This window comes from Bacillus sp. RIT 809 (genome assembly GCF_016892495.1).
GTDB classification, from domain to species: Bacteria; Bacillota; Bacilli; order Bacillales; family Bacillaceae_G; genus Bacillus_A; species Bacillus_A cereus_U.
This window is the reverse complement of the sequence record NZ_JAFEMR010000005.1, coordinates 57672-237720: the sequence shown is the minus strand read 5'-3', so window position 1 is coordinate 237720 and position 180049 is coordinate 57672. Positions and strand designations below refer to the sequence as shown.

The following is a 180049-nucleotide window of genomic DNA, read 5'->3' as shown; positions in this document are numbered from 1 at the left end:
GGGGTAAACTCGTAAGAGATACTAAGTGGTGGGTAGTTCACTGGTACACTAGAGATACATTAAAACTAAGTAAATTGACTTTTGAAAGTGGGTTTTAAGCAATGAAGAAAATGGCGTTATGCATCGCAAGCTTAAGTTTATTACTGGGGGCTTGCAGCAATAATACTATTGAGAAGAAAGATGAAGTTGTACAGAAAGATACGAAAGAAAAAAGTATGATTCCAAGAACTGCTGTTTCTAAGGATTACTATAGAACTGTTATTCCTTTAAAAGAACAAAAGGTAATTAATACAGTTAATGTTAAGACTAATTCTAAACTAGATTTAGCAGAATATGAAAATGGTTTAATGGATATTGCTTCAAAACAATTCGATACAGAAAATTACGTATTACAATTAAATCAATATATTCCAGAGAAAACAATTGATGAATTAGTTACGAAACAAGCAGTACCAGTTTTGACTAATATTATAGAACAGGACTACTTCGGCAAACAGAATTCAAATGAATTAAGCTTATCTGGTGTTGTTATTGGTTTATCTATGTCTTCAAGTGTATCTAATGAGGAAGCTATTTCTAAAGGTACTGAAGTTGCTAAGGGGCTTGTAGAAGCTATTAATAAAAATGATAAATATAACAAATCACCAATTACGTTTGCTATATTCAAGCAAGAAAGTACAAGTTCTTTAAAGAATGGTACTTATATTGCCAGCGCTACTGTTCAAAAGAACGAGACTAACCTTGGAAATTGGAATACTATTGATGAAAAATCGTATTCGTATCCTTCTCAAGAATTTGAGGGAGCACACGGAGAAGATAAGAAAAAGTTAGATGATTTTTCGGAAGCAATAAAGAAATTCTCTCCAGGAGATTATATCCCTGTTAATGCTAAGATTTCTTATAAGCAAAATAAGATGGATAAATTAAAGATGGATCTTGTCGTTAAATATAATGGTAAGTCAGAATTAATGGCACTCTCTCAAATTGCTGCTCAAAGTATGTTAGAACAATTTCCTAAAGATGCTAAAGTTCAATTACAGATAAAGTCCGAGAATAAAATCGAGGCTGTTATTATAAAAGAGAAGAACAGCGATAAACCGTTTGTTTCTTTCCTATAAAATAAAAAAGACAGTTTTTAAGCTGTCTTTTTTATTTTATAAATTTTCCGCAGTTCAATGAGTTTATGAAAGAATTAAAAGTATTCGGAAGTAAATTATAAAAAGATTTCTTAGTCTATGTAGCCCTTGTCACATAGTTTTTTACAAAAATTGACCTTTTTTGCATAAAAAATACGAAAATACGAGAAAAGAAGCGAATTTTTTCGAAACTTTTGCGGGAAAATATTGTATGACCCTGCGTTTTTATCGTATCATTAGTAAAAGGAAGAACTCGGGACGATTGTTGGCATCTGCAAATAGAGTTGATGTCTTTTTTTCATTCAAGTGAACCGATACATAAAAATAGATAACATAAATAGAAGGAGTGTGCGAAGAGATGAACATAACAATCTATGATGTAGCGCGTGAAGCAAACGTTTCAATGGCTACCGTATCACGTGTTGTGAACGGTAACCCAAATGTAAAGCCTACAACAAGAAAGAAAGTATTAGAAGCAATTGATCTTTTAGGATACCGCCCAAATGCGGTAGCACGTGGACTAGCAAGTAAGAAGACAACTACAGTGGGTGTTATTATTCCTGATATCTCAAATACGTTTTATGCAGAACTTGCTCGTGGAATTGAAGATATCGCAACAATGTACAAATATAACATCATTTTAAGTAACTCTGACCAAAACAAAGAGAAAGAGTTCCACTTATTAAATACGATGCTTGGGAAACAAGTGGACGGGATTGTTTTCATGGGTGAAGATATTACAGATATTCACGTTGAAGAGTTCAAAAAATCTCCAGTACCAATCGTATTAGCAGCGTCATTTGATGAGCAAAATGAAACGTCATCAGTAAATATTGATTATACACAAGCCGCTTACGATGCAATGAAGCATTTTATTGAGCAAGGACATAAACGTATCGGTTTCGTCTCTGGTCCTTTCATTGATAAAGCAGGAAGCGCGAAGAAGTTACAAGGTTATAAAAAAGCTTTAGAAGAAGCAGGTATTTCATATGATGAAAATCTTATAATTGATGGAGATTACACATATGATTCAGGTATAGAAGCGTTTGAAAGACTTTGGAGCATGGATGAAAAGCCAACAGCAATCTTCGTATCTTCTGATGAAATGGCACTAGGTGTAATCCACGCAGCACAAGACGCGGGATTAAACGTACCAACTGATATCGAAGTGCTTGGTTTTGACAACACACGTCTTGCATTAATGGTTCGTCCGCAACTTTCAACAGTTGTACAACCAATGTATGATATCGGTGCAGTAGCAATGCGTCTACTAACGAAATACATGAACAAAGAAAAAGTAGAAGATCACTCAGTTATCTTACCTCACCGTATCCAATTTAGAGATTCAACGAAGTAAGAATAAGGGAGCTCACAGCGATAGCTGTGAGCTCTTATTAGTATTCAGGATAGTATTGTTTAACTACTGTATCGACAGTTTCATTTTTCTTAACATGTAAAAATCTTGCGTACAATTCTGTTCCTGTCTCAAATGACGTATCATTTAATTCAAATACATGTAACACTTTTCGAAACTGCCATGTTACTTGCACATCGTACATATTATCGTACGTATCTTCAGACTGTAGAGCTATCTTTTCACCTAGCTCGTGAGCTTCCTCTAAAGTGTTCGCCTTAACGAGAATGATACTTTCTTCAAAAAGTGTATCGTGATTCTCTTCATAATGTTCATCAATTTTACTAGGATTAGGTTCACCTGAATGAACAGATTCAAATAATAATTTTACAGCGTACATATGAGATCAATCTCCTTATGCTGAATGTTTTACTTTATAAACAATACTCGCGATAAGTGAAGCCGGTATTGTAAATACGTTGCTTTGATAATGGTAATGTATTTGGGATTCTGCATAAGATATTCGCTACAGTTGGGGTTATTCCTTGTTATATGTCACACAAGTGCAAATTTAACTATTATAGGGCAATGTCATGTATAATAGAAAGAAAAGGCTTGTGAGGGGGGAGAAGAGATGATCGTTCTTTGGATAATTACGCTTTGCATGACTGCTATTTTTGCATATATGACGTTAAAACAAAATGGCTTAAAGCGATTTGTTCCAGGAAGTATTCTTGCAGGAATCGCCCTTATCACGTATGTAGTTTCAATTTTTACTGAAAGTATTTCGATAGATTTAAGTACGAGTTTAATGTTTATCGGTATTACACTATTTGCAGGTAGCATTATGGTACTTATGGTTGCAGGTATTATTGCATTTATTCATATGAATTCGGAAACGTTATAGCATATAAAAAAGGCATGTCCCGAGAGGGGCATGCCTTTTGTCCGTTCAATTATGCTCTATCTTTAGAAGAGTTTTGTTGTTTTAGTAAGTCGCGAATTTCGCCAAGAAGAACTTCTTCTTTTGTTGCTTTTTCTTCTTTCTTTTCTTCTTCTCTTTTTAAAGTCATTTTGTTAAAGACTTTAACGAAAATGAAGATTGCAAATGCAACAATTAGGAAGTCAAATATCGTTTGGATAAAGTTACCATATTTAACAGAGGCCTCGCCTACTGTAAATTTTAATCCTGTGAAGTTAATTCCTCCCATTAATAAACCGATTAATGGTGTAATGATATCTTTTACTAAAGAACTAACGATTTTACCGAATGCAGCACCGATTACAACCCCGACAGCTAGATCAATGACGTTTCCCTTTAAAGCGAACTTTTTAAACTCGTTCCACATGTGTCAATCCCATCCTTTCCACGATTCAATATGAAATTTATAATTCCTATCAACATATTCTATAGAAATTTGTGAGAGAAATAAAGAGGAAATGGGAATGAAAGTAAATTCTGAAAAATGTATCCGTTTTAATTTTTGCTTACATCTTCAAGTAGAGATTGCAGCATTTGCTGCGTTTTTAATCCTTCTAATCCATCTACTAGCGGCCTTGTATCTCCGTGTAAACATTCGATAAAATGATGAACAGCATCTTCAAAACCGCGCTGTTTTAACGTCGTATCCCATGATGGTGAACCAATCTGTGAAACTGAATTTTCCTGCTCAACTTCAAATGTGTTCATATTTTTTACGCGAATGATTTTCCCTGTTGTTACAAGTTCAATTTGTTCTAAATTTGTACCAGCATGGCGATGCATCGCCGTAGAAAGTAATAGTCCATTTGAAGTTGTATATGTATGATGTCCGTAAAGAAGTTCGTTCTTGTCATTGATTTGTATCATATTATGAACGACGTTAAGGTCATCGTTAGCTAACCAGCGAGCAGTATCTACAATATGTAAGTAATCATCTAACATAGTAAAGTCATACGTATATGGCCCCACTTTATTTGTACGGTGCTTTTCAATTCGAATCCATGAAATATCATTAGCTTGCTCTTTGGCAGTAACGTACATAGGAACGAAACGGCGATTAAATCCTACCATTAACTTTCGATTATACTTTTCACTCATTTCAACTAGTTTTTCTGCTTGCTCAGTAGTAGCAGCTAGCGGCTTATCAACATAAACATCGATCCCTTTTTTCAAAAGTTCAGAAACGATTTCATAATGTGTAGCAGTTGAACTATGAACGAAGATTGCATCACATTCAGAAGCTAGTGTGTCCATAGAATGAAAGTCTTGAATGCGATATTGCTGGCAAATTTGTTTTCTTTTCTCTGCGTTAGGTGTAAACGCCCCAACAAAGTTCCAATCTGTTTCTTTTGTAAGTGTTGGAAGATAGGCTTTTTGTGCAATACTTCCAAGACCAATCATTCCAATTCGAGGTTTGTTCATTTTTATTCCCACCCTATCAATATTGATGTAACGGGTTAAATGTAGCATAGGGCGGGAGAGGAAGGCAAAAATTAGCTTTTTACTTACGTCCTTTTAGCAAAATTTTCTCTATCTCTTCAAAGTTATGAGCACGGGCATGTTGCAATGGGGTAACACCATCGTTGTCGGGAATGTTTACATCAGCACCATGTTCAATAAGAAGGCGAATGACTTGTTGCTGTGCTTCATCTCCATTACTTAGTACGATGGCTTCCATTAAAGCTGTCCATCCGAGGTTATTTATATGGTTTACATCGATATTTGTTCGAGTAAGGAGTTCTTTTATAACATCAATATAGCCATGTTCTGACGCGGGAATAAGAGCTGTTCCGCCGTAACGATTCGTAAGTGCTGGATCCGCACCAGCATCAATCGTTAGTTTTAAAATGTCCAAGTAACCTTCTGCACCGGCGTATAGAAATGGATTGTTTTTCATATCATCTTGGATATTTACGTCAGCACCAGCGTCGATAAGAGCTTTGGCGGTTTTTATATCATTTTTGTATGTAGCAATCATAAGAGAAGTACGTCCTTTATTGTCCGTTATATTTATGTCAGCCCCTTTTTTGAGTAATGATATAACAGTATTCGTTTCTTGTTTCTCAGTAGCTGTTAGTAGTGCTGTCTCCATGTTTGTCATCTCCTTTTTAACTTCTTGTGCTTGTGAGCATCCTTGTAAAAAAATTACGCAACATATCATGCTTAATGTTTTTTTGAACATGGAATTTCAACCTCCTTTTGTAAGCAATTCGGTATCCTAATTTAAACTGTAAAATAGGAACATTAAATTTTTATAAACTGGTGCTAAAATTACTATAAAATCGCTTGAGTATTTGAACATATATTTTTATGCTTATGAGTAATAAGGATAGATAAAGTGAAACTTTAATCAATGGGGGGGCATCCCCCACTGATTATTAGCCTTCACCAATCGGGCGTTTACGGGCAGCCCGACTCCCACCTAACTTCTTTGCTTCAGGCGAATTTTGAGGTGGGAGTCTTACTGCCCAAAAATAGCGGGGGAAAGTGAGGATTTTAATTATGTCTATTAAAACAAGATTTTTATTTTCTTATATCGCTGTTATTCTCGTTTCCATTACGCTTATATTAGTTACGGGATTTTTAATTGTTTTTTCGATAACTGGTGATTTAGAATCAGTGAAAAATTTCTACAAAAGTTCTTATATTCAAAAGCCACTGACGGCAGAAGAAGAAAATATTTTTCTTGAATTGAAATCGGAGGCTAAACAGAATCAATCGCAATTGTTAGATGAATCGTTCATGTCATCGATCGAAGAGGAGGATGTGAAAATAGTTGTAAGGAAAGGAGAAGCAATTTCATATGCTTCAAAAGTATTTGAAAGCGTAGCTTTAAAAGAAGCTCTTCCAAAGTTTGAAAAGACAAATATCAATAGTCGTGGCACAACGGAACTAAATGGTACATTTTATCGATATGTAAAATTTGATTTTTATTTTCCAGAGAATGAAGAAGGGAGTATATTTGTACTAAAAAAGCAAAGTTCGTTCGTAGATCTTACACAAAAATTATTTCCAATTTTGTTCGTATCGCTCTTACTTTTAGCCATTTTACTTATTGGACTATTAAGTTACTTCGTTTCAAGAAGTGTGATAAAACCAATTTTTGTATTGAAAGATGCGACTGAGAGAATTAAAGAAGGAAATTTAGATTTTCAAATTCCAGCTACATCGCATGATGAAATAGGACAGTTAAACCAAGGATTTGAGGAAATGAGGAAGAAGTTAAAAGGGTCGATTGAGATGCAAACGCAATATGAAGAAAATCGAAAAGAACTTATTTCAAACATCTCTCACGATTTAAAAACACCAATTACATCTATTATAGGCTATGTGGAAGGAATAAAAGATGGGATAGCAAATACGCCGGAAAAAATGGATAAATATTTAACAACCATTCATACGAAAGCAAAACATATGGACACACTCATTGATGAACTCTTTTTGTTTTCGAAGCTCGATTTGAACCGAGTTCCATTTCAGTTTGAAACGATAGAGTTAAATATGTTTATGCAAGATTTAATAGAAGAGATGCAGATGGATTTAAGTGAAGAAGGTATATCTGTATACTTACAATTACAGCATGTATCACCGCTATATGTAATAGCGGATCGTGAAAAAATAAAGAGAGTTATATCGAATTTAATTCATAATAGTGTGAAGTACATGGATAAAGGTGAGAAAAAAATTACCGTTACAGCATCAAGTAATGAAAACAAAGTTATCGTGAAGGTAAAGGATAATGGATCAGGAATAGAATCTGATACACTTCCATATATTTTTGAGCGTTTTTATCGTGCAGAGCAATCACGAAATTCTAGCACAGGTGGAAGTGGACTTGGTTTAGCGATAGCGAAGCAAATTGTTGAAGAACATGGTGGGGAAATTTGGGCAGAAAGTAAGCTTGGAGAAAGCACAAGTATTTTCTTCTCGCTGCAAAAAGTACAGGAATGTGGTGAATGAATTGAAGAGAGTTTTACTAATTGAAGATGAAGTAAGTATTGCAGAATTACAGCGAGATTATTTAGAAATTAATGATTTTCAAGTTGATGTAGAGCATTCTGGAGAAACAGGCTTACAAAGGGCTTTACAGGAAGATTATGACTTAATTATTTTAGATATTATGCTTCCGAAGATGAACGGATTTGAAATTTGTAAACAAATACGCGCTATAAAAGACATTCCTATTTTACTTGTTTCAGCAAAGAAGGAAGATATAGATAAAATTCGCGGACTCGGATTAGGTGCGGATGATTATATAACGAAACCATTTAGTCCAAGTGAGTTAGTCGCGAGAGTAAAAGCACATATTTCTCGTTATGAAAGATTATCAGGAAATATGGTTAAGAAGCGTGATACATTATACATTCACGGGATTTCTATCGATCAGCGAGCGAGGAAAGTTTTTATAAATAATAAAGAAGTTGCGTTTACAACGAAGGAATTTGATTTATTAACATTTTTTGTAATGCATCCAAACCAAGTGTTAAATAAAGAACAGTTATTTGAACGTATTTGGGGATTAGACTCAGCTGGTGATTTAGCGACGGTTGTTGTTCATATTAGAAAGTTACGTGAAAAAATTGAAAGAGATCCTGCTCATCCGCAATATATTGAAACAGTGTGGGGAGCTGGTTATCGCTTTAATGTGTAGTGAACCTGTTAAATTGTTGATAGGTTTTTTTATTGAAAAAAATGAGATTAAAAATATATTATCTTTATTTTATCTTTTTTTAATAATTTATTTATAGGCAATTTATACCCGCTATTTATTATAAATATCATAGGAAACAATGAAGATATTAATCATAAATTTGGAGGGTATAAAGATGAAAAAAATGAAATTTTTAGTACCAGCAGTAATTGGATTTACAGTACTTGTAACAGGGTGCGCGCAAGGTGAAACGAAGGCGGAATCAAAACAAGAAACGAAGCAAGAGGCGAAAAAAGAGAAGAAAAAACAACAAGCACAAATTACGAAATTAGAGCCATTAAATGCGATGACATTGCAACTAACGTTTGCTAAACCGTTATCAGAAGAAGAAGTGAAATTAGAAAACTTAGATGCTATTAAGAAAAACTTCGTGTTTAGTAATGGCCTGGAAATTGTGAATGTACCGAGACTAAAAACAGGGGCAACGAGTACATATATCGTACCTGTAAAGGTGCAAAAACCAGGTGAAAAATATACGTTAAGTTATAAGGGTGGTAAAAAAGAAAAGTTTGAAGGAAGTTCGGAAAAGATTAATGTTCGCCAAGCGAAGCAAGTGACAAATGATACGTTTGAAATTGAATCATTTTTAGAAGATGGTGTGGTAGATTATGCAAATATTATTGAAGCGTATAAAGCAGGAAGAGGTAATCAAGCATTCCAATTAGATGAAGAAAATAAAGATAAAGATGGTAAACAATATCAAATCATTTCTTCACTTCGTGATAGAAAACTAACGATTACAGCAAGTTCAGGTGAGAAAATTGAAGTTGGATATGTTCCGTTTACACAAGCAGCAGATGGTAGACAAGCGCCTAAATTCCGCTTACCTGCAGGGCAAACGTTGAAACCAGGAACAGAGTACACAATTACGTCTGACTGGGTAACCGTTAAAAATCCGAAATTTACTGCTTCAGCTATTGCGCCATTAGTCATTCAAAGTGCAGAAGCAATAGACAATAAATCTATTCAAGTTACATTAGATAAAGATCCGAGCATGGAACTCTTTGCTGGTAGAAAAGTAGAGTTGCAAAGTGAAGATGGAAAGAAAGTAGAAGCACAATATCGCTTCAGCTCTCGAAAAGGTACAGTAGGAATCTTCGACTTACAAAATGGTGCAACTCTGCAGCAAGGAATGAAGTATATAGTTGTGCCGATGGGAGGTTGGGCGACTGGGGAACAAGTTACATTTGTAGGGAAGTAAAATATGAAAAAAGTAGCAGGTTTAGTGCATGCTACTTTTTTTGTGTAACGATTTATAAAATTTTTGAGTAGTAGAAGTAAATAAGGCGACTTCTTCTAAAAAAGAATAATGGTTACTGTCCTCAAATGGCACAAAAATAGAATTGCGTATCCCCTCATGCATTTCAATAGAATATTGAATCGGGCACTGCACATCATGTCTTCCGCAAATAATAAGCGTCTTTGTATGGATAGAAGGTAAGTACTTTCTTAAATCAAATAACGGATATTCATAAGAGAAAGCGTTCATCCGGCTAGCGGACATTGTTTTTTGGATTGGTTTACAAAAATAAGAGTTGTAGTTTTCAGGTTTATACAATGATAATTTAGTTCTCTTAGTAGATAATTCTTTTCGTTCTGCATTTGTAAGATGAGGGCTTTTCAAGTTTTCGATGAGTTCTTGCATATAATGAAACTGTGGATGTTCTGGATGATAAATACAAAATGGTGTTTCGGTATAGTTGCTTGCTGCGGCTCCGGCCATGACTAATGATTGCAAGGAAGTTGGATATGTAATGGCATATAAAAGTCCAAGCATACCGCCTGTTGAATGACCAGCCAAATGCCATGTGGGAAATTGTAAAGATTCTCGTATCGCTTCTAAGTCGTGAATCGTTTCGATCATACGTAATTCATTTTCTGACCGGGCTTTTACAGAGTTACCAGCGTCTCGTAAATTAATAAGGAATACACGATGTGTGGAAGTGTAAACATCCGCAAAATAATCACCTGTATTATTAAACTGTGAATAATGATGTGTAATGCAAAGTGGTTCGCCATTGCCTTTTGTAAAGAGTTCAAATGTGCCACGTTTCGTGTTAATTATTTGTTGTTTCCACATAATATCACTCCCTTGTCTTATAAAAGTTGGACCAGTCCATTAGTAACTGAAAATATATCAGCGATTTTTCGATTATATCGACCGCAACTCGAAATATATCAGCGATTATCAAAATATATCGACCGCAACTCAAAATATATCAGCGATTATTAAAATATATCGACTTACCGACAGAAACCGACAATAAATAAAAGGAGGCTGTTCAAAAAGCGAGCCTCCTTTCTGCTTAGTACAAAGATTTTGTCATATTATTCCGAATAATTTCGAGAGATTTCGCTACAGTTAATGTGTTTTTTTCTTCGATTTCTGGTTTTCTAGGGATAGGTTGATACATGTTGTCTGGATCTTCCCATGTGAGGGGAAGTTCTGTTTCTGCTTGTCCTTTCCAAGCGTCAATCCATTCTGGAGGGAGATAACCTGAGATGTTTTGGATGTTGTTCATTTCGAGCCAAATGAGTGCCCAGGCTCTTGGGACGACGCGCCAGTGGTCGTAGCCACCGCCGCCGACGGCAATCCAGCGACCATTGCAATATTCATTAGCGATTTCACGAGCGAGTTTCGGTATTTCACGATAAATGTTCATCGTTGCGCAAAGGTGTGTGAGTGGATCGTAATAATGAGCGTCAGCACCATTTTGCGTTAAAATAATATCCGGTTTAAAGTACTCTGCAACTTCTTTTACAACAGTTCGATATGAATCTAAAAATGATTCGTCTTCTGTAAAAGCATCGAGTGGAACGTTAAAAGAATAACTATATCCATTTCCTTGTCCACGTTCATTTACTGCGCCAGTTCCAGGGAATAAATAACGCCCAGTTTCATGTAATGAAATGGTGCACACGTTAGGATCGTCATAAAAAGACCATTGTACCCCGTCACCGTGATGAGCATCCGTATCAATATATAAAACGCGTAAACCGTATTTCTTCTGAATGTATTTCATTGCGATAGAGCTATCATTATAAATGCAAAAGCCAGATGCTTTACCACGAAAGCCATGATGTAAGCCGCCGCCTAAATTGAGGGCGTGCTTTACTTTCCCGGAAAGAACAGCATCGACAGCTGTTAACGTACCGCCAACGAGTAATGCACTTGCTTCATGCATATTTGGAAACATCGGTGTATCTTCTGTTCCGAGCCCATATGTCATCGCAATTGATTTTTCTAACTTTCCTTCTCCAGCAAGTTTTACCGCATTTATGTACTCCTCTGTATGAATGAATGCAATTTCCTCATCCGTAGCCATTCTTGGCGAGATGACTTGAGAAGGGGAGATAAAACCACTCTTTTGTAATAAATCATACGTAAGTGTGACGCGTAGTTGGTTAAAAGGATGATCAGGGCTAAAAGAATAGCCCCGAAAATCATCCGAATAAATGAAGGCGCTGCTCATGCTTGCATCCCCATTATGTTTGGCCATAATACGCGGTAGCCCTCTGCTTCAAGTGCATCAATCACTTTTAGAGGATTCATCGTTTGAATGCGGAAAACAAGTACTTTATCATTCTCGTCTTTTGCTGGATAGACGAGAACGCTCACAATATTAATTTGTAAATTGCTAAAAATAGCAACTACTTTTCCGAGAATACCAGGTTCATTCTTCACTTGAATTTCAATTTGTGAACTAGGCTGATGTGCTCCTGTTAATTTCACTAATGTGTGCAGTACTGTAGATTCGGAAATAATGCCTACTAGCTTTCCGGCCTTTGTAACAGGGAGACAGCCAATTTTATTTTCAAAAAATAAAGTAGCAATTTCCTCAACGAAATCAAGAGGATGGCAAGTCATGACAGGGTGTTTCATAATAAGTTCGAGCGGTTGCTGTAGCATATCGAGTGAAACTTGTTCATCAAGAATTGATGGACTTGCATCTCTTACATCCCGGTCAGAAATAATGCCTACTACGTGATTATTTTGATCGACAATTGGAATGTGCCGAATACCTTTCGTACGTATTGTTCGGATTGCTGTTTCGATTGTGTCATCTGGTTGCAATGTTACTACATTTTGATTCATAATTTCTTCTACAATCATTCCAGTTGCCCCCTTTATTAATACATAAAACGATTGTGAAAACGTAGACGATCGAATGCTTGAATGGAATCCGTATCGACGCGCTTACCGATGCGAACCATTAAACAGTTAGCGGGGTGTGAACAAATTTCAGGATCGTCTGTAGCCATCCATTGTAAACCACCGGCATTCATCATTTTTTCCATTACTTTTCGGTATTCCCAAACATTTAAGCCTGTTTGTTTTAAATCCCAGTGCCAATAATATTCAGTCGTTAATATAATGTAATCTTCCATATGATCGTCCATCATTGAAACTTCTAATAAGTTTTTTCCGACAGAGCAACCGCGAAAGGCTGGGACAACTTCAATCGCCCCCAGTTCAATTAAGTTTTCAATCTTTCCTTCTGACCATCGCTCGAGCGGATCAGGATATAAGTATGTAACATATCCAACGATCGTTTGGTCATGTCTAGCAATAATGAGACGAGCTTCTGGCAATTTAGAAATTTCGACAATTGCTTTATATTGCTGCTCGGCAGGACGAAACGCAATTAAGTCTGGATGAAATTCATACATTTCAAGATTATGTGTAGAGACAGGACCTTCAATAATTAAAGTACCTTTCGCTGTTTTTAAGTTTCTGGCATTATATATTTTTTTATGAATCAATTTATTGCTCACCACCTTGAGGGTTTGTGAATCTATTAATATCGTACTTTATAATATATGCGATGTGAATCGAATTTTGTCATTAAAAATTTGTCTAAAAATCAACAAAAATACTGAAAATTTTAAATAATGTCATTATAATAGATAATAGAATACATAGGAGGGGGATGTAAAGTATGAAAGTGGAAACGCTTCCTGTCATTAAAGGAGAAAATAATTTGCCGAATTATGAAGAGGCATACGCGAATTTTAACTGGGAAGAGGTTAATAAAAATTTTACTTGGAATGAAACAGGACGAGTAAATATGGCGTATGAGGCAATTGATAAGCATGCGAAATCAGATCGAAAGAATAAAGTAGCACTTTATTATCAAGATGGATCGCGAAAAGAGAAATATACGTTTAAGGAAATGAAGGATTTTTCTAATAAAGCAGGAAATGTCCTGAAAAACTATGGCGATGTTGAGAAAGGCGATCGCGTTTTTATTTTTATGCCGCGTTCCCCAGAATTATATTTCGCGCTTCTTGGTGCAGTGAAATTAGGGGCAATTGTTGGACCATTATTTGAAGCATTTATGGAAGGCGCAGTTCGCGATCGTTTAGAAGATAGCGAAGCGAAGGTGTTAATTACAACTCCTGAATTGTTAGAGCGCATACCATTAAATGATTTACCTGCTTTAAAAACAGTCTTCCTTGTTGGAGACAATGCAGAAGAAGGCGGTAAAACTGTAGCGTTCAATCCTTTATTTGAACAAGCTTCAAAAGAATTACATATCGAATGGTTAGGCCGTGAAGACGGTTTAATTCTACATTACACATCTGGTTCTACTGGTAAGCCAAAAGGCGTCCTCCATGCGCAAAACGCAATGGTTCAGCACTATCAAACAGCGAAATGGGTATTAGATTTAAAAGAAGATGATGTATATTGGTGTACAGCTGACCCAGGCTGGGTAACTGGAACAGCTTACGGTATTTTTGCACCGTGGTTAGTGGGAGCATCAAATGTTATTTTAGGCGGGAGATTTAGTCCAGAGGCATGGTATGAAGCATTGCAAGATTACGGTGTAACAGTTTGGTATAGTGCACCGACAGCGTTCCGTATGTTAATGGGAGCTGGACAAGACGCAATTAAAAAATATGATTTATCACAAGTGCGTCACGTATTAAGTGTTGGTGAGCCATTAAATCCAGAAGTAATTCGCTGGGGTATGAGCGCATTTGGACTTCGTATTCATGATACGTGGTGGATGACAGAAACAGGCGGACAAGTTATTTGTAACTATCCTTGTATGGAAATCCGTCCAGGTTCAATGGGGAAACCAATTCCGGGTGTGAAAGCAGCGATTGTTGATAATGAAGGAAATGAAGTGCCTCCATATACAATGGGGAACTTAGCGATTGGTAAAGGTTGGCCAGCTATGATGCGTGGAATCTGGAATAACCCACAAAAATATGATTCTTACTTCATGCCGGGAGATTGGTACGTATCAGGTGACTCAGCTTATATGGACGAAGATGGATACTTCTGGTTCCAAGGACGTATTGACGATGTAATTATGACGTCAGGTGAGCGTGTTGGTCCGTTTGAAGTAGAAAGTAAATTAATCGAGCATGCTGCTGTAGCAGAAGCTGGTGTAATTGGTATTCCTGATCCAGTACGCGGGGAAATCATTAAAGCATTTATCGCGCTTCGCGTGGGATACGAACCATCTGATGAATTAAAAGAAGAGATTCGTCAATTTGTGAAAAAAGGCCTAGCAGCTCATGCGGCGCCAAGACAAATTGAATTTAGAGATAAATTACCGAAAACGAGAAGTGGTAAAATTATGCGCCGCGTATTAAAAGCGTGGGAATTAAACTTACCAACAGGCGATTTATCGACGATGGAAGATTAAGAGAGAAAGGTCTGAACGAAATGACGTTCAGACCTTTCTTTTTTTATGGTATCATAAACTTATGTATATAAGTTAAAGGGGATAGTATGATGAAAACAGAAAAAGAAAAGATGATACAAGGAGAAATGTACATACCAGCTGATCCGGTTTTAGTACAAGAGAGGGAGCAAGCTCGTATATTAACAAGAAAGTTAAATGAAACATCAGAAGTAAAATTAGAAGAACGTAGTGCAATCGTAAAAGAATTATTCGGAACGACTGGAGATAACATTCATATTGAATCTTCTTTTAGATGCGATTATGGCTATAACATTCATGTCGGTGAAAATTTTTATGCGAACTTTGACTGCACCATTTTAGACGTATGCCCAGTTACAATCGGAGTAAACTGTATGTTAGCTCCAGGAGTTCACATTTATACAGCAACGCACCCACTTGATCCGGTGGAGCGCATAAGCGGATCAGAGTACGGAAAACCAGTAACAATTGGCGATAACGTATGGATTGGCGGAAGAGCGATTATTAATCCGGGCGTAACAATTGGACATAATGCAGTCATTGCATCTGGAGCTGTTGTAACGAAAGATGTACCGGATAATGTAGTAGTGGGCGGGAATCCTGCAAAAATTATTAAAAAAATAAAATAATATTTGAACGTAGTGCCTTCCTCGTCTGTATACATTTATGAAAGAATAGATGAGGGAGGCTTTTATATGTCTAATAAGTTACTTCTTACTTTTGCTTTAATTGGAATTATAGTCGTATTTTCTTGTGGTCTGTTATTACCGATGCCGATTGGATTTAAAGTTTCAATGATTACAGCTGGAGTTATGATGATTGTTATGTTTTCAATCCTTATTCCGTTTGATAAGAAGTATATTGTACGAAAAAATGGAAATAAAATTGATTTTACAAAAACAAAAGTGTATTTTCGCTGGAATGTATTTGATACTATCTCGGCCAGTCTTGCAGTGTATGCATGCATATGTGTGCAAGCATTAAACATTTTAGTTTCAACCGGCCATACAATTCAAAACCCATATGTTCAATTTTTTACGAATCAATCACAAGTGTGGATTATTGTCGCAAGTGTATATTTAATTTCCCGAATTTCATTAACGTTAAAAGGAATAAAGGAGATCAAAAATCATGGCGCAGATTGGGATTGAGGAGGAGCTCATGCTTGCGTATCAAAATGGAGATAAGCAAGCGGGAGAAAAACTATATGTTTTAATCAAGCCAGCGCTATATACATTTTTGTATCGATTTAATCGTGATGAACAATTAAGTATCGACCTTGTGCAAGATACATTTTTGACGTTAGAACGAAAGAAACATATGTATGAAATCGAAAAGGGAAAAATAAAAACGTATTTATTTCAAATCGGTTATCGTCTTATGATTAATAAATTAAATAGAAGAAAAAAGTGGCGTTCGCTCTTACCGTTTTTAGTACCGATTCAAGAAAAGGAATTTTCCCACGAAGATCGGCTCACGGTAAGAGAAGCAATTTTGAAAGTTCCTGAAGAGCAAAGAGCGGTCCTGATTCTTTCTTATTATCATGATATGCAGCAAAAAGAGATTGCAGATGTATTAAATATTCCTATTGGAACAGTGAAGTCGAGACTCCATAATGGGATAAAGAAATTGAAACAATTGCTGGAGGTGGATGAAATTGAGCGAAAATCCCTTTAAGAATGAATATAAATTAAAGCAGCATTTAGATAGTGACCACGTAGAAATACCGGATTTTCCGAAAACGGTAAGTCGCTTCGATCGATTACTTGGATTTCTTGCTTCTCCAGCGAAAGATCCTGTGGAGGCGACGATTGGGAATGATTTATCGGTTGTGTTTCATGTATCGTTATTAGTTGGTGTGCCAGTTCTTTCTCTTATTACGATACTCCTTGCGACGTTGTAAAGGATTGGGAAGGAGAGAAACCCTACCTCTATTTGACACGCCTATATAAATGATGGTATAAAGAAAAGTATATGAATAATTGAGCGTGGAAAGGGAGAAGTAGTGATCATTTCCCTGTTTTAGAGAGCTGATGGTCGGTGAAAATCAGCACATAGATGATCGCGAATTACGCCCCTAGAGCATCTTTTTTCGATTGAGTTATATTCAAAAGGGAAAAGACGGTGCTAAGCCGTTATGTAAATAAGGTGGTAGGCTTTTTTGTCTGCAACTAGGGTGGTAACGCGATGATCAAAATCGTCCCTTATTTGAAGGGGCGATTTTTTTATGTTTTCAACCTTCACGCCAGTAATGAACTTAAAGGAGAGTATGTAGGATATGGGTATTTTACAAGATCTTGAATTTCGCGGGCTAATTAATCAGCAAACAGATGCTGAGGGATTAGAGCAATTATTAGAAAAAGAAAGCGTTAAATTATACTGTGGTTTCGACCCGACAGCGGATAGCTTACATATTGGTCATATGTTACCAGTATTAATGTTACGTCGTTTCCAATTAGCTGGTCACCAACCAATCGCACTTGTTGGTGGTGGTACTGGTATGATCGGTGACCCAAGTGGTAAAAAAGCAGAGCGTACATTAAATACGAAAGATACAGTTGCTTACTACACGGAAAGCATTAAAAACCAACTTTCAAACTTCTTAGAGTTTGAAAATGTGGACAACCCAGCAACGATGGCTAACAACTATGACTGGCTTGGTAACTTAGATGTAATTACATTCTTACGCGATATCGGTAAAAACTTCGGTTTAAACTATATGTTAGCAAAAGATACAGTAGCATCTCGTTTAGAAACTGGTATTTCATTTACTGAGTTTAGTTACATGATTTTACAATCATACGACTTCTTAAACTTATACCAACAACACAATTGCCGTCTTCAAATCGGTGGTAGTGATCAATGGGGTAACATTACAGCTGGTCTTGAATTAATCCGTAAATCAGAAGAAGATGCGAAAGCATTCGGTTTAACAATTCCACTAGTTACAAAATCTGACGGTACGAAGTTTGGTAAAACAGAGGGCGGCGCAATTTGGTTAGACCCAGAGAAAACAACTCCTTACGAGTTCTACCAATTCTGGATCAATACAGATGACCGCGATGTAGTTAAATACTTAAAATACTTCACATTCTTATCTCATGAAGAAATTCTTGAGCTTGAGAAGCAAGTAACTGAAGCACCAGAAAAACGTGCAGCACAAAAATCATTAGGATCTGAAATGACAAAACTTGTTCACGGCGAAGAAGCGTTAGAGCAAGCAATTAAAATTTCAGCTGCATTATTCAGTGGCTCAGTAGCAGAACTTACTGCAAGCGAAATCGAACAAGGATTCAAAGACGTACCATCTGTAGAACGTACTGCAGAAGATACAGTATTAATCGACTTACTTGTAGAAAGCAAAATCTCTCCATCTAAACGTCAAGCACGTGAAGATGTAACGAACGGTGCAATCTACGTAAACGGTGAGCGTACACAAGCATTAGACTATGTTGTAACAGAAAACGACCGCATCGAAGGTAAATTCACAATCATTCGCCGCGGTAAGAAGAAATATTTCTTAATTCGTTACTAATCAGAAACGAATGTAAAACAAATAGTACCCCGAATGGAAGGCTGAAAAGTTTATCGTTCGGGGTTTTTATGTATGCATTTAAATTGCCTCATGATTTCTTTTAAATAGAATATGAAGAATTAATATGAGCATATAAAGTAAGCTAATTAGCATAACAACAAATGCTGCGGGATAAAATTTTGCCGCATATATAAAGAAATCGATTTGATAAATATCTTCATAATTTGAAACGGTGCCTTTAAAGTAATTCGTAAACTTAGCACTATACTTCCATTCATCAGGATAATCTATCAAATTACTCCCCTGATACCAACTCATAAGTGCGGAAGTAATAAACAGCATACATGCACTACCCAATTGAACCATTTGGTTTATTGTCAAAACGAATCGACCTCCTATTTTATGGTTATTATAGCGTGCATTCGTATTCCTGTAACCTTTTTGTTGTAATCTCCTTTTCGAGTTCATACGGAAATCACATGTAAGCGGTATGATAAACGTATAACAAATAGAAAGGAGTGGTAAAACAAAATGTCACTAGAAGCGTTGATTATTTTTTCTTTGCTAAATGCGGGTCAGCTTGCAGAGAACACGAAGGTTGATATACATAAAGAGCAGAAAGATGCTTATGTATATGTTCAAAAAGAGGAAAATAAATAACTTTATTTTATATATAAAAATGAAGGCTGTTTGAAGTAACTGTTTAGTTGCTTTAAACAGTCTTTTTTAGCTAGAAAGAATAAATCTGTCTAAGGACGTCGTCGATAAATCAAAGAGAAAATGTCGTTATTATATGCGTAGTTTTAACTGTAATTATTAGATGTAAATTAAAAAAGTCTTTTTTAAAAAATAAAGGGGGTGTGAAATGTCTACGAAAATCTATAAATTATTACATAATAAAAGCCACAACTCATATGAGTGTGACTTAAATGTTTTTATTCAGCTTCAGCCTCGAAGCGTAAAGTGATTAAAACTCAAATGAAACCATAAGATATCTAGCAGGATTTATTTTCCTAGATTTGAAATTGTTATATCAATTTTGTTTCTTTTTGCAGTGTTTAAAGCGTTGCTTAGTAAATCTAAAAAAATTGTACCTGTTGGAGTAGCATGATAATTGGCTAAACTAGTTATTTTATTAGGGATTTTATTTCCCCAAGGTGGCTGTTTTTCCATGTGCTCAATATCCCAAATGACTTCTGCAGGAGGTAATTCACTTAAAATTTTTCTTATCTCTTCTACATTTTGAAGTGCTTCTTCTGTGTCCTCCCAACGTAACTTGTCGAAATATAAATTCTTCATTAATAGTGGGTACTTAGTGCCCCAACCTTCAGACTCTGTATGATATGACATGGTTGAAAAAAAGCTATGTAAAAAATCAGGGTGTCCTGTTTCATAGAAAAATATATCTACTTTAAATCCTACTGCCATTAATATCAATCCTCTCGTTTAAATATTACCTCGGGTGTTTCTTTAGACTTTTCTCTTATTTTTCTTACGATATCAAATAAAGCCTCTTCAGGAACAGTTTGTCCTCGTATATCAATGATGACAGTTTGCTTTGTACCTATAGGTAAATTATCAACCCTATCATTAACTTGTTTAACAATAACTCTAACTAGGTTACTTCTTTTTGATGAAGTAGACAAGTCATAATTTTTCACTTCCAAGCTGTGATCCTTTGTGTAAAAATCAGGTCTTGTACTACCTTTTGTAACTTTTGAAACTTCTTCTCTATCTTTAAAAGCAACTTGGTCGTCATAATTAGGATACTCCTTACCTACGTCAAGTTCTGATTGTCTCCAAGATGGTCTAGCAAACATAAGATAACCGCTTAAATAATTACCCCAATTTCCTGATGGTGGAAGTGTGCTTACTATTGCTTCACCAGTGAGACCAACACCTGCAAAAGCAGGTTGTAAACGTGGTGGAAAAGCTTCAGTTACTTTGTACAAGTTTGCTCCTCTAGCAAGTTTAGAAGCCTTATCAAGACCTTTCCCACCAAGTAACCCTAGACCGACTGATGTTACTAAATAAGAACCCCATCGGAATCCACTTTCGACATCACCATGCCAAACGTCATTCATAAAAGAATCTGAGAAAGCGTTCCACATAGCAGGAAGAGTCTCATCATAATTGACAACAGCATCCCACATGTCTGACCATGTTTCACCGTCACCTAACGCTTTAAATCCTTCCCAAGCATCTCCAACACCTTTTCCTGCACCATCATAAAGACCATCCCAAGCTTTCTCTAAATCAGATTTTGGTTTGCCACACATTGCACCTTCTTCAATTGAATTATCAGCCTGACGATTCCTATCTTCTGCAATCGCTTGAATTGAAGTCGCCCACTCCATATTTAATCCTTGTGTACTAAATGTACCACTTGCTGGACTAAAACCTTTCCCACTTTGGACTTCAGCAAGACCCGTCGCAATGCTAGCGGCTAATTGAATTGCTGTACTATAGTTATTGCTAGATGTTTGGTTGAACTGATACAAATGATCTAACTTTTCTTGAAGTTTGCGCCTCATGGCAATAAAAAGATTTACCATAGCATCCATACCTGGGATTGGCATAGCTTGACTGATAGCTTCCATACTTGCCTTCATTCGGTCAATTTCTCGAATTTGTTCTAATATTTCTTGTTCGATTACATCTGTCGAAGCGACCTGTGATTGAAATTGATTTGGAAAGGCATCATTCTGACGAATTAGTTCTTCACACAAATAAATGATTCCTTGTGCTAAAGGACGAAAAGTTTCTGCAAAGAATGCCTTTGCACTGTCATATGTTTGCCCTTGTAGAACAGTATCACTGGTGAAAGCATCAATCGACTGAATAGCTTGTTCCATACCTTGAATAGTAGCGGTACAGAAAGCATTCATACTTTGTGTTTGAGCCCGTACTTCTCCCAGATACATATTTAAAGACATGAACTTTCCCTCCCCTTTACAAGGAAATAATACCAATTTAAGGGAAGGGTTGTAAATGGAATATTCTCATAAATTCATGATCAAAGAGGTACTTGTTCATTAAGTTCTTTAAGCTCATTCGGATGCTCGGGTGATGCAGGGGTTTTTAAGGTTGAATGTAAATAGAAAAGGGGAAGGTATAGTTTATGTACAAAAGAATACGTTGTAAAAATAATATTAACAAAAGGAGAGTATAGGAAAGAAAAATGAGTTATGGGATAGAGCGTAGTATGTTTCCGGTGTTAGAAGAAGAGGGGAATTTTTATTAATGTGAATAAAAAATTGATGAAATTCTAGAGAGAGGGTTAATTTTTATTAACTATAGACTTGCAGTTCTTTTTTATTTTGTTACATTGTTCCGTTTCTATACATATACCGGCTATATTCAATAAAAAAAGCCCAGGCCCCTTGATAAACAAGGTTCCTAAGGCTTTTAATAATACTCTTTGCAGAGTACCGAGATTAACGAGAGTAGAACTCGATAGTCTAAAAAAGCCTTATTATATCAGTGTTTAAAGTAGGTTTATTATTAACTAGCCCCCAAATTAGCCCCACTTTCTGCTAAGCTTTGACTAAATAACTCTACTGACATAGATTCCATTTCCTTTAATACATGGCCATAAATTTCATAAATCATTTGTGGAGTATTCCCTAAACGTTCGGCAATTACTTTCACATTTAAACCTTGATTTAATAATATGGTGCAATGTGTATGACGTAAGCTATGTATTGTTATCGATTGAGAATTTACTAAGAAAAATACCAAATCAAGATGTACTTGCATCTTAATAATAAAAAAGCTTACTAAATTATATAATCAGTAAGCTTTTTTATTTAGTATATGTTTATTTATTACATAAAGGTGTAAAAGAAGGTACACTGGATAAATTTAGAAATGATAACTCTAATGTTGTATTAGCATTGAAAAGAAATACTAACATTCGAACAAATAGGACAATATAAAATGAATTAGATAATGAAGAAAGCCGCTCGTTTTTCCGGGGCGGCTTATGCTTTACATATTTTATTTTTCTTCTTCTTTGTAATTCAATGCAATCTCTACTATTTCTTCTGGTGTTAAATCCCTAAAATCCCAAAAGATTATATCACTTGGAGCGGGATGAGGCACACCGCTATTATTAAATTGGTTTACGTATTCATTAAGTTCTTCTTCAGGTAATTTAGGGTTACAAATCTTTGTTACAAGTTCAATAAGTTCTTCTTTTGCCATTTTGAGTGCCATACTAACCATCCTTTCATAATCATTAACCTTTTTTACCGAAATGATATGAACGATCTAAAACATTTTGATGCATTTTAGGAGAAACAATTATTAAGTTATCGAGATTGTATACATCTCCACCCTGGTGAATTGGTTGTTTATGGTGCAAAATATATTGATTGTGCTGACCATACTTCTCAGATAATGGAGCGAATGGAGCTTTACCCTCTTTCATAAGGTTTATATTTCTTTGGTTAAACTCTTCCGCATAGTTTGAATCAGCAACTGTTTTCCAAAACTCTTTTCTAAAATCATCAAAAGAGTTAAAATTTTTTCCAATCAAACTATCTCGAATTTCTTGTGGAATAACACCAATTGAACCTTTATTATACATTAATTTCTTTTGAGTCCCTAAACTTCGTTCAAGATTAAAACTTGAAGTTACTGTTCCTGGAGAATTTCTTTTTTGTGCACTTGAAATCGTAGTCTTTGCAAAATTATAATAGGCTTGATTCAATTCATTTTGAGGTATCTTGGTTATGATAGCTCCACCAGAGAAAGCATAAGAAACATCTTTCTTAAAAGATTGTAAAATCTCAGATGCTTGCTTCATTTCTTTTATTAGCGTTACTCCTTTTGTTAATGTACTTGCTCCACTTGATGCTTTTACTCCTTTTATGACAAGTCCTGCTTTACCTAGTCCCTTGTCGGCGATTAGACCGACACCTATTTGGGTTAATGCATAAGTAATCCATTGTGTACGGCTCACTGCATCTCCATTTATCATATCTCGTTTCACGGTACTTGAAAATGCATGCCACGTATTTTTCGCCGTTTCATCCAAATGTAAAATCGCATATGTAACATTAATAAAAGTTCCTATATCCATATTCCTTATATTCATATTACTTAAAGTTTCCATAGACTTGATTTCATCTTCAACAGCTTTCCCTGTTCCGATTACAGTACCATTCCACATCTTTTTTACTGTTTCGAACATTTTAACTACATCATCTACCTTAGCGTCCCAAGCCTTTTTGATCGGAGATTTCTCTTCTATCCTACCGCACATTTCTTCAGCAGTAATTAAATGATTAGCTTTTCGGAATTTCTCTTCTGCAATCGCTTGAATTGAAGTCGCCCATTCCATATTCAATCCTTGTGTACTAAATGTACCACTTGCAGGACTAAAACCTTTCCCACTTTGGACTTCAGCAAGACCCGTCGCAATGCTAGCGGCTAATTGAATTGCTGTATTATAGTTATCGCTAGATGCTTGATTAAATTCATATAGATGCTCTAGCTTTTCTTGCAGTTTACGCCTCATGACAGCAAAAAGATTTACCATAGCATCCATACCTGGCATTGGCATAGCCTGAATGATTGCTTCCGTACTTGCTATCATTCGGTCAATTTCTCGAATTTGTTCTAATATTTCTTGTTCGATTACATCTGTCGAAGCGACCTGTGATTGAAATTGACTTGGGAAGGCATCATTTTGATGGATTAGTTCTTCACATAAGTAAATGATTCCTTGTGCTAAAGGACGAAAAGTTTGTACAAAAAATGATTTTGCACTGCTATATGTTTGTCCTTGTAAAACAGTATCGATTGCAAAAGCGTCAATCGACTGAATGGCTTGTTCCATACCTTGAATGGTAGCGGTACATACTGCGTTCATACTTTGAGTTTGGTTTTGTACTTCTCCCAAATACATATTTAAACTCATGAATTCCCCTCCTTAACAGGCAAATCATACCAATTCAAAGGGGGAACTGTAAATATTCCATTGTAATGAACTTATTAGAGGTATCAGCGTATCTCAAAGAGAACTTATCCATATTCCAAATGAAAGGGTGATTCGATGATTATCAGAGAAGGTATTGAAGTCACTAAAATAACTTTAGATGGTTATGAATTACCGATTCCAGAAGGGTATTCTGAGTTCTTACTTCGAGCTGGATATTGGAGGTGTGGTGAAGGAGAAGAAGAATCGTCAAATGATGTTGAAATCCTAGCGAATTATGATAAAAAAGCTGTTTTGAAAGATGGTCAATTACGGACTATATTCACTTACAAAGGAAATAAAAAGAAAAGGGGTAAAAAATCATGAATGAAAGAGTGAGTTGCTCTTATGAAAAGAAAAGAATGAACTGTGTTGGATAATTCATCAAGTAAAAAAGCGAACGTATAAGGAAAATATTCGTTCACTTTTTTACTATTTATAAATGTAATTCATAATTTCCGTCAGTACTATCAGGTTTTCTAAATATTTCCTCGAATGGACCAACTTTTTTGGAAAAGCCATTTTTTAATGCAAAGTGGTAACCTTCTTCAGTCATAACTTCTTGTAATACTAATCGTTCGAATCCTTTTTCTTTAGCGAATGTTTTAAACCATTCAAGAACAATACTTCCTTTACCTTGATTACTTGGGGTAATGTTTATAGCGGTAATCGCTAAGTATGGATTGGAGGAAAACTCGCTTCTAAGGTTAATGGTGACTTTAGATTTTTTAGAAGAAATATCTAAAGAATACTTAGAAAGACCTTCTATGAACATTATTTCATCTTGTACTAATTTGTTTAATAACATCTTTAATTCTTGAAAGTCTTGTACATGAAGAGGGATCTTGTTGAATTTTTCTTTCAAAACAATTAACTCCTTTTATCATCTGTTTTTTGCACTTATCCATTTCTATACACACGCCAGCCATTATATTTTTTTGTCCCAAACTAGCCCCAAGTACATACTTTTTAATGCTTTATTTTGCATTATTAGTGAAAAATAAAAAAAGCCCAGGCCCCTTGATAAACAAGGTTCCTAAGGCTTTTAATAATACTCTTTGCAGAGTACCGAGATTAACGAGAGTAGTACTCTACGATTAATGCTTCGTTGATTTCAGCTGCTAACTCAGAACGCTCAGCGTGACGAGTGTAAGTAGCTTCTAACTTATCAGCATCGAAAGTTAAGTATTCTGGTACGAAGTTGTTAACTTCGATCGCTTCTTTAACAACAACAAGGCTGTTAGATTTTTCGCGAACGCCGATAGTTTGACCAGGTTTAACGCGGAAAGATGGGATATCTACGCGAGCTCCATCAACCGTGATGTGACGGTGGTTTACTAATTGGCGAGCTGCACGACGAGTGCGAGCTAAGCCCATGCGGTAAACTAGGTTGTCAAGACGAGCTTCAAGAAGGATCATGAAGTTTTCGCCGTGCTTACCAGGCATTTTACCTGCTTGGTCAAATGTGCGACGGAATTGACGCTCAGTCATGCCGTACATGTGACGAAGTTTTTGTTTCTCTTGTAATTGTAAACCGTATTCTGAAAGTTTCTTACGTTGGTTAGGACCGTGAGGACCTGGTGCGTAAGGGCGTTTTTCTAATTCTTTTCCTGTGCCGCTTAGAGAGATTCCAAGACGACGAGACAGTTTCCATGCTGGACCTGTATAACGAGCCATAGTTGACTCCTCCTTCAAAAATGTTTTTATTTTCGTAAAATAAAAACAGACGTAATCGATATTTACGGGTATTTTGTTTTCATGTACCTTCGCTCCAGCAGCAGGGAGTTACGAGATACACCTCCGCAGAGGAACAAAATACAAACGATAAACTCATATTACAAGGCTGCCTTTTTATTTTACACAAACGCTATTATATCTTTTACCTACAGTTTCGTCAAGCGACTCCCTTTTTGTTTTATGCAGATAAATTTTGGAAATTAACAAGAAGGAATTTAAAACAATATGAAAGAAGAGATAGAAACAGAAGTAAAACGCTTACATAAAATGTAGTAAAAACGTTCATCAGATTTTTCTTGGTGGATATGTGGCAATAAAGACATAAGGGGGATGTTTTTATGAAAAAGAAACATATGGAGACAGCATTAATTCATCACGGATATGAATCAAATGAAAATAAAGGGAGTTTAACGCCACCTTTATTTCAAACTTCTACATTTACGTTTGAGACAGCACAGCAAGGAGAAGCGAGTTTTGCGGGAGAAGATCCATCTTATATTTATTCAAGGCTTGGGAATCCAACTGTGAAATTATTTGAAGAACGTATGGCTGTTTTAGAAGGCGGAGAGGAAGCGCTGGCGTTCGGTTCAGGTATGGCAGCCATTTCAGCAACGTTAATCGGTTTTCTAAAGGCTGGAGATCATATTATTTGTTCAAATGGATTATATGGATGTACGTACGGTTTTTTAGAAGTATTAGAAGAAAAATTTATGATTACTCATTCGTTTTGTGATATGGAGACAGAGACGGATATTGAAAATAAAATTCGTCCAAATACAAAGCTCATTTTCGTTGAAACACCGATTAATCCAACGATGAAATTAATTGATTTAGAAAAGGTGATCGGGGTAGCGAAGCGTAATGACTTGCTTGTTATTGTCGATAATACGTTTTGTTCACCTTATTTACAAAGACCTCTTGAGCTCGGTTGTGACGCCGTCGTTCACAGTGCGACAAAATATATTGGTGGTCACGGGGATGTTGTAGCGGGTGTAACAATTTGTAGAACGAAAGCGTTAGCTGACAAAATCCGTCCGATGCGAAAAGATATCGGCGGTATTATGGCGCCGTTTGACGCGTGGTTATTGTTACGCGGATTAAAAACATTAGCAGTAAGAATGGATCGTCATTGTGATAATGCGGAAAAAATTGTATCGTTTTTGAAAAATCATGAAGCGGTAGAAGGTGTTTGGTATCCGGAAGGGGAATTAGCATCTCGGCAAATGAAACGAGGCGGGGGCGTTATTTCTTTTTCAATTAAAGGCGGGAAAGAGGAAACACAGTCGTTTATCAATGACCTCCATTTTATTACAATTGCTGTAAGTTTAGGTGATACAGAAACATTAATTCAGCATCCAGCGACGATGACGCATGCAGCTATTCCGGCTGAGCTAAGAAAAGAAATGGGTATTTTCGATAATTTAATACGCCTATCTGTCGGTTTAGAATCATGGGAAGATATCGTTTCTGATTTAGAACAGGCACTAAAGAAAATATCTACGGTTAGTAATCAATAAAAAAGAGTGAGCTATCGGTTTCGTACGTTACGTACTTAATCGATAACTCGCTCTTTTCTTTTTTTAAATATGTTTTAGGAGTGTTTCCACAAACTTTTCTAAATAATGCTGATCTACTTCATCGAAACGATTTTTTTCAGGACTATCAATATCAAGTACACCAATGATATTTCCTTCTTTCATAATCGGTACAACGATTTCAGAATTAGAGGCACTATCGCAAGCGATATGTCCTGGAAATTGGTGAACATCTGCTACAAGCTGCGTTGTTTTTGTTTCAGCTGCAACGCCGCAAACACCGCGTCCGAACGGAATACGCACGCAAGCTGGCATTCCTTGGAATGGTCCAAGAACAAGCTGATTTCCTTCTGTTACATAAAAGCCAACCCAATTAACGCGATCTAAAAATTGATTTAATAGTGCCGACGCATTTGATAAGTTTGCGACTACGTTCGATTCGCCAGTTAATAATGCATCCAGTTGTTTAATTACTGTCTCATATTGCTTTTCACGAGATCCTGCATAACTTTCTTTTGTAAACATGGAAACAACTCCCTTTTTATCGAGATATGTAAAATGGTAGCAAAATACGATGTATTTCACATGACTTTGTCGATAGAAAATTAAAGGAATTTGTCTTAAAAGTCAAGAAATTTAAACTATAGCTGTTCATTGAGAGGAAGTGAGCGCATGAAGCAGACGAAACAAAAGGTAATTGATGCGGCAATATCGTTGTTTAATACGAAAGGGTATGACGGGACATCGGTGCGGGACATTGCAAAGCGAGCGGATGTGAATGTAGCGAATATTTCATATTATTTTGCTGGAAAGCAAGGGTTATTAGAACAGCTTATTACTGATTTTTTAGAAGGATATATTCATGTAATTGAAACGTCATTTGAACAGAGGGAATATTTATCGGCTAAAGATGTGATGGTGCAAATGGTGCGCGGGATTTTACGATATCAATTTGATAATAGAGAACTGACACGTTTTTTTTATAGAGAGCTTTCGCTTGATACGACATTAATTCGTGAAGTGATGACCGTTTATTTTTCTAGAGAAAGATATTATATAGAGCAAATCATTAAACAAGGACAAATGAAGCAAGAATTTAAAAAGGTATCCTTTACAATGTTTATGACGCAATTAAAAGGCATGATGAATATGCCGTTTTTATATCCACAATATATATCAGAGGTGCTACACTCATTTCCATCCGAGACGTTTTTCTTAGAAATGTATACGAAGGAAATTGAGCAATGGATGGAACGAACATTATATAAAGCGAGTATGTATTATGAACTGCCAAGAGCTGTTCATATGTGAAAAACCCCCACCTAACGAATTGAGGTGGGGATTTTTATATGTTGTTTTCTTTGCTATAAATTGTTGCATACTAGCGCAATAATTGTGAATGAGGCGCCGGCAATTTCTATGTTATCGACAGTATAACCTTGAAACATAAAACCGATAAGTGCAAGTACAGGAACTAAATTCATAAATAATATGCCGTTATATAGTTGAAACATCTTATGCAGAACCGATGCTTGCAATGGTAAAAGCTGGCCTTGGTATTACTTTAATTCCGGAAATGGTGGTAGAGCAAGCGGTAAGGCAAGGAAATGTCACTTGTGCGCAAAATTTATTTCGCATCTCATATGAAAGAGTGCCTGTTATTACAATCATTTGAGGATAGGTAGTTAAGTAAGCGGAATATTAAGAAAGATTACATTTACATTTAAAGAAACATGAAATTTTAAAAAAAACTAGGTCAAAAACACGTCATTACATGGTATGATTAGAACATTGTTAGTTGTTAAATATAGGGGAATTCCCTTTTTATACATAATGCCTTCCATTTCATAAACGGAACGGACAAAAAAAGAGATATAACTTAGGAGGCTTTTTTGCATGGATTCTATCCTGACGATCGTTATCATTGTAGTAAGCTCTATTCTAGTGCTGCTCATGATAGAGCTTGTGATAAGAAATCGTTCATATAAAGATATTGAAGCACTGGAGCAGTGGAAACAAGAGATAAAAGATAAACCTGTGGCAGATGAACTAAAGCGGGTAAAAGATTTAAATATGACAGGTCAAACAGAAGAGCTGTTTGGTAAATGGCGTGAAGAGTGGGATGAAATTGTATCAACAACTCTTCCGAAAGCTGAAAAAGATTTAGGGCAAGCGCGAAAATTCGCCTCGCAATTCTCCTTCCGCAAAGCAAAGCATGCGATGAAAGAATCCATAAGTGGTTTAGATGACGCTGATAATCGTATTACAGACATTTTAAATGAATTACAGCAACTGTTAGAAAGCCATGAGAAAAACAGCTCGGAAATTGAAGGGTTACGTGATACATATCGTAGTATGAAAAAGAGCGTTCTTGCTCATCGACACATGTATGGAGCAGCTGAGCAAAAAATTGAAGAGATGTTAGATGTTGAATCCGAGAAGTTCAAAACTTTTGAAGAGGCAACTGATAATGGTGATTATTTAAAAGCGAGAGAAATTGTTATTAGTTTAGAAGAAGGTTTAGCAAGTTTAGAAATCGTTATTCATCAAATTCCAGATTTATTGGTAGAGTGTCAAGCGACATTACCAGTTCAGCTGGAAGATTTATTACAAGGCCATGATGATATGATAAGACAAGGCTATGTATTAGAGTATTTGGAAATTCCTAAAGAAGTCCGCGATATGACGACACAACTACAAACATGTTTAATGGATATACAGGAGCTTTATATAACGGAAGCAGCAGAAAAAGTAGAGGACTTAAAAACTCGTTTAGACAGTTTTTATGATCAACTTGAACAAGAAGTGCATGCGAAACACTATGTGGAGCAAAAAACACTGTCTGTTTATGAAGATTTAGAAGAAATTCGTACAGAAACAATTGAAACGAAAATAGAAACACAACTTGTGAAACAAAGTTATCAATTACAAGACAAAGACATTGAGTCACAAAAAGTAATTGAAAAGCAAATGCATATTTTAATGAAACGTTTTGAAGTGTTGCAAATCCGTGTTGCTGAACAAGATATTGCATTCTCTATTATTCGTGAGGAACTAGAAGAGGTTTATGAGCAATGTGAAACTTTAAAAGTACTTCATGCAGAATATAAAGAAATGCTGCAAACGATGCGCAAAGAGGAATTTGAAGCACGTGAGAAGTTACAAGAAATGCGAAATACAATTTTTGAGACGAAACGTTTTATGCAAAAGTCGAATTTACCAGGTCTTCCAGAGAGTATTATGGAAGATTTACAAAAAGGGCAAATGGCGATGCAAGCTGTGTATGAGCAATTAGAAGTAAAGCCGTTAAATATGAATACTGTAAATAGCAGTTTAGAAGAAGCATACACAGTTGTGAATGGTGTATCTGAAATGACGGAAGAATTAATTGGACAAGCGTATTTAGTTGAAAAACTAATTCAATACGGTAACCGGTACCGCAGTCATGATGAGAATCTTGCAGAAAGCTTAAATTATGCGGAGAAATTATTCCGTGAATATCAATACGATGCAGCTTTAGAACAAGCGGCTTCTATATTAGAGCAACTTGAACCTGGCGTTGTTCAAAAAATAGCTGAATATGTAGACAATGAGCAAACCCTTTAATAAAGGGTTTGTTTTTTTGTGTAATTTTGAAGTCGATGTTGCTATAATGAATAGCGGAATACAGTAAGGTCGTTCGTTTCAAAATAAAGTGAAACCGTAAGTGATGGGGTTTCATCCACCACTAATTATTAATCTTCACCACTCAGTATGCCTGCAAATGGCGGGGGGAAATGTACACTTTTATATAAAAACGGAACCTTTGAGTAGTCTTAGCGTAATTACACGTATTTGTGATATGATTATATGATGTGATAGCGTTGAAAGGGGAAGAACGATGATCTATTTTGATAATAGTGCGACGACGAAGCCATATCCAGAAGCTCTTCAATCGTACGTAACGGTTGCAGGGAAATATTTTGGTAATCCTTCTTCTATTCACTCGCTTGGAGGAGAGGCAGAGCGTCTATTAACACAATCGAGAACGATTGCGGCACAGCTCCTTCACGTTAAACCTTCTGAAATTATTTTCACATCAGGTGGAACGGAAGGGAATAACCTTGCGATTAAAGGGATAGCGATGAGGAATCGTTCGCGCGGTAAACATATCATTACAACAAATATTGAACACGCGTCTGTGTTTGAGGCATATAAACAATTAGAAGATCTCGGTTTTGATGTAACATATTTACCGGTTAACGAGCACGGTGTTGTATCGGTAGAAGATGTAAAACGAGCGCTTCGTGAAGATACGATTCTTGTGTCAATTATTCACGTGAACAACGAGACTGGAGCGATTCAGCCCGTTGCTGAAATTGGAACATTATTAGCGAACCATCCGAAAATAAGATTCCACGTGGACCATGTACAAGGGATAGGAAAAGTACCACTTGATTTATACGCTTCTCATATTGACCTTTGTTCAATATCTGGACATAAATTTCATAGCGTAAAGGGGACAGGTCTTCTTTACATACGTGATGGTGTAAGATTAGATCCAATCTTATCAGGTGGTCAACAAGAGCTCAAGTATCGTTCAGGTACAGAAAATTTACCTGGGATTGTAGCGATGGTGAAAGCACTTCGTATGACGATGGAACAAGTGAAAGAAAAGGTAGTTCATTTGCAAAATTTACAAACAGAGCTGGTCCGTTTCTTTAACGAGATGGAAACTGTAACGATTAATACATCACTTGAATATGCGGCACCGCACATTTTAAATGTATCATTTGTCGGTTTAAAACCAGAAGTAGTCGTTCATGCTTTAGAAGAACATGGTGTATATGTATCGACGAAGTCTGCTTGTTCTTCAAAAGCAAATGAAGTGAGCCGAGTACTAGTGTCAATGGGAGTACCGCACGCCGCAGCTACAAGTGCGATTCGCATTAGTCTAGCACCGGACAACACGATGGAAGAAGTAAAACAATTTGAAGGTATTGTTAAAGAGACAATGCCAAAATTATATGAAGTGATGAGGTAAAGAAATATGATGACATATGAATATATTTTAGTTCGTTATGGAGAAATGACGACAAAAGGAAAGAATCGTTCTAAGTTTGTAAGTACGTTAAGAGATAATGTGAAATTCAAATTAAAAAAATTCCCAAACATTAAAATTGATGCAACACATGATCGTATGTACATTCAGTTAAATGGCGAAGACCATGAAGAAATTTCTGAGAGATTGAAAGATGTATTTGGTATTCATAAGTTTAACTTAGCGATGAAAGTACCATCAGAATTAGAAGATATTAAAAAAGGTGCATTAGCAGCTTTCTTACAAGTAAAAGGTGATGTGAAAACATTTAAAATTACAGTGCACCGTTCTGATAAGCGATTCCCAATGAAGACGATGGAGTTACTTCCAGAAATCGGTGGGCACATTTTAGAAAATACAGAGGATATCACAGTAGATGTTCATAATCCAGATGTGAATGTACGTATAGAAATTCGCAGTGGTTACAGCTATATTATGTGTGGTGAGCACATGGGAGCTGGCGGTTTACCAGTTGGCGTTGGCGGAAAAGTAATGGTACTTCTTTCTGGTGGTATCGATAGCCCGGTAGCAACTTACTTAACGATGAAACGCGGCGTATCTGTGGAAGCAGTTCATTTCCATAGTCCACCTTTCACAAGCGAGCGCGCGAAACAAAAAGTAATCGATTTAGCACAAGAGTTAACGAAATACTGTAAACGTGTAACACTTCACCTTGTTCCATTTACTGAAGTGCAAAAAACGATTAATAAAGAAATTCCATCTAGCTATTCTATGACAGTTATGCGTCGTATGATGATGCGTATTACAGAGCGTATTGCAGAGGAGCGTAATGCACTTGCAATTACGACTGGTGAAAGTCTAGGACAAGTAGCAAGCCAAACGTTAGATAGTATGCATACGATTAACGAAGTAACAAACTATCCAGTTATTCGTCCGCTTATTACGATGGATAAATTAGAAATTATTAAAATTGCAAAAGAAATTGGAACGTATGATATTTCAATTCGTCCATATGAAGACTGCTGTACAGTATTTACACCAGCAAGTCCATCGACGAAACCGAAGCGTGAGAAAGCAAATCGTTTTGAAGCGAAGTACGATTTCGCGCCGTTAATTGAAGAGGCTGTAGCGAACAAAGAAACAATGGTATTACAAACAGTAGAAGTAGTGGCTGAAGAAGAAAAATTCGAAGAACTTTTCTAAACCCATAAATTACCACATTCAAATGTGCATGAAGTCATGTTGTTTATCACACTCTATACTCACAAGGAGGTGATACAACATGGCAAGCACAAATAAATTAGCAGTATCTGGTGCTCAAGCAGCATTAGATCAAATGAAATACGAAATCGCTCAAGAGTTTGGTGTTCAACTTGGAGCTGATGCAACATCTCGCGCTAACGGATCTGTTGGTGGCGAAATTACTAAACGTCTAGTTTCACTAGCTGAGCAACAATTAGGCGGTTACCAAAAATAATCCCATATACGATGGCTTAGAAAGAGCGGGTTCTCCCGCTCTTTCTTTTTTTGTCATTATTTATCGATAAATCGATATAAATTTATTCAACGGTTCGACATAAATATAAAAAATTTGTCAAAAGAAGAGGGTTCAAAATTCACAGAAAATTCTTTATTATATAAGAGAGGCATAGAAATAAAGGAGGATGTTTATGAAGAGAGAGGAATTGTTGGCGCCGCCATCTTATAACTTAGTTTCGGAAATAGAGAAATATACGAGTGATAAAGAGAAGCTTGCTTTAATTTGGCAAGATGATAAAGGGAATAGACGAGAGATTACATATTTTGAATTAATGCAAGGTGCGAATAGAATTGGAAACGCTTTTATAAAAAGTGGCTTACAAAAAGGGGACAAGCTCCTTATTATGATGCCGCGCTTAATTGAAGCTTACATGACGTATATTGCTGCGATTAAAGCAGGATTTGTCGTTATTCCAAGCTCAGAAATGTTGCGTAAAAAAGATATTGAGTATCGTATTGGGCACGGAGAAGTAAAGGCTATCGTAAGTTACGAACCGTATATTGGACAATTTGACGGCGTAGAAGCGGTGGAATCTCTTCAAAAATTCGTCTTGAGCGAGCGTTCAGTAGATGGTTGGACGAATTTAAAAACAGCATTAGAAACAGAAAGTGACATGTTAGAAATGGCGAAGACAGATAAAGAAGATATGGTCTTTTTATCTTATACGTCAGGGACGACAGGAAATCCAAAAGGAGTTGTTCATACGCATGCCTGGGCATACGCTCATTTACGTACAAGCGCTCCGAACTGGCTCGGAATCGAAGAAGATGATGTTGTATGGGCAACGGCTAGTCCAGGTTGGCAAAAGTGGATTTGGAGCCCGTTTGTAGCGACTCTCGGTTCAGGTGCAACAGGATTTGTATATCATGGTAAATTTGAACCGAAAACATATTTAAATTTATTAGGCGATAATAAGGTGAATGTGCTTTGTTGTACACCGACTGAGTATAGATTAATGGCAAAGGTAGAAAACTTAAATGAGTACAATTTAGAAGCGTTACATAGCGCTGTATCAGCTGGTGAGCCGTTAAACAGAGAAGTGATTGAAACGTTCCAAAGGCATTTCGATATTACGGTAAGAGACGGTTATGGGCAAACGGAAAATACATTACTTGTTGGGATAATGAAAGGGATGGATATTAGACCAGGATCAATGGGAAAACCAACGCCAGGAAACCATGTTGATATCGTAAATGAAGAAGGTATTCCGGTACAGGTAGGAGAAGTTGGTGATATTGCAGTTCACATTGAAACACCAGCACTCTTTAAACAATATTATAAAGACGATGAGCGTACAGCGATGCAATTCCGCGGTGATTATTATATTACCGGTGATAAAGCGAAAAAAGATGAAGACGGCTATTTTTGGTTTGAAGGACGCGGAGATGATATCATTATTAGCTCTGGCTATACAATCGGGCCGTTTGAAGTAGAAGATGCACTTGTAAAACACCCATACGTAAGAGAATGTGCGGTTGTCGCAAGTCCAGATGAAATTCGCGGAAGTGTCGTGAAGGCATTTATCGTATTAAGAGAGAATATAGAAAAGAACGAAGAAACATTAATTCCAGTGCTCCAACAACACGTCAAAGAACTGACTGCACCATATAAATACCCTCGTAAAATTGAATTTGTAGATGAACTACCAAAAACGATTTCCGGAAAAATTCGCCGTATTGAACTTAGAAAACAAGAGATGGAGCTTCCTTCAAAATAATTTTGAAAATGAAGAAGTAAATAGTTGAATGAAATGTAAAACGTATGATATTATAAAAGCGAACATAAGTTCGATTTTATAAATTTGAAAAAGAGGTGTCCGTATGATTTTAGGTATTAATCCTTACTTAGTTTTAGATGGTAGTGGGCAAGAAGCTGTACAATTTTATAAAGAGGCGTTAGACGCAAAAGTAGAAGTGATGCAAACTTTTGGTGACATGCCTGAAAATCCAGAATACCCGATTCCAGCTGAAGCAAAAGAGCGCGTTTTACATGCTCATTTAAAAGTTGGTAATACGGAACTTATGATTTCTGATACATTCCCAGGTCAAGGGCATGCGATCGGATCTCAAGTAACAATCGCAATTCGAATTAATAACGCAGAAAAAGCGAAAGAAGTATTTGATAAGTTACAAGAAGGTGGAGAAGTTATCATGCCACTTCAAGAAACTTTTTGGAGCCCAGCATACGGACAATTGAAAGATAAATTTAATATTGAATGGCAAGTTACAACGAACCCTACTGAACAAAAATAATTTTTAGAAAAGCACCATTTTTAATCGAAATGGTGCTTTTTTTATACACTTTAATCTCGTAGACTAAAGTAAAAAGGGGATGAGTATATGGGAGAAATTTGGCATGGCGGAAGCATTTATACGATGCGAGAAGAGAATGAAAAAGTGGACGCCGTTTACGTTGAAAATGGCATCATTGTTGATGTGGGGAATAAAGATGAATTAGAAAATCGATATTCGGAAGTGAAGTCGTGTGACTTACAAGGGAAAACGATGATTCCAGGGCTTGTTGATAGCCATATGCACCTTATTGGGCATGGGGAGAGGTTACTTCGTCTAGATCTATCAAATTGCAAATCTTATAGCGAAGTGCTTACCCTTGTTCAGAATCGAGTAGAAGAAGCACCAAAAGGCTCTTGGATTATCGGAGAAGGATGGAATGAAAATAATTTTACAGATACAAAACATGTTCATATACGTGATTTAGATGAGATTTCTAAAGAACATCCGATTTTATTAAAGCGCGTTTGTCGTCACGTGACATGGGTGAATTCATACATATTGCAAGAAGCGAACATAACAGAAGCGACGCAAGATCCAAAGGGCGGAAAAATTGGTCGTGACTCATCAAATAAATTAACAGGACTTTTATATGAGCAAGGACAAGAGTTAATTAAACATGTTCAGCCTGAAATAGATGGAGTGTATTTGCAAAGTGCTCTGCAAACAGCGATTTCAGACTGCTGGCAATACGGATTAGTTGGCGGGCACACGGAAGACTTAAATTATTATGGCGGCTTTGAAAAAACGTACAATGCGTTTTCACACGTTATAAAAGAAATGCCATTTAAAGCACATTTGCTCGTTCATCATGAAGTAGCGAATGAGCGAAAAGAATATGAAAATGAGCACTATATTGAATTTGGGGCGATGAAGATTTTTTCTGACGGTTCTTTTGGCGGAAGAACAGCTTTATTAAGTGAGCCGTATGAAGATGCGCAGGAAACGAATGGAGTTGCGATTTTCTCACGTGAAGAGCTTGCAGGGTTAGTGAAGAAAGCACGTGATTTACATATGCCAGTTGCGATTCATACAATCGGTGATTTATCACTAGAATATGTCATTGATGCGCTTGAATTATATCCACCAGCAGAAGGATTACGTGACCGCATTATTCATTGCCAGCTTGCCCGTGAAGAATTAATTGAAAGAATGAAGAGTTTGCAAGCAATTATTGATATTCAGCCCGTCTTTGTTTCATCGGATTTTCCGTCAGTGATTGAAAAACTAGGAAAGCATCGTCTTCGTTACGCGTACGCTTGGAAGACATTACTTGGCGCAGGGTTGCACTGCAACGGTGGATCTGATGCTCCAATTGAACAAGTGAATCCGTTTTTAGGTATATATAGTGCTGTTACACGTAGAAGTTTTATTGACGGCGTATGCTATATGCCAGAAGAAAGATTAACGGTATATGAGGCTGTTTCTTTATTTACAACAGGAAGTGCGTATGCAATTGGAAAAGAAGCAAATCGAGGGCAAATTACAAAAGGATACGAAGCAGACTTTACGATATTAGACCGTAATGTTTTTGAAATTGAGGCGGAAGAAATAAAAGAAGTACAGGCAGAAATGACCGTCATTGATGGGGAGATTGTTTATAGAAAAGACGTGTGAAAATATATCAGCGATTTTTAAAATATATCGATTTACCGACAAAAGCTGACAATAATGGCGACTGCATAGTAAGAGATGGCTGCCCACACCAATCGGGGGAAATAAATAACCGTCGAATTATGGAAATCCCATAATTCGACGGTTATTTTATTACTATAAAAACGTTCTCTGTACTTTTTCCCAGAAGGAATTGTTTTTTAATTTAACAGTTTTAATTTGTTTATCGCTTAAACGAACAACGGCTTTCTCCACTTGTTTAATGCTAAGTGCTTCGTTATCCATTCCGATAACAGGGTAATCATTGCCATCTGGTCTAAGTGTTAAAGTTAACGTACGCTCGTGATTTAAAAGAAACGGTGATCCGAGTGTACGGTATGTGTTGTTATTTAAAGATGCTAGTTCGCTTACTTGGAAACATGGGATAAGTGGATCGACAACGGCACCATGTAATGATTTATTGTAAGCGGTACTTCCTGTTGGTGTGGAGATAACTAATCCATCACCTCTAAATGTTTCAAAATGTAAATTGTCGACGTGTACATCTACGACAAATGTTTTAATGATGCTAGAGCGTAATGAAAATTCATTTAAACAATGGAAAGATGTACCATGATCTACATCTACTTTAATTGTTGGATATTTTCGCACTTCAATTTCGTTTTTTGTAATTTCTTGAAGGGCTGTATCAATGTGATCGATGTGGAAATCGCAGTAGAAAGAAATTTCATCTTTCGTAGAAATACCTGCGTATAAGCAATCTTCTCTAAAGCCAGTTTTACGAACGGCTTGTAAGAAAGTTCCATCATCTCCAACGCTGACGATAGCGTTTGCATTTTTTGGATGATCTAATATGGTAAATCCATTCTCCTCTAAAATACGATATACTGGTTTCATTTTTTCAACGAGTGTTACTTTGTCATCACCATAAAAGAAAAATAAATTGCGACGATTTGCCATTATGTATCCCTCCACTGCAGTTAAATTTTCTAGTTTTAGTGCTGCATATCATCAGATTTCATTCTGAATAATATGCTCAAATAGTATATTTCGATATGAAATGTCAAAATCCCTTTTTATTTTTAGAAAAATTTTTATATTCAATTTTATCAAAGGTTGTTTAATGATGAATAAACTTGTCGATAATGGGTATGGAGTGAAAGGATGGTACGAATGAAATGGCTCGTAATTGGAATGATAATTCTTCTACTTTTTATTTTGCTAATACTATTATCGAAAATATCGCTTAAGGTGACGTTTTTATATTCAGAAATGGAAAAACAGTGTTTATTTCAAGTGAAAATATGGATGATTCGATATACGTTTGATGTATTGGAAAGAATTGAAAAACAGCAGAAAAAGACGGGGCAGAAAATCGAAAAAGCTGAGAAAGATGGCGGAATAGATAATAAAATTATGGCACAACTTGATAGCATTGGAGAACTGATAAAAAAGCTTCAAGAAGTTCATACTATTATTAAAGATTTTCTCAAACGAGTGAAAATCAATAGTTGGAAATGGCATTCACAAATTGGAGCAGGTGATGCGGCTAGTACTGGAATTGTCACTGGATATGCATGGGGGACAAAAGGAATGGCTGCTGGAGTTGTAGGACAATATATGCATATTGTCGACGTACCAGAATTTGAAATTACACCTGTTTTTCAAGGAAAGGGATTTGCATCAAGATGTGAATTAACAGCTTCCTTTCATATATTTCGTACTTTGAAAACAGCGGTAAAACTACTCATGTTTATGAGAAAACAAAAGTCTGGTATGACAGATAAATCTGTTCAAGCATAGGGGGGATATAGAATGGACCATCCAATTCAAGGTTTAATGACAACCGCAATGCAGCATTTAAAACAAATGACTGATGTAAATACAATTGTTGGTGATCCAATTAAAGCGGCAGATGGAAGTGTAATTCTTACCGTTTCGAAAGTAAGTTTTGGCTTTGCTGCTGGTGGAAGTGAATTTGGCAAAGTAGAGCATTCAGGCCGTCATCCATTTGGAGGAGGTAGCGGTGGTGGGGTTTCCATTAATCCTGTTGCCTTTCTCGTTATAAATGGAGATGGTGTGAAAGTTTTACATTTAGATAAACAAACACATGTCATTGACAAAATAATTGAATTAGCGCCACAAGCTGTTGATAAAGTGAAAGAAATGATGGATAAACGAAAAGAAGATGATCCGGAATTTCAAATTTAACGAGTAAAGAAGCTAATCAATGGATTAGCTTCTTTATTTTTTTGTAAATAAAGCGATTTTATTTGCATTATCGATAGGGACAAACTATCATTTACATTGTACATATTTTGTTTAAATAAGGGAGGATTTTCAAGTGGCAAATGTAACTTTTAAAGGTAACCCAATGACTTTAGTTGGAACAGAAGTTAAAGTTGGCGATCAAGCGCCTAACTTCCAAGTATTAGCAAATGACTTATCTCCAGTAAGTTTAGAAACATACAAAGGTGAAGTGAAATTAATTAGTGTTGTACCTTCAATCGACACAGGTGTATGTGATGCACAAACTCGTCGTTTTAACGAAGATGCAGCAGGTATTGAAAATACGAAAGTATTAACAATTAGCGCTGATTTACCATTCGCTCAAAAACGCTGGTGTGCAGCTAACGGTTTAGAAAACGTTGCGACACTTTCTGATCACCGTGACCTTTCATTCGGCGAAGCTTATGGCTTAGTAATGAAAGAACTTCGTTTACTTGCTCGTGCAGTATTCGTAGTAGATAGCAATGACAAAGTAGTTTACGTAGAATACGTAAGCGAAGGTACAAGCCATCCAAACTATGAAGCAGCATTAGAAGCAGCTAAATCTGCAAAGTAATAATGTGAAGGAAATGACCTCTTATAAAGAGGTCGTTTTTTCTCATATATTGCTGCTCAATGGTACCAATATATGAGAAAAAACGTTATATCATATATAACTTAAAAGGGAGCTCTTTACAGGAGGTCGCTTTTTCTTTTTGGAAAAAATCACTTTGTGGTATGATATAAGTTATGTGTAAATGAGAGAAGGAGGAATGTACGTGAGTCAGGCAGTAGAAACATTATTTTCTATTTTTGATTCTTCTACGGTAGTTTTACGTAAAGAATTAGATGTAACATATTTAGAGGCGCTTGTAGAAACAGGTGATAACTTGTTTGAGGGAGCGATTTTACAAGAGGAATTATCCGAATCAACAACTGAAAGGTTGAATCGTGAATATAGTACGTTTAATGAAGAAACATATAAAGGGGAAGAAATTCGTAAAGCATTTCAGCTAGCCATTTTAAAAGGAATGAAAGAAGGCGTACAAGCGAATCACGAAATGACGCCAGATGCAGTTGGAATGTTCATGAGCTACTTATTCCATAAATTTATGCAAGGGCAAAAAGAAATTACAGTTTTAGACCCTGCAATTGGAACGGGTAACTTAATGACTACCGTGTTTAATAGCGCCAAAGAAGAACTAGCAATGAGTGGATTTGGTGTAGAAGTGGATGAAGTGCTAATTAAACTTGCTTTAGTAAATGCGAATTTACAAAAGCATGCAATCGAATTCTTCCATCAAGATGGACTAGCGCCACTTTATATTGATCCAGTTGATGCAGTTGTTTCAGATTTGCCAATTGGTTACTATCCAAATGAAATCGGTGCAAGTGAATATACATTAAAAGCAGATGAAGGAATGTCATATGCGCATCACTTATTTATTGAACAAAGTGTGAAACATACGAAAGAAGGCGGGTATTTATTCTTCTTAGTACCAAACTTCATTTTTGAAAGTGATCAAGCGCCAAAGCTACATGCATTCATTAAAGAAACATGCTTTATTCAAGGATTGTTACAGCTACCTGTTTCCATGTTTAAAAACGAGAAAAATGCAAAAAGTATATTTGTTCTCCAAAAGAAAGGTCAGGATGTAATAATGCCGAAACAGGCACTATTAGTGGAATTACCTAAATTCTCCAACATGAAGGCTATGGAGAACATGATGGATCAACTAAATACGTGGTTTGCAACACAAAAGTAATGCCAGATATATGTAACAGGGTTAGTGATTAATGTAGTACAGTTGTATATAATATGGAATATTTTTTAATATATACAAGATTTAACTGAATTTTTTTGAAATCTGTAATATATTTTTTTTCTTGGTGTTACAATTTTTTCACTTGAAATATATGTCGGACGATGTTTAAATTAAAATCGTGAGTATAAAATTTACTAATGATGAAACGTTTTCATAATGAGTGAATTTAATTAGATAAAATCGAGCGGTTTGTGGAATGATCCACACAACTACCAAGAGAAAAAGGGGCGAAAGACTAGATGTCAAAAATCATCGCGATTAACGCAGGAAGCTCTTCCTTAAAGTTCCAATTATTTGAAATGCCAAGTGAAACAGTATTAACAAAAGGTTTAGTAGAACGTATCGGTTTAGAAGATAGTGTCTTCACAATTACTGTAAATGGCGAAAAACAAAAAGAAATTACAAACATCCCAGATCATGCAGTAGCAGTTAACATGCTTCTTAAGAAATTAACTGAAAACGGAATCGTAAAATCTCTTGATGAGATTGGCGGTATCGGTCACCGTGTTGTACACGGCGGCGAAAAATTTGCTGATTCTGTTTTAATTGATGATGAAGTATTAGCTGATATCGAAGAATTAAGCGATTTAGCACCACTTCACAACCCAGCAAACCTTGTTGGTATTAAAGCGTTCCAAGAAGTACTACCAAATGTACCAGCAGTAGCAGTATTCGATACAGCATTCCACCAAACAATGCCGGAATCTGCATTCCTATACAGCTTACCATATGAGTACTATGAGAAATTTGGCATCCGTAAATACGGTTTCCACGGAACTTCTCATAAATACGTAACTGAGCGTGCGGCTGAATTATTAGGTCGTCCAATTGAAGGCTTAAGCCTACTTTCTTGTCACTTAGGTAACGGTGCAAGTATCGCAGCAGTAGAAGGCGGTAAGTCTATCGATACTTCTATGGGCTTCACTCCACTTGCTGGTGTAACAATGGGTACACGTTCTGGTAACATTGACCCTGCGTTAATTCCATACATCATGGAAAAAACAGGCCAAACTGTAGAAGAAGTAGTTAGCGTATTAAACAAGAAGAGTGGTATGTTAGGTCTTACTGGTTACTCTAGTGACCTACGTGACATCATTGCGAAAGAAGAAGAAGGCGACCACCGTGCGAAAGTAGCACTTGACGTGTTCGTAAGCCGTATCCATAAATACATCGGTTCTTACACAGCTCGTATGAAAGGCGTTGACGCTATCATCTTTACAGCTGGTGTAGGTGAAAACAGTGCAGTTATTCGTGAGCGCGTATTAGAAGGCCTTGAGTACATGGGTGTATACTTCGACGTAAAACGCAATAACGTATTCGGTGAAGAAGCATTCATCAGCTTCCCGCACTCTCCAGTAAAAATTATCGTAATTCCAACTGACGAAGAAGTTATGATTGCTCGTGACGTATTACGTCTTGGAGATATTGGTTAATATACTATATGAAAAAAAAGACGAGATCCTATAGGATCTCGTCTTTTTTCTTTTGGATATATTTCAAAATTCCATCCGGATATAGTAATTTTTCTTTTTGAATGAATGCAGTGAGGGAAATCCATTTTGCATATGACAGTGTTTGTTCATCTGGTATATTCAGTATTTCCATTTCATATAGTGGCATGTCTAATAAGCGTAAAGAATATAGCTGAATGATTTCATGACCAATTTCTCCATCTAGATGAAAGATGTTTTCTAAGCAGCCTAAATAATTGGTGATTTCCACTTCTGTGTGAAGCTCTTCTTGAAATTCGCGAATAACAGTATGTGCTGATTTTTCACCAAGTTCAATTGATCCGCCAAGAGATCGGTAATATGTTTCATCGCCTGTATGATATTCTTGTACGAGAAGGCGACCGTGATGTATAGCAATGCCAAAAGCTTTTGCACGTGGGTACATATGTATAATCGCTCCTTATTTGTTTTGTATAGGGACGATTATAATCTAGCTGAATAGAAACTGGTACCATTTATTCGGATAGATTGTTGCGACTTCTTAGGCTGTAAATAAAGAACATGCGATGTACAAGCATATTTGCAAATATGATACAATAGAAAAAAATCGAACGAGGTGGTTGTTGTGATGCGATCGAAGCGAGAACAAGCCATTTTAGAAAATATAAAAGAGTGGGAAGGGCAATTAGTAGAGCAAGAAGCGACCGATTTTCAAAAGATGTTTGATAAGTGGTTGCATACTACAGTTGCAAAACTACCTGAGAAAAAACGAAAAGACTTTTTTACGAAAGCAGATGGATGGCTCTTTCATTTGCATGCACTTATTCAAAGTTCACAATCACAGTTAGATGCACGTAATCGTATTTTAGGAACATCGAGATTATTTGATGAATCAATTGAGCAACTTGAAGATTTGAAGGCGTTATCTATTGATCAATTAACATACATAGCAGAGCAGCAAACAGCACGTCATCGTCTATATTCATTCGTACAAGGCGGAGCAACAGGTGCTGGCGGTCTATTATTATTAACGGCTGATTTTCCGGTTATGATTGCGTTAAATGTGAAGGCTGTACAACTTATTGCGACATCATTTGGGCATGATGTGAACAAGCCGTATGAAATGATGCTTGCGTTAAAGGTATTCCATGCAGCATTATTGCCGGCGAGACTTCAGCAATACGCATGGTACAATTTACTGAGAGAACTTGAGCAAGAAGATTCATTCTTTTATGAAGGAGACGAAGAGGTGTTAAAGCCAGCTTCTACTGAGGTTGTGTTAAAACAAATTTTGAAGACATTTTCGATTTATGCTCTCCGTCGTAAATTATTCCAAGGCATTCCTGTACTTGGAATGGCAATTGGCTCTACAGTGAACTATCGCTTAACGAGGAATGTTACTGAATTTGCAAATAAGTTTTATCAAGTACGCTACATATTAGAAAAAGAAAAGAGAGCATGAAAAAAAAGCGAGAGGCCGAAGCCTTTCGCTTTTTAGTTTGTCGCATGTTTTTTGGATATTGGAATAGAAACGGGTTGCTTTGCTGCTTTCTTTTCTGTTTTTGGATAGTAAATTAAATCCAATGTTTTTGCCTGTACGGCAATCGAAAGAATAGTAAAAGCAATTTCTGTCCAATTTAAATAATATAATGAAAGCGCAAGAACAATCGCGTCAAAGACGAAGAAAATTTGCCCAATTGTAAACCGAGTTCGTTTACTTAATATAATTGTTAAAATATCGTCTCCACCGGTTGCACCGCCAAATCGCAATATAAAACCGAGTCCAATACCAGCTAACGCACCGCCAACTACTGCAGCTATAAATAAATTATTTGATAAATCTACCGTAAAAGGAGAATAATTTTCCATAAGGGAATAAAATACTCCGAATGAAAGTGAACCTAAGAATGAATAGCCAACCATTTTTCTACCTAAAAATGAAGCACATAGTAAAATAATAGGGATATCCATTACTACAGTTGAAATAGATGGTGAAATATCATAAAAATTTTGGATAAATAGTGCAATACCTACAAAGCCACCTTCTGTTAAGTGGTTTTGGAAGTGAATGTGATATAGCGCTGCTGCTAATATAAATGAACCGATTAAAACCATAAAAACTTCTTTAATAATTTGTCGACTTTGGATGTTCCTCATCGTTATTCCTTCTTTCCGTAGTTAGTAGTCCTTTTGGTGTTGTAAACTAACTACGAGCTCACATGTAGCTTTCAGTTAGTTTACGTAAAACTAACTACGCTATATGTCGCTGAAGAAATAACGAATAATCCTCTCGTCCATCAATTCTCCCTACCTTCGTTTTAGTTTAAGTCTTAAAGCGACTAAACAAAACGTGGAGTAGAATTCTTCATTTAGCAATCCTGCTCTTCTTTGTTTTGTTTAGTTAGTAACAATTAAGTCCTAAACAAAACGCTATGTGTAAGAAGAGTCTTTTTTTTGCCAAATTATCCTTCGGGCAATCATAATTTCCCCACTCTCGTATTTTTTTCGCTAGACTAAAGTATCTGAGCTGAAAAATACGCTACGTGTATGATTCGTCAATACGATGCCACATGCTCCTTCGAGCGATCATGATATCAAAATCCCTTCCTTCAAGATTTATATTATTATATCATACTTTCAAAAAATGTATGCGGATGGAAACCGACAATAACCGGAGGGAATCTACAAAAATTGTTATCTTTAAATATTTTTGTAGAAAAGCCTAAGTTATTTTGCAGGACTGGACAGTTTTTAGAAGTTTGTCCAATAAGTAAGAAAAGATAGCTGTTTATTCAGTTGTATTTTTTTCGTCACTTTTATCTTTAAAAAATGCATCCCAACTAATAACACTTAAAAAAGTTAAAGCGATAATAATGAAAGCTCGCATACATTAAAGGCCTCCTTTCATTCATAAATACGTTTCATTAGTATATGAACGAGATGATTTGTGATGTGTCATTTTTTACAAGGATTACTTGTTGTGAGATTATATTAATATAAATAGATAAAAGGGGATGATGAATCATGTTCAAAGATATGTTCAAGAGAAAGGAATTAGTATGTGCAATTTGCGAGAAAAAGATTCAATATGAAGAAGAACTTGTTGCTTTTGTGAAGTTGCCGAAAGAAAGAAGTATATTAGTAGGCCCGTTTGATGTATGTTTAGCAAAAACGGCGCAAGAAATATATTGCAAAGCTTGTTACGATAAAAAAGCATGACCCAAAGTAAATGAGGGGCATGCTTTTTTCATTGGTGTGCTTTTCCCTCAGATACGTTTTGCGTTAGACGATACCAAAGCCAAAGATCGTTAATAATTGAAGCGAGATCGGCAATTTCTGAATTAAGCCTACAGGAAATTTCGAAATTATCTTCGTTATTTAAACAATGTTGTTTTTGATTAATATGATGCTCAAGCTCTTGTATACGATCAGGTATTTTTCCGCGAACCTGCTCCCATTTTAATAAAATAGAATGCTGCGCTTGTTCAGAGATGTCTTCCCATTTTTCTTGTATGTTCGGCACTTCAATTCCTAGATGCTCATTGTATATAAAATACTTTTTCATAGACACCCCTCCAGTTTCCTGCCTCTATTTTACATAAAAAAAGAAAGAAGTTCGACGGAATTGTTTGAAAAAAATTATAAATTCCCCTTGATTCATTTTATGAAAGGTGATAAAGTTTGGATTATTATAAGAAAAGATGAATATTTATTCTTTAGGGGGATGCAAAATGGAGAAGAAAAAAGTTGTATTAGCATATTCCGGAGGTCTTGATACTTCCGTTGCAATTAAATGGTTACAAGAGAAGAATTATGATATTATCGCGCTTTGCTTAGATCTAGGGGAAGGTAAAGACTTAGCGTTTGTAAAAGAAAAAGCACTTTCAGTAGGAGCAATTAAATCATATATGATTGATGTTCAAGAAGAATATGCGAATGAATATGCATTGATAGCGATGCAAGCTCACACGTTATACGAAGGGAAATATCCTCTTGTCTCTGCATTATCTCGTCCGCTTATTGCGAAAAAATTAGTAGAAATTGCAGAACAAGAAGGCGCAACGGCAGTTGCACATGGATGTACAGGGAAAGGGAATGACCAAGTTCGTTTTGAAGTTTCTATTCAAGCGTTGAATCCATATTTAGAAGTTATTGCGCCTGTACGTGAATGGAAATGGTCACGTGAAGAAGAAATTGCATATGCAAAAGAAAATGATATACCGATTCCAATTAATTTAGATAGCCCGTTTTCAATCGATCAAAACTTATGGGGACGCAGCAACGAATGTGGAATTTTAGAAGATCCATGGGCAGCACCGCCAGAAGAAGCATACGAGATGACATTAGCATTAGAAGATACACCGAATAAACCAGAGTTTGTAGAAATCGGATTTGAAACAGGGGTACCGACGACTTTAAACGGCACTGCATATTCACTTTCAGAACTAATTAAAACGTTAAATGCACTTGCTGGAAAACACGGCGTTGGACGTATCGATCATGTAGAAAATCGCCTTGTCGGTATTAAATCTCGTGAAGTGTATGAATGCCCAGCGGCAATGACATTAATAACAGCGCATAAAGAACTTGAAGATTTAACACTTGTGAAAGAGGTCGCTCATTTCAAACCGATGATTGAGCAAAAACTAACAGAATTAATTTATAACGGTTTATGGTTCTCACCTTTAAAACAAGCACTCAATGCTTTCTTACAAGAAACGCAAAAAAATGTAACAGGTACAGTACGTGTGAAATTATTTAAAGGTCATGCGATTGTAGAAGGACGTAAATCTGAGTACTCTTTATATGATGAAAAACTTGCAACGTATACTGCCCAGGATGAATTTAATCATGATGCAGCAGTTGGTTTCATTTCATTATTCGGTTTACCTACAAAAGTATACAGCCAAGTGAATCAAAAGAAGGTGGAAGCGTGAGTAAACTTTGGGGCGGACGTTTTACAGAAGAAGCTGAAGCATGGGTAGAAGAATTCGGAGCTTCTATTTCCTTTGATAAGCAATTGGTTAGCCAAGATATAAAAGGGAGTATTGCACACGTTACGATGTTAGCAAAGCAAGGCATCGTTACGAAAGAGGAAGCAGAGAAAATCAAGATAGGGCTTCAATATTTATTAGAAGAAGCGAAAAAGAATAAACTTCATTTCTCGGTAGAAGCTGAGGATATTCACTTAAACATTGAAAAAATGTTAATTGAAAGAATCGGTGAAGTAGGAGGGAAACTTCATACAGGCCGAAGCCGTAACGATCAAGTAGCGACAGATATGCATTTGTATTTAAAAGAAAAAGTAGAAGATATTATAAAAGCTACAAAACAATTGCAAACTGTTCTTGTTCATCAAGCTGAAAATAACATTGAAACCATTATGCCTGGTTATACGCATTTGCAGCGCGCACAGCCTATATCGTTTGCTCATCATATTCTTGCTTACTTTTGGATGTTAGAGCGCGATGTGAATCGTTATGAAGATTCGTTAAAGCGTATTAACATTTCACCATTAGGAGCAGGAGCACTAGCTGGTACAACATTCCCGATTGACCGAGAATATAGTGCGGAACTTCTTGGATTTAATGGAATCTATGAAAATAGTTTAGATGCGGTAAGCGATCGTGATTTCATACTGGAGTTTTTAAGTAACTCATCTATGCTTATGATGCACTTATCACGCTTTTGCGAAGAACTTATTTTATGGAGTAGTCAAGAATTTCAATTTATTGAAATGAGCGATCAATACGCAACTGGAAGCAGTATTATGCCGCAAAAGAAAAATCCGGATATGGCGGAACTTATTCGTGGTAAAACGGGCAGAGTATACGGTAATTTATTCAGTTTACTTACAGTAATGAAAGGATTACCACTCGCTTACAATAAGGACTTACAAGAAGATAAAGAAGGAATGTTTGATACAGTAAAAACAGTAGAAGGGTGCCTTCATATTATGGCAGGCATGCTAGAAACGATGACTGTAAACAAAGAAAAAATGGGGCAAGCTGTGACGCAAGATTTTTCTAACGCAACAGAAATTGCTGATTACTTAGCAAATAAAGGACTACCATTCCGTCAAGCTCATGAAATTGTTGGGAAGTTAGTTCTACATTGCACACAAAAAGGAATTTATTTATTAGATGTGCCACTTGAAACATATAAAGAGATGAGTTCGTTATTTGAAGAAGATTTGTATGAGGTTCTGTCACCTTATGCTGCTGTAAAGCGCCGTAATAGTGCTGGCGGAACAGGGTTTGAACAAATCAAAAACGCTTTGGAGAAGGCGAAGGGGTTAGCCATAGAGTTTGTTGGAAGTTAAATGATGTATGATATAGAAGGTAAGGTGCTTTTTAAAAAGTACCTTACCTTTTTGTATTTAGACTTTTAGGTATGTATCTATCATTTCATAATTGTTTTTCATAATCATAAAATGATGCTTCTCGTGAATCGCTAAAAGCTCGATAGATTGAATAAGGTTAGGGTAGTGAGCAATGGGATCTAAAAATACGATATGTCCTGCAATATTTTCTTCTATATTTTGAACTAGTTTTTTTATTTCATCCGTTTCACGTGAAAGTAATTCTTCTAATTCTATTGCACTCATAGAATAATAGATTTTTTTTGAAGGGATTAAAATCCAAGGGGCTTTCATGCCTCTGCCGTGTTTTTCTTTATATTCGGCATAAATGTCATGTATGTCAGTTGCAAATGGGGCGTTTTTTCTTAGCTTGGCATAAGGGATAAGAGTGAAAGAGAATTTAATCGCTACTTTTAGCATCCTTGCAATTAAATATAAATGATAAAAGTGTTCACCAATAGACCATTTTCCATCCTCTTTCCTGTACCATAGTTGTTCGTGTGAAAGTGAATGAAGCTTAGGAAGGAACTGGTTTCTTTGCACATGTAATGTGTGAAAATGTTTTGAGATATTTTCGGATTTCATATTTTGGTATCCTCCATCCTTTTTCCTAATTATAACATTTTTCGCATGAATTTAATTAAGCCTAGAACAATATGTTCTAGGCTTAAAGTTTCATCGATTAATCATACTTATGTCGACCTTCCGTAATTCGAATATACTCAATATCCATCAAATCTCTAAGTAATGCACCATTACTTACTTCCACACCATGTTTCTCTTTAAAATGTGTGCGGATCGTATCTAACATTTCGATTTCTTTCCCATTCACATCTAAAATAATACGTTCATAATCATCCATGTAGCACCCTCCTTTTCTAAACACATATATTTTGTCCGTCTATTACTAAAAAATGTATGTTAGTGTAATGTTAGAAAATAAGAAAGGAATGGAAAATGAGACGTATTTATTTTGTAGGGTTAATTTTGTATACGCTAATTGTATTACACGTTGCATTCCCAAAAATATTTACATTTGAGAATGTAAAAACAATACATATAGCAATATCTATCTTTACTTTATTTGTAGTAGATTGCTGTATTTCTGTATGGCTTTCTAGAAAAAAGAAAGTACAAGAAGTAAAAGGTAAAAAAGAAATAGAACGGAAAAAGAGAAAACGTTCATTTTGGATGACAACGTATTGTTTTTCTTTAGTGATTGCTGCTGCATTTTTTAGTGAGCATATTCCACTAGAAAGATTGGATATTGAATTTTGGGCAATTGTATTTGCATGTTATTTTTTCATGCACTTTCTTCCTTATATGAAAGAAAAGCGAGGAGAAGAGGAAGATCCTATTGAAGAAGAAGCGAGAGAACAAGAGAGTAAGAGAATAGAAGAAGACATAAAGAAACTTGGAGAACAAAAGTGGTATTTAAAATCAAAAATTATATATGTTCTTTGCTTCATTACGCCGCCAATCGGTTATGTGTATGTTTTCTTACTTCGTAAAAAAATGACAGAAGATGCAAAGCAAACGTACTTAACGGTTGCGACGATAATGATGGCGCTATGGTCTTTGAAGTTCCTTCCGCCTTATGTGTTTGCAGTTGTCATTGTTGTTGTAGCTTGTTTCGTATTTGTAGTGAAATATGTGAAATGAAAAACACCAAGCCCATGTGGACTTGGTGTTTTATTTATAAATTAAAGCTCACCTTGCTCCTCATCACCACGGACAACAAGGACATCGCATTTCGCATAGCGAATAATATGTTCAGAGACGCTACCAATTAGGAAACGCTCAACAGCATTTAAACCAGTTGCACCACACATAATTAAGTCTACTTTATTGTTTGGAGCAATTTCTTTTGAAATTTTAGATTTAGGATTACCGAATTCTAATACAGTTTCAATGTTTTCAAGGCCAGCTTCAAGCGCAGTTTTTTTGTAGTCTTCTAATAAGTCTTCTGCAAATAGATTTGCACGTTCAGCAATTGCTCGGCTATACGCCTCTACTGCTGAGTATGCTTTTACATCAACGATATGAGCAATTGTTAATGTTGCATTGTTTCGTTTTGCGACTTGAATTGCCTTTTTAAAGGCTTTTTCTGCTTCTTTAGAACCGTCCACCGCGATTAAAATATTTGTATATGTATTATTCATAGTAAATTCCTCCCAATCATTTTTATAACTGTTTACAACTTAATTATAAAACAAATTATGGTAATGTGCCTGTTAAAACGTTACAGAATTTTGAAAACTTTGTTTCAATTCATTTTAGTTGTAATTGGAGCGAGAACTTGTTACATATGAAGTATGGCAATTTAAAAGGAGGCAGTTTTGTGAGACATGCGCTCATTACAGCCGGTACGAAAGGTTTAGGAAAGAAAGTAACAGAAAAGTTATTGGCTAAAGGGTATTCAGTAACAGTAACGTATCATAGCGATGTAACTGCTATGGAAACGATGAAAGAAACATATAAAAATATGGAAGAACGTCTACAGTTCGTGCAAGCTGATGTCACGAAAAAGGAAGATTTACATAAAATAGTAGAAGAAGCGATGAGCCGTTTTGGCAAAATTGACTTTTTAATTAATAATGCTGGTCCTTACGTATTTGAAAGGAAAAAATTAGTTGATTACGAAGAAGACGAATGGAATGAAATGATCCAGGGTAATTTAACAGCGGTGTTTCATTTATTAAAACTTGTCGTACCGATTATGAGAAACCAGCAATTTGGCCGTATTATTAACTATGGATTTCAAGGGGCAGATAGCGCACCTGGATGGATTTATCGTTCAGCCTTTGCGGCTGCGAAAGTAGGACTTGTTTCATTAACGAAAACAGTAGCTTACGAAGAGGCGGAATATGGTATTACTGCGAATATGGTTTGCCCTGGTGATATAATTGGTGAAATGAAAGAAGCAACGATTGAAGAAGCGCGAAATCTGAAAGGTAGTAACACACCAATTGGTAGATCTGGAACAGGCGAAGATATTGCAAGAACCATTTCGTTTTTATGTGAAGAAGATTCCGATATGATTACTGGTACGATTATTGAAGTAACCGGCGCTGTTGATGTTATTCATAGACATCGATAGAATTAAATAAAGTGAAGTTTCGAATAATTGGACAGTTTATCCTTTATACTGAGAGGTACGGATAATACTGTCCTTTAATGCAAGATTAAATCTATCGGAAAACTTGTATTATTTTTTGTCAAATATTGAGATATTATGTTAGAATATAAGAGCGTAGAAAGCGCTTTAAAAAATGATTCAGGGGTCATTTCATAACTCAAGGGGGAACTAATAATGCGTATCGGTATTCCAACAGAAATTAAAAACAATGAAAACCGCGTGGCAATGACGCCAGCGGGAGCTGTACATTTAGTACAAAATGGTCATGAAGTTTTTGTTCAAAAAGGATCAGGTGTAGGATCAGGCTTTACAGATGAAGAATACGTACAAGCTGGTGCGAAACTTGTTGAAACTGCTGAAGAAGCATGGAATCAAGATATGGTTATGAAGGTAAAAGAGCCAGTTGCAAGTGAATACGGTTATTTCCGTGAAGGTTTAATTTTATTCACATATTTACACTTAGCTCCAGAGCCAGAATTAACAAAAGCATTAATTGATAACAAAGTGGTATCAATTGCATACGAAACAGTACAGTTAGACAATCGTTCTTTACCATTACTTGCACCAATGAGTGAAGTTGCAGGTCGTATGTCTGCGCAAATCGGTGCACAGTTCCTTGAGAAAAACAAAGGCGGAAAAGGTATTTTACTTGCAGGTGTTCCAGGGGTTAAACGCGGTAAAGTAACAATTATCGGCGGTGGTCAAGCTGGTACAAACGCAGCGAAAATTGCAGTAGGTTTAGGTGCAGATGTAACAATCATCGACTTAAGTGCAGAACGTCTTCGTCAATTAGATGATATTTTTGGAAACCAAGTAAAAACGTTAATGTCTAACCCGTACAACATTGCAGAAGCTGTAAGAGAATCTGATCTTGTAATCGGTGCAGTATTAATCCCAGGTGCAAAAGCGCCAAAACTTGTAACAGAAGAAATGATTCAATCAATGGAACCAGGTTCTGTCGTTGTAGATATTGCGATTGACCAAGGTGGTATTTTCGAAACAACTGACCGTATTACAACTCATGACAACCCAACTTATGAGAAATATGGTGTTGTTCACTATGCAGTTGCAAATATGCCAGGTGCGGTTCCACGTACATCAACTCTTGCATTAACAAACGTAACAGTACCATATGCAGTACAAATTGCTAACAAAGGCTACAAAGAAGCTTGCCTAGGCAACGCTGCATTATTAAAAGGTATTAACACATTAGATGGCTATGTAACATTCGAAGCGGTTGCAGAAGCGCACGGCTTACAATATGCTGATGCGAAAGAGCTTCTTGAAAAAGCTCCTGCTTTATCATAATAGAAATAACAAAAAGACCTTTCCTTTGTAGGAAGGGTCTTTTTGTTTAAACTAATTATCTAATTTCTTCACAATTTTCAAGCCGAACATCATTGTGAAGAAAAGAATTCCAAACAAGTAATACAGGGCATACTCTACTCGTATCGTCGAATTTTCGTTAGTGATATATAAAACAAATAGTATCGCAGAGCCAATTAAATGAGAAAGACCGAAAATTTGCGCCATAAATTTTAAGCCCATTTTTTCAATTCTTTCATCTGTCTCAGGTAATGGGTATTTCTCGGACTCTTTCTTTTTTTTCTTAAAGAATATTCGTTTCACTACAAATAGTACCAAGGCTAAGAGTATGTATACGCCAGCGAATAGAAGGACAGAACGAATCTTTTCTTCATCACTACTATTGAAATAAAGGAAAATCGATCCTAACACTAAAATGGTAAGATCTGAAATGAATTCTTGATTAAAAGTATTTTTCATTCTTTTTCCTCCCCAGTTTTATCTAATTGAAATAAATCTTCTACTTTACAGTTGAAAAACTCACATAATTTCAATGCTAATTCTAAACTTGGGTTGTATTTACTCTTCTCGATAGCGATGAGGGATTGTCTAGTGATTTGAACAGAGGAGGCTAATTGCTCTTGGGTGATGTCTCTAACGACGCGGAATTGTTTTACTTTATTTTTAATCAAATATACAAAGTCTCCTTTTTGTAAATTTGTTACATTTATCATATCCATTTTTAGGTAATAAGTAAATGAAACTTTACAAAAAGTAAACAAAACTTTACGAGAAAATTCGCTTGTTACAATGTATATTTTTGTGATAATTTGGAATTAAACGGAAAAGGGAAGTCGAAAGAGGGGATTGGATGGGGAGAAAAAGTAGAAAGAGAAAGCAAGTTAGAAAACAAAAATATATAAAGAAAAAACAGGAACAGGATATACCACTCTCAAAGAAAATAGCAATTATTATAGGTAGAACATTTAGGTATATCAGTATGGCTATTTATGTGATTTTGTGTGCTTATTCATTTGAAGTATTCTATAGTTTTGGAATAACACCCAATATTATTGAAAGTATTTTAGACGTTATCATTTTCACAATAGAATTAGTCCTATTTTTCATATTGTTTTATAAAGTGTGGCCTAGTCATGAGAGTAACAAAGATAAGAAAAGAAACAAGAGAAAAAAATCTTCACAAGCCTCAAGCTCATCAAGTGGACTTGGTGACTATAGTAGCAGCGATTGTAGCAGTTCAAGTGATGGTGGAGGAGATTGCGGAGGCGGTGGAGACTAGAAGCTAGCTATTAAATTAAGTTTTCATAATCCAATAGAATATAGTTTGTTTGTACGTAAGAGAACGGGGGAATAAAAATGAATGTGGAGTTAACGAGATTTAAAGTGAAACAAGGTAAAAGTCATCGTGTAGATGAATGGATGCAGCTTCTTAATGACAATATGAAAGAAGTGCTTTTGACATTAAACGACGAAAAGATGTATGTAGAGACAATTTTCCGGGAAATAAGAGATGGAGAAGAGTACTTATATTGGTATTCTGTGCAAGGAGAAGGTGGGGCTCATGTCGAAAATTCTCATCATGAAATTGATAAAAAGCATTTGGAGTTTTGGTATGAATGTATTGATGAGGATGCTCCGGCTGTCGATATGAAAACGGAAGTCGTTATGATTCAAAATGTTGTGAAAGAAGCGGTGAAATAATAGAATAGTATTTTTGAGAGAAGCACATTGGCGAAGATGTGCTTTTTATTATGAGTTTTTTTAGAAAAGTTGTATACATTTTACACTCTCAAACGTTGAGTATATAGAAAGGAGAGCAGAATGAGCCATGATACGTTTGAATCATTATTAATAGAGAAATCAAAAGCTGTGTTTGGATTTCAGGGGAGTTATGCTGATAGAAAGAAAGATGAGTACGAGGATATTAAAAGAAACTCTATAGGATTTATTGGTTCTATGAAATCTTTAAGTGAAAATAAAGGGGGATTTCAAGACCATTTTAGGACAAACTATAAGGAAGTAAAAAACACCAACCTGAAAGACTTACCAATATACGGTGTAGTCGTAACCGGAAAAACAGAGGATTTACAAAGTTTACAAGGAGCACCTTATATTAAGGCGGCTGTTAGAGGTGTAACAGTGGAGAAATATTAATTACAGTTAATTAATGTGAATAATCAGAAAATTTATGTTATAATATGGGAAAAGGAGGCTAATATGAAGCAAATACATGGAGCAATTTATATTTACATAACAATATTTCTCGTGGTAATATCCTATGGTTTAGGGCACGTGTATTCGCATCCTATATTAACTTTTTTAAGTGGAGCATGTATGGTGTTTGCGTTTCTTGTCCACCTTTTCTCAGTTTGGATCGTGAAATTTCAATTAAATATTAGTGAAATAGAAGAAGGCACTTTTTGAGTGGCCTTCTTTTTTAGTAATAATATTTATGAAGTTCTTGTAGTAATTTTTCAATTTCACATTCAGTTTTTTTACATATAGACATTGCACGTAATTTGAAAAATAAGCTGCGCAAGAAAGATTTTATATTTCCGTATAGAAATTCATACGAGTCAATATGTAGTGTCGGTTTTTGAACTTGTAATTGAGCTACTAGATCACGAAGGGCTAATATGAGTATTTCTTCCTCTAAGCCATTTTGTAGCATTGCGACAATCGGATAAACGATACGCTCATCTTCTTCATATTTGTAATAAATGGAATGGACACAAACTTTGTTTAATAAAGTTTGTAGTATTTCTTCGTAATGTGAAGTTTCCAGTTTAGGATTATTAACAAGCGCTTCAAATGTATCGGAAGCATGAGCGATACTATGTGCCCAGCCGTGGTCTTGCACATACCCACGGAAATCCTGTTCTTTGTTCATATATAGAATTAATTTATCCTTCACATTTAAAATATCAGTCTGTGATAGGAAATTATGATTTGTATCAGCATCAATAATGAGGGCGATTAATAATGTTGTAAATGCACGGGTAAATACAGCATCGTCGTCACCTGAATGAATTTTATAAAATAAATAATTGTCACTGATGCTTTCTGATAATAGTTTCTGTAAGTGTGTGTGTGAAATATAGTCTTTCTTAATTAGATGATAAAAAGTAGAGTAAATGAGTTTGTCCCTTAAATAGCTATCAGTAACACCAATATGTTGAAGCATACTGGAACTTAAAGAATCAATATTAAGTGCACCATTGATTACATAATTATTATTACGAATTTCTTCTAACTGTTGTTGTAACATATAAACCTCCTTATTTTAGAAAATTCTGCATGTTAATAGTATAATGCGTGGAAGGAATAGAAAAGAAATAATTTCTTTTGAATGACTCGATATGGGAGGAATCGTTATGAGGAAAGCCATGTTCTTCTTCATTAATATTTTATTTTTAGGTGTGTTTCTAATAATATTATCAGCGTGTACTACGAAAACAGTAGAGCAAGTAGGAGTAAAAGAAGAACTTAAAGAAGGGTATGTAATATTGAGAGGTGGCACAATATTTTTTGACAGTGATAAAACTTTTAAAACAAAAGTAGAGTTGCAAAATTATATGGAACAACAAATGAATAAAGAGCATCCATCAGATACAGTCTTGAGCTTTAAGGATAAAAATGCATATGATCAATTAAAAACAGGGGATAAAATAAATGTATGGTCTTCTCAAATACTTGAAAGCTACCCAGCAAAAATGATTGTAGAGAAATTTGAAATAGTAGAGAAGATAGAAAAAAGGTAGCGATCACGCTACCTTTTTTATTATTTCACAAATTGTAATTCTTTCGGGAACTTCGTTAAGATTTCTGATCCGTCTTTTGTGATGTAAATATCATCTTCAATACGAACGCCGCCTACGTTTGGTACGTAAATACCTGGCTCGATTGTGAAGACCATGCCTTCTCTTAATAGAGACTCATTGCCTTCTTTTACATCTGGATATTCGTGTACGCTAATTCCAAGTCCGTGACCAAGGCGGTGTGGGAAGAAGTCTCCGTAACCTGCATCTGCGATAACAGAGCGAGCAGCGTTGTCAATTGCACCAAATGTAACGCCTGGTTTACATGCTTCAACTGCTTGTAGTTGTCCAGCAAGTACAGTGTTGTAAATGCGAGTTTGTTCTTCAGAAATATCACCAAATGCTACTGTACGTGTAATGTCAGAGCAATAACCTTCAATGATTACACCTAAATCAAATAGTACGAAATCGCCGCGTTTCATTTTGTTTGCACCTGGAATACCGTGTGGAAGAGCAGAGTTTGCACCTGCTAATACCATCGTATCGAATGACATTTTATGGATGCCTTTTGTTTTTAATTCATGCTCAATAATTGCTAATACTTCTAGCTCACTACGATTTTCTTTAATTGCATTTATACCAACTTCAACAGCATAGTCTGCCATTTTAGCTGCTTCACGTAAAATAGAAAGTTCTTTTTCATCTTTGATTAAGCGAAGCTCGCGAACTTTCTCTTCAGCTGATTTGAAAGCTGCATTTGGGAATAATTTTGTTAATTCTTCGTAACGTTCTACGTTTAAATGTTCTTTTTCAATTGCAACTGCATTTGCATCAATACCACGATCTTTAATTGCTTTTGCAATCATATCCCATGGTCTGTCAGTATCAGTAAATCCGATAATTTCATGTGCCCAGCCAGCGTTACGCGCTTGACCTTCTTCCATTTTAGGACAAATTAAAATAGGTTCTTTTTCTTGGAATACAAACATACCAAGTAGTCTTTCATGCGGTTCACAGTGGAAGTTTGTCATGTAGAAAACGTTCGGTGTAGAAGTTAAGAACGCAGCTTCTACGTTTTTTTCTTTTAGCCATTGCATTAAATTTTCTAATCTAGCATTCATCGATTGGCACCCCCGAGATATTTAATTACAAATATAACTTTACATCGGATGAAAGCGTTATGACAAGTAAATAGATGTTAGAAAAGACAGGTAATTGAGAAATCATGTAGAATAAAAAGTGAGAATGTGAATAGGGGAGGAATGTAAGGATGAAAGTATCTTATCACGGGCATTCAGTTGTAAAGATTGAAACGAATGGAAAAGTTATTTTAATTGATCCGTTTTTAACAGGAAATCCGAAAACAGATTTAAAGGCTGAAGATGTAAAAGTTGATGCGATTATTTTATCGCACGGACACGGTGATCATGTTGGGGATACAGTAGCGTTAGCAAAGAAAAATAATGCGGTCGTTGTGGCACCATTTGAATTAGCGACATTTTTAGGCTGGCAAGGTGTAAATACACATCCAATGCATATTGGAGGTTCACATGAATTTGACTTTGGTAAAGTGAAATTCACACAAGCGTTCCACGGATCTAGTTATATTGATGAAGAAAATAAGACGATTACATATACAGGTATGCCAGCTGGTATTTTGTTTACGGCAGAGGAGAAAACGGTATATCATGCAGGAGATACTGCGTTATTCTCTGATATGAAGTTAATTGGAGAACTTAATAATATTGATGTAGCATTTTTACCAATTGGCGATAATTTCACAATGGGGCCAGAAGATGCTGTTTTAGCTGCAAAATGGACTGGTGCGAAAACAGTTGTACCGATGCATTATAATACGTTCCCGGTTATTGAACAAGATCCATATCGATTTGTAGAAAAGCTACAAAATTGTACAGGGAAAGTATTAGAAGCTGGGGAAAGTATTACACTATAAAAAAGAAACCCTTCATTTGAAACGACAAGTGAAGGGTTTTTTATGTGTGTAGTACAGTTTTTAAAGTTTGTATTTGTTTAGGTGATTCTTTTCTTTTTGTACGTGGCTGTTCGGGTGTTTCATTCAACTCCATTGCAACTTTTTTCCCGTCTACGAAAGCTAAAAATACAGCACCTACAACCTCTAAAAATTTTTTCATAATGTATCCGCTCCTTTGTTTCATTTCTTGTCTTAATTGTATATGGAAGCGTCTGGACAAACTATCGAACGAGATGACAATACCATTACATTGTTGTAATAGAATGACCGGTGTAATGTAAGGCACATTTTGTTATAAAAAAAATAGTACAGACATACAAAGAGAGAGTGTAACAGTTTTGAAAATATAGTATACTGAAAATACAACACATGAAGAATTTAGGGAAAAGAAAGTATGGTGAAACCATTTGGCTACCAAACATAATCAAATTTTAGAACATATTAATAGCCTGCCAGTAGGGCATAAAATTTCTGTGAGGCAAATTGCGAAAGATTTGAGTGTAAGTGAAGGGACAGCTTACCGTGCAATTAAAGACGCAGAAAATAAAGGGTATGTTAGTACAATTGAACGTGTCGGAACAATTCGAATTGAACAAAAAAAGAAAGAAAATATCGAAAAACTGACATATGCAGAAGTCATTAACATTGTCGATGGTCAAGTACTTGGAGGCAGAGAAGGACTACATAAAACATTAAATAAATTCGTAATCGGGGCTATGAAATTAGAAGCGATGATGCGCTATACAGAAGCAGGGAACTTACTTATCATCGGTAACCGTACGAACGCACATCAATTAGCATTAGAAGCTGGGGCAGCAGTGTTAATTACGGGCGGATTTGATACGGAAGATCATGTGAAGAAATTAGCAGACGAATTAAAGCTTCCAATTATTTCGAGTAGTTATGATACATTTACGGTCGCGACTTTAATTAACCGTGCAATTTATGATCAACTTATCAAGAAAGAAATTGTACTCGTTGAAGATATTTTAACGCCAATTGAAGAAACGTTATATTTAAAGCCAAATGATACAGTACAGCAATGGCATGCGTATAATGAAGAAACGATGCATGGACGTTATCCAATTGTTGATGAAAATAAAAAGGTATTAGGTATCGTAACTTCAAAAGATATGATTGGTGTCGTGAAAGAAACACCAATTGATAAAGTGATGACAAAGCATCCGATTACGGTAAATGGAAAAATGTCTGTTGCAGCTGCGGCACGTATGATGGTGTGGGAAGGTATTGAATTACTTCCTGTTGTTGACGAAGGAAATAAATTGCAAGGAATTATTAGCCGTCAAGATGTACTTCAGGCGCTGCAAATGATTCAACGTCAACCGCAAGTTGGGGAAACGATTGATGACATTGTAACGAATCAATTTATGACGCCGAAAGAAGCGAAAAATGAGCATTTATATCAATTTTCAGTGACGCCACAAATGACGAATTCAATTGGGACGTTATCTTACGGTGTATTCACAACAATTGTGACAGAAGCAACAAACCGCGTCATTCGTGCGCAGAAGAAGAGCGATTTAATTGTTGAAAACTTAACCATTTATTTCGTAAAGCCAGTTCAAATTGATAATGTTGTATCAGTGCATCCGAAAGTATTAGAAATTGGGCGTAAATTTGGTAAGGTTGATGTAGAAGTGCATCATGAAGGTAATGTTGTCGGGAAAGCGTTACTTATGGTGCAATTGATCGATAAATAAAAAGATGGAACAAATCGCTTTGGTTTGTTCCATCTTTTTTGTTTTATTAGGCTTTGAAGCTGTTGCTAAAGATGTGGAAGAGTTTTAGCAGGATATATATGCGGAGACGTAATTATATGGTTAAAAAACAGAATGTTAATTTAATTTCAATTTATACTATGTTATAACTGTATTATAAGATAATAGATGTCGGAAGGCGGTATACCATATGTCATCAGAAGTACTCTTTTTTGGTGGTATCGCACTCTTTTACTTTCTTGTGATGATACCAATTCAATATTTATATTTACAAGGATTGCATGAAAAAAAGAAAAGAACAGGATTATCTCAGCAAGAATTATACAAACAGATGTCTTTTGAAGAAGAACAATTACATTTTCACGTGCAAGGTAATCTCTTTAATATACCATCTGCGTTTGTTGCATATACGATTTTGAAAGTGAAGGGACGTAAAAAAGCATCACAATATTGATGCTTTTTTTACGTTGTTTTATAAGATTCGGCTTCTTTGACTGCTAATGGTAAAAAATGTTTATATTGGCGGAATCCATTAAATGTACTCGCGCTGCCAAGTAAAATAAACAAAACACCAACAATAATGCGTGCAGTTGAAAGTTCTAAAAAGAATTGGTTTATCCCAAAGAATAGGACGAATAAGCCGAGTGCCATTGCGGATTTTCCTGAGAGCCAACCTTTCTCCATTGGACGGTTTGTACGAAAGAATTTTGTTTTGTAGAAGAGGTACAACACAAATGAGATGATAATACAAAAGACGAATACTGGCATAATACACGCTCCCATCGATTGGTATAAAAATAACAATTTAGAAAAAAGAAAAATCTAAACTTTCTAATTTTTATTATAAAGCAATTGTTCGCATGTATGAAATGTTTTCCGTTATAATGGGGGATAAAGTGAAACTTTAATTAGTGTGGGGAGATCCCACGTACTAATTATTAGCCCTCACCAATCGGGCTTTTATGTGCATCCGGGCTCCAAATTAATTTTGCCCCATTGTTTTTAATACTTTTGAGGTGGGAGTCTTACTACACGTTAATGCGGGATAAAATGAAGAAGTTGAATAAAAAGGAGATTATACATATGCATGAGCAAATTTTAGGAGCAATTAAAGAGTTTGATACAATTATTATTCATCGTCATGTACGTCCGGATCCAGATGCGTTAGGTTCTCAGTGCGGACTTGGTACAATTCTGCAAGAATCGTTTCCAGAGAAAAATATTTATATGGTTGGGTACAACGAGCCTTCTTTAGCGTTTTTACGAGTAATGGATGATATTGAAGATAGTGTATATGAAGATGCACTTGTTATCGTTTGTGATACAGCAAATCAAGAGCGTGTTTGTGATCAACGTTATGCAAAAGGAAAGATGGTAATTAAAATTGATCATCATCCGAATGAAGACCCGTACGGAGATATTACGTGGGTGGATACGACAGCTAGTTCTACAAGTGAAATGATTTATGAGTTTTACAGTTATGGAAAAGATAAAGGATTAACGATATCAAAGGAAGCAGCTCGCCTTATTTTAGCGGGTATTGTCGGTGATACAGGTCGTTTCTTATTCCCAAATACAACAGCGAAAACACTTCGTTACGTAAGTGAGCTTGTTGATATGGACGTGAAATTCACAGATTTATACAATGAAATGTATAAGACAAAAGAAAAGATTGCTCGTTTAAACGGTTATATTTTACAAAATTTCACGATGGTAGAAGAAGGCGCAGCATACATTAAATTAACGAAAGAGGTACTAGAAGAGTTTGATGTACTTTCTACTGAAGCATCTGGTGTTGTCGGGGCGCTTGGTAATATTGATGGATTAAAGGCATGGGTTCTATTTTTAGAGGAAGATGATGTTATTCGTGTTCGTCTTCGCTCAAAAGGACCAGTTATTAATAAATTAGCAATGCAATATAATGGCGGAGGACATCCGATGGCTTCTGGTGCAAAAGCATCTTCTTGGGAAGAAGCGGATCGCCTTTTTGCTGATTTACGTGAGCTATGTAAATAAGAAGTTGTATGTTGAACGAAAGAGAAGGAGAGGCGCTGAGGCCCTCCTTTTTTTATTTTTCTTTCTCTATATCAATACTAATTTCAAGTACGGTATCAAAAGAGACTGTGTCTACTTTAAAGCGGTATATACGATCGTAATGTTTGTACGTTTTATTTTCAATGACTTTTTTGAGTAGGTCTTTATTTTTTGCGATGCTTTGAATGTTTTTCGTTAAAAGATGCTGGAGATCATTATGGATAGAGGTGGTCATATTTTCAAGTGTAAGATTGTCTAAATCATATTTTTTTCGATTTATAATTTTTATTTTGATTTCTTGAATTGTTAAGAGTCGTTTATTTTCTGTGTTCAATTTCTCTTGGTCTTCGAGAAGGACGTGGAGTTTTGCTTCTTGTTTTTCGATGATTTCTTTTTGTTCTGCTATTTTACTAGCTTGTTCCTGCTGAAAAACACCGTATATGTACAAAAAAATAAACCAGCTCAAAATCCCTCCAACAGCAGCACCAGCTAAAACTAAATACCACCTTTTGGCTGTATTGGCACTCGGTACTCTCATACATGTTCCTGTGTAAGCCATTTAATAATAATAAGACCAGTTTGCATACCACCAGTTGCGAAAAAAATAAGGAGAATTTGTTTTACGATATCTTTCATATCTCCGCCAAAGAAGCTTCTTTCAAAGCTATAGAAGGTATCGAACGTTCCGCCAATTGCTGCAACGAGTGCCCAAATTCTTAAGTTTTGAGCAAATTGACTAATATAAGTTAGAGCTGGTTTTCCGATGAGAAATGCACCAAATCCGCCAATTAATGAACCACCAAGTATAACTCCAAAGGCAATAAAGTAACTAATAATAAGCAGAGAGAAAAAAGTATGTTCTCTTACATCCATCGTCATTCCCCTTTCTTCTTCATATATATGGACAAAGTATGAGAAGTATGTTTTGATTTCCGCTTTCCTCATCACCTATAATAAAAGTAGTCAAATAGGTAAAGAGAGGGTACAACAGTGAAGTTTGTGCATTTACAATGTCAAACCGTTTTTAGTTTATTAAAAAGTGCTTGCAAAATTGATGAGCTTGTCATTCGGGCGAAAGAGCTTGGATTTTCATCGCTGGCCATTACAGATGAAAATGTTATGTATGGAGTTATTCCGTTTTATAAAGCATGCAAGAAAAATGGTATACAGCCTATTATCGGCTTAACAGCTTCTATTTTTAGTGAAGAAGAAGAAAGGTCTTATCCACTCGTCTTACTTGCTGAGAATGAAATAGGCTATCAAAATTTATTAAAGATTTCTAGCAGCATTATGACGAAGTCAAAAGAAGGTATTCCGAAGAAGTGGCTTGCTCATTATGCGAAAGGATTAATTGCAATTTCACCAGGGAAAGACGGAGAAATTGAACAGTTATTATTAGAAGACAAAGAGAGTCAGGCTGAAGAAGTAGCTCATACGTATCAAAATATGTTCAGCAATTTTTATATAAGTTTGCAGCATCATGCGATTCAAGATGAACTGCTTTTACAAGAAAAACTGCCTGAATTTATTAATAAGGTAAACGTTCCAGTCGTTGCAACAAATGATGTTCGCTATATTAATCAAAGTGACGCACTTGTTCATGAATGTTTATTATCTGTTGAAGGCGGAACGAAAATGACTGATCCAGATAGGCCGAGAATGAAAACGGATCAGTATTATTTAAAGTCATCGGATGAAATGGAAGCACTCTTTTCTCATGCTGAGGAAGCGATTCAAAATACAATAACAATCGCGGAACGTTGCCAAGTAGAAATTCCTTTCCATGTAAATCAACTACCGAAGTTTCCTGTTCCATCTAACGAGACGAATGATACGTATTTGCGCCGTGTTTGTGAAGAAGGCTTAAGTAAACGATATGGTACGCCGAAAGAAGTGCATATACAGCGTTTGAATCATGAATTACATGTGATTTCTCGTATGGGATTTAGTGATTATTTCCTCATCGTATGGGACTTTATGAAATATGCACATGAAAATCAGATTTTAACTGGGCCAGGCCGTGGATCGGCAGCGGGTTCACTCGTTTCTTACGTATTGGAAATTACAGATATTGATCCAATTGAATATGACTTATTATTTGAAAGGTTTTTAAACCCTGAACGTGTGACACTTCCAGATATTGATATTGATTTTCCAGATATAAGACGTGATGAGATGATTCGATATGTGAAAGATAAATATGGTCAGCTTCGTGTTGCTCAAATTGTAACGTTCGGAACTCTTGCAGCGAAAGCCGCAATTAGAGACATTGCTCGTGTAATGGGGCTCCCGCCAAGAGATATCGACATATTCTCAAAACTTATCCCATCAAAGCTTGGTATAACGTTAAAAGATGCATATGAGGAATCGCAATCGCTCCGTGAGTTTATACAAGGGAATCTTTTGCATGAGCGTGTGTTTGAAATTGCAAAACGTGTAGAGGGATTACCGCGTCATACGTCTATTCATGCAGCTGGCGTTATAATGAGCCAAGAACCGTTAACGGGAAGTATAGCGATTCAAGAAGGGCATAACGATGTTTATGTTACGCAATATCCAGCTGATGCACTAGAAGAACTTGGATTGCTCAAGATGGATTTTTTAGGCTTACGTAATTTAACGTTACTTGAAAATATTATAAAGTTTATTGTTAAAAAAACTGGGAAACAAATTGATATAAGAAATTTACCTCTTCAAGATGAAAAGACGTTTCAATTGTTAGGAAGAGGGGATACAACAGGGGTATTCCAGCTTGAATCAGGTGGTATGCGAAATGTACTTCGCGGGTTAAAACCGAATGAATTTGAAGACATAGTTGCTGTTAACTCTTTATACAGACCAGGACCGATGGAACAAATTCCAACCTTTATTGAATCGAAGCATGGGGAAAGACGAATTGAATATTTACATCAGGATTTAAAGCCCATTTTAGAACGAACATACGGCGTAATCGTATACCAAGAACAAATAATGCAAATCGCATCGAAGTTAGCTGGATTTTCGCTTGGAGAAGCGGATTTACTGCGCCGTGCTGTGAGTAAAAAGAATCGTGATATTTTAGATCAAGAGCGCAAGCACTTTGTTCAAGGGTGTTTGGAAAACGGATACAACGAGACATCTTCAGAACAAATTTACGATTTAATTGTAAGATTTGCGAATTACGGTTTTAACCGAAGTCACGCTGTAGCTTACAGTATGATTGGGTACCAGCTTGCATATTTAAAAGCGAATTATACGCTGGAATTTATGACTGCGTTATTATCAAGCGCAATTGGAAATGAAGATAAGATTGTGCAGTATGTACGAGAAACGAAGCGGAAAGGTTTTCACGTTTTACCGCCGTCTCTTCAGAGAAGTGGTTACAACTTCCAAATAGAAGGGAATGCGATTCGATATAGTTTACTTTCGATTCGGAATATCGGAATGGCTACCGTGACTGCGCTACTCGAAGAACGAGAGAAAAAAATGTTCGAAGATTTATTTGAGTTTTGTCTTCGTATGCCATCAAAATTTGTAACAGAGCGAAATTTAGAAGCGTTTGTCTGGTCTGGATGTTTTGACGATTTTGGTGTTTCGAGGACGACGTTATGGAAAAGTCTTAAAGGAGCGTTAGAGTATGCAAATCTTGCACGTGACTTTGATTTAGGGGATGCTGTTCCGAAATCAAAATATGTACAAGGAGAAGAGCTATCCTTTATTGAACAGTTAAATAAGGAGAAGGAAGCACTCGGTTTTTATTTATCTAGCTATCCGACAGCGCAGTATGCGGAGTTAGGAAAAGAATTAGAAATCCCATCTCTTGCTCAGGCGATGCGACATAAGAAAAAAGTACAAAGAGCAATCGTATATATAACAAGTGTGAAAGTTATTCGTACGAAAAAGTTGCAAAAGATGGCGTTTATTACATTCTGTGATCAAAATGATGAAATGGAAGCCGTCATTTTTCCAGAAACGTATATACATTTTTCACACAGGTTACAAGAAGGGGAAATTGTTTTAGTTGATGGTACGATTGAGCAAAGAAATCATAAGTTGCAATGGATCGTGAATGGACTATATCCGCTAGAAGAAATGGATGTTTATGAAGGAATGAAAGAAGCATCTGTTTACGTGAAATTGCCGTCTCAATATGAAAAAAAGCTTGTAAATCAAGTTACGAAAATATTGTTTGACTATTCAGGTTTTACGAAAGTACTAATTTATTATGAAAAGGAACATAAAATGGTACAATTATCTCGAAGTTTATCGATTCATCCAAGTGAAGAATGCTTAGGAGCACTTCGTGAAATTGTCGGGGACGAAAATGTCGTTGTGAAAATATAATGGACAATTTCCCTACACTTCGATTATTATAGTAGTAGTGTTCGTGGTCAGACCACTTGGAGAAGTTGATATCAGCCAGAATAATTTGAGGAGAGTGGATAGTTTGTCAACACTTCGTGAAGAAGCACTTCATATGCATAAAGTGCATCAAGGAAAATTAGAAACTGTATCAAAAGTAAAAGTAGAAAATGCAAAAGATTTAAGTCTTGCATATTCTCCAGGGGTTGCAGAGCCTTGTAAAGAAATTTATGACGATAAAAGTAAGGTATATGAATATACAATGAAGGGAAATATGGTAGCAGTTGTGACAGATGGAACGGCTGTACTTGGTCTTGGTAACATTGGACCTGAAGCATCTCTTCCAGTAATGGAAGGTAAAGCTGTATTATTCAAGAGCTTTGCTGGCGTAGATGCATTCCCGATTGCCTTAAATACAAACGATGTAGATAAAATTGTTGAAACTGTAAAATTAATGGAGCCAACTTTTGGCGGTGTAAACTTAGAAGATATCGCAGCACCAAACTGCTTCGTTATTGAAGAACGTTTGAAAAAAGAGACAAACATTCCGATATTCCATGATGATCAACACGGAACAGCTATCGTAACAGTAGCAGGTCTTGTGAACGCGCTGAAGTTAGTTGGAAAGAAAATGTCCGACATTAAAGTTGTCGCAAATGGTGCAGGTGCAGCAGGTATTGCAATCATTAAACTTTTATATCGCTATGGTGTACGTGACGTTATTATGTGTGACCGTAAAGGTGCAATCTATGAAGGTCGTCCTGTCGGTATGAATCCGGTGAAGGATGAAGTTGCAAAATATACAAATAAGAATCGTATCGAAGGTTCTTTAGCTGACGTTTTACAAGGTGCGGACGTATTCATTGGTGTATCTGCAGCGGGTGCATTAAATGAAGAGATGGTTCGTACAATGAATGACGATGCAATTATTTTTGCAATGGCGAATCCGGTTCCAGAAATTATGCCAGAATTGGCAAAAGCAGCGGGCGCAGCTGTTGTTGGAACAGGTCGTTCTGACTTCCCGAACCAAGTAAATAATGTACTAGCGTTCCCAGGTATTTTCCGCGGCGCACTTGATGTACATGCGACACAAATTAATGAAGAAATGAAGATGGCAGCTGTACAAGCCATTGCAGAGCTTGTATCAGAGGATGAGTTGAATGCAGACCATATCATTCCAGCGCCATTTGACGCGCGTGTAGCGCCTCAAGTAGCGGCTTACGTTGCGAAAGCAGCAATGGAGACAGGAGTAGCTCGCCGTCAAGTAGATCCAAATGAAGTCGCTGAGAAAACAAAACAATTAGCGCTGATTGGTAAAGAATAAGCGAGGAATTTCCATTGACATCATCAAATACAAAAGTATATCTCGAAATTGTAAAAAAAATCCGATCCATTATGGAAGAGGATTGTTTAGTAGCAGGGGATCGTTTGCCATCTGAGCGTGAGTTAAGTTCACGCTTAAATGTTGGACGTTCCTCTGTAAGAGAAGCATTACGTGCTTTAGAACTGGTAGGATTAATTGAAACGAGACGTGGTGAGGGGACGTTTATTCGGAACTTTTACGATAACGGTCTTGTACAATTAATTGCTCCGTTTCTACTGCAAGATGAGAAAACAATTCGTGATTTATTACAAACAAAACGATTGCTTGAGAAAGATATGATTCGACTTGTATGTAATTTACCGAAAGAAACGTTTTCTGGAGTACTAAGTAAATTACACCAAGTGCTTGAAGAAAATGAAAGCTCAATTCCGGTGCTTCATCAAACGTTCTTTAAAACACTTATTGAACAATTCGATAATTATTTACTCTATCGCATTTGGATGATCGTAAATGATTACGTTGCAACTCTTTCTTGTGAAGTTTCAGGAGATTCTATCGAAATCTATAGAAAGCTTTATGCTACTTTGGAAGTGAAACAAGAAAATGATGCGTTAAAAATTTACGATGAATTAGTAGAGAATATACAGTTTCACTCGTAATGTATAAAATTTGTCGAAATGACCATGACACGTTATGACAAACATTCTACCGCATAGCGGTTAAAGTTAAACGTAAAGAGAGAGGTTATTAGACAGATTGAGAAGATAAGGCTAACATCAAACATTGGTGTTAGCCCCATTTTCTTCTTACGCTAACCTTAGCTCTCAACGAAGGGGGTCAAATTGTGCTAAGAGATTTATTCGTGAAAAAGAAAAAGTACGCTGCAATACCTTCAGAACAAATACGAAAAGATGTACCAGATGGCGTTATGACAAAATGTCCGAAATGTAAAAAAATCATGTATACGAAAGAGCTTCTTAAAAATTTAAAAGTATGCGTGAATTGTGGATATCATCATCCGATGAATGCATGGGAACGCCTTGATAGTATATTGGACGAAGGTTCATTTCGTGAGTATGACAAAGAGATGGTTTCACTAAATCCACTTGAGTTTCCGGGATATGAAGAGAAACTAGAAAACGATCGTAAGAAGACTGAATTGTATGAAGCGGTTGTAACTGGTGAAGGAACAATTGATGACATGCTTGTTGTTGTTGCAGTAATGGATTCTCGTTTTCGAATGGGCAGCATGGGCTCTGTTGTAGGAGAAAAAATTGCTCGTGCGGTTGAAAAGGCATACGACTTACAAGTTCCATTTATTATCTTTACTGCGTCGGGTGGTGCCCGTATGCAAGAAGGGATATTAAGTTTAATGCAAATGGCGAAAACAAGCGTAGCTTTGAAAAAGCATAGTAATGCAGGAGGGTTATTTATTTCTGTTATGACTCACCCGACGACGGGCGGGGTTTCAGCGAGTTTCGCTTCACTTGGTGATTACAATCTTGCAGAGCCAGGTGCACTTATCGGATTTGCTGGTAGACGCGTAATTGAACAAACAGTGCGTGAGAAACTGCCAGAAGATTTCCAAACGGCAGAATTTTTACTAGAGCACGGTCAATTAGATGCGGTGGTGCATCGTGATGATATGAGAGAAACACTCCGTAAGATTTTAGAAGTTCATCAAGGAGGGGAAATGGCTGTATGGCAGAGCTAGAATTTGAGAAACCAGTTGTTGAGCTAAGAAATAAGATTCGTGAACTGAAAGACTATACGAAAAACAGCCAGATGGACTTCAGTGAGGAGATTCGTATTTTGGAAGACAAGCTAGAAAAACTAGAGGAAGATATATACGGCAATATGAAAGTATGGGACCGTGTTCAAATTGCTCGTCATGCAGAACGACCGACAACGCTCGATTATATTGAGCACTTATTTACTAATTTTTTTGAATGTCATGGAGATCGCCTATTTGGCGACGATGCAGCGATTGTCGGCGGCATTGCGAAATATAAGGGGATGCCTGTAACTGTAATTGGGCACCAACGCGGAAAAGATACGAAAGAAAATATTCGTCGTAATTTTGGGATGCCTCATCCAGAAGGATATCGAAAAGCACTGCGTCTAATGAAACAAGCGGAAAAGTTTAATCGTCCCATTATTTGTTTCATCGATACGAAGGGAGCTTATCCTGGTAAAGCAGCTGAAGAACGTGGACAAAGTGAGGCAATTGCCCGTAATTTATTTGAAATGGCGGGTTTAACTGTACCTGTTATTTGCATTGTTATCGGTGAAGGTGGTAGCGGTGGTGCGTTAGGTCTTGGAGTAGGAGATTACATTCATATGCTAGAAAATTCCACTTATTCTGTTATTACACCAGAGGGTGCGGCGGCGATTCTTTGGAAAGATGCTGGTAAAGCAAAAGAAGCTGCAGAAGCGATGAAAATTACAGCATTAGATTTGAAAGAATTAGGTGTAATTGACGAAATTATTCCAGAGGCAAAAGGCGGAGCGCATCGTAATATTTTGAAACAATCAGAAAATATAGATTTAATGCTTAAGAAAACTTTTGAACAATTAAGCGGAATTTCGAAAGATGAATTAATCGAAAAACGTTATGAAAAATATATGAAAATTGGGCAAGTTTCGTTTTCAAACGCTTCCATTGGGATAAAATAAGAAAAGCGTGCGTTCCTCTTCGCGAATGCACGTTTTTATTATGAAAAGACACATCTTCTCCATTGTGTTTTTGTATTTTTTCGTGTTATTTTATTATAAGGCAAATAATCTTTATGAGGTGAGTACAAATGAAACGTATTGGTGTATTAACGAGTGGTGGAGATTCACCTGGTATGAATGCTGCCATTCGTGCAGTTGTTCGTAAAGCGATTTTCCATGATATTGAAGTATATGGTATTTACCATGGATACGCTGGTTTAATTTCTGGTCATATTGAAAAATTAGAACTTGGTTCTGTTGGCGATATTATCCACCGCGGTGGTACAAAATTATATACAGCAAGATGTCCTGAGTTTAAAGACCCAGAAGTACGACTAAAAGGAATCGAGCAATTAAAGAAACATGGTATTGAAGGACTTGTTGTTATTGGTGGAGATGGTTCTTACCAAGGCGCAAAAAAATTAACTGAGCAAGGATTCCCATGTGTAGGTGTACCAGGTACAATCGACAATGATATCCCTGGAACAGACTTCACAATTGGTTTCGATACAGCTTTAAATACTGTTATTGATGCAATTGATAAAATCCGTGATACAGCTACATCTCATGAACGTACATATGTTATCGAAGTAATGGGACGTCACGCTGGAGATATCGCATTATGGGCTGGTTTAGCTGATGGTGCAGAAACTATCTTAATTCCAGAAGAAAAGTATGACATGGAAGATGTTATCGCTCGTCTGAAACGAGGTAGTGAACGTGGCAAAAAGCACAGTATTATCGTTGTAGCTGAAGGTGTTGGAAGTGCAATTGACATCGGTAAGCACATTGAAGAAGCAACAAGCTTTGATACTCGTGTAACTGTATTAGGTCACGTGCAACGTGGTGGATCACCAAGTGCACAAGACCGTGTATTAGCTAGTCGTCTTGGCGCAAGAGCAGTTGAATTATTAATTGCTGGTAATGGCGGACGTTGTGTTGGTATTCAAAATAATAAACTTGTTGATCATGACATTATCGAAGCGTTAGCTCAAAAGCATACAATCGATAAAGATATGTATCAATTATCTAAAGAATTATCTATCTAATTGGCTTAATGCCTTGTATTTGGGAACGGTTTCATAATTTTCGGAGGTGCAATATGCGTAAAACTAAAATTGTATGTACTATAGGTCCTGCTAGTGAAAGTATTGAGAAATTAGAGCAATTAATGGAAGCGGGTATGAACGTTGCTCGTTTAAACTTCTCTCATGGTAGCCATGAAGAGCATGGAGCTCGTATTAAAAATATTCGTGAAGCTTCAAAGAAAACTGGTAAAACAGTTGGTATCTTACTTGATACAAAAGGTCCAGAAATCCGTACACATGACTTCGTAGACGGACAAGCTGAGCTTGTAACAGGTGCAGAAGTAATTCTTTCTACTGAACAAGTATTAGGAACTGCAGAGAAGTTCTCTGTATCTTATGCTGGTCTTTATGATGATGTTGATCCAGGTTCTCGTATTCTAATCGATGACGGTCTTATCGAACTAGAAGTAATCGAGAAAGCTGACGGAGACATCCGTACAAAAGTATTAAACAGCGGAACTGTAAAAAATAAAAAAGGTGTTAACGTACCAAACGTAAGCATTAAGCTTCCTGGTATCACTGAAAAAGACGTACAAGATATCGTTTTCGGTATCGAGCAAAAAGTTGATTTCATCGCAGCATCTTTCGTACGTAAAGCATCTGACGTATTAGAAATTCGTGAATTATTAGAAGGGCATAACGCTCAATACATCCAAATCGTACCAAAAATCGAAAACCAAGAAGGTATCGACAACATCGATTCAATCTTAGAAGTTTCTGACGGTTTAATGGTTGCTCGTGGTGATATGGGTGTAGAAATTCCACCAGAAGAAGTACCATTAGTACAAAAACGTCTAATCAAAAAATGTAACGTATTAGGCAAACCAGTTATTACTGCAACACAAATGTTAGATTCTATGCAACGTAACCCACGTCCAACTCGTGCGGAAGCAAGTGACGTAGCAAACGCAATCTTCGATGGAACAGATGCAATCATGCTTTCAGGTGAAACTGCTGCGGGTCAATACCCTGTAGAAGCTGTAACAATGATGGCTAACATTGCGGTACGTGTTGAAAAATCATTACAATATGAAGATATGTTCAAAAAACGTATTAAAGAGTTCACTCCAACAATTACAGATGCAATTAGCCAATCTGTTGCGCACACAGCACTTGCTCTTGATGTAGCTGCAATTGTAGCTCCAACAGAAAGTGGACATACTGCGAAAATGATCTCTAAATACCGTCCGAAATCTCCAATCGTAGCTGTAACATCTGACGAGCAAGTAGGACGTCGTCTTGCACTTGTTTGGGGTGTTCAAGCATTTATGGCTGGAAAACGTGCAGCTTCTACTGACGAAATGTTAGATACAGCAATTCAAACAGGTATGGATGCGGGTCTAATCGGACTTGGAGATACTGTAGTAATCACTGCTGGTGTACCAGTTGCTGAAACTGGTACAACAAACTTAATGAAAATCCACGTTGTTGGTGAAGAAGTTGCTAAAGGGCAAGGAATCGGTCGTAAAGCTGCAAAAGGTAAAGTAGTTGTAGCGAAAACAGCTGCTGAAGCTGTAGCGAACGTAAACAAAGGTGATATCCTTGTTACAACAAGCACTGATAAAGATATGATTCCTGCAATTGAAAAAGCTGCAGCTCTAGTTGTAGAAGAAGGCGGTCTAACAAGCCATGCAGCTGTTGTAGGTGTATCAATCGGTATTCCTGTTATCGTTGGTGTAAACGGCGTAACAACAACTTTAAAAAGTGGCCAAGAAGTAACAGTTGATGCAGCGCGCGGAATTGTTTATAATGGACATGCGGAAGTGCTATAAGAAGTAATACGGAGAGAAGGATCGGAGTCCTTCTCTTTTTTTTACACAAAAAAGTATAGAGCTAGCTTTAAATGCCTGAAATCGCTTTGAAAAACGTTTATTATAATGTTTAGTGGAAGAGGGTTATTCGTCCTTTGTAAAGCTTGTATGAGCGTTTTAAGAGGCTCATAAGGGGTTTTGTAAGGTGGATGGTGGAAAGTGATGCTTTCACCTTTTGAATGAAATATGAAGGAGTGTGGAGCTGTGAAGTGGTTACTATTCTTACTTATTGTAATACCGGCGATCGAGATTGCGGTATTGATAGGATCGAGTCATGTAATAGGTTTATGGTCTACGTTCGCTATGATTGTATTTACGGGTATTGTTGGTGTATATTTGGCGAAACGACAAGGGTTTAAAGTGCTTAGAGAGATTCAATTTAGGTTAAATAGAGGAGAAATGCCTGGTGATACGGTTCTAGATGGTATTTTTATATTCGTAGGAGGTATTCTTTTAGTACTGCCTGGATATGTGACGGATATAATAGGTTTTATCTTTGTTGTTCCTGTAACGAGGGCTTTATTGAAGCCGGTTGTTATGAAGTGGATTGATTGGAAATTTAGAAAGAGAACTACTATTATTGTTCAGAAATAACGCGTAGATTATAGCGATCTACGCGTTATTTTTTTGTTTGCTATTTATAGTCAATTGTTAGCTTCTTGTTGGGGTGGATTATTGTTAGTTATTAAACGATAGGATACAGAGGGTTCTTGTGAATGAAAAGTGTTACATTAGGGTGATGTTCTTGCATGTAGTAAGATTCGACTAGTGAGCAGAAGTTTAGATAGGAGAAGAAAAATTACTGATTAAAGGGTTCACCTGCCTTGTTTTGTATATTTATTCATTTACATAAAAAGTAATAAATGTAAGTAATAATTATAGAATAAATAGAATAAAAATGTATTTCCGGCCTGAAATATGCGTTTTTATGCAAAAAAATAAGAGAATTATCCTTTTTTAGGAAATCCCCTTTTAAATGTAGTAGTGCAAAAAGTACAGTGAATAATCAGTGGGAAATTCCCACTGATTACAGTTGATTTTTTGTTGTGTATGAGTTAGAAAACATTATTTTGATGGTGAGCCTTTAATGAATTTCCATAAATCGTGGAATACATGAGCTTTGTGTAATGTATTAAGTAGTACTAATATGACTGGACCGATGATTAATCCTAAAAAACCAAAGAGCTTAAAGCCGACAAATAGAGCGATGAGTGTCGCTAATGGATCGAGTCCAATATTAGATGAAAGTACTTTTGGCTCCATGATTTGTCTTTGGACAATCACGACGATGTATAGGATGAGAAGACCGATGGCGAATGCAGTATCACCTGTGAAAAATACGTATATAACCCAAGGAACGAAGACGGCTCCAGTTCCTAAATACGGGAGTAAATCTACAACCCCTGTAATAATCGCGATAGTAATTGCGTATGGCACGCGTAATATTAAAAGGCCGATTAGTACAATGATAGTTGTCATAGATACGAGTGTAAGTTGCGCTTTAACAAAACCAAACAAAGCTTTTCTTAAATCGACAAAAATAGTTTTTCCGTATCCGTGTACACGATTAGGTAGAAGTTTTCTTACTTTATGAGCAAGACGGTGCCAATCGTAACTAATGAAGAAGGTGGCTAATAAGACGAATACAAGGACAGTTAAAGTTGTTGGTAATGCACTAATGAAATTTGTTAATCCGCTTATAATGGCGGTTAAAAGTTCTTTCATTTGTGTCGTTGCTCCGGTGCCTAAGTTTTGAATGTTTTGTGTAATAGTGTATCGCTGTGGTTCTCCAAGATGATTAAATTTAGAAATTAAATCATCATAGAGAGGCATAATATGATTAAGTGCAAATTCTTGGGCGAATGCAACGATATCTGGAAACTTCACTGTGACAATTTGTAGTAAGTATGTTGTGGCAGACATTGCTTCAGTTACAAGGTATGTAACGAGTCCGACGATAGCTCCGAATACGAGAATTAAGCTAACGAGTACCGCTAATGCGCGAGGGAATTGTAGTTTTTGATTAAGGAAATTGACGACAGGATTAATCAAATAAGCGAATGCAAAAGCGATAATAAAAGGGTAGATCAGGCCTGACATGTGCAGCAATGCATAGAACCCAACTACCGTTGCTACAATGACAAATATGAGTCGTAATATCATATATAGTAAGTTTCGGTTCAAAGATGTATACCTCCCATTCCAATTTGGATTATCCTAATTCGTTCAACTTATAACTAGTGAGATTCACTGATCAAAGTTGCACTTTATGTTATAGTGGAATGATGGATTTAGCCTGCTTTTGCAGCGGATTAATGACTACAGAAGCTTGTTGGTGACGCTTCTACTATATGGTAAAAACTTCATTTTCTCTCTTTTTTATTTTACCTGTTTCTTATTATAAAAGAAAGGAGAGACATCCGCTTTTAAATGTATATGCATGCTTTATTTTTTTCTGGTTAAAGTCTTGTTTGTAATTTTGGAATGTATATGAAAATCAATTTTTTTCTTTATTATAATTGTCAAATATACATCGGTATAGCATGTATAACGATAGGTTTAAGGGTATTTTTGTTTGGAAACAAGTTCATTATTTTCAGAAAGGAAGTGCAATCATGATTAGTCAGTCAACGTTATTTTTATTCATACTACTTATTATAGGACTTATTGCTAAAAACCAATCGCTTACTGTAGCTGTTGGAGTGTTATTTTTATTTAAGTTTACGTTTTTAGGCGATAAAGTCTTTCCTTATTTACAAACGAAAGGAATTAACCTCGGTGTGACGGTTATTACAATTGCGGTGCTTGTCCCAATTGCGACGGGGGAAATAGGGTTTAAACAGCTTGGAGAAGCGGCGAAATCATACTATGCATGGATTGCTTTAGCTTCAGGAGTAGCGGTTGCTTTATTGGCGAAAGGTGGGGTGCAATTATTAACGACTGATCCTCATATTACAACCGCACTTGTTTTTGGGACAATTATAGCTGTAGCTTTATTTAATGGAGTTGCTGTAGGTCCATTAATTGGGGCTGGAATTGCCTATGCAGTTATGAGTATTATACAGATGTTTAAATAAGGAATTTTATAGTAATATAAAAATTTTGAATTCTTCCTGTTCACAAAAGTCAGATAATTGTTTATAATAGAATTAGAAACTTTGAAAAGTTACATAACAGCAGAGACTTTACACCAGATAAAATAAAAACAACATAAAACAATTTTATAATGATATTGTTTTATGTTGTTTTTATCATAAAACTCTTCGGAATTTATTTTCCTCACTAACTTGTTGTTCTGAGCGTGAGGATTCGGGGAGACATTCACGCTCATGCTTTCCATGTAGGCAATGGATAATAAGAGGGGAACATCGCAACAAATTTGCATGATCGTGCATTTTGCTTGCCTAAAGAGTGAACGGGCGTTCATAATTTATAAGGGGAGCAAATAGATATAAGGAGCAAGGTTGGGAGAATTTTCAGGAAAAGGAGAGAATGTCATGACTGTTATTCGAGGTTTAGAAGGGGTAGTAGCAACAACATCATCTGTGAGCTCTATTATTGATGATACATTAACTTATGTTGGGTATAATATTGATGATTTAGCTGAGAATGCTACGTTTGAAGAAGTAGTGTACTTATTATGGCACCGCAAGCTTCCTAACGAACAAGAACTAGCGGAATTTAAAGAGACTGTATCAGAATACTATAAAGTTCCAGGTGAGATTTTAACATATTTGAAACAAGTAGATTTAAAAATCGCGCACCCGATGTCGGTTTTACGAACTGCGATTTCCATGCTATCATTATATGATGAGAGCGCTGAAATAATGGATGGAAAGTCTAATTATTTGAAAGCGGTTAAATTACAGGCTCAAGTCGGAACTTTAATTGCGGCTTATGCAAGAATTCGCAAAGGTTTAGATGTTGTTGAGCCAAGAAAAGATCTATCATTAGCTGCAAATTTCTTGTACATGTTAAATGATCGTGAGCCAAATGAAGTTGAAATTGAGGCTTTTGATAAGGCACTTGTACTTCATGCAGATCATGAGTTAAACGCTTCTACATTTACTGCACGTGTTTGCGTAGCTACACTTTCAGATGTGTATTCTGGTATTACAGCAGCAATCGGTGCATTAAAAGGTCCTCTTCACGGCGGGGCAAATGAAAATGTAATGAAGATGTTAACTGAAATTGGCGAAGAAGAAAATGTAGAAGCATATATTCATAATGCTCTTCAAAATAAAGTGAAAATTATGGGATTTGGTCATCGCGTATATGAGCATGGTGATCCACGCGCGAAACACTTACGCGAAATGTCTAAGAGATTATGCGTGCTTTTAGGAGAAGACAAATGGTATAATATGTCTATCAAAATTGAAGACATTGTAACAAAAGAAAAAGGTCTTCCACCAAATGTTGATTTCTATTCAGCTTCTGTATACCATTGTTTAGGAGTTGACCATGACCTATTTACACCTATCTTTGCGATTAGCCGTATGTCAGGCTGGTTAGCTCATATTCTAGAACAATATGAAAACAACCGTTTAATCCGTCCGCGTGCTGATTATGATGGACCTACGCATCAAGTGTATGTTCCGATTGCGCAACGATAAGTGAAAAACACTATTTTGATAGTGAAAATACGCTTTCAAAAGTCTGATTTTTTCGGAAAGATATAATGATTAGAATATTTTAATTTGACTAAAGGTTTGAACTGAGGGGTTATTCCCTCAGTTTCATACATATGAAATTTCAAACATGGGGGTTATCACATTGACGACAGGTGAAAAAATTACTGTAACTAATGGTGTTATGAATGTACCAAACAATCCGATTATTCCATTTATCGAAGGAGATGGAATTGGTCCTGATATTTGGGCTGCAGCATCTCACGTACTAGAAGCAGCAGTTGAGAAAGCATATGATGGTGAGAAGAAAATTGTTTGGAAAGAAGTGCTTGCAGGGGAAAAAGCATTCAACCAAACAGGCGAGTGGTTACCAGAAGAGACTTTAAATTTAATTCGTGAATATTTAATCGCAATTAAAGGTCCACTTACAACTCCAGTTGGCGGTGGTATTCGTTCTCTAAACGTTGCGCTTCGTCAAGAATTAGATTTATATGTATGTCTACGTCCAGTTCGTTACTTTGAAGGTGTTCCTTCACCTGTAAAACGTCCGGAAGATACTGATATGGTTATTTTCCGTGAAAATACAGAAGATATTTACGCTGGTATTGAATATGCACAAGGTTCTCCAGAAGCGGAAAAAGTTCTTGCATTCTTAAAAGAAGCAATGGGCGTTAATAAAATTCGTTTCCCAGAAACATCAGGGATTGGTATTAAACCAATTTCAGAGGAAGGGACAAAGCGTCTGGTTCGTGCTGCGATTCAATATGCAATTAACGAAAAACGCTCTTCTGTTACATTAGTTCATAAAGGAAACATTATGAAATTTACAGAAGGTGCTTTCAAAAACTGGGGTTACGAAGTAGCTGAACAAGAATTTGGCGACAAAGTATTTACTTGGGCTGAATATGATCGTATCGTTGAAAAAGATGGTAAAGATGCAGCGAATAAAGCGATGACAGAAGCAGAATCTGCTGGGAAAATCATCGTAAAAGATTCTATTGCAGACATCTTCTTACAACAAATTTTAACTCGTCCACGTGAGTTCGATGTTGTTGCAACAATGAACTTAAACGGAGACTACATCTCGGATGCACTTGCTGCACAAGTAGGTGGAATTGGTATTGCACCTGGTGCAAACATTAACTATGTGACTGGACATGCTATCTTTGAAGCTACACATGGTACAGCTCCAAAATATGCAGGTTTAGATAAAGTAAATCCATCTTCTGTTCTTCTTTCTGGTGTATTATTATTAGAGCACTTAGGATGGAACGAAGCTGCGAATTTAGTAACTGATTCAGTTGAGAAAACAATTGAATCAAAAGTAGTAACTTATGATTTCGCACGCTTAATGGAAGGTGCAACAGAAGTGAAATGTTCTGAGTTCGCTAATGAACTTATTAAAAACATGGATGTAGCGATAATCAAAAACGCATAATTAAAGCGGGGGGTAAATTATGACAATCAAACGCAAGAAAGTTTCAGTCATCGGTGCAGGATTTACAGGAGCAACAACAGCATTCTTATTAGCACAAAAAGAACTTGCAGATGTTGTATTAGTGGACATTCCACAGCTGGAAAATCCAACAAAAGGGAAAGCGTTAGATATGTTAGAAGCGAGCCCAGTACAAGGTTTTGATGCTAACATTATTGGTACATCTGATTACGTAGATACTGCTGATTCTGACGTTGTCGTTATTACAGCAGGTATTGCGCGTAAGCCTGGTATGAGCCGTGATGACTTAGTAGCAACAAACTCTAAAATTATGAAAAGTATTACGCGCGACATTGCAAAACATTCACCAAATGCGATTATTGTTGTATTAACAAATCCAGTTGATGCAATGACATATTCTGTATTTAAAGAAGCAGGATTCCCGAAAGAGCGTGTTATCGGTCAATCGGGCGTATTAGATACAGCTCGTTTCCGTACATTCATTTCACAAGAATTAAACCTTTCTGTGAAAGACATTACAGGATTTGTTCTTGGTGGACATGGTGACGATATGGTACCTCTTGTACGCTATTCCTATGCAGGTGGTATTCCGTTAGAAACATTAATTCCGAAAGAGCGTTTAGAGGCAATCGTAGAACGTACACGTAAAGGTGGCGGTGAGATTGTAGGCTTATTAGGAAACGGTAGTGCATATTACGCGCCAGCAGCTTCTTTAGTTGAAATGACAGAAGCAATCTTGAAAGATCAACGCCGTGTATTACCTGCTATTGCATACCTTGAAGGTGAGTATGGTTATAGTGACATTTACTTAGGGGTACCAGTAATTCTAGGTGGTAACGGAATTGAAAAAATTATTGAATTAGAACTTCTTGCAGATGAAAAAGAAGCGTTAGATCGCTCTGTCGAATCTGTACGAAACGTTATGAAAGTTCTTGTTTAATAATTAAATATAAGCGGAAAAAGATTCGGGGCCCCGAATCTTTTTCTACTATATATTGAAATGTTTTTTTAAAATAATATGAAAACGCTATCATTAGGTGTATCCTATAATGAAACTATAGACTTATACTATACATTGCCCTCATCATAGTAAATTTCGGATAAGGTATCGCTTTTAGTAGGATAATAAGGTGGGAAAATCGGAGGGGGTTGTAACATGTTAAAGAAAAAAGTTCAAATTGGTCGTAAAATGGATGAAATTACAGTAGGAGAGAAATTATCTATCACTGAAAAAATTGAGGATAAAGATTTGTTATTGTATTTAGGGTTAACGAATGATGCCAATCCATTATATATTCAGCATGATTACGCATCCCAAACTCCGTATGAAAAGCCGATTGTCCCAAGCATTATGCTAACGGGGCTGATTACAACGGCGGTTACGAAATATTTACCAGGTCCAGGTAGTCATATTACTAGGAAGGACCTTACGTTCGTGAAACATGTTCACCATTACGAAACGTTACAAATCCACTTTGAAGTTGTGGCTGTTTCAGAGGAGGAACATACAATTGATATGCTTGTATTTGCTCATGATGAAAAAGGAGAAACTGTTGTAAAAGGTTCATTAACAGTAACACCACCTTTTAAATCTGTTTCCATTATGGAAAAAGCATTAGATAATTTTTAAAAAATGAAAGTTAGAATGATATAAAAGTAGCGCTAGTCATATTCTTATTAAGGGTATGCTAGCGCTACTTTTTGTTTGGAAAGGGTGATATAACTTTGAAATGGGAAAGGGAAGACATTATTTTTGAAACGATAAGAGAAGCTGAAGTGTGGGCCGATTCAATCGCGAATGAAATGTACGGGAAAGTATTTGATGGATATGAAACACCAGATTATAAAATAGCGTATGCTCTTTCGTTTTTCTTAGCGCAAAATCGAGATTGTATAGTTCATACGGAAGTGAGCTTTAAAAAAGAGAGAGCGATCTATAAAGTTTGGAAAAATCCTGTGTAGCTGAAGGTGAGTCGTAATTACTTCTATTTTCTCAATTTTACACAAACGAGCTCCATGAATAGACAATTATATTGAGGGAGACCTTGTTTTCTAGTATGATGAGAATAACGGGGAAAATACTAGGATGAAGAAGGTTTCAAGTCTATAACTTGGAGGAAAAGAATGAACAATCGTATTTTAGTAGTTGATGATGAGGAATTTATCTTAACTTTAATTGAATTTAATTTACAACAAGCTGGGTTTGAAGTTATAACAGCGATGGATGGAGAAATGGCGCTTCAAAAAGCGACAACAGAACGCCCAGATTTAATTATATTAGATTTAATGCTTCCAAAAATGGATGGTATGGAAGTTTGTAAAGAATTACGATTGCAGCGTGTTATGACGCCGATTTTAATGCTAACAGCAAAAGATGATGAATTTGATAAGGTGCTAGGTCTTGAGCTTGGGGCTGATGATTATATGACGAAGCCGTTTAGCCCAAGGGAAGTTGTTGCTCGTGTGAAAGCGATTTTGCGCCGCACGAAATTACAGCAAGAAGAAAAAGTTTCGGAAACGCCAGATGAAGATAGTATCATAATTGCAGAGCTTAAAATTTTACCGGAGTTTTATGAAGCGTACTTCCAAGGTAGGAAACTGGAACTAACACCGAAAGAATTTGAGTTACTTGTTTATCTTGCAAAAAATAAAAGTCGTGTATTAACTCGTGACCAATTATTGAGTGCTGTATGGAATTATGATTTTGCCGGTGATACAAGAATTGTTGATGTCCATATTAGCCATTTGCGCGATAAAATTGAACAAAATACGAAAAAACCGACGTACATTAAAACGATACGTGGTTTAGGTTATAAATTAGAGGAGCCAAAAGGGGATGAATAAATTTCGTTCCAGGCTTCTTTTTACTTTTGTTTCTCTTATCGTTTTTATTTTAGTTGGACTAGGTGTATTATTAGAAACCGTATTTGAAAATTACTATATAGATCATGCTAAAGAAAGAATGGTAAAAGAGACAAGGTATGTTGCTGTATTAGCAGAGGAGCAAGGGTTTGATTCTGTTTTAAAAAAGCCGTATGTATTTGAAAAGTTAGAAGAACAAATACCAGCTTCTATTATATTTGTGGATGAAAAAAATAAAGTTCAATATAGCGGAGGGAAACAATCTGCATTTAATCAAGAGATGATTAAAGAACTTTCTTCTGAAGCAGGAAAACAAAAAAATAAAGTCATTACGAAAGAAACAGATCAAAAGAATGAATTTTATCATGCTGTGTTCGTCCAGGATGTAGAAGGGAAACAAGGATACATTTTGGTGAAAAGTACAATTGATACATTGAGGGACGTTCACCAAAAAACGTGGGGATTATTAATTATCGGATTTGTCATTGCTTGTCTCGTAGTTGTATTCCTAGGTGTCAAAATTACAGGACAATATATTAGGCCGATTGAATCAGTTACGAAAGTTGCGATTGAATTAGCGAAGGGTAATTATAAAGCGCGTGCATATGAAAGTCATTCGGATGAAACAGGAATGCTGAGTAAAGCAATTAATATTTTAGCTCGTAATTTACAAGAGATGACACTCGAACAAGAAATGCAACAAGATCGTTTGCACACATTAATTGAAAATATGGGAAGCGGAATGATTTTAATTGATAGCCGTGGTTATATAAACCTTGTAAACCGTTCTTATAAGGAGACTTTCCACGTAACAGATGAAGAATATTTAGACCGTTTATATTATGAATCGTTTCACCATACGGAAATTATTGAGCTTGTGGAAGAAATTTTTATGACAGAAGTGAAAGTGCGTAAACAAATGTTATTGCCGCTAGGTATTGAGCGCAAGCATTTCGAAGTATACGGAGCGCCAATTATTGGGACAAACCATGAGTGGAAAGGGATTGTTCTCGTATTCCATGACATTACAGAGTTAAAGAAATTAGAACAAATGAGAAAAGACTTTTTAGCGAATGTTTCTCATGAATTGAAGACACCGATTACTTCTATTAAAGGTTTTTCAGAAACACTCTTGGACGGAGCGATGGATAATAAAAAATTCTGCGAACATTTCTTGCATATCATTTTAAAAGAAAGTGAGCGTATGCAAGGATTAATTGAAGATTTATTAGATTTGTCAAAAATCGAGCAGCAAGGGTTTAGATTAAATATGGGTACGGTTGATATGAAGGGGCTTCTTGAAGACATTCACATGGTGCTTGATAATAAAGCGGGTGAAAAAGAAATCTCTTTACAAGTGAATGTATTGAAAAGAGTTTCCGTTATTGGAGATCCGAGCCGCTTAAAACAAATCTTTATTAATTTAATTAATAATGCAATCGTATATACGCCGGCTGGAGGCGTTGTTTCAGTTGAATTATTAGAGGATAAATATAATGCGTATATAAAAGTGTCGGATACTGGAATTGGTATTAGTAAAGAAGAAATCCCTCGTATATTTGAACGTTTTTATCGAGTTGATAAAGCGAGAAGTAGAAATACGGGTGGAACGGGTCTTGGTTTATCAATTGTAAAGCATTTAGTTGAAGCACATCAAGGTACGATTACAGTGGATAGTGAGGTTGGAGAAGGTACAACATTTACAGTTGTTTTACCAAAATCAGCTACTGAAAAATAGGATGAAGGATATTTACAATATATTAACAATGGCTTAATTAAATATTAATAAAGCTCTGTTAATATAATATATGAAAACCCCTTCATCCAAGGAGTAATTTTGGACGAGAGTAGTTATGCTATTCTCGTCACTTCCCTTTTATGCCAATGTAAGTCTGTTTATATATGATAGAAAAAAACCGTTATTTTTCTTCTCTCTATTAGTCATGTTAATATAGAGAGAGGATAGGAACGGTTTTTTTTCTGTGGGAAAATCGTTTCAAATTTGTATGGGGAGGTTTGTAGTTTGGAAAAAAAAGTCGTATTAGTAGATGGTAATAATATCGCGTATCGTGCTTTCTTTGCACTACCGCTTTTAAATAACGACAAAGGTATACATACGAACGCAATTTATGGTTTTACGATGATGTTAATGAGAATATTAGAGGAAGAAAAACCGACGCACATGCTTGTGGCGTTTGATGCGGGGAAAACAACGTTCCGTCATAAAACGTATAGTGATTATAAGGGAGGGCGTCAAAAGACGCCACCTGAACTATCAGAGCAATTCCCATTTATTCGCGAAGTACTTGATGCATTTAATGTTCCGCGCTATGAATTAGAAAACTATGAAGCGGATGACATTATGGGGACTTTAGCGAAAGAAGCGAGTGAGCAAGGGTTTCATGTGAAAGTTATTTCAGGAGATAAAGACTTACTGCAACTTGTTTCAGATAATACACTCGTATGTATTCCTCGCAAAGGAATTACAGAAGTAGATGAATATACGAAAGAAGCTTTATTTGAGAAATATAGCTTATCACCAAAGCAAATTATCGATATGAAAGGTTTAATGGGAGACCAATCAGATAACATTCCAGGTGTACCAGGTGTTGGTGAGAAGACAGCCATTAAATTATTAACGCAATTTGAAACGGTAGAAGCAGTATATGAAAACTTAGATCAAGTGAGTGGAAAGAAATTAAAAGAAAAGTTAGAAGCGAATAAAGAACAAGCCCTTATGAGTAAAGAACTTGCGACTATTATTACAGACGCACCGATTACTGTGCATGTAGATGATATGGCATATAAAGGGTATGAACCAAGCGATTTGATTCCGATGTTCGAGAATTTAGGATTTACATCCCTTTTAAATAAATTAGGTGTTACGCCGGAGGAAACGGCTCCAGCTGAATTAGATGATATTACATTTGATATTGTAGAAGAAGTTACAGAAGAAATGCTTCAGCAAGATAGTGCGCTTATTGTTGAAGTGCAAGAAGATAACTATCATAAAGCCGATATTCAAGGTTTTGGTATTCAAAATGAAAATGGTTGTTACTTCATTCCGGCCGATGTTGCTCTTAAATCGGATGCTTTTAAAGAGTGGCTTGCAAATGGAGAAATGAGAAAACATACATTTGATGCGAAGCGTGCTATCGTTGCCCTAAAGTGGAAAGGTGTAGATATTCAAGGGATTGACTTTGATTTATTAATTGCCGCTTATTTACTTGATCCAGCTGATACCGATAAAGATTTCCGTGCTGTTGCGAAAATGAAAGAAACACATGCGGTAAAATCTGACGAAGAAGTGTACGGGAAAGGTGCGAAACGTGCTGTTCCGGAGCAAGAGGTAGTAGCTGAGCATGTCGCTCGTAAAGTGCATGTATTATATGATGTGAAGCAAACATTCGAGAAAGAATTAGAAAAGAATGAGCAATATGAACTATTTACAGAGTTAGAATTACCTCTTGCTCGTGTATTAGCTGACATGGAAGTGAAAGGTGTTACAGTTGATACGAATCGTCTTCGTAATATGGGAGAAGAGCTTGCGGGTAGATTAAAGGAAATGGAACAAGAGATTTATGAGCTTGCAGGAACGGAATTTAATATTAATTCACCGAAGCAACTTGGGGTTATTCTGTTTGAAAACTTAAATTTACCTGTTATTAAAAAGACGAAAACAGGTTATTCTACATCTGCTGATGTACTAGACAAGCTTATGGATCATCATGCAATCATTCCGAAGATTTTACACTACCGTCAATTAGGGAAACTAAACTCTACATATATTGAAGGGTTACTAAAAGTTGTACATGACGATTCATCTAAAATTCATACTCGCTTTAACCAAGTGTTAACGCAAACAGGACGACTAAGTTCAACGGAACCAAACTTGCAAAATATCCCGATTCGCTTAGAAGAGGGAAGGAAGATTCGTCAGGCGTTTATTCCTTCAGAAGAAGGATGGATTATGTACGCGGCCGATTATTCACAAATTGAACTTCGTGTGCTTGCTCACATTGCAAAAGATGAAGGTTTAGTTGAAGCGTTCCAACATGACATGGATATTCATACGAAAACAGCTATGGATGTATTCGGTGTTGGAAAAGATGAAGTGACATCTAATATGAGACGACAAGCAAAAGCTGTAAACTTCGGCATTGTATACGGTATTAGTGATTACGGCCTTTCACAAAACTTAGGAATCACGAGAAAAGCGGCAGGGGAATTTATTGAAAGGTATTTAGAAAGCTTCCCTGGAGTACAAGAATATATGGCTGACATTGTAAAAGATGCGAAGCAAAAAGGATATGTGTCAACGTTATTAAATCGCCGTCGTTACATTCCAGAAATTACGAGCCGTAACTTTAATTTACGTAGCTTTGCAGAGCGTACAGCAATGAATACACCAATTCAAGGTAGTGCGGCGGATATTATTAAAAAGGCTATGATTATTATGGCCGATCGCTTAGAAGAAGAAGGCCTACAAGCTCGCTTACTTCTGCAAGTACACGATGAATTGATCTTTGAAGCGCCAAAAGAAGAAGTGGAAAAATTAGAGAAGCTTGTACCTGAAGTAATGGAGCATGCAATTGAACTAGCAGTTCCATTAAAAGTTGATTATTCTTACGGTCCAACTTGGTACGACGCGAAATAAGGAAGTGATGAAATGCCGGAATTACCAGAGGTTGAAAATGTTAGACGGACACTTGAAAATCTTGTAACGGGGAAAGTGATTGAAGATGTAATTATCACTTACCCAAAAATAGTGAAACGACCGGACGATGCAGAAATCTTTAAAGACATGCTAAGAGGCGAGATGATCGAGAATATAAAGCGAAGAGGTAAGTTTTTGCTTTTGTATGTAACAAACTATGTAATTGTTTCACATTTGCGTATGGAAGGTAAGTTTTTACTTCATCAAGAGGATGAACCAATTGATAAACATACACACGTACGTTTCTTATTTACAGATGGAACTGAATTGCATTATAAAGATGTGAGAAAGTTTGGTACGATGCATCTCTTTAAGAAAGGTGAAGAGTTTGCTCAAATGCCTCTTGCTGATTTAGGACCAGAGCCATTTGATGCTGAATTGACACCGCAGTACTTACAAGAAAGATTGCAAAAGACAAATCGCAAAATAAAAGTTGTATTATTAGATCAGCGTCTTTTAGTGGGGCTTGGAAATATATATGTAGATGAAGTATTATTCCGTTCGCAAATTCATCCAGAACGAGAAGCTGCATCTTTAACAGAAGAAGAAGTAGAAAGAATTTATGAGGCGACTGTTACAACGCTGGGTGAAGCGGTTAAGCGTGGCGGAAGTACAATTAGAACGTATATTAATTCGCAAGGACAAATTGGTTCGTTCCAGGAACTTCTAAATGTATATGGAAAAAAAGGAGAACCGTGTGTGACTTGCGGTACGCTATTAGAAAAAACAGTTGTTGGCGGAAGGGGAACGCATTACTGCCCAATTTGTCAGCCTAGAATATAGAAAAGGGATAACATCGGATAGGCATTTGTCATATACATAGAGCAGAGCTATGTATAAGGGAGGAGCTTACCGATGTATCTTTATTGGTCTCTTATTTTATTAGCTTTTACATTAAGCTTAGATAGCTGTAGTGTGGGGCTAACATACGGATTAAGAAGTGTAAGAATTCCACTAAAATCAATTATAATTATCGGAATCTGTTCAGCGGCTGTCATGCTCGTTTCCATGGGAATTGGACATATGATCGCGAAAATATTTTCACCTGTTATCGCAACGCGTATCGGTGGGTTTGTTCTTATTGGAATCGGGATTTGGGTATTATACCAATTTTTTCGAAGTGATAAAAAAGAAGAACCGAAGCAAGAAGAGAAGGTTTGGAAACTAGAAATTGCTTCTCTAGGGTTAGTGATTCAAATTTTGCGGAAGCCGACTGTTGCCGATTTTGATAAATCAGGAACTATTTCTGCAGGAGAAGCGCTACTTCTCGGCATCGCTCTTTCTGTAGATTCGTTTGGTGCTGGAATCGGTGCATCTTTATTAGGTTATGCACCGGCGATGATGGCGATATTAGTCGCGGTTATGAGTTCTTTATTTTTATTTATTGGAATGAAGCTTGGTACGATTTTATCGAATATGAAATGGTTACAAAAATTTACATTCCTGCCTGGAGTATTACTCATTATTATTGGAATTTGGAAAATGTAAGTAGGGGCGTGGAACATTAGTTTCGCGCCTTTGATATTATGAGGAGGATTATTATGACAGTAATAATTGGATTAACAGGAGGCATTGCAAGCGGAAAAAGTACGGTATCAGAAATGTTTCGTGAAATGAGTATACCGGTTATTGATGCAGATATTATTGCGCGAGAAGTTGTAGAACGAGGAAAACCAGCATATAACAAAATTGTAGAGGTGTTTGGAACGGAAGTGTTACAAGAAGATGGGGAGCTGGATCGCCCGAAGCTTGGAAGTGTCGTTTTCTATAATGAAGAAAAACGATTGCAGTTAAACAAAATCGTTCACCCTGCAGTGCGTGAAGAAATGAATGCACAAAAGGAAATGTACATAAAAGAAGGTATGCAAGCGGTTGTGTTAGATATCCCTCTTTTGTTTGAAAGTAAATTAACAAATCTTGTTGATCGTGTTTTAGTTGTAGCAGTCACACCGAATACACAATTAGACCGTTTAATGAAACGAAATAACTTTTCAGAAGAAGAAGCAACGGTGCGTATTCAATCTCAAATGCCATTAGAAGAAAAAGTGAAGAATGCAGATGAAGTGATAAATAATGATGGCACAATTATGGAAACGAAAACACAATTACAGGTGATTTTAAAGAAGTGGAACATTATTGATTAAAAAATTGTGAAATTAATGAAAATGCTTAGTGACATTCCTCCTTTTTGTGTTATACTAATATTGGGATTTGAGATAAATAGTATAACGCATTCAAGGGGGATAACATATTATGACTCGTGTGGCAATTAATGGATTTGGACGTATTGGGAGAATGGTGTTTCGTCAAGCAATAAAAGAAAGCGCATTCGAAATTGTAGCAATCAATGCAAGCTATCCGTCCGAAACGTTAGCACATTTAATTAAATATGATACAGTACACGGTAAGTTTGCCGGAACAGTGGAAGCATTTGAAGATCACTTATTAGTAGATGGGAAAATGATTCGCCTTTTAAACAACCGCGATCCAAAGGAATTGCCTTGGAAAGATCTAGGTGTTGAAGTTGTAATTGAAGCAACTGGTAAATTTAACTCGAAAGAAAAAGCAATTCTTCATGTTGAAGCTGGAGCGAAAAAAGTTATTTTAACAGCACCTGGTAAAAATGAAGATGTAACAATCGTAGTTGGTGTGAACGAAGACCAATTAGATATTACAAAACATACCGTTATTTCAAATGCATCTTGTACAACAAACTGTTTAGCGCCTGTTGTAAAGGTGTTAGATGAGCAGTTCGGAATTGAAAACGGTTTAATGACAACTGTTCACGCTTATACAAATGACCAAAAAAATATTGATAACCCACATAAAGATTTAAGAAGAGCGCGTGCTTGCGGACAGTCTATCATTCCGACAACGACGGGTGCTGCGAAAGCGCTTGCAAAAGTTCTTCCACACTTAAACGGAAAACTTCATGGTATGGCACTTCGTGTACCAACACCAAACGTGTCTCTTGTTGATTTAGTAGTAGACGTAAAACGTGATGTAACAGTTGAAGATATTAATGAAGCATTCAAAACTGTTGCAAACGGTGCGTTAAAAGGAATTGTAGAATTCAGCGAAGAGCCTTTAGTGTCTATCGACTTTAATACAAATACACACTCAGCTATTATTGATGGTTTATCTACAATGGTAATGGGTGAGCGTAAAGTGAAAGTACTTGCTTGGTATGATAACGAGTGGGGCTACTCTCGTCGTGTTGTAGATCTTGTAACGTTAGTTGTTGATGAATTAGCAAAACAAGAAAATGTACAACATATTTAAGTGAAATAGAAGGAGGGCAAGTGAATATTTGCTCTCTTTTTTTATTTTTTTCTGAAAAGAAAAAAATTATATGGGTATATTTTAAAATAGTGGACAGACCAAAAAACGTTGTGATTACTGTATTTGTGAATCGTTTATTTTTTTTAGGGAAAAGTAAAGAGGAAATTATGACAGAAAATCGAAAAAACTGTTGTTGCAAAATGAAAATAAACAAAGTATACTAACACTCGTAAACTTAAGAGCTGAGGTACGTAGTCACTACTTAAAGGGTTAGGACCTCTCTGGACTAACTTTCCCCCGTGGTAGTGGAGCAAGCCAAATTGCAAATTAGTTTTCAATTCGAACAGTTAGAATAAATTTACAAGGGGGAACTGTAGAATGGATACTATGGATACGATGGGTCGTCACGTAATCGCTGAACTTTGGGATTGCGATTTCGACAAGCTTAATGACATGCCGTATATTGAACAATTATTTGTGGATGCAGCACTAAGAGCTGGTGCTGAAGTACGTGAGGTTGCTTTTCATAAATTTGCACCACAAGGTGTAAGTGGAGTAGTAATTATCTCGGAATCACATTTAACAATTCATAGCTTTCCGGAGCACGGTTACGCAAGTATTGATGTTTATACTTGTGGGGATCGTATTGATCCAAATGTTGCTGCAGAATATATTGCAGAAGGTTTAAACGCGAAAACGCGTGAGAGCATCGAGCTTCCTCGAGGCACTGGTAGCTTCGAAATTAAGCAGAGAGAAACAAAAGCTCTTTAAAAAAGAACATAATTGATTTAAAATGTAAAGAGGTGTATAATGCACCTCTTTTTTAGTTTATATAAAATAGGACCATGCTATGTATGAACTTATAGTGGTCAGTGTAGAAGAATGAGTTATATAATATTGTATATATATTTTCACATGTAGATGAGTAGCGAAGAAATAAAGATTATAGTGTAAAGGAGTGAATGAATTGCGTTGTCCATCCTGTTTTCATAATGGCACAAGAGTGTTAGATTCGCGTCCGGTAGACGAGGGGCGCTCTATTCGAAGAAGAAGAGAGTGTGAAAGTTGTTTAAGTCGCTTTACGACATTTGAAAGAGTAGAAGAATCACCTCTTATCGTTGTTAAAAAAGAAGGAACACGAGAAGAGTTTAATAAAGAGAAAATTTTACGCGGTTTAATTAAAGCGTGTGAAAAAAGACCTGTATCTTTAAGGCAGTTAGAGGAAGTAACACAAAGTGTGGAGCGTGAACTTCGTAACTTAGGTATATCAGAAGTGAAAAGTGATATGATTGGTGAAATTGTTATGGAAGAACTTCGTGATATTGATGATGTTGCTTACGTACGTTTTGCTTCTGTGTATCGTCAATTTAAAGATTTAAATGTATTTATTGAAGAATTAAAAGATATACTGCAAAAAGAGAGAGAGTAGAAGGAATCTCTTTATATACTGTAAGTAAACGAGATAAGAGAGCTAGAAGCGGAAGCTAATAGCTCTTTTTCGCTAATAAATTATATAATAAAGATAGAACGAGTGAAATGTAGGTTAGATTGGATGAGAGAAAGGAAAGGCAAGAATGGAAAAACAGTCATGGATGGAGCTATTGCCGATTGATCGTTATAAAGTAAGTGCGAAAGGGTTGTTACATAATTACGACCGGAAAGTATTAACGATGTTGTATCAGCCGTTAATAGGTAGTAGAGCTTTTAGCTTATATATGACACTATGGGGAGAGTTAGAGCAAGATCGTGTATTTGGAAAAGAGAATACACATCACTCCCTTATGGTGACTATGCAAATGCAACTTCCTGAAATATATGGGGAACGAGTAAAGTTAGAAGCGATTGGTCTTTTAAATGTATATATTAAGAAAGAAAAAGATATTCGAATGTTTATATATGAATTGCAACCACCTTTATCTCCGAAGCAGTTTTTTGATGATATTGTTTTAAGTATCTTTTTATATAATCGCTTGAGTCGGACAAAATACAACCAAGTAAAGCAATATTTCTTAGAAGAAGAATTCGATTTTGCTTCTTATGAAAATGTTACGCGCTCCTTCAACGATATATTTGATTCGTTTAACCCAGGTCAGTTTGAATATGCGCAAGAAGAACTGCGTATCCCGAAAACGACAATTATGCCAAGTAACGAGAATGGGGATGCTCCGAAAGTTTGGAATGATTTCTTTGATTTCTCTTTATTTGTAGACGGACTATCAGCGCTTGTTCCTAAAAAGGCGATTACAGATCAAGTGAGAGAATGTGTCATTACACTCGCTTATGTGTACGGTGTGGATGTGTTATCGATGCAAAATATCGTTCTTGGCGCAGTGACAGAGATACAAACAATTGATATCGAAAGGCTTCGGAAGGGAGCACGCGATTGGTATCAATTCGAAAATGGTCAAGCGTTACCTGTATTAAGTGAAAGAGTGCAACCTCATGCTGCTCGTACAATGAAAGAGAAAGAGCCATCTACGCAAGAAGAGATGCTAATGAAGCAGTTAGAGGAAATCTCGCCAAAACAACTATTGAAAGAGATTTCAGGCGGTGCAGAGGCGACGAAAGCGGACTTGCAAATCGTTGAGGATGTAATGATAAACCAAAAGTTAACGCCAGGGGTTGTGAATGTACTTATTTATTACGTTATGCTACGCTCAGATATGAAGCTTGCTAAAACGTATGTCGAGAAGATTGCTGGACATTGGGCGCGAAAAAAGGTCGGCACAGTAGGCGAGGCGATGGCGCTAGCGAAAGAAGAGAATCGTCAATATCAAGAGTGGGCTGAGACGAAGAAAAAAGGTCGTACAGCGAAGAAAACAGTGCGAAAAGAAATGGTACCAGATTGGCTTAAAGAAGAGTCGAAAGAAGAAGAGAAAGAACCTGTAAAAAATGACGTAAGTGCGAAAAAAGATGCAAGTACGTTAGAAGATGAACGGAAACGATTAGAAGAAGTATTGAAAAAATATAAGCGTGATTAATAAAAGAAAATGAACGCTCTTTGAGGTGAGAAAATGGAGCATATTCAAAATTCATTTACGAAATTAATGGAAAATAAAAACTTTAAAAATAGATATGAAGTCTTAAAGGCAGAAGTGATGGCGCACCCTCGTGTGAAAGAATTTATAGACGAACATAAAGGTGAAGTAACGACTTCTATGATTGAACGAAGTCTTGTGAAGTTATATGAATATATTGGACAAAGTGTAGGGTGTGCGGATTGTCCAGATTTAGGGTCATGTAAAAATATGCTACAAGGATATGAGCCGAAGCTCGTCATCCAAGGTAAGATGATTGATATTCAATATGATCGTTGTATTAGAAAAGTAGCATATGATGAGAGAAAAAAATATGAAAAACTTGTTCAAAGTGTATATATGCCAGTTGACATTTTGCAGGCAACTATGGAAAATTTAGATCCTTCAGATTTAGATGCACGTATTGATGCAATAGGTGCAACGAATGAATTTTTAAACACATACGAACCAGGTAAAAAAGCACAAGGTTTATATTTGTACGGTAAATTTGGTGTAGGGAAAACGTATCTTTTAGGGGCAATTGCAAATGAGCTTGCGCGAAAGAAAATTAGTTCGATGCTCGTATATTTCCCTGAATTTTTACGTGAAATCAAAAGTTCGATTCAAGATAATTCGATTAGCGGAAAGATTGATGCTGTCAAACGTGTACAAGTATTAATGTTAGATGATATCGGGGCAGAAGCGATGTCAAGTTTTGTACGTGATGATGTACTCGGTGCAATCTTACAGTTCCGTATGTTGGAAAACTTACCGACGTTCTTTACATCTAATTTTGATTTCAAACAGTTGGAACATCATTTAACGTATACACAGCGCGGTGAAGCAGAAGAGATGAAAGCGGCCCGTATTATGGAACGAATTAAATATTTAGCGAAGCCAATCCCAATTGGCGGGAAGAACCGTCGTAATAAGTAAAGAGCGAGCTGAGAAGCTTGCTCTTTTTTATCCCGCTATTGGCGGGCAGTAAGACTCCCACCTCAAAATTCGGCTGTAAAGCAAAGAAGTTAGGTGGGAGTCGGGCTGCCCGTAAAAGTCCGATTGGTGCGGGCTAATAATCAGTGGAGGATGGACAAAACCTCCACTGATTAAAGTTTCACTTTATTTTAATCATTTTTTCAGAGTAGCTTGTATCATTTTTTTCTCCCTCCCTTAATATATATAAAATTAGCAAGCCATATCGAGTGGATGTTCTAACAATGGGAGATAGGTTTCTACTAAGAGTGAACTTCCATAGATCGGACTCTTATAGGATTTGTAACGTATAGATGCAATCCTTTAGAGCGGGGATAAAAGGGGGGACAAAAGTGATTGAAATTTGCTTCGAAGAAAAAAATGATGCTGTGCACGTATACAGACAACTAACGAAAAGAACGGAATCCTTATATAAGGAAACAAGTGTATATTTAAACGAACAAAAGGTTGTTATTCATATACCATTATGTGAATCGAATTATATTGAAAAGATTTTATTGCCAGTATTACTATATTTCATTATGAATGTGAAACAAAATGAATGGATTCATACCATTTTAAAGGAAAAGTTTTTTTATGAAGAACAAGAAGAGTGTCATCAAATATTGCATATGGCACATGAGATTTTAAAGGAAAGAAGAAAAGGAGTAGCCCGTGATTTAACACGTCAAAAATTTGAATCTTATATTGCGTCGTCTTTGAATGATTGGCTTTGTGATCCGCTCTCATTCTCGTTTTCATCATACGTTCGTTTTCGTCTTCGTACATATAGGGAAATGATAGCTAGGCTTGCTGAAGTTGCAATTGATGAGTATAAGATGGAGCAGGAATATCAAATGTTCATTGAGACACTTCGCCAACAAGTAAGTAGCCGGAAATCACGTTTGTCCTGTGTGCATCTTATTTTTGATGAAAGTTTTATTTTCTATGATGATAAAGGTAGACGTTTAAAACAGGATAAATTGGTTCAATATATAGATGAAGAATTATTAAAGAAACAGGATGTATATATTGATACGAAAGTAATTGCACCACTTCTTTCTATTTCGCCGAAAAAGATTTATTTATATACGAAAGAACAAGATCATAATATGATTATTACTTTGCGAAATGTATTTCAGGAACGAGTGCAACTACATGGATTACATGAATTTGAGCGCAACGTGAAAAATTTAAAAAATAAAGGTAACGCCCTTGATTTTCTAAGTTTTTGAGCATATAATTACCTACATAAATGAAATATATCGAAATGTTATGATGAGGACATGGGTAGTTTTCTACGATTTTCAGAGAGGGAAGCCTTAGGGTGCGAGCTTCCTATTACGGGATTATTACTTACCACCTCTAAACTGTAGCAGTGAACGTTTTTCTAGTAATTGCTAACGGACAACACCGTTATGTTGAACTTGAGCAATTAACAATAAGGTTAATTGGAACAAGGGTGGAACCACGAATTCAACACTCGTCCCTTTTTATGGGATGAGTGTTTTTTATTTTGAAAAAAAAGAGGAGTGACCAGTGATGGCAGATGTAGTTAAAATTACTTTCCCTGATGGAGCTGTGAAGGAGTTTCCAAAAGGAGTAACAACTGAAGAAATCGCAGCTTCTATTAGCCCAGGCTTAAAGAAAAAAGCTGTGGCTGGAAAATTAAACGATGAGATGATTGATCTTGTTACACCAATCGAAGAAGATGGTGCAGTGTCTATTATTACATTAGATTCTGAAGATGGCTTATATATTTTACGCCACTCAACAGCTCACCTTTTAGCACAAGCGTTAAAACGTTTATATAAAGATGTTAAGCTTGAGCTTGGCATTGGTCCAGTAATCGAAAATGGCTTCTACTACGATATTGATATGGAAGAAGCAATTACAGTTGAAGACTTCAAGAAAATCGAAAAAGAAATGCAAAAAATCGTGAACGAAAACTTAGAAATCGTTCGTCATGAAGTACCACGTGCAGAAGCACTTCGTCGCTTTGAAGAAATCGGCGATGAGTTAAAATTAGATTTAATTAACGATCTTCCAGAAGATGCAGTTATTTCAATCTATGAGCAAGGCGAATTCTTCGACCTTTGCCGTGGTGTTCACCTTCCATCTACAGGGAAGATTAAAGTATTTAAATTATTAAGCGTTGCAGGTGCTTACTGGCGCGGCGATAGCAATAATAAAATGTTACAACGTATTTACGGTACTGGATTCGTTAAGAAAGCAGAATTAGATGAGCACTTACGTATGCTTGAAGAAGCGAAAGAGCGCGACCACCGTAAATTAGGTAAAGAGTTAAAACTATTTACTAATAGCCAAAAAGTAGGACAAGGTTTACCACTTTGGTTACCAAAAGGTGCAACAATTCGCCGTATTATCGAGCGTTATATCGTTGATAAAGAAGCAAGCTTAGGCTATGATCACGTATACACTCCAGTATTAGGAAGTAGAGAGCTTTATGAAACTTCTGGTCACTGGAACCATTACCGTGATGGCATGTTCCCATCAATGGAAATGGATAATGAAGAGTTAGTTCTTCGTCCAATGAACTGCCCTCACCATATGATGGTTTATAAAAATGATATTCACAGCTACCGTGAATTACCAATCCGTATTGCGGAACTTGGAACAATGCACCGCTATGAAATGTCTGGAGCATTATCTGGATTACAACGTGTACGCGGAATGACTTTAAATGATGCGCACATTTTCGTTCGTCCAGATCAAATTAAAGAAGAATTAAAACGTGTTGTAAACTTAACTTTAGAAGTGTACAAAGATTTCGGTTTAGAAAACTATTCATTCCGTCTATCTTATCGTGACCCAGCAGATACTAAAAAGTATTATGCTGATGATGAGATGTGGGAAAAAGCACAAGGTATGTTAAAAGAAGCTATGGATGAAATGGGTCTTGATTACTATGAAGCTGAAGGTGAAGCGGCATTCTATGGTCCGAAACTTGACGTTCAAGTTCGTACTGCTCTTGGAAAAGACGAAACACTTTCAACTGTACAATTAGACTTCTTACTTCCAGAACGCTTTGAATTAGCTTACGTTGGTGAAGACGGTAAACAACATCGTCCAGTTGTAATTCACCGTGGTGTTGTATCAACTATGGAACGTTTCGTAGCCTTCTTAATTGAAGAATACAAAGGCGCATTCCCAACTTGGTTAGCTCCAGTTCAGGCACAAGTAATTCCAGTTTCTCCGCAAGTACATTTAGATTATGCGAAGAAAGTACAAGATGAATTACGACGTGCTGGTATCCGTGTTGAATTAGACACTCGTGAAGAGAAAATTGGTTACAAAATCCGTGAAGCACAAATGCAAAAGATTCCGTACATGCTTGTAGTAGGTGACAATGAAGTTACTGAAAATGGCGTTAACGTACGTAAATATGGTGAACAAAAATCAGAAACAATCGCATTAGATGCGTTTGTTGACATGATTAAAGTAGAAGGAAAACGATAAAAAAGAGCCGCGGTATACCGCGGCTTTTTTATGTATTATAAAAAAGAAAATCTAGAAAAAATAACCAAACGATACTTATCATAAAAAAGTATTGCAAGTATGCTGGTTGTTTGTTACAATATTTCTTGTTGTTAGTAAAACACATCGCGTCTTCTTGACAGACGTCATGTCCTATGATAAACTCATCAAGGATAATAGAATATGGTTTTGACAAGTAGAAGCACCCGCTTCTCACCTGATGGACGCATTCGCAGTTAGCAGGTAAATGTATTTCTTACTAAAGATATTACAAGTGTGGGTGCCGTGTGCCCGCACTTTTTTTGTTCGGGTTCTACAATTGCAAAACGTATTCTAAGAAAACCTTGGAGGTGGCTTACTATTAGCAAGGATATGATGATTAACGAGCAAATTCGTGCACGTGAAGTACGCTTAGTTGGCGCGAACGGCGATCAACTTGGAATCAAGTCTCGTAATGACGCTTTAGACTTAGCTGCAGGTCTTAATCTTGATTTAGTATTGGTTGCTCCAAATGCGAAACCGCCAGTATGCCGCATTATGGACTACGGTAAATTCCGCTTTGAGCAACAGAAGAAAGAAAAAGAACAGCGCAAAAATCAAAAAGTAATTAGCATGAAAGAAGTTCGTTTAAGTCCAACAATTGATGAACATGACTTTAACACAAAACTTCGTAATGCTGTCAAGTTTTTAGAGAAAGGCGACAAGGTTAAAGCGTCAATTCGCTTTAAAGGACGTGCCATTACTCATAAAGAAATCGGTCAACGTGTTTTAGATCGCTTCTCAGAAGCTTGTGCTGAAGTTAGTACAATTGAATCTAAGCCTAAAATGGAAGGACGCAGTATGTTCTTAGTTTTAGCACCGAAAAACGATAAGTAATAGATAGAGGAGGAAATACCTATGCCTAAACAAAAAACTCATCGCGGCGCTGCAAAGCGTTTCAAAAAGACTGGATCTGGTAAACTGAAACGTTCTCACGCTTACACAAGCCATTTATTCGCTAACAAATCTACAAAAGCTAAACGTAAACTACGTAAAGCTGGTGTAGTTAGCGCTGGTGACTTCAAACGCATTCGTCAAATGCTTGACAACTTAAAATAAGTTCGGCTGATATATAGAACAAACTAGGAGGTAATATTATGCCAAGAGTAAAAGGTGGTACAGTTACTCGTCAACGTCGTAAAAAAGTTATAAAATTAGCAAAAGGTTACTACGGTTCTAAGAGTACATTATTTAAGGTTGCTAACCAACAGGTTATGAAATCTCTAATGTATGCATTCCGTGACCGTCGTCAAAAGAAACGTGACTTCCGTAAATTATGGATTACACGTATCAACGCAGCAGCTCGTATGAATGGTCTTTCTTACAGCCGCTTAATGCACGGTTTAAAAAATGCTGGCATCGAAGTTAACCGCAAGATGCTTGCTGACTTAGCTGTTCATGACGAAAAAGCTTTCGCTGAATTAGCAACAGTTGCAAAAAACAACATTAACTAATTGTTTAAAACCTTAGAAGATCTTTCTTCTAAGGTTTTTTTATTTGTATTCATTATAACCATTCAATAAATTGTGAAATTTCCCGCTTAGTGTCGTCACAATTAAATGATTTATTTCTCTCTAGTATATTAAGATGTGCTTGTAAGAACTTTTGTAACGATAACGAGGGGGTTTTTACATGAAAGTAGGAAAGATTAACGGACGTGTCGTTATCGATATGACAAAATCAATATAAAAGCTATAGCGATATAAAAGAATATATATATAAGGTCAGGAGAATCCTCCTGACTTTTTTTATTTGAACTCATTCGTGAAGAAGTGTATCTTTCCTAGCAGAAACGACACTGCTATAATGGAAAGATGATATGGAACTTTCATCAAGTGAACAATCTATGAGTGATGATTGAAACGTATTTGCAAATTAAGGACAAGCTATCTTTATAAAGATGTAGGTAGCTGACTTGTTAATAAGAAATGAAAAATAATAATGAACTTTGAGATGAAACAACATTGTTGCGGAAAATGCGATGTTGGAGGAGGACAATAGAATGGACTTACTACAACTATTTAAATTACAAAAAGAATTAGATGACCGTATTGTGAAAGAACATGACTTACAACCGAAGAAATTGTTAAAAGAAAAAATGTTAGCTCTTCTTGTAGAAATTGGAGAACTTGCAAATGAAACACGTTGTTTTAAATATTGGAGCAATAAACCAGCGTCAGAACGTGAAGTAATATTAGAAGAATACGTAGATGGTTTACATTTTATTTTATCAATCGGAATCGATTTAGGAATTGATAAAAACTTCTTATTCTATAAATGTGCGCAAACGAATAAAACACAAGTGGAAATTTTCTTAGACACATATGCGAAAGTAATTCGTTTTACAGATCAACCTTCTATCACGAATTATATTGAACTATTTACAAGCTATCTTCGCCTTGGACAAGCGCTTGAATTTGAACAAGAAGAAATTGAAAAAGCATATTTAGATAAAAATGAAGTAAATCATCAGCGTCAAACACAAGGATACTAATTTAATTTTTGAATATTTCAATTTCCTTTTGTATAATAAAGTGACTGAAGAAAAAGGAGGGTGTTGGCAATGATAAAATTAGACGAGACATTGACAATGCTAAAAGAATTAACAGACGCACGCGGTATTGCGGGTAACGAGCGTGAACCACGTGAAGTAATGAAGAAATATATTGAGCCGTTTGCAGATGAACTTTCTACTGATAATTTAGGAAGTTTAGTTGCGAAAAAAGTTGGGGAAGAAAACGGCCCAAAAATTATGGTTGCAGGTCATTTAGATGAAGTTGGCTTTATGATTACGCAAATTGATGACAAAGGCTTCCTTCGTTTCCAAACGGTTGGTGGCTGGTGGTCGCAAGTTATGCTTGCACAGCGCGTAACGATTGTAACGCGTAAAGGAGATGTAACAGGTGTAATTGGTTCAAAACCACCGCACATTTTACCTCCAGAAGCTCGTAAAAAACCAGTTGACATTAAAGATATGTTCATCGATATTGGTGCTTCTAGCCAAGAAGAAGCGATGGAGTGGGGCGTAAGACCAGGAGATCAAGTTGTACCGTACTTCGAATTCCAAGTGATGAAGAATGAAAAGATGTTACTTGCAAAAGCATGGGATAACCGAATTGGTTGTGCAATTGCAATTGACGTATTAAAACAATTAAAAGATGAAAAGCATCCAAACGTTGTATACGGCGTTGGGACTGTACAAGAAGAAGTTGGTCTTCGTGGTGCGAAAACATCTGCAAACTATATTAAGCCAGATATCGCATTCGCTGTAGATGTTGGTATTGCTGGGGATACACCAGGTGTAACAGCAAAAGAAGCACAAAGTAAAATGGGTGATGGACCGCAGATCATTCTATATGATGCTTCTGTTATTGGTCATACAGGTTTACGTGATTTCGTTGTTGATGTTGCTGATGAATTACAAATTCCATATCAGTATGATTCTGTAGCGGGCGGGGGAACGGATGCAGGAGCAATTCACATTTCTGTAAATGGTATTCCGTCTATGGCAATTACGATTGCGACACGCTACATTCATTCTCATGCAGCGATGTTACATCGTGATGATTATGAAAACGCAGTGAAGTTAATTGTAGAAGTTATTAAACGTCTTGATAAAGAGGCTGTACATAACATTACATTTAATTAATAGAAAAAAGCGAAGGGTAATTTCCTTCGCTTTTTTCATTTTTAAAATGGTCTTTCTAATCCTGCTGCAGTATGGGCTCCTAAAATAATTAAGCGAGTTAATTGCATTGCCATGAAATGTGGGGTATAAATCATGCCTCTTTTTAACCAGGACATAATCATTCCGATATGAGCCCCTGTAACATAACTAATAAGAATGTCACGAGGAACCATGAGTTCTTCATCATCAGGCTGTGAAATAGATAAGCTTAATGTTAAATGTGTTTGGACTGTTTTCATCATTTTATAAGAGTAATTTCCAGCGGCTTTATCACCAAGCATAACGTTATAGAAGTTTACATTTTCTGCTATATGTTCAAACAAAGCTAAAAAGGTTGGATGTGGTGAATCAAATGTGAGCTGAAAATCTTCTTTATTTCGTTTTTGTGGTTTAATTACTTCAGTTAGTTTTTCTAACATTTCTTCTATGCTTTTTTCTAGTAAATCATATTTATCATGGTAATGGCTATAAAATGTAGCGCGATTTACAGGAGCACGTTCCGCGATATGTTGCACAGTTACATTTTCAAAGCCCTTTTCGCCTACTAAAGCGACAAAAGCATCCTGTATGAGTTGTCTTGTTCGTTTTACACGTGGATCATTTGTATTTTTAATAGACATTTTTACTTCACCTCGTTTAATTTTTTTAACTTAAACAACACATGCGTAGTGTAATGTTGTTTAAACAACATATAGGTTTAAATTGTTGGTTGTAGATTCGGGATAATTATTTATAATTATAAACGATAGTCCTTTAGAAATCAGCACCGCTAGGATGCAGACAAAACATAGTTTGCGTCGTAAAAGGTGTGCTTTTTTTGTTTAAAGGTTAATATAATTAACAATTAAACAATATAAACACTAAGGATGTAAATAGTTTAGAAAAAAATTATATGCGATATAAGGAGAGGAATGCAATGAATCAGTTTCGAAGAATGATAATTATCAACATTATCACATTAATTGTATTAGTTGGCGGCGGTATCGGCGGTTATTACTATTACAATCAAACGGAAAACTATTTAAAAACAGACAATGCAAAAATTGACGGGAAGGTAATTCCAATTGCATCACCAGTAGCGGGTAAATTAACTGACTGGAAAGCAGAAGTAGGAAAAAACTACAATGAGAACGATAAATTAGGTGCTGTTACTGTAGCAGGAGCAAATGGTGAGCAAACAGTAGACGTAACGATTCCGCAAAATGCAACAGTTGTACAATCAAACGCAACAACAAATGCGTTCGTTGGAGCGGGTAGCCCAATTGCTTACGCATTTGATATGAATAACTTATGGGTAACAGCAAACATTGAAGAAACAACTATTGATGATGTTCAAAAAGGCCAAACAGTAGATGTGTATGTAGATGCATACCCAGATACAACGTTAACAGGAAAAGTAGAACAAGTTGGATTAACAACAGCAAATACATTCTCAATGTTACCATCAAGTAACGCAACAGCGAACTATACGAAAGTAAAGCAAGTTGTACCAGTTAAAATTTCTTTAGACCATAGTAAATCAGTAAATATTGTTCCTGGAATGAATGTGTCAGTTCGTATTCATAAGTAAGGGGGAGATGAGATGTCCTCAATTGCAATTGTAGGATATGCACTATTTTGTATAATCGTCTTCTTCCTTGTAAATCGTCTTTTACGAAAGAAAAAAACGAACGTGGGAGAAGAACAAGTCCCAGCCGTAAGTAAAATAGAAGTAAGTAAGTTAGAAACAGAAGAGAAAGAAATTGAACAAAAACAAGAAACAGAAGCTTCTAACGTAGTGGAATTAGAAACAGGGAAGCAAGAGCAAGTAAAACAGGAAAAAGAAATGCTGAAGAGACAATTGTCGGTAGAGAATGTGAATGTAAAGGCAGTTGTAACTGTATTAATTCTCGGTATGTTCATTTCTATTTTAAATCAAACGATCATTAATGTTGCATTGCCTCCGTTAATGAACGAATTTAACGTATCAACTTCAACGGCCCAATGGTTAATTACAGGCTTCATGCTTGTAAACGGAATTTTAGTGCCGATTAGTGCCTTTTTAGTTTCACGATTTACGTATCGTAAATTATTCGTAGCGGCAATGTTATTTTTCACGGTAGGATCTATCATTTGTGCTACATCAGGTAACTTTACAATGATGATGACGGGCCGCATTATTCAAGCGGTCGGTGCAGGTATTTTAATGCCAGTTGGTATGAATATCTTCATGACATTATTCCCGCCTCATAAACGCGGAGCAGCGATGGGGTTACTAGGGGTAGCGATGATTTTAGCACCAGCTATCGGACCAACTATAACAGGTTGGGTAATTGAAAATTATAGCTGGAACTTAATGTTCTACGGTATGTTTGTGATTGGTTTAATTATTACGTTCTTATCTTTAAAATTCTTCACACTAGCACAGCCGGTGTCTAAAACAAAGTTAGATGTATTTGGTGTTATTAGTTCAAGTATTGGACTAGGAAGCTTATTGTACGGATTTAGTGAAGCTGGAAATAATGGCTGGACTAGTGCAGAAGTTGTTATAACAATGATCATCGGTGTCATTGGTTTAGCAGTATTTATTTGGAGAGAGTTAACAACGGACAATAAAATGCTTGATTTACAAGTATTTAAATATCCGACGTTCACTTTCACATTAGTAATTAACGCGATTGTAACGATGGCCTTATTCGGAGGTATGTTATTACTTCCTGTATATCTGCAAAATATTCGCGGCTTTACGCCAATGGAATCTGGTTTATTACTTCTTCCAGGATCATTAATTATGGGAATTATGGGACCAGTTGCAGGTAAACTATTTGATAAGTATGGTATTCGTCCGTTAGCAATTGTCGGATTAGCCATTACAACATTTGCGACATATAAATTTACAACGTTATCGATGGATACACCGTATAGCGTTATTATGACGGATTATATTATACGCTCAATTGGTATGTCATTCATTATGATGCCAATTATGACAGCTGGTATGAACGCACTGCCGATGAAATTAATTTCTCACGGTACAGCAACGCAAAATACGTCAAGACAAGTAGCTGGTTCAATTGGAACAGCGATATTAATCACACTTATGACGCAACAAACGACTGCTCACGTAGCGGATTACGGCAACATGTTAACAACATCAAACCCAATTTTAGTTGATAAAGTACACGGTATGGGCCAAAGCTTAGCGGCATTAGCCGGATCAGCTCAAGCAGGAGATGCGATGAGCACGCAACTATTATTCGGACAAATTTCAAAGCTATCTGCAATTAACGGTATTAACGATGCCTTCTTAATTGCAACAATATTAGCCGGTATTGCTTGGGTGTTATCGTTCTTCTTACCATCAGGCAATAAACGAAATAGAAAAGCAGGGAATTAATTTCCCTGCTTTTTTATCTTTTTAAAGAGTGAGATATAAAAGGTGATAACCACTCACAGAGCATAATCCTGTTATAAACAAAATCGTCCCCATAGAACGAATACTTGATATTTGTCTTCCGCTTATAATAGCTAATAGTCCAGCTAAAGAGAAGAGACACCAATATAAAGTTCCTGAAATTGGGATCATCTGCTCTATGTCTATTCCATAGCCTATACAAATGATAGGAACAACGATAAGCAATATGCAAATCAATCCTGCTATGAATGTAAAAAAATTTCGATATTTAATTCCAGCAACAATTAAAAAAATGCCCACGATGAATTCGCATAACATCAAAGTAAGAGCCAAAATAGTCCAAGTTAATATTCCAAACACTTCTGTAGTACCTCCGATTTGTGGCTGTCTAAAAAATATTAGATATAGAATGAATCACCTATAGACATGAGTTCCCAGAAGATAACCCCTAATATTCCAGTGATAAAAATAATGAATCCCATGTTACGTATACCTTTAATTTTTGCTTGTAATCCACTTAATCCTGCCAATAATCCAGTTAAAGAAAACAGTATCCAATATAAAGTAGTTGAAATAGGGAGGATTGTATCGCTATTCACCCCCATGCTCCAAAAAACAAAAGGTAGCGTGATAAAGGAGAAGCTAAGTAGTCCCATTAAACCAACAAATAATTTACGATGTTTAATGCTAGTAATAATTAAAAAAATACCACCGAAAAATCCGCATAAAACAAGAAGTGGCATATAAACAACCCAAAGTAAGCTCAACATATATAATCTCCTTCTATGTAATCAGTTATATTTTACTATATGAGGTTTATTTTGGATATTATTAATGAATATGTATAATTTGATAGGAATGTATGGATGATGTGTTATTGGCTCTTTGAAAAGCTAGGGGATAGTGTGATGGAAGAAGAGTTTGAAGTTGTGATAAAAGAGTAAAGAGAGGTATCGTGATGATACCTCTTTTTTACGTTGAAAAGGCGATTATATTAGTCAAAATATGTAATAGTATAGCTGGAATAATAGATTTAGTTTGTTTGTACAATAAACAGGCAAATATTCCCGTCATAAATGCGCTAACCATAATTCCCACAGAGTACGTATGAGCAATACCGAAAATTAAACTTGAGAGAATTACAGCTGGCCAAAAGGTAAACTTCTCTTCGAAAAAACGAAGAAGAATACCTCTGCACACAAGCTCTTCAAAAATAGGTGCAAAAATCCCACCAGCTAGAAGTAAGAGAAGTGGATAGTGCTCTAGTGTTGAAAGTTGTAATGCATCAGACTGTTCTTGTACGGATGAAGGGAATAATTTATCTAGTACAAACATATCTACAAACAGGGTGAGTACATAATAAATGAGAACATAGATGTACATCTGAAAAGATTTTAAAACTCGAAAATCGAATATAGGTAATACTAGTTCTTTCAGTGGTTTATATTTCATGATATATACGATTAGTAAAAGTAGGGCAACTAATTCATAACTTACATTTTCTATAGATTCAAGCAAGGGTTTATTTGTATCTGGGTTAATGTATCCGTATAACTCAATAGGTAAAAATGTAAAGAGTATATTTATTAATGAGAGACACGGAAAGAGAATGAATAAAACTCCAAGAAATTGTAACCATGACATGGAGTTTTTCTGTTCGTGTGGAATTTGTGTAGCGGGTTGCATATGTTCAAATCACCTCTTTATATTTATATATAAAATTATAGTTGATTTGAATTTGGAATGTTACGTTTAAATATTACATACAAGGTTTAAATTTGAAATATTCCGTGTGTTTTTTTAGGGGAAAATAATAAAAGAGGTATCACCCTATAGTGATGCCTCTTTCTCATTGATAACTATGTTCTGCCTTGTCATTCGATTTCTTTTGCTCTATTTGTAATTCACGCTCTACCAATCGGTCTAATTGCTGAATTGCTTTCAATGCTTTTTCATAAGAAATCGTTCTATAATGATGTGCGCCACCGGGTTCTTCATCGGCTTCATCCGCCCACTTAATAACGTTTTGTAGAGGTGTTCTTTCAAGTGTTTGTTCTAGTAGGAAAGAATCAGTGTGCAGAAGAATTGCAACAGAAATTTCTTTTGCTAGTTTCGGATGTTCTCCTAATCTAATAAGCAATTTATGAGATCTTTCTGCCCCTTTAATCGCATGTATATCATTCTTTTTATACAAGTCATAGTCCCATTCGCCGCCTGTGTACCACGTATGATGTCCGATATCATGAAGGAAGCCAGCCTTTGTTGCAGCATCGACTGAGGCGTGATGCTTTTTGGCTAAGTGAAACGCATGGTAAGCGACAGCAATCGCGTGGACCATTCCAGAACGGTTTACATATTTTTGTGTAATGTGATGTTTAAAAACTTGTTCAAGCGTAATACGGTGCATAAAACATTCACTCCTTTTATCCCGATTTAACGGGCAGTAAGACTCCCACCTCAAAATTTGGCGAATGCGAGGAAGTTAGGTAGGAGATCGACTGCCCGTAAAAGCCCGATTGGTTCAACTAATAATCAGTGGGGATGAACAAAACCCCACTGATTAAAGTTTCACTTTATCTAATGATGTATATGAAGAAAATCGATCGGTTTAAATGTATTTTGAACATTGTACTCCATCAATCAGCGTTAGTAAAGTAGAAATGTTTAGGAGAAGAAAAATTTTATAGACATAAAAGGTCACCTTAGTTTTTTTTCTAAGGTGACCTTTTATTGTTTATTTTTTTAATCCTTGCTCCAGTGTTCCTAACATTTCGTGTTTTTCATTTTCATCAGCATTTTTCCAAATGACTTCGAATAAAACGCCAAGACCTGGAAGCATTTTTTCTTCACCGCTTTGAATTGCATCGACAATCGTTTCTTGTAATTGGTCTTGTGAATTTCCAGATACATTCGCTAATACAGCGCCGCGTAAATTAAAACTCATTATCTTCACCTCTTCTTCAGAATTGAAACTGACGTTAGTTTTTGTTCTTTTTAATGTAAATATGTATGAAAAATAGGCTATAATGATAAGACAAGAAGAGAGGGAAATACATATTATGAAAAACATTGATTCAGTACAAAACCCGCGTGTGAAGCAGTGGAAAAAGCTGCAGACGAAAAAAGAGCGCGATAACAAAGGTTTATTTTTTGTAGAAGGATTCCATTTAGTAGAGGAAGCGTTAAAGGCAGGAGTTGTAACAGAACTTATCGTTTCAGATCAGACAGATCTTCCGAAAGATTGGACAGTTAATGATGTTGAAATGTATATTGTGCCTGAAGCAATTGTAAAAGTACTTCGCGAAACAGAAACAACGCAAGGCGTATTTGCTGTTTGTGAGAAACATGAGAAAGAAGTAGCTCTTACTGATGGGAAATTTCTTTTATTAGACGGCCTTCAAGACCCAGGTAATTTGGGAACGATTATTCGTACAGCTGATGCAGCTGGTATTCATGCCGTTGTGCTTGGAGAAGGGTGCGTTGATGTTTATAATAGTAAAGTACTACGCTCTACACAGGGTTCTATTTTCCATTTACCGGTTGTAAAAGGGAACTTAGAAGAATGGGTAGACAAGTTAAAAGAAAATAACGTCCCTGTATATGGAACGGCTCTTGAAAATGGAGTTCCATTTGGTGAAGTAACCCCGGCTGGAAGTTTTGCATTAATTGTAGGAAATGAAGGAAGTGGCGTACGCCAAGAAATTCTTGCGAAAACGGATCAAAACTTGTATATTCCGATTTACGGAGGGGCAGAATCATTAAATGTTGCGGTTGCAGCAGGGATTTTAACGTATTATTTACAAAGCCCAGTTGCGAACAAATAAAAAACTTCTTATAATAAGTTGAAGTATATGTTCGTAATGAACATACAATAAAAGTTAAATAACGAAAAACGTTGATAGAGAAGAGTAGCTTACAAAATCGCCATATAGGGAGAGAGTGCCGTAGACTGAAAGCATTCTTATGGTAGATGGAAGTGAATTCACCTCTGGAGTTGGCGCCAGGACCATTTATATGTAAAGGCGTTCCGGTCAGAATTGATCGTTATAACTAATGAGTGGGCAGACTTGTTCTGTCAATTTAGGGTGGTACCGCGAATTTACCTCGTCCCTTTTTGGGAGCGAGGTTTTTTTATTTTTAAAATTAGGAGGGTTCCAAATGGAAGCACGTTTAAAAGAGCTAAAGCAAAAAGCGTTAGAGCTTATTGAAGAAGCGAAAGAGCTAAAGGGCTTAAACGACGTACGCGTAGCGTATTTAGGGAAAAAAGGTCCAATTACAGAAGTATTACGCGGCATGGGAAAATTATCAGCAGAAGAGCGTCCACGTATGGGAGCATTAGTAAATGAAGTACGTGAAGCGATTCAAACGCGTCTAGAAGACAAAATTGGCAACTTAGAAAAAGCAGTAATTGAGGCGAAATTAGCTACTGAAACAATTGATGTTACACTGCCAGGTCGTCCTGTTGAAACAGGTTGTCACCATCCGTTAACAGCAGTTGTTGAACAAATTGAAGATGTATTCATCGGTATGGGTTATGAAGTAGCTGAAGGAACAGAAGTAGAAAAAGACTACTATAACTTCGAAGCATTAAACTTACCGAAAGATCACCCAGCGCGTGATATGCAAGATACATTCTACATTACAGAAGAAACGTTACTACGTACACATACATCTTCTGTGCAAGCACGTACGATGGAAAAGAATGCAGAAAAAGGACCGATTAAAATTATTTGTCCTGGTAAAGTGTATCGCCGCGATGACGATGATGCGACGCATTCACACCAGTTCATGCAAATCGAAGGTCTTGTAATTGATAAAAACATTCGCATGAGTGACTTAAAAGGTACACTGCAAGTATTCGTGAAAAAGATGTTCGGTGAAGATCGTGAAATCCGTCTTCGTCCAAGTTTCTTCCCATTCACAGAGCCATCTGTAGAGATGGATATTTCTTGTATGATGTGTCACGGTAAAGGTTGCGGTACTTGTAAAGGGACTGGCTGGATTGAAATTTTAGGCGCAGGTATGGTTCATCCGAACGTACTTGAAATGGCTGGTTATGATTCAAAAGAATATCAAGGTTTCGCATTCGGTATGGGCGCAGAGCGTATCGCAATGTTGAAATACGGCGTAGATGACATTCGTCATTTCTATACAAATGATGTACGTTTCTTACAACAGTTCAAACGAGCGTAAGGGAAGGAGAGGATAAATATGTTCGTATCATATCGTTGGTTACAAGAGTATGTAGATATTAAAGATGTAACAGCACAAGAACTAGCAGATAAAATCACGAAAAGTGGTATTGAAGTAGAGGGTGTTGAAGTATTAAATAAAGGTGTAAAAGGTGTTGTAGTTGGTCACGTATTAGAATGTGAAAAACACCCAGAAGCTGATAAATTAAGCAAATGCTTAATCGATATTGGTGAAGAAGAGCCAGTTCAAATTATTTGTGGAGCTGCTAACATTGCAAAAGGTTTAAAAGTACCAGTTGCAAAAGTTGGCGCTGTACTTCCTGGTAACTTCAAAATTAAAAAAGCAAAACTACGCGGGGAAGCTTCTCACGGTATGGTTTGTGCTCTTCAAGAGCTTGGTATTGATGGGAAATTCGTTGCGAAAGAATATGCAGACGGTATCTTCATCTTCCCAAGTGATGCTGAAGTTGGTGCAGATGCACTTGAAATTTTAAACTTACATGATGAAGTGCTTGAGCTTGGTTTAACACCAAACCGTGCAGATTGCTTAAACATGTTAGGTGTTGCATATGAAGTAGCTGCTATTTACGGCCGTGAAGTAAAACTTCCAGCTATCAACTTACAAGAATCAGCAGAAAAAACAGCTGATTACATTTCTGTAAGTGTAGAAGCAAAAGAAGAAAACCCGTTATACATTGCAAAAATGGTGAAGAACGTAAAGATTGGTCCATCACCAATGTGGATGCAAACTCGCCTTATGGCAGCTGGCATTCGTCCAATTAGTAATGTAGTTGATATTACAAACTACATTTTAATGGAATACGGTCAACCGTTACATGCATTCGATTACGATAAATTAGGTTCAAAAGAAATCGTTGTTCGTCTAGCTAAAGAAGACGAAAAGATTCAAACATTAGATGATCAAGAGCGTAAATTACAAAGCCACCACCTTGTTATTACAAACGGTGAAAAAGCTTTAGCTGTTGCTGGTGTAATGGGCGGGGCGGATTCTGAAGTTGATAGCGAGACAGTAAACGTTCTAATTGAGTCTGCATACTTTGCAGGTCAAACAGTGCGCCGTACATCAAAAGACTTAGGTCTTCGTAGCGAATCAAGTGCACGTTTTGAAAAAGGAATCGACCCAACACGTACATTTGAAGCGATTCAACACGCAGCTGCTTTAATGGCAAAATACGCTGGCGGAGAAGCACTTGAAGGTGTAGTAGAAGCTGATAACTTACAAGTACAAGAACGTACAGTATCTGTTACAGCTGAAAAAGTAAACCGTGTATTAGGTACAGATATTGCTGCGAGCGAAATGGGTACAATGTTCACAAACTTAAAATTCCCATTCACAGAAGTAGAAGGAACATTCCATGTGAATGTACCGGCACGTCGTCCTGACATTACAATTTCAGAAGACTTAGTAGAAGAAGTAGGTCGTCTGTATGGTTATGATCACATTCCAGTTACATTACCATCTGGAACAATGACACGTGGTAAATTAACATCAGCACAAACGAAACGTCGTAAAGTACGCCGTTTCCTAGAAGGTGCTGGTTTATATGAAGCAATCACATATTCATTAACAAGTGCTGACAAAGCGAAACAATACATGGTTGAACCAAACGAAAAAGCTCCTGTAAATCTTGCGCTTCCAATGAGCGAAGAGCGTAGCCAACTTCGTTTAAGCTTAGTACCACAATTGTTAGAAGCAGTTTCATACAATGTTGCACGTAAAAACGATAGCGTTGCTTTATATGAAGTAGGTTCTATCTTCTTACCAACAGAAGCAGGAGAACTTCCGAAAGAAGAACAACATCTTGCAGGTGTTATGACAGGTCTTGCTCTTCACCATGCATGGCAAGGTGAGAAGAAAGTTGTAGACTTCTTCGTTGTTAAAGGTGTATTAGAAGGATTATTCGACGTACTTGGCGTTGCAAACCAAATCACTTATGCACCAGCAAAACGTGAAGGTATGCACCCAGGCCGTACAGCTGACATCGTATTAGATGGTGAAGCAATCGGATTCATCGGTCAATTGCACCCGGAAACAGAAAAACAATTAGATGTGAAAAATACATTCGTATTCGAATTATCTCTTGCAAAAGTATTCGGTGCAGACGCTGAGGAAACTTACTACTTAGCAATTCCACGTTTCCCATCTATGACACGTGATATGGCTGTTGTAGTAACAGCAGAAACAAAAGCTGGTGAAATGAAGCAAGTCATTGCTGAAGCTGGCGGAGAACTTCTAAAAGAAGTAACACTATTCGACTTATACGAAGGTGAAAAAATGGAAGAAGGCAAGAAATCACTTGCATTCTCTATGAACTACTTCGATGCAGAACGTACATTAACAGACGAAGAAGTAACAGAAGCACATAGCCGTGTATTAACAGCGGTAGAAGAGAAATTTGGTGCGGAGTTACGTAAGTAATAAAAACAGCTGCCGGAATTTTCCCGGCAGTTTTTTTATTAGAATGGTTGTTGAAAGATGTCGGTAAATCGATATTCTATGTCGAATCGCTGATAAATTTGAAGTTACGATCGATAAATTGCAAAAATTGCCGATATATATCAAGGCATCTTGCATCTTTCTCTCGAATGTAGTACATTAATTTTAGTTTAACAAAACGAAAGACGATGATAAGGAAAAGTAGTATATACTATAATCCAAAGCGAGTCAGGGGCGGTGAGAGCCTGATGAGGCGGTATATGTGAAGAACACCTTGGAGTTGCTAACCGAAATTGAAACTTGTATTCAAGAGTAGACTTAGACGGGAATCCGGCCTGTTACAAACTGGGAAGTATGTATTACATACGAGTTAAAGTTGGTCTTTATGACAAATTGGGTGGTACCGCGAAGTTTAACCTTTCGTCCCTTTATGGATGAAAGGTTTTTTTGTATTTAAATATATGAGTAAAGGAGAATTTTACTATGGAAAACACATTAGTAAAAAGTCTGTATAGAGATACAGATAAATACGCAGATCAAACAGTACAAGTATCGGGTTGGATTCGTAACTTACGTGATTCAAAAGCATTTGGTTTCATCGAATTAAACGACGGTAGCTTCTTCAAAGGTGTTCAAATCGTTTTCGATACAGAATTAGAGAACTTCAAAGAAATTGCAAAGCTTCCACTAAGCTCTTCAGTTAAAGTAGAAGGTAAAGTAATTGCAACACCTGGAGCGAAGCAACCATTTGAAATTAAAGCAGAAAAAATTGATATCGAGGGCTTATCAGATTCTGATTACCCACTTCAAAAGAAGCGTCACACGTTTGAATACTTACGTACAATCGCTCACTTACGTCCAAGAACAAACGCATTCTCTGCAACATTCCGTGTGCGTTCTATCGCAGCATTTGCAATTCACCAATTCTTCCAAGAGCGTGGATTCGTACATGTTCATACACCAATCATCACTGGTAGTGATACAGAAGGTGCAGGCGAAATGTTCCGCGTAACAACGCAAGACTTAAACAACGTACCAAAAGGTGAAGACGGACAAGTTGACGAATCACAAGACTTCTTCGGCAAAGAAACAAACTTAACAGTAAGTGGACAGCTGAATGCTGAAGCTTATGCGTTAGCGTTCCGTGATGTGTACACATTCGGACCTACATTCCGTGCAGAAAACTCAAACACAACTCGCCACGCAGCGGAGTTCTGGATGGTTGAGCCTGAGATTGCATTCGCTGAATTAGGTGATGTAATGGATCTTACAGAAGATATGCTGAAATATGCAATGAAATACGTACTAGAGCATGCACCAGAAGAAATGGACTTCTTCAACAGCTTCGTTGATAAAACAGTTCTAGAGCGCATGAACAACGTGATCAACTCTGACTTCGGTCGCATCACTTATACAGAAGCAATTAAAGTACTTCAAGAATCAGGTGCTGAATTTAAATACCCAGTAGAATGGGGTATTGACTTACAAACAGAGCACGAAAGATACTTATCAGAAGAAATCTTCAAACGCCCTGTATTCGTAACTGACTATCCGAAAGACATTAAAGCATTCTACATGCGTATGAACGAAGATGGTAAAACAGTAGCAGCTACTGACCTTCTAGTTCCTGGCATCGGCGAATTAATCGGCGGTAGCCAACGTGAAGAAAGAATGGACGTTTTAGTAGACAGAATTAAAGAATTAGGTATGAACGAAGAGGACTACTGGTGGTACTTAGAACTTAGAAAATACGGCGGTACAAAACACGCTGGATTCGGTCTAGGCTTCGAGCGCTTCCTAATGTACATCACTGGTATGGCTAACATCCGTGACGTAATTCCATTCCCAAGAACTCCAGGTTCTTCTGAGTTTTAAGATAGAAAAAAGCGAGAGCAACTGCTCTCGCTTTTTTTGTTTGGAAAAATGTTGTTCATAGGTTCGTTCATATCTCACATATAGTAAAACGAATGAAATATTTATGGGCAAGGGAAGGGGTTTTTGTACAATGGGGGAAATTCCAAGTCATACAAAGTGGACATTGCGTGACAAGTATATAGTAATCACTGGTGCAACAAGTGGTATTGGATTAGCGGCAGCTAAGGCATTTGCGGAGCGCGGTGCCAAGCTAGGAATCATTGCACGTAACGAGGAAAAAGCGAATGCTGCTATTGCTCAAATTAAGGATGTAACGAATGGGGATGTGATGATAGATCTATTTTTAGCTGATATGGCTTCCCAACAATCTATACGCCGGGTAGCTACTGATATTTTAGAAAGGTGTCCGAGAATAGATATATTAGTGAATAATGCTGGTGCTTTATTTCAAACAAGGCAGCTTACGGAGGACGGTTTGGAGATGACTTGGGCGGTAAACCATTTAGGTCCATTCTTACTCACAGATTTGTTGTTGGAGCGTTTAAAAGAAAGTGCTCCTGCTCGTGTCATTACCACTGCATCCCACGGTCACAAAATGGCTAAAAAGGGAATTGATTTCGGTGATCTAGATGCAGAACAACTGTATCGTGGTGTTAAGAAATTCATGGGTGGTCCTACAATGCGTTATGCGCAATCAAAACTAGCAAATATTTTATTTACCGCTGAATTGGCAAAGCGGTTGGAGGGGACGGGTGTTAGTGCATACAGCTTCGATCCAGGGCTAGTGGCTACGAATTTCAACCAGGACAATGGTCTAGTTGCTCGCTTAACTATGGCAGCAATGAAACCTTTCTCTCGTACACCCGAGAAAGGTGCTGAAACTCTAATATGGCTAGCAGAATCAAGTGAATTTACTGATCATAGTGGTTATTACTATGCCGATAAGCAAATAGGAAAAATGTCTGAAGCTGCCTTGGATAAGGATGCCGCAAAACGTCTATGGGACATTAGTGAAAAACAGACAGGAGGATAAAAGAGTAGCCAGTATATGTTCAGATGGTTATGCTGAATAGTTTTTTACTCTTAAGTGAAAAGTAATCTTGGGGGTGATTGTAATGAGTAAGAAAGTGAAAACAGACCATTCTAGATCAAGCTTAGGTTCTCCTGAAGTGGAAGGACAAGGAACGACTACGCATGAAACGGGTTCTTATAAAGTACCTTCATCAAATAAGAAGCAGAAACGAAGTTAACACAAAAAGGAGAGTCTTGGCGGCTCTCCTTTTTTATATGTATTACATCTTGTTGTTATGAATCTCTTGTGTAATCTTATCCACGTCTTTGTCTAATCGACCTAAATAGAAAAACCACAGTAAGCTTATAAATACGTAATAGATGGCCATCACACAAAGATTATCAGATATATTTTCGAATGTAGATTTGGAAGTGAAAAAAGCTCCCCAAATGGTAGAGATAATGAGGTAAGAAAGCGGGCCTACGAGGTGTACGAAAACATATAATAACTTTTTAACCTTTTCAGAGTTCATATGAATTCTCTCCTTATTTAAACAATCCTCTTCTTTTAATTATAAATTCAAGTTCTTCACAGAAGTATTGTAGCTTGACTGGATTTCGAATTAACAAGTGGGCATCGTGTTTCCCGATAAATTTTCGAATCCGAAAGTTTAATAAAAAAGATCGACCATAGCGCTCTATTAAATTGTTGAATTCTCGTTGTTCACTTAGTAGCTGAATGTTTTCTCTAATTTTGAATTGGCGTTCATGTGGATCCCCTAGTAAAATATTTAGAATCATTTGTAGAAGTAGCAATAGGAACCTCTCCTTGGGTTAGTTATATTCTGTATATTTAGATTATAACAAAAATAAGAGGTTTTTACTATTGATTATAACAAAAATGGGATTTTTTACATTTTTGAGTGCTATGATGAAATAAAGGATAATTTCTAGGTTGTTATATCATCCATAAAAGGCGAAAAGAACGCAATTCTTTTCGCCTTGTTTAGTTCATCCATATCCTGTCGATACTAAAAAGTAGTTATTTTTTCAGTAACCGAAACGCCTTCTCTGTATTAGCAAAATGCACTTTCACAAACTCAGGTAGTCTTTCTTTACCGACTTTTTGAATTAATTTAGCAGCGGCAATATCAACTTGTTTACCAGCACCTTTTGGAAGTGGCATACCAGCTTTTTTGCTTAGTTCATCAAATTGTTTTACGAATGAGTAACGAGCTAAAATGGAAGCAGCAGCTACTGCTAAATGGACACTTTCTCCTTTTGTAGCGAAGTAAACATCTTCACGTTGTACCTGTTTTTGTTTCGCTAAATATTTATAGTATGTATCAGGCTGTGTAAATTGGTCGATTAAGATGCCTTCTGGTTTGGTAGGTGCTATTTTCGCTAGTAAGTTTGTAATTGCTTTGTTATGTAGTAAAGCTTTTAGTTTACCTTGGTTGTTTCCTTTATCAAATAGCTCGTTATATTTTTCATTATGAAGAACGAGGGAGCTGTAAGGAACAACGTGAAGGAGTTGTTTTGCAATCTCAGCAATTTGAGCATCATTTAAGTTTTTGGAGTCTTTTACACCGAGTTCTTTTAAAAGTGGAATTTGCTTCGCATCCACATATACAGCAACTACTGTCATCGGTCCGAAATAATCACCAGTACCTACTTCGTCTGATCCTAGAATAGACATTGTGCCGATGGAAGCGGGCGGCGCATAACGATGTGAATTGACCGATTTTTTTACAGCTGATTTTGGTGTTTGAGAGACGGTTTGCCAACGAGAAGCTTCTGCTTCAGCACGTCCACCTTGAAACATCACTTTCCCTGATTTATAAGCTGTAATTGTGCAAGATGGAACTTTTGCCATAAAGATACCGCCTTGCGGAATTTTGGGGCTAAGTGCTTGTTTGTATTGTTGTTTCATGTCTTCAATTACTGTAGAACTTGTTTGTATTACGATAGAATTTGACAAAATGGTCGCTCCTTTTTTATGTTGTTATTTTTATCATATCGGATTGTTCTTTCTGTTTCCATATTATGATGGTTCATGGTATGATAAACTTTAGGATTCTGTACGTGATTGGAGGCCGGTGAGTTGTCACAACAAAAGGGAAATAAAAGTCGAATTAATGTAGAAATATATGGTCAACAATATTCAGTTGTTGGCGATGAAAGTACAAGTCATATCCGCATGGTAGCAGCGATTGTGGATGATAAAATGCGCGAACTCAATGCCAAGAATCCTTCGCTTGATACGAGTAGACTAGCGGTATTGACGGCGGTAAACGTCATACACGATTACATAAAATTAAAAGAAGAACATGAGAAATTGAAAGAAAGTATGACACAAAAAGGAATTGAATAAACATGATTGATATTATTATCATTTTATTGCTTGTTATGGGATTCTTCCTCGGTTTACGCAGAGGATTTATTTTGCAACTTGTAAAGTTAACAAGCTTTATTATCGCATACCTCGTTGCATACTGGTATTGTAAAGATTTAGCGCCAGCACTTGCGAAAATTATTCCGTATCCATTTGATAAGAATGTTTCTGTTCCAGAATGGATAGATGCGAATAATATTGAGGGTGTCTTCTATCAAGCAATTGCGTTTATCGTATTATTTATTATTACAAAAATCGCACTTTCACTACTTGGTAATTTACTGAATATGTTTGCAGAAATCCCAGTTTTAAAGCAAGTCAATGCGGTTGCTGGGGCACTTCTTGGCTTTTTAGAAGTGTATATCATTCTGTTTGTCTTAATTATTGTTGGATCAATTCTTCCAATTGAACAAATACAAACACCATTACAAAAATCATCAATTAGCAAAATAATTGTAGACGATACACCGATTCTTTCTGAAAAGGTGAAGGAACTATGGCAGACAGGTAGCAGAGTGTAACTTCTCTTTTTTCGGAAAGAGAAGTTTTTTTCTATGAAAGAAAGGCGGGGCAATGATGAAAGTGAATAAAAAACAAGTTATCAAATTACTAGAGACAATCGGCCTGTTTATGGAACTAAAGGGCGCAAATCCATTTAAAATATCTGCATTCCGTAAAGCGGCGGCAGCGCTAGAAAGTGATGACCGTAGTCTTTCTGAAATTGAAGATTTCACAAAGATTCCAGGTATCGGAAAAGGAACGGCAGCAGTTATTCAAGAATATATAGAATCGGGAACATCTGAAGTACTACAAGAACTTGAAAAAGAAGTACCAAGCAGTTTATTACCACTATTAAAACTACCAGGCCTTGGTGGTAAGAAGGTGGCCAAGTTATACAAAGAACTTGGTGTTGTTGATATGGAAACGTTAAAAGCTGTTTGTGAAGAAAATAAAGTACAAGCTTTAGCTGGATTTGGTAAGAAAACAGAAGAGAAAATATTAGAAGCAATTGATCAAGTAGGCTCTCGTCCAGAGCGTCTACCAATTGCGATGGTATTGCCTATTGCCGGGGAAATAGAGGAGAAATTGTCGAATGTTGCTGAAATAATCCGTTTCTCACGTGCTGGTAGTTTACGCCGTGTTCGTGAGACAGTGAAGGACTTAGATTTCATTATTGCAACGACAGAGCCAGCAGTAGTACGTGAACATTTACTACAATTTGATAATATGATTGAAGTGATTGCAAGTGGAGATACGAAAGTATCTGTTCGTCTTCAATATGAATATGATATTTCAATTGACTTCCGCTTAGTAAAACCAGAAGAATTTATTACAACTCTTCACCATTTCACAGGATCAAAAGACCATAACGTAAAAATGCGCCAAATTGCGAAAGATAGAGGCGAGAAAATTAGTGAGTACGGTGTAGAAAACTTAGAAACAGGTGAAGTGAAAACATTTGAAACGGAAGAGGATTTCTTCGCTCATTTCGGTCTTCCATTCATCCCACCAGAAGTGCGTGAAGATGGAAAAGAAATTGAATTAATTAAAGAGTATCCGAACTTAATTCAGTTCTCTGATATACAGGGTGATTTACATATGCATACAACGTGGAGTGACGGTGCTTTTTCAATTGAGGAAATGGTACAAGCATGTCGTGCTCGTGGGTATAAATTTATGGCAATTACTGATCACTCGCAATACTTGAAAGTGGCGAACGGTTTAACGAAAGAGCGTCTTCGTGAACAAGCGAAAGAAATTGAACGTATGAATGAAAAGTATCCAGACATTACAATTTTGCGCGGAATCGAAATGGACATTTTACCAGATGCGACACTTGATTTTGATGATGAAGTATTAGCAGAACTAGATTATGTCATTGGAGCTATTCACTCTAGCTTCTCACAAGACCGTGAAACGATTATGAAACGACTTCGTACTGCACTTGAGAATAAGCATGTCACGATGATTGCTCATCCGACAGGACGTCTTCTTGGGCGCCGTGAGGGTTATGATGTAGATACAGATTTATTAATTCAGCTCGCAAAAGAAACAAATACAATTTTAGAATTAAATGCAAATCCAAACCGTCTAGATTTAAGTGCGAAATTATTAAAACAAGCACAAGATGCTGGTGTAAAAGTAGCGATTAATACGGATGCTCATACACTTGAAATGTTAGAAGATATGGAAACAGGTGTAGCGGCAGCACGTAAAGGTTGGATTCAAAAAGATAACGTGATTAACACATGGGATATTGAACGTTTATTAGACTATATTAAACGTAATAAGTAACACAAGGGGGACCTGCAACATGTTAGAAAGAACGTTGCGTGTATTAGAATACAATAAAGTAAAAGAACAATTACTTGAACATACAGCATCTTCACTTGGTCGTGATAAAGTGAAGAATTTAGTGCCAAGCACAGATTTTGAAGAAATTGTGGAACTGCAAGAAACAACGGATGAGGCAGCGAAAGTTATCCGTTTAAAAGGACATGTACCACTTGGAGGGATTTCTGATATTCGCTCAAATGTTAAGCGTGCGAAAATTGGAAGTATGTTAAGTCCGCATGAGTTAATCGAAATCGCAAGTACGATGTACGGTAGCCGCCAGATGAAACGATTTATTGAAGACATGGCTGAGAATGGCGTAGAGCTTCCAATTCTAGAAGGACATGTCGCGCAAATTGTATCTTTATATGATTTAGAAAAGAAAATTACAAACTGTATCGGTGACGGCGGTGAAGTAGTCGATAGCGCAAGTGACAAATTGCGTGGTATTCGTAACCAAATTCGTACTGCGGAAAGCCGTATTCGTGAGAAATTAGAAAACATGACGCGTTCTTCAAACGCACAAAAAATGTTATCAGACGCAATTGTAACGATTCGTAACGAACGTTACGTAATCCCAGTAAAACAAGAATACCGCGGCGTATATGGTGGTATTGTTCACGATCAATCTGCTTCTGGACAAACATTATTTATCGAACCGCAAGTAATCGTGGAATTAAATAACGCACTTCAAGAAGCACGTGTGAAAGAAAAACAAGAAGTAGAACGCATTTTAATGATGTTAACGGAAGAAGTAGCAGTGGAAGCTGATATCGTTTTATCAAACGTAGAAGTAGTTGCAAATCTTGATTTTATTTTTGCGAAAGCTCTTTATGCGAAGCGAATTAAAGCGACGAAACCAATCGTAAATAATGAACGCTACATGGATTTAAAACAAGCACGCCATCCGCTTATTGATCCGGAAATTATCGTGCCAAATAACATTATGCTTGGTAAAGACTTTACAACAATCGTTATTACAGGACCGAATACAGGTGGTAAAACAGTTACACTGAAAACAGTCGGTATTTGTGTCTTAATGGCGCAATCTGGTCTTCATATTCCGGTAATGGATGAATCAGAGATATGTGTATTTAAAAACATCTTTGCTGATATCGGTGATGAGCAATCGATTGAACAAAATTTAAGTACATTCTCTTCTCATATGGTAAACATTGTAGATATTTTAGAAAAAGCTGATTTTGAAAGTTTAGTCCTATTTGATGAATTAGGTGCTGGGACAGATCCGCAAGAAGGGGCTGCACTAGCGATTTCTATTTTAGATGAAGTATGTAACCGTGGTGCTCGCGTTGTTGCAACGACGCATTACCCAGAATTAAAAGCATATGGATACAATCGTGAGCAAGTTATTAATGCGAGCGTTGAGTTCGATGTGAATACATTAAGCCCAACGTACAAATTATTAATCGGTGTACCAGGACGTAGTAACGCCTTTGAAATTTCGAAGCGTCTTGGTTTGTCTGATCGCGTTATTGATCGCGCTCGTAACCATATTAGTACAGATACGAATAAAATCGAAAATATGATTGCAAAGCTAGAAGAAAGCCAAAAAAATGCAGAGAGCGAACGAAAAGAAGCGGAAGAACATCGTAAGCAATCTGAAAAACTTCATCGTGAATTACAGCGTCAAATTATTGAATTTAACGATGAGCGCGATGAAAAATTATTAAAAGCGCAAAAAGAAGGGGAAGAAAAAGTCGAAGCTGCGAAGAAAGAAGCAGAAGGCATTATTCATGAACTTCGTCAATTGCGTAAAGCACAGCTTGTAAATGTGAAAGACCATGAGCTTATTGAAGCGAAGAGCCGTCTAGAAGGGGCAGCACCAGAGCTTGTGAAGAAACAAAAAGTAAATGTGAAAAATACAGCACCGAAACAACAATTACGACCAGGTGATGAAGTAAAAGTGTTAACGTTCGGTCAAAAAGGTCAATTGCTTAAAAAAGTAAGTGATACAGAGTGGAACGTACAAATTGGTATTCTGAAGATGAAAGTGAAAGAATCCAATATGGAATACATTAATACACCGAAGCAAACTGAGAAAAAAGCAGTCGCAAGTGTGAAGGGTAGAGATTATCACGTGTCGTTAGAGCTAGACCTTCGCGGTGAACGTTATGAAGATGCAATGATGCGCGTTGAAAAATATTTAGACGATGCACAGCTTGCAAGCTATCCTCGTGTGTCAATTATTCACGGTAAAGGAACAGGAGCGCTTCGCCAAGGTGTACAAGATTACTTGAAGAAACATCGCGGCGTGAAAACCTACCGCTACGGTGATATGGGCGAGGGAGGCCTAGGCGTAACAGTCGTCGAATTAAAATAGCAAACAACCAAACAAAAGGGGAAACCATTATATGTTTATGGACAAACTTGCAAAAGTATTGTTAGCTTGTTGCGGAATATTTTTGGTGATTGGGGTTATTTATTTAGTTGTTTTTGCGAAGTAAAGGAGCGTCAATCTTGGCATAATGATATTGCCATGGATTGACGCTTTTAATCTATAAGAAAAGGAATAAAACATGAAAATCAACCAATACATAAGCGAAGTAAAATCCTGCTCAAGACGCGAAACAGACCGTCTTATTAAAGCAGGACGTGCCGCGATTAACGGTGAAATTTGTACGCACGGTGTACTCGTGAGCGATGGTGATGTTGTAACGATTGATGGACAGGTTATTGAAAAAGAAGAGAAAGGAAAGGTGTATATCGCCTTTCATAAACCAGTCGGAATTACTTGTACAGCAGCCGATCATATTGAAGATAATATTATTGATTATATCAATTATCCAGAGCGAATCTTTCCTGTTGGGCGATTAGATAAGGCATCAGAGGGACTTATTTTATTAACGAATGATGGCTCTATTGCTAACCAGATTTTGCACGGTGATCATGCGCATGAGAAGGAATATGTTGTTACGGTCGATAAGCCTTTTACAGATTGGTTTATTAACGAGATGTCCAGTGGTGTAAAGATTAAAGATGGGATGACGAAGCCATGTAAAGTGACGAGAGTCGATCAATCTACATTTCGCATCGTCTTAACGCAAGGAATGAACAGGCAAATTCGCAGAATGAGCCGTGCTTTCGGGTTTACTGTAACAAAGCTAAAGCGAGTACGCATTATGAATATAGAGCTGAATGGACTAGAATCTGGAAAATGGCGAAACATTACAGCTGACGAATTAGAAATATTAATAGGGCAGTTATAGGGAGAAAAGTTTTCTCCCTATATTTTTTTGTCAGAAAAAATAAAACTATTGATTTTTTAGAAAATAGCCCATATAATAAAAAACAACAAGTTTCGACAAGATATTTCATAAAAGTAATGATGAGGACATGAGTTGTTTTTGACGATTCTCAGAGAGGGAAGCCTTAGGCTGTGAGCTTCCTAATACGGAAAGACAAACTTACCACCTCTAAACTTCAAGAGTGAACTGCATGATGCATTGTAATTCTTGGCGGATAAAACCGTTATCAATTTACACGAGCTATAAAATGAGCTTATTTCGTTATAAATTCATTTTATTAGAATAAGGGTGGAACCACGATTTCAACACTCGTCCCTTTGTTAGGGACGGGTGTTTTTTGCGTTCTTTTACGGGGAAGTATGCTTGAAAGAGGATATGTGACGGACTTTAATTCAGAATATTTTGTTAATCAGTCAATTGTTTAGGAGGTTAGTAGAAATGAAATCATCTTTAAAGTTTTCTGAGATGTTTGCAATAAGCTTAATGTTATTTGCACTGTTTTTCGGTGCAGGTAATATGATTTTTCCACCAGCGTTAGGACAAGGTGCTGGAACAGATGTATGGATCGCGTTATTTGGCTTTATCGTAACAGGTGTAGGACTGCCTTTATTAGGAGTTATTGTTATAGCTCTAAAGGGAGATATTAATGAATTAGCAGGACGTGTACATCCTGTATTCGCACTTGTTTTTATCACTGCAATTTATTTATGTTTAGGCGTATTCGTAAGTGTTCCACGTACAGGAACAGTTGCTTACGAAATGAGTGTTGCACCGTTTTTACCAAGTGAAATAGCTGGTCAATCATATCCACTTGTTATCTTTACACTTATTTACTTTGCAGTAACTTTCTATTTAGCTTTAAACCCATCGAAATTAGTGGGACGCATCGGTAAAGTGTTAACTCCAATTTTGTTAGCTGTTATTGCAATTATTGTAGGCAAAGCACTTATTACACCAATTGGAGAATTTGGTGCACCGACAGAAGCATATAGTGCTCCTCTTTTTAAAGGTTTTATCGACGGATATTTAACTTTAGATGGACTTGCAGCACTTGTATTCGGAAATGTAGTCATCAATGCTTTAAAAGCAAAAGGCATCACAAATAAGAACAGCATTGCGAAAGTAACAATCTTTGCAGGATTTATTGCAGCACTTGGTTTACTTCTTGTTTATTTAGCGCTTGCTTACCTTGGAGCTTCTAGTGTTTCGCTTGGAATGGGTGCAAACGGAGGAATTATTTTAACAAACGCCGTAAATCATTTATTTGGTAATTACGGAACATTATTACTTGGCATCGCAATTACAGCAGCATGTTTAACGACTTCTGTAGGTATTGTTGCAGCTTGTGGAGAATATTTCTCTTCGTTATTACCGAAGCTTTCTTATCAAAAAGTTGTTTTCATTTTTTGTGTATTAGCATTTATGGTAGCGAATCTTGGTTTAACTCAGTTAAATGCATTAGCATTGCCAATTTTAATTGCAATTTACCCAATTGGTATCGTTCTTATCGTATTATCACTCGTTGAAAACTACATTCGTCTTCCTTTAGCGATGTATGTAGGCGGTATTGTAGGGTCATTTGCGATTAGCTTCTTTGATGGATTGCACAATGCGAATCTTCAAATTGCTGCACTAACACCTATTTTAAATAAAATCCCATTATATAGCGTAGGGATTGGTTGGTTAGTTCCAGGTATGATCGGTATAGGAATTGGTTATATAGTTTCTAAGTTTCAAAAGCAAGAAATTGCTGTAGAAAAATAGAGAAAAGAGGCTTTCTATGAAAGGAAGCCTCTTTTTTTGTAGAAAAAGCCGTATATAAAAAAATTTGGATATTAAAAAAATTATACGTAATATAGTTGACAATAAAATTAGCATTAGGCTAAGATTGACTTAGTTGTGGAAATATTGGAAGGGAAGTGAGGGAGCAGGGGAAGAGGTTTTCTATGACTATATCATTTTTGGAAGAAGAGGTGATAGAACAATAGAATTAGGTAGTTTATTTTTTTTGTAGTCTGTTGAGAATGATAATCAGTAAAGCGATTGAATTATTTTAGAGTGCTTTTTATAGGGAATATAGAGGGATATTATATTTTTTGACCTTTAGTGAGAATGATAATCAACGACACTTACATTACATAAAGTAATGACAATGAAATAAAGGTAGAAGAGATTATTTTTTTCTTATAAATTGAGAATAATTATCAGTTTCAATTTATAAAACGAAAGATAAACAAGGAGGAAGTAAGCAAAATGAGAAAGTTTTCAGTATTACCCGCATTTATTATAACGTTAGTATGTATGCTAGCTTTTCTCGTAATACCATCTGGACAAGCCTCAGCAAAATTAGCTGATGGTACTTACGATATTAACTACGTTATCAAAAAGGCGGAAGATGATTCAGCTTCAATGGCAAATGATTATTTTGAAAAACCAGCTAAGTTAATTGTAAAAAATGGTGAGATGAGAGTACAAGTTCCAATGAATCATAGTGCTTGGATTACAGAATTTAAAGCACCAGAGAATGGTAATTTCGTTGATTCAAAAGTAATTAGCAAAGACGAAGCAGCAGATAAAAGAACGGTTGAATTTAAAGTTGATGATTTATCTAAACCGTTAGGAGTAAAAATTCATGTTGTTGTACCAAGTGCAAACTACGACCATCATTACACAGTTCGCTTTGCGTTTGATGCGAATGTAAAAGCTGTAGGCGGCGATAACAATGTAGCTGCTGCAACAAAAAATAATGATGAAACTAAAAAAGATACACAAGTAAAAGAAGAGAAAATGAAAGTAGATAACAAAGAAACAAATAAAGATACAAAAAAAGAAACAAATGAAAGTGGAAAAGCTGAAAAAATAGATAATCCAAAAACAGGCGACGAAGCACGTATCGGATTATTTGCAGCGTTAGTTTTAATCTCAGGTGTTTTCTTAGTTCGTAAAGTGAAGTTAAGTAAATAAATTTTAAAAAGGAGAGTCATTCTATTGAACAGGTATTTAAAAATTGTTGTTGCAATGTTTCTAACGATTTTTACATTCGTATCAACGCTACAACCACTTGCAGTTCAAGCAGCTACAACTTTAGCTGACGGTGAATATTCAATTGGTTTCAAAGTTTTGAAAGATAAAACAGATGAAGAATCAATGATGAATCAATATTCTATAAGCCCGGGGACTTTGAAAGTGAAGGATGGGAAAAAGAAAGTATCCTTTACGTTAACGCATAGTTCATGGATTACGAAGTTTGAAACAGAAAAAGGTAGTCAATTCGTTGATGTAAATGTAGTTAGTGAAGATACAGAGAGCGATACAAGAGTAGTAGAATTTGATGTAGAAGATGTAGAGAAAATATTAAATGCGAAAGTAAAAGTTGATATTGATGCTTTTAATTATCATCATTACTATGACATTCGTATTTCATTCGACCAAAATAGCATTACACCAATTCATGTAGAAAAACCAGATGAAAAAGAGGACCCAGCTAATAAGCCAGATCCGAATGAAAATCCGGATCCAAGTCAGAAGCCCGACCAAAAGCCTGACTCAGATCAACAACCAAATTCTAACACAATTAAAGATGGTGCGTACAGCATTCCATTTAAAGTGTTAAAAGATAAAACAGATGAAGAATCTAAAATGAATACTTACATGGAAAATCCAGGAGTATTGAAAGTAGAAAATGGTAAGAAAAAAGCGATTGTAACGCTAAAAAGCAGCTCATTAATTAAAAATTTCCAAACAGAAAAAGATGGTGCATTTGTTGATGCAAAAGTAGTGAGTGAAGATAAAGAAAAAGGTACAAGAGTCGTAGAATTTGAAGTGGATGATTTATCTAAAAAAATAAATACAAAAGTATTTATTGAGGTGGCATCACAAGGTTACAAGCAAACTCATGACGTACAACTTGTATTTGATCAAGAGAAACTTGAACCAATTAAAAATGAAGAGAAACAGCCAGATGGAGATAAGCAACCAGATGGAGATAAACAACCAGACGGAGACAAGCAACCAGATGGAGATAAACAACCAGACGGAGATCAACAACCGGATGCTGACACAATTAAAGATGGTGAATACAGTATCGGTTTTAAAGTGTTAAAAGATAAAACAGAAGAAATTTCAATGATGAACACATATACGAAGAGCCCAGGCGTATTGAAGGTGAAAGATGGCAAGAAGTATGTATCCTTCACATTAACGAATAGCTCATGGATTACAAAGTTTGAGTTTGAGAAAAATGGTGCGTTTGTTGATGCAAATGTATTAAATACAGATACGAAGGCTGATACAAGAGTAGTGGAAGTAGAAGTAGATGATTTATCGAAAAAATTAGATGCAAAGGTGAAAGTGGATATTGATTCAATGAATTATCATCATTTCTACGACATTCAATTTGCATTTGATAAAGATAGCATTCAGCCAGTAGATAACCAAGGTGGAAACGATAACCAGGGTGGAAACGATAACCAGGGTGGAAACGATAACCAGGGTGGAAACAATAACCAAGGTGGAAACAATAACCAAGGTGGAAACAATAACCAAGGTGGAAATGACAACCAAGGCGGAAATAATAACCAAGACAATAACACAACAATTGATCCAAATGCTCTTAAAGACGGTGAATACAGTATCGGTTTTAAAGTGCTAAAAGATAAAACAGACGAAATTTCAATGATGAACACATATACGAAGAGTCCAGGCGTATTAAAAGTGAAAGATGGTAAGAAATATGTATCCTTCACAGTAACGAATAGCTCATGGATTACAAAGTTTGAGTTTGAACAGAATAGTTCGTTTGTCGATGCGAAAGTATTAGGTACAAATAAAGAGCAAGATACAAGAGTAGTGGAAGTAGAAGTGGACGACTTATCGAAAAAGTTAAATGCAAAAGTGAAAGTAGATATTGATGCGATGAACTACCATCATTTCTATGATATTCAATTTGCATTTGATAAAGGCAGTATTAAAGCTTTAGGTAATCAAGATGGAAACAACATTCCAGGCGGAAACGATAACCAAGATGGAAACAATAATCAAGGTGGAAACGATAACCAAGGTGGAAACAATAATCAAGGCGGAAATAATAACCAAAATGGACACATAACAGTCGATCCGAAAAATTTAAAAGACGGTCAATATGATGTTGCTTTTAAAGTGTTAAAAGATAAAACGGATGAGATTTCAATGATGAATCAATATGTTGTAAATCCAGCTAGATTAACAGTGAAAGATGGTAAGAAATATGTTGCGATGACACTGAAAAATAGTGCGTGGATTACGAAGTTCCAAACAGAAAATGCTGGTGCATTTGTTGATGCAAAAGTAGTGAGTGAAGATAAAAATGCAGATACGAGAGTAATAGAGTTTGAGGTTGATGATTTATTTGCGAAATTAAATGCGAAAGTAAAAGTAGATATTGATTCAATGAACTATCATCATTTCTACGACGTGCAAATTCAATTTGATACAAATAATATTGGTGCAGTAGGAACTATTAAAGAGGATCCGAAAAACGATCCGAAGAATGATCCGAAAAATCCAGTGATTACACCGAAAGTAGACAATGCAAAAACAATCGGTAATCCTGATTTCAACCGAAATGCAGACGGTAAGAAGCAAAATGAAAATGCGAAGAATGATGTGAAAAAAGAGAAAAACTCAAAAACAGCAGATACAGCACAGATTGGAATGTATATGTTGCTATTACTAGGATCACTTGCTTTCTTAGTTCGTAAATATAGAGCAGGTAGACTGTGAAATTTGGAGTCTTGATGCATGGTTTCATGCATCAAGACTCGTTTCATATTGTACCGAAAGGAGTGGTGATTGAGAGTGAAGAAAATCACGAGTGTATTCATGGCTATCATTCTTTTATTTAGTATAGCTGGGTGCTCATCACCCAAAAAAGAAACGGCAAAAAAGGTAAAGAGCAGTAGTGAGGAACGTGTTATTGCAACGACAGTTGCTGTGACTGAAATTATGGATGCATTAGAAGTAGATTTAGCAGGTATTCCTACAAGTTCTAAAACTTTGCCAAAGCGCTATAAAGGTTTACCTGAAGTTGGGAATCCGATGAGTCCTGATATGGAAAAAGTAAAATCAATGAAACCATCAGAAGTATTATCTGTTACGACGCTTGAATATGAGTTGAAGCCAGTTTTTAATGAAGCGGGCATTAAGGCAAATTTTTTAAATTTAACGAGTTTAAAAAACATGCAAAATTCAATTACAGATTTGGGTAAAACATATGGGCGTGAGAAACAGGCTGAAGCAGTCGTAACAAAGTTCGATAAAAAAGTTGCAGACATTCAAAAACAAGTGAAAGGGAAGAAAGAACCGACAGTCCTTATTTTACTTGGAGTACCTGGAAGTTATTTAGTTGCGACAGAACACTCCTATATTGGGGATTTAGTAAAACAACTAGGTGGTAAAAATATCGTACAAGGTGAGAAAGTAGAATATTTAGCTTCTAATACAGAGTACTTAAAAAAAGCTGATCCAGATATTATTTTACGTGCAGCGCATGGTATGCCAGATGAAGTTGTGAAAATGTTCGATAAGGAATTTAAAACGAACGACATTTGGAAGCATTTTGCCGCAGTTAAAAATAATAGAGTGTACGATTTAGAAGAGCGCTTATTTGGAACGACGGGGAATTTAGCAGCTATTGAAGCCTTAGATGAATTAAAGAAAATGATGTATCCATGATGCATGTATAGATAAAGGAAGATTGAGATGAATAAAAAAATTTGGAGTTTCTTCATCGTCACAGTATTACTAGTTATTATGACTACTGTATCCGCTGTGAAAGGTAGTTTAGAAATAGGTGTCATTGATCTTTTTCAAGGTATATTTACAGGGACAAATGAAGATGTTGAAGTCATTAAAGATTTACGTTTCCCGCGCATCATTATTGCACTTTTCACTGGAGCGGCGCTTGCTGTTTCTGGTGTGCTTTTCCAAGCAGTTATGAAAAATCCACTTGCGGATGCTGGGGTTATCGGGATATCTTCAGGGGCCAGTTTTATGACGCTTGTTATCATTACGCTATTCCCTCAGTTCTTTTTCTGGACACCACTATTCGCGTTTTTAGGCGGTGCGTTTGCTTGTTATCTCGTTTATGCGTTTTCTTGGAAATCAGGTTTAAGTCCGCTGCGTATCATTTTGATCGGTATAGCGATAAATGCGATGTTTACTGGTTTAAATGAATCTTTCGTTACGATTTGCGGATATTTCATTAAAAGTATTAAGCAGACGACAACATCTAATATAACGATGAAGACATGGGGCGATGTGGAAGTACTTGTTACATATGGATCAATCGGCCTTATACTTGCACTGTTTGTAGGGGCGTGGTGTAATTTATTATCTCTACAAGATAAAACGGCTAAAAACCTTGGACTTCACGTGACGAGGGTACGCCTTATTATTTCTGTCATTGCTGTTCTTTTAGCAGCTGTATCAACTGCAATTGCGGGTGTTATCGCTTTCGTTGGATTACTTATCCCGCATATTTCAAGGCAACTAGTTGGATCAGATCATAAAGTGCTTATTCCGTTTTCAGCCCTTGCAGGTGCGTTATTAATTTTAACGGCAGACACAATTGGTAGGCTAATCGTACCGCCTAATGAAATTCCAGCGGCGACGATTATGGCAGTCATCGGTGGTCCGTTCTTAATATTCTTGCTTAGAAAGAGTGATCGAGTTCATGGAAATTAAAAATGTAACCTTTTCTTATGATAATGTAACGGATCGTTTAAAGTCTGTTAGTAGTGAGATAGAGGTTGGAAAAATTACAACAATTATTGGTCCAAATGGTTGTGGAAAATCAACATTACTAGGTGTTATGTCGCGAAATCATGATCCCCGTAGTGGAGAAGTAATGCTAGATGGGAAAGCTATTAGCCAGTATAAGCCGAAAGAGTTTGCTAGAAAGCTAGCGGTCGTTCATCAGCAAAATGAGGCGCCAGCAGATATTACAGTTGAAAAATTGACGAGTTTTGGGCGTATGCCATATAAAAATATTTTTTCTACACAAACGGATGAGGATAGCGAAGCAATAGAAAGAGCATTGACGTGTACGAGACTACAAGATAAGCGTGATAAGCCAATACATGCATTATCTGGTGGGGAAAGGCAACGTGTTTGGATTGCGATGACTTTAGCGCAAAATACGCCCATGCTGTTTTTAGACGAACCAACGACGTATTTAGATATTTACTATCAGCTTGAAATATTAGAGTTAGTGAAAGAGTTAAATGAAGTACATGGTTTAACGATTGTTATGGTATTACATGACATTAATCAAGCAATCCGTTATAGCGATCATATTATCGTTATGAAAGATGGAGAAATTGTGATGAAGGGTAAGCCAGGTGAAGTCGTAACGGAAGATATGATCAAGACGATATATGGTGTAGACGTTGTTGTAAAGCACGATGAAGATACAGGATTGTATATGGTGCCAATGGGTATTTGATAGGCGACTAAATCCCTTTGGTAATCCGTTTTGAGGTGATAATTTGAGCGGCAAGAAAGAAAAGAAAAAGAATTCCTTTTTTCAAAGAATACTTACAGTTGCTTTTTTAGGTATCTTTTTCTACTCCGTGTATGAATTAGGCGGGATGTTCATGGATTACTATGAAAATCGCAAAGTAATGGCTGAAGCACAAGATATTTATCAAAGGAGTCCGATGGAAGAAAAATCATCAGATGGAGCAGTACGTGCGCAGTTTCAAGCCTTACAAAAAATTAATCCAGAAATAGTTGGCTGGATTACGATGGATGATACGCAAATTAATTATCCGATTGTTCAAGCGAAAGACAACGATTACTATTTATACCGTAATTATAAAGGTGAGGACATGAGGGCAGGCAGTATTTTTATGGATCATCGTAACGATGTAAAATCTCAAAATCGAAATACGATTCTATACGGACATCGTATGAAAGACGGTTCTATGTTTGGGAGTCTTAAAAAAATATTAGAAGAAGATTTCTTCATGTCTCATCGCAAATTGTACTACGATACTTTGTTTGAAGGATATGATGTAGAAGTATTTTCAGTATATACAACGACAACTGATTTCTATTATATTGAAACGGATTTTGGAAGCGATGAAGACTATGCATCTTTTCTAGAAAAAATTAAGGATAGGTCACTCTATAAAACAGATACAAAAGTGACAGCGGATGATCAAATTTTAACACTTTCAACGTGTGATTATGCACTAGATCCAGAGGCGGGCAGACTAGTCGTGCATGCGAAGTTGGTGAAAAGAAGTTGAAAAAAGAAAAGGTATAGAAGTAGAGAAGATGTATTCCTTCTCATACTTCTATACCAACTATTAAAAACGAAGTTATTGAGCCGCAGCAATTGGCATACGAACAATTTTAACATCATAGAATGAGATTTTATTATCGATAATAAAATCTGGTAATCCACCACGATGTGAATGCGCATCTTTAAAGGCCGTACTCTTTGTCCAACCTTGGAAATCCTCTTTTGCATTCCAACGAGTGCTAATCGTTACTTCATCATAATCAACTGTATTTTCAGTTAGAAGAACTTCTAGTCCTAAGAAACCAGGCATCGTTTCAACTTTACCTACTTTATTAAAGCGCTCAATTAATTTATGTGCGTCACCCTTCGTAATTTTAGATGTATTTGTAACAATAATCATTTCTTTATTCCTCCTATAAATCTATCATTATTTTCATCGTTTCATATATATTAAATGATAGTGAAAATCATTATCATTGTCAATGGTAATGATAAAATATATAAGTTTTTTTTCGATTAAGCGAGAGGATGAGCTAGTTGTACGAGCAAAGCAATAATATGGTATAGTGAAACGAGGCTTTTTTCAGCCTCATTTTTTACATTGCTTCCTACTAATTAGAAAGCATTCAAATGGAAAGGAAGACATTACATGCGATCTGAAGTAACTATAAAAATAAAACCGAAATTTATAAAAGAAATTAAAAGTGGATATCCGCTTATTTTAAAAGATGCGATTCAAAATTTAAACGATATTCGTGAAGAAGGAACAATCATCAACGTAGTAGATGAGAAGAACCAATTCATTGGAAAAGGCTATTATGGAAAACAAAATAAAGGGTATGGCTGGATTTTAACGAGAAAAGAGAAAGAGCAAATAAATCAGGATTTCTTTGAAAGTAAAATAAAATCTGCTTTACATAAACGAAAAGATTTTTATAAATCAAATGATACAACAGCATTCCGTGTGGTAAACGGTGAGGGTGACGGTCTTGGTGGCTTAATTATCGATTATTATGACGGCTATTACGTAATTAGTTGGTATAGTGAAGGGATTTATACTTTCCGTGATGAGATTGTAGCAGCGCTTCAAAAAGTAGCAAACTTCAAAGGGATTTATGAGAAAAAACGTTTTGATACGAAAGGAAAGTACATTGAAGGTGATGATTTCGTAACAGGAGAGCGCGGTGAGTTCCCACTTATCGTAAAAGAAAACGGTGTAAACTTTGCTGTATATTTAAATGACGGGGCGATGGTTGGTGTATTTTTAGATCAACGTAACGTTCGAAAACAAATTCGTGATAAATATGCAAAAGGAAGAACAGTTTTAAATATGTTCTCTTATACTGGAGCTTTCTCTGTATTTGCAGCACTTGGCGGCGCAAGTAAAACAACAAGTGTTGACCTTGCAAATCGTAGCTTAAGTAAAACGATCGAGCAGTTTAGTGTAAATGAAATTGATTACGAAGCACAAGATATTATTGTAGAAGATGTATTTCTATATTTCAAATATGCAGCTAAGAAAAAGATGAAATTTGATATGGTTGTACTTGACCCTCCAAGTTTTGCACGCTCAAAAAAATATACGTTCAGTGCGGCGAAAGATTATAAAAACTTATTAAAAGAAACAATTGCGATTACAGAAAATAACGGTATTATCGTTGCTTCTACAAATTGTAGCGCATTCGATATGAAAAAGTTTAATGGCTTTATCGATACAGCATTCAAAGAAATGAACGGTAAATATAAAATATTAGAAGAACATTCTTTACCAGAAGATTTCCGTACAATTGATCAATTTAAAGAAGGAGACTATTTAAAAGTAGTTTTCATCGAGAAAATTAAAGGGTAATAAAGAAAAAGGAGCTCAAGTTTAAATGAGCTCCTTTTCTTATTGAATGATATTTTGGACTCTGCCAACTTGCCCGTCCTGCAATCGTACTTTAATGCCGTGCGGATGAGAGGGTGAGTTAGTTAAAATATCTTTTACAATTCCTCTTGTTAGCTTGCCTGTACGTTGATCTTGTTTTAACACAATATCAACCGCAAGACCTGGCGCGACGTTAGATCGTTTTTGCCCGCTCATTTATACACCTGTACGTCTACGTTGGTTGTTTGTTTTCTTCGTTTGTTGGTTTTGTAATTTTTTCGTTTCTTGACTTTGACTTCCATTATTTGAGCCGTTTCCATTTCCTTGCTTTTTCTTTGCAAGTTGTTCGCGCATTAAATCAGCTAAGCTTACTTTTTTGTTTTCTGACATGATAAGTCTCCTTTATATAAAGTTAATTATGAACAATAGTAGTGAATTTCATCATATCATTGTTAAGGAAGGAAGGGAAGTTGGTTTGAAAATTCATATAATTGTACCAACTAATTTGCAGTTGCGATACAATTGAATTGTTAATATTTGTGAAAAGGGGATAGAAATATGTCATATCATATTTTATTAGTTGAAGATGATATCTCAATTCAAGAGATGGTTGAAACATATTTAGTAAAAGAAGGTTTTCAAGTTACAATCGCATCTGATGGAGAAGAAGGAGTTAACGCATTTTTAAAAGGTTCATTTGATTTGATTATTCTCGATATTATGATGCCAAAGTTAGATGGCTTAGAGGTTGTGCGAATCATTCGAGAAAAAAGTGCTGTTCCGATTTTAATGATGTCGGCAAAAGATACAGATGTTGATAAAGCGATTGGCTTAGGGCTTGGAGCGGATGATTACATTTGTAAACCATTTTCTATGATTGAATTGGCAGCACGTGTAAAAGCCGCTATTCGAAGGTCTACAAAGTATTCAGCTGTGGAATCAAAAGATGAGACCATTCAGATTGGTGACTTAATAATTGACCCAATTAATTTTACTGTGGAGAAAAAGGGAAGACAGCTTAAACTTACTTTAAAAGAATTTGAGATTTTAAAACTATTCGTGAAGAATCAAAATCGTGTTTTTACGAAAGCGCAAATATATAAGCTTGTTTGGAATGAAGAATATTATGGTGATGATAATGTTATTAATGTTCATATGAGGAGATTACGCGAGAAGATTGAAACGGACCCATCTAACCCGGAATATATAAAAACACTGTGGGGAATTGGCTATAAATTGGAAGTGATGTAGTATGGTTATATTTTTAACAGTGGTGATTATTATATTGCTTATCGTTATTTACGTGCAATATAAAATTAGGAAAAATAGTAGTAGGAATTTACGCTACACGTATGAAAAGTTAGATCGAATTGTAAAAGAACAAACTGGTGAGAAGCTATTAATTATGACGGATGATACAGAATTGCAAAAACTATTAGTCGCAATTAATCATCTATTAGATGCTAAGCAGAAAACAAATGCAGATCATGCAAAGGTTGAGATTTCCATGAGAAAGATGCTTTCAAATATCTCGCATGATTTGAAAACGCCACTCACAGTCATTCTTGGATATGTAGAAATGTTAAATGTGGATAAAACGATAAGTGAAGAAGAACAGCAAATATTACTTGAAAAGGTGCATGTGAAAACACTAGAAGTTATGGAACTGATTCATAAGTTTTTTGATTTAGCAAAATTAGAATCTGGTGACAAGGCAATTGAGATAACAAAAGTAAATATGAATGAAGTTTGCCGTGAGAAGATTTTATCTTTCTATGATTTAGTGACGACGAAAGGTTTTCATATCCATATTGATATACCAGAAAGAAATATATATGTACTTGGAAATACAGAAGTATTAGGCAGAGTGTTAAATAATTTAATATCAAATGCGATTACATATGGAGACGATGGAAAGACACTCGGTATGACTTTAAGAGATGATGAAACGAGTGTGTATATAGATGTATGGGATACAGGAAAAGGAATTGATGAATCTCATATTGATAAAGTGTTTGAGCGTATGTACACACTTGAAGATTCAAGAAATAGATTGTACCAAGGAAGCGGTCTAGGGTTAACGATTACGAAAAGGCTTGTGGAAGCGATGGATGGAGAAATTCATCTTTCTAGTAAGCCGTATGAAAAAACGATTTTTACAGTTGTATTAACAAAGATGCAGTTTTAGCTTGTAGAGAAGTAGATTCTACAAGTTTTTTTGAACGTAAGGAATTTGTAAGGAACGGGTAAGAAAAAAGAGATTTCCGTTGTCTATTATAGAAATATAGAGCAGTGCGAAAGGGGAAAGTGACATGACATATATATTAAAAACGAACCAGTTAACGAAAGTGTTTAAAGGGAAAGAAGTTATTTCTAGTGTTAATATGCATGTGAAAAAAGGAGAGATTTACGGCTTTTTAGGACCGAACGGCGCGGGTAAAACAACGATTATGAAAATGATTACAAATTTAATAAAACCGACGAGCGGTGATATTGAAATTTTCGGTGAGAAGTTAACAGACACATCTTATGAAGTATTAAAAAGGATGGGGACAATTATTGAATATCCAATCTTTTATGATAAATTAACGGCGAAGGAAAATCTGGATTTACATTGTGAATATATGGGGTATTACGATAAGAACGCAATTAATCATGCTTTAAATTTAGTGAAACTGAGCGGCATAGACAATAAAAAAGTAAAAGATTTTTCATTAGGGATGAAACAAAGACTCGGTATTGCAAGGGCGATTATGACAAAGCCAGAGCTACTTATTTTAGATGAACCGATTAACGGTTTAGATCCAATAGGTATTAAAGAATTAAGAGATTTATTCAAAATGCTTTGCAAAGAATTTGGCATTACGTTATTAGTTTCTAGTCATATTTTAGGCGAGATGGAACAAATGGCGGATACAATTGGTGTGATTCAAAATGGAAAACTAATAAAAGAAGTTTCAATGAAGAGTATTAATGGAAAACAAACAGAGTACATTGAAATCACTGTTCCTGATGTAAAACGTGCAGCTTATATTCTAGAAGATAAACTCGGTATAAAAAATTACAAAATAATGAGTGGAAACACGATTCGTGTTTATGAAGTGGCGGCGACGCAGCAGGCAATTTCAAAAGCACTTATTATGAACGATGTAGAAATTGAAAGTATTAATAAGAAACATAGTTCGTTAGAAGAATATTTCTTAAACGTAATGGATGGAGAAGGCATTCACGCTTAATGTAACTTCAGCGAGGGGGATATGATCATGAATGCATTAATACTAAATGTTATAGCTGGATTTATCGTAATACTCATAAGTGGAATCTTATATTATAAAAAGCCAGAACGAAACTGGATTTTAATTTTACTAGTGATAGGAGTGTTAAGCGTAGTTACTGCTGGAATTAGAATGTTAGTAGCGTAGAGATAGTTATATAAGGGATGGAGGCGTGGTCTATATGTTTAAATTAATGAAGCTTGAATGGAAAAAACATCAATTATCTAGTTATTTTAAAGGGGTAGCCATTTGTATTATAGCAATTTTTGCTGCGGTAAGTCTTATGGGGTTGGGAGCGAAAGGTGAAGTAGATGCGGCGCTCACTGATTTTACAAAATATATGACCTTAGCAAACATTTTTATTAGGATGACATTTCTTATTTTTAGTTCGGTCATTCTATCACGTTTAGTAATTGATGAGTATAAGAACAAAACAATGCAACTATTGTTTATGTATCCATTGCAAAGGAAAACGGTAATGAGGGCGAAATTAACAATTGTTTTTAGTTTTTGCTTTGTGAGCATGATTATCGCTACTTTCACTATTAGTTTGCTCATATTTTTTATGAATCCAATGATGGGAGTAATTGAAACGCCTGTTACGATGGGTGAAATAATAGCTACCGTTCCAGCTACTTTTATAAATGCATTTATGATATCTGGTATAAGTTTAATCCCTTTATTTTTTGGGATGAGAAAGAAATCGGCACCGACAACGATTACTTCTGCAGTAATAATCGGGATGATAATGAACAGTAACATTGGAAACAATCAAGTAAGTTTTTATAATTTTATAGCTATCCCAATAGTGCTCTGTTTAGTAGGGATTTTTATTAGTTATCTGTCGTATCGAAAAATCGACAAGATTGATGTGGCGTGAAGCAAGCTTAAAACAACAACGAACTGGGGTATGAGCAGTGAAAAAAATAATAGTAATTGCAATTTTATTTCTTACAATTACTAGTGTGGTTTTTGGTTTTAAGAAATTTCAAGGAAAAGATTTTAAGAAAGAAAAGTCTTTTGAGATAAATAATATAAAAGAAATAGAAGTGGACAATGAAAACTGGGATATTGAATTTAAAAGTACAGACGCTAACAAAATAGTAATTTCCGCTCAAGGTCAACGAGCAGATAAAGATCAAGATCCTGTCAAAATAGAAAATGACGGAAATAAAATGATGATTAAGCAAGAACAGAAGATGAACGGATTCGTTAATGGTTTTACGTTTAGGAAGAAAAATAGTATATCTATAGCTGTTCCGAAGAAAGAAATAGATAAAATTGTATTAAATAATAAATCGGGTGATGTGAAAATAAGCGATATAGTAGTAAAAAGTATCGTGACAAAAGGAAAGTCTGGAGATGAAATGATTGTAGGACTATTGGCAGATAAGGGTGAGTTCACATCCGAAAGTGGAGATTTAATGTTAAAAGATAGTTCATTACAAGAAGTAAATATAACTTCTACTACTGGCGATAATTATGTGAAAAATGTAAAAAACGGAAATATGAACATCACTTCAACATCTGGGGAAGTATTATTGAAAGATATGACAGAAGGAAAATCATTATTTGTAGAAACAAAATCAGGCGACATTGGCGTAAGGTATAAAGATGTCCCAGCTTCATTGAAACTTACGGCCAAAAGTAATTCGGCTGACATAATGGTGAATGTAAACGGGCTTAAGAAAGATAAAAATACAGAAAAGATAAAAGAAGGAACTATCGGTGATGCAAAAAATGATGTGAAGATTTTAAGTAAAACAGGAGGAATTTATATCGATTAAAATTTAAATAAAAGGAGGACTATCATGCTACGTCTTATGAAGCTAGAACTGAAGAAGTTTAAGCTCGGATGGTATGTGAAGAGAGCAGTTATTGCAAATATCATTATACTGGCACTACTAATTTTCGTTAGTTTCGTTGCTCAAATAGAGGGAGATCCTGAAATAAAAGATCCACAGACAATTTTGTTGATGGCTAGCACATTAGTAAGAGCAACATTTATTATTTTTGGTGGCGTACTAATAGCCAAGTTAATAATTGATGAATATAAAAACAAAACAATATTACTCATGTTTTCTTATCCAATTAATCGAAAGAAAATGATGGTTAGTAAGTTGGCCATTACAGCAATAGTAACATTTATAACAGTTATTTTATCTAACATTTTAGTAGTAGGAATTTTCTTTGGGATAGATAGTTATTTTTCAATTCTTCCTAATCCATTTACAGTAGATCAATTGATTCAAGAAGGGATAAATCTTGTTCCTTTAGCGATTGCAACTTCGGGAATAAGTTTAATCCCTCTATATTTCGGGATGCGTAAACGTTCTGTGCCAGCTACAATCGTTTCTTCTATTATCGTTGTATTAATCGCAATTAATAACCAGCCCATATTTCCTATAGCGACGTTTCTTCCTCTTCAATTCACATTTGCAGCGATTGGTATGGTGATTGCATATTACGGAATTAAAAATATAGAGAAGGAAGATGTAACAGTATGACAAGAATAAGAAAAAGAGTTGGCGTTACACCAACTCTTTTTTGTATACGTATGCTTCATTACTACTCTGTAAATTTGTAGTGTTTGCTTAAATACTCTTGAACTCCTGGAGAAATGTTAAAGTTATTGGGACCTTTATATTCGATAGTAAACTCTCCATCTTCAATTGTTTCAAAGGCGATTGCGTAGCTATCCATCTTAGAATCGTAAGAAGTATTTTTGACTTTCGCGTCTAGATTAAAGTATTTTGTAATATATTCTTTTGATTCTGTAATTGCTGTTTGTTTTCCCCAAGGGGTACCATAACTTGTGAAATAAAGAGATACACCGATAATTCCAATGATAGAAGTTAGTAAGAGAGTTCTTATTGTTATTTTTTTGTTTTTTGTATTCAATTTAGTTCCCTCCAATTAATATGAATTTATTTTAACGTATTTTCTCATAAAATACCATTTAGTAGAAAATAGTTTCACATGAAACAAGTGACAGAAAAAGACAAGGTGATAGGACACCTTGTCTTTTTCTGTCATTACATTTTAGGAGCCTCCATTCCAGCTGCAGCCCATTCTTCTTTTGCAGGACCATATACGCCAGGGACTGTTAAGCCAGCTTGACGCATTAAAACAGTCATCTGTCCGCGGTGGTGATTTTGATGATTAATGAGTGTTATTAAAAATATAGAATTCGGCATAGGACGACCAAAGAAGTCATTAATAGTAGCTAAGTCTTTATCAGTCCATTCGCTTTGAAGTGCTTCAACCAAAGCTACATTTACTTTACGGTACTCATCTGTAATTGTTTTTGCTGAAGTTGGTACAGGATAATCCTTTGTTTCACCTTCAAACTTTAACCCTGTCCCTGATAGAATAACAGGAATTGCAGTAACGATATGCCAAGCAACTCTTCCTAACGTCCAGTGTTCAGGTGCAATTTCTTGTAACAAAGATTCATCTGTTAATGCATCGAGCATCTTTTGAGTAGACTCAGCTTCATATGTCCATGATGTTAAAAAATCTTCAATTGTTGGGTACATAGTTATCCCTCCTGTTTTTCGCTCGTATATTAAATTCGTGAGAGATAATATAATCCCTGTTTCATAAGCGATACTTAATTAAGCATTGCTACAATATAAAAATAATTAGAAAATATTTGTAAAAGTGTCAGAAAATCGATCTTTTCATTCGTATATGTAATGAATAAAGAATAGAGTAAAGAGTGGTGATAAGGGTGAAGGATATAGAAATAGTAGAAGGTCTTCGAAAACAAGACATGTTAGCGTTACATACAGTCATTGATCAATATGGAGATTTAATTTATAAGGTGGTTCATAGTGTTTTAGATACGGCACATAGTAAGGTGCTAGTGGATGAATGTGTTGACGATATTTTATTAATCGTTTGGTATAACATTAATAGTTATGATGAAAATTGTGGGAAGTTTAGAAATTGGCTTATATCTGTTGCGAAATTTAAAGCCATTGATTATAAACGAAAAAGTAATAAGGTCTATCAATTACAAGAGTTTCAGCAAGAAATATATGTAGAAGGAAAAAATGTTAATTTTACAAAATATGAGGGCATTTTAAGTGTTGGTATTTTTTAAAAATTTTGACGAAAAAATAACGATTTATACGGATTTTAATATATCGTATTAAAATGCATACGTGTATCAAGGTTGAAGGAGCTGAAATTCCTTTAATGAGGAAGGCGAAAGTACAAGCGAAAGGGGAGCGTATTGCATGTAATAATTATTAGAATGTAAGGAATAAACCTTTGTTTATAAAAGGTTTGTTCCAGATCGGGTAGTTGATAAGGAAAATAAAAACTGATTTTTTATTAGAAAAATATTTCTAATTAGTTGGCTGTACTTAAAAGATTGAACACGAAGGAGGGGTCAACATGTCTTTATGGAGTAATAATACAAATGGATATTGTGGGTGTAATAATCCACATGGTGTACATGTTGATTCATGCTGTTTTAGTTGCGATGGGACAGTTCCTAAGCTCGGTCCAACAGGTCCAACAGGTCCAACAGGTCCAACGGGAGCAACAGGCCCAACGGGAGCAACGGGAGCAACGGGAGCGACGGGAGTAACAGGAGCAACGGGAGCAACAGGAGCAACAGGAGCAACGGGAGTAACAGGAGCAACGGGAGCAACAGGCCCAACGGGAGCAACGGGAGCAACGGGAGTAACGGGAGTAACGGGAGTAACGGGAGCAACAGGCCCAACGGGAGCAACGGGAGCAACGGGAGCAACGGGAGCAACGGGAGTAACGGGAGCAACGGGAGCAACAGGGGCAACAGGAGCAACAGGAGCAACGGGAGCAACAGGCCCAACGGGAGCAACAGGAGCAACAGGAGCAACGGGAGTAACAGGTGAAACGGGAGCAACGGGAGCAACAGGCCCAACAGGCCCAACGGGAGCAACGGGAGTAACGGGAGCAACGGGAGTAACAGGAGCAACGGGAGCAACAGGAGCAACGGGAGTAACAGGAGCAACAGGAGCAACGGGAGTAACAGGAGCAACGGGAGCAACAGGCCCAACGGGAGTAACGGGAGCAACGGGAGTAACAGGAGCAACGGGAGCAACAGGTGAAACAGGAGCAACGGGAGTAACAGGTACAAGTATAACTGCGACGTATGCATTTGCGAATAATACATCGGGTACGGCAATATCAGTATTACTTGGTGGGACAAATGTCGTACTTCCGAATAATCAAAATATAGGACCTGGAATTACAGTATCTGGGGGAAACACAGTATTTACGGCTGCAAATGCAGGGAATTATTATATTTCATATACAATTAATATAACGGCTTCTTTATTAGTCAGTTCACGAATTACAATTAATGGGGCACCGCTTGCTGGGACTATCAACTCTCCTGCATTAGCGACGACTTCATTTAGTGCAACAATTATTACGACTCTTGCGGCGGGTAGTGCAATTAGTTTGCAGTTGTTTGGATTGTTAGCTGTTGCAACATTATCAACGACTACACCTGGTGCAGTTTTAACGATTATAAGATTAAGCTAAGTAACGTGAACTCTCTTATTCTTTTAAAATTAAGAGAGTTTATACATATAATAAGAAGTTAATGAAGTAAAGCATAGTTATATAAAAGTCAGAATATTATGATTGTAACGCTGTTATGACTATAATATAATGAAAATAACCATCATGAATGAACATTCATTTATTTATTTTCACAAGTATTGGAAGGGGGAATGAGAGTGGAAAAACCTTGGCTGCAGAGTTATCCAGATGAAATTCCAGGGACGATTTCTTATGATATTCAGCCACTTCATAGATATTTAGAGAAAATGGCTGCTCGTTATCCAGAAAAGAAAGCGCTTCACTTTTTAGGGAAAGATGTTACATTTTCAGATTTCCATGACAAGGTAAAGAAATTTGCGAATTACCTTCAAAGGCTTGGTATTGAAAAAGGCGATAGAGTTGCGATTATGTTACCGAATTGTCCGCAATCTGTAATTGGTTATTATGGTACTTTGCTTGCGGGTGGTATTGTCGTACAAACGAATCCTCTTTATACAGAAAGAGAGCTTGAGTATCAACTTCATGACTCAGGGGCAAAAGTTATTCTTTGCCTTGATTTAGTGTTTCCGAGAGTTACTAACGTTCAAACTGCAACAAAGCTTGAGCACATTATCGTAACCCGTATTGCAGATTTTTTACCATTTCCTAAAAATTTACTTTATCCATTTGTACAAAAAAAGCAGGCAAATCTTGTTGTGAATGTGTCGGAAAGCGAAACGCTTCATCTTTGGAAATCAGTAGAAAAGGAAAGTAATGCTGATGTTGAAGTTCCATGTGATCCTGAAAATGATCTAGCCCTTTTGCAGTATACAGGGGGAACGACAGGGTTTCCAAAAGGGGTTATGTTAACGCATAAAAACCTCGTTTCGAACACTTTAATGGGAGCGCATTGGTTATATAATTGTAAAGAAGGAGAAGAGGTAATTCTTGGTGTTCTTCCGTTTTTTCATGTGTACGGGATGACAGCTGTAATGAATTTAAGTATTATGCAAGGATATAAAATGGTGCTTATTCCGAAGTTTGATATGAAAATGGTTTTTGAAGCAATTAAGAAACATAAAGTTACACTATTTCCAGGAGCACCAACCATTTATATTGCTCTATTAAATAGTCCTCTTTTAAAAGAATATGATATTTCTTCAATTCAGGCTTGTATTAGTGGTTCTGCACCGCTTCCTGTAGAAGTGCAGGAGGAGTTTGAGAGAGTTACAGGTGGTAAATTAGTAGAGGGTTATGGATTAACGGAGTCATCACCAGTTACACATGGGAATTTTTTGTGGGAAAAGCGTGTGCCGGGAAGTATTGGGGTACCGTGGCCGGATACAGAGGCAATCATCATGTCACTTGAAACAGGAGAGTCATTACCTCCAGGTGAAATTGGTGAAATTGTTGTAAAGGGCCCACAAATTATGAAAGGGTATTGGAATAAGCCAGAAGAAACGGCAGCTGTACTGCAAGATGGCTGGCTTCATACAGGTGATGTAGGATACATGGATGAGGATGGCTTTTTCTATGTGAAAGATCGTAAGAAAGATATGATCGTTGCTAGTGGTTTTAACGTATATCCTCGTGAAGTAGAAGAGGTGTTATATGAACATGAAAAGGTGCAAGAAGTGGTAACAATCGGTGTTCCTGATCCGTATCGAGGGGAAACTGTAAAAGCGTTTGTTGTTTTGAAAGAAGGCGCTGAGTGTTCTGAAGAAGAATTAGATCAGTTTGCACGTAAATATTTAGCAGCTTACAAAGTCCCGAAGGTATATGAGTTTAGAAGTGAGTTGCCGAAGACGACAGTCGGAAAAATTTTACGCCGTGTCCTAATAGATGAAGAGAAGAGAAAGAATGAGGATGAGCAAACGGGCTAAGGCCCTTTCTTTTTGAAAAAATAGGATTGACACTTTTCTAAATAGTCAGTATTATAAGAATATGAATGACTATTCATTCAGTCATCTTCTTGAAGGGGACAGTAAAGTGAAGAAAAATAGACCGAAATACAATCAAATTATTGATGCAGCAGTCATTGTGATTGCGGAGAATGGATACCATCAAGCGCAAGTTTCTAAAATTGCAAAGCAAGCTGGGGTAGCTGATGGCACGATTTATTTATATTTTAAAAATAAAGAAGATATATTAATATCCTTATTCCAAGAGAAGATGGGAGAATTTGTTGAAACAATTCGTCAAAAAATAGCAGGAATTGAAAGCGCTGTAGCGAAGTTATTCATGTTGGTAGAAACGCACTTCTTGCTGTTGTCACAAAATGATCCTCTTGCTATCGTTACGCAATTAGAGCTAAGGCAGTCCAATCAAGACTTGCGCCTTAAAATAAATGAAGTATTAAAAGGCTACTTACAAGTTATGGATGAGATTTTAGAGACGGGTATAAAGCAAGGTGAATTTCAGGCGGATTTAAACGTTCGCGTGGCAAGACAAATGATCTTTGGAACAGTAGATGAAGTTGTGACCAATTGGGTAATGAGCGATCATAAGTATGATCTGGTCGCACTTTCAAAAACGGTACATGGGCTACTTATTGCAGCTTGTGGTTATCGTCAATAATGGGAGGGATCATGTTGAAATTCCTATCTGTAAAAGTTGAAGATCATATCGCGGTGGCGACGTTAAATCATGCGCCAGCTAATGCGATGTCTTCACAAGTTATGCATGACGTTACTGAATTAATCGATCAAGTGGAAAAGGATGATAACATTCGTGTTGTTGTTTTACATGGTGAAGGACGCTTCTTCTCAGCAGGGGCAGATATTAAAGAATTTACATCTGTTACTGAAGCGAAGCAAGCAACAGAGTTAGCACAGCTTGGACAAGTTACGTTTGAGCGTGTTGAAAAATGCTCAAAACCAGTTATTGCGGCAATTCATGGAGCGGCACTTGGCGGCGGCCTTGAGTTTGCTATGTCTTGCCACATGCGCTTTGTAACTGAAAGTACAAAGCTTGGTTTACCTGAATTAACACTTGGATTAATTCCTGGTTTTGCAGGTACACAGCGCTTACCACGTTATGTTGGTAAAGCGAAAGCTTGTGAAATGATGTTAACAAGTACACCAATTACTGGTGCAGAAGCATTACAATGGGGACTTGTTAACGGAGTGTTTTCTGAAGAATCCATTTTAGAAGATACGCTTAAAATTGCAAAACAGATTGCTGGAAAAAGCCCAGCAACAACTCGTGCTGTGCTAGAGTTATTACAAACGACAAAATCGTCTCATTATTATGAAGGTGTACAGCGTGAATCACAGATTTTTGGTGAAGTATTTACGAGTGAAGATGGAAGAGAAGGCGTAGCAGCGTTTTTAGAAAAACGTAAGCCTTCATTTAGTGGTAGGTAGTCTAATTATTTTTTTAATAAAAATTAACAGAATTTTAAAATTGATAGAATCTTTCTGAAAAATAAGGGGGTAAATGGAATGAACATCTACGTACTCATGAAACGAACATTTGATACAGAAGAAAAAATCGTAATTAAAAACGGTGCAATTTACGATGGCGAAGCGGAATTCATCATCAACCCTTACGATGAATATGCGATTGAAGAAGCGATTCAAGTAAGAGATGCACAAGGTGGAGAAGTTACTGTTATAACAGTTGGTGGCGAGGATAGTGAAAAAGAACTTCGCACAGCATTAGCGATGGGCTGCGATAAAGCGGTACTAATTAACATTGAAGATGATGTTGAGAATGGTGACCAATTTACAACAGCAAAAGTGCTTGCTGAATATTTAAAAGATAAAGAAATTGATTTAATTTTAGGCGGGAACGTTGCGATTGACGGTGCATCTGGACAAGTTGGTCCACGAGTAGCTGAAGCGTTAAATATCCCATACGTAACGACGATTACGAAGCTTGAAATTGATGGTACAAATGTGAAGATTGAGCGTGATGTTGAAGGGGATACAGAAGTAATTGAAACATCATTACCTCTTCTAGTAACTGCGCAACAAGGTTTAAATGAACCGCGTTATCCATCACTTCCAGGTATTATGAAAGCGAAGAAGAAGCCACTAGAAGAAGTAGAATTAGATGATTTAGATTTAGAAGAAGATGATGTGGAGGCAAAAACAAAAACAATTGAAATCTATTTGCCTCCTAAGAAAGATGCAGGAAAAGTGTTACAAGGCGAGCTGCAAGATCAAGTAAAAGAACTTGTATCATTGCTCCACACAGAAGCGAAAGTAATCTAATAAAATACGAAATTATATATGCAGGAGGGAAAATCTATGGCTCGTAAAGTATTAGTAATGGGTGAAGTTCGTGATGGATCGCTACGTAACGTTTCGTTTGAAGCGGTAGCAGCAGCAAAAACAATTGCAGAAGGCGGTGAAGTGGTAGGTCTTCTAGTTGGAGACAGCGTTGCCTCTTTTGCAAATGAATTGATTCATTACGGTGCAGATCGCGTTGTGACAGTTGAAAATGATAAATTAAAATCATATACATCTGATGGTTATGCACAAGCATTCTTAGCTGTATATGCTGAAGAAAAGCCAGAAGGTATTGTATTTGGACATACAGCACTAGGTAAAGATTTATCACCAAAATTAGCAGCAAAGCTTGAAGCTGGTTTAATTTCTGACGTAACTGCTTTAGAAATTGAAGGTGGCAATGTTATCTTTACTCGTCCAATCTATTCTGGTAAAGCATTTGAGAAGAAGATTGTAACAGATGGTATCTTATTTGCGACAGTGCGTCCAAATAACATTGCAACTCTTGAAAAAGACGAGTCTCTCACAGGTGACGTGTCTTCTATTACAGTTGATGTGAAAGATCTACGTACAATCATTCAAGATGTTGTCCGTAAAACTGCAGAAGGTGTTGATCTTTCTGAAGCGAAAGTCATTATAGCTGGCGGACGTGGTGTGAAGAGTGAAGAAGGATTTAAACCGTTAAAAGAATTAGCTGACGTACTAGGCGGCGCTGTTGGAGCATCTCGTGGTGCTTGTGATGCTGAGTACTGTGATTATTCATTACAAATTGGTCAAACAGGTAAAGTTGTTACACCAGACCTATACATTGCATGCGGAATTTCTGGTGCGATTCAACATTTAGCTGGTATGTCTAATTCAAAAATAATTGTTGCGATTAATAAAGATCCAGAAGCAAGTATCTTCAAAGTAGCTGACTACGGTATTGTCGGTGATCTATTTGAAGTATTACCTCTTTTAACAGAAGAGTTCAAAAAGTTAAAAGTACATTCATGATTTGAGTACCCTTGAGTTCCAAGTGAAGTACCCCTATATATAGAAAAAGGTGAGAGATCCCCTGTCTCTCATCTTTTTAGTATTTCATCCATATTTTTATATAGTATAAAGGAACATTTTTTTGTTACAATACATAACGATACATAATATTCGCCACGTATAAAAGTTAATGATATACTCTTGGTAGAATATACTTGAAGGAGGAAATAAAATGGCAATTATAAATGCAAATGACCAAAGCTTCGCAGCTGAAACTAGCGAAGGTGTTGTATTATTAGATTTCTGGGCGCCTTGGTGCGGACCTTGTAAAATGATCGCTCCTGTATTAGAGGAAATCGATTCAGAGTTAGGCGAGAAAGTAAAAGTAGTAAAAGTGGACGTTGATGAAAACCAAGAAACTGCTCGTCAATTCGAAGTAATGAGCATTCCAGCTCTTTTCGTATTAAAAGACGGTAAAGTGGTTGATCAAGCGTTAGGATATAAACCGAAAGAAGCGTTAGTAGAATTAGTTTCTAAACACTTCTAAAATAAAGAAGCTGCCATTTGGTAGCTTTTTTTATTTTCTTTTTTACAACCTTTCCGTTACAATAAAAGAACGTATGTTGGGTGTTTTGGCATAGTATGTTTTTATGTGAAAATAAAAATGATAAGCATGTAGAAATGGAGGGAGACGAGTGCACGAGCATTTAAAAGAGAAGTTAGCAATTTTGCCTGATCAACCTGGTTGTTATTTAATGAAGGATAAGCAGGGAACGGTTATATACGTCGGAAAAGCAAAGGTACTCAAAAATCGTGTGCGCTCGTACTTTACTGGTTCACATGATGGGAAAACACTCCGGCTTGTTGGAGAAATTGTTGATTTTGAATATATTGTGACTTCCTCAAATTTGGAGGCTCTTATTTTAGAGTTGAATTTAATAAAAAAATATGATCCGAAATATAATATTCAATTAAAAGATGATAAAACATATCCTTTCATTAAAATTACAGCTGAAAAACAGCCGCGCTTACTCATTACGCGAAACGTAAAAAAGGATAAAGGAAAGTATTTTGGCCCTTATCCAAATGCGCAATCGGCACATGAAACAAAGAAATTATTAGATCGTATGTATCCACTTCGTAAATGTTCAAATATGCCAGATAAAGTTTGCTTATATTATCATATGGGCCAATGTTTAGCGCCTTGTGTGAAAGAAGTAACGGATGAGCAAAATAAAGAAATTGTAGATGAAATTATTAAATTCTTAAATGGTGGGCATAAAGAAATTCGTTCAGAATTAGAAACGAAGATGTACGAGGCTTCAGAGAAACTAGAATTTGAACGGGCGAAAGAGTTGCGAGATCAAATTGCTCATATTGATGCAATTATGGAAAAGCAAAAGATGATTATGAGTGATTTAGTGGATCGGGATGTGTTTGGATATGCAGTTGATAAAGGGTGGATGTGTGTTCAAGTTTTCTTCGTTCGAAAAGGAAAGTTAATTGAGCGCGATGTTTCCATGTTCCCGATATATGATGAACCTGAAGAGGGTTTTTTAACTTTTATCGGTCAATTTTATGAAAACAGTAGTCATTTCAAGCCGAAGGAAATTGTTGTTCCAGGAAGTATCGATTCAGAATTAGTAGAGCGCTTTTTAGAAGTTGAAGCGACACAGCCGAAGCGTGGGAAGAAAAAAGATCTTGTGGAATTAGCAAATAAAAATGCAAAAATTGCACTAGAAGAGAAATTTCACTTAATTGAACGTGATGAAGAGCGAACGATTAAAGCTGTAGATCATTTAGGAAAGCAGCTCGGTATTGAAACACCTTATCGTATTGAAGCGTTTGATAATTCAAATATTCAAGGGACAAATCCTGTTTCAGCAATGATTGCTTTTATCGATGGGAAACCAGCGAAGAAAGAATATCGGAAATATAAAATTAAAACGGTCCAAGGGCCAGATGATTACGAGTCTATGAGGGAAGTTGTGAGACGCCGTTATACGAGAGCATTGAAGGAAAATTTACCTTTGCCAGATTTAATAATTATCGATGGGGGAAAAGGACATCTAGCGGCTACAAGTGATGTTCTTGAAAACGAGCTTGGATTATATGTTCCAATGGCAGGGCTTGTAAAAGATGAAAAACATAAAACATCACATTTAATTATTGGAGATCCGCCTGAGCCTGTTATGCTTGCGAGGAATAGCCAAGAATTTTATTTATTGCAGCGCATTCAAGATGAAGTACATCGATTTGCAATTACATTCCATCGTCAATTACATGGGAAATCTGTTATTCAATCGGCGTTAGATGAAATTCCGGGAATCGGTGATAAACGAAAAAAAGTATTGCTAAAACATTTTGGTTCATTAAAAAAGATGAAAGAAGCTTCCGTATCGGAATTTGTCGAAGCGGGTATGCCGAAAAATGTAGCGGAGACAATTTATACTTATTTAACAGGTAAGAAGACGTTGTAGTTTACAATGTCTTCTGTTTTTTGGTATAATTTCTGAAGATTTAAAATAAACACACCTAAATGAATATACAAAAAAGTCAACTAAACTTATATGTCTAGTTGACTGTAAGTAGATGCTACACTTCAATGAGATCTTTTATATCCCATTTAACAAGAAATGTAATAGAGTCTGAACGTTTTTTCTGTTCCTCATAGGACTCTGCAACGACGTTTCTTTGTCTTTGAATTTGCTCGGCGATAAATCCAGCTTCTAATTGATAAGATGAATGTCTTTTTTGTTTTTGACGCTCAGTAATAAGTGTACCTTTAAGTTGAAATTGCATTTCACGACGTTTATGTTCAATGATGCTTAAAGTGCCCCAACCAGCTTTTTCAAAAAACTGAATGACTTCTTCAATTGTTTCTAGCGGATATTTTCTCGCAAGGTTTCTACCGGCCCAGTATAAAATACCATCTAAATCGTTACCAATTAAATCAGGTAGTAATTCTTCACGTAGCAATTCATAAGCGAAGGCGTTCAATGAAACATCTTCTAAAGATGTTATATCGATTGTATTTTTGCTCACAATATTCCCCTCTTTCTATAGGGATTATTATATAACATTTTTCATTTATAAAAACAGATTTTTCTTTGGGGAAATCTGAATATATAAGAAAAAAAAAGAATTGGCAAATTATATGCAAATTATGTATACGTTTTCTTGACGCTTCGACAAAAATAGGGGTAAAATGAACTTGGAATCAAATTATGCTGAAATATTTCGAATAATTTTTTCAGTTTTTCTTATGCCAATAGTGAAAAAACATTATTGTTGTAAATTAATCTGAAAACAGCAGTCAAACATTCAAGGGGGTAATGGGGACATGAAAGGCCGCGAGTATACGTTTCGTAAGTGGCACTCATTAATGGGGGTCATCCCGGTTGGTGTCTTTTTGACGCAACATTTAATTGTAAACAACTTTGCAACAAGAGGAGCAGAGGCTTTTAACAAAGCTGCAGGCTTTATGGAGCTCCTTCCATTCCGGTATGCGCTAGAAATTTTCATCATCTTTTTACCTATACTGTACCATGCTATATATGGCTTATATATTGCATTTACAGCTAAGAACAATGCGGTATCTTACGGCTATTTCCGTAACTGGATGTTCGTCTTCCAACGAATTTCAGGTATCGTTACGCTGATCTTCATTTCTTGGCACGTCTGGGAAACTCGTATTCAAGCATTGTTAGGTAAAGAGGTAAACTATGATATGATGGCAGATATTTTAAACAACCCATTTATGTTTGGTTTCTATTTAGTTGGTGTTGTTTCAACAATTTTCCACTTTGCAAATGGACTATGGACATTCTGCATAAGCTGGGGAATTACAGTATCTCCACGTTCACAAAGAATCTCTACTTATGTAACATTAGCTATTTTCTTAGGTCTATCTTATGTAGGTGTGAGTGCATTATTAGCGTTCATCGATCCACAGCTAGCAAACCAGTAAGGAGTGGGAGAGCATGAAAGGGAAACTTATAGTAGTCGGCGGTGGCTTGGCCGGCTTAATGGCAACGATTAAAGCGGCAGAAGCAGGAGTGAATGTTGAACTATTTTCTTTAGTACCAGTAAAACGTTCACATTCTGTATGTGCCCAAGGTGGAATTAACGGTGCCGTAAATACAAAAGGTGAAGGGGATTCTCCATGGATCCACTTTGACGATACAATTTATGGTGGGGACTTCTTAGCGAACCAACCACCAGTTAAAGCGATGTGTGATGCAGCACCTGGTATTATTCATTTAATGGACCGCATGGGTGTTATGTTCAACCGTACGGAAGAAGGACTTCTTGATTTCCGTCGTTTCGGTGGAACACAACATCATCGTACAGCATTTGCTGGCGCAACAACTGGTCAACAATTACTATATGCATTAGATGAGCAAGTGCGTCGTCATGAAGTAGCAGGACTTGTAACGAAATATGAAGGTTGGGATTTCTTACGAGCTGTTGTGGATGATGAAGGTGTGTGCCGAGGAATCGTCGCGCAAGACTTACAAACTATGGAGATAAAAAGTTTCCAAGCTGATGCCGTGATTATGGCAACAGGGGGCCCTGGTATCATCTTTGGAAAATCAACAAACTCTATTATTAATACAGGTACAGCAGCGTCTGCTGTATATCAACAAGGTGCATATTATGCGAACGGTGAGTTCATTCAAATCCATCCAACGGCAATTCCTGGAGACGATAAGTTACGTCTTATGAGTGAATCTGCACGTGGTGAAGGTGGACGTGTTTGGACGTATAAAGATGGTAAGCCATGGTACTTCTTAGAAGAAAAATATCCAGCTTACGGAAACCTTGTACCTCGTGATATTGCAACGCGTGAAATCTTTGATGTTTGCGTAGAGCAAAAACTAGGTATTAACGGTGAAAACATGGTGTACTTAGATCTTTCTCATAAAGATCCGAAAGAACTAGATATTAAACTTGGTGGAATTATTGAAATCTATGAGAAATTTACAGGTGATGATCCTCGTAAACTACCAATGAAAATCTTCCCAGCGGTTCACTATTCAATGGGCGGATTATGGGTTGATTATAAACAAATGACAAGTATTCCAGGTTTATTTGCAGCAGGTGAGTGTGATTATTCTATGCACGGTGGTAATCGTCTAGGTGCGAACTCACTATTATCAGCAATTTACGGTGGTATGGTAGCAGGACCGAACGCGATTGAGTATATGAAAGGTCTTTCTAAATCATCTGATGCTGTTTCATCTACTGTATATGAGCAAAATGAATTAATCGAAACAGAGAAATTTAACAATATTTTAACGCTTGATGGTAACGAAAATGCATATGTTCTTCATAAAGAGCTTGGAGAATGGATGACAGATAACGTTACAGTAGTTCGTGAAAATAAAAAGTTAATAGAAACTGATGCGAAAATTGAAGAGTTAATGGCGCGTTACAAACGCATTAACATTAACGATACAGCGAGATGGAGTAACCAAGGTGCTTCATTTACACGCCAACTTGCAAATATGTTCGAGTTAGCACGTGTTATTACAATTGGCGCATATAACCGTAATGAAAGCCGCGGAGCGCATTACAAACCAGAATTCCCAAATCGTGATGATGCAAACTTCTTAAAAACTACGATGGCGAAATTTGAGGGAGAAGGAAAAGCACCAGCATTCCATTACGAAGAAGTGGATGTTTCATTAATTAAACCACGTAAACGTGACTATTCCTCAAAACATGATGTAGCTGCTAAGGGTGAAGAGAAGGGGGATAAGCAACATGTCTGAGAAAACAATCCGCCTCATCATTACGAGACAAGATGGACCAGATGCACAAGAGTTTGACCAAGAGTTTGAAATTCCATATCGTCCAAATATGAATATTATTTCGGCACTGATGGAAATTCGTCGTAATCCTGTTGATTCAAAAGGAAACCAGACGACTCCGATTGCATGGGATATGAACTGTTTAGAAGAAGTATGTGGTGCTTGTTCGATGGTGATTAACGGAAAACCACGTCAATCATGTACAGCTCTTATTGACCAGTTAGAACAACCAATTCGCTTAAAGCCGATGAAGACATTCCCGATTGTACGTGACTTACAAGTTGACCGTAGCCGTATGTTTAATGCGTTAAAACGTGTTAAAGCTTGGATTCCAATCGACGGTACGTACGACCTAGGACCAGGTCCAAGAATGCCAGAGAAAAAGCGTCAATGGGCATATGAACTTTCGAAATGTATGACATGTGGTGTTTGCTTAGAGTCATGTCCGAACGTAAACAGTAAGTCTGACTTTATTGGACCAGCACCGCTTTCACAAGCGCGTTTATTTAACTCGCATCCAACTGGTGAAATGCATAAAGCAGATCGCTTGCGTGCAATTATGGGTGATGGAGGACTTGCAAACTGTGGTAACTCTCAAAACTGTGTGCAATCATGTCCGAAAGGTATTCCATTAACAACTTCAATTGCAGCATTAAACCGTGATACAACAATTCAATCGTTCAAAGATTTCTTTGGTAGCGACAATAACTATTAATAAATATTGCCTCTTCATGTTGAAGAGGCAATATTTATAACTTTATATTTCTGTTTATTCTGTTTATTTTAAAGGCGAAAAGGAGAGGGAACAATGAAGAGAATTTCTTATATTGAAGACTTTGAGCAATGGGAAAGTGGTTTTTCATTTTATAATCCTGTCAAAGTTCGTTTTGGTGAAGTAGATATGTTTGGACATGTAAATAATGTCGTTGCTTTTACATATTTTGAAGAAGCTCGTATCGCATTGTTTAAAGAACTTGGATTTATGCAAGAATGGACACATGAATCATCAGAAACGATGATCGTTGTTGCAGATTTACAATGCAATTTTATTAAACAAATTTATTTTGATGAGCAGTTGAAAGTATATGTAAAGGCAGGAGCGGTTGGGAACTCCTCATTAGATTTACACTATATGGTCAAAAATGCAGAGGGGGAAGTTTGTTTAGTTGGACGCGGTATGATGGTCCAAGCATCGAAAAAAACTGGAAGAGGCGAGCCGTGGCCTGAGGAATGGAAGGAATTATTACAATAATAGAATAAAAGAAAAATAAGAGAGCGATTCGCTCTCTTATTTTTTGTCCTTCGTTGCCTCTTCTAATGTTAGGTGGTGCTTATATATGTATGCGGCATATGTATTGCCAACGTAGCGTAAGTGCCACGGTTCGTATGAATACTCTGTTGTCTCTGTTTTATCCTCTAAATAACGAATGACAAAACCAAATTCATGAGCATGTTCCGCAACCCATTTTCCTTCTGCTGTCTCTCCAAAGATTGGTTCTAATTGGAATTTAGCAGATTTTGAGCTAATATCCATTGCTAGACCAGTTTGATGCTCACTTGTTCCAGGAATTGCACTTACCGAATCAGCCTCAGCTTTTCCTTGGCGTTTAATATATGTATTATGTAATGACTGTTGGCGTTTGTAAGAACGGTAACCTGAAACTGCTGTAAGTTCTAAACCTTCTTCTTTCGCTGCTTGGAACATTTTTTCAAGAGCGTCTGCAGCATCTTTGCGAAGTAATGTTTTCTCTTTATCTTTTGGACTAGTAAATGGTACGTTCGGTTTCGTTAAATCTTCTGGAATGTACCCATCTGGTAATTTACGATGTTTATTGACTAATACAAGAGCAGAATCTGGATTTGTTACAACGGAAAAATTATCATCTAGTTTCTTTGCATTATGATCAGCTTTTGGAAAAGCAGGAATCTCTTCTTTTGGATGGTTACTATGTTTTTGACTTTCGACAGCTTTCGCCTCATTTTGCAGTGGTGATTTAGAACCAAAGTAAGCGAAAGATGTGATACCGATTACAATAGTAGTGGCAGAAATAAGTATTATCTTTTTCATGAGACCTTGTAATCACTGTCCTTTCTTAATAAAATATGTATCGTTTTTATTATAAGTCTAGTTTATTGAAAAAGAAATATAAGAGTCATAACGTAATAGAACTGCAAAGAAAATGTCAGAAAATGTGTGAAATTGTAGTGTTTTTTTTATATAATTCATTTCCTATCTTTCATGTGATTCATTTTTTATGTAATATATACATATAAGGAGATGTAACGATTATGGAGAATAAAGGACTTCTTGTATAGACTAGGAGTGAATGGGAATGGATTTTGCAACAATTATTGGAGTCATTTTAGGAGTGTTGGCAGTAGTAGTAGGAATGGTCGTCAAGGGCGCTGACGTAATGGCCTTAGTTAATCCTGCAGCAGCATTAATTATTTTTGTGGGTACATTTGCAGCAGTATGTATTGCCTTTCCAATGAATCAACTAAAAAGGATTCCAAAATTATTTAAAGTTCTTTTTGGTTCAAATAAAAAAGATTTAAGTTATGAACAGTTACTAGAATTATTTGTTCATTGGACATCTGAGAGTAGAAAATACGGTATTTTGTCTTTAGAACAACAATTAGATAAAATTCAAGATGAATTTCTCTTGCGTGGTATGAAGTTTGTGATTGATGGTGTATCTGCAGAAGACTTAGAACAAATTTTAGAAGCTGAATTAGAAGCAATTGAAGAAAGACATGCAAAAGGAGCTACTATTTTTTCGCAAGCTGGTACATATGCACCTACATTAGGGGTTTTAGGTGCTGTTATTGGTCTTGTAGCTGCACTTGGAAATTTAACTGATATTGAAAAGCTAGGACATGCTATTTCAGGTGCGTTTATTGCAACGATTTTCGGTATTTTTTCAGGTTACGTATTATGGCATCCATTTGCAAATAAATTAAAGCAAAAGTCTGCTGCTGAATTAGAGCAGAAACGTTTAATTATTGATTGTTTATTAATGTTACAAGAAGGTACATATCCATTTATTATGAAAAACCGCATTTTAGGTGCGCTTTCTGCAACTGAGCGTAAAAAGCTAGAAAAAGGAGCGGAAAAGAATGCGGAGTAGGAAGAATAGAAGAAGTAAAAGGAAAAAGCATGACGAGCATATCGATGAAACTTGGTTAATCCCGTATTCTGATATGCTAACGTTGTTGTTTGCGCTGTTTATTGTTTTATTTGCAATGAGTAGTATAGATGCTGCGAAATTTAAACAGATGGCAGTAGCTTTTCGAAGTGAACTAGCAGGTGGAACAGGAAATAAAGAGTTTTTAAGTGATCAAAAACCAAAAGAAGAAAAAGAGCTATCGGCAAGTGGTTTGGAATCTGAGAAAATCAAAAAAGATGCTGAAGCTGAAGTGAAAAAGCAAGAAATGAATGAATTAAAAGCAGTACAACAAAGTATTGACAAGTATATCGAGGAAAAGCAATTATCTTCTTCGTTTAAAACGGATTTAACTGAAAAAGGATTAATGGTAACGATATTAGAAAATGTATTATTTGACTCAGGGAAAGCAGATGTGAAGTTGGAATCATTAGGGATTGCAAAAGAGATGTCTAACTTGCTTGTGTCGGCATCACCTCGTGAAATTACAGTGTCGGGTCATACAGATACAGTTCCTATCGCAAATGCTCAGTTTGCATCAAACTGGGAGTTAAGTACACAGCGTGCGGTTAATTTTATGCAGGTGTTACTCCAAAATAAAGAATTGCAACCAGAAAAATTTAGTGCAGTTGGTTACGGAGAATACCGTTCAATTGCACCAAATGATACGCCAGAAGGAAAAGCGAAAAATAGACGTGTTGAAGTGTTTATCTTACCTTTAACAAGAAATATGCAGTAAAAGAGGATGGCAAATGCCATCCTCTTTTATTTTGTATCAAATGATTTTAAGTTGTCACGACGGATTTTATCTTTTTCTGCATCTGATTTTTTGAAATTATAGTCATATAAAGCGCCTTCCCAATCACCGTACATTGGATTAGGGAAAATAATGAATTTTTCACCAAATTGTGCTTTTGATTCTGCTACTGTTTCATTGCGATCTTTTACAGATTTCCCATCAAAACCAGTGAAATCAGATAAGTTGTCACCGAAGAATAGGACGATGTCATGTGTTTGAGAAACAAGTTCACGACGCTTTTCTTTTCCTTTTTCTTTCGGGTCTTGTAATAAGATATGCTCTTTTGTTGCTTGTGGAGCACCAACGCGCTCAAGGTTTTTAATAGTTGCATCTAGTTGATTCGTTTTGCGATTTGAGATGTAGTAAATATCTACACCTTTAGACTCTGTATATTTTAAGAAATCAATAGCGCCTGGGAGAGCTTCAGCTTCAGCCTTATTAATCCAATCGTCCCATTTATAAGGATAGCCTTTTCCTGTTTTTACACTCATTGCTTGATGAGGACTGTTATCTAAAACAGTTTCATCTAAATCAAGAACGATAGCAGGTTTCTTGCCTGTCCCTTTTGCAAGAGCTGCATCAAGTTTCAATTGACCAATATTGTATCCTTGATAGTATAGTGCTTTCGTTTCGCCAGCTGTTTGATACCATAAATCAGCCATTAATTGCTGGTCTGTTAATTGTACTTTCTCTTCTTTTGCCACTGTTTTCTCAGCTGTTCCTGAACATGCTACAAGCGATGTGGAAAGAACGGCTACAGATAATAAAGTGGTAATACCCCTCTTCATCTTCATATGTATCCTCCTCGATGTTAGAAAATCATTTAATATTATATATTAAAATATGATATTTTTTTATGAACATTTGCATATTGTCTTTTGTATATGTAGTAGTTTGTCCTATAGTAGATAAGGTAAATAAAAAAGATAAGGTAAAAACGAAGTAGTTGAAGAAAAGGAATGTATGTAAGAAGATGGAATAAGGTTACTATATGTTGTTTTAAACAAACATATTATGTAAGCGAGAGCGAGAATGAGAATGCTATTGAAGGGGAGGATATATACATTGAGTTTACAAATTCAAAACTTAACAAAAATATTCGGAGAATCTAAAGCAGTTAATGGTTTGGAAATCTCGTTACCGAAAGGTGAAGTGTTAGGGTTACTTGGCCGAAATGGTGCAGGAAAAACAACGACAATTAAAATGTTACTAGGTTTATTAACGCCAAATGAAGGTTCTATTACGTGGGATGGAAAGTCATTTGGTGATAGCGGGGTAACAATTGGATATTTACCAGAAGAAAGAGGACTATATACAAAAAGTAGAGTAATAGATCAGTTGCGATATTTTGGTAGATTAGAAGGAATGACGAAAAAAGAAGTGGATCTTGCAATTGATCACTGGTTAGAGCGCTTAGCAATTCCAGAATATAAATTTAAAACGGCTGGAGAACTTTCAAAAGGGAATCAGCAAAAAATTCAATTGATAGCTGCTCTTCTTCATGATCCAGAACTCCTTATTTTGGATGAACCATTTAGCGGACTTGATCCAGTTAATGCTGGAATGCTAGCTAGTATTATTGGAGAACAAGTACAGAGCGGAAAGACAATTATTTTATCAAGTCACCGTATGGAGCAAGTAGAGGCGTTTTGCCAACATGTATGTATTTTGAAAAAAGGCGAAGCAGTTGTAGAAGGACAGTTAAGTGATATTAAGAAAGAATACGGTTTTCGTAATTTAACGATTGAAGATATAGCAGAGAATGAAAAGGGATTAGAGGCTATACATGTCCCGTATGAAAAACAACAAGGCCTTCTTTATGTAAAAGTACAAGACGATGCAGAAGCTCTAAAGATTTTGCAACAATTGCAAGAACAAGGTATTAGCTTACGACAATTTAAAATGCTAGAGCCAACGTTGAACGAAATCTTTGTAGAGAGGGCGAAATAAAGATGCGTAAATTTTATCATGTATTTTCATTTTATTTTAGGGAAGCGTTTTTATCTAAAAAATCATTAATTACGAGTGCGATTTTATTTTTGGTTGTGTTTGGGATTTTTGCATTTAATCATTTTACTTCAGGCGATGATAAAAATAAGGATAAAGATAAAATTGCAGTTGTAGTAGAGAGTTCCACATACAAAGTAAAAAAAGAAGAGCTAAATAAGTTATTGCCATCAGCAAAAATAACGGTTGGTTCAAAGGGTGATTTTGATAAACTGCATAAGCAAGTAGAAGAGGGAGATTTAGATGGTCTATTCCATGTGACGGAAAAGGATGGGGCTCCAGCAGTTACATATATGTATAATGGATTTCCAAGCGAAGCAACTTCTGCGATTATGGCGGGTTATTTAAAACAACAATATACGATGGTGACGATTGCAAAAAATAATGTTTCACCAGAAATTGCGCAGCAATTACAGGCAGAAATTCAAGTGAAGCAAGAAGCGATAAAAGATCGCACATCTTCTTTCGGAATTGCATATTTCTTTACATTTGCTTTGTATATGTTTATTGTAGCTTTCGGAAATACAATCGCAATGAATATTGCATCTGAAAAGGCGTCACGTGTAATGGAAGTAATGCTTCCAAAAGTAAAGCCTCTTACGATGATGTATGCGAAAATTTTGGCGGTTGTTTCAACGGCGTTATTACAACTTGTAATATTGGCGTGTGGTTATCTTATTCCTTATTTGTTAGGTTGGGTCGATTTAGAAAGTGCCTCATTATTTGGTGTTCCAATTGACTTTACAAAATTAGATGCAAAGGTTATAAGTATGTTTCTTGTTTATTTCATTACGGGGTATTTACTTTATGCGATGATGTACGCTGCGGCTGGAGCTGTTGTGTCTAAGACAGAGGATTTACAAGCTGTATCTTTCCCGGTAATGATTTTGATCATGGCTGCATTCTTCATTAGTATTAAATCATTAAGTGATCCCAATAGTACTATTGTTGTTGTAAGTTCGTATGTTCCGTTTTTCACACCGATGGTTACCTTCTCGCGGATTGTAGCTGGTGAAGCAGGTATGTTAGAGATTACGATAACATTAGTAGTTTTATTGGCGACGATTGGTATATTAAATGCTATCACAAGCCGTATCTATGTAAACGGTGTAATGAATTACTCCGACAAAGTGAAGTTTAAAGATTTAGCGAAATTTATAAAGCGTCAATAATGGGAGAAAAGCATGATTTTATAGTGGAATCATGCTTTTTCTTTATGTATAAATTAAAAATAGTATATAATAACAAGAGTCGTCTTTTAATAGAATGAATAAAAAGGAGGGTGTGCAGATGGGAATTAGTAGTCGTTTTACAGTAGGTGTTCATATGTTAACGTTACTTGCAATAGATCGAAACTCTCGCTGTACCTCTGAATGGATTGCTGGTAGTGTGAATACAAATCCAGTTGTGATTCGTCGCATTACAGGAATGTTGAAGAGAGCAGGACTTGTTGATGTACAAGCTGGTAAAGGTGGTACGACACTTGCTCGTGATTTAGATGAAATTACATTACTTGATGTATATAAAGCTGTGGAAGTTGTAGAAGAAGGACATCTATTTTCTTTCCATGAAAATCCCAACATTGAATGTCCAGTAGGAGCTAATATTCAATCGGTGTTAGAGATTGTTTTAATACAATCGCAAGAAGCGATGGAAAACGTACTTGCAAATGTAACGGTGCAGCAGTTAGTTACAAATTTAAAGTCGAAAATTAAAGAATAAAAAAGCGAGCTTCCTCATGATGAGGGCTCGCCTTTTTTTATTCGGAAATATTGAAAATTCTATTTTTCAGTATTTAAAATAAACTTTCCTACAACAGCTGCTACGATACCACCAAGAATTGGAGCAACGATGAACACCCATAGTTGAGAAATTGCTTCTCCGCCAGCGAATAGAGCTGGTGCGATACTACGAGCTGGGTTAACAGATGTTCCAGTTAACGGAATACCTAATAAGTGAATTAATACTAATGTGAAACCAATTACTAATCCAGCTAAAGAAGAACTTCCCTTTTTACCTGTTACAGCAACGATAACTAAAACAAATACGAAAGTTAAAATGAATTCAACTAAAAATGCTCCAGATAAACCAAGAGTTCCAAAACTATTTTGTCCTAAATTATCTAAAGGTAATTTAGCAGATCGTAAAATTGTTACTAGCGTTGCAGTTCCTAATAAACCACCTAAAATTTGAGCTAATAAATAATAGCTAAGTTCCATAGCGTTCATTCTTTTGTTAATGAACATAGCGATTGATACCGCTGGATTAATATGACATCCAGAAATTGTCCCAATGCTATATGCCATAGCCACGATAGATAATCCGAAAGCCATAGCGATACCTAATGTTCCAATTCCTTCAATTCCGCCACCAATGACAGCTACTCCAGTTCCGAATAATACAAGTACAAATGTACCAATAAATTCAGCAATTGCTTTTTTTAACATAATTTACCTCCTATTAATGCACATGAAACGTATTATAACATAGGTTTTAGTATAAATAGCTAATGAAATACTATTCTGATAAGGCGAAATAGGGAGACAATAAAAATAGATATGGTTCTATGAAGAAGAACCATATCTATTTTTATGCTGATTTTTTTTGTTTAATGACTGGAACAGAGCGGTTTAAAACACTATTTACGATCATTCCTAACATTATAATCATCATCCCAATCAGTGACAGACCGCTAGGGAATGAACCATTTAAGAAAATAATCTCACCAAGTACAGTAAAGACCATCGTTCCAGCTTGTGTTGCTTCAACAGCTCCAAGTAAAGCGAGATTGTCTTTTGCTAAGTCAGTAGCAAAGAAAAATGTCATCGTCGCAATAACTCCGGAACATAATGCTAACAAAAATCCTTGAAGCATTTGACTTGACGATGGAATACCAGTAGTGGAAAATCCATATATAGCAAGTAGAATTGTAATAGGGAGACTTCCGATTGCCATTCCTAATACACGTTGGAATGTATCAAGACGCCCGCCAACAAGTTCCATCATTTTTCGGTTACCGAACGGATATAAGAAAGCTGCTAATACGACAGGTAAAAATCCCGAGATGAACTGAGTCATTGTAATATGACCTGCTGCAGTCGCTTGCATACAAATTACACCAAGTAAAATAAATAATGCTACATATAAACTGCGAAGTGGAATTTTTCCACGTACAAGTTTTGTACCTGATTTCGTTTCTATTTTAACGAAAAATAATGGTGATAAAAGTAAACCTGCTAATATCGTAACTTGCCAAGTTCCAGCAACGAGCCAAGCTGGAGAAAAAACAGCTGCGAAACTTAATAAAGAATAGAAGCCGATGCCAGCGACCGAGCCCCACCCGATCCATACAAATGGATGTTTTTTTAATTCTTCCCATAAAACTCCTAAGTTTTTGCGAAATAAAACGATAAGGAATAAAATAGGGAGAGCAAATAGAAAACGGAAAGAAGCAGTCCAAGCCCAGCTTGTTCCAGATACATTCATTGCTCTGTTAATAATAAAGGTTGCAGAAAAAAAGGCCGATGATAAAAGACCTAGTAATATTGCGCGCATGAAGTATGGCACTCCTTTCGGGATTGAGTATTTATGTATAGTATAATATACTTAAAGATAATAAAAGTAAACTATTTTATATTTCAAGGTGGTTTTTATATATGAAAGAAAATGAAGATATGCAAACAAAAGAAGTAATTCAGCAAGTAGGTCAGTTATTAAGACAAATTCGAAATGAACAAAAATTAAGTTTAGAAGATTTAGGCCAAAAGACAGGTGTTAGTAAATTAACGCTAGGAAAGATCGAAAGAGGTGAAACGAATCCAACATTAGCTGTCATTTGGAAAATTACGAAAGGGTTATCAATCCCTTTATCGAGATTGATGGTTGTTGGAGAGCCTGTAGCTGTTGCGCGCTGCGGAGAAGGCTTTGCAGTAGATGTAGGACAAGCGTGGCACTTAGAAACAATGTTCCGGTATACGAAAGAAACGGGGATGGAAATGCACCGATCTTGTTTAAGAGCGAATAGTATATATGAACCTGAAGCTCATCATGAAGGAGCAATTGAGCTTGTAACAGTAATGAAAGGGAAAGTTTCTATTCAAGTGGAGAACGATGTGTACGTGTTAGATGAGTTTGATTCGATTCAATTTGAAGCGAATAAGAAACATAGTTATAAAAATGAAGAGGATGAAGTGGCGGTATTACATTTAACGATGAAATATTCTTCATGAAAAAATCACCTATAGAAAAGAATTCTATAGGTGATTTTTTATATGCTCTTCTTAAGTATATGGAATGATACCAGTTAGTACGCGCGTGGCATAAATAATAAACAAATAAAATAAACTAAAAATCCTGTTCCGAAACATAAAACTGCAATAACCCAAAGGATACGAATGAGAGTAGAACTAATATCAAAATATTCTCCTAAACCACCGCATATACCAAATAACATTTTGTCAGTTTCGGATTTATATAACCTCTTCGACATATTATGATCCTCTCCTTTTTATATCACCGCTGTTATGTATGAGTGATACAGTGTACTTTTATTCTATATGGAAATTTATGAGAAGACCATTAGGTTATATTACATTTTTTTGTGAAGGGACAATATAGCGTATTAATTGTCTTAATTTTCAGTCGGTATTAAAATGAAAATGAGGGTGTGACGTATTTTCTATTATAAGGTGGGGAAATAGTAATGACATTGTATTGGTTGACTAATGTAAAGCTTGAAACAGGTTATACATATGAAGAAGCGAAAATTTCACAAACGGAAACTGAGATATGCAGTCTTCTTATTGAAGATGGAAGAATTAAAAGAATTATATCGGGAATCGCCCAAGAGGAAGGAACGTTAACTTTTGATGCTAATCGTTTATTAGTTTTACCAGCTTTTGAAGAGATGCATATTCATATTGATAAAACATATTATAGTGGGCCTTGGAAAGCTTGTATGCCAGCAGAAAATATTTTTACACGTTTTAACGAAGAAAAAACGATTTTACCAAAGCAATTAGCAACTGCTCAAGACAGGGCGGAAAATATGCTAGAGTTATTGCTTCGAAATGGCGCAACAAATATTAGAACGCATTGTAATGTGGATCCGGTTATTGGACTTCGTAATTTAGAGGCGACGTTAGCGGCTTTAGAAACATATAAAGATCGGTTGTCTGGTAGAATAGTTGCTTTTCCGCAACATGGATTATTGCGCAGTAATTCTATGCAACTTGTGAAGGATGCGATGCGTATGGGCGCACAATTAGTTGGCGGAGTGGACCCAGCTACAGTAGATAATGATATTGAAAAATCATTACATACGATTATGGACATTGCGGTAGAGTTTAATGCGGATGTTGATATTCATTTGCACGATGCGAATAATCTTGGAACGTTTACAATGAAGAGATTGGCAAGCCTAACGGAAGAAGCAGGATGGCAAGGTCGTGTAACAATTAGTCATGCGCTTGGACTTGGTGGTGTTACTGATAAAGAAGCTGAAGAAGTGGCAGAAAGACTAGCAGCATTAAAGATTGATATCACTTCAACCGTTCCAATCGGTAAACAAGTAATCCCAATTCCGTTACTAGATAAAAAAGGTGTTAAAGTTTCATTAGGAAATGATAGTATTACAGATCATTGGTCTCCGTTCGGCACAGGTGATATGCTTCAAAAGGCAAATCGATTGGCAGAACGATTTGGTTGGAGTGATGAAAGGTCTTTAGGGAAAGCTCTTCGTTTTATTACTGGAGGGAAAGAAACGTTAAATAATGAAGGGAAACGAGTATGGCCGAATGTAGGGGATGAGGCAAGTTTTGTTTTAACGAATGCAACATGCGCCGCTGAAGCGGTAGCGCGTCAAACAGAGAAGAGTGTAGTTATGTATAAAGGAAATGTTGTTATAGGGGATTTAAATCAAGTGAAATCTGATAATCTTGTATAGAAGAATCGTTTAGAGGTTTTGAGAAGGGTTCTAATTGTAAAAATAGAACTCTTCTTTTTTATTCAGTAGAAGCAGGGAAGCACTATATTTCCTTATAAGGAAGCTAGAAGGGATGAAAAGTTTGGACAATCAACATAATCAAAATCATATTATGGGAACTTTGCAATGGTTTATTTTTTTATTAGCAAACTCAATCGCGCTACCAATTGTCGTTGGCGGATTATTTCATCTTACGACGGAAGAAGTATTTTATTTAATGCAGCGTACGTTTTTCGTAGTTGGTATATCTTCTTTTTTACAAGGATGGATTGGACATAAACTTCCGATTGCTGATGGACCAGCTGGATCTTGGGTTGGTGTATTTACCGTACTAGCTTATGCAACTGTAGGGCAAGATCAATTACATAGTACGTTGCAAATTTTAGAATTAGGGATGATGGTTGCCGGAGTTATTTTAATAGGATTAGGGCTAACTGGTTTTATAGAACGTATTTTATTTTTATTTACGCCGCTCGTTACAGGGACTTTCTTGCTTCTATTATGTTTGCAATTAAGTGGTGTGTTTTTAAAAGGGATGTTAGGAATTACAGCTACTGTTTCTCAAATCGATGGATTTACAGCGTTGATCGCTTTTGGCATCTTTTTGTTCGTGGTCATACTCTCCAATTTTGGAAAAGGTTTTGTTAAAAGTTATGCGGTTTTAATAGGACTAATTAGTGGGTGGATTATTTTTTTGATTGCAGGAAAAGTGACGATTCCATCTCAAGTAACTCATTTTGTGCAACTTCCACATATATTTGCTTGGGGACTTCCAAAATGGAATACAGGTATGGCTGTATCAAGTTTCGTTATGGTATGTATTTTAGTTTCAAATACAGTGGCAGCTATTATAGCGATTAATCAAGCTACCATTCATAAAGCGGCTATTGAACAAAAACAGTTGAAGGATGGTACGTGGATCGGAGGGATTTCGCATATAATTTCCTCCGTATTTTCAACTGTAGGTGTCGTTCCATTACCAGCAACGGCAGGTTTCATACGTTTAACAAATCAAAAGTACATGCGTTCATTCTTATTTGCATGTGTACTATTAGTCGTTATGTCGCTATTTCCAAGTATTATCCGCTACTTAGCCTCTCTGCCATCCGCGGTCGCATCTGCGGTATTAATGGCCTCGTTCGTGCAGCTTATTGGGATTGGATTTCATAATATAAAACAAGTGCCACTTAGCGAACGGAATGTAACGATCTTAGGAGTTGCGGTATTGTTTGGCTGCGGCATTATGTTTTTACCGTCTGGAGCACTTCAATCATTGCCTTCTGTTATGCAATATATATTTGGTAATGGTTTGTTTGTAGGTACTGTTGTAAGTATATTGCTGGAACAAATATGGCGTACTGGAAAATAAGTGGATAAAAAGAGTGTGCGCACTGTATAAAAGTCTAAAATAACATAAGAAATAAAGCCCATTTTCATTCACCACCTGCACATTTCGTTCATACAATATCTTGACTAAATAAACACCCAACTTACACATATACAGCTCTGGCTTAAGCAAGGAGGGTTATACCAGTTGAAGGAAAAAGCGTATCAATCTAAACCGTTACTCACAAAGAGAGAAAGAGAAGTATTTGAATTACTCGTTCAAGATAAAACGACGAAGGAAATTGCAGGTGAACTTTTTATAAGTGAAAAAACAGTACGCAACCACATCTCAAACGCAATGCAAAAGCTAGGGGTTAAAGGACGTTCACAAGCAGTTGTTGAGCTTCTTCGCATGGGAGAGCTCGAACTATAAGAAAGCAGCCGACTTTTATACAAAAGGTCGGCTGTTTTTCTGTTTGTTTCACGCTCTATATAAATGATAATAATGTCTCATATATAAAAGGAACGATTGATATAACATACATATTCGAAGAACCGAAGTGATGGTTGAATGTCTTGATGTGGTTTATATCAAAAATCAGTCAAACTTGACTATTATTTGTTATAGTTAATATAAAAAGAGGTCAAGGATATGAAGTGGATAATTTCAGCAAACCCGAAAAAATATGATGTAGTAAGTGCTTTTAATCAATATGATTATATTGATTGGAGCCAAAGTGCAAATCACGAAATCGGGGATGTTATTTACATTTATTGTTCGGCATTTATAGGGAAAATAAAGTTTAAATGTATTGTGGAAGATGTAAATATATCATGGGAAAACGTTAACGATGATGATGGATTTTGGGTGGATAAAGAAGATTATCAAAAGGCAAAAACAAAAAGATTTATGCGCTTGTGTTTACAGCAACAGATTGAGTCTGATGATTTAGCTTTTGAAAAGTTAAGGGAAAACGGATTGTTAGGTAATATTCAAGGTCCAATGAAATTAGAGTCAAAAGTTGATTTACTAAGCTATATTGAACAGTGCTTTAATGAAGATTGTTCAAAATCAGTTTATCCGGATGAAGTGCCAGAACAATTATCTATTGTGGAAGGACATCGAAAAACAGTAATCGTTAATCAGTACGAACGTAGTGCTGTAGCAAGAAGGAAATGTATTGAACACCATGGTTGTTATTGTCATGTTTGTAATATGGATTTTGAAAAGCAATATGGTGCTTTAGGGAAAGGGTTCATTCATGTTCATCATAAAATACCACTTAGTGAAATAGGAAATGAGTATGAGGTGGATTATGTGAATGATTTGATTCCAGTTTGTCCTAATTGCCATGCGATGCTCCATAGAAAAAGCATGAATGGTTCCTTTTTAACACCTGAAGAATTGAAAGCGTTAATTACTAAGTGATTTTAAGCTAGGGAAATTGTAGATGGACGTTTGATTACAGGACAGAATCCGCAGTCTAGTGCGGAAATAGGTAAGGCTATAAAAAGAGCTATGAATAAATTATAGAAATAAAACTCCCGCTATTAATAAAGGTAGCGGGAGTTTTATTTTGAATGAGCATTTTATATAGAAGAAACCGACTTTCATATAGAAGGTCGGTTGTTTTTCTGTCTTGCAAATTATGAAAAAAAGGAGCAAAATAAAAAAGGTCCTGATCTATACAGGTACAAATGAAAAATTTTATACAGGGGCATTTTAAGTTAGCGAACTTAAAGTGTGTAAAATATACTGATAAACATAAAGTGAAACTTTAATCAGTGGGAGTTTTGTTCATTCCCCGCTGATTATTAGCCTTCACCAATCGGGCGTTTACGGGCAGTGGATCTCCCGCCGAACTTCTTTGCTGCAGCCGAATTTTGAGGTGGGAGTTTTACTGCCCGTTAACGCGGGATAAAATAAGATGATGAATGAGAAAACGGGTGATTAAGTTGAATAGAGCGATCGGTGTTATTGATTCAGGAGTTGGCGGTTTAACAGTAGCGAAGGAATTAATTCGTCAGTTGCCGAAAGAGCGTATTATATATTTAGGAGATACAGCACGTTGCCCTTATGGTCCGCGTTCTCGTGAAGAAGTGCGTCAATTTACGTGGGAAATGACGGAGCATTTATTAGATTTAAATATCAAAATGTTAGTTATTGCGTGTAATACAGCAACTGCGGTTGTATTAGAAGAAATGCAGAAACAATTACCAATTCCAGTAGTTGGAGTTATTCATCCAGGATCACGTACAGCTTTAAAAGTGACAAATACGTATCATGTTGGGATTATTGGAACGATTGGAACAGTAAAAAGTGGTGCCTATGAAGAGGCGCTAAAGTCTATTAATAACCGTGTTATGGTAGAAAGTTTAGCGTGTCCACCTTTCGTTGAGCTTGTAGAGAGCGGGAATTTCGAAAGTGAAATGGCGTATGAAGTTGTAAGAGAAACGTTGCAACCGTTGAAAAGTACTGACATTGATACACTTATTTTAGGGTGTACACATTATCCGATTTTAGGTCCTGTTATTAAAAAGGTAATGGGGGATCAAGTACAATTAATTAGTTCGGGTGATGAAACAGCGCGTGAGGTAAGCACGATTTTATACCATAGTAAGATGTTAAATGAGGGAGAAGAACAAAGTGATCATCTCTTCTTAACGACTGGTAAAATAGGCCTGTTCAAAGAAATTGCATCAAAGTGGTTCGGTCAGCCGATTGAAAATGTGAAGCATATTAATTTAGAAACAGAATAATAGTAGACTCATATAAGAGAACTCCTGAGAAATCAGGGGTTTTTTCTGTGTAAGTGGCTATAGCTTGTTCTAAAATATGAAACAGCTCGTATACATAATAGTACAAACTTAGATTTTAGGGGGGAATGGCATGCCTAAATCCACTTTTAAATGGGTTGTTGGTGCTACTGTGAGTGCGATTTTATTATCAGGGTGTGGCTTGTTAAATCAAGAGAAAGCGACAGAACAAATTGATCCGCCAAAAAAAGTTACGTATACAGAAGGTGAAAAGAAAGAAACAGCTAAAAAAGATAAACAAGGGCAAACAGTAAATAGAGAGTTATACCTCGTTGATAAAAATGGATATGTCGTACCGCAAACTATTGCAATGCCTACTCCGAAAGCGAATGAAGTTGTACAGCAAACGTTAGAGTATCTTGTGAAAGATGGACCAGTCACAAATTTATTGCCGAATGGATTTCGAGCAGTCCTTCCAGCGAATACGACGATGACCTTAAATTTGAAAAAGGGCGGGACAGCAGTAATTGATTTCTCTAAAGAAATGAAAAATTATTCAAAAGAAGAAGAACGTCAAATTATTGAATCAGTAGCGTGGACTTTGACTCAATTTACAGAAATAAAACAAGTGCAGTTCCAAATAAATGGTGAAAAGTTAGCGAAGATGCCTGTTGCGGGTACACCGCTTGGTGAAGGTGTAAGTCGTGCGAATGGAATTAACTTTGATGATGAACAAGTAGCAGATGTAACGAATACAAAACCGGTTACACTTTACTTTATGGCGCAAAATAATAATAAGCAGCAATATTACGTACCGGTAACAAGACGCGTTGCAGAAGGAAAAGAAAATGATTACTCGGCAATTGTGAATGAGCTTGTAAAAGGTCCGATTCACGGTTCGTTACTAAATGATTTTAATCCAGGAGTTAAGCTTATTACGAATCCGAAAGTGGAGAACGGAAATATTACATTAAACTTTAATGAAAATATATTTGTGAACCAAGACAAAAGTATGATTTCAAATTACGTATTGAAATCGTTGGTCTTATCTTTAACGGAAAAACAAGGTGTGAAAAATGTTTCTATTGAAGTGAATGGGAAAGCGAACCTTACGGACGAGAAAGGTGAAAAGTTAATAAAACCTGTCAATCGTCCACAAAACGTAAATACAGGTAGTTTTTAATCGTGAATAATTTGATATACTTATGTAAGAAAGGGGAATTGCTTTTTGAGTTCCCCTTCTTTTATTGTTATACATATCGTACATTTAAATTTGGCTATACTAATGAGAGTATTTATGAGGGGGTTATTTTTATGCGAGTAGATGGTAGAGGACAAGCAGAGCTACGCCATATACATATTCATACAAATTATTTAAAACATCCAGAGGGATCGGTACTAATTGAAGTTGGGGATACAAAGGTAATTTGTTCAGCGACAATTGAAGAGCGTGTACCGCCGTTTATGCGTGGAGAAGGAAAAGGCTGGGTAACAGCAGAATACTCAATGATTCCACGTGCGACAGGGCAACGTACAATCAGGGAGTCAAGTAAAGGGAAAGTAACAGGGCGTACAATGGAAATCCAGCGTTTAATTGGACGAGCATTACGTGCGGTTGTTGATTTAGAAGCGCTTGGCGAAAGAACTGTTTGGATTGACTGTGATGTAATTCAAGCGGATGGCGGAACGAGAACAGCTTCTATTACAGGTGCTTATGTAGCGATGGTATTAGCTTTTGAAAAATTATTGCAAGCAGACAAAGTATCTAAAATTCCGGTGAAAGATTATTTAGCGGCAACGTCAGTAGGTATTGTTGAAGAACAAGGTGTTGTTTTAGATTTAAATTATGCTGAAGATTCTAAAGCAGACGTTGATATGAACGTTATTATGACTGGAAAAGGTCAGTTTGTTGAAATACAAGGAACTGGAGAAGAAGCGACGTTTAGCAGAGCTGAATTAAATGAATTACTTGATGCTGCTGAACAAGGGATTTTCCAACTTGTTGAAAAGCAAAAAGAAGCATTAGGTGACATCGTATCTCATATAGAGTAGAGGTGGAAAATATGAAGCAAGTTGTTGTAGCGACGAAAAATCTTGGGAAAGTACGTGAGTTTGCTGAGTTATTTGAGAGATTTGACTTAGAAGTGAAATCTTTACACGATTTTCCTCATATTGAAGAAGTCGAAGAAACTGGTGAAACATTTGAAGAAAACGCAATTTTAAAAGCGGACAGTCTTAGTAGACAGTTGAATTCCATCGTAATTGCGGATGACTCTGGTCTTATTGTAGATGCCTTAAACGGGAAGCCGGGTGTATATTCAGCTCGTTTTGCTGGAGAGCCGAAAGATGATCAGGCGAATATAGATAAAGTGTTACAAGGGTTAACTGACGTCGATTTAGAAAAACGTACAGCTCGTTTTTACTGTGCGTTAGCAGTTGCTTTCCCTGAAGCTGATAAAGAGCCGGTTATTGTAAACGGAACGTGCGAAGGGAAAATCTTAGAACAGCGCCGCGGGGAAAATGGTTTCGGATACGATCCGATTTTTTATGTAGAAGAATATAAAAAAGCGATGGCGGAGCTAAGCTCAGATGAGAAAAATACGATTAGTCACCGCGGGCGTGCCCTTCGTAAATTAGAAGAAAAAATCCCAGAATGGTTTTTAGAAGAATAAGGGAGAGAGATTGATGAAAGCTTTAATCGTAAGCGATAGTCATAGCTCTGTGAAGGAATTACAGCAGTTAAAAGAGAAGTACGAAGGGAAAGTAGATGTCATGATTCATTGTGGTGATTCAGAGCTAACGCCTGCTCACGAAGAGCTGCAAGGTTTCCATGTTGTAAAAGGGAATTGTGATTATGCTAACTTTCAAGGTGAAATTGTAACTGATGTAGATGGAATTCGTTTCTTAGTTGTACACGGTCATCGTCATAATGTGAAAATGACGTTACAAACGTTAGCGTATCATGCAGAAGAAGTAGGAGCGCAAGTAGCATGCTTTGGACATTCTCATGTATTAGGGGCAGAATTAATTGATGGGATTTTATTTATTAATCCAGGAAGTATTTTGCTCCCGCGCTCTCGTGTGGAAAAAACATTCGCTTTATTAGAAATGGATGAAAATCATATAGAAGTTCGTTTTGAAACATTAGACGGACAGCTGGTGGAACAAGCAATTTTTAAAAGAGGATAAGAAAAATTATCCTCTTTTAAAAAAGTGTTGACTTTATAAGTAGTTATGAATATAATAAATATTGTCGATAGGGCAACGGCGCTAACGATGAAAAATAAAATAACATATGCGGGTGTAGTTTAGTGGTAAAACAAGAGCCTTCCAAGCTCTGGTCGAGAGTTCGATTCTCTTCACCCGCTCCATGTCCCAGTAGCTCAGCAGGATAGAGCATACGCCTTCTAAGCGTACGGTCGGGAGTTCGAATCTCTCCTGGGACGCTAAAAAAACCTTGTTATCTTTTGATAACAAGGTTTTTTGTTTGTTTTAAATTAGTTATTAATAAACTTCTCAAAGACAAAACCATAATCTTTCACGTTATATTGTTTCTTCGTATCAACAAGCCAGTTAAAGGCGATCTCGTTCATCTCTTTAAATTGTTCTGCTAAATTTACTTGTGCATTTGTAATACGGCTAAAAGTGTTAGAGGCCATATCTAAACTTTTATGCGCATACTGCAATGTAATATCGTTGTCGTATGAAATTTCTTCGATTTTAAGAAGAGCCTTATATAAATCTTTTAATTCTTCAATATGTTTTTTATGAACATCAATTGAGTAATGCTCATCTCCCATATGAAATTTAATTTCTACATCTAAATCAATTGTGCCTGCAGTTTCAAGTGCTACGTTTTTAATTTGATATTTACTATAGCTATATCGGCGTAGTGTACGCTTTTTGCTTGTCGCGCTTGTACCATCTAGATGAATTAATCCTTTGTTTGTAAAGCAATATTCATCCGATTTTGATTTAATAAGAAAGTAAATTTTCTCCCCATCTTCATGCATTACGTAATCATCTGCATCGACCTTATCATAATCTTTTGGTGTAATGACAGAACCTACATCGCTTAATCCTAAAACATCAGCAGCCATTTTTTTGAACATATATAATCCCCCTTATAAAATAAATTCTTAATTGTACAAAAATATAATATCATGATTTGAAGTCTTTTTTTGAAATCTTACAACTCTGTAAGGTAAGTGTAAGGAAGTTCGATGGTAACAAATTACTAATCCTATATAATGAAGATAACAACGATACATGAGGAGGAAGAGATGATGAAAGGATTAATCGTAACGGGTTTAACAGTAGCTTTTGGGTTTGTGGCGTATGAAAAGTTAACATATGTAATTGATGTTGTAAAACATTTAGTAGCGTAGAAAAAACTGCCATGAGAGGGAAAGGGAATGAGTGAATGAATGGAATGGTTATTTGGAATTATAGGTACTTGTAGTGTAGTTTTATTGTTCTTTGTCCCGAGTGGTATACTTAGTTCGACAACAAGTTTGTTCTTTTTAAGTTTGTTTGCTTGTACGATGCTTATTATTATGTTTTTGATGAAGCGAAGTAAACCGATCTTCTATTTTAGCATGATTGTTATGGCAATTATTTTTCTCCAAATTATTACCCTTGTTATATACCCCACAATTATAAAAGCTTTCCATTAATGATGAATCCTCTGCTTCTGTTGCTGAGGGTTTTTGTTTGTGAAAAATGAATTTTATTTAAAAATTTATTGCTTTTTTGTTATAAAAATCGAATATTCCTATATTTCAAATAAATACTTTTGGGATGTTGTGTTCTCATTACGCATTTGATATATTTACTTTGAAGATCATTAAAATTTAGAAAAAGAGGCGGACGTATGGATAAAAAAGAAAATACGGTCGTATTGTTTCCGCAACTATCAGAACGCTATATTGATAAAGGTTTTTTGGCGTTGAAAGAGCGGGAATTCGAAGATGCATTGCGCTGCTTTGAAATATTACGTCAGTATAATGCAGAAACGGAACAAACAGAATTAGCTTCCGTTATTTGTTTGCTAGAATTAAAACGTATGGAAGAAGCGAAAGAAAAATGTGAGCAGTTGCTTGAAACAGGAGCTGTATTATTTGGTGATATTCTTGAAACGTATGTAACTATTTTAGTTCAAACAAATGATTATGAAGGTGTCATCGAAACTGTTGAGGAAGTTTTGCAAACGAAAGATATAATTCCTGAGCAAAAGGAAAAATTGGCGCAGCTTGCTTTGTTTGCGCAAGGGATGCTGAATGAAGAAGATATACCGCTAGTGGATTCGAATTTTGAATTAGAAGAATTTACCGAGGGGCTTTTTGGAGAAAACTTTGGTCAAAAGCTAAGAGTGATCCAGAAACTTTCGTTAAAAGACCTGGATCTCGCGCTTCCTACTTTAAAGAAATTTTTAATAGACGAAGATCAGCACCCGTATTTAAAAACTTCTATTTTGTATAAAATGGTAGAAAATCAAATAGAAGAAGAGATAGAAGTAGAGAAGTTTGGAAATACGATAAAGGTGATTCCAGCATTTACGGGTCATAATGAGGAGCAATCCGATAAAATTATACATAAATTCTCAAACCGATTAGAGCAAAATTATCCAGATATATTTGATGCGATGGTTACATACTGGAAAGAATTACAAATTAGCATTTTCCCATTCCCTCTATTAATGGACAAAGTAGAAATTTGGGCTGCCGTCTTAGAGAGAATTGGAAGAAAGCGTTTCGGATTGGCTATTGATGAAGAAGAACTTATGACAGCATACAATATTGAGTTTGAGGAATTCCATATTGCCTATCAATGGTTACTGCGCATTGAAAGAGAAGGGTATTTGCCCGTATAATTATGAAAAAGAATCGTTCAGTTATTGAAACGAGCACATTCTATGTTATAATGTAAGGGTTGCAAAAGGCAGGAATCTGCCTGTTTGTAAGAGAAGAGGAGTATAATTCTCTTACTTAATATGTTTCATATTAGTCTCGAACAAAATATACCGTAGTTGTCTTTTAGGCAATTAGTAGATTGGAACATTGTATCTGAAAGCTTTTGCTAGAGGATTATTTGTACATTTGTTATTTCAAAAAAGAGATAATAAAAATCTTAATCTATAGAGGTATGTGCATACATTATTATAGTTGGAGGGAAAGAATAAATGTCTACAAAATGGGAAAAATTAGAAGGTAACGTTGGCGTTTTAACAATCGAAGTTGATGCTAAAGAAGTAAATAACTCTATCGACGCTGCATTCAAAAAAGTAGTAAAAACAATTAATGTACCAGGTTTCCGTAAAGGGAAAATGCCTCGTCCATTATTCGAACAACGCTTTGGTATTGAATCTTTATACCAAGATGCTTTAGATATCATCTTACCAAAAGCATACGGTGAAGCAATCGATGAAGCTGGTATCTTCCCAGTTGCTCATCCTGAGATTGACATCGAGAAATTCGAAAAAGGCCAAAACTTAATTTTCACTGCAAAAGTTACTGTAAAACCTGAAGTTAAATTAGGTGATTACAAAGGTTTAGCAGTAGAAAAAGTTGAAACAACTGTAACTGACGAGGATGTAGAGAACGAAGTAAAAGCTTTACAAGAGCGTCAAGCTGAACTAGTTGTTAAAGAAGAAGGAACTGTTGCAGATGGTGATACAGCTGTAATCGACTTCGAAGGTTTCGTTGATGGCGAAGCATTTGAAGGCGGAAAAGGCGAAAACTATTCTCTTGCAATCGGTTCTGGTACTTTCATCCCAGGTTTCGAAGAGCAAGTAATTGGTCTTAAATCTGGTGATTCTAAAGAAGTTGAAGTATCATTCCCAGAAGAGTACCATGCTGCTGAACTAGCTGGTAAACCAGCAACATTCAAAGTAACAATTCACGAAATCAAAACAAAAGAACTTCCTGAGTTAAACGACGAGTTCGCTAAAGATGCTGACGAAGAAGTTGCAACTCTTGATGAATTAAAAACAAAACTTCGTACAAACTTAGAAGAAGGCAAAAAGCACGAAGCTGAGCACAAAGTACGTGACGAAGTAGTAGAATTAGCTGCTGCTAACGCTGAAATCGACATTCCAGAAGCTATGATCGACACTGAGTTAGATCGTATGGTTCGTGAATTCGAGCAACGTTTAAGCCAACAAGGTATGAACCTTGAGCTTTACTACCAATTCACAGGTACTGACGCTGACAAATTAAAAGAGCAAATGAAAGAGGATGCACAAAAACGTGTAAGAATCAATCTTGTTCTTGAAGCTATCATTGAAGCTGAAAACATCGAAGTTACTGAAGAAGAAGTAACTGCAGAAGTTGAAAAAATGGCTGAAATGTACGGTATGCCAGTAGACGCTATCAAGCAAGCTCTTGGAAGCGTAGACGCTTTATCTGAAGATCTTAAAGTGCGTAAAGCTGTAGACTTCTTAGTAGACAACGCTGCATAATAAAATAACAAGGCGCGATTTTAATCGTGCCTTGTTTTATAAATATAGAAATATATTTATAAAACTTTTCGATGAAGAAGGAAAAGTTCCTTTGTAAGTCGAATATACATATTTCAAAAGTTTTAAAATTTTTTTGTTTGTACATAACTAGTCATATTATTTGTA

At 36.4% G+C, this 180049-nt stretch carries 186 protein-coding genes, 2 tRNA genes, 8 pseudogenes and 6 other annotated features; of the genes and pseudogenes, 140 read left to right on the top strand and 56 right to left on the bottom strand.

All coding sequences use genetic code 11. From position 1 onward, the window contains the following. The first annotated feature begins 101 nt into the window (after window positions 1-101). Window positions 102-1118: a CamS family sex pheromone protein gene (locus tag JTF23_RS08380; protein ID WP_204208492.1), complete on the top strand. Its 1017-nt coding sequence runs from the start codon at window positions 102-104 to the stop codon at window positions 1116-1118. Between the two features lie 376 nt (window positions 1119-1494). Further along, window positions 1495-2493 (top strand): catabolite control protein A, encoded by a 999-nt coding sequence (gene ccpA / locus JTF23_RS08375; protein WP_204208491.1) that lies wholly within the window; start codon window positions 1495-1497, stop codon window positions 2491-2493. Between the two features lie 37 nt (window positions 2494-2530). Here the strand turns inward: ccpA and JTF23_RS08370 are convergent, their stop codons facing one another. Both JTF23_RS08370 and JTF23_RS08365 read right to left on the bottom strand, forming a co-directional pair. Next, window positions 2531-2890: a DUF4288 domain-containing protein gene (locus JTF23_RS08370; RefSeq protein ID WP_098988711.1), complete on the bottom strand. Its 360-nt coding sequence runs from the start codon at window positions 2888-2890 to the stop codon at window positions 2531-2533. 15 nt (window positions 2891-2905) lie between these two features. Next, a pseudogene (locus JTF23_RS08365) lies at window positions 2906-3013 on the bottom strand (DUF3949 domain-containing protein); the annotation flags it as partial. A 111-nt stretch (window positions 3014-3124) separates the two neighbouring features. On the opposite strand from JTF23_RS08365, the gene JTF23_RS08360 reads away from it, so the two are divergent. Further along, entirely contained in the window at window positions 3125-3397 is a 273-nt protein-coding gene (locus JTF23_RS08360) for a DUF3917 domain-containing protein (protein WP_002199128.1), read from the top strand. Window positions 3398-3446: 49 nt separating this feature from the next. Here the strand turns inward: JTF23_RS08360 and mscL are convergent, their stop codons facing one another. The 3 genes from mscL to JTF23_RS08345 all read right to left on the bottom strand — a co-directional run bounded on the left by mscL (window position 3447) and on the right by JTF23_RS08345 (window position 5654). Further along, window positions 3447-3839, bottom strand: a complete 393-nt coding sequence (gene mscL / locus JTF23_RS08355) for a large conductance mechanosensitive channel protein MscL (RefSeq protein ID WP_016106367.1) — start codon at window positions 3837-3839, stop codon at window positions 3447-3449. A 128-nt stretch (window positions 3840-3967) separates the two neighbouring features. Then, window positions 3968-4894 carry a Gfo/Idh/MocA family protein gene (locus tag JTF23_RS08350; RefSeq protein ID WP_204208490.1) on the bottom strand — a complete coding sequence of 309 codons (927 nt, stop codon included), beginning with the start codon at window positions 4892-4894 and terminating at the stop codon, window positions 3968-3970. A gap of 79 nt (window positions 4895-4973) precedes the next feature. Then, window positions 4974-5654 carry an ankyrin repeat domain-containing protein gene (locus tag JTF23_RS08345; RefSeq protein WP_204208489.1) on the bottom strand — a complete coding sequence of 227 codons (681 nt, stop codon included), beginning with the start codon at window positions 5652-5654 and terminating at the stop codon, window positions 4974-4976. A 320-nt stretch (window positions 5655-5974) separates the two neighbouring features. Here JTF23_RS08345 and JTF23_RS08340 point away from each other — a divergent pair, with 320 nt between their 5' ends. The 3 genes from JTF23_RS08340 to JTF23_RS08330 all read left to right on the top strand — a co-directional run bounded on the left by JTF23_RS08340 (window position 5975) and on the right by JTF23_RS08330 (window position 9384). Next, entirely contained in the window at window positions 5975-7432 is a 1458-nt protein-coding gene (locus JTF23_RS08340; RefSeq protein WP_002112299.1) for a sensor histidine kinase, read from the top strand. Window position 7433: 1 nt separating this feature from the next. Next, on the top strand, window positions 7434-8123 hold the full coding sequence (locus tag JTF23_RS08335; protein ID WP_033710726.1) for a response regulator transcription factor: 690 nt from the start codon (window positions 7434-7436) through the stop codon (window positions 8121-8123). A gap of 175 nt (window positions 8124-8298) precedes the next feature. After that, entirely contained in the window at window positions 8299-9384 is a 1086-nt protein-coding gene (locus JTF23_RS08330) for a hypothetical protein (protein ID WP_204208488.1), read from the top strand. Between the two features lie 21 nt (window positions 9385-9405). Here JTF23_RS08330 and JTF23_RS08325 read toward each other — a convergent pair whose 3' ends face one another. The 4 genes from JTF23_RS08325 to acuA all read right to left on the bottom strand — a co-directional run bounded on the left by JTF23_RS08325 (window position 9406) and on the right by acuA (window position 12947). Next, complete coding sequence (locus JTF23_RS08325) at window positions 9406-10263, bottom strand: alpha/beta fold hydrolase (RefSeq protein WP_213020016.1); 858 nt, start codon at window positions 10261-10263, stop codon at window positions 9406-9408. Window positions 10264-10489: 226 nt separating this feature from the next. Next, the gene (gene acuC, locus JTF23_RS08320; protein WP_016106362.1) at window positions 10490-11656 is read right to left on the bottom strand and encodes an acetoin utilization protein AcuC; all 1167 of its coding nucleotides are present in this window, start codon (window positions 11654-11656) and stop codon (window positions 10490-10492) included. After that, the gene (locus tag JTF23_RS08315) at window positions 11653-12297 is read right to left on the bottom strand and encodes an acetoin utilization AcuB family protein (RefSeq protein WP_131232635.1); all 645 of its coding nucleotides are present in this window, start codon (window positions 12295-12297) and stop codon (window positions 11653-11655) included. Before JTF23_RS08315 ends, acuC begins: the two co-directional genes overlap by 4 nt. 17 nt (window positions 12298-12314) lie before the next feature. Further along, the gene (gene acuA, locus JTF23_RS08310) at window positions 12315-12947 is read right to left on the bottom strand and encodes an acetoin utilization protein acetyltransferase AcuA (RefSeq protein ID WP_002112293.1); all 633 of its coding nucleotides are present in this window, start codon (window positions 12945-12947) and stop codon (window positions 12315-12317) included. 176 nt (window positions 12948-13123) lie between these two features. Between acuA and acsA the strand changes: the two genes are divergently transcribed. From acsA to tyrS, 6 genes are all read left to right on the top strand, one after another. Beyond that, complete coding sequence (acsA, locus tag JTF23_RS08305; protein ID WP_002067621.1) at window positions 13124-14842, top strand: acetate--CoA ligase; 1719 nt, start codon at window positions 13124-13126, stop codon at window positions 14840-14842. 89 nt (window positions 14843-14931) lie between these two features. Further along, a complete protein-coding gene (locus JTF23_RS08300) occupies window positions 14932-15489 on the top strand; it encodes a maltose acetyltransferase domain-containing protein (protein WP_204208487.1) in 558 nt (185 codons plus the stop codon). 66 nt (window positions 15490-15555) lie between these two features. Next, on the top strand, window positions 15556-16011 hold the full coding sequence (locus JTF23_RS08295) for a hypothetical protein (protein ID WP_204208486.1): 456 nt from the start codon (window positions 15556-15558) through the stop codon (window positions 16009-16011). Then, a complete protein-coding gene (locus JTF23_RS08290) occupies window positions 15992-16537 on the top strand; it encodes an RNA polymerase sigma factor (RefSeq protein ID WP_199708921.1) in 546 nt (181 codons plus the stop codon). The genes JTF23_RS08295 and JTF23_RS08290 overlap by 20 nt, the downstream gene beginning before the upstream one ends. After that, a complete protein-coding gene (locus tag JTF23_RS08285) occupies window positions 16518-16763 on the top strand; it encodes a hypothetical protein (protein WP_002160222.1) in 246 nt (81 codons plus the stop codon). The genes JTF23_RS08290 and JTF23_RS08285 overlap by 20 nt, the downstream gene beginning before the upstream one ends. Before the next feature lie 77 nt (window positions 16764-16840). Further along, window positions 16841-17068 (top strand) — a binding site (T-box leader). A 70-nt stretch (window positions 17069-17138) separates the two neighbouring features. After that, the gene (gene tyrS, locus JTF23_RS08280) at window positions 17139-18395 is read left to right on the top strand and encodes a tyrosine--tRNA ligase (protein ID WP_002034349.1); all 1257 of its coding nucleotides are present in this window, start codon (window positions 17139-17141) and stop codon (window positions 18393-18395) included. Window positions 18396-18473: 78 nt separating this feature from the next. Here the strand turns inward: tyrS and JTF23_RS08275 are convergent, their stop codons facing one another. Next, window positions 18474-18776: a YjdJ family protein gene (locus JTF23_RS08275; protein ID WP_252188002.1), complete on the bottom strand. Its 303-nt coding sequence runs from the start codon at window positions 18774-18776 to the stop codon at window positions 18474-18476. A 150-nt stretch (window positions 18777-18926) separates the two neighbouring features. Here JTF23_RS08275 and JTF23_RS08270 point away from each other — a divergent pair, with 150 nt between their 5' ends. Then, the gene (locus JTF23_RS08270; RefSeq protein ID WP_002112286.1) at window positions 18927-19055 is read left to right on the top strand and encodes a hypothetical protein; all 129 of its coding nucleotides are present in this window, start codon (window positions 18927-18929) and stop codon (window positions 19053-19055) included. Between the two features lie 345 nt (window positions 19056-19400). Here JTF23_RS08270 and JTF23_RS08265 read toward each other — a convergent pair whose 3' ends face one another. From JTF23_RS08265 to JTF23_RS08245, 5 genes and pseudogenes are all read right to left on the bottom strand, one after another. Beyond that, window positions 19401-19823, bottom strand: a complete 423-nt coding sequence (locus JTF23_RS08265) for an immunity 70 family protein (RefSeq protein ID WP_002015572.1) — start codon at window positions 19821-19823, stop codon at window positions 19401-19403. A gap of 5 nt (window positions 19824-19828) precedes the next feature. Further along, the gene (locus JTF23_RS08260; RefSeq protein WP_204208484.1) at window positions 19829-21331 is read right to left on the bottom strand and encodes a T7SS effector LXG polymorphic toxin; all 1503 of its coding nucleotides are present in this window, start codon (window positions 21329-21331) and stop codon (window positions 19829-19831) included. 568 nt (window positions 21332-21899) lie between these two features. After that, window positions 21900-22109 (bottom strand): annotated as a pseudogene (locus tag JTF23_RS08255) (tyrosine-type recombinase/integrase); the annotation flags it as partial. 285 nt (window positions 22110-22394) lie between these two features. Next, window positions 22395-22613, bottom strand: coding sequence for a bacteriocin immunity protein (locus JTF23_RS08250; protein WP_204208482.1), 219 nt, complete (start codon window positions 22611-22613; stop codon window positions 22395-22397). Window positions 22614-22635: 22 nt separating this feature from the next. Then, window positions 22636-24321 (bottom strand): T7SS effector LXG polymorphic toxin, encoded by a 1686-nt coding sequence (locus tag JTF23_RS08245; protein WP_204208481.1) that lies wholly within the window; start codon window positions 24319-24321, stop codon window positions 22636-22638. 135 nt (window positions 24322-24456) lie between these two features. Here JTF23_RS08245 and JTF23_RS08240 point away from each other — a divergent pair, with 135 nt between their 5' ends. Beyond that, window positions 24457-24705, top strand: coding sequence for a hypothetical protein (locus tag JTF23_RS08240; protein ID WP_204208480.1), 249 nt, complete (start codon window positions 24457-24459; stop codon window positions 24703-24705). A gap of 109 nt (window positions 24706-24814) precedes the next feature. Here the strand turns inward: JTF23_RS08240 and JTF23_RS08235 are convergent, their stop codons facing one another. Then, complete coding sequence (locus JTF23_RS08235; RefSeq protein ID WP_204208479.1) at window positions 24815-25243, bottom strand: N-acetyltransferase; 429 nt, start codon at window positions 25241-25243, stop codon at window positions 24815-24817. 209 nt (window positions 25244-25452) lie between these two features. Continuing rightward, the gene (rpsD, locus tag JTF23_RS08230; RefSeq protein ID WP_204208478.1) at window positions 25453-26055 is read right to left on the bottom strand and encodes a 30S ribosomal protein S4; all 603 of its coding nucleotides are present in this window, start codon (window positions 26053-26055) and stop codon (window positions 25453-25455) included. Between the two features lie 398 nt (window positions 26056-26453). On the opposite strand from rpsD, the gene megL reads away from it, so the two are divergent. Next, on the top strand, window positions 26454-27632 hold the full coding sequence (megL, locus tag JTF23_RS08225) for a methionine gamma-lyase (protein WP_002112279.1): 1179 nt from the start codon (window positions 26454-26456) through the stop codon (window positions 27630-27632). Between the two features lie 63 nt (window positions 27633-27695). On the opposite strand, the gene JTF23_RS08220 is transcribed toward megL, so the two are convergent. Then, a complete protein-coding gene (locus tag JTF23_RS08220) occupies window positions 27696-28175 on the bottom strand; it encodes a GAF domain-containing protein (protein WP_204208477.1) in 480 nt (159 codons plus the stop codon). 147 nt (window positions 28176-28322) lie between these two features. On the opposite strand from JTF23_RS08220, the gene refZ reads away from it, so the two are divergent. Further along, window positions 28323-28961, top strand: a complete 639-nt coding sequence (gene refZ, locus JTF23_RS08215) for a forespore capture DNA-binding protein RefZ (protein WP_002160225.1) — start codon at window positions 28323-28325, stop codon at window positions 28959-28961. 53 nt (window positions 28962-29014) lie between these two features. Here refZ and JTF23_RS08210 read toward each other — a convergent pair. Then, window positions 29015-29149 (bottom strand): annotated as a pseudogene (locus JTF23_RS08210) (EamA family transporter); the annotation flags it as partial. An 8-nt stretch (window positions 29150-29157) separates the two neighbouring features. Here JTF23_RS08210 and JTF23_RS08205 point away from each other — a divergent pair. The 8 genes and pseudogenes from JTF23_RS08205 to JTF23_RS08170 form a co-directional block, all read left to right on the top strand. Further along, window positions 29158-29335 (top strand): annotated as a pseudogene (locus JTF23_RS08205) (LysR family transcriptional regulator); the annotation flags it as partial. 211 nt (window positions 29336-29546) lie between these two features. Then, window positions 29547-31256, top strand: coding sequence for a septation ring formation regulator EzrA (ezrA, locus tag JTF23_RS08200; RefSeq protein ID WP_002160226.1), 1710 nt, complete (start codon window positions 29547-29549; stop codon window positions 31254-31256). Window positions 31257-31530: 274 nt separating this feature from the next. Next, a complete protein-coding gene (locus JTF23_RS08195; protein ID WP_204208476.1) occupies window positions 31531-32673 on the top strand; it encodes a cysteine desulfurase family protein in 1143 nt (380 codons plus the stop codon). A 6-nt stretch (window positions 32674-32679) separates the two neighbouring features. Then, entirely contained in the window at window positions 32680-33894 is a 1215-nt protein-coding gene (gene thiI, locus JTF23_RS08190; protein ID WP_016106351.1) for a tRNA uracil 4-sulfurtransferase ThiI, read from the top strand. Between the two features lie 79 nt (window positions 33895-33973). Beyond that, window positions 33974-34168, top strand: coding sequence for an alpha/beta-type small acid-soluble spore protein (locus JTF23_RS08185; RefSeq protein ID WP_000168891.1), 195 nt, complete (start codon window positions 33974-33976; stop codon window positions 34166-34168). 193 nt (window positions 34169-34361) lie between these two features. Beyond that, window positions 34362-35948, top strand: a complete 1587-nt coding sequence (gene mbcS, locus JTF23_RS08180) for an acyl-CoA synthetase MbcS (protein WP_002112269.1) — start codon at window positions 34362-34364, stop codon at window positions 35946-35948. A 103-nt stretch (window positions 35949-36051) separates the two neighbouring features. Beyond that, a complete protein-coding gene (locus tag JTF23_RS08175; protein WP_002160231.1) occupies window positions 36052-36483 on the top strand; it encodes a VOC family protein in 432 nt (143 codons plus the stop codon). An 87-nt stretch (window positions 36484-36570) separates the two neighbouring features. Beyond that, window positions 36571-38139 (top strand): amidohydrolase, encoded by a 1569-nt coding sequence (locus JTF23_RS08170; RefSeq protein WP_002160232.1) that lies wholly within the window; start codon window positions 36571-36573, stop codon window positions 38137-38139. Window positions 38140-38292: 153 nt separating this feature from the next. On the opposite strand, the gene JTF23_RS08165 is transcribed toward JTF23_RS08170, so the two are convergent. Further along, the gene (locus JTF23_RS08165) at window positions 38293-39096 is read right to left on the bottom strand and encodes an NAD kinase (protein WP_002199172.1); all 804 of its coding nucleotides are present in this window, start codon (window positions 39094-39096) and stop codon (window positions 38293-38295) included. Between the two features lie 204 nt (window positions 39097-39300). On the opposite strand from JTF23_RS08165, the gene JTF23_RS08160 reads away from it, so the two are divergent. The 5 genes from JTF23_RS08160 to ackA all read left to right on the top strand — a co-directional run bounded on the left by JTF23_RS08160 (window position 39301) and on the right by ackA (window position 43663). Next, window positions 39301-39939 carry a DUF2953 domain-containing protein gene (locus JTF23_RS08160; protein ID WP_204208475.1) on the top strand — a complete coding sequence of 213 codons (639 nt, stop codon included), beginning with the start codon at window positions 39301-39303 and terminating at the stop codon, window positions 39937-39939. A gap of 12 nt (window positions 39940-39951) precedes the next feature. Further along, window positions 39952-40347, top strand: coding sequence for a GerW family sporulation protein (gene ytfJ, locus JTF23_RS08155; RefSeq protein WP_000350003.1), 396 nt, complete (start codon window positions 39952-39954; stop codon window positions 40345-40347). Window positions 40348-40480: 133 nt separating this feature from the next. Further along, window positions 40481-40981 (top strand): thiol peroxidase, encoded by a 501-nt coding sequence (gene tpx, locus JTF23_RS08150; RefSeq protein WP_002112256.1) that lies wholly within the window; start codon window positions 40481-40483, stop codon window positions 40979-40981. A gap of 202 nt (window positions 40982-41183) precedes the next feature. Then, window positions 41184-42170 (top strand): class I SAM-dependent methyltransferase, encoded by a 987-nt coding sequence (locus JTF23_RS08145; RefSeq protein WP_204208474.1) that lies wholly within the window; start codon window positions 41184-41186, stop codon window positions 42168-42170. A 299-nt stretch (window positions 42171-42469) separates the two neighbouring features. After that, entirely contained in the window at window positions 42470-43663 is a 1194-nt protein-coding gene (ackA, locus tag JTF23_RS08140; protein WP_078175049.1) for an acetate kinase, read from the top strand. Between the two features lie 28 nt (window positions 43664-43691). Here the strand turns inward: ackA and JTF23_RS08135 are convergent, their stop codons facing one another. After that, complete coding sequence (locus JTF23_RS08135) at window positions 43692-44126, bottom strand: NUDIX hydrolase (RefSeq protein ID WP_204208473.1); 435 nt, start codon at window positions 44124-44126, stop codon at window positions 43692-43694. A gap of 183 nt (window positions 44127-44309) precedes the next feature. On the opposite strand from JTF23_RS08135, the gene JTF23_RS08130 reads away from it, so the two are divergent. Further along, a complete protein-coding gene (locus JTF23_RS08130) occupies window positions 44310-45143 on the top strand; it encodes an EcsC family protein (protein ID WP_002112252.1) in 834 nt (277 codons plus the stop codon). A gap of 32 nt (window positions 45144-45175) precedes the next feature. Here the strand turns inward: JTF23_RS08130 and JTF23_RS08125 are convergent, their stop codons facing one another. Further along, entirely contained in the window at window positions 45176-45838 is a 663-nt protein-coding gene (locus JTF23_RS08125) for a YitT family protein (protein WP_016092424.1), read from the bottom strand. An 867-nt stretch (window positions 45839-46705) separates the two neighbouring features. On the opposite strand from JTF23_RS08125, the gene JTF23_RS08120 reads away from it, so the two are divergent. Continuing rightward, a complete protein-coding gene (locus JTF23_RS08120; protein ID WP_002112246.1) occupies window positions 46706-46900 on the top strand; it encodes a hypothetical protein in 195 nt (64 codons plus the stop codon). A 28-nt stretch (window positions 46901-46928) separates the two neighbouring features. On the opposite strand, the gene JTF23_RS08115 is transcribed toward JTF23_RS08120, so the two are convergent. Continuing rightward, entirely contained in the window at window positions 46929-47246 is a 318-nt protein-coding gene (locus JTF23_RS08115; RefSeq protein WP_078179675.1) for a radical SAM protein, read from the bottom strand. A gap of 166 nt (window positions 47247-47412) precedes the next feature. Here JTF23_RS08115 and JTF23_RS08110 point away from each other — a divergent pair, with 166 nt between their 5' ends. Both JTF23_RS08110 and argH read left to right on the top strand, forming a co-directional pair. Next, the gene (locus JTF23_RS08110; RefSeq protein WP_204208472.1) at window positions 47413-48618 is read left to right on the top strand and encodes an argininosuccinate synthase; all 1206 of its coding nucleotides are present in this window, start codon (window positions 47413-47415) and stop codon (window positions 48616-48618) included. After that, window positions 48615-50003: an argininosuccinate lyase gene (gene argH / locus JTF23_RS08105; RefSeq protein ID WP_070129063.1), complete on the top strand. Its 1389-nt coding sequence runs from the start codon at window positions 48615-48617 to the stop codon at window positions 50001-50003. Before JTF23_RS08110 ends, argH begins: the two co-directional genes overlap by 4 nt. A gap of 57 nt (window positions 50004-50060) precedes the next feature. Here the strand turns inward: argH and JTF23_RS08100 are convergent, their stop codons facing one another. Together JTF23_RS08100 and JTF23_RS08095 are read right to left on the bottom strand one after the other, a co-directional pair. Then, on the bottom strand, window positions 50061-50627 hold the full coding sequence (locus JTF23_RS08100) for a DinB family protein (RefSeq protein WP_002199179.1): 567 nt from the start codon (window positions 50625-50627) through the stop codon (window positions 50061-50063). A 97-nt stretch (window positions 50628-50724) separates the two neighbouring features. Continuing rightward, window positions 50725-50904, bottom strand: coding sequence for a hypothetical protein (locus JTF23_RS08095; RefSeq protein ID WP_002112241.1), 180 nt, complete (start codon window positions 50902-50904; stop codon window positions 50725-50727). Window positions 50905-50999: 95 nt separating this feature from the next. Between JTF23_RS08095 and JTF23_RS08090 the strand changes: the two genes are divergently transcribed. Then, complete coding sequence (locus JTF23_RS08090) at window positions 51000-51704, top strand: hypothetical protein (RefSeq protein ID WP_204208471.1); 705 nt, start codon at window positions 51000-51002, stop codon at window positions 51702-51704. Window positions 51705-51745: 41 nt separating this feature from the next. Here JTF23_RS08090 and JTF23_RS08085 read toward each other — a convergent pair whose 3' ends face one another. Beyond that, complete coding sequence (locus tag JTF23_RS08085; RefSeq protein WP_204208470.1) at window positions 51746-52204, bottom strand: universal stress protein; 459 nt, start codon at window positions 52202-52204, stop codon at window positions 51746-51748. 146 nt (window positions 52205-52350) lie between these two features. Here JTF23_RS08085 and JTF23_RS08080 point away from each other — a divergent pair, with 146 nt between their 5' ends. Then, window positions 52351-53142 carry an SDR family oxidoreductase gene (locus tag JTF23_RS08080; protein WP_204208494.1) on the top strand — a complete coding sequence of 264 codons (792 nt, stop codon included), beginning with the start codon at window positions 52351-52353 and terminating at the stop codon, window positions 53140-53142. Window positions 53143-53355: 213 nt separating this feature from the next. Continuing rightward, window positions 53356-54489 (top strand): alanine dehydrogenase, encoded by a 1134-nt coding sequence (ald, locus tag JTF23_RS08075; RefSeq protein WP_002145405.1) that lies wholly within the window; start codon window positions 53356-53358, stop codon window positions 54487-54489. 51 nt (window positions 54490-54540) lie between these two features. Here the strand turns inward: ald and JTF23_RS08070 are convergent, their stop codons facing one another. Then, window positions 54541-54966 carry a hypothetical protein gene (locus JTF23_RS08070; RefSeq protein WP_204208469.1) on the bottom strand — a complete coding sequence of 142 codons (426 nt, stop codon included), beginning with the start codon at window positions 54964-54966 and terminating at the stop codon, window positions 54541-54543. After that, window positions 54963-55226, bottom strand: a complete 264-nt coding sequence (locus JTF23_RS08065; RefSeq protein WP_078175075.1) for a helix-turn-helix transcriptional regulator — start codon at window positions 55224-55226, stop codon at window positions 54963-54965. The genes JTF23_RS08070 and JTF23_RS08065 overlap by 4 nt, the downstream gene beginning before the upstream one ends. 131 nt (window positions 55227-55357) lie before the next feature. Here JTF23_RS08065 and JTF23_RS08060 point away from each other — a divergent pair, with 131 nt between their 5' ends. The 5 genes and pseudogenes from JTF23_RS08060 to JTF23_RS08040 all read left to right on the top strand — a co-directional run bounded on the left by JTF23_RS08060 (window position 55358) and on the right by JTF23_RS08040 (window position 56931). Continuing rightward, window positions 55358-55786, top strand: coding sequence for a hypothetical protein (locus JTF23_RS08060; RefSeq protein ID WP_204208468.1), 429 nt, complete (start codon window positions 55358-55360; stop codon window positions 55784-55786). Beyond that, window positions 55787-55861: pseudogene (locus tag JTF23_RS08055) on the top strand (GNAT family N-acetyltransferase); the annotation flags it as partial. 2 nt (window positions 55862-55863) lie between these two features. Then, entirely contained in the window at window positions 55864-56208 is a 345-nt protein-coding gene (locus tag JTF23_RS08050; RefSeq protein ID WP_204208467.1) for a DUF6176 family protein, read from the top strand. Between the two features lie 159 nt (window positions 56209-56367). Next, window positions 56368-56661, top strand: a pseudogene (locus JTF23_RS08045) (anti sigma factor C-terminal domain-containing protein); the annotation flags it as partial. Between the two features lie 63 nt (window positions 56662-56724). Next, complete coding sequence (locus tag JTF23_RS08040) at window positions 56725-56931, top strand: hypothetical protein (RefSeq protein WP_002160248.1); 207 nt, start codon at window positions 56725-56727, stop codon at window positions 56929-56931. A 13-nt stretch (window positions 56932-56944) separates the two neighbouring features. Here the strand turns inward: JTF23_RS08040 and JTF23_RS08035 are convergent, their stop codons facing one another. Then, the gene (locus JTF23_RS08035) at window positions 56945-57775 is read right to left on the bottom strand and encodes a DUF2785 domain-containing protein (RefSeq protein WP_204208465.1); all 831 of its coding nucleotides are present in this window, start codon (window positions 57773-57775) and stop codon (window positions 56945-56947) included. A gap of 106 nt (window positions 57776-57881) precedes the next feature. Here JTF23_RS08035 and JTF23_RS08030 point away from each other — a divergent pair, with 106 nt between their 5' ends. Further along, the gene (locus JTF23_RS08030) at window positions 57882-58268 is read left to right on the top strand and encodes a DUF3221 domain-containing protein (RefSeq protein ID WP_204208464.1); all 387 of its coding nucleotides are present in this window, start codon (window positions 57882-57884) and stop codon (window positions 58266-58268) included. Window positions 58269-58288: 20 nt separating this feature from the next. Here JTF23_RS08030 and pepQ read toward each other — a convergent pair whose 3' ends face one another. Beyond that, a complete protein-coding gene (gene pepQ, locus JTF23_RS08025) occupies window positions 58289-59386 on the bottom strand; it encodes a Xaa-Pro dipeptidase (protein ID WP_002160249.1) in 1098 nt (365 codons plus the stop codon). A 149-nt stretch (window positions 59387-59535) separates the two neighbouring features. Between pepQ and JTF23_RS08020 the strand changes: the two genes are divergently transcribed. Beyond that, a complete protein-coding gene (locus JTF23_RS08020; protein WP_204208463.1) occupies window positions 59536-60219 on the top strand; it encodes a metal-dependent hydrolase in 684 nt (227 codons plus the stop codon). A gap of 40 nt (window positions 60220-60259) precedes the next feature. Here the strand turns inward: JTF23_RS08020 and JTF23_RS08015 are convergent, their stop codons facing one another. Further along, entirely contained in the window at window positions 60260-60418 is a 159-nt protein-coding gene (locus JTF23_RS08015; RefSeq protein ID WP_016106330.1) for a hypothetical protein, read from the bottom strand. Window positions 60419-60665: 247 nt separating this feature from the next. Between JTF23_RS08015 and JTF23_RS08010 the strand changes: the two genes are divergently transcribed. Together JTF23_RS08010 and JTF23_RS08005 are read left to right on the top strand one after the other, a co-directional pair. Beyond that, entirely contained in the window at window positions 60666-61979 is a 1314-nt protein-coding gene (locus JTF23_RS08010; protein ID WP_204208462.1) for a CBS domain-containing protein, read from the top strand. A 208-nt stretch (window positions 61980-62187) separates the two neighbouring features. Beyond that, window positions 62188-62451: a DUF3949 domain-containing protein gene (locus JTF23_RS08005; protein WP_002112213.1), complete on the top strand. Its 264-nt coding sequence runs from the start codon at window positions 62188-62190 to the stop codon at window positions 62449-62451. 8 nt (window positions 62452-62459) lie between these two features. Here JTF23_RS08005 and JTF23_RS08000 read toward each other — a convergent pair whose 3' ends face one another. Then, a complete protein-coding gene (locus JTF23_RS08000) occupies window positions 62460-62765 on the bottom strand; it encodes a YtpI family protein (protein WP_002088950.1) in 306 nt (101 codons plus the stop codon). A gap of 315 nt (window positions 62766-63080) precedes the next feature. Here JTF23_RS08000 and JTF23_RS07995 point away from each other — a divergent pair, with 315 nt between their 5' ends. After that, window positions 63081-64013 carry a DHH family phosphoesterase gene (locus JTF23_RS07995; RefSeq protein ID WP_002199190.1) on the top strand — a complete coding sequence of 311 codons (933 nt, stop codon included), beginning with the start codon at window positions 63081-63083 and terminating at the stop codon, window positions 64011-64013. A gap of 52 nt (window positions 64014-64065) precedes the next feature. Here the strand turns inward: JTF23_RS07995 and ytrI are convergent, their stop codons facing one another. Continuing rightward, entirely contained in the window at window positions 64066-64569 is a 504-nt protein-coding gene (ytrI, locus tag JTF23_RS07990) for a sporulation membrane protein YtrI (RefSeq protein WP_002112211.1), read from the bottom strand. Next, entirely contained in the window at window positions 64566-64979 is a 414-nt protein-coding gene (locus JTF23_RS07985) for a YtrH family sporulation protein (protein ID WP_078172708.1), read from the bottom strand. Before JTF23_RS07985 ends, ytrI begins: the two co-directional genes overlap by 4 nt. A gap of 42 nt (window positions 64980-65021) precedes the next feature. Between JTF23_RS07985 and dnaE the strand changes: the two genes are divergently transcribed. From dnaE to JTF23_RS07945, 8 genes are all read left to right on the top strand, one after another. Beyond that, on the top strand, window positions 65022-68354 hold the full coding sequence (gene dnaE / locus JTF23_RS07980) for a DNA polymerase III subunit alpha (protein ID WP_204208461.1): 3333 nt from the start codon (window positions 65022-65024) through the stop codon (window positions 68352-68354). Window positions 68355-68487: 133 nt separating this feature from the next. Beyond that, window positions 68488-69696: an NADP-dependent malic enzyme gene (gene ystJ / locus JTF23_RS07975; protein WP_179117546.1), complete on the top strand. Its 1209-nt coding sequence runs from the start codon at window positions 68488-68490 to the stop codon at window positions 69694-69696. Between the two features lie 14 nt (window positions 69697-69710). Beyond that, window positions 69711-70355, top strand: coding sequence for a FadR/GntR family transcriptional regulator (locus tag JTF23_RS07970; protein WP_002112207.1), 645 nt, complete (start codon window positions 69711-69713; stop codon window positions 70353-70355). A 185-nt stretch (window positions 70356-70540) separates the two neighbouring features. Beyond that, on the top strand, window positions 70541-71410 hold the full coding sequence (accD, locus tag JTF23_RS07965) for an acetyl-CoA carboxylase, carboxyltransferase subunit beta (RefSeq protein ID WP_204208460.1): 870 nt from the start codon (window positions 70541-70543) through the stop codon (window positions 71408-71410). Continuing rightward, complete coding sequence (accA, locus tag JTF23_RS07960) at window positions 71398-72372, top strand: acetyl-CoA carboxylase carboxyl transferase subunit alpha (protein ID WP_000818786.1); 975 nt, start codon at window positions 71398-71400, stop codon at window positions 72370-72372. Before accD ends, accA begins: the two co-directional genes overlap by 13 nt. Before the next feature lie 128 nt (window positions 72373-72500). Further along, window positions 72501-73460 (top strand): 6-phosphofructokinase, encoded by a 960-nt coding sequence (gene pfkA, locus JTF23_RS07955; protein ID WP_002034288.1) that lies wholly within the window; start codon window positions 72501-72503, stop codon window positions 73458-73460. A 53-nt stretch (window positions 73461-73513) separates the two neighbouring features. Then, on the top strand, window positions 73514-75271 hold the full coding sequence (pyk, locus tag JTF23_RS07950) for a pyruvate kinase (protein WP_002160257.1): 1758 nt from the start codon (window positions 73514-73516) through the stop codon (window positions 75269-75271). 243 nt (window positions 75272-75514) lie between these two features. Beyond that, window positions 75515-75904, top strand: coding sequence for an FxsA family protein (locus JTF23_RS07945; RefSeq protein WP_002160258.1), 390 nt, complete (start codon window positions 75515-75517; stop codon window positions 75902-75904). A gap of 471 nt (window positions 75905-76375) precedes the next feature. Here JTF23_RS07945 and ytvI read toward each other — a convergent pair whose 3' ends face one another. Then, window positions 76376-77494: a sporulation integral membrane protein YtvI gene (gene ytvI / locus JTF23_RS07940; RefSeq protein ID WP_204208459.1), complete on the bottom strand. Its 1119-nt coding sequence runs from the start codon at window positions 77492-77494 to the stop codon at window positions 76376-76378. A gap of 431 nt (window positions 77495-77925) precedes the next feature. On the opposite strand from ytvI, the gene JTF23_RS07935 reads away from it, so the two are divergent. The 24 genes from JTF23_RS07935 (at window position 77926) to JTF23_RS07820 (ending at window position 103430) form a co-directional block, all read left to right on the top strand. Beyond that, window positions 77926-78387 carry a DUF441 domain-containing protein gene (locus tag JTF23_RS07935; protein ID WP_204208458.1) on the top strand — a complete coding sequence of 154 codons (462 nt, stop codon included), beginning with the start codon at window positions 77926-77928 and terminating at the stop codon, window positions 78385-78387. Between the two features lie 387 nt (window positions 78388-78774). After that, complete coding sequence (gene citZ / locus JTF23_RS07930) at window positions 78775-79923, top strand: citrate synthase (RefSeq protein WP_204208457.1); 1149 nt, start codon at window positions 78775-78777, stop codon at window positions 79921-79923. 160 nt (window positions 79924-80083) lie between these two features. After that, on the top strand, window positions 80084-81376 hold the full coding sequence (icd, locus tag JTF23_RS07925) for an NADP-dependent isocitrate dehydrogenase (protein WP_204208456.1): 1293 nt from the start codon (window positions 80084-80086) through the stop codon (window positions 81374-81376). Window positions 81377-81395: 19 nt separating this feature from the next. Next, a complete protein-coding gene (gene mdh / locus JTF23_RS07920; RefSeq protein WP_002112197.1) occupies window positions 81396-82334 on the top strand; it encodes a malate dehydrogenase in 939 nt (312 codons plus the stop codon). 216 nt (window positions 82335-82550) lie between these two features. Then, on the top strand, window positions 82551-83024 hold the full coding sequence (locus JTF23_RS07915; RefSeq protein ID WP_016106325.1) for a MaoC family dehydratase: 474 nt from the start codon (window positions 82551-82553) through the stop codon (window positions 83022-83024). Window positions 83025-83119: 95 nt separating this feature from the next. Next, on the top strand, window positions 83120-83356 hold the full coding sequence (locus JTF23_RS07910) for a hypothetical protein (protein ID WP_002112196.1): 237 nt from the start codon (window positions 83120-83122) through the stop codon (window positions 83354-83356). Window positions 83357-83518: 162 nt separating this feature from the next. After that, on the top strand, window positions 83519-84238 hold the full coding sequence (gene phoP / locus JTF23_RS07905; RefSeq protein WP_002112195.1) for a two-component system response regulator PhoP: 720 nt from the start codon (window positions 83519-83521) through the stop codon (window positions 84236-84238). Beyond that, window positions 84231-85994 (top strand): two-component system histidine kinase PnpS, encoded by a 1764-nt coding sequence (gene phoR / locus JTF23_RS07900; RefSeq protein ID WP_204208455.1) that lies wholly within the window; start codon window positions 84231-84233, stop codon window positions 85992-85994. The genes phoP and phoR overlap by 8 nt, the downstream gene beginning before the upstream one ends. 285 nt (window positions 85995-86279) lie before the next feature. Continuing rightward, window positions 86280-88913, top strand: coding sequence for a DNA polymerase I (gene polA / locus JTF23_RS07895; protein WP_078179659.1), 2634 nt, complete (start codon window positions 86280-86282; stop codon window positions 88911-88913). 12 nt (window positions 88914-88925) lie between these two features. Continuing rightward, complete coding sequence (mutM, locus tag JTF23_RS07890) at window positions 88926-89756, top strand: DNA-formamidopyrimidine glycosylase (RefSeq protein ID WP_204208454.1); 831 nt, start codon at window positions 88926-88928, stop codon at window positions 89754-89756. Window positions 89757-89828: 72 nt separating this feature from the next. Continuing rightward, window positions 89829-90461 (top strand): sporulation membrane protein YtaF, encoded by a 633-nt coding sequence (gene ytaF, locus JTF23_RS07885; protein ID WP_204208453.1) that lies wholly within the window; start codon window positions 89829-89831, stop codon window positions 90459-90461. Window positions 90462-90514: 53 nt separating this feature from the next. Next, window positions 90515-91117, top strand: coding sequence for a dephospho-CoA kinase (coaE, locus tag JTF23_RS07880; RefSeq protein ID WP_204208452.1), 603 nt, complete (start codon window positions 90515-90517; stop codon window positions 91115-91117). Window positions 91118-91226: 109 nt separating this feature from the next. Further along, window positions 91227-92255 (top strand): glyceraldehyde-3-phosphate dehydrogenase, encoded by a 1029-nt coding sequence (locus tag JTF23_RS07875; RefSeq protein ID WP_204208451.1) that lies wholly within the window; start codon window positions 91227-91229, stop codon window positions 92253-92255. A gap of 387 nt (window positions 92256-92642) precedes the next feature. Next, on the top strand, window positions 92643-93026 hold the full coding sequence (gene speD / locus JTF23_RS07870) for an adenosylmethionine decarboxylase (protein ID WP_002003660.1): 384 nt from the start codon (window positions 92643-92645) through the stop codon (window positions 93024-93026). 196 nt (window positions 93027-93222) lie between these two features. Continuing rightward, on the top strand, window positions 93223-93684 hold the full coding sequence (nrdR, locus tag JTF23_RS07865; protein ID WP_001203686.1) for a transcriptional regulator NrdR: 462 nt from the start codon (window positions 93223-93225) through the stop codon (window positions 93682-93684). A 145-nt stretch (window positions 93685-93829) separates the two neighbouring features. Further along, window positions 93830-95236, top strand: a complete 1407-nt coding sequence (locus JTF23_RS07860) for a replication initiation and membrane attachment family protein (RefSeq protein WP_002160267.1) — start codon at window positions 93830-93832, stop codon at window positions 95234-95236. Window positions 95237-95269: 33 nt separating this feature from the next. Then, window positions 95270-96208, top strand: a complete 939-nt coding sequence (gene dnaI, locus JTF23_RS07855; RefSeq protein WP_002015473.1) for a primosomal protein DnaI — start codon at window positions 95270-95272, stop codon at window positions 96206-96208. A 389-nt stretch (window positions 96209-96597) separates the two neighbouring features. Beyond that, window positions 96598-97479, top strand: coding sequence for a putative sporulation protein YtxC (gene ytxC, locus JTF23_RS07850; protein WP_002112187.1), 882 nt, complete (start codon window positions 96598-96600; stop codon window positions 97477-97479). A 31-nt stretch (window positions 97480-97510) separates the two neighbouring features. Further along, window positions 97511-97738: a binding site (T-box leader), on the top strand. A gap of 48 nt (window positions 97739-97786) precedes the next feature. Beyond that, on the top strand, window positions 97787-99724 hold the full coding sequence (thrS, locus tag JTF23_RS07845) for a threonine--tRNA ligase (protein WP_002160268.1): 1938 nt from the start codon (window positions 97787-97789) through the stop codon (window positions 99722-99724). A gap of 206 nt (window positions 99725-99930) precedes the next feature. Continuing rightward, window positions 99931-100051 (top strand) — a sequence feature (ribosomal protein L20 leader region). A 63-nt stretch (window positions 100052-100114) separates the two neighbouring features. Then, window positions 100115-100618 carry a translation initiation factor IF-3 gene (gene infC / locus JTF23_RS07840; protein WP_002015470.1) on the top strand — a complete coding sequence of 168 codons (504 nt, stop codon included), beginning with the start codon at window positions 100115-100117 and terminating at the stop codon, window positions 100616-100618. A 21-nt stretch (window positions 100619-100639) separates the two neighbouring features. Beyond that, window positions 100640-100840, top strand: coding sequence for a 50S ribosomal protein L35 (rpmI, locus tag JTF23_RS07835; protein WP_001125945.1), 201 nt, complete (start codon window positions 100640-100642; stop codon window positions 100838-100840). Window positions 100841-100878: 38 nt separating this feature from the next. Further along, entirely contained in the window at window positions 100879-101235 is a 357-nt protein-coding gene (rplT, locus tag JTF23_RS07830; protein WP_001138364.1) for a 50S ribosomal protein L20, read from the top strand. 548 nt (window positions 101236-101783) lie between these two features. After that, window positions 101784-102275, top strand: coding sequence for a dUTP diphosphatase (locus JTF23_RS07825; protein WP_000365057.1), 492 nt, complete (start codon window positions 101784-101786; stop codon window positions 102273-102275). Between the two features lie 69 nt (window positions 102276-102344). Further along, a complete protein-coding gene (locus JTF23_RS07820) occupies window positions 102345-103430 on the top strand; it encodes a M42 family metallopeptidase (protein ID WP_016106319.1) in 1086 nt (361 codons plus the stop codon). A 41-nt stretch (window positions 103431-103471) separates the two neighbouring features. On the opposite strand, the gene JTF23_RS07815 is transcribed toward JTF23_RS07820, so the two are convergent. Further along, the gene (locus JTF23_RS07815) at window positions 103472-104089 is read right to left on the bottom strand and encodes a TetR/AcrR family transcriptional regulator (RefSeq protein WP_002160271.1); all 618 of its coding nucleotides are present in this window, start codon (window positions 104087-104089) and stop codon (window positions 103472-103474) included. A 296-nt stretch (window positions 104090-104385) separates the two neighbouring features. On the opposite strand from JTF23_RS07815, the gene JTF23_RS07810 reads away from it, so the two are divergent. Both JTF23_RS07810 and JTF23_RS07805 read left to right on the top strand, forming a co-directional pair. After that, window positions 104386-105039 carry an HlyD family secretion protein gene (locus JTF23_RS07810; RefSeq protein ID WP_002112181.1) on the top strand — a complete coding sequence of 218 codons (654 nt, stop codon included), beginning with the start codon at window positions 104386-104388 and terminating at the stop codon, window positions 105037-105039. 12 nt (window positions 105040-105051) lie between these two features. Beyond that, window positions 105052-106845 (top strand): DHA2 family efflux MFS transporter permease subunit, encoded by a 1794-nt coding sequence (locus tag JTF23_RS07805; protein WP_204208450.1) that lies wholly within the window; start codon window positions 105052-105054, stop codon window positions 106843-106845. A gap of 21 nt (window positions 106846-106866) precedes the next feature. Here the strand turns inward: JTF23_RS07805 and JTF23_RS07800 are convergent, their stop codons facing one another. From JTF23_RS07800 to sspI, 5 genes are all read right to left on the bottom strand, one after another. Next, window positions 106867-107223 (bottom strand): hypothetical protein, encoded by a 357-nt coding sequence (locus JTF23_RS07800; protein ID WP_016106316.1) that lies wholly within the window; start codon window positions 107221-107223, stop codon window positions 106867-106869. Window positions 107224-107261: 38 nt separating this feature from the next. Further along, on the bottom strand, window positions 107262-107633 hold the full coding sequence (locus JTF23_RS07795) for a DNA-binding protein (RefSeq protein ID WP_204208449.1): 372 nt from the start codon (window positions 107631-107633) through the stop codon (window positions 107262-107264). Window positions 107634-107835: 202 nt separating this feature from the next. Further along, the gene (locus JTF23_RS07790) at window positions 107836-108549 is read right to left on the bottom strand and encodes a CPBP family intramembrane glutamic endopeptidase (RefSeq protein ID WP_204208448.1); all 714 of its coding nucleotides are present in this window, start codon (window positions 108547-108549) and stop codon (window positions 107836-107838) included. A 163-nt stretch (window positions 108550-108712) separates the two neighbouring features. After that, on the bottom strand, window positions 108713-109270 hold the full coding sequence (locus tag JTF23_RS07785) for an HD domain-containing protein (RefSeq protein ID WP_002112175.1): 558 nt from the start codon (window positions 109268-109270) through the stop codon (window positions 108713-108715). 327 nt (window positions 109271-109597) lie between these two features. After that, window positions 109598-109807 carry a small acid-soluble spore protein SspI gene (sspI, locus tag JTF23_RS07780; protein ID WP_000009511.1) on the bottom strand — a complete coding sequence of 70 codons (210 nt, stop codon included), beginning with the start codon at window positions 109805-109807 and terminating at the stop codon, window positions 109598-109600. 82 nt (window positions 109808-109889) lie between these two features. Between sspI and JTF23_RS07775 the strand changes: the two genes are divergently transcribed. The 6 genes from JTF23_RS07775 (at window position 109890) to JTF23_RS07750 (ending at window position 117638) form a co-directional block, all read left to right on the top strand. Next, entirely contained in the window at window positions 109890-110687 is a 798-nt protein-coding gene (locus JTF23_RS07775) for a TrmH family RNA methyltransferase (protein WP_002160277.1), read from the top strand. A 62-nt stretch (window positions 110688-110749) separates the two neighbouring features. Next, window positions 110750-110978 (top strand) — a binding site (T-box leader). A gap of 43 nt (window positions 110979-111021) precedes the next feature. Further along, entirely contained in the window at window positions 111022-112056 is a 1035-nt protein-coding gene (pheS, locus tag JTF23_RS07770; protein WP_002112173.1) for a phenylalanine--tRNA ligase subunit alpha, read from the top strand. 18 nt (window positions 112057-112074) lie between these two features. Further along, window positions 112075-114495: a phenylalanine--tRNA ligase subunit beta gene (pheT, locus tag JTF23_RS07765; RefSeq protein ID WP_078172720.1), complete on the top strand. Its 2421-nt coding sequence runs from the start codon at window positions 112075-112077 to the stop codon at window positions 114493-114495. 197 nt (window positions 114496-114692) lie between these two features. Continuing rightward, window positions 114693-114944, top strand: a binding site (T-box leader). A 52-nt stretch (window positions 114945-114996) separates the two neighbouring features. Then, complete coding sequence (asnS, locus tag JTF23_RS07760; RefSeq protein WP_204208447.1) at window positions 114997-116388, top strand: asparagine--tRNA ligase; 1392 nt, start codon at window positions 114997-114999, stop codon at window positions 116386-116388. Between the two features lie 130 nt (window positions 116389-116518). Beyond that, on the top strand, window positions 116519-117421 hold the full coding sequence (locus JTF23_RS07755) for an SDR family oxidoreductase (protein ID WP_204208446.1): 903 nt from the start codon (window positions 116519-116521) through the stop codon (window positions 117419-117421). Window positions 117422-117503: 82 nt separating this feature from the next. After that, window positions 117504-117638, top strand: a complete 135-nt coding sequence (locus tag JTF23_RS07750) for a YuzL family protein (RefSeq protein WP_002112167.1) — start codon at window positions 117504-117506, stop codon at window positions 117636-117638. Between the two features lie 42 nt (window positions 117639-117680). Here JTF23_RS07750 and JTF23_RS07745 read toward each other — a convergent pair whose 3' ends face one another. The 3 genes from JTF23_RS07745 to rnhC all read right to left on the bottom strand — a co-directional run bounded on the left by JTF23_RS07745 (window position 117681) and on the right by rnhC (window position 119380). Beyond that, window positions 117681-117932: a hypothetical protein gene (locus JTF23_RS07745; protein WP_016096029.1), complete on the bottom strand. Its 252-nt coding sequence runs from the start codon at window positions 117930-117932 to the stop codon at window positions 117681-117683. Window positions 117933-117945: 13 nt separating this feature from the next. Then, complete coding sequence (locus tag JTF23_RS07740) at window positions 117946-118215, bottom strand: hypothetical protein (RefSeq protein WP_204208445.1); 270 nt, start codon at window positions 118213-118215, stop codon at window positions 117946-117948. Window positions 118216-118441: 226 nt separating this feature from the next. Beyond that, complete coding sequence (gene rnhC, locus JTF23_RS07735; RefSeq protein ID WP_204208444.1) at window positions 118442-119380, bottom strand: ribonuclease HIII; 939 nt, start codon at window positions 119378-119380, stop codon at window positions 118442-118444. Window positions 119381-119503: 123 nt separating this feature from the next. Between rnhC and zapA the strand changes: the two genes are divergently transcribed. The 12 genes from zapA (at window position 119504) to srtB (ending at window position 134684) form a co-directional block, all read left to right on the top strand. Next, the gene (gene zapA / locus JTF23_RS07730; protein WP_002112165.1) at window positions 119504-119773 is read left to right on the top strand and encodes a cell division protein ZapA; all 270 of its coding nucleotides are present in this window, start codon (window positions 119504-119506) and stop codon (window positions 119771-119773) included. A 2-nt stretch (window positions 119774-119775) separates the two neighbouring features. Next, window positions 119776-120315, top strand: coding sequence for a CvpA family protein (locus JTF23_RS07725; protein WP_002015450.1), 540 nt, complete (start codon window positions 119776-119778; stop codon window positions 120313-120315). 55 nt (window positions 120316-120370) lie between these two features. Next, window positions 120371-122089 (top strand): DNA polymerase/3'-5' exonuclease PolX, encoded by a 1719-nt coding sequence (gene polX, locus JTF23_RS07720; protein ID WP_204208443.1) that lies wholly within the window; start codon window positions 120371-120373, stop codon window positions 122087-122089. A gap of 19 nt (window positions 122090-122108) precedes the next feature. Further along, window positions 122109-124469: an endonuclease MutS2 gene (locus JTF23_RS07715; protein ID WP_204208442.1), complete on the top strand. Its 2361-nt coding sequence runs from the start codon at window positions 122109-122111 to the stop codon at window positions 124467-124469. A gap of 196 nt (window positions 124470-124665) precedes the next feature. After that, window positions 124666-125355, top strand: coding sequence for a 23S rRNA pseudouridine(2604) synthase RluF (locus JTF23_RS07710; RefSeq protein WP_204208441.1), 690 nt, complete (start codon window positions 124666-124668; stop codon window positions 125353-125355). Window positions 125356-125462: 107 nt separating this feature from the next. Next, window positions 125463-125714, top strand: a binding site (T-box leader). 118 nt (window positions 125715-125832) lie between these two features. Next, window positions 125833-127158 carry a branched-chain amino acid transport system II carrier protein BrnQ6 gene (gene brnQ6 / locus JTF23_RS07705; protein WP_204208440.1) on the top strand — a complete coding sequence of 442 codons (1326 nt, stop codon included), beginning with the start codon at window positions 125833-125835 and terminating at the stop codon, window positions 127156-127158. 489 nt (window positions 127159-127647) lie between these two features. Next, window positions 127648-128358, top strand: coding sequence for a heme uptake protein IsdC (isdC, locus tag JTF23_RS07700; protein WP_204208439.1), 711 nt, complete (start codon window positions 127648-127650; stop codon window positions 128356-128358). A gap of 24 nt (window positions 128359-128382) precedes the next feature. Further along, complete coding sequence (locus JTF23_RS07695) at window positions 128383-131154, top strand: NEAT domain-containing protein (RefSeq protein ID WP_204208438.1); 2772 nt, start codon at window positions 128383-128385, stop codon at window positions 131152-131154. 69 nt (window positions 131155-131223) lie between these two features. Next, a complete protein-coding gene (isdE, locus tag JTF23_RS07690) occupies window positions 131224-132105 on the top strand; it encodes a heme ABC transporter substrate-binding protein IsdE (RefSeq protein ID WP_078179641.1) in 882 nt (293 codons plus the stop codon). Between the two features lie 27 nt (window positions 132106-132132). Continuing rightward, a complete protein-coding gene (locus tag JTF23_RS07685; RefSeq protein ID WP_016106299.1) occupies window positions 132133-133116 on the top strand; it encodes a FecCD family ABC transporter permease in 984 nt (327 codons plus the stop codon). After that, on the top strand, window positions 133106-133876 hold the full coding sequence (locus JTF23_RS07680; RefSeq protein WP_002199223.1) for an ABC transporter ATP-binding protein: 771 nt from the start codon (window positions 133106-133108) through the stop codon (window positions 133874-133876). Before JTF23_RS07685 ends, JTF23_RS07680 begins: the two co-directional genes overlap by 11 nt. A 43-nt stretch (window positions 133877-133919) precedes the next feature. After that, a complete protein-coding gene (gene srtB, locus JTF23_RS07675; protein ID WP_002112146.1) occupies window positions 133920-134684 on the top strand; it encodes a class B sortase in 765 nt (254 codons plus the stop codon). 72 nt (window positions 134685-134756) lie between these two features. On the opposite strand, the gene isdG is transcribed toward srtB, so the two are convergent. Then, window positions 134757-135080, bottom strand: a complete 324-nt coding sequence (gene isdG / locus JTF23_RS07670) for a heme oxygenase (protein ID WP_002112144.1) — start codon at window positions 135078-135080, stop codon at window positions 134757-134759. Between the two features lie 249 nt (window positions 135081-135329). Between isdG and JTF23_RS07665 the strand changes: the two genes are divergently transcribed. Continuing rightward, entirely contained in the window at window positions 135330-136529 is a 1200-nt protein-coding gene (locus tag JTF23_RS07665) for a class I SAM-dependent rRNA methyltransferase (protein ID WP_199659347.1), read from the top strand. 39 nt (window positions 136530-136568) lie between these two features. Here JTF23_RS07665 and JTF23_RS07660 read toward each other — a convergent pair whose 3' ends face one another. Next, window positions 136569-136763 carry a YwbE family protein gene (locus JTF23_RS07660; protein WP_002160297.1) on the bottom strand — a complete coding sequence of 65 codons (195 nt, stop codon included), beginning with the start codon at window positions 136761-136763 and terminating at the stop codon, window positions 136569-136571. Beyond that, window positions 136764-136937, bottom strand: coding sequence for a hypothetical protein (locus JTF23_RS07655; protein ID WP_002015431.1), 174 nt, complete (start codon window positions 136935-136937; stop codon window positions 136764-136766). It lies immediately after the preceding gene. A gap of 168 nt (window positions 136938-137105) precedes the next feature. Here JTF23_RS07655 and JTF23_RS07650 point away from each other — a divergent pair, with 168 nt between their 5' ends. From JTF23_RS07650 to JTF23_RS07620, 7 genes are all read left to right on the top strand, one after another. After that, window positions 137106-137798, top strand: a complete 693-nt coding sequence (locus JTF23_RS07650; RefSeq protein ID WP_204208437.1) for a response regulator transcription factor — start codon at window positions 137106-137108, stop codon at window positions 137796-137798. 1 nt (window position 137799) lies between these two features. Further along, entirely contained in the window at window positions 137800-138735 is a 936-nt protein-coding gene (locus tag JTF23_RS07645) for a HAMP domain-containing histidine kinase (RefSeq protein ID WP_204208436.1), read from the top strand. A 124-nt stretch (window positions 138736-138859) separates the two neighbouring features. Next, window positions 138860-139783 (top strand): ABC transporter ATP-binding protein, encoded by a 924-nt coding sequence (locus tag JTF23_RS07640; RefSeq protein ID WP_204208434.1) that lies wholly within the window; start codon window positions 138860-138862, stop codon window positions 139781-139783. A 27-nt stretch (window positions 139784-139810) separates the two neighbouring features. Continuing rightward, window positions 139811-139969 carry a hypothetical protein gene (locus JTF23_RS07635; RefSeq protein WP_204208496.1) on the top strand — a complete coding sequence of 53 codons (159 nt, stop codon included), beginning with the start codon at window positions 139811-139813 and terminating at the stop codon, window positions 139967-139969. A 34-nt stretch (window positions 139970-140003) separates the two neighbouring features. After that, window positions 140004-140702: an ABC transporter permease gene (locus tag JTF23_RS07630; RefSeq protein ID WP_204208432.1), complete on the top strand. Its 699-nt coding sequence runs from the start codon at window positions 140004-140006 to the stop codon at window positions 140700-140702. Window positions 140703-140739: 37 nt separating this feature from the next. Beyond that, window positions 140740-141609, top strand: coding sequence for a DUF4097 family beta strand repeat-containing protein (locus JTF23_RS07625; RefSeq protein ID WP_204208430.1), 870 nt, complete (start codon window positions 140740-140742; stop codon window positions 141607-141609). A 24-nt stretch (window positions 141610-141633) separates the two neighbouring features. Next, a complete protein-coding gene (locus tag JTF23_RS07620; RefSeq protein ID WP_204208428.1) occupies window positions 141634-142329 on the top strand; it encodes an ABC transporter permease in 696 nt (231 codons plus the stop codon). A gap of 61 nt (window positions 142330-142390) precedes the next feature. Here the strand turns inward: JTF23_RS07620 and JTF23_RS07615 are convergent, their stop codons facing one another. Next, complete coding sequence (locus JTF23_RS07615; RefSeq protein ID WP_204208427.1) at window positions 142391-142723, bottom strand: YfjL-like protein; 333 nt, start codon at window positions 142721-142723, stop codon at window positions 142391-142393. Window positions 142724-142857: 134 nt separating this feature from the next. Beyond that, complete coding sequence (locus JTF23_RS07610; protein WP_204208426.1) at window positions 142858-143361, bottom strand: DinB family protein; 504 nt, start codon at window positions 143359-143361, stop codon at window positions 142858-142860. A 236-nt stretch (window positions 143362-143597) separates the two neighbouring features. Between JTF23_RS07610 and JTF23_RS07605 the strand changes: the two are divergent. From JTF23_RS07605 to uvrC, 9 genes and pseudogenes are all read left to right on the top strand, one after another. Next, window positions 143598-143903: pseudogene (locus JTF23_RS07605) on the top strand (sigma factor); the annotation flags it as partial. A gap of 323 nt (window positions 143904-144226) precedes the next feature. Further along, complete coding sequence (locus JTF23_RS07600) at window positions 144227-145363, top strand: BclA C-terminal domain-containing protein (protein WP_204208424.1); 1137 nt, start codon at window positions 144227-144229, stop codon at window positions 145361-145363. 197 nt (window positions 145364-145560) lie between these two features. Beyond that, entirely contained in the window at window positions 145561-147246 is a 1686-nt protein-coding gene (locus JTF23_RS07595) for a long-chain-fatty-acid--CoA ligase (protein ID WP_204208423.1), read from the top strand. Window positions 147247-147352: 106 nt separating this feature from the next. Further along, on the top strand, window positions 147353-147940 hold the full coding sequence (locus tag JTF23_RS07590) for a fatty acid metabolism transcriptional regulator FadR (protein ID WP_012261773.1): 588 nt from the start codon (window positions 147353-147355) through the stop codon (window positions 147938-147940). Between the two features lie 11 nt (window positions 147941-147951). Beyond that, window positions 147952-148728, top strand: coding sequence for an enoyl-CoA hydratase (locus tag JTF23_RS07585; RefSeq protein ID WP_002088868.1), 777 nt, complete (start codon window positions 147952-147954; stop codon window positions 148726-148728). A gap of 78 nt (window positions 148729-148806) precedes the next feature. Then, entirely contained in the window at window positions 148807-149580 is a 774-nt protein-coding gene (etfB, locus tag JTF23_RS07580; RefSeq protein WP_002199236.1) for an electron transfer flavoprotein subunit beta, read from the top strand. Window positions 149581-149616: 36 nt separating this feature from the next. After that, window positions 149617-150594, top strand: coding sequence for an electron transfer flavoprotein subunit alpha/FixB family protein (gene etfA / locus JTF23_RS07575; RefSeq protein ID WP_204208422.1), 978 nt, complete (start codon window positions 149617-149619; stop codon window positions 150592-150594). Between the two features lie 211 nt (window positions 150595-150805). Beyond that, on the top strand, window positions 150806-151120 hold the full coding sequence (gene trxA / locus JTF23_RS07570; RefSeq protein WP_000974757.1) for a thioredoxin: 315 nt from the start codon (window positions 150806-150808) through the stop codon (window positions 151118-151120). 148 nt (window positions 151121-151268) lie between these two features. Then, window positions 151269-153053, top strand: coding sequence for an excinuclease ABC subunit C (gene uvrC, locus JTF23_RS07565; protein WP_204208421.1), 1785 nt, complete (start codon window positions 151269-151271; stop codon window positions 153051-153053). A gap of 115 nt (window positions 153054-153168) precedes the next feature. Here the strand turns inward: uvrC and JTF23_RS07560 are convergent, their stop codons facing one another. After that, window positions 153169-153618, bottom strand: a complete 450-nt coding sequence (locus JTF23_RS07560; protein WP_002015405.1) for a YslB family protein — start codon at window positions 153616-153618, stop codon at window positions 153169-153171. A gap of 298 nt (window positions 153619-153916) precedes the next feature. Between JTF23_RS07560 and sdhC the strand changes: the two genes are divergently transcribed. The 4 genes from sdhC to JTF23_RS07540 all read left to right on the top strand — a co-directional run bounded on the left by sdhC (window position 153917) and on the right by JTF23_RS07540 (window position 157641). Next, window positions 153917-154543, top strand: coding sequence for a succinate dehydrogenase cytochrome B558 (gene sdhC / locus JTF23_RS07555; RefSeq protein ID WP_002015407.1), 627 nt, complete (start codon window positions 153917-153919; stop codon window positions 154541-154543). A gap of 13 nt (window positions 154544-154556) precedes the next feature. After that, window positions 154557-156350, top strand: coding sequence for a succinate dehydrogenase flavoprotein subunit (gene sdhA / locus JTF23_RS07550; RefSeq protein ID WP_002160314.1), 1794 nt, complete (start codon window positions 154557-154559; stop codon window positions 156348-156350). Beyond that, window positions 156343-157104, top strand: a complete 762-nt coding sequence (gene sdhB / locus JTF23_RS07545) for a succinate dehydrogenase iron-sulfur subunit (protein WP_002088861.1) — start codon at window positions 156343-156345, stop codon at window positions 157102-157104. The genes sdhA and sdhB overlap by 8 nt, the downstream gene beginning before the upstream one ends. Before the next feature lie 93 nt (window positions 157105-157197). After that, entirely contained in the window at window positions 157198-157641 is a 444-nt protein-coding gene (locus JTF23_RS07540) for an acyl-CoA thioesterase (protein WP_002015410.1), read from the top strand. 36 nt (window positions 157642-157677) lie between these two features. Here JTF23_RS07540 and JTF23_RS07535 read toward each other — a convergent pair whose 3' ends face one another. Then, window positions 157678-158457, bottom strand: a complete 780-nt coding sequence (locus tag JTF23_RS07535) for a M15 family metallopeptidase (RefSeq protein WP_016106282.1) — start codon at window positions 158455-158457, stop codon at window positions 157678-157680. Window positions 158458-158722: 265 nt separating this feature from the next. On the opposite strand from JTF23_RS07535, the gene motA reads away from it, so the two are divergent. Then, complete coding sequence (gene motA, locus JTF23_RS07530) at window positions 158723-159517, top strand: flagellar motor stator protein MotA (protein WP_204208419.1); 795 nt, start codon at window positions 158723-158725, stop codon at window positions 159515-159517. Beyond that, the gene (gene motB, locus JTF23_RS07525; protein ID WP_002160317.1) at window positions 159507-160292 is read left to right on the top strand and encodes a flagellar motor protein MotB; all 786 of its coding nucleotides are present in this window, start codon (window positions 159507-159509) and stop codon (window positions 160290-160292) included. Before motA ends, motB begins: the two co-directional genes overlap by 11 nt. 26 nt (window positions 160293-160318) lie before the next feature. Here the strand turns inward: motB and JTF23_RS07520 are convergent, their stop codons facing one another. Further along, window positions 160319-161146, bottom strand: coding sequence for a 5'-nucleotidase, lipoprotein e(P4) family (locus JTF23_RS07520; RefSeq protein WP_078179625.1), 828 nt, complete (start codon window positions 161144-161146; stop codon window positions 160319-160321). A gap of 271 nt (window positions 161147-161417) precedes the next feature. On the opposite strand from JTF23_RS07520, the gene JTF23_RS07515 reads away from it, so the two are divergent. The 3 genes from JTF23_RS07515 (at window position 161418) to JTF23_RS07505 (ending at window position 164081) form a co-directional block, all read left to right on the top strand. After that, window positions 161418-162302 (top strand): ABC transporter ATP-binding protein, encoded by an 885-nt coding sequence (locus tag JTF23_RS07515; protein WP_016106281.1) that lies wholly within the window; start codon window positions 161418-161420, stop codon window positions 162300-162302. Between the two features lie 2 nt (window positions 162303-162304). Next, window positions 162305-163531 carry an ABC transporter permease gene (locus JTF23_RS07510; RefSeq protein ID WP_204208416.1) on the top strand — a complete coding sequence of 409 codons (1227 nt, stop codon included), beginning with the start codon at window positions 162305-162307 and terminating at the stop codon, window positions 163529-163531. A gap of 118 nt (window positions 163532-163649) precedes the next feature. Beyond that, entirely contained in the window at window positions 163650-164081 is a 432-nt protein-coding gene (locus tag JTF23_RS07505; protein WP_002112095.1) for an Rrf2 family transcriptional regulator, read from the top strand. A gap of 59 nt (window positions 164082-164140) precedes the next feature. On the opposite strand, the gene JTF23_RS07500 is transcribed toward JTF23_RS07505, so the two are convergent. Then, window positions 164141-164806, bottom strand: a complete 666-nt coding sequence (locus JTF23_RS07500; RefSeq protein ID WP_002015331.1) for an MIP/aquaporin family protein — start codon at window positions 164804-164806, stop codon at window positions 164141-164143. A gap of 142 nt (window positions 164807-164948) precedes the next feature. After that, window positions 164949-165914 carry a DMT family transporter gene (locus tag JTF23_RS07495; RefSeq protein ID WP_070139985.1) on the bottom strand — a complete coding sequence of 322 codons (966 nt, stop codon included), beginning with the start codon at window positions 165912-165914 and terminating at the stop codon, window positions 164949-164951. Window positions 165915-166015: 101 nt separating this feature from the next. On the opposite strand from JTF23_RS07495, the gene JTF23_RS07490 reads away from it, so the two are divergent. Continuing rightward, window positions 166016-166588: a helix-turn-helix domain-containing protein gene (locus JTF23_RS07490; protein WP_204208414.1), complete on the top strand. Its 573-nt coding sequence runs from the start codon at window positions 166016-166018 to the stop codon at window positions 166586-166588. Window positions 166589-166662: 74 nt separating this feature from the next. On the opposite strand, the gene JTF23_RS07485 is transcribed toward JTF23_RS07490, so the two are convergent. Then, on the bottom strand, window positions 166663-166848 hold the full coding sequence (locus JTF23_RS07485) for a PspC domain-containing protein (RefSeq protein ID WP_088079439.1): 186 nt from the start codon (window positions 166846-166848) through the stop codon (window positions 166663-166665). 213 nt (window positions 166849-167061) lie between these two features. Between JTF23_RS07485 and JTF23_RS07480 the strand changes: the two genes are divergently transcribed. The 12 genes and pseudogenes from JTF23_RS07480 (at window position 167062) to JTF23_RS07425 (ending at window position 175871) form a co-directional block, all read left to right on the top strand. Further along, the gene (locus JTF23_RS07480; RefSeq protein WP_204208412.1) at window positions 167062-168303 is read left to right on the top strand and encodes an amidohydrolase family protein; all 1242 of its coding nucleotides are present in this window, start codon (window positions 167062-167064) and stop codon (window positions 168301-168303) included. 112 nt (window positions 168304-168415) lie between these two features. Then, entirely contained in the window at window positions 168416-169711 is a 1296-nt protein-coding gene (locus JTF23_RS07475; RefSeq protein ID WP_002199246.1) for a purine/pyrimidine permease, read from the top strand. A 165-nt stretch (window positions 169712-169876) separates the two neighbouring features. Then, the gene (gerE, locus tag JTF23_RS07470) at window positions 169877-170101 is read left to right on the top strand and encodes a spore germination transcription factor GerE (RefSeq protein ID WP_000659484.1); all 225 of its coding nucleotides are present in this window, start codon (window positions 169877-169879) and stop codon (window positions 170099-170101) included. A 219-nt stretch (window positions 170102-170320) separates the two neighbouring features. Continuing rightward, a complete protein-coding gene (locus JTF23_RS07465; RefSeq protein WP_016106275.1) occupies window positions 170321-171097 on the top strand; it encodes an HNH endonuclease in 777 nt (258 codons plus the stop codon). Window positions 171098-171112: 15 nt separating this feature from the next. Continuing rightward, window positions 171113-171202 (top strand): annotated as a pseudogene (locus JTF23_RS07460) (type 1 glutamine amidotransferase domain-containing protein); the annotation flags it as partial. A gap of 413 nt (window positions 171203-171615) precedes the next feature. Next, window positions 171616-172428, top strand: a complete 813-nt coding sequence (racE, locus tag JTF23_RS07455; protein WP_002015338.1) for a glutamate racemase — start codon at window positions 171616-171618, stop codon at window positions 172426-172428. Window positions 172429-172558: 130 nt separating this feature from the next. Continuing rightward, complete coding sequence (locus JTF23_RS07450) at window positions 172559-173608, top strand: GerMN domain-containing protein (RefSeq protein WP_070129031.1); 1050 nt, start codon at window positions 172559-172561, stop codon at window positions 173606-173608. A gap of 131 nt (window positions 173609-173739) precedes the next feature. Continuing rightward, on the top strand, window positions 173740-174477 hold the full coding sequence (gene rph / locus JTF23_RS07445; RefSeq protein WP_002112084.1) for a ribonuclease PH: 738 nt from the start codon (window positions 173740-173742) through the stop codon (window positions 174475-174477). Window positions 174478-174488: 11 nt separating this feature from the next. Then, on the top strand, window positions 174489-175097 hold the full coding sequence (locus JTF23_RS07440) for an XTP/dITP diphosphatase (RefSeq protein WP_002112083.1): 609 nt from the start codon (window positions 174489-174491) through the stop codon (window positions 175095-175097). Window positions 175098-175110: 13 nt separating this feature from the next. Then, the gene (locus JTF23_RS07435; protein WP_002112081.1) at window positions 175111-175614 is read left to right on the top strand and encodes a metallophosphoesterase; all 504 of its coding nucleotides are present in this window, start codon (window positions 175111-175113) and stop codon (window positions 175612-175614) included. Window positions 175615-175722: 108 nt separating this feature from the next. After that, window positions 175723-175796 (top strand) — tRNA-Gly (locus JTF23_RS07430). Between the two features lies 1 nt (window position 175797). Further along, window positions 175798-175871, top strand: a tRNA-Arg gene (locus tag JTF23_RS07425). 51 nt (window positions 175872-175922) lie between these two features. On the opposite strand, the gene JTF23_RS07420 is transcribed toward JTF23_RS07425, so the two are convergent. Continuing rightward, entirely contained in the window at window positions 175923-176537 is a 615-nt protein-coding gene (locus tag JTF23_RS07420) for a PH domain-containing protein (protein WP_002160347.1), read from the bottom strand. A 315-nt stretch (window positions 176538-176852) separates the two neighbouring features. Between JTF23_RS07420 and JTF23_RS07415 the strand changes: the two genes are divergently transcribed. The 3 genes from JTF23_RS07415 (at window position 176853) to tig (ending at window position 179884) form a co-directional block, all read left to right on the top strand. Further along, window positions 176853-177101: a hypothetical protein gene (locus JTF23_RS07415; RefSeq protein WP_002112074.1), complete on the top strand. Its 249-nt coding sequence runs from the start codon at window positions 176853-176855 to the stop codon at window positions 177099-177101. 197 nt (window positions 177102-177298) lie between these two features. Further along, the gene (locus JTF23_RS07410) at window positions 177299-178297 is read left to right on the top strand and encodes a hypothetical protein (RefSeq protein ID WP_002199251.1); all 999 of its coding nucleotides are present in this window, start codon (window positions 177299-177301) and stop codon (window positions 178295-178297) included. Between the two features lie 309 nt (window positions 178298-178606). Next, window positions 178607-179884 carry a trigger factor gene (gene tig, locus JTF23_RS07405; protein WP_002112071.1) on the top strand — a complete coding sequence of 426 codons (1278 nt, stop codon included), beginning with the start codon at window positions 178607-178609 and terminating at the stop codon, window positions 179882-179884. Window positions 179885-180049: the final 165 nt, after the last annotated feature.

Excerpts from the sequence above, each read along its gene's own strand:
- JTF23_RS08380 (WP_204208492.1), top strand. The coding sequence starts at position 102 with ATGAAGAAAATGGCGTTATGCATCGCAAGCTTAAGTTTATTACTGGGG.
- ccpA (WP_204208491.1), top strand. The coding sequence starts at position 1,495 with ATGAACATAACAATCTATGATGTAGCGCGTGAAGCAAACGTTTCAATG.
- JTF23_RS08370 (WP_098988711.1), bottom strand. The coding sequence starts at position 2,890 with ATGTACGCTGTAAAATTATTATTTGAATCTGTTCATTCAGGTGAACCT.
- JTF23_RS08360 (WP_002199128.1), top strand. The coding sequence starts at position 3,125 with ATGATCGTTCTTTGGATAATTACGCTTTGCATGACTGCTATTTTTGCA.
- mscL (WP_016106367.1), bottom strand. The coding sequence starts at position 3,839 with ATGTGGAACGAGTTTAAAAAGTTCGCTTTAAAGGGAAACGTCATTGAT.
- JTF23_RS08350 (WP_204208490.1), bottom strand. The coding sequence starts at position 4,894 with ATGAACAAACCTCGAATTGGAATGATTGGTCTTGGAAGTATTGCACAA.
- JTF23_RS08345 (WP_204208489.1), bottom strand. The coding sequence starts at position 5,654 with ATGTTCAAAAAAACATTAAGCATGATATGTTGCGTAATTTTTTTACAA.
- JTF23_RS08340 (WP_002112299.1), top strand. The coding sequence starts at position 5,975 with ATGTCTATTAAAACAAGATTTTTATTTTCTTATATCGCTGTTATTCTC.
- JTF23_RS08330 (WP_204208488.1), top strand. The coding sequence starts at position 8,299 with ATGAAAAAAATGAAATTTTTAGTACCAGCAGTAATTGGATTTACAGTA.
- JTF23_RS08325 (WP_213020016.1), bottom strand. The coding sequence starts at position 10,263 with ATGTGGAAACAACAAATAATTAACACGAAACGTGGCACATTTGAACTC.
- acuC (WP_016106362.1), bottom strand. The coding sequence starts at position 11,656 with ATGAGCAGCGCCTTCATTTATTCGGATGATTTTCGGGGCTATTCTTTT.
- JTF23_RS08315 (WP_131232635.1), bottom strand. The coding sequence starts at position 12,297 with ATGATTGTAGAAGAAATTATGAATCAAAATGTAGTAACATTGCAACCA.
- acsA (WP_002067621.1), top strand. The coding sequence starts at position 13,124 with ATGAAAGTGGAAACGCTTCCTGTCATTAAAGGAGAAAATAATTTGCCG.
- JTF23_RS08300 (WP_204208487.1), top strand. The coding sequence starts at position 14,932 with ATGAAAACAGAAAAAGAAAAGATGATACAAGGAGAAATGTACATACCA.
- JTF23_RS08295 (WP_204208486.1), top strand. The coding sequence starts at position 15,556 with ATGTCTAATAAGTTACTTCTTACTTTTGCTTTAATTGGAATTATAGTC.
- JTF23_RS08290 (WP_199708921.1), top strand. The coding sequence starts at position 15,992 with ATGGCGCAGATTGGGATTGAGGAGGAGCTCATGCTTGCGTATCAAAAT.
- tyrS (WP_002034349.1), top strand. The coding sequence starts at position 17,139 with ATGGGTATTTTACAAGATCTTGAATTTCGCGGGCTAATTAATCAGCAA.
- JTF23_RS08270 (WP_002112286.1), top strand. The coding sequence starts at position 18,927 with ATGTCACTAGAAGCGTTGATTATTTTTTCTTTGCTAAATGCGGGTCAG.
- JTF23_RS08265 (WP_002015572.1), bottom strand. The coding sequence starts at position 19,823 with ATGGCAGTAGGATTTAAAGTAGATATATTTTTCTATGAAACAGGACAC.
- JTF23_RS08260 (WP_204208484.1), bottom strand. The coding sequence starts at position 21,331 with ATGTCTTTAAATATGTATCTGGGAGAAGTACGGGCTCAAACACAAAGT.
- JTF23_RS08250 (WP_204208482.1), bottom strand. The coding sequence starts at position 22,613 with ATGGCACTCAAAATGGCAAAAGAAGAACTTATTGAACTTGTAACAAAG.
- JTF23_RS08245 (WP_204208481.1), bottom strand. The coding sequence starts at position 24,321 with ATGAGTTTAAATATGTATTTGGGAGAAGTACAAAACCAAACTCAAAGT.
- JTF23_RS08240 (WP_204208480.1), top strand. The coding sequence starts at position 24,457 with ATGATTATCAGAGAAGGTATTGAAGTCACTAAAATAACTTTAGATGGT.
- rpsD (WP_204208478.1), bottom strand. The coding sequence starts at position 26,055 with ATGGCTCGTTATACAGGTCCAGCATGGAAACTGTCTCGTCGTCTTGGA.
- megL (WP_002112279.1), top strand. The coding sequence starts at position 26,454 with ATGAAAAAGAAACATATGGAGACAGCATTAATTCATCACGGATATGAA.
- JTF23_RS08220 (WP_204208477.1), bottom strand. The coding sequence starts at position 28,175 with ATGTTTACAAAAGAAAGTTATGCAGGATCTCGTGAAAAGCAATATGAG.
- refZ (WP_002160225.1), top strand. The coding sequence starts at position 28,323 with ATGAAGCAGACGAAACAAAAGGTAATTGATGCGGCAATATCGTTGTTT.
- ezrA (WP_002160226.1), top strand. The coding sequence starts at position 29,547 with ATGGATTCTATCCTGACGATCGTTATCATTGTAGTAAGCTCTATTCTA.
- JTF23_RS08195 (WP_204208476.1), top strand. The coding sequence starts at position 31,531 with ATGATCTATTTTGATAATAGTGCGACGACGAAGCCATATCCAGAAGCT.
- thiI (WP_016106351.1), top strand. The coding sequence starts at position 32,680 with ATGATGACATATGAATATATTTTAGTTCGTTATGGAGAAATGACGACA.
- JTF23_RS08185 (WP_000168891.1), top strand. The coding sequence starts at position 33,974 with ATGGCAAGCACAAATAAATTAGCAGTATCTGGTGCTCAAGCAGCATTA.
- mbcS (WP_002112269.1), top strand. The coding sequence starts at position 34,362 with ATGAAGAGAGAGGAATTGTTGGCGCCGCCATCTTATAACTTAGTTTCG.
- JTF23_RS08175 (WP_002160231.1), top strand. The coding sequence starts at position 36,052 with ATGATTTTAGGTATTAATCCTTACTTAGTTTTAGATGGTAGTGGGCAA.
- JTF23_RS08170 (WP_002160232.1), top strand. The coding sequence starts at position 36,571 with ATGGGAGAAATTTGGCATGGCGGAAGCATTTATACGATGCGAGAAGAG.
- JTF23_RS08165 (WP_002199172.1), bottom strand. The coding sequence starts at position 39,096 with ATGGCAAATCGTCGCAATTTATTTTTCTTTTATGGTGATGACAAAGTA.
- JTF23_RS08160 (WP_204208475.1), top strand. The coding sequence starts at position 39,301 with ATGGTACGAATGAAATGGCTCGTAATTGGAATGATAATTCTTCTACTT.
- ytfJ (WP_000350003.1), top strand. The coding sequence starts at position 39,952 with ATGGACCATCCAATTCAAGGTTTAATGACAACCGCAATGCAGCATTTA.
- ackA (WP_078175049.1), top strand. The coding sequence starts at position 42,470 with ATGTCAAAAATCATCGCGATTAACGCAGGAAGCTCTTCCTTAAAGTTC.
- JTF23_RS08135 (WP_204208473.1), bottom strand. The coding sequence starts at position 44,126 with ATGTACCCACGTGCAAAAGCTTTTGGCATTGCTATACATCACGGTCGC.
- JTF23_RS08130 (WP_002112252.1), top strand. The coding sequence starts at position 44,310 with ATGCGATCGAAGCGAGAACAAGCCATTTTAGAAAATATAAAAGAGTGG.
- JTF23_RS08125 (WP_016092424.1), bottom strand. The coding sequence starts at position 45,838 with ATGAGGAACATCCAAAGTCGACAAATTATTAAAGAAGTTTTTATGGTT.
- JTF23_RS08120 (WP_002112246.1), top strand. The coding sequence starts at position 46,706 with ATGTTCAAAGATATGTTCAAGAGAAAGGAATTAGTATGTGCAATTTGC.
- JTF23_RS08115 (WP_078179675.1), bottom strand. The coding sequence starts at position 47,246 with ATGAAAAAGTATTTTATATACAATGAGCATCTAGGAATTGAAGTGCCG.
- JTF23_RS08110 (WP_204208472.1), top strand. The coding sequence starts at position 47,413 with ATGGAGAAGAAAAAAGTTGTATTAGCATATTCCGGAGGTCTTGATACT.
- JTF23_RS08100 (WP_002199179.1), bottom strand. The coding sequence starts at position 50,627 with ATGAAATCCGAAAATATCTCAAAACATTTTCACACATTACATGTGCAA.
- JTF23_RS08095 (WP_002112241.1), bottom strand. The coding sequence starts at position 50,904 with ATGGATGATTATGAACGTATTATTTTAGATGTGAATGGGAAAGAAATC.
- JTF23_RS08090 (WP_204208471.1), top strand. The coding sequence starts at position 51,000 with ATGAGACGTATTTATTTTGTAGGGTTAATTTTGTATACGCTAATTGTA.
- JTF23_RS08085 (WP_204208470.1), bottom strand. The coding sequence starts at position 52,204 with ATGAATAATACATATACAAATATTTTAATCGCGGTGGACGGTTCTAAA.
- JTF23_RS08080 (WP_204208494.1), top strand. The coding sequence starts at position 52,351 with ATGAAGTATGGCAATTTAAAAGGAGGCAGTTTTGTGAGACATGCGCTC.
- ald (WP_002145405.1), top strand. The coding sequence starts at position 53,356 with ATGCGTATCGGTATTCCAACAGAAATTAAAAACAATGAAAACCGCGTG.
- JTF23_RS08070 (WP_204208469.1), bottom strand. The coding sequence starts at position 54,966 with ATGAAAAATACTTTTAATCAAGAATTCATTTCAGATCTTACCATTTTA.
- JTF23_RS08065 (WP_078175075.1), bottom strand. The coding sequence starts at position 55,226 with ATGGATATGATAAATGTAACAAATTTACAAAAAGGAGACTTTGTATAT.
- JTF23_RS08060 (WP_204208468.1), top strand. The coding sequence starts at position 55,358 with ATGGGGAGAAAAAGTAGAAAGAGAAAGCAAGTTAGAAAACAAAAATAT.
- JTF23_RS08050 (WP_204208467.1), top strand. The coding sequence starts at position 55,864 with ATGAATGTGGAGTTAACGAGATTTAAAGTGAAACAAGGTAAAAGTCAT.
- JTF23_RS08040 (WP_002160248.1), top strand. The coding sequence starts at position 56,725 with ATGAAGCAAATACATGGAGCAATTTATATTTACATAACAATATTTCTC.
- JTF23_RS08035 (WP_204208465.1), bottom strand. The coding sequence starts at position 57,775 with ATGTTACAACAACAGTTAGAAGAAATTCGTAATAATAATTATGTAATC.
- JTF23_RS08030 (WP_204208464.1), top strand. The coding sequence starts at position 57,882 with ATGAGGAAAGCCATGTTCTTCTTCATTAATATTTTATTTTTAGGTGTG.
- pepQ (WP_002160249.1), bottom strand. The coding sequence starts at position 59,386 with ATGAATGCTAGATTAGAAAATTTAATGCAATGGCTAAAAGAAAAAAAC.
- JTF23_RS08020 (WP_204208463.1), top strand. The coding sequence starts at position 59,536 with ATGAAAGTATCTTATCACGGGCATTCAGTTGTAAAGATTGAAACGAAT.
- JTF23_RS08015 (WP_016106330.1), bottom strand. The coding sequence starts at position 60,418 with ATGAAAAAATTTTTAGAGGTTGTAGGTGCTGTATTTTTAGCTTTCGTA.
- JTF23_RS08005 (WP_002112213.1), top strand. The coding sequence starts at position 62,188 with ATGTCATCAGAAGTACTCTTTTTTGGTGGTATCGCACTCTTTTACTTT.
- JTF23_RS08000 (WP_002088950.1), bottom strand. The coding sequence starts at position 62,765 with ATGCCAGTATTCGTCTTTTGTATTATCATCTCATTTGTGTTGTACCTC.
- JTF23_RS07995 (WP_002199190.1), top strand. The coding sequence starts at position 63,081 with ATGCATGAGCAAATTTTAGGAGCAATTAAAGAGTTTGATACAATTATT.
- ytrI (WP_002112211.1), bottom strand. The coding sequence starts at position 64,569 with ATGAGAGTACCGAGTGCCAATACAGCCAAAAGGTGGTATTTAGTTTTA.
- ystJ (WP_179117546.1), top strand. The coding sequence starts at position 68,488 with ATGCATAAAGTGCATCAAGGAAAATTAGAAACTGTATCAAAAGTAAAA.
- accA (WP_000818786.1), top strand. The coding sequence starts at position 71,398 with ATGGCAGAGCTAGAATTTGAGAAACCAGTTGTTGAGCTAAGAAATAAG.
- pfkA (WP_002034288.1), top strand. The coding sequence starts at position 72,501 with ATGAAACGTATTGGTGTATTAACGAGTGGTGGAGATTCACCTGGTATG.
- pyk (WP_002160257.1), top strand. The coding sequence starts at position 73,514 with ATGCGTAAAACTAAAATTGTATGTACTATAGGTCCTGCTAGTGAAAGT.
- JTF23_RS07935 (WP_204208458.1), top strand. The coding sequence starts at position 77,926 with ATGATTAGTCAGTCAACGTTATTTTTATTCATACTACTTATTATAGGA.
- mdh (WP_002112197.1), top strand. The coding sequence starts at position 81,396 with ATGACAATCAAACGCAAGAAAGTTTCAGTCATCGGTGCAGGATTTACA.
- JTF23_RS07915 (WP_016106325.1), top strand. The coding sequence starts at position 82,551 with ATGTTAAAGAAAAAAGTTCAAATTGGTCGTAAAATGGATGAAATTACA.
- phoP (WP_002112195.1), top strand. The coding sequence starts at position 83,519 with ATGAACAATCGTATTTTAGTAGTTGATGATGAGGAATTTATCTTAACT.
- phoR (WP_204208455.1), top strand. The coding sequence starts at position 84,231 with ATGAATAAATTTCGTTCCAGGCTTCTTTTTACTTTTGTTTCTCTTATC.
- mutM (WP_204208454.1), top strand. The coding sequence starts at position 88,926 with ATGCCGGAATTACCAGAGGTTGAAAATGTTAGACGGACACTTGAAAAT.
- ytaF (WP_204208453.1), top strand. The coding sequence starts at position 89,829 with ATGTATCTTTATTGGTCTCTTATTTTATTAGCTTTTACATTAAGCTTA.
- coaE (WP_204208452.1), top strand. The coding sequence starts at position 90,515 with ATGACAGTAATAATTGGATTAACAGGAGGCATTGCAAGCGGAAAAAGT.
- JTF23_RS07875 (WP_204208451.1), top strand. The coding sequence starts at position 91,227 with ATGACTCGTGTGGCAATTAATGGATTTGGACGTATTGGGAGAATGGTG.
- speD (WP_002003660.1), top strand. The coding sequence starts at position 92,643 with ATGGATACGATGGGTCGTCACGTAATCGCTGAACTTTGGGATTGCGAT.
- JTF23_RS07860 (WP_002160267.1), top strand. The coding sequence starts at position 93,830 with ATGGAAAAACAGTCATGGATGGAGCTATTGCCGATTGATCGTTATAAA.
- dnaI (WP_002015473.1), top strand. The coding sequence starts at position 95,270 with ATGGAGCATATTCAAAATTCATTTACGAAATTAATGGAAAATAAAAAC.
- thrS (WP_002160268.1), top strand. The coding sequence starts at position 97,787 with ATGGCAGATGTAGTTAAAATTACTTTCCCTGATGGAGCTGTGAAGGAG.
- infC (WP_002015470.1), top strand. The coding sequence starts at position 100,115 with ATGATGATTAACGAGCAAATTCGTGCACGTGAAGTACGCTTAGTTGGC.
- rpmI (WP_001125945.1), top strand. The coding sequence starts at position 100,640 with ATGCCTAAACAAAAAACTCATCGCGGCGCTGCAAAGCGTTTCAAAAAG.
- rplT (WP_001138364.1), top strand. The coding sequence starts at position 100,879 with ATGCCAAGAGTAAAAGGTGGTACAGTTACTCGTCAACGTCGTAAAAAA.
- JTF23_RS07825 (WP_000365057.1), top strand. The coding sequence starts at position 101,784 with ATGGACTTACTACAACTATTTAAATTACAAAAAGAATTAGATGACCGT.
- JTF23_RS07820 (WP_016106319.1), top strand. The coding sequence starts at position 102,345 with ATGATAAAATTAGACGAGACATTGACAATGCTAAAAGAATTAACAGAC.
- JTF23_RS07815 (WP_002160271.1), bottom strand. The coding sequence starts at position 104,089 with ATGTCTATTAAAAATACAAATGATCCACGTGTAAAACGAACAAGACAA.
- JTF23_RS07810 (WP_002112181.1), top strand. The coding sequence starts at position 104,386 with ATGAATCAGTTTCGAAGAATGATAATTATCAACATTATCACATTAATT.
- JTF23_RS07805 (WP_204208450.1), top strand. The coding sequence starts at position 105,052 with ATGTCCTCAATTGCAATTGTAGGATATGCACTATTTTGTATAATCGTC.
- JTF23_RS07795 (WP_204208449.1), bottom strand. The coding sequence starts at position 107,633 with ATGTTGAGCTTACTTTGGGTTGTTTATATGCCACTTCTTGTTTTATGC.
- JTF23_RS07790 (WP_204208448.1), bottom strand. The coding sequence starts at position 108,549 with ATGCAACCCGCTACACAAATTCCACACGAACAGAAAAACTCCATGTCA.
- JTF23_RS07785 (WP_002112175.1), bottom strand. The coding sequence starts at position 109,270 with ATGCACCGTATTACGCTTGAACAAGTTTTTAAACATCACATTACACAA.
- sspI (WP_000009511.1), bottom strand. The coding sequence starts at position 109,807 with ATGAGTTTTAATTTACGCGGCGCTGTATTAGCGAATGTATCTGGAAAT.
- JTF23_RS07775 (WP_002160277.1), top strand. The coding sequence starts at position 109,890 with ATGATAAGACAAGAAGAGAGGGAAATACATATTATGAAAAACATTGAT.
- pheS (WP_002112173.1), top strand. The coding sequence starts at position 111,022 with ATGGAAGCACGTTTAAAAGAGCTAAAGCAAAAAGCGTTAGAGCTTATT.
- pheT (WP_078172720.1), top strand. The coding sequence starts at position 112,075 with ATGTTCGTATCATATCGTTGGTTACAAGAGTATGTAGATATTAAAGAT.
- asnS (WP_204208447.1), top strand. The coding sequence starts at position 114,997 with ATGGAAAACACATTAGTAAAAAGTCTGTATAGAGATACAGATAAATAC.
- JTF23_RS07755 (WP_204208446.1), top strand. The coding sequence starts at position 116,519 with ATGGGGGAAATTCCAAGTCATACAAAGTGGACATTGCGTGACAAGTAT.
- JTF23_RS07750 (WP_002112167.1), top strand. The coding sequence starts at position 117,504 with ATGAGTAAGAAAGTGAAAACAGACCATTCTAGATCAAGCTTAGGTTCT.
- JTF23_RS07745 (WP_016096029.1), bottom strand. The coding sequence starts at position 117,932 with ATGAACTCTGAAAAGGTTAAAAAGTTATTATATGTTTTCGTACACCTC.
- JTF23_RS07725 (WP_002015450.1), top strand. The coding sequence starts at position 119,776 with ATGATTGATATTATTATCATTTTATTGCTTGTTATGGGATTCTTCCTC.
- polX (WP_204208443.1), top strand. The coding sequence starts at position 120,371 with ATGAAAGTGAATAAAAAACAAGTTATCAAATTACTAGAGACAATCGGC.
- JTF23_RS07715 (WP_204208442.1), top strand. The coding sequence starts at position 122,109 with ATGTTAGAAAGAACGTTGCGTGTATTAGAATACAATAAAGTAAAAGAA.
- JTF23_RS07710 (WP_204208441.1), top strand. The coding sequence starts at position 124,666 with ATGAAAATCAACCAATACATAAGCGAAGTAAAATCCTGCTCAAGACGC.
- brnQ6 (WP_204208440.1), top strand. The coding sequence starts at position 125,833 with ATGAAATCATCTTTAAAGTTTTCTGAGATGTTTGCAATAAGCTTAATG.
- isdC (WP_204208439.1), top strand. The coding sequence starts at position 127,648 with ATGAGAAAGTTTTCAGTATTACCCGCATTTATTATAACGTTAGTATGT.
- JTF23_RS07685 (WP_016106299.1), top strand. The coding sequence starts at position 132,133 with ATGAATAAAAAAATTTGGAGTTTCTTCATCGTCACAGTATTACTAGTT.
- JTF23_RS07680 (WP_002199223.1), top strand. The coding sequence starts at position 133,106 with ATGGAAATTAAAAATGTAACCTTTTCTTATGATAATGTAACGGATCGT.
- isdG (WP_002112144.1), bottom strand. The coding sequence starts at position 135,080 with ATGATTATTGTTACAAATACATCTAAAATTACGAAGGGTGACGCACAT.
- JTF23_RS07665 (WP_199659347.1), top strand. The coding sequence starts at position 135,330 with ATGCGATCTGAAGTAACTATAAAAATAAAACCGAAATTTATAAAAGAA.
- JTF23_RS07660 (WP_002160297.1), bottom strand. The coding sequence starts at position 136,763 with ATGAGCGGGCAAAAACGATCTAACGTCGCGCCAGGTCTTGCGGTTGAT.
- JTF23_RS07655 (WP_002015431.1), bottom strand. The coding sequence starts at position 136,937 with ATGTCAGAAAACAAAAAAGTAAGCTTAGCTGATTTAATGCGCGAACAA.
- JTF23_RS07650 (WP_204208437.1), top strand. The coding sequence starts at position 137,106 with ATGTCATATCATATTTTATTAGTTGAAGATGATATCTCAATTCAAGAG.
- JTF23_RS07645 (WP_204208436.1), top strand. The coding sequence starts at position 137,800 with ATGGTTATATTTTTAACAGTGGTGATTATTATATTGCTTATCGTTATT.
- JTF23_RS07640 (WP_204208434.1), top strand. The coding sequence starts at position 138,860 with ATGACATATATATTAAAAACGAACCAGTTAACGAAAGTGTTTAAAGGG.
- JTF23_RS07635 (WP_204208496.1), top strand. The coding sequence starts at position 139,811 with ATGAATGCATTAATACTAAATGTTATAGCTGGATTTATCGTAATACTC.
- JTF23_RS07630 (WP_204208432.1), top strand. The coding sequence starts at position 140,004 with ATGTTTAAATTAATGAAGCTTGAATGGAAAAAACATCAATTATCTAGT.
- JTF23_RS07620 (WP_204208428.1), top strand. The coding sequence starts at position 141,634 with ATGCTACGTCTTATGAAGCTAGAACTGAAGAAGTTTAAGCTCGGATGG.
- JTF23_RS07610 (WP_204208426.1), bottom strand. The coding sequence starts at position 143,361 with ATGTACCCAACAATTGAAGATTTTTTAACATCATGGACATATGAAGCT.
- JTF23_RS07600 (WP_204208424.1), top strand. The coding sequence starts at position 144,227 with ATGTCTTTATGGAGTAATAATACAAATGGATATTGTGGGTGTAATAAT.
- JTF23_RS07585 (WP_002088868.1), top strand. The coding sequence starts at position 147,952 with ATGTTGAAATTCCTATCTGTAAAAGTTGAAGATCATATCGCGGTGGCG.
- etfB (WP_002199236.1), top strand. The coding sequence starts at position 148,807 with ATGAACATCTACGTACTCATGAAACGAACATTTGATACAGAAGAAAAA.
- etfA (WP_204208422.1), top strand. The coding sequence starts at position 149,617 with ATGGCTCGTAAAGTATTAGTAATGGGTGAAGTTCGTGATGGATCGCTA.
- trxA (WP_000974757.1), top strand. The coding sequence starts at position 150,806 with ATGGCAATTATAAATGCAAATGACCAAAGCTTCGCAGCTGAAACTAGC.
- sdhC (WP_002015407.1), top strand. The coding sequence starts at position 153,917 with ATGAAAGGCCGCGAGTATACGTTTCGTAAGTGGCACTCATTAATGGGG.
- sdhA (WP_002160314.1), top strand. The coding sequence starts at position 154,557 with ATGAAAGGGAAACTTATAGTAGTCGGCGGTGGCTTGGCCGGCTTAATG.
- sdhB (WP_002088861.1), top strand. The coding sequence starts at position 156,343 with ATGTCTGAGAAAACAATCCGCCTCATCATTACGAGACAAGATGGACCA.
- JTF23_RS07540 (WP_002015410.1), top strand. The coding sequence starts at position 157,198 with ATGAAGAGAATTTCTTATATTGAAGACTTTGAGCAATGGGAAAGTGGT.
- JTF23_RS07535 (WP_016106282.1), bottom strand. The coding sequence starts at position 158,457 with ATGAAAAAGATAATACTTATTTCTGCCACTACTATTGTAATCGGTATC.
- motA (WP_204208419.1), top strand. The coding sequence starts at position 158,723 with ATGGATTTTGCAACAATTATTGGAGTCATTTTAGGAGTGTTGGCAGTA.
- motB (WP_002160317.1), top strand. The coding sequence starts at position 159,507 with ATGCGGAGTAGGAAGAATAGAAGAAGTAAAAGGAAAAAGCATGACGAG.
- JTF23_RS07520 (WP_078179625.1), bottom strand. The coding sequence starts at position 161,146 with ATGAAGATGAAGAGGGGTATTACCACTTTATTATCTGTAGCCGTTCTT.
- JTF23_RS07510 (WP_204208416.1), top strand. The coding sequence starts at position 162,305 with ATGCGTAAATTTTATCATGTATTTTCATTTTATTTTAGGGAAGCGTTT.
- JTF23_RS07505 (WP_002112095.1), top strand. The coding sequence starts at position 163,650 with ATGGGAATTAGTAGTCGTTTTACAGTAGGTGTTCATATGTTAACGTTA.
- JTF23_RS07500 (WP_002015331.1), bottom strand. The coding sequence starts at position 164,806 with ATGTTAAAAAAAGCAATTGCTGAATTTATTGGTACATTTGTACTTGTA.
- JTF23_RS07495 (WP_070139985.1), bottom strand. The coding sequence starts at position 165,914 with ATGCGCGCAATATTACTAGGTCTTTTATCATCGGCCTTTTTTTCTGCA.
- JTF23_RS07490 (WP_204208414.1), top strand. The coding sequence starts at position 166,016 with ATGAAAGAAAATGAAGATATGCAAACAAAAGAAGTAATTCAGCAAGTA.
- JTF23_RS07485 (WP_088079439.1), bottom strand. The coding sequence starts at position 166,848 with ATGTCGAAGAGGTTATATAAATCCGAAACTGACAAAATGTTATTTGGT.
- JTF23_RS07480 (WP_204208412.1), top strand. The coding sequence starts at position 167,062 with ATGACATTGTATTGGTTGACTAATGTAAAGCTTGAAACAGGTTATACA.
- JTF23_RS07475 (WP_002199246.1), top strand. The coding sequence starts at position 168,416 with ATGAAAAGTTTGGACAATCAACATAATCAAAATCATATTATGGGAACT.
- JTF23_RS07465 (WP_016106275.1), top strand. The coding sequence starts at position 170,321 with ATGAAGTGGATAATTTCAGCAAACCCGAAAAAATATGATGTAGTAAGT.
- JTF23_RS07450 (WP_070129031.1), top strand. The coding sequence starts at position 172,559 with ATGCCTAAATCCACTTTTAAATGGGTTGTTGGTGCTACTGTGAGTGCG.
- rph (WP_002112084.1), top strand. The coding sequence starts at position 173,740 with ATGCGAGTAGATGGTAGAGGACAAGCAGAGCTACGCCATATACATATT.
- JTF23_RS07440 (WP_002112083.1), top strand. The coding sequence starts at position 174,489 with ATGAAGCAAGTTGTTGTAGCGACGAAAAATCTTGGGAAAGTACGTGAG.
- JTF23_RS07435 (WP_002112081.1), top strand. The coding sequence starts at position 175,111 with ATGAAAGCTTTAATCGTAAGCGATAGTCATAGCTCTGTGAAGGAATTA.
- JTF23_RS07420 (WP_002160347.1), bottom strand. The coding sequence starts at position 176,537 with ATGTTCAAAAAAATGGCTGCTGATGTTTTAGGATTAAGCGATGTAGGT.
- JTF23_RS07415 (WP_002112074.1), top strand. The coding sequence starts at position 176,853 with ATGGAATGGTTATTTGGAATTATAGGTACTTGTAGTGTAGTTTTATTG.
- JTF23_RS07410 (WP_002199251.1), top strand. The coding sequence starts at position 177,299 with ATGGATAAAAAAGAAAATACGGTCGTATTGTTTCCGCAACTATCAGAA.
- tig (WP_002112071.1), top strand. The coding sequence starts at position 178,607 with ATGTCTACAAAATGGGAAAAATTAGAAGGTAACGTTGGCGTTTTAACA.